The 230,686-nt window shown below is 68.2% G+C and carries 177 protein-coding genes, 3 tRNA genes, 3 rRNA genes, 1 other RNA gene, 18 pseudogenes and 1 riboswitch (2 of these 203 only partly in view); of the genes and pseudogenes, 89 read left to right on the forward strand and 113 right to left on the reverse strand.

Going from position 1 to position 230,686, the window contains the following annotated elements; genetic code table 11:
* The 3 genes from D5R93_RS08880 to D5R93_RS08890 all read right to left on the reverse strand — a co-directional run.
* A protein-coding gene (locus tag D5R93_RS08880; RefSeq protein ID WP_243106683.1) for a transporter crosses the window boundary here: on the reverse strand, positions 1–1,063 show its 5' portion. It extends 614 nt beyond the left edge of the window; 1,063 of the gene's 1,677 nt are visible here — the first part of the coding sequence; it begins with the start codon at positions 1,061–1,063; its stop codon lies off the left edge, out of view.
* The gene (locus tag D5R93_RS08885; RefSeq protein WP_120204796.1) at positions 1,039–1,890 is read right to left on the reverse strand and encodes an ABC transporter ATP-binding protein; all 852 of its coding nucleotides are present in this window, start codon (positions 1,888–1,890) and stop codon (positions 1,039–1,041) included. The genes D5R93_RS08880 and D5R93_RS08885 overlap by 25 nt, the downstream gene beginning before the upstream one ends.
* A gap of 283 nt (positions 1,891–2,173) precedes the next feature.
* Positions 2,174–2,455 (reverse strand): HU family DNA-binding protein, encoded by a 282-nt coding sequence (locus D5R93_RS08890; protein ID WP_119836144.1) that lies wholly within the window; start codon positions 2,453–2,455, stop codon positions 2,174–2,176.
* Between the two features lie 484 nt (positions 2,456–2,939).
* Between D5R93_RS08890 and D5R93_RS08895 the strand changes: the two genes are divergently transcribed.
* Positions 2,940–3,674, forward strand: coding sequence for a FadR/GntR family transcriptional regulator (locus D5R93_RS08895; protein WP_120204798.1), 735 nt, complete (start codon positions 2,940–2,942; stop codon positions 3,672–3,674).
* A 197-nt stretch (positions 3,675–3,871) separates the two neighbouring features.
* On the opposite strand, the gene ssrA is transcribed toward D5R93_RS08895, so the two are convergent.
* The 5 genes and pseudogenes from ssrA to ftsE form a co-directional block, all read right to left on the reverse strand.
* Positions 3,872–4,242: a transfer-messenger RNA gene (ssrA, locus tag D5R93_RS08900) on the reverse strand.
* Between the two features lie 180 nt (positions 4,243–4,422).
* Positions 4,423–4,982 (reverse strand): annotated as a pseudogene (smpB, locus tag D5R93_RS08905) (SsrA-binding protein SmpB).
* 195 nt (positions 4,983–5,177) lie between these two features.
* Positions 5,178–6,494: a M23 family metallopeptidase gene (locus tag D5R93_RS08910; protein ID WP_243106684.1), complete on the reverse strand. Its 1,317-nt coding sequence runs from the start codon at positions 6,492–6,494 to the stop codon at positions 5,178–5,180.
* 6 nt (positions 6,495–6,500) lie between these two features.
* Entirely contained in the window at positions 6,501–7,415 is a 915-nt protein-coding gene (ftsX, locus tag D5R93_RS08915; protein WP_119836147.1) for a permease-like cell division protein FtsX, read from the reverse strand.
* A gap of 12 nt (positions 7,416–7,427) precedes the next feature.
* Positions 7,428–8,117, reverse strand: a complete 690-nt coding sequence (gene ftsE / locus D5R93_RS08920; protein WP_119836148.1) for a cell division ATP-binding protein FtsE — start codon at positions 8,115–8,117, stop codon at positions 7,428–7,430.
* A 173-nt stretch (positions 8,118–8,290) separates the two neighbouring features.
* On the opposite strand from ftsE, the gene D5R93_RS13315 reads away from it, so the two are divergent.
* Positions 8,291–8,887 (forward strand): hypothetical protein, encoded by a 597-nt coding sequence (locus D5R93_RS13315; RefSeq protein ID WP_147392860.1) that lies wholly within the window; start codon positions 8,291–8,293, stop codon positions 8,885–8,887.
* A 40-nt stretch (positions 8,888–8,927) separates the two neighbouring features.
* On the opposite strand, the gene D5R93_RS08930 is transcribed toward D5R93_RS13315, so the two are convergent.
* From D5R93_RS08930 to D5R93_RS08940, 3 genes are all read right to left on the reverse strand, one after another.
* Positions 8,928–9,557: a single-stranded DNA-binding protein gene (locus D5R93_RS08930; RefSeq protein WP_119836150.1), complete on the reverse strand. Its 630-nt coding sequence runs from the start codon at positions 9,555–9,557 to the stop codon at positions 8,928–8,930.
* Between the two features lie 202 nt (positions 9,558–9,759).
* A complete protein-coding gene (locus tag D5R93_RS08935) occupies positions 9,760–11,241 on the reverse strand; it encodes a GTPase (protein WP_119836151.1) in 1,482 nt (493 codons plus the stop codon).
* Positions 11,238–12,833, reverse strand: a complete 1,596-nt coding sequence (locus D5R93_RS08940) for a GTPase domain-containing protein (RefSeq protein WP_119836152.1) — start codon at positions 12,831–12,833, stop codon at positions 11,238–11,240. Before D5R93_RS08940 ends, D5R93_RS08935 begins: the two co-directional genes overlap by 4 nt.
* Positions 12,834–13,151: 318 nt before the next feature.
* Here D5R93_RS08940 and D5R93_RS08945 point away from each other — a divergent pair, with 318 nt between their 5' ends.
* A complete protein-coding gene (locus D5R93_RS08945) occupies positions 13,152–13,559 on the forward strand; it encodes an ImmA/IrrE family metallo-endopeptidase (protein WP_205570033.1) in 408 nt (135 codons plus the stop codon).
* A gap of 144 nt (positions 13,560–13,703) precedes the next feature.
* On the opposite strand, the gene D5R93_RS08950 is transcribed toward D5R93_RS08945, so the two are convergent.
* The 3 genes from D5R93_RS08950 to D5R93_RS08960 form a co-directional block, all read right to left on the reverse strand.
* A tRNA-Arg gene (locus D5R93_RS08950) sits at positions 13,704–13,779 on the reverse strand.
* A 115-nt stretch (positions 13,780–13,894) separates the two neighbouring features.
* Complete coding sequence (locus D5R93_RS08955; RefSeq protein ID WP_120204803.1) at positions 13,895–14,410, reverse strand: hypothetical protein; 516 nt, start codon at positions 14,408–14,410, stop codon at positions 13,895–13,897.
* A complete protein-coding gene (locus D5R93_RS08960) occupies positions 14,391–16,562 on the reverse strand; it encodes a serine/threonine-protein kinase (RefSeq protein ID WP_120204806.1) in 2,172 nt (723 codons plus the stop codon). Before D5R93_RS08960 ends, D5R93_RS08955 begins: the two co-directional genes overlap by 20 nt.
* A gap of 231 nt (positions 16,563–16,793) precedes the next feature.
* Here D5R93_RS08960 and orn point away from each other — a divergent pair, with 231 nt between their 5' ends.
* The 8 genes from orn to D5R93_RS09000 all read left to right on the forward strand — a co-directional run bounded on the left by orn (position 16,794) and on the right by D5R93_RS09000 (position 26,686).
* Complete coding sequence (gene orn / locus D5R93_RS08965) at positions 16,794–17,432, forward strand: oligoribonuclease (protein WP_119836154.1); 639 nt, start codon at positions 16,794–16,796, stop codon at positions 17,430–17,432.
* 186 nt (positions 17,433–17,618) lie between these two features.
* Positions 17,619–17,694 (forward strand) — tRNA-His (locus tag D5R93_RS08970).
* A gap of 454 nt (positions 17,695–18,148) precedes the next feature.
* Positions 18,149–18,823 (forward strand): sugar transferase, encoded by a 675-nt coding sequence (locus D5R93_RS13320; RefSeq protein WP_162933892.1) that lies wholly within the window; start codon positions 18,149–18,151, stop codon positions 18,821–18,823.
* Positions 18,820–20,076: an ATP-grasp domain-containing protein gene (locus D5R93_RS08980; protein WP_120204809.1), complete on the forward strand. Its 1,257-nt coding sequence runs from the start codon at positions 18,820–18,822 to the stop codon at positions 20,074–20,076. The genes D5R93_RS13320 and D5R93_RS08980 overlap by 4 nt, the downstream gene beginning before the upstream one ends.
* Entirely contained in the window at positions 20,073–21,374 is a 1,302-nt protein-coding gene (locus D5R93_RS08985) for an ATP-grasp domain-containing protein (protein WP_119836157.1), read from the forward strand. Before D5R93_RS08980 ends, D5R93_RS08985 begins: the two co-directional genes overlap by 4 nt.
* Positions 21,371–22,615, forward strand: coding sequence for a glycosyltransferase (locus tag D5R93_RS08990; protein ID WP_120204812.1), 1,245 nt, complete (start codon positions 21,371–21,373; stop codon positions 22,613–22,615). Before D5R93_RS08985 ends, D5R93_RS08990 begins: the two co-directional genes overlap by 4 nt.
* Positions 22,616–23,446: 831 nt before the next feature.
* The gene (locus D5R93_RS08995) at positions 23,447–25,315 is read left to right on the forward strand and encodes a nucleoside-diphosphate sugar epimerase/dehydratase (RefSeq protein WP_120204814.1); all 1,869 of its coding nucleotides are present in this window, start codon (positions 23,447–23,449) and stop codon (positions 25,313–25,315) included.
* Between the two features lie 69 nt (positions 25,316–25,384).
* The gene (locus tag D5R93_RS09000) at positions 25,385–26,686 is read left to right on the forward strand and encodes a tyrosine-protein kinase domain-containing protein (protein ID WP_119836160.1); all 1,302 of its coding nucleotides are present in this window, start codon (positions 25,385–25,387) and stop codon (positions 26,684–26,686) included.
* Positions 26,687–26,724: 38 nt separating this feature from the next.
* Here the strand turns inward: D5R93_RS09000 and D5R93_RS09005 are convergent, their stop codons facing one another.
* Entirely contained in the window at positions 26,725–27,180 is a 456-nt protein-coding gene (locus D5R93_RS09005; protein WP_162933893.1) for a hypothetical protein, read from the reverse strand.
* Between the two features lie 352 nt (positions 27,181–27,532).
* On the opposite strand from D5R93_RS09005, the gene D5R93_RS09010 reads away from it, so the two are divergent.
* From D5R93_RS09010 to D5R93_RS09025, 4 genes are all read left to right on the forward strand, one after another.
* A complete protein-coding gene (locus D5R93_RS09010) occupies positions 27,533–28,723 on the forward strand; it encodes a DegT/DnrJ/EryC1/StrS family aminotransferase (RefSeq protein WP_120204817.1) in 1,191 nt (396 codons plus the stop codon).
* Positions 28,684–30,294 carry an O-antigen polysaccharide polymerase Wzy family protein gene (locus D5R93_RS09015; RefSeq protein ID WP_162933894.1) on the forward strand — a complete coding sequence of 537 codons (1,611 nt, stop codon included), beginning with the start codon at positions 28,684–28,686 and terminating at the stop codon, positions 30,292–30,294. The genes D5R93_RS09010 and D5R93_RS09015 overlap by 40 nt, the downstream gene beginning before the upstream one ends.
* 192 nt (positions 30,295–30,486) lie before the next feature.
* Positions 30,487–31,557, forward strand: coding sequence for a glycosyltransferase (locus D5R93_RS09020; protein WP_119836164.1), 1,071 nt, complete (start codon positions 30,487–30,489; stop codon positions 31,555–31,557).
* The gene (locus tag D5R93_RS09025) at positions 31,554–32,951 is read left to right on the forward strand and encodes a lipopolysaccharide biosynthesis protein (protein WP_162933895.1); all 1,398 of its coding nucleotides are present in this window, start codon (positions 31,554–31,556) and stop codon (positions 32,949–32,951) included. Before D5R93_RS09020 ends, D5R93_RS09025 begins: the two co-directional genes overlap by 4 nt.
* Positions 32,952–33,011: 60 nt before the next feature.
* Here D5R93_RS09025 and D5R93_RS09030 read toward each other — a convergent pair whose 3' ends face one another.
* The 5 genes from D5R93_RS09030 to D5R93_RS09050 form a co-directional block, all read right to left on the reverse strand.
* A complete protein-coding gene (locus D5R93_RS09030; protein ID WP_119836166.1) occupies positions 33,012–34,175 on the reverse strand; it encodes a branched-chain amino acid aminotransferase in 1,164 nt (387 codons plus the stop codon).
* Positions 34,176–34,359: 184 nt separating this feature from the next.
* Complete coding sequence (locus D5R93_RS09035) at positions 34,360–35,403, reverse strand: 3-isopropylmalate dehydrogenase (protein WP_120204821.1); 1,044 nt, start codon at positions 35,401–35,403, stop codon at positions 34,360–34,362.
* Positions 35,404–35,621: 218 nt separating this feature from the next.
* A complete protein-coding gene (gene ilvC, locus D5R93_RS09040; RefSeq protein ID WP_119836168.1) occupies positions 35,622–36,653 on the reverse strand; it encodes a ketol-acid reductoisomerase in 1,032 nt (343 codons plus the stop codon).
* Between the two features lie 9 nt (positions 36,654–36,662).
* Positions 36,663–37,175, reverse strand: coding sequence for an acetolactate synthase small subunit (gene ilvN, locus D5R93_RS09045; protein WP_119836169.1), 513 nt, complete (start codon positions 37,173–37,175; stop codon positions 36,663–36,665).
* Between the two features lie 5 nt (positions 37,176–37,180).
* On the reverse strand, positions 37,181–38,965 hold the full coding sequence (locus D5R93_RS09050) for an acetolactate synthase large subunit (RefSeq protein WP_120204824.1): 1,785 nt from the start codon (positions 38,963–38,965) through the stop codon (positions 37,181–37,183).
* A 535-nt stretch (positions 38,966–39,500) separates the two neighbouring features.
* On the opposite strand from D5R93_RS09050, the gene D5R93_RS09055 reads away from it, so the two are divergent.
* A complete protein-coding gene (locus D5R93_RS09055; protein ID WP_119836171.1) occupies positions 39,501–41,114 on the forward strand; it encodes an aspartate:alanine exchanger family transporter in 1,614 nt (537 codons plus the stop codon).
* Between the two features lie 707 nt (positions 41,115–41,821).
* Here the strand turns inward: D5R93_RS09055 and rrf are convergent.
* The 8 genes and pseudogenes from rrf to gatC all read right to left on the reverse strand — a co-directional run bounded on the left by rrf (position 41,822) and on the right by gatC (position 53,090).
* Positions 41,822–41,938 (reverse strand): 5S ribosomal RNA (gene rrf, locus D5R93_RS09060).
* Positions 41,939–42,039: 101 nt separating this feature from the next.
* Positions 42,040–45,217: ribosomal RNA gene (locus tag D5R93_RS09065) — 23S ribosomal RNA — on the reverse strand.
* 147 nt (positions 45,218–45,364) lie between these two features.
* On the reverse strand, positions 45,365–45,652 hold the full coding sequence (locus tag D5R93_RS13325; protein ID WP_162933896.1) for a hypothetical protein: 288 nt from the start codon (positions 45,650–45,652) through the stop codon (positions 45,365–45,367).
* Positions 45,653–45,674: 22 nt separating this feature from the next.
* Positions 45,675–47,257 (reverse strand): 16S ribosomal RNA (locus D5R93_RS09070).
* The 16S, 23S and 5S rRNA genes sit together here, the layout of an rRNA operon.
* A gap of 743 nt (positions 47,258–48,000) precedes the next feature.
* On the reverse strand, positions 48,001–49,389 hold the full coding sequence (locus D5R93_RS09075; protein WP_120204827.1) for an NAD(P)-dependent malic enzyme: 1,389 nt from the start codon (positions 49,387–49,389) through the stop codon (positions 48,001–48,003).
* Between the two features lie 299 nt (positions 49,390–49,688).
* Positions 49,689–51,185 (reverse strand): Asp-tRNA(Asn)/Glu-tRNA(Gln) amidotransferase subunit GatB, encoded by a 1,497-nt coding sequence (gene gatB, locus D5R93_RS09080; protein ID WP_119836449.1) that lies wholly within the window; start codon positions 51,183–51,185, stop codon positions 49,689–49,691.
* Between the two features lie 70 nt (positions 51,186–51,255).
* Positions 51,256–52,778, reverse strand: a pseudogene (gene gatA, locus D5R93_RS09085) (Asp-tRNA(Asn)/Glu-tRNA(Gln) amidotransferase subunit GatA).
* A 9-nt stretch (positions 52,779–52,787) separates the two neighbouring features.
* Positions 52,788–53,090, reverse strand: a complete 303-nt coding sequence (gene gatC, locus D5R93_RS09090; protein ID WP_119836664.1) for an Asp-tRNA(Asn)/Glu-tRNA(Gln) amidotransferase subunit GatC — start codon at positions 53,088–53,090, stop codon at positions 52,788–52,790.
* Between the two features lie 351 nt (positions 53,091–53,441).
* On the opposite strand from gatC, the gene D5R93_RS09095 reads away from it, so the two are divergent.
* Entirely contained in the window at positions 53,442–55,403 is a 1,962-nt protein-coding gene (locus D5R93_RS09095; RefSeq protein ID WP_120204829.1) for a L,D-transpeptidase family protein, read from the forward strand.
* A gap of 22 nt (positions 55,404–55,425) precedes the next feature.
* Here D5R93_RS09095 and ligA read toward each other — a convergent pair.
* Positions 55,426–57,803: pseudogene (gene ligA, locus D5R93_RS09100) on the reverse strand (NAD-dependent DNA ligase LigA).
* A gap of 259 nt (positions 57,804–58,062) precedes the next feature.
* Here ligA and D5R93_RS09105 point away from each other — a divergent pair.
* From D5R93_RS09105 to D5R93_RS09120, 4 genes are all read left to right on the forward strand, one after another.
* Positions 58,063–59,535, forward strand: a complete 1,473-nt coding sequence (locus D5R93_RS09105) for an FHA domain-containing protein (RefSeq protein ID WP_162933897.1) — start codon at positions 58,063–58,065, stop codon at positions 59,533–59,535.
* Complete coding sequence (locus D5R93_RS15030; protein WP_423243331.1) at positions 59,496–59,822, forward strand: hypothetical protein; 327 nt, start codon at positions 59,496–59,498, stop codon at positions 59,820–59,822. Before D5R93_RS09105 ends, D5R93_RS15030 begins: the two co-directional genes overlap by 40 nt.
* On the forward strand, positions 59,777–61,561 hold the full coding sequence (locus D5R93_RS09115; protein ID WP_341466863.1) for a hypothetical protein: 1,785 nt from the start codon (positions 59,777–59,779) through the stop codon (positions 61,559–61,561). Before D5R93_RS15030 ends, D5R93_RS09115 begins: the two co-directional genes overlap by 46 nt.
* A gap of 378 nt (positions 61,562–61,939) precedes the next feature.
* Entirely contained in the window at positions 61,940–62,188 is a 249-nt protein-coding gene (locus D5R93_RS09120; protein WP_119836452.1) for a WhiB family transcriptional regulator, read from the forward strand.
* A gap of 61 nt (positions 62,189–62,249) precedes the next feature.
* Here the strand turns inward: D5R93_RS09120 and D5R93_RS09125 are convergent, their stop codons facing one another.
* The gene (locus tag D5R93_RS09125) at positions 62,250–63,710 is read right to left on the reverse strand and encodes a sensor histidine kinase (RefSeq protein WP_119836666.1); all 1,461 of its coding nucleotides are present in this window, start codon (positions 63,708–63,710) and stop codon (positions 62,250–62,252) included.
* Between the two features lie 300 nt (positions 63,711–64,010).
* Between D5R93_RS09125 and D5R93_RS09130 the strand changes: the two are divergent.
* The 4 genes and pseudogenes from D5R93_RS09130 (at position 64,011) to D5R93_RS09150 (ending at position 66,714) form a co-directional block, all read left to right on the forward strand.
* Positions 64,011–64,516, forward strand: a pseudogene (locus D5R93_RS09130) (DUF2505 domain-containing protein).
* A gap of 218 nt (positions 64,517–64,734) precedes the next feature.
* Positions 64,735–65,178, forward strand: a complete 444-nt coding sequence (locus tag D5R93_RS09140) for an OsmC family protein (RefSeq protein WP_120204839.1) — start codon at positions 64,735–64,737, stop codon at positions 65,176–65,178.
* On the forward strand, positions 65,168–66,028 hold the full coding sequence (locus tag D5R93_RS09145; protein ID WP_119836455.1) for a thymidylate synthase: 861 nt from the start codon (positions 65,168–65,170) through the stop codon (positions 66,026–66,028). The genes D5R93_RS09140 and D5R93_RS09145 overlap by 11 nt, the downstream gene beginning before the upstream one ends.
* A gap of 119 nt (positions 66,029–66,147) precedes the next feature.
* Positions 66,148–66,714, forward strand: coding sequence for a dihydrofolate reductase (locus D5R93_RS09150; RefSeq protein WP_119836456.1), 567 nt, complete (start codon positions 66,148–66,150; stop codon positions 66,712–66,714).
* Between the two features lie 39 nt (positions 66,715–66,753).
* On the opposite strand, the gene D5R93_RS09155 is transcribed toward D5R93_RS09150, so the two are convergent.
* Complete coding sequence (locus D5R93_RS09155; RefSeq protein ID WP_243106685.1) at positions 66,754–67,824, reverse strand: LacI family DNA-binding transcriptional regulator; 1,071 nt, start codon at positions 67,822–67,824, stop codon at positions 66,754–66,756.
* Between the two features lie 239 nt (positions 67,825–68,063).
* Here D5R93_RS09155 and D5R93_RS09160 point away from each other — a divergent pair, with 239 nt between their 5' ends.
* The 3 genes and pseudogenes from D5R93_RS09160 (at position 68,064) to D5R93_RS09170 (ending at position 71,399) form a co-directional block, all read left to right on the forward strand.
* Positions 68,064–69,158 carry a Gfo/Idh/MocA family oxidoreductase gene (locus D5R93_RS09160; protein ID WP_119836457.1) on the forward strand — a complete coding sequence of 365 codons (1,095 nt, stop codon included), beginning with the start codon at positions 68,064–68,066 and terminating at the stop codon, positions 69,156–69,158.
* Complete coding sequence (locus D5R93_RS09165; protein ID WP_119836458.1) at positions 69,155–69,994, forward strand: TIM barrel protein; 840 nt, start codon at positions 69,155–69,157, stop codon at positions 69,992–69,994. Before D5R93_RS09160 ends, D5R93_RS09165 begins: the two co-directional genes overlap by 4 nt.
* Positions 69,991–71,399, forward strand: a pseudogene (locus tag D5R93_RS09170) (sugar porter family MFS transporter). Before D5R93_RS09165 ends, D5R93_RS09170 begins: the two are co-directional and overlap by 4 nt.
* A gap of 229 nt (positions 71,400–71,628) precedes the next feature.
* On the opposite strand, the gene D5R93_RS09175 reads toward D5R93_RS09170, so the two are convergent.
* Genes D5R93_RS09175 through D5R93_RS09190 form a run of 4 tightly spaced genes read right to left on the reverse strand, consistent with a single transcriptional unit; the run spans position 71,629 to position 74,931 of the window.
* Positions 71,629–72,627, reverse strand: coding sequence for an ABC transporter substrate-binding protein (locus D5R93_RS09175; protein WP_120204842.1), 999 nt, complete (start codon positions 72,625–72,627; stop codon positions 71,629–71,631).
* Positions 72,624–73,304 carry an ABC transporter permease gene (locus tag D5R93_RS09180; RefSeq protein ID WP_119836461.1) on the reverse strand — a complete coding sequence of 227 codons (681 nt, stop codon included), beginning with the start codon at positions 73,302–73,304 and terminating at the stop codon, positions 72,624–72,626. The genes D5R93_RS09175 and D5R93_RS09180 overlap by 4 nt, the downstream gene beginning before the upstream one ends.
* Complete coding sequence (locus D5R93_RS09185; RefSeq protein ID WP_119836462.1) at positions 73,301–74,047, reverse strand: ABC transporter permease; 747 nt, start codon at positions 74,045–74,047, stop codon at positions 73,301–73,303. The genes D5R93_RS09180 and D5R93_RS09185 overlap by 4 nt, the downstream gene beginning before the upstream one ends.
* Positions 74,044–74,931 (reverse strand): ABC transporter ATP-binding protein, encoded by an 888-nt coding sequence (locus D5R93_RS09190; protein WP_120204844.1) that lies wholly within the window; start codon positions 74,929–74,931, stop codon positions 74,044–74,046. Before D5R93_RS09190 ends, D5R93_RS09185 begins: the two co-directional genes overlap by 4 nt.
* Positions 74,932–75,050: 119 nt before the next feature.
* Between D5R93_RS09190 and D5R93_RS09195 the strand changes: the two genes are divergently transcribed.
* The 3 genes from D5R93_RS09195 (at position 75,051) to acs (ending at position 78,967) form a co-directional block, all read left to right on the forward strand.
* On the forward strand, positions 75,051–75,725 hold the full coding sequence (locus D5R93_RS09195) for a PadR family transcriptional regulator (RefSeq protein WP_119836464.1): 675 nt from the start codon (positions 75,051–75,053) through the stop codon (positions 75,723–75,725).
* Position 75,726: 1 nt separating this feature from the next.
* On the forward strand, positions 75,727–76,776 hold the full coding sequence (locus D5R93_RS09200) for a zinc-binding dehydrogenase (protein ID WP_205570037.1): 1,050 nt from the start codon (positions 75,727–75,729) through the stop codon (positions 76,774–76,776).
* Positions 76,777–76,993: 217 nt separating this feature from the next.
* Positions 76,994–78,967 (forward strand): acetate--CoA ligase, encoded by a 1,974-nt coding sequence (gene acs / locus D5R93_RS09205; RefSeq protein WP_243106686.1) that lies wholly within the window; start codon positions 76,994–76,996, stop codon positions 78,965–78,967.
* An 81-nt stretch (positions 78,968–79,048) separates the two neighbouring features.
* Here the strand turns inward: acs and D5R93_RS09210 are convergent, their stop codons facing one another.
* From D5R93_RS09210 to fumC, 6 genes are all read right to left on the reverse strand, one after another.
* Entirely contained in the window at positions 79,049–80,122 is a 1,074-nt protein-coding gene (locus D5R93_RS09210) for a glycosyltransferase family protein (RefSeq protein WP_119836465.1), read from the reverse strand.
* Positions 80,119–82,755, reverse strand: a complete 2,637-nt coding sequence (locus D5R93_RS09215) for a sodium-translocating pyrophosphatase (RefSeq protein WP_243106687.1) — start codon at positions 82,753–82,755, stop codon at positions 80,119–80,121. Before D5R93_RS09215 ends, D5R93_RS09210 begins: the two co-directional genes overlap by 4 nt.
* Before the next feature lie 138 nt (positions 82,756–82,893).
* A complete protein-coding gene (locus tag D5R93_RS13330) occupies positions 82,894–83,034 on the reverse strand; it encodes a VOC family protein (protein WP_162933898.1) in 141 nt (46 codons plus the stop codon).
* A 362-nt stretch (positions 83,035–83,396) separates the two neighbouring features.
* Positions 83,397–85,244 (reverse strand): Na+/H+ antiporter NhaA, encoded by a 1,848-nt coding sequence (gene nhaA, locus D5R93_RS09220; RefSeq protein WP_243106688.1) that lies wholly within the window; start codon positions 85,242–85,244, stop codon positions 83,397–83,399.
* A 108-nt stretch (positions 85,245–85,352) separates the two neighbouring features.
* Positions 85,353–86,192 (reverse strand): nitroreductase family protein, encoded by an 840-nt coding sequence (locus D5R93_RS09225; RefSeq protein WP_119836466.1) that lies wholly within the window; start codon positions 86,190–86,192, stop codon positions 85,353–85,355.
* A gap of 357 nt (positions 86,193–86,549) precedes the next feature.
* Positions 86,550–88,031 carry a class II fumarate hydratase gene (gene fumC / locus D5R93_RS09230; protein WP_279221340.1) on the reverse strand — a complete coding sequence of 494 codons (1,482 nt, stop codon included), beginning with the start codon at positions 88,029–88,031 and terminating at the stop codon, positions 86,550–86,552.
* A 290-nt stretch (positions 88,032–88,321) separates the two neighbouring features.
* Between fumC and D5R93_RS09235 the strand changes: the two genes are divergently transcribed.
* From D5R93_RS09235 to D5R93_RS09260, 6 genes are all read left to right on the forward strand, one after another.
* A complete protein-coding gene (locus tag D5R93_RS09235) occupies positions 88,322–88,528 on the forward strand; it encodes a CsbD family protein (protein WP_119836468.1) in 207 nt (68 codons plus the stop codon).
* A 155-nt stretch (positions 88,529–88,683) separates the two neighbouring features.
* Positions 88,684–88,887, forward strand: a complete 204-nt coding sequence (locus D5R93_RS09240) for a tyrosine-type recombinase/integrase (RefSeq protein ID WP_119836469.1) — start codon at positions 88,684–88,686, stop codon at positions 88,885–88,887.
* Between the two features lie 349 nt (positions 88,888–89,236).
* Positions 89,237–89,518 (forward strand): hypothetical protein, encoded by a 282-nt coding sequence (locus D5R93_RS13335; protein WP_162933899.1) that lies wholly within the window; start codon positions 89,237–89,239, stop codon positions 89,516–89,518.
* Positions 89,519–89,520: 2 nt separating this feature from the next.
* Positions 89,521–89,898, forward strand: coding sequence for a ribbon-helix-helix domain-containing protein (locus tag D5R93_RS09250; RefSeq protein WP_120204850.1), 378 nt, complete (start codon positions 89,521–89,523; stop codon positions 89,896–89,898).
* Between the two features lie 15 nt (positions 89,899–89,913).
* Positions 89,914–91,323 (forward strand): hypothetical protein, encoded by a 1,410-nt coding sequence (locus D5R93_RS09255; protein ID WP_162933900.1) that lies wholly within the window; start codon positions 89,914–89,916, stop codon positions 91,321–91,323.
* Positions 91,324–91,482: 159 nt separating this feature from the next.
* Positions 91,483–92,400, forward strand: coding sequence for a DNA adenine methylase (locus D5R93_RS09260; protein ID WP_120204855.1), 918 nt, complete (start codon positions 91,483–91,485; stop codon positions 92,398–92,400).
* Between the two features lie 543 nt (positions 92,401–92,943).
* On the opposite strand, the gene D5R93_RS09265 is transcribed toward D5R93_RS09260, so the two are convergent.
* Together D5R93_RS09265 and D5R93_RS09270 are read right to left on the reverse strand one after the other, a co-directional pair.
* Positions 92,944–93,264: a hypothetical protein gene (locus D5R93_RS09265; RefSeq protein ID WP_120204857.1), complete on the reverse strand. Its 321-nt coding sequence runs from the start codon at positions 93,262–93,264 to the stop codon at positions 92,944–92,946.
* Positions 93,252–93,467 (reverse strand): hypothetical protein, encoded by a 216-nt coding sequence (locus D5R93_RS09270; protein ID WP_120204859.1) that lies wholly within the window; start codon positions 93,465–93,467, stop codon positions 93,252–93,254. Before D5R93_RS09270 ends, D5R93_RS09265 begins: the two co-directional genes overlap by 13 nt.
* Positions 93,468–93,742: 275 nt before the next feature.
* Between D5R93_RS09270 and D5R93_RS09275 the strand changes: the two genes are divergently transcribed.
* On the forward strand, positions 93,743–93,949 hold the full coding sequence (locus D5R93_RS09275) for a hypothetical protein (RefSeq protein ID WP_120204862.1): 207 nt from the start codon (positions 93,743–93,745) through the stop codon (positions 93,947–93,949).
* Between the two features lie 80 nt (positions 93,950–94,029).
* On the opposite strand, the gene D5R93_RS09280 is transcribed toward D5R93_RS09275, so the two are convergent.
* Together D5R93_RS09280 and D5R93_RS09285 are read right to left on the reverse strand one after the other, a co-directional pair.
* Positions 94,030–94,103: transfer RNA gene (locus tag D5R93_RS09280), tRNA-Met, on the reverse strand.
* 262 nt (positions 94,104–94,365) lie between these two features.
* A complete protein-coding gene (locus tag D5R93_RS09285) occupies positions 94,366–97,506 on the reverse strand; it encodes a UPF0182 family membrane protein (protein ID WP_119836474.1) in 3,141 nt (1,046 codons plus the stop codon).
* A gap of 351 nt (positions 97,507–97,857) precedes the next feature.
* Here D5R93_RS09285 and D5R93_RS09290 point away from each other — a divergent pair, with 351 nt between their 5' ends.
* Positions 97,858–98,556, forward strand: coding sequence for a PPA1309 family protein (locus tag D5R93_RS09290; protein ID WP_243106689.1), 699 nt, complete (start codon positions 97,858–97,860; stop codon positions 98,554–98,556).
* 90 nt (positions 98,557–98,646) lie between these two features.
* Here D5R93_RS09290 and D5R93_RS09295 read toward each other — a convergent pair whose 3' ends face one another.
* Positions 98,647–100,215: a zinc-dependent metalloprotease gene (locus D5R93_RS09295; RefSeq protein ID WP_120204864.1), complete on the reverse strand. Its 1,569-nt coding sequence runs from the start codon at positions 100,213–100,215 to the stop codon at positions 98,647–98,649.
* 351 nt (positions 100,216–100,566) lie between these two features.
* On the opposite strand from D5R93_RS09295, the gene D5R93_RS09300 reads away from it, so the two are divergent.
* Positions 100,567–101,793, forward strand: coding sequence for a YlbL family protein (locus tag D5R93_RS09300; RefSeq protein ID WP_243106690.1), 1,227 nt, complete (start codon positions 100,567–100,569; stop codon positions 101,791–101,793).
* Positions 101,794–101,954: 161 nt separating this feature from the next.
* Positions 101,955–102,941: a hypothetical protein gene (locus D5R93_RS09305; RefSeq protein WP_120204866.1), complete on the forward strand. Its 987-nt coding sequence runs from the start codon at positions 101,955–101,957 to the stop codon at positions 102,939–102,941.
* Between the two features lie 63 nt (positions 102,942–103,004).
* Here D5R93_RS09305 and D5R93_RS09310 read toward each other — a convergent pair whose 3' ends face one another.
* Complete coding sequence (locus D5R93_RS09310; RefSeq protein WP_120204868.1) at positions 103,005–105,143, reverse strand: ATP-dependent helicase; 2,139 nt, start codon at positions 105,141–105,143, stop codon at positions 103,005–103,007.
* 158 nt (positions 105,144–105,301) lie between these two features.
* Positions 105,302–106,417, reverse strand: coding sequence for an NAD(+) diphosphatase (gene nudC / locus D5R93_RS09315; RefSeq protein ID WP_120204871.1), 1,116 nt, complete (start codon positions 106,415–106,417; stop codon positions 105,302–105,304).
* 158 nt (positions 106,418–106,575) lie between these two features.
* On the opposite strand from nudC, the gene D5R93_RS09320 reads away from it, so the two are divergent.
* The 3 genes and pseudogenes from D5R93_RS09320 (at position 106,576) to mnmA (ending at position 109,614) form a co-directional block, all read left to right on the forward strand.
* Positions 106,576–107,832 (forward strand): cysteine desulfurase family protein, encoded by a 1,257-nt coding sequence (locus D5R93_RS09320; RefSeq protein WP_120204874.1) that lies wholly within the window; start codon positions 106,576–106,578, stop codon positions 107,830–107,832.
* Positions 107,829–108,203, forward strand: coding sequence for a hypothetical protein (locus tag D5R93_RS09325; RefSeq protein WP_162933901.1), 375 nt, complete (start codon positions 107,829–107,831; stop codon positions 108,201–108,203). The genes D5R93_RS09320 and D5R93_RS09325 overlap by 4 nt, the downstream gene beginning before the upstream one ends.
* A gap of 285 nt (positions 108,204–108,488) precedes the next feature.
* Positions 108,489–109,614 (forward strand): annotated as a pseudogene (gene mnmA / locus D5R93_RS09330) (tRNA 2-thiouridine(34) synthase MnmA).
* A gap of 151 nt (positions 109,615–109,765) precedes the next feature.
* Here the strand turns inward: mnmA and D5R93_RS09335 are convergent.
* Both D5R93_RS09335 and D5R93_RS09340 read right to left on the reverse strand, forming a co-directional pair.
* Complete coding sequence (locus D5R93_RS09335) at positions 109,766–110,764, reverse strand: electron transfer flavoprotein subunit alpha/FixB family protein (RefSeq protein ID WP_119836483.1); 999 nt, start codon at positions 110,762–110,764, stop codon at positions 109,766–109,768.
* A 74-nt stretch (positions 110,765–110,838) separates the two neighbouring features.
* The gene (locus D5R93_RS09340; RefSeq protein ID WP_120204878.1) at positions 110,839–111,612 is read right to left on the reverse strand and encodes an electron transfer flavoprotein subunit beta/FixA family protein; all 774 of its coding nucleotides are present in this window, start codon (positions 111,610–111,612) and stop codon (positions 110,839–110,841) included.
* A gap of 190 nt (positions 111,613–111,802) precedes the next feature.
* Here D5R93_RS09340 and glgX point away from each other — a divergent pair, with 190 nt between their 5' ends.
* The 7 genes from glgX to glgB all read left to right on the forward strand — a co-directional run bounded on the left by glgX (position 111,803) and on the right by glgB (position 125,392).
* The gene (glgX, locus tag D5R93_RS09345; RefSeq protein WP_120204880.1) at positions 111,803–114,217 is read left to right on the forward strand and encodes a glycogen debranching protein GlgX; all 2,415 of its coding nucleotides are present in this window, start codon (positions 111,803–111,805) and stop codon (positions 114,215–114,217) included.
* Between the two features lie 667 nt (positions 114,218–114,884).
* Positions 114,885–116,069, forward strand: coding sequence for a tryptophan--tRNA ligase (gene trpS / locus D5R93_RS09350; protein ID WP_119836486.1), 1,185 nt, complete (start codon positions 114,885–114,887; stop codon positions 116,067–116,069).
* A 154-nt stretch (positions 116,070–116,223) separates the two neighbouring features.
* Positions 116,224–117,102, forward strand: coding sequence for a GAD-like domain-containing protein (locus D5R93_RS09355; RefSeq protein WP_120204882.1), 879 nt, complete (start codon positions 116,224–116,226; stop codon positions 117,100–117,102).
* Positions 117,103–117,307: 205 nt separating this feature from the next.
* A complete protein-coding gene (locus D5R93_RS09360) occupies positions 117,308–119,413 on the forward strand; it encodes an alpha-1,4-glucan--maltose-1-phosphate maltosyltransferase (protein WP_120205981.1) in 2,106 nt (701 codons plus the stop codon).
* Positions 119,414–119,583: 170 nt separating this feature from the next.
* Positions 119,584–121,377 carry a maltose alpha-D-glucosyltransferase gene (treS, locus tag D5R93_RS09365; protein WP_119836672.1) on the forward strand — a complete coding sequence of 598 codons (1,794 nt, stop codon included), beginning with the start codon at positions 119,584–119,586 and terminating at the stop codon, positions 121,375–121,377.
* Positions 121,374–123,002: a phosphotransferase gene (locus D5R93_RS09370; RefSeq protein ID WP_243106691.1), complete on the forward strand. Its 1,629-nt coding sequence runs from the start codon at positions 121,374–121,376 to the stop codon at positions 123,000–123,002. The genes treS and D5R93_RS09370 overlap by 4 nt, the downstream gene beginning before the upstream one ends.
* A 158-nt stretch (positions 123,003–123,160) precedes the next feature.
* Positions 123,161–125,392, forward strand: coding sequence for a 1,4-alpha-glucan branching protein GlgB (gene glgB / locus D5R93_RS09375; protein ID WP_119836490.1), 2,232 nt, complete (start codon positions 123,161–123,163; stop codon positions 125,390–125,392).
* Between the two features lie 83 nt (positions 125,393–125,475).
* Here the strand turns inward: glgB and D5R93_RS09380 are convergent, their stop codons facing one another.
* The 7 genes and pseudogenes from D5R93_RS09380 to D5R93_RS14825 form a co-directional block, all read right to left on the reverse strand.
* A complete protein-coding gene (locus D5R93_RS09380) occupies positions 125,476–126,846 on the reverse strand; it encodes a mannose-1-phosphate guanylyltransferase (protein WP_120204884.1) in 1,371 nt (456 codons plus the stop codon).
* Between the two features lie 210 nt (positions 126,847–127,056).
* Positions 127,057–127,263 (reverse strand): annotated as a pseudogene (locus D5R93_RS15035) (phosphopantetheine-binding protein); the annotation flags it as partial.
* Positions 127,264–127,288: 25 nt separating this feature from the next.
* Entirely contained in the window at positions 127,289–127,600 is a 312-nt protein-coding gene (locus D5R93_RS15040) for an AMP-binding enzyme (protein ID WP_423243332.1), read from the reverse strand.
* 250 nt (positions 127,601–127,850) lie between these two features.
* Positions 127,851–128,264: a VOC family protein gene (locus D5R93_RS09400; RefSeq protein WP_162933903.1), complete on the reverse strand. Its 414-nt coding sequence runs from the start codon at positions 128,262–128,264 to the stop codon at positions 127,851–127,853.
* A 239-nt stretch (positions 128,265–128,503) separates the two neighbouring features.
* On the reverse strand, positions 128,504–129,430 hold the full coding sequence (locus tag D5R93_RS09405; protein ID WP_243106693.1) for a YihY/virulence factor BrkB family protein: 927 nt from the start codon (positions 129,428–129,430) through the stop codon (positions 128,504–128,506).
* Between the two features lie 35 nt (positions 129,431–129,465).
* Positions 129,466–129,660: a hypothetical protein gene (locus D5R93_RS14820; RefSeq protein WP_120204895.1), complete on the reverse strand. Its 195-nt coding sequence runs from the start codon at positions 129,658–129,660 to the stop codon at positions 129,466–129,468.
* A gap of 202 nt (positions 129,661–129,862) precedes the next feature.
* Positions 129,863–130,051: pseudogene (locus tag D5R93_RS14825) on the reverse strand (2'-5' RNA ligase family protein); the annotation flags it as partial.
* Positions 130,052–130,250: 199 nt separating this feature from the next.
* Here D5R93_RS14825 and D5R93_RS13340 point away from each other — a divergent pair.
* Both D5R93_RS13340 and galK read left to right on the forward strand, forming a co-directional pair.
* Positions 130,251–130,400 (forward strand): hypothetical protein, encoded by a 150-nt coding sequence (locus tag D5R93_RS13340; RefSeq protein WP_162933904.1) that lies wholly within the window; start codon positions 130,251–130,253, stop codon positions 130,398–130,400.
* A gap of 21 nt (positions 130,401–130,421) precedes the next feature.
* Positions 130,422–131,747, forward strand: coding sequence for a galactokinase (gene galK, locus D5R93_RS09420; RefSeq protein WP_119836497.1), 1,326 nt, complete (start codon positions 130,422–130,424; stop codon positions 131,745–131,747).
* A gap of 64 nt (positions 131,748–131,811) precedes the next feature.
* Here galK and D5R93_RS09425 read toward each other — a convergent pair whose 3' ends face one another.
* Positions 131,812–132,744, reverse strand: coding sequence for an endonuclease/exonuclease/phosphatase family protein (locus tag D5R93_RS09425; RefSeq protein WP_120204897.1), 933 nt, complete (start codon positions 132,742–132,744; stop codon positions 131,812–131,814).
* A gap of 42 nt (positions 132,745–132,786) precedes the next feature.
* Between D5R93_RS09425 and yccX the strand changes: the two genes are divergently transcribed.
* A complete protein-coding gene (gene yccX / locus D5R93_RS09430) occupies positions 132,787–133,101 on the forward strand; it encodes an acylphosphatase (RefSeq protein ID WP_120204900.1) in 315 nt (104 codons plus the stop codon).
* Positions 133,102–133,178: 77 nt separating this feature from the next.
* A complete protein-coding gene (locus D5R93_RS14140; protein WP_243106694.1) occupies positions 133,179–133,481 on the forward strand; it encodes a hypothetical protein in 303 nt (100 codons plus the stop codon).
* Between the two features lie 149 nt (positions 133,482–133,630).
* Here the strand turns inward: D5R93_RS14140 and D5R93_RS09440 are convergent, their stop codons facing one another.
* From D5R93_RS09440 to glyA, 7 genes and pseudogenes are all read right to left on the reverse strand, one after another.
* On the reverse strand, positions 133,631–134,380 hold the full coding sequence (locus tag D5R93_RS09440; protein WP_119836676.1) for an ABC transporter permease: 750 nt from the start codon (positions 134,378–134,380) through the stop codon (positions 133,631–133,633).
* A 7-nt stretch (positions 134,381–134,387) separates the two neighbouring features.
* Positions 134,388–135,140, reverse strand: coding sequence for an ABC transporter permease (locus D5R93_RS09445; RefSeq protein ID WP_120204903.1), 753 nt, complete (start codon positions 135,138–135,140; stop codon positions 134,388–134,390).
* Complete coding sequence (locus D5R93_RS09450; RefSeq protein ID WP_120204905.1) at positions 135,137–136,051, reverse strand: ABC transporter ATP-binding protein; 915 nt, start codon at positions 136,049–136,051, stop codon at positions 135,137–135,139. The genes D5R93_RS09445 and D5R93_RS09450 overlap by 4 nt, the downstream gene beginning before the upstream one ends.
* A 104-nt stretch (positions 136,052–136,155) precedes the next feature.
* Entirely contained in the window at positions 136,156–137,025 is an 870-nt protein-coding gene (locus D5R93_RS09455; RefSeq protein ID WP_243106695.1) for a response regulator, read from the reverse strand.
* Positions 137,026–137,031: 6 nt separating this feature from the next.
* Positions 137,032–138,363 (reverse strand): sensor histidine kinase, encoded by a 1,332-nt coding sequence (locus tag D5R93_RS09460; protein ID WP_120204907.1) that lies wholly within the window; start codon positions 138,361–138,363, stop codon positions 137,032–137,034.
* Between the two features lie 116 nt (positions 138,364–138,479).
* The gene (locus D5R93_RS09465; protein WP_120204909.1) at positions 138,480–139,388 is read right to left on the reverse strand and encodes a bifunctional methylenetetrahydrofolate dehydrogenase/methenyltetrahydrofolate cyclohydrolase; all 909 of its coding nucleotides are present in this window, start codon (positions 139,386–139,388) and stop codon (positions 138,480–138,482) included.
* Positions 139,385–140,681: pseudogene (glyA, locus tag D5R93_RS09470) on the reverse strand (serine hydroxymethyltransferase). The gene D5R93_RS09465 and the pseudogene glyA overlap by 4 nt, the downstream one beginning before the upstream one ends.
* A gap of 180 nt (positions 140,682–140,861) precedes the next feature.
* Positions 140,862–140,950, reverse strand: a riboswitch (ZMP/ZTP riboswitch).
* Between the two features lie 847 nt (positions 140,951–141,797).
* On the opposite strand from glyA, the gene D5R93_RS09475 reads away from it, so the two are divergent.
* Together D5R93_RS09475 and purU are read left to right on the forward strand one after the other, a co-directional pair.
* Entirely contained in the window at positions 141,798–142,616 is an 819-nt protein-coding gene (locus tag D5R93_RS09475; RefSeq protein ID WP_120204912.1) for a hypothetical protein, read from the forward strand.
* Between the two features lie 86 nt (positions 142,617–142,702).
* Positions 142,703–143,658: pseudogene (gene purU, locus D5R93_RS09480) on the forward strand (formyltetrahydrofolate deformylase).
* A gap of 99 nt (positions 143,659–143,757) precedes the next feature.
* Here purU and D5R93_RS09485 read toward each other — a convergent pair.
* Positions 143,758–144,051: an FMN-dependent dehydrogenase gene (locus tag D5R93_RS09485; RefSeq protein WP_162933905.1), complete on the reverse strand. Its 294-nt coding sequence runs from the start codon at positions 144,049–144,051 to the stop codon at positions 143,758–143,760.
* Between the two features lie 135 nt (positions 144,052–144,186).
* Between D5R93_RS09485 and D5R93_RS09490 the strand changes: the two genes are divergently transcribed.
* A complete protein-coding gene (locus D5R93_RS09490) occupies positions 144,187–144,714 on the forward strand; it encodes a beta-class carbonic anhydrase (protein WP_120204914.1) in 528 nt (175 codons plus the stop codon).
* 20 nt (positions 144,715–144,734) lie between these two features.
* Here the strand turns inward: D5R93_RS09490 and D5R93_RS09495 are convergent, their stop codons facing one another.
* From D5R93_RS09495 to nucS, 4 genes are all read right to left on the reverse strand, one after another.
* Positions 144,735–145,520, reverse strand: coding sequence for an MBL fold metallo-hydrolase (locus tag D5R93_RS09495; RefSeq protein ID WP_120204916.1), 786 nt, complete (start codon positions 145,518–145,520; stop codon positions 144,735–144,737).
* Between the two features lie 149 nt (positions 145,521–145,669).
* The gene (locus tag D5R93_RS09500; RefSeq protein ID WP_120204918.1) at positions 145,670–146,911 is read right to left on the reverse strand and encodes an N-acetylglucosamine-6-phosphate deacetylase; all 1,242 of its coding nucleotides are present in this window, start codon (positions 146,909–146,911) and stop codon (positions 145,670–145,672) included.
* A gap of 141 nt (positions 146,912–147,052) precedes the next feature.
* Complete coding sequence (locus D5R93_RS09505) at positions 147,053–148,354, reverse strand: DNA glycosylase AlkZ-like family protein (RefSeq protein WP_120204920.1); 1,302 nt, start codon at positions 148,352–148,354, stop codon at positions 147,053–147,055.
* Positions 148,355–148,360: 6 nt separating this feature from the next.
* The gene (gene nucS, locus D5R93_RS09510) at positions 148,361–149,056 is read right to left on the reverse strand and encodes an endonuclease NucS (protein ID WP_119836514.1); all 696 of its coding nucleotides are present in this window, start codon (positions 149,054–149,056) and stop codon (positions 148,361–148,363) included.
* Positions 149,057–149,289: 233 nt separating this feature from the next.
* On the opposite strand from nucS, the gene D5R93_RS09515 reads away from it, so the two are divergent.
* Positions 149,290–150,783, forward strand: a complete 1,494-nt coding sequence (locus D5R93_RS09515; protein ID WP_120204922.1) for a heparan-alpha-glucosaminide N-acetyltransferase domain-containing protein — start codon at positions 149,290–149,292, stop codon at positions 150,781–150,783.
* Positions 150,784–150,898: 115 nt separating this feature from the next.
* Here D5R93_RS09515 and D5R93_RS09520 read toward each other — a convergent pair whose 3' ends face one another.
* From D5R93_RS09520 to D5R93_RS09575, 14 genes and pseudogenes are all read right to left on the reverse strand, one after another.
* The gene (locus tag D5R93_RS09520; protein WP_119836516.1) at positions 150,899–151,309 is read right to left on the reverse strand and encodes a DUF2550 family protein; all 411 of its coding nucleotides are present in this window, start codon (positions 151,307–151,309) and stop codon (positions 150,899–150,901) included.
* A gap of 2 nt (positions 151,310–151,311) precedes the next feature.
* On the reverse strand, positions 151,312–151,689 hold the full coding sequence (locus D5R93_RS09525) for a F0F1 ATP synthase subunit delta/epsilon (RefSeq protein WP_120204924.1): 378 nt from the start codon (positions 151,687–151,689) through the stop codon (positions 151,312–151,314).
* A gap of 27 nt (positions 151,690–151,716) precedes the next feature.
* Positions 151,717–153,153 (reverse strand): F0F1 ATP synthase subunit beta, encoded by a 1,437-nt coding sequence (gene atpD / locus D5R93_RS09530; protein ID WP_119836518.1) that lies wholly within the window; start codon positions 153,151–153,153, stop codon positions 151,717–151,719.
* Positions 153,154–153,250: 97 nt separating this feature from the next.
* Positions 153,251–154,148 (reverse strand): annotated as a pseudogene (locus tag D5R93_RS09535) (F0F1 ATP synthase subunit gamma).
* Between the two features lies 1 nt (position 154,149).
* Positions 154,150–155,781, reverse strand: coding sequence for a F0F1 ATP synthase subunit alpha (atpA, locus tag D5R93_RS09540; protein ID WP_119836520.1), 1,632 nt, complete (start codon positions 155,779–155,781; stop codon positions 154,150–154,152).
* Positions 155,782–155,906: 125 nt separating this feature from the next.
* A pseudogene (locus D5R93_RS09545) lies at positions 155,907–156,719 on the reverse strand (F0F1 ATP synthase subunit delta).
* Positions 156,716–157,306: a F0F1 ATP synthase subunit B gene (locus D5R93_RS09550; RefSeq protein ID WP_120204926.1), complete on the reverse strand. Its 591-nt coding sequence runs from the start codon at positions 157,304–157,306 to the stop codon at positions 156,716–156,718. The pseudogene D5R93_RS09545 and the gene D5R93_RS09550 overlap by 4 nt, the downstream one beginning before the upstream one ends.
* Positions 157,306–157,515, reverse strand: coding sequence for an ATP synthase F0 subunit C (gene atpE / locus D5R93_RS09555; RefSeq protein WP_119836523.1), 210 nt, complete (start codon positions 157,513–157,515; stop codon positions 157,306–157,308). The genes D5R93_RS09550 and atpE overlap by 1 nt, the downstream gene beginning before the upstream one ends.
* Before the next feature lie 174 nt (positions 157,516–157,689).
* Positions 157,690–158,508, reverse strand: a complete 819-nt coding sequence (atpB, locus tag D5R93_RS09560) for a F0F1 ATP synthase subunit A (RefSeq protein ID WP_119836677.1) — start codon at positions 158,506–158,508, stop codon at positions 157,690–157,692.
* A gap of 280 nt (positions 158,509–158,788) precedes the next feature.
* A complete protein-coding gene (locus D5R93_RS13345) occupies positions 158,789–158,944 on the reverse strand; it encodes a hypothetical protein (protein WP_162933906.1) in 156 nt (51 codons plus the stop codon).
* 362 nt (positions 158,945–159,306) lie between these two features.
* Positions 159,307–160,620 (reverse strand): MraY family glycosyltransferase, encoded by a 1,314-nt coding sequence (locus D5R93_RS13605; RefSeq protein ID WP_205570138.1) that lies wholly within the window; start codon positions 160,618–160,620, stop codon positions 159,307–159,309.
* Between the two features lie 339 nt (positions 160,621–160,959).
* A pseudogene (locus D5R93_RS13610) lies at positions 160,960–161,421 on the reverse strand (L-threonylcarbamoyladenylate synthase); the annotation flags it as partial.
* Between the two features lie 36 nt (positions 161,422–161,457).
* The gene (locus D5R93_RS09570) at positions 161,458–162,165 is read right to left on the reverse strand and encodes a response regulator (RefSeq protein ID WP_243106698.1); all 708 of its coding nucleotides are present in this window, start codon (positions 162,163–162,165) and stop codon (positions 161,458–161,460) included.
* A 61-nt stretch (positions 162,166–162,226) separates the two neighbouring features.
* Entirely contained in the window at positions 162,227–163,393 is a 1,167-nt protein-coding gene (locus tag D5R93_RS09575) for an ATP-binding protein (RefSeq protein WP_341466815.1), read from the reverse strand.
* Positions 163,394–163,953: 560 nt separating this feature from the next.
* On the opposite strand from D5R93_RS09575, the gene D5R93_RS09580 reads away from it, so the two are divergent.
* The gene (locus tag D5R93_RS09580; protein WP_120204932.1) at positions 163,954–165,969 is read left to right on the forward strand and encodes a PspC domain-containing protein; all 2,016 of its coding nucleotides are present in this window, start codon (positions 163,954–163,956) and stop codon (positions 165,967–165,969) included.
* A 99-nt stretch (positions 165,970–166,068) separates the two neighbouring features.
* Entirely contained in the window at positions 166,069–166,515 is a 447-nt protein-coding gene (locus D5R93_RS09585; RefSeq protein WP_162933908.1) for a hypothetical protein, read from the forward strand.
* Between the two features lie 147 nt (positions 166,516–166,662).
* Here the strand turns inward: D5R93_RS09585 and D5R93_RS09590 are convergent, their stop codons facing one another.
* Positions 166,663–167,253, reverse strand: coding sequence for a DJ-1 family glyoxalase III (locus D5R93_RS09590; protein WP_119836530.1), 591 nt, complete (start codon positions 167,251–167,253; stop codon positions 166,663–166,665).
* A gap of 187 nt (positions 167,254–167,440) precedes the next feature.
* Between D5R93_RS09590 and D5R93_RS09595 the strand changes: the two genes are divergently transcribed.
* Positions 167,441–167,989: an NAD(P)H-dependent oxidoreductase gene (locus D5R93_RS09595; protein ID WP_162933909.1), complete on the forward strand. Its 549-nt coding sequence runs from the start codon at positions 167,441–167,443 to the stop codon at positions 167,987–167,989.
* A 1,112-nt stretch (positions 167,990–169,101) separates the two neighbouring features.
* On the opposite strand, the gene D5R93_RS13350 is transcribed toward D5R93_RS09595, so the two are convergent.
* The 5 genes from D5R93_RS13350 to D5R93_RS09620 all read right to left on the reverse strand — a co-directional run bounded on the left by D5R93_RS13350 (position 169,102) and on the right by D5R93_RS09620 (position 172,653).
* Positions 169,102–169,950, reverse strand: a complete 849-nt coding sequence (locus D5R93_RS13350; RefSeq protein WP_147392884.1) for a hypothetical protein — start codon at positions 169,948–169,950, stop codon at positions 169,102–169,104.
* A gap of 154 nt (positions 169,951–170,104) precedes the next feature.
* Positions 170,105–170,236, reverse strand: a complete 132-nt coding sequence (locus D5R93_RS14545) for a hypothetical protein (RefSeq protein ID WP_259390760.1) — start codon at positions 170,234–170,236, stop codon at positions 170,105–170,107.
* Between the two features lie 68 nt (positions 170,237–170,304).
* The gene (locus tag D5R93_RS09610) at positions 170,305–171,096 is read right to left on the reverse strand and encodes an alpha/beta hydrolase family protein (protein WP_120204937.1); all 792 of its coding nucleotides are present in this window, start codon (positions 171,094–171,096) and stop codon (positions 170,305–170,307) included.
* Positions 171,093–171,926: a GNAT family N-acetyltransferase gene (locus D5R93_RS09615; protein ID WP_120204939.1), complete on the reverse strand. Its 834-nt coding sequence runs from the start codon at positions 171,924–171,926 to the stop codon at positions 171,093–171,095. The genes D5R93_RS09610 and D5R93_RS09615 overlap by 4 nt, the downstream gene beginning before the upstream one ends.
* A 139-nt stretch (positions 171,927–172,065) precedes the next feature.
* Positions 172,066–172,653, reverse strand: coding sequence for a TetR/AcrR family transcriptional regulator (locus tag D5R93_RS09620; protein ID WP_162933910.1), 588 nt, complete (start codon positions 172,651–172,653; stop codon positions 172,066–172,068).
* A 281-nt stretch (positions 172,654–172,934) separates the two neighbouring features.
* On the opposite strand from D5R93_RS09620, the gene D5R93_RS09625 reads away from it, so the two are divergent.
* Complete coding sequence (locus D5R93_RS09625; RefSeq protein WP_120204943.1) at positions 172,935–173,627, forward strand: HXXEE domain-containing protein; 693 nt, start codon at positions 172,935–172,937, stop codon at positions 173,625–173,627.
* Between the two features lie 660 nt (positions 173,628–174,287).
* Positions 174,288–174,716 carry an HXXEE domain-containing protein gene (locus D5R93_RS09630; RefSeq protein WP_162933911.1) on the forward strand — a complete coding sequence of 143 codons (429 nt, stop codon included), beginning with the start codon at positions 174,288–174,290 and terminating at the stop codon, positions 174,714–174,716.
* A 96-nt stretch (positions 174,717–174,812) separates the two neighbouring features.
* On the opposite strand, the pseudogene guaA reads toward D5R93_RS09630, so the two are convergent.
* Positions 174,813–176,409, reverse strand: a pseudogene (gene guaA, locus D5R93_RS09635) (glutamine-hydrolyzing GMP synthase).
* Positions 176,410–176,811: 402 nt separating this feature from the next.
* Here guaA and D5R93_RS13355 point away from each other — a divergent pair.
* Positions 176,812–177,072 carry a hypothetical protein gene (locus D5R93_RS13355; RefSeq protein WP_162933912.1) on the forward strand — a complete coding sequence of 87 codons (261 nt, stop codon included), beginning with the start codon at positions 176,812–176,814 and terminating at the stop codon, positions 177,070–177,072.
* A gap of 77 nt (positions 177,073–177,149) precedes the next feature.
* Here D5R93_RS13355 and D5R93_RS09645 read toward each other — a convergent pair whose 3' ends face one another.
* The 3 genes from D5R93_RS09645 to D5R93_RS09655 all read right to left on the reverse strand — a co-directional run bounded on the left by D5R93_RS09645 (position 177,150) and on the right by D5R93_RS09655 (position 179,943).
* Complete coding sequence (locus D5R93_RS09645; protein ID WP_120204951.1) at positions 177,150–178,340, reverse strand: zinc-binding dehydrogenase; 1,191 nt, start codon at positions 178,338–178,340, stop codon at positions 177,150–177,152.
* A gap of 263 nt (positions 178,341–178,603) precedes the next feature.
* Complete coding sequence (locus D5R93_RS09650; RefSeq protein ID WP_162933913.1) at positions 178,604–179,254, reverse strand: MBL fold metallo-hydrolase; 651 nt, start codon at positions 179,252–179,254, stop codon at positions 178,604–178,606.
* Entirely contained in the window at positions 179,251–179,943 is a 693-nt protein-coding gene (locus D5R93_RS09655) for a DsbA family oxidoreductase (RefSeq protein ID WP_119836541.1), read from the reverse strand. Before D5R93_RS09655 ends, D5R93_RS09650 begins: the two co-directional genes overlap by 4 nt.
* 231 nt (positions 179,944–180,174) lie before the next feature.
* Between D5R93_RS09655 and D5R93_RS09660 the strand changes: the two genes are divergently transcribed.
* A complete protein-coding gene (locus D5R93_RS09660; RefSeq protein WP_119836542.1) occupies positions 180,175–180,570 on the forward strand; it encodes a winged helix-turn-helix transcriptional regulator in 396 nt (131 codons plus the stop codon).
* On the opposite strand, the gene D5R93_RS09665 is transcribed toward D5R93_RS09660, so the two are convergent.
* The 9 genes and pseudogenes from D5R93_RS09665 to iolC all read right to left on the reverse strand — a co-directional run bounded on the left by D5R93_RS09665 (position 180,557) and on the right by iolC (position 192,339).
* Entirely contained in the window at positions 180,557–181,909 is a 1,353-nt protein-coding gene (locus D5R93_RS09665; RefSeq protein ID WP_162933914.1) for an MFS transporter, read from the reverse strand. The genes D5R93_RS09660 and D5R93_RS09665 overlap by 14 nt on opposite strands.
* 271 nt (positions 181,910–182,180) lie before the next feature.
* Entirely contained in the window at positions 182,181–183,053 is an 873-nt protein-coding gene (locus D5R93_RS09670; protein ID WP_119836544.1) for a sugar phosphate isomerase/epimerase family protein, read from the reverse strand.
* Positions 183,054–183,127: 74 nt separating this feature from the next.
* The gene (locus tag D5R93_RS09675) at positions 183,128–184,135 is read right to left on the reverse strand and encodes a Gfo/Idh/MocA family protein (protein ID WP_119836545.1); all 1,008 of its coding nucleotides are present in this window, start codon (positions 184,133–184,135) and stop codon (positions 183,128–183,130) included.
* 158 nt (positions 184,136–184,293) lie between these two features.
* A complete protein-coding gene (locus tag D5R93_RS09680) occupies positions 184,294–185,232 on the reverse strand; it encodes a sugar phosphate isomerase/epimerase family protein (protein WP_120204955.1) in 939 nt (312 codons plus the stop codon).
* A gap of 313 nt (positions 185,233–185,545) precedes the next feature.
* Positions 185,546–187,050 (reverse strand): annotated as a pseudogene (locus D5R93_RS09685) (CoA-acylating methylmalonate-semialdehyde dehydrogenase).
* A gap of 158 nt (positions 187,051–187,208) precedes the next feature.
* On the reverse strand, positions 187,209–189,116 hold the full coding sequence (gene iolD, locus D5R93_RS09690) for a 3D-(3,5/4)-trihydroxycyclohexane-1,2-dione acylhydrolase (decyclizing) (protein WP_120204957.1): 1,908 nt from the start codon (positions 189,114–189,116) through the stop codon (positions 187,209–187,211).
* A 44-nt stretch (positions 189,117–189,160) separates the two neighbouring features.
* Positions 189,161–190,093: a 5-deoxy-glucuronate isomerase gene (gene iolB / locus D5R93_RS09695; protein WP_119836549.1), complete on the reverse strand. Its 933-nt coding sequence runs from the start codon at positions 190,091–190,093 to the stop codon at positions 189,161–189,163.
* 248 nt (positions 190,094–190,341) lie between these two features.
* A complete protein-coding gene (locus D5R93_RS09700) occupies positions 190,342–191,307 on the reverse strand; it encodes a Cgl0159 family (beta/alpha)8-fold protein (RefSeq protein WP_243106699.1) in 966 nt (321 codons plus the stop codon).
* 10 nt (positions 191,308–191,317) lie between these two features.
* A pseudogene (gene iolC, locus D5R93_RS09705) lies at positions 191,318–192,339 on the reverse strand (5-dehydro-2-deoxygluconokinase).
* Between the two features lie 292 nt (positions 192,340–192,631).
* Here iolC and D5R93_RS09710 point away from each other — a divergent pair.
* The 3 genes from D5R93_RS09710 to iolG all read left to right on the forward strand — a co-directional run bounded on the left by D5R93_RS09710 (position 192,632) and on the right by iolG (position 195,810).
* The gene (locus tag D5R93_RS09710; RefSeq protein ID WP_119836681.1) at positions 192,632–193,393 is read left to right on the forward strand and encodes a GntR family transcriptional regulator; all 762 of its coding nucleotides are present in this window, start codon (positions 192,632–192,634) and stop codon (positions 193,391–193,393) included.
* Positions 193,394–193,595: 202 nt separating this feature from the next.
* Entirely contained in the window at positions 193,596–194,708 is a 1,113-nt protein-coding gene (locus D5R93_RS09715; protein ID WP_120204962.1) for a transaldolase family protein, read from the forward strand.
* Between the two features lie 112 nt (positions 194,709–194,820).
* Entirely contained in the window at positions 194,821–195,810 is a 990-nt protein-coding gene (iolG, locus tag D5R93_RS09720; protein WP_119836553.1) for an inositol 2-dehydrogenase, read from the forward strand.
* A gap of 94 nt (positions 195,811–195,904) precedes the next feature.
* Here the strand turns inward: iolG and D5R93_RS14150 are convergent, their stop codons facing one another.
* Together D5R93_RS14150 and D5R93_RS14550 are read right to left on the reverse strand one after the other, a co-directional pair.
* Positions 195,905–196,192, reverse strand: a complete 288-nt coding sequence (locus D5R93_RS14150) for a substrate-binding domain-containing protein (protein ID WP_341466816.1) — start codon at positions 196,190–196,192, stop codon at positions 195,905–195,907.
* On the reverse strand, positions 196,114–196,920 hold the full coding sequence (locus tag D5R93_RS14550) for a LacI family DNA-binding transcriptional regulator (protein ID WP_279221342.1): 807 nt from the start codon (positions 196,918–196,920) through the stop codon (positions 196,114–196,116). Before D5R93_RS14550 ends, D5R93_RS14150 begins: the two co-directional genes overlap by 79 nt.
* 921 nt (positions 196,921–197,841) lie before the next feature.
* Between D5R93_RS14550 and D5R93_RS09730 the strand changes: the two genes are divergently transcribed.
* Positions 197,842–199,038: a Gfo/Idh/MocA family protein gene (locus D5R93_RS09730; protein ID WP_120204966.1), complete on the forward strand. Its 1,197-nt coding sequence runs from the start codon at positions 197,842–197,844 to the stop codon at positions 199,036–199,038.
* 181 nt (positions 199,039–199,219) lie between these two features.
* Positions 199,220–200,146, forward strand: a complete 927-nt coding sequence (gene iolE / locus D5R93_RS09735; RefSeq protein ID WP_119836558.1) for a myo-inosose-2 dehydratase — start codon at positions 199,220–199,222, stop codon at positions 200,144–200,146.
* Between the two features lie 149 nt (positions 200,147–200,295).
* Here the strand turns inward: iolE and D5R93_RS13615 are convergent, their stop codons facing one another.
* Positions 200,296–200,907, reverse strand: coding sequence for a hypothetical protein (locus D5R93_RS13615; protein WP_243106701.1), 612 nt, complete (start codon positions 200,905–200,907; stop codon positions 200,296–200,298).
* Between the two features lie 468 nt (positions 200,908–201,375).
* Between D5R93_RS13615 and D5R93_RS09745 the strand changes: the two genes are divergently transcribed.
* The 9 genes and pseudogenes from D5R93_RS09745 to D5R93_RS09785 all read left to right on the forward strand — a co-directional run bounded on the left by D5R93_RS09745 (position 201,376) and on the right by D5R93_RS09785 (position 212,593).
* A complete protein-coding gene (locus tag D5R93_RS09745) occupies positions 201,376–202,404 on the forward strand; it encodes a LacI family DNA-binding transcriptional regulator (protein ID WP_243106702.1) in 1,029 nt (342 codons plus the stop codon).
* A gap of 1,081 nt (positions 202,405–203,485) precedes the next feature.
* On the forward strand, positions 203,486–204,700 hold the full coding sequence (locus D5R93_RS09750; RefSeq protein ID WP_119836560.1) for a Gfo/Idh/MocA family protein: 1,215 nt from the start codon (positions 203,486–203,488) through the stop codon (positions 204,698–204,700).
* Positions 204,701–204,887: 187 nt separating this feature from the next.
* Positions 204,888–205,886 (forward strand): sugar phosphate isomerase/epimerase family protein, encoded by a 999-nt coding sequence (locus tag D5R93_RS09755; RefSeq protein WP_119836561.1) that lies wholly within the window; start codon positions 204,888–204,890, stop codon positions 205,884–205,886.
* 197 nt (positions 205,887–206,083) lie between these two features.
* Positions 206,084–206,839 (forward strand): sulfite exporter TauE/SafE family protein, encoded by a 756-nt coding sequence (locus tag D5R93_RS09760; protein WP_205570140.1) that lies wholly within the window; start codon positions 206,084–206,086, stop codon positions 206,837–206,839.
* 313 nt (positions 206,840–207,152) lie between these two features.
* Positions 207,153–207,821 carry a hypothetical protein gene (locus D5R93_RS09765; RefSeq protein WP_162933915.1) on the forward strand — a complete coding sequence of 223 codons (669 nt, stop codon included), beginning with the start codon at positions 207,153–207,155 and terminating at the stop codon, positions 207,819–207,821.
* Between the two features lie 110 nt (positions 207,822–207,931).
* The gene (locus tag D5R93_RS09770; RefSeq protein ID WP_120204974.1) at positions 207,932–208,444 is read left to right on the forward strand and encodes a hypothetical protein; all 513 of its coding nucleotides are present in this window, start codon (positions 207,932–207,934) and stop codon (positions 208,442–208,444) included.
* A gap of 225 nt (positions 208,445–208,669) precedes the next feature.
* Entirely contained in the window at positions 208,670–209,128 is a 459-nt protein-coding gene (locus D5R93_RS09775) for a hypothetical protein (protein WP_120204976.1), read from the forward strand.
* Between the two features lie 89 nt (positions 209,129–209,217).
* Entirely contained in the window at positions 209,218–211,272 is a 2,055-nt protein-coding gene (gene pta, locus D5R93_RS09780) for a phosphate acetyltransferase (protein WP_119836565.1), read from the forward strand.
* Positions 211,273–211,410: 138 nt separating this feature from the next.
* Positions 211,411–212,593: pseudogene (locus D5R93_RS09785) on the forward strand (acetate/propionate family kinase).
* Positions 212,594–212,833: 240 nt separating this feature from the next.
* On the opposite strand, the pseudogene D5R93_RS14830 reads toward D5R93_RS09785, so the two are convergent.
* Positions 212,834–213,298: pseudogene (locus D5R93_RS14830) on the reverse strand (ribonuclease H family protein); the annotation flags it as partial.
* Positions 213,299–213,452: 154 nt separating this feature from the next.
* Here D5R93_RS14830 and D5R93_RS09795 point away from each other — a divergent pair.
* The 4 genes from D5R93_RS09795 (at position 213,453) to D5R93_RS09810 (ending at position 217,365) form a co-directional block, all read left to right on the forward strand.
* Positions 213,453–215,177 carry a sodium:solute symporter family protein gene (locus tag D5R93_RS09795; RefSeq protein ID WP_119836567.1) on the forward strand — a complete coding sequence of 575 codons (1,725 nt, stop codon included), beginning with the start codon at positions 213,453–213,455 and terminating at the stop codon, positions 215,175–215,177.
* Positions 215,178–215,309: 132 nt separating this feature from the next.
* A complete protein-coding gene (locus D5R93_RS09800; RefSeq protein ID WP_119836568.1) occupies positions 215,310–215,555 on the forward strand; it encodes a hypothetical protein in 246 nt (81 codons plus the stop codon).
* 251 nt (positions 215,556–215,806) lie between these two features.
* Positions 215,807–216,073 carry an HPr family phosphocarrier protein gene (locus D5R93_RS09805; RefSeq protein WP_119836569.1) on the forward strand — a complete coding sequence of 89 codons (267 nt, stop codon included), beginning with the start codon at positions 215,807–215,809 and terminating at the stop codon, positions 216,071–216,073.
* A gap of 140 nt (positions 216,074–216,213) precedes the next feature.
* Positions 216,214–217,365 (forward strand): glycerate kinase, encoded by a 1,152-nt coding sequence (locus tag D5R93_RS09810; RefSeq protein WP_243106705.1) that lies wholly within the window; start codon positions 216,214–216,216, stop codon positions 217,363–217,365.
* Here D5R93_RS09810 and D5R93_RS09815 read toward each other — a convergent pair.
* Complete coding sequence (locus D5R93_RS09815; protein WP_119836571.1) at positions 217,350–218,474, reverse strand: GuaB3 family IMP dehydrogenase-related protein; 1,125 nt, start codon at positions 218,472–218,474, stop codon at positions 217,350–217,352. The two genes, D5R93_RS09810 and D5R93_RS09815, sit on opposite strands and share 16 nt — an antisense overlap.
* A gap of 80 nt (positions 218,475–218,554) precedes the next feature.
* Between D5R93_RS09815 and D5R93_RS09820 the strand changes: the two genes are divergently transcribed.
* Positions 218,555–219,946 carry an AAA family ATPase gene (locus tag D5R93_RS09820; RefSeq protein ID WP_120204981.1) on the forward strand — a complete coding sequence of 464 codons (1,392 nt, stop codon included), beginning with the start codon at positions 218,555–218,557 and terminating at the stop codon, positions 219,944–219,946.
* Positions 219,946–220,428 carry a hypothetical protein gene (locus D5R93_RS09825; RefSeq protein WP_120204983.1) on the forward strand — a complete coding sequence of 161 codons (483 nt, stop codon included), beginning with the start codon at positions 219,946–219,948 and terminating at the stop codon, positions 220,426–220,428. Before D5R93_RS09820 ends, D5R93_RS09825 begins: the two co-directional genes overlap by 1 nt.
* Before the next feature lie 77 nt (positions 220,429–220,505).
* Here the strand turns inward: D5R93_RS09825 and secA are convergent, their stop codons facing one another.
* Positions 220,506–223,421, reverse strand: coding sequence for a preprotein translocase subunit SecA (gene secA / locus D5R93_RS09830; protein WP_120205990.1), 2,916 nt, complete (start codon positions 223,419–223,421; stop codon positions 220,506–220,508).
* Between the two features lie 595 nt (positions 223,422–224,016).
* On the opposite strand from secA, the gene D5R93_RS09835 reads away from it, so the two are divergent.
* A complete protein-coding gene (locus D5R93_RS09835) occupies positions 224,017–224,709 on the forward strand; it encodes a ComF family protein (protein WP_119836574.1) in 693 nt (230 codons plus the stop codon).
* Between the two features lie 183 nt (positions 224,710–224,892).
* Positions 224,893–225,537 (forward strand): ribosome hibernation-promoting factor, HPF/YfiA family, encoded by a 645-nt coding sequence (hpf, locus tag D5R93_RS09840; protein WP_119836575.1) that lies wholly within the window; start codon positions 224,893–224,895, stop codon positions 225,535–225,537.
* A gap of 153 nt (positions 225,538–225,690) precedes the next feature.
* Here hpf and D5R93_RS14555 read toward each other — a convergent pair whose 3' ends face one another.
* From D5R93_RS14555 to mtrA, 4 genes are read right to left on the reverse strand one after another with little or no spacing between them, the layout of a single operon-like run.
* On the reverse strand, positions 225,691–225,819 hold the full coding sequence (locus D5R93_RS14555) for a hypothetical protein (protein WP_279221344.1): 129 nt from the start codon (positions 225,817–225,819) through the stop codon (positions 225,691–225,693).
* Positions 225,809–227,395: an LpqB family beta-propeller domain-containing protein gene (locus tag D5R93_RS09845; protein WP_243106706.1), complete on the reverse strand. Its 1,587-nt coding sequence runs from the start codon at positions 227,393–227,395 to the stop codon at positions 225,809–225,811. Before D5R93_RS09845 ends, D5R93_RS14555 begins: the two co-directional genes overlap by 11 nt.
* The gene (gene mtrB, locus D5R93_RS09850; RefSeq protein WP_119836577.1) at positions 227,395–229,269 is read right to left on the reverse strand and encodes an MtrAB system histidine kinase MtrB; all 1,875 of its coding nucleotides are present in this window, start codon (positions 229,267–229,269) and stop codon (positions 227,395–227,397) included. Before mtrB ends, D5R93_RS09845 begins: the two co-directional genes overlap by 1 nt.
* 53 nt (positions 229,270–229,322) lie before the next feature.
* Positions 229,323–230,003: an MtrAB system response regulator MtrA gene (mtrA, locus tag D5R93_RS09855; RefSeq protein ID WP_119836578.1), complete on the reverse strand. Its 681-nt coding sequence runs from the start codon at positions 230,001–230,003 to the stop codon at positions 229,323–229,325.
* Between the two features lie 339 nt (positions 230,004–230,342).
* Here mtrA and D5R93_RS09860 point away from each other — a divergent pair, with 339 nt between their 5' ends.
* Positions 230,343–230,686, forward strand: the 5' end (the start) of a protein-coding gene (locus D5R93_RS09860; protein WP_119836579.1) for a DUF7847 domain-containing protein. Its footprint extends 838 nt past the window's final position; only the first 344 of its 1,182 coding nucleotides appear in the window; its start codon is at positions 230,343–230,345; the stop codon falls past the right edge of the window.

Raw genomic sequence — 230,686 nt, forward strand, 5'->3', positions numbered from 1 at the left:
CCTCGGAGATGGCCTGAGCCCACCCCATGGCCGCACCGACCACAAAGAACACCGGCAGCATCACGGCTGAGACGGCCATGACCAGGTAGCGGGGGTCTGTCCTCCAGTAGCGCATGCTGCGGGCAGCAACAGCGCAGGCCGGCCCGGGCAGGAAGCGGCTCAGCCTGCGCGACCACGGCAGGACCACGGGAGTGCTCGCCCCGGCCGACCCGGGGTCCTCTGGCGTACGCACCGCGTAGGTACGCGACCTGCCCGACCCACGGCTGGGCGTGGTCATGACTCGAGTAACGACCCGCTCCCAGGGACGCAGCAGCAGCACCGGGACCAGCCACGCCCCCAGCGCCAGGGCCGCGCCAGCCAACGGTGCTCCCGTGGCGGCGAGCCCCGGCGCGGCAAAGGCCCAGCCCAGCGGTGACAGGGAGACAACCTGCCCGGCCGTGCGCAGGCCGGCCAGGACTCCGTCTGAGGTGCTGAGGAACCTGCCCAGGACAGTGGGGACAAGACAGGCCACGAGGTACGCCACCGTAGCGACCAGGGCTACCCGCTCCTGACCGCGCCGCGAGCCGGAGATCCCTGTCCACACGACCACCACCCGCGAGACGACCACGCAGGTGGCCAGGGCTGCTGGCGCGCAGGCCAGGGCCAGCAACGCTGCCAAGAACTGACCGGACACCAGCCAGGTCAGGGTCGGCAGCAGGCACACCACAGCCGTGGCAGCACCGGAGGCCCCGCAGGCGCCAGCGACAAGCAACCCCTGCGCCAGCCTTCGGGACGGTGCGGTCCACGCGGCGACGGCACGCGGGTCGAGTGAAGAGTCAAGACCTGTGGCCAGGAGAGGCAAGAGTATCCAGCACAGGACCAGGAGCGCTCCCAGAGACCCGAGAACGACGGACACGGTCTGGGGGTCACCGAGCCTCCCCAGAGCGAGCGCTCCGACCGTGAGGGCACCCAGCCCGCCCAGGGCAGCGGCTCCCCCGAGCACGGTTCCGACTAGTGCCCAGGTGCTTCCGCGCAGGGCGTTCAGGGTCAGGACCCACCTCATCTTGACGAGGGTTGCAACCATGACAGTCCCTGCGTGCGCACCTCGCCACCGACAAGCTGGGTGAAACGCTCCTCCAAGGTGCCCCCGGCCGCGACCTCCTCGGTGGTACCAGCCACAGCCACGCGCCCCGCGTTGATGATGGCCACGTGGTCACACAAGCGCTCGACGGTGGCCATGACGTGGCTGGAGACCACCACGGTCCCGCCTGCCTCGGCAAAGTTGCGCAGGATGGTCTGGATCGTCTGGGCGGAGATCGGGTCAACCGCTTCGAAGGGCTCGTCGAGAACCAGGATCGAGGGCGAGTGGACCATGGCACAGGCGAGGTGGACCTTCTTGCGCATGCCGGCGGAGTAGTCCGCCACTATGGTGGTTCCCGCCTCCCACAGTCCCAGCACCTGGATGAGCTCAGTCGCGCGGGGTACGACAATGTCGCGGTCCAGGCCGCGCAGCAGCCCTGAGTAGGTCACCAACTCCAGCCCGTTGAGCCGGTCGAAGGTGCGCAGCCCGTCTGGCAGGACGCCAAGACGGGCCTTGGCAGCGGGCAGGTCCGCCCACACGTCCACGCCGTGGACGCGTACGCGCCCGGCGTCAGGCCGCAGCAGCCCCGTGGCCATGGACAGCATGGTGGTCTTTCCCGCCCCGTTGGGACCGACAATGCCGTAGAAGCTGCCGACCGGGACCTCCAGGTCAAGGTGGTCTACCGCGACCTTGGAGCCAAAGGTCTTGACCAGCCCCTCAGTCTGCAGCGCGGCCTGGGGCTGGCTCCTTTGCCCGCTGCGAGCGGTGGTCGCTACGGCCGCCTGGTCCTCCTGGGCGGTGCCCTGCTCACGACCGTCCCCTTCCGGCAGTGATGAGACGGCTGGCGAGGGGGCAGAGAGGGCAAGGGAGCCCGTAGGACCGACAGGCCCAGCCTCTGGGAGGGGTCCGAGGAGGACCGGGACCTCGTCGGTGGGCGTGTATGCGATGTCATGCCGTCAGGCTATGGCGCAGCGGCAGGTTGCGCCTCCGCCGTCAAGACGATGCGCCTCCGTCCCAAGGACGACCCCTGCAGCAGCAGGCCCCGGGCAGGATGCTGGTCCGCAGTCCTGCCCGGGGCCCTCACGGATCCTCACGGGGCCTGTGCCCCGCAGGTCACTGGGAGACTGCCTTCTTCAGGGAGGAGCCGACAGTAACCTTGACGCCATAGCCAGCGGGGATCTGGATCTCCTCGCCGGTGCGGGGGTTACGACCGGTGCGTGCAGCACGCTCGACACGCTCCACGCCCATGAGACCCGTGATCTTGACGGACTCGCCCCTGGCGACGTTCTCAACCAGGACGTCCTGGAACGCTGCCAGGAACGCGTCTGCGTCAGTCTTGGTCAGACCAGCCTTCTCAGCGATGGCGGCAATGAGCTCAGTGCGGTTTACGGACATGTCTTCCCTCTCGATCGTGGGTGGGCACCCGTGTGTGGTGCCGCTGCTGGCTACGCTACGCATAGAACCTCAGTTTTGTCAGGTACAGAGCGAGTGTCGCACCGGGCGCTGAGTAACAATTCACCGCTTTCAACCACAACTGTCACACGCGCCCCACATGGACCAATCCTTGCAATAACGCCGTTTTCTTCTTAGCTCCACCTGGGTGGCCCACTCAGTACCCGGCCACGAGAACACCACGGAACGGGCACACCAAGCATCACCGGGACAGCACCCAGGACAGCGCCCAGGACAGCACTGCCAGGTCCTTCTGAGGCCCCTGCTGGCCACCTCCACCAGGCGCCCACCACCTCTCTGCCGACCCGCCCGCCTGTCGAACCCGGTACTACAGCGCCTGGCGTTGCGCTTGCCCCGGGGCTCTGGTAACACCTCTGTCACAGGCTCGGGACGCACGAGGCGAAGGACAGCAAAGGACGTGGATGCCATGCAGACACCACTGGGAGTACCGGCCGACCTGACGCTGAGCCCGACAACCCAGTCCTCAGCCGCCATGACGGAAATCAAGGAGTACATCCTGCGGGAGAGCCTTCGGCCGGGGGACCCCCTGCCCACCGAGTCCCGCCTGTGCGCAGACCTAGGAGTATCCCGGTCCTCAGTCCGTGAGGCGGTACGCACCCTGGTCGCCCTGGACATCGTGGAGGTGCGGCACGGCCACGGGATGTTCGTAGGACGTGCTTCCGCCCGTCCTGTGGTCGAGTCCCTGGTCTTTCGCAGCCGACTCATCTCGCAGGGTGACTACAGGACCCTGCTGGACCTGGTCCAGGTGCGCTCGACGCTAGACCAGGCTGCTGCCGGGCTGGTGGTGGAGGCCTGGCGAGGCAGGGAGGACGAGGACCTTGACGAGACTGCCAGGCAGATCAGCAGCCTGGCACAGCAGGGACAGCCCTTCACCGAGCAGGACCGTCACTTCCACGTCAGGCTGCTGGAGCCACTGGCTAACCAGCTGTTCCGCCACCTGGGCGAGGCGCTGTGGGCGGCACACACCTTGAGCGCCTCCCTCCTGGGAGCCCCCTCCCCCAGCGACGTGGTCAGCGTGGCCCAGGCGCACACGCAGATGCTGGAAGCCGCCCGCACCGGCGACGTGACAGCCTACCGTGAGGCGACAGCTCGGCACTACGCCCCGCTGCTAGAGTCCCTCAGCCTTGCACGCCCTGAGTGAGCGCCCCGGTAGAGGACACAAGGGCACTCCGAAGAATCCGAAGAAGGCGGGAAGGAGCTCGGGAGGGAGAGCAACAGGGAGCAGGTGCCGGTAAGCCGTCGGCACCAGTCGTGAGGCCTGTCGAGACCAGCCAGGACCACAGGGAGGACAGGACAACAGGTAGGCCCTGGCCGCGGTACTCGGCCAGGGCCTACCCTGGGTGGAGATGCGGGGAATCGAACCCCGGTCCGACGGGCGTGCAACAGGACTTCTCCGGGTGCAGTCCGTTTCTGACTTTCTCAGCCCCGGCGTCTCACACGGACAAGGACGCCGACGGGCTCAGCCGGTCAAGAGTCCCAGGAAGCCTACCGGCACGGCTTCCTAGCAGTGGCTCCCACAATGACGCCAGGCACCGGGGCGGGAGCGCTCCCCGGACTGACGGACCTCAGGACTCGCTCAGGCGGCGAGGGTGAAGTCGGTGCGAGTGTTATCGGCACCTATTGGTTCGCACAGAGCGTTGACGAGACGACTGTGCATCCTCGACCCGCTTCCCCTGAACCCACGACCGTCGTCGAAACCGATCATCCCCTGTGTAGTTGTGCCTGCTCAAAGCCATGCACCCATGAGCAAGACCCCTTGGACGTAGCATGGCAGGTAGTGGAAGGATACCAAGGCTTGGTCCTGCTTGTCCATGCGCAGCAGGACCATCTCTTCCTACCCATGCTTGCTACCCAATGCTTCTGCCGCTCCGCTGCCTTCTACCCTGTGCCTACCCGCCCCCGCGCCGCCGGACCTCAGCCACCGCCCGGGCAGCCTCACGTCGGTCCTGGGCCTCACGCAGGGCATGGCGCTTGTCCCAGTCCTGCTTGCCCCGGGCCAGAGCGATCTCGATCTTGGCCCGGCCACGGACAAAGTACAGCTCCAGCGGAACCACGGTGTACCCCTTGGCCTGGACCCTGGAGGCAAGGCGCTCCAGCTCGCCACGGTGCAGCAGGAGCTTGCGCTTACGCCGCGGGGAGTGGTTGTTCCACGTCCCCTGGAGGTACTCCGGGATGTGCGCGCCCTGCAGCCAGGCCTCCCCACGGCGGTCGATCTCGATCCAGGCCTCCGTCAGGGAGGCCCGCCCATGCGCAGAGCCTTGACCTCGGTCCCAGTCAGCACCAGTCCCGCCTCATAGCGGTCCTCAATGAAGTAGTCGTGGGCTGCCCTCCTGTTACGGGCAACGGTCTGGTGGGCGTCAGCAGCAGCCTTGGCCTTCTGCGCCACAGTGGGCTTGCGCCCCTTCTGTCCGACAGCGGGCCGCGCGGACCGAGCAGTCCTGGGCGTCATGGGGACCTCCTCTGACAGACTCCGGCCGGACGACGTGACAGGCCGCTACGGCAGACGCAGGCAGGATTCTACGCACCGAGTCAACCCACGGAGCCTTCCGTGGAGCTGCCCCGGCAGCGCCCGCTGCCTGCCTGCTCCGCGCTGCCTCCGCGAGACCGCACAGGGACAGACCGCTGTCGGCGGCCAGCGAGTCTCTCAGAAGCCGGCCAGGGTCATCGGGTCTACAGAGGCTCCATTGAGGTAGACCTCAAAGTGCACGTGGGGGCCCGTGGCCCCTCCGGTCATCCCTGTCAGACCGATGGTGTCCCCCTTGGAGACAGTGGCCCCGTTACCGACGGAGTAGGCAGACAGGTGGCAGTAGGCCACCACTACTGACTGACCATCCACCATGCCACCGTTGACGAACATCCCGTTGCCGCACGAGCTGTTCTGGTTGTAGGTCACGGTTCCTGACACCGCCGCGTACTGTGGAGTACCTTGAGAGGCGACCAGGTCCACGCCCGCGTGGAGACGGCTCGTCCCCGTGATCGGGTGCACCCGGTAGCCGTAGGGCGAGGCGACCACCAGACTTCCGGAAATCGGATGGGCTATGGTGCCGCTACCGAGGTCCGTGCTGCTGGACGAGCTCGGTGCCGGTGCGGAGGTACCTCGGTTCTCCTCGTCAATCCTGGCGATGGTCGCGGCAGCCTCCTCCTCGTCGGCCCGGGCCTGGGCCTGCTGGTCCTCCAGGTCAGCCTTCTGGTCCTCAAGAGTGGTCGTCGCCTCCCGGGCGCTGGCCTCCAGGGAGGCCACCTCGTCCCGCTTGGTCTGGGCTGCGTCCCTGGCTGTCTGCGCAGCCGCCTCAGCGGCGTCGGCATCGGCCTTGAGAGTGGCGACACGCTCGGTCGCCGCGTTCTGGCGGGTCTCCCGGTTGGCGTCCTGGGCACGCTCGGCCTCGGCGGCCGCGAGCACCGCCTCCTGCACCCCGGAGCCGATCTCCATCGCCGCGGCACGCCTGGACAGCTGGTCCACGTCCTGGGAGGCCAGCACGTAGGTCCACGCGGTTACGGAGTTGTCGCCCTCATACGTGGCAGCGACGATCTCTGCCACGGAGGTCGAGGCCTCGGAGGCGACCTCCTGGGAGGCCTCCGCCTCCTCCTGGATGGAGGCCAGGCTCGTCTGCGCCGTGTCCAGGCGGTCGGCCGCGATCTGCTGCTCGCGCTCCTTCTCCGTCAGGGTGGTCTGCGCGTCGCTCAGCTCGGTCTCGGCCGTGCTCAGGGCAGCCTGCGCGTTCTGCAGGTCCAGGTAGGCCTGACCGAGCTCAGTGCTGACTCCCTCCAGCGAGGCGACGAGCTCGTCCTGCTTGCGCTGGGCCTCCTCCTGGCTGGCGACCGCGTCATCACGCTCGTCCGCCAGGACCGGGACGCTCACCACCATGGCCAGAGCCAGGGTGACTGCCACGCAGGCCGCGACAAGCAGTCTCCTCAGGGGCAGTGCGCCCGTACCAGTCGCCAGAACAGGGAAGGACAGCATGACAGATCAGATCCTCGTGTACTTGGACAGGGAGTATGCGGAGGACAACGCCGCTAGGACGACAGCCGCCAGGACCAGCCACGGCGCCAGTGTCAGGACGGCACCTGTCCCGATAAAGGCGCTAGTGAAGGTCATCGAACTAGCGAGCCACCCCTCGACGACGTAGTGCACACCCGCCCACAAGGCACCCACTGCCAGCAGAGCGCCGACCAGGGCGGCAATGACTCCCTCAAGGATGAAGGGCAGCTGGATAAAGAGGTTGGAGGCGCCAACCAGCCGCATGATGCCGGTCTCACGGGAGCGAGACATGGCGGACAGCCGAATCGTGGTGGAGATCAGCAGGACAGCCGCCACCGCCATAATGGCCGCCAGTCCCCCGGTGATCCAGGAGGCCCGGTTCATGACCAGGAACAGGGGCTCCAGGGTGGCACCCTGGTCGATAACACGCTCGACGCCGTCCTGGCCGGTGAACTGCTCGGCGACGACCTCGTAGTTCTCCGGGTCCACCAGCTTGATGCGGAAGGAGACCGGCATCATCTCCTCGGTAGCGTTACGCCCCACCGCGGAGTCCCCGTAGGCGTCCATGAAGTTCTCGTAGGCCTCAGCCTTGCTCTCGATGTGGTAGTTGTCCACGTAGGAGTCCAGGGTCCCGTTGATACGTTCCTCGACAGCGTCAATCTGGTCCTGGGTGGCCTCACCGTTGACGCACCCGGGGAAGGCCGAGGCCTGGGGGCACATGTAGACCGAGACCTCGACCTCGTCGTACCACTCCCCCCTCATGGTGGAGATCTGGGCCTGGAGCAGCCCGGAGGCACCGACAAATAGCAGCGACACAAAGGCCACCAGGATGACCGAGACAGTCATGGCCAGGTGACGCGCCAGTCCCTTGACGGTCTCAGAGAGGATGAAACGAAGTCGCATGCGCTGTCTCCTTCAGCGGTCCGAGCCGTAGACGCCACGAGCCTGGTCACGCACGACCTGGCCACCCTTGAGCTCAATAACACGTTTACGCATCTGGTCCACGATCTCGTCGTCGTGGGTCGCCATGACGACAGTGGTTCCCTGGCGGTTGATCCGGTCGAAGAGCCGCATGATACCGACCGAGGTGGACGGGTCGAGGTTACCGGTAGGCTCGTCGGCAAGAAGCAGCTTGGGGCGGTTGACCATGGCACGGGCCACCGCCACCCGCTGCTGCTCACCGCCGCTGAGCTCGTGAGGAAGCCTCTTCTCCTTGCCCGACAGGCCGACGAGCTCCAGGGCCTCAGGGACTGCGGACAGGATGTAGTGGCGTGGCTTGCCGATGACCTGGGAGGCCAGGGCGACGTTCTCCAGGACGGTCTTGTTCTCCAGGAGCCGGAAGTCCTGGAAGACGAACCCCATCTCCCGGCGCAACTGGGGCACCTTCCAGGTAGAGACCTGGGAGAGGTCCCGCCCCAGAACATGGATCCTGCCGGAGGTCGGCCTCTCCTCACGAAGCACCAGGCGCAGGAAGGTGGACTTGCCCGACCCCGAGGCGCCGACAAGGAACACGAACTCATCGCGCCCAACCTCGATGTCGACCTCGTCAAGCGCAGGACGCGCACCTCGTTTGTAGACCTTGGAGACGTGGTCAAAGCGGATCATCAGTTGGCTGCTCCCGTGGCTGCGACTCGGGCACTGCGCCCAGGCTCGTAGCCACCGTATGCGTCGGAGTCGTCTTTCACTGTTGTGACACGCCAGCAGCAGATGTGGGCTGTGGCGGCAGCAGGGCCAGGCCCGCGGGCCCCGGCGGGCCTAGCCCGGGCTATCCTGGCCCCATGGAGGATCGCGGCGTCAGGGGCCAAGGGGACAGCATCCCTACCACCCAGGTGGACGTAGGCAGCTGGGCCCGGTTCATCTCCTCCCTCCCTGCCTTCCTGGACACCTTGCCGCGCGCCTGCCCGGACAGCCCACGAGCAAGCAGCCACCCGCTCGGCAGCCACGAGTCCCGCAGCACGTCACAGGGCCGAGCCGCGCCACCGCCACCGGAGGCGCTGGTGCTGACAGCCCCACCACCACAGCACGACACCGAGGAGCAGCTTTCCCGTCCTTTGTCGCGGGTATCTCGGGTGCTGCCCCACCGGCGGCGTCGATCACCGTCGCCAGAGCCGCCAACAGTAGTGCTGACACCCTGCCGGGAGGGGACCGAGGTAACCGTGCTGCTTCTCGACGCCTCAGGTCGTACGCTGATGGGCCACCAGGAGCGCCGGAGCCTGGGGGCTCTTGGCTGGCGCGTGGACTCAGCCGCAGCGTCACGGCTCCTGCCTGACAGTGCGGCGGCCGCGGAGATGACCGCGCGCATCCTGATCGAGATCCTGCACGTCGCGCACCCGGCAGACCTCAGCTGCCACCTAGAGGTGCTCAGCGCGCCCTGAGCAGAGCCGCCCGGGCTCTACCTCGGCAGAGGTCTCTCCCTCAGAGTCCCAGGGCTGTCTCAGCATCCCAGGACGCTGCGGTGTCGGCCACCACGTAGTCGGGGGAGGACAGCACGGTGTGGCCAGAGCGGACAGGGCCAGCCACCTCTGTGGCGACGACACCTCGGCTATCGGGGAAAGTGGAGCGGCTGGAGCAGTCCGCCTCGCCCGCCTCCTCCTCAAGGTGCCCAGGAGAGCTCTCAGAGGCTCCAGCGGTCCCGCCACCTGGCGAGCGCCCCTCCCCGCGGATGCCTGGCGCCGAGGGCACGTCCGCAGCCCGGACACGGGCGAACCGGCTCTCACCACGCGTCAGGTCGTGCCCCACCGACCAGAGCATAATCACGTTGGAGCTGTGAGTACCCTCCGACGTGCTCCAGGTCTCCTCGGACAGGCGGCCCGTCAGCAGCACCGGGTCGCCCTTGCGCAGGGAGAGGCTGAGGTTCTCCGCGAGACGGCCCCAGGCCTTGGCTGTGAACCATATGGTCCCGGCGTCCTGCCACCCCTGCTCCGTCCGGTAGGACGGGGTGACCGCGACCCGGAAGCGACAATAGGCACGTCCCCCTTCAGTGCGGGACAGCACAGGATTTGTTCCGAGAACACCCTGGACAGTGAGGTCAGGCTGACGAGTCATAGCGTGCTCCTTGGCTGCCAGGCGGCCCCGTGCCGCCTTCCGTGCCCCTACCCTGCAACGATGTGCGGTACCTGCGGCAGGGTAGAGTGCCCTGCCTGTGGACCAGCCCCGTAGCCAGGCGCCTGTGGTGCCCTCCCCCGGTCGTGCCGCCGACCGACGCATCGCCCCGTCTCGGGCTCCTGGGCTGACAACCCCAGCAGTCTCACAGCCCCAGCGCGGACTGGAGCATCCCGTGGAGGTCCAGGACCTTGGAGGCGGGCAGAGTCAGGTCACGCTCCACGACAGCACCGATGCGCGAGCGCACCTGCCGGGTGTAGCGATCTGCCTCCTGGCGGGCACGACGGCGCCGACAAACCATAGCGACCAGCGCTGCGACGAGGCCCGCTACCAGCAGCACAGCCGCAGGAAGAAGGTCCTCCCGGCCCCGCAAGACCGCTGCGGCCGCCCAGACCACGGCACCCAGCACCAGAATCACCCCCGCCCACCAGAGCAGGTCGACCACAGGCTTGCGGTGTCCTGGCAGGGACACCGAGCTGACTGCCTCAGCCGCTCGCCCCGCCAGGGTCTCAGGGGCAACGACAGCCCGGTCCAGGCTACGTCCCCAGACCCCGGGCAGCCCTTCGCAAGCACGGTGCACCCACGTAGCCCGCGCTGCCCTCACCGCGCTCAGGGCCGGCGGCTCCGGGCGGGCCAGCGCCCGCGGAAACACCCGGCCCAGGCCGCTACGTATCGAGTCCTCGACAGCACGTGCTCCGGAGGCCTGTAGCAGAGCCGCCTCAACAGCACGCGTGGCCTGCGGGTCAAGCTCGATCCGGTGCTCAGCCACCGTAGGCCGCAGCCTCTGAGCAATGGCGTCAAGCTCGGCCGAGGCGGTCCTGGCCGCGTTGGACTCCCGGGCAACCCGGTGACGCAGCAGGTCACGAACTGCCTCCAGGTTGTCCCCCCTCACCGCAGAGACAGGCAGGACCTGCACCTGGGTCAGCCCGTCCTGCCTCAGCAGGGAGCGGACGTCCTTCAGAAGTGTCTCCAGCCCGCCCTCCGGAAGAGTGTCCACCTGGTTGACCAGGACCAGCATGTCCTCCTGACGGGCACCTAGCCCGCGCAGGTACCCCTCGTGCAGGGCGGCATCAGCGTACTTCTGGGGATCCACGACCCACACCAGGATGTCGGCGAGCGGCACCAGACGGTCAACCTGGAGAGAGTGCTCAATGGTCACCGAGTCGTAGTCAGGAACATCAAGGAGCACCAGCCCGCTCATCCTGTCCTGGTCAGCCGCGTCCAGGATGGAGTCACGGCGGATACGCCTCTCGGGGGAGACACCCAGAAAGTCCAGGAGGGCGGCTGCCTCATCTCCCCAGGAGCAGGCCGCGGCACGCGAGGTCGTGGGACGGCGGGCACCGACGTCGGCGAAGTCCAGCTCGGTCAGCGCGTTGAACAAGGAGGACTTCCCAGAGCCGGTACCTCCGAAAAGAGCCACGACCGTGTGGTCCACACCCAGGTCGAGCCGCTCGGCCACGGCGTCCAGACCCTCGTGCGCCGACAGGGCGAGAGCAGCGGGGACCTCCGTCGGGCAGGCTTCCAGCCCTTGACGAATCCTGGTGAGCCGGTCCTCCAGGTAGGCGGCGTCCAGGGCAGGAACCGGCTTGGCGGGAGCGGGCTCGGCGTGACGAACTGGGTGACTCATGTCGCGGCTCCGGGACGGGTAAAGGGCTTGAGCTCGCCGGACCTCAGCCGCAGCGCGGCCGCGAAGCCGGAGGGCGGGGCCAGGGAGGCAGCAGCTCCTCGGGGAAGTGTAGCGGTCAGCGCCTCGACGACCGCCTCGACCAGGAGGCTCCTGGTCGTCTGCACCTGCTCGCCAGCCCCGAGGTGACGAACCGACTGGGCAGCGCCCTCGACACCGCTGGCCGCCGCGACCAGGAGGTCGACGAAGGCGTGAGGAGCCAGCCCCCGAGGCGACTCGGTGAGATTCGCCCTCAGGTAGCCGCTCCACGACTCGATCGTCACCTCAGCGGGATCCCCATGGCCCAGGGCACGAGCGGCACGGTCCCCGGCACCTGCCTCCCGCCACGCCTGCTCCGCCTGGCTCCTCAAAGAGATCACGGCAGCCTCCAGCTGTGCGGCAAGCGCCTGCCTGGCGTCCTCAGCCAGGACCGCCAGCCCTCGCGTCCGCGCCTTCTCTGCCCTGCCCAGAAAGCCCCGACGCAGACGCCTGCCCTGCGCCAGTGAAGCCAGTGGAGCCCCTGAGGACGCCAGCGTGAGCCACCGGGTAGCGGTAGCACCCTCCCCTGCCGCCCCCCGGTCGATATCAGCGCGGATCCGACCGATCGCCTCCTCCCGCAGCGAGGTGTCCACCGCCTCCAGCTCCTGGGCAGCGGCCTCCTGGGCGTCAACGGCCTCAGCCAGGTCGGACAGGTCGTTGCGCAGAGCGGCCCACAGGCCCCGGCCCGTACGACGCACCAGCCCGGCCGCACGGTGCCGTCCAGCCAGCAGCCGCAGCCAGTCGCGCACCTCTGCCACCGCAGAGTCCTCCAGCATCCCCTCGTGCGGCCCGGCGTCAGGCACCACGAAGAACGGCGCCTCAGACAGGCCCAGGTCCTCAAGACGTGTTGTGAGGTCACGACGCACCTCAGACAGGATCTTCGCCGGGGCACGGTTGAGGACGACGGCAATGGGCGTGTCCCGGGACGCGGCCTCCTCCAGGGTGGCCCAGGGGGTCTGATCGCCGTAGCGCGCCGCAGTCGTGACGAAGAGCCACAAGTCGGCGGCGTCCAGTAGACGGCCTGCCAGCACCCGGTTGGCCTCGTGCACGGAGTCCAGGTCCGAGGCGTCGATGAGGGCCAGCCCAGGAGGTATGGCGTCGGAGACCACCTCCTCGCACGCTTCCCTCAGAGGATGGTCCGCAAGCGGCTCACGGTCCTCCGGGTTGACCACGAGGACAGGGACACGGGTGGTGGGACGCAGGACGCCGGCGTCAGAGACCTCCCGGCCGAGGACGGAGTTGACCAGCGTGGACTTGCCTGCCCCGGTAGAGCCTCCCACGACGACGACCGACGGGATGTCAGCGTCCTGCAGGCGAGGCAGGACCTGGTCACGGACCTGGCCGACCAGGCTGTCACGAAGCCTGCGAGCCTCCTCGACACCGGGCGTCCTCAGCGGCAGGTCAAGCCTCTCCAGGTCCCGGAGAAGGTCGGCAAGGACCTCAAGCAGCTGAGCACGGGACAGCGCAGAGACAGGGAGCTCGTCCTCGGCACGGTGCGGGGAGACTGGAACGGGCATGAAGCAACCCTAGGAGCAGTGGGTAACAGAATCGACGATTGAGACCACGCGTTTGGGTCACGGTTACTGTAGCTCGCCGATGGGATATCCCTGGCGGCCACACGCGGGGACCCGGCCTCGGGTGGTTCACGGCCCCGACTGGCGCCTCCGTCGACCACGCGCAGCCTCACCACAAGGACGACTCCCGGTTCCGCCCGGCCTGCGCTGGGGCTCAAGACGTCCCCAGGCTGGCACTCCGGCACGACGCACGCACAGGCTCCGTCCCGACCCGGCATCCCGCAAGTCCTGCCAGAGTTCTCACCACTATCCTCAGGCACCGTGTGGAATCCCTGGCAGGCCCTGGCCGAGCAGTACCCTGACGTCGTCGTCGTCCACACACGGCTGATGCCTCCGAGGACCCTGGGCCTGACCGACGGCAGGACGATCTGGCTGAGCACCGACCAGACCGTAGCGGAAAGACGCTGCACCCTCACGCACGAGCTCATCCACCTCGAGCGCGGTCACCATAGCTGCCAGCCTCCCCGTGTCGAGCGCTCGGTAGAGGCCGAGGCTGCCCGCAGGCTCATACCCACAGAACGTCTCCTGGCGACGCTCTCCTGGGCACGCTCCGAGACCGAGGCTGCCGAACATCTGTGGGTCGACACCGCCACCTTGCGCGCACGCCTGGCCTGCCTCACCGAGGCCGAGCGGAAGCGGATCCGTGAAGAGGACGCATCGCAGGGGTGATAGCCACAGGCCTGATAGAGACGGTGCTGCACGCGCTCGCCCCGGGCGCGGCGTGAAAGCGGGGCGTAAGCGAGGCGTCACACCACCCCGCGCGTTTGACACGGCAGGCGTAGGTGACGTAAAACCGCGGTATCATGCAGTTCTTGGTGCCCCCGCCCGGACTCGAACCGGGAACCTGCGGATTAGAAGGCCGATGCTCTATCCATTGAGCTACGGAGGCCCGTACCGACACGGTCGGCACAGTCCAAGCCTACGCCATGATGAGCAGCCGTCCCACCGACCCAGCCCTCGCGGCGATCGTGCAGTGGCCGCACGGCGTCCTCGCAGCAACGCCCCTACGACCCGGCCACCGAGACCACGGCAAGATCCACCCGGGAGGAGCCGGTCTGCGCCACTAGCAGCCTGCCGTCAGCCTCCCCGCTGCGAGGCGCAGCAAGACCCACCATGGTGCCGCGGACCTGCCACAGCGCGGCACCGTCAGACAGGGAGTAGGCGACCACAGCGTCTCCCGTTGCAGTGGTACTGGTCGAGGGCTGTCCCACCTGCACCAGGAGGGCCTCTCCCCGTAGGGCCCCGAGCACGCTGATAAAGCAGGCCTCACCCGGGGAACGGTCAGGGATCTCCAGCTGGGTCCTGTTGGCGGTGACACTGCAGTCACTGGTGCTGACAACCGTCTCGACGGGCTCGTCAGGACCGAAGGCGTAGCGTACCGAGGAGCTGTGGGCAGATGCGGCGTAGGCCTCTGCCAGGGACTGTGCGTCCAGGGGCGCGGAGAGGACGGAGACCGCCTGCGGGGAGTAGGTCCCCTCCAGGGTCTGGGCCTCGGTCCCGTCAGACTCGTAGATGGTCACGCCGCTCTCGGTGACACGGGAGAAGGCCTCCTCCCCGGTAGTGATGTTGAACCCGCCGGGGTACCGGGAGGCAAGGTCCGCCTGGCCCGTCGGGACGTGGGAGGCAGATCCGTGTCCTCCTCGGGAAAGTCAGGCTCCTCCTCGCGCACGGAGGCCAGGACCGTGCCGGAGGACACAGAGACGACCTGTGTCTCCCGAGGCCGCTGTCGTGGGTCAGGACGTAGCCGTTCCTGACGACTCCCTCGCGGTAGTCGCCGCGCAGCCGCCACGCCACGCTGCCTTCTGGCGTCATCGCGACCAGGTCTCCCCGGCCCTTCTCCTCGACAAGGACCGTGCGCGTGCTGGTCGCCCCCACCCACTCAAAGGAGGAGGGGCCCGGAGGTTGCGACGTCGTACCGTCTCTGTGGACCAGGATGCTGCTCGACGGGGTCTGGCACAGCAGGGAGTCGTCGTTCCAGAAGACTGCCGTCGTACTGCACCTGCCGCTCCACACCGCCGCGCCGCCGGAGCCGGTGAGGTCGTAGAGGGACCACGCGCCGTCAGACCTGGCGGCGTAGAGGCCGCCCCCTGGGGAGCTGATCCCTTCCGAGACCCCGGAGACGCGCAGGTCCTCACGGACGTCATCTCCCGCTGGTACCGAGAGCAGCCAGCCCGGGTCGGCGACGGTGGCCTCACGGGCTCGCCACCACCACGTCGTCACCGTTGCCGCCGCAGCCACGGCGACGACCAGGGCGACCACGACGACAGGCACGAGCCTCCGCCCAGGGCGTCCGGAGGACCTGGAGGTCGAGGACCGCCCGCTCCCGGGAGCTGTGGCCACGGCAGGACCGGCCGGGCAACCGTCCACGTAGCCGTAGACCGACAGGCTAGCGGCACTGTCAGCCCCGTCAGGCCCGCCAGCACTACGGTCCGGGGTGCCACCCGTGCTGCTGCTCCTGCTGCCCGCACCATCCGGCTCGGGCGGGACCGCTCCCGAGGGTCCGGCTGGCGGCAGGGTAAGCGCCCTCTCAGGAGCGCCGCCGGGCTGCCTCCCGCCGGAGCCGGGAGAGGGAGCAGGCAGGCCAGAAGAGGTTCCCGGGGGCTGCACCTGCCGCGCCAGGGGCAGGGTGGGACTAGCAGTCACGGCAACCGTGGTCTCCTGGGCAGGCCCGGCCTTCCCGACACTCTGCTCTACCTGACGACCGACGCCGTGCTCCGCGTCCCACTCGTAGGGCTCAGGCGAGAGGCTCGACCGTGGGGGCTGGGCAAGAACCGGTGCGGCAGGCAGGTCCGCCAGCTGGCTGCGCATCAGCGTAAGCCGACGGGCAACCTCCCTGGCATCGGGACGCGCAGCGGGGTGCTTGCTCAGCATCGAGATGATCAGTTCCCAGAGGGGGTCCGCGACGCCCTGAGGACGTCCTGGGTCGTGCCGGGCGTGCTGCGCCAGCAGCTGGGGAGCCTGCCCGACGAAGGGAGGGGTTCCGCAGGCCATCTGGTAGAGCACGACTCCCAACGAGTACACGTCCGCCGCCGGCGTCGGAGGCTGCGAGGAGAGGATCTCGGGAGCCATGTACAGCGGAGTCCCGACCGCACCCGTGGCATGAGCGGCGGCAAAGGTGTCGCAGATACGAGCCACGCCGAAGTCGGCGACCCGGGGCCTGACCCAGGCCCCGCCCGGCAGGCGCACCGGGGAGGCAGGGGCAGATCCTGGCCCTCCTCGCAGCGCTCCCACCGGCTCCAGTAGGATATTGGCGGGCTTGACGTCACGGTGTACCACTCCCGCTTCGTGCACGGCAGTCAGTCCCTGAGCGACACCTGCACCCAGTCCGGCCAGGTCCGCGGGCCTCAGCGAGCCCTCCTGCCGGACAAGGGCGCGCAGGTCACCTCCCCCCACGTAGTCCATGACGATCGCGAAGGTGGACCCCTCAATGACGACGTCACGGATCGTCACCACAAAGGGACTGCGCACCCGCATCAAGGTGGATCGCTCCTTGATGAAGCCCTCAACCACACCGGGAGCTTCCACCAGCTCCGCACGCAGCACCTTGAAGGCCAGGACCTCGCCCGATTCCACGCGGCGCCCGCTCCACACCTCCCCCTGCGCCCCGGAGCCGACGCGGCGGTCCAGCACGTAGGAGCTGCCCAGGCTACGGGGAGCTGGTACATCGGTCATCACGGCTCCAGGAGGTCATCAGGCGTCGACTGGCAGGGGGCTGCACCCGTGACCCTACCGTCACCTCCCCTATGCTGTCCCGCAGCACCCGCAGCCCGGGCCGGACTGCGAGAAGGCACGCCCTCCCCGCCCCCTGTGACCTGGTCCTGCGACGCCGTCGAGGGTCCCTCGGCACGACAATCGACGGGACAACAGACAGGGCGGCTATGGTAGGGGCCTGTGAGCCGACAGATGACGACCTCCGACCCGCTCGTGTGGGTCGACTGCGAGATGACTGGCCTGGACCTGGGCACCGACGCGCTCCTTGAAGTTGCCGTCGTCGTGACTGACTACGACCTCAGCCCCCTGGCCGAGGGCATCGACGTCCTCATCCGCCCCCCTGAGGAGGCGCTGCGGACCATGAGCGACCACGTACGCACCATGCACACCTCCTCCGGGCTGCTGGAGGAGCTGCGCAGCGGACTCAGCCTCGACCAGGCCCGCAGCACGGTCATGGGCTACATCAGGACCCTGGTCCCCGACCCGGGGACCGCTCAGCTGGCCGGCAACTCTGTCGGCACCGACAAGTCATTCCTGGCACGTGACATGCCTGAGCTCGTCAACCACCTGCACTACCGGATCGTCGACGTCTCCTCCATCAAGGAGCTGGCCAAGCGCTGGTACCCGCGCACCTTCTTCCACGCCCCGGACAAGGTCGGCGGGCACCGCGCCCTGGCTGACGTGCTGGAGTCCATCGACGAGCTGCGCTACTACCGCTCCATCCTCTTCCCCCAGGGCGAGGGTCCCTCCTCCGAGGAGTGCAAAGCGGCGGCGGCAGCTGTGACGGCCAGCCCCACCTCCCGGGTCCGCCGCGCCCCATCCCCCTCCTGACCCTGCGCCCCGGCCCTGTCGGCTGGCGGCCTCGCAGGCACCTCTCCGCCCAGGCCTGACCGCGTCGCCCGGACGCTGCGTGAGGATCCCGACCCGCCGACGTGACACAGCGCACCGGAGCCTCGTTTGGCCCCGGCGTCAGCAAGCCGATAAAGTACCGACTCGTTGCGAGTGCGCTCGCACACGGTGGCTGTAGCTCAGTCGGCAGAGCGCCTGGTTGTGGTCCAGGAGGTCGCGGGTTCAAACCCCGTCAGCCACCCCAGAGCCAGGATCCCGCCATGGGCGCGATCCACAGCTCCTCGGGGCCGCCCGCCCTGGCTGCGGCCGCCACGCCGGGACAAGGACGTTCCTCGCGCCACCTCCCTGACCCTACGTCACCGCCGCGTCCCTCTGACAGCCTTCCCTACCCACCCTTGTCTGCCCACTGCCCTCGCCGGACAGGCACGTGGTCGGCCCTGGTGCCGACAGCGGTCACTCCCCGCACCAACGGAGCCCCGGAGCAGACGCAGGAGTCGCTCCCGACGCACCTGGGCACGACACACCGGGACGTCGGCCTCCTGCCCCTGAGCCCGCTCCAGATTTCTCCGTGTACACTCGCAATGAATTATCACGAACCGGTCACCTCTGTGGCACAAGGGGCACGCGGTGCCCCAGGCCACGGCCGGAGCAGCGGGGACTCCCCTACGAACGGGACCAGCACAAGAGAGGCAGGCGACGTGACCACCAGCGACACAAGGGACGTGCTGTCACGACCGAGCGGCACCGGCACCACCTGGACAGAGTCAGGCTCCTTCTACGCCCGCTACGGAAAGCGCGCCGTGGACCTGGCGGCGGCTGTGGCCACCCTGCCTGCTCTTGGCGTACTCACCATCGGCGTCGGTCTTGCCGTCGCGCTGGACGACCGCGGGCCGGTCTTCTTTCGGCAGGAGCGGTGGGGTCGACGGGGCACGCCCTTCAGGATCGTCAAGTTCCGCTCCATGTCCGTGGGTGCACGCGACGTACGCAACGCGGACTCCTCTACGCTGGCCAGCCGTCACGACTCGAGAGTCACGCGCGTGGGCAGGGTGCTGCGCCTGACCTCTGTCGATGAGGTGCCGCAGATCATCAACGTCCTCAGGGGGGAGATGAGCCTCATCGGCCCCCGCCCCAACCTCGCCACCAAGCCCCTGGAGAGCATGGGACCTGACGAACGACGGCGGCTGTCCGTGAGACCGGGGATCACCGGCTACAACCAGGCCTTCTACCGCAACTCCTCCTCCCTGGAGGAACGCTACGCAGCCGACTGCTACTACGTGGACCACCTGTCCCTGGGCCTGGACCTGAGGATTCTAGCGCGCACACTGCGCACTGTCTTGGCACGGGAGCAGGTCTACACCGAGGAGAACCGATGACCACCGCCCCTGGCAGCCTGCCCGGCAGCCCGCCTCCGCCTGCCGCAGACCACCACGGGCAGCGGGTCCTGATCCTGGGCGCCTCGCTGCTGCAGGTTCCTATGATTCGCCGCGCCCGCGACCTCGGCATGCGGCCTGTTGTCGTGGACATGGATCCTGCGGCGCCAGGGGTCTGCCTGGCGGAGGAGTTCCACGCCGTCAGCACCAACGACATCGACACCGTCCTCGACGTCGCACGTGCCCACGACATCCACGGCGTCGCGACCGTGGGTACCGACATGCCGGTACGCACCATTGCCGCTGTAGCACAGGCACTGGGGCTGCCTGGCGTCTCCCCGACCACGGCACTGACCTGTACTGACAAGGCGGTCATGGCCCAGGCCTTCGCCGACGCCTCCCTACCCCACCCCGCGTTCAGGACCGTCTCCGGGATGGCAGAGCTGGAGGAGGCGGTTGCCCAGATCGGCCTGCCCTGCATCCTCAAGCCCCTGGACTCCTCCGGCAGCAGAGGAGTCATCCAGGTCAGCTCCGCTGACCAGCTGCCCACTGCCCTTGACTACACCAGGAGAGTCACCAGGGACGTCTCGCCATCGGGACAGGTCCTAGTCGAGGAGCTCCTCACCGGCCCCGAGATCAGCTGCGAGGTCCTGTGCATCGCTGGCACCGCCCATGTCGTCGCCCTCACTGACAAGGCTACGACCGGCGCACCGCACTTCATTGAGACCGGGCACACACAGCCCGCTGTCCTGGACGCCCCGACCACCGCAGCTGTCACCAGCCTTGTCCAGGACACGGTCGAGGCGACAGGAATCACGGACGGACCGGCTCACATCGAGATGATCCTGACCTCGACCGGACCTCGGCTCGTCGAGCTGGGCGCACGAATGGCCGGGGACTTCGTTGCCTCCCACCTGGTCCCGCTGACCACCGGGGTGGACTTTATCGGCCTGGTGCTGCGCCAGGCCTGCGGGGAGCCCATCGATCCCCCCATGCCGCGACCGCAGGGCGGGGCGGTGCGCTTCCTTGACGCCCCCCAGGGGACGCTCGTCAGCTTCCGTGGCCTCACCCAGGCACATGGGCTACCTGGTGTGCGAGAGGTGCTTCCCCTCGCCCGGGCGGGACAGCGCATCGGCGGCCTGCACTCAAGCACCGACCGCGTCGGTGTGGTCATCGCCCAGGGGAAGGACCACGACGACGCAGCGCGTATCTGCGAGGCGGCCAGGAATCTCATCACCGTGGAGGTACAGCCATGAGCACCCCAGAACAGCACCGCCAGGGAGCACGCCAGGGCCCGGCCTCAGGGCGCCGCGTCCTTGTCATCGGCGCGGGACGCGGGCAGACCGGCCTCATTCGCGCCGTCAGGCGCCTGGGAGCCACCGCGGTCGTCGCCACCCGCGTCGAGCCGCACCTGCCCGGGATCGCCGAGGCCGACGAGGTCCTGGCCGCTGACATCCTCGCTGTCGACGACGTCGTGGATGCCGCCCGGCAGGCCGGGGTCGACGCGGTCGCCACCAGCTGCCTGGACACCGGGCTGGAGGCTCTGGGCGCGGTGGCGGACACCCTGGGACTGCGAGGCCTGAGCCGCCAGGCCGCACGCCTGTGCTCCGACAAGCTGGCGATGAAGAAGCGGCTGGCGCAGGCGGGTGTCCCGACAGCAGCCTACGTGGCGGTCTCCTCCTGTGAGCAGGTTGGTCCCGCGCTGGAACGCACTGGCCTGCCCGCAGTAGTCAAGGCCACCGACCTTCAGGGCTCCAGCGGAGTCTTCATGGTGGACACGCCTCAGGAGGCGGCACAGGCCTGGAGCACAGCCGCCAGCCTCAGCAGAAGCGGACGCGTCATCATCGAGCGTCTCCTGACAGGACGCGAGTTCGGCGCACAGGCCTTCGTCCACGACGACCAGGTGCTCCACGTCACCGTCCACGGTGACGACCTCGCTCCGGGAGAGGTGCCCGTACCTGTGGGCCACCACGTCCCCATGGAGGCCGACCCTGGGCTGCTGGAGCAGGCCGACCGAGTCGTCCGGCAGGCCGTCAGCGCTCTAGGTCTGCGTAACTGCGCGGTCAACGTCGACCTCATGGAATGCGACGGCGTCGTGCACCTCATCGAGCTGACTGGACGTGCCGGCGCCAACGGCCTGCCCGAGCTCATGTCGACGGTCTACGGCCTGGACTACTACGAGATGGTCGCTCGCGAGGCGCTGGACCTTGACGTGCTGGAGACGTGGCGGGGCCGCTCCCCCTGGGACGGCGCTGCGCTGGCCATCATGCTCATCGACGCCGATGCCCGGGGCACCGTCACCGGCATCCACCGTCCCGACAGGCTGCCCGGGTGGGTCACCGACCTGCAGGTCTTCACGAACGTGGGCGACGTCCTGGAGGGGTTCACCTCCTCCAACGACTGTCTGGGCCAGGTGGTGGTTCGAGGATCCACCCTGGCAGAGTGCCGCGAGCGTGCCGCCTACATTGACGCGCAGGTGGTCCTGGCCACGGACAATGCGGGAACAGGTGCACGGACAGGTGAGACAGTCTCCACGCCGGGGACACGGTCATGAGGCGCCTGGTCCTTCTTGCCAACGCCTTCCCCTTCGGCACCTGGGAGACCTTCCTGGAGACCGAGCTGGAGTACATGGACAGCTTCGACGCGGTCGAGGTCATGTCCCTGTCGGTGCGTGCGGACCAGCGGCTGCGCAGGCGCTCACTGCCCTACGCCAGCATGCGGGCACACCCGATCGCCTTCCGGTCCCGGGTCTTCTACCTGCTGGCCTCCATTCGCGTCCTGCCAGACGTCAACCTCTACAAGGAGCTGCGTCATCTGCGCCGCACCGGGCGCCTCAGCGCCGCACGGGTGGTGACCCTGTTCGTGTTCCTCAGCCGCGCCCACCACGAGGCCCGGGTCTGCCGTCGTCTCCTGAGGCAGGCAGGCGCCCGTGACGACGAGATCGTGTTCTACTCCTACCGCTTCAACTACCAGCCCTACCTCGCCTGGCTGCTGCGTCGCCACTTCCCGCGATCAGTCTCGGTAGCACGGGCGCACCGCGCCGACCTGTACGAGGAGCTGGCACCTACGGAGTACCTGCCACTGCGTGAGCACACTGTCACCCACCTGGGAAAGATCTACTGCATCGCCGACCACGGCAGGAACTACCTCGTCAGCAGGTTCCCCTGGGCCGGGGACAGGACCGTCGTTGCGCGACTGGGCACCACCGACCACGGCACCGCGTCGCAGTGGCCGTCACGGTCCCCCCTGAGGGTTGTCAGCTGCTCCACCATCACCCCGGTCAAGCGTCTCGAGCTCCTCCTCGAGGCCCTAGCGGGATCCCGGCACCCTGTCGAGTGGGAGCACTTCGGCGAGGGGCCGCTACGGAACAGCCTCGAGCACAGGGCGCGCTCTCTCCTTCCCCCGCACGTGTCGCTCAGGCTGCACGGCTTCGTAAGCAACACCCAGCTCGTCAAGAGCTACGTCGCCCAGGCGCGCCACGTCCTGGTCAACGTCAGCTCCTCGGAGGGCGTCCCCGTCTCAATCATGGAGGCCATGTCCACCGGGATACCAGTCATCGCCACGGACGTCGGCGGCACCGGGGAGATCGTCCTCGACGGGGTCAACGGCATCCTGCTTCCCGCCGACCCCTCCCCCGAGCAGGTCCGACAGGCCGTGGAGCGCATAGCCACCATGGATGACGGTGACTACACGCGGCTGCGCCAGGCGGCCCGCCGTACCTGGCAGGAGCGTTGCGACGCTCGGCACCTGTACACGACCTTCGCGGCGGAGCTCACGGGGCTCAGCCACCGGTAGCACCCCAGGGTGGCGGCTGTCCCCACCCGGCTTGTAGCAGCAGCACCTGCACAACGCCCGCGGATTCCACCACCACAACCAGGGCACAGCTGTCAGATCCTTCCAGATACGGTGCCCGCTAAACAACCCGCACAAGCAAAGACAGGCATCACACCGCATTCTTTTCATCGACACTTGATCAGCAGGAGAGCGGACCAGGCAACCGCCACATTTAGAGGTTTCCTCAACCGGAAATGCGACCAGTGGGGCATGAAACACAATTCCGTGACCGCCCACTGAAATAACGCTCAAAATTTCCAGAGAGAACACTCGACCATTGAACTGCTGATAGGGTCAGACCCGGCGACAGGAGCAGGTGCACCCGTTTTAGTCTGGCGCGACACGCCGACAGGAGCCCGGCGGGCACAGCCCGAACGACAGCACCAGACGTAGGGGCGCCAAGGCGGGAGTAACAGCGGCAGAAGGAGCCGACCTGCCGAAACCGAGAGCCAGGAGACCCTCGCGGCACAACGGTGTGGCAAAAAACACCACGGACATCACCGCGAGAGAAGCGCCGTGAATGAATCCAGGTACCAGCAGGACGTTCTTCACGCAGATCAGCCGGTCAAGGGCCGCATAGAACACCGCTGTCGGACTTCTCCCAGACAGATACATTGCCCCACCCAGAAAGTGTGACATAGTTATGGTGATGTTACTGCCCCCTTCCTGGCGCTGCCCGGCCGCCCCGACCGGACCCTGCCGGTCGTCGGCACGCTATGCACCCGGAGCGCAGCAGCACACAGCGCAGGTCGCCACCAGGCGACCCGGGACCCGAAAGCGAGTATTCAGCAGATGAGGATCAGCAACAGGCAGGCCGTCATCGCCCCGACGACCGACACACTGGGCTGGATCGTGTCGGGGCTCATGGTGCACGGCCTCAATACCACCCCAGCAGCCCTCCCTACCGTCGCCATCATCGTGTTCCTGCTCACCGCAGCGGCAACAAACCTGCTGCTGGGGAGACTGGTCCTGCTCACCTACCGGAGGCGGTTCCGCACCGCCTCCTTCGAGGAGGCCACCGCGCTTGCCTGCCAGTACGCCGTCGCCACGCTGGCAGGCGCACTAGCCGTCACCATGTGGTCAGCCGCCACCAACCAGACAGTCTCTGTGCTCGCCATCGTGGCGATCCCCTGGGCCAGCCTGGCTATCGCCCTGCTGGCACGCTTCACCGTGCGGGTGAGCCGTACCTACGCCAGGGCACAGGCCTACCAGCGCGCCGCGCACAACCGGGACCGGGTCATCATCCTGGGAGCCGGGGAGGTCGGCGGGCAGATCGTCCGCCTGACCAAGAACGACGCCGCATCCCCCTTCGTCCCTGTCGGTCTGGTCGACGACGACACGACGAAGAAGTACCTGCGTCTGCACGGCGTGCCTGTCCTGGGCACCATCGACTCGCTGGTCTCCTGCTGCCAGCAGAAGGACGTACGCACCGTGATCATCGCGATCGCCGACCTTCCCACTGAGCGGCTCAAGCAGGTCACGCAGGAGTGCGCCCGCAACGGGATCAAGACGATGACCATCGTGCCGGTGCGCGAGATCGCCCGACGCCGGATCCAGTTCTCAGACATCAAGGACATCGACCTGACCGACGTGCTGGGCAGGCGCGAGGTCCACATCGACCTGTCAAGGATCAGCGACTACGTCGCGGGCAGGTCGGTGCTGGTCACCGGCGCAGGGGGGTCGATCGGGTCCGAGATCGCCCGCCAGCTGCACCGTATCGGCCCACGGGACCTTGTGCTGCTCGACCGTGACGAGTCCGCTCTCCACACGATCCAGCTGGACATCTACAACAAGGGCCTGCTGGACACGCGGGACATCGTCCTGTGCGACATCCGTGACAAGGAGGCCCTGCGCCAGGTGTTCCAGGAGCACCGTCCCGAGGTGGTCTTCCACGCCGCGGCCCTCAAGCACCTGCCGCTGCTGGAGCAGTACCCTGACGAGGGGTGGAAGACCAACGTGCTTGGCACGAAGAACGTCCTGGAGCTCTCCGAGGAGACAGCCGTGACGACCCTGGTCAACATCTCCACTGACAAGGCGGCCGACCCAACCTCGGTCCTGGGGCGCACGAAGCACGTCGCCGAGCAGATGACCACCTCTATCGCCCTGGAGAACGGGCTGCGCTTCGTCTCGGTCCGGTTCGGCAACGTCCTGGGCTCACGCGGCTCGATGCTGTGGACCTTCAAGCACCAGATCGACAGCGGCGGCCCCGTCACGGTGACCGACCCGCGGGTGGAGAGGTACTTCATGACTATCCCCGAGGCGTGCCAGCTGGTCCTCCACGCCGGAGCCATCGGCCGCCCTGGGGACACGATGGTCCTGGACATGGGGGAGCCCGTCCGGATCCTTGACGTCGCCCAGAGGCTCATCGCCCAGTCGGGCAACGACGTGGAGGTCGAGTTCACCGGCCTGCGACCGGGCGAGAAGCTGTCTGAGGACCTCATCGCCACCGACGAGGACGGCATCCGCCCCTTCCACCCTCTTATCAGCCACGTACGGGTGGAGCCGGTCGCCCCGCACAGGCTCGACACAGTCCGGGAGTGGGCCTACGGCGCTGCGGCCGACGCCAGGCACGTCGAGAAGGACGCCAAGGACATCACCGCCGCACAGCAGGAGGAGCAGGCCCAGCCTGTCGCCATGTCGCACGAGGCAGTCTCGCACTAACTCCGCCCCGTTGCCCCGCCACCTGCACCTCCACGACACGGACCCACAGAACAGGACCTGACCTCGACCATGGAACTCTGGGATCTTCTCGCGCTGGCACGGCGACGCATCGGCACAGTCCTCCTGCTGCCCGTGCTAGGCGTCCTCGTGGCAGCCGGGCTCCTCTACCTCACGCCCACCACCTACACCGCCAGCTCAAGCGCCTACGTGTCCGTCGCCGTCAGTGACGAGGACACCATGACGACGAGGTACTCCGACGCAGCCGACCTCGCGGAGAAGAAGGCAACCGCTGTCGTCCCGATCTTCACCTCGACACGGCTGGCCCAGGCAGTCATCAACGACCTGGGTCTCGACGAGACACCGGAGCAGCTGGCCTCCAACATCACGGCCACCAACGTCACCGGTACGGTAACAATCAACGTGACGGTGACAGCCTCCTCCCGGGAGGACGCCCTGCAGATCGCCGACGCCGTGATTACTCACTCAGCGGAGGAGATCAGGGGGCTGGAGGGCGAGGTGTCACCCGTGACAGTCGTCCCCCTGGCGTCGGCGGAGCTCTCGGGCGTGTCCGTCAGCCCCTCACCGGGGCGCTACATCGGCCTCGGAGCCGTCGGGGGCCTTCTGGTGGGCTTCCTCCTCGTGTTCGGGGCCTCGGTCATGGACAACCGCCTTCAGAGCATCGGAGAGGCTTCACGCGCTGCTGAGTCTCCTGCACTAGGTGCCCTTCCTGTCAAGCTGACACGGGACACGGACCGCCTGCTGGCCAGGATCCGAGAGCTGGTGCTCTACACAGGCTCGGGACGCCTGCCTGCTCGCACGGTGCTAGTAGCCTCGGCTGCCGGAGACTGCGGTGCCTGGAAAGTTGCCCTGGAGCTGGCACGAGCCACGGCGCTGGCCGGCCAGCCCACCGTCCTGGTCGATGCCAGGATGCGCAGCACAGAGACGGGACGCCCCCTGACAGAACCGGGCCTGTCGGAGGTGCTCCAGGGCAAGAGCCGCCTGAGTGACGCCGTAGCAGGCTCCGAGGTGCCAGGTCTTCTGGTGATGAAGGCTGGAGCCGCCGCCTCGGACCCGACAGCACTGCTGGCATCCCCTCGTATGGAGGAGGCCTTGTCGGTGCTGTCCCGGGACCGCTGCGTCATTGTCGCCGGACCCGCCCTCTACCCAGGTGCCGAGGGCCTTCTCGTCTCCCGGCTGGTCGACCGCATCGTCGTCGTCGCCCGCTTCAAGCAGACCACGACCGACCAGCTGGAGCACGCCACCGAGGCCCTGCGACGCGAGAGCCACGAGATAAGCGGGGTCGTGCTCAACGACGTGCCCTCGTCGTTCCTGTCGCGGGTACGGTACGGAGAGTTCAACGAGGCGGCATGAGGAACGATCGCGACACGGTCGGGACGGTCGACCGGGGGCTACCCCGCAGGGGTGACTCCGGTCCCTCCTGCCAGCCACCGCAGGGCAAGGCTGTCGGGCTCCCCGGGCTGGCAGCACACGACGGTCCTGCCGGAGTCCTGGACCGCCCCGATCCACGCACTGACCTGCGCGGCACTGGCAGCCCCGTCGGGGCGGGCCTGCTGCAGGAGGACACTGTCGGCCCACTGCAGGCAGGCGCTGTCGACGCCGGGGAGGCCACGCGCCCTGACACGCACGTCGACACCGAGCCGACGCAGGACCTGAGCCGCCTCGGCAGCTGTCTCCAGGAGCGGGCCACAGTCGCCCTGTGCGACAACAAGCACGTGAAAGGTCCGCTCCGCACGGCGCGCGGGCCTGCCTGGTACCGACGCGGGCGCCGCCACCACGCCGCCTCTGACTCCGCTGTGTCCTGGCGATACTGCCTGTGGTGGCTGTGCCGACGGTGTCACGCTCATCCCCGTGTCCCGTCCCAGATGTCCTGGCTGTCGCTGCAGCCTGCCGCGGCAGGCTGCAGCCCAACCACCGCGAGCGCCCGTCTACCCATAGTGCAGAGCTTCCTTCGTACACGTCATACATGGTGCGGCCAAGACCTATGGCCAAACCGAGAAGATGCTATAGCACCGGCTCCGCAGCAACCACCGCAACATGAACGGAGACATCCGATCGAGATCAGCACAGTCAGACAACGTCGTCACCGCTCCGTGCCAGCACTGAGGCGTCCCCGCAGCCGTGCCCGTCCTGGGCCGCCCATGGTGAGGACACCCACGAGGCAGCATCCAGCACCGACACCGACTGAGGAGTGACGTCATGATCCCATTCTCCCCACCTACCCTGACCGAGGACGACATTGAGGCTGTCGTCTCGGTACTGCGCTCCGGCTGGATCACGACAGGCCCCGTCGGGCGCGAGTTCGAGGCCGCCCTGACGGCCTACACCGGCTGCGCAGGCACCGTGACCCTCAGCTCGGCGACGGCCGCTCTCGAGCTGGCCCTGAGACTGTGCGACGTCGGCCCCGGCGACGAGGTTATCGTCCCCGCCTACACCTACACAGCCACCGCCGCCGTGGTCCACCACGTGGGTGCGTCCATCGTCGTGGTGGACACCGAGCCAGGCTCCTGCACCCCCTCGCCCGAGCGAGTTCTCGCTGCTGTATCACCCAGGACCAAGGCCGTCATCACCGTCGACCTGGCCGGTGTCCCTTTCGACACCAGGCCCCTGGCTGAAGCCCTCACCGGGCAGGGCAGCCGTGCCGGGGGCCTGCAGCAGCGGCTGGATCGTCCAGTCCTCATTGCCGACGCCGCCCACTCCCTGGGAGCGCGCCTGGACCACGCTGCCGTGGGCGAGGTGGCAGATCTTACTGCCTTTTCCTTTCACGCCGTCAAGAACCTGACCACCGCCGAGGGCGGGGCGCTGCAGTGGCGCACCGGGCTGCCCGCCGACCACGACGACATCGAGCGCTCGCTGCGCCTGCTGTCCCTTCACGGTCAGTCCAAGGACGCACTAGCCAAGACCACGGGGACGTCGTGGGAGTACGACATCGAGGTCCTGGGCTGGAAGGCCAACATGCCCGACGTCCTGGCCGCGCTGGGGCTGTCCCAGCTGGCACGCTATGACAGTATTGTCGAACGTCGGCTGGAGATGGTGTCGCTGTACCAGGAAGGGCTCAGCGACACCGGTATCACCCTGCTCCCCCACCAGCAGCCCGGACTGCGATCCAGCGCTCACCTTGCGATCGCTACGCTTCCCGTGCCTGGCGTCGAGGAGCGCAACGCCTTCATCGACCAGATGCGGCACTGTGGTGTCGCGACAAACGTCCACTACAAGCCACTGCCCATGCTGACTGCCTACAAGAGGCTCGGCCTCGACATCAGCCGGTACCCGCACGCGGCCTCCTTCTACGCCACGGAGGTGACCCTGCCCCTGCACATGGCACTGACCGACGACGACATCGCCCGGGTGTGCCACGCAGCACGTACGGCACTGCCAGGATCACGATGAGCCTGCTCGCGCCTAGGTCCTCCCTGGTACCACGCAGCACCACCGCAGCTCCGTCAGCCAGTAGGCAGGCGCCCCCGGGCCAGCGGGCGCTCAGGGTCCTGACCGCGAACCTGGCCCTGACCTTTATGATCTTGTGGGGGCAGTGCGACTGGCGGTGGGGCGGCCTGCTGTTCCTGTGGCTCAACCTGCTCTTGTACAGCCTGAGCCCTCGACGGCGCTCCGTGTTCTTCAGCGGGTTCCTTGTCTCCTTCTTCCTGCTGCTTCTCAGCCAGGCGACCTTGGAGCGAGTCTTTCACTACTCCTCCTCGCGCGCCGAGCCCGCCGCGCTTCCGACGACCGTCACTATTCTTCTGGTTGGTCTGGCAGCATCCGCAGCAGGGTACTTCCTTGCCGGCCTCCCCGGGATGCCACGCTACGTCGCCGCCGCACGCAGCAGCAGCCAGCGCGGCAGGGCAGCCGTCATACGTGCCCGGTCGTGGGCTGCCCAGGCGCTGCACGACCGGGCACACGTCAGGTCCGCCTCCTTGGCCGTCATTGTCCTCAGCTTTCCGATCAGCACGTTCTGGCTGGTCTCCACGATCGCCAGGACCGGCATCTCGGGGTACCTCAGCCTCTACACCACCGACTACATCGACCAGAACTCGGGGATCCTCAACCTGCTCGGGGAGTACTCCTCCGACTTCGCGTTTATCGCCTACCTCATCTACCTGGCCACGATGCCGTCGCGCAACGAGATGATCCTGCCCACGTCCCTGCTGGCCGTCATCAAGAGCCTGTACCTCATGGTGGGTGTGCGCCGGGAGTTCACCGTGTTCGCAATCATCGTCGTGTGCTACGTCGTTCTGCGCAACCGGATAGACCCGGGTAAGGGATGGTTTACCCGGCGCACGGCCCTGACCGCTTCCCTGAGCGCCGCGGCCCTGATGCTCCTGTTCACGGCTATGGAGAGCCTCCGTGGCAACGGCAGCTCCTCTTCCATCGTGGAGTTCCTCTACAACCAGGGGGTCTCCGTGCGGGTCATCGACAACGTCGTGGTGTTCGGCGACCGCCTCCCCGAGCAGTTCTACCTGGCCTACTTCGCCCACTACGGCCTGGTCGGACGTCTCCTCGGCCTACCCTCCCTGCAAGGAAACTCCTTCGAGCGGGCAGAGATAGGAGGGTCGCTGTCGCACTCACTGTCCCGCATCGCCCTGGGCGACCATGCCTACCTGACCGGGGTGAGCACCGGGACGTCCTACCTTGCCGAGGGCTACGTCCAGTACGGGATGGCTGGCGTCCTCGGCCTCGCCCTCGTCGTCGGTGCCGTGCTGCGCTACGTCGACGGGCTGGCCAGCACCTCCTACATCTCCAACTCCCTGCGCATGCTCATGCTTCCGTCACTGATATGGCTGCCCCGCGGCCCGGCCGCTGACTTCATCGGCGTCCTGGTGGCCCCGACCACGATCATGGCGCTGGCCACCATAGTCGGGGTCGTGTGGATATCCCGCGGCATGGAGACCCTCAGAAGCAGGAGACAGATCGGCTACCGGCCCCGCAGGCGGCTCCTCAGGCAACGTGGCAGGACAGCGTAGGACGCAGCAGCACAGCAGCTCCCACCACGTCCGCACGTCTGGCTTCCGCAGAGCGCCCAGAGGGTACACCTTCCAGTTCCAGCCTCGACAAGTCCCCAGAAAGCTCCAGAAAGCTCCAGAAAGAAGGTACGCCACGTGGCTCAGGCCTCGTCATCTAGCTCACCAGACCGTCTCCGGGTGCTTGTCGGCGGCATGACCGAGAACGCCGGAGGCAAGGAGGCGTTTATCCTCTCCGCGTTCCGCCTGCTCAAGGACAGCTACAGCTTTACCTTCCTGGTGGACCGTGACGACGTGGCACACCAGGAGGAGCTCCTGGCGCTCGGCGCCAGGATAGCCAGGGTCCCCGCAAGGCGGCAGCACCCCATAGGCTACGTGCGCGCAGTATCCCGGCTGGTGCGCACAGGAGGCTTTCACGCCGTGTGGCTCCACCAGACGGTTATCAGCAGTATCGAGCCTCTTGTCGCCGCCAGGGCAGTCGGAGTACCAGTGCGAGTACTTCACTCCCACTCGTCGGCAAATATGTCGGGGAGGGTGTCAGGTATACTTCACCACCTCCAGCGCCCACTCACCGGTCTGTACGCAAATCGCCGCTACGCCTGCTCGGCGGAGGCGGCACAGTGGCTCTTCGGCGACACGGCGTGGACGTTCGTTCCCAACATCTTCGACCCAGACCCCTTCTCCTTCGACGCGGACCGGCGTGCCCGCGTGCGCAGGCAACTGGGGCTGCACCCTCAGGAGAGAGCCGTTGTCCACGTCGCACGACTGGGGCCGGCAAAGAACCACGCCTTCGACCTTCGCATTATGGAGGAGCTACGAGCCATGGGGGTACGCGCCCAGCTGCTCCTGTGCGGTGACGGGCCCTACCGTGAGAACCTCGCTGCTGACGTCCAGAGGATGTCCCTCGACCACATGGTCACTTTTCTAGGCCCCCGCAAGGACGTACCTGACCTCCTGCAGGCTGCGGACGTCATGATTCTTCCCTCGACCTTTGAGGGCCTGCCCTACACAGCGCTTGAGGCCCAGGCGGCCGGGCTGCCGCTGCTCCTGTCACAAGCAGTCAGCACCAGCGCACAGGTCGGCGGACAGGTCACGGTACTGGACCTGGCAAGGGGGCCTGCGCCGTGGGCTCAGGCTATCGCAGCCGTGGATCCCGGCGCGTCACCCAGGCGACCAAATGCCGTCAAGGGCTCACCGTTCGACGCCGGAACCGCACTTCCCCGGTTTCAGGAGCTTCTCGCAGCAGATACACCGAAGGAGTCGTGATGGGGACGCTATGGCGGTTCCTGAGGAACTCAGGAATCTTTGTACTGGGAACAGTCCTGTCAAAGCTGATCGCCTTCATCATGCTCCCGCTGTACACGGCGGTCGTCCCTCCCGCCGACTTCGGCTACTACGATCTCAGCATCACCTACCTGACCGTTATATGTGAAGGGCTCTTCCTGAACATATGGGTGGTCATCCTGAGACAGATGTACAAGAGCAGGAAGGAGGAGGTCCGGGCGCTGCAGGCGGGGTCGCTTGTATTCCTCGGCTCGACAGCCGCCTATATACTGCTTCTTGTCGCCACGACGCTGCTGCTCGACATCAGGTACATCGGCCTGATCGCACTCCTTGGCATCGTCCAGAACATCGAGTACGTGTACAAGCACGCCTGCCGCGGTATGAGGCGCAACTGGGACTACGCCATCTCCGGGGTGATCGCCTCCCTAGTCATGATGGCCATGAACGTCCTTCTTCTGGTCGGTCTCTCCTGGGACTTCCGAGCCCTCTACGTGTCCACGATCGTCGCCTTTTTGTGCGAGATCGCCTATATCGAACTCCGCGCGGGGGTCCTGAGAAAGATGCTGACCAGCGACTGGGGGTGGGCAGTGGTGCCCTCAGCCAGGTCCATGCTGGTCCTGGCCGTACCGGTTGGGCTCAACGCCCTCGTCTACTGGACCATCAACTCCATGAACCGTGCCGTGGTTGGCGCGGTCCTTGACCTGTCCCAGAACGGCCTGTTCGCCATTGCCATGCGCTTCGGCTCAGTCATGATGCTCGTCATCATGGCCATGACCTACGCCTGGCAGGACCTCGCCTTTGAGAGGTCGCGGGCACATAGCGAGTTCTTCGGGCGCGCCACGGCTGTCTACGGAACGGCGCTGTTCCTAGGCCTGGCCCTGCTTGTCCCTGCTATGAAGATCGTGTTCCCGCTGGTCACTGACCCCCAGTACTCGCAGGCGATGACGGTCGTCCCGTTTGCTCTCGCTGTGTCAACGCTCAGCGGGTACTCCAACTTCATGGTGAACATCTTCTACGCGATCGAGAAGAACAGGGAGACCCTGTGGGCCATCGGGATCGCGGGGGCGGTCAACATGGTGTGTGTCGTACCCATGGTCCAGTTGGGAGGCCTCGTCGGTGCCTGCCTGTCCACCGTTGTCGGCTACAGCTCAGGTATCGCCTACATGCTCTACCGTCTTCGCAGAGAGATCGGCATGCGAGTGGACTACCGGGGACCTTCTGCCGCCATTGGCGTGGTCTTAACCTCCATGCTGGTCTTCCAGCTCGGCGGCACCTATGCCAATGTCCTTATGGGCGTCGTCGTCCTGGCCGCCTGCGGGTACGCCCTGGTGCGCATGACCCGCAACGAGCGAGATGGACGGAGAACAAGTCTGTGACAGACAGCTGCAGCGCTCCCCCAGACGGGCCACCCGCAGAGCAGAGAGCGTAAAGGCAGATCAGACCAGCCGGTACATCCAGCCATGAGTGTCCTCGCGTGTGCCGTACTGGATTCCCGTCAGGCGCTCGTATACCTGCCGCGACACCTGACTCCCGGCAATCGTGACCTCGAAGTCCTCACCTGCCAGCCGACCGATCGGCACTACTACCGCAGCCGTTCCGCAGGCAAAGACCTCCGACACCTGCCCGTCACGGATGTCCTCCAGCAGCCCGGCCAGGGTGATGGTCTCCTCGACTACGGGGCGCCCCTCCTCCCGAAGCAGCGTCATGATAGCCGATCGGGTCGAGCCTTCAAGGATGGTGCCGGTAAGTCGCGGAGTACGTACTGTGCCGTCAGCATTGACGACCATGATGTTCATGCCCCCCAGCTCCTCGACGCTGCTCCGGGTCACGTCGTCAAGGAAGCAGACCTGGTCGCAGCCCTGGGAGTAGGCCTCCTGCTGGGGCAGCAGCGAGGACGCGTAGTTCCCTCCCGTCTTGGCCGCCCCGGTTCCACCCCGTCCCGCCCGGTGGTACCCCGTCGTGACCCAGATGCTGAGCGGTTCCAGCCCGTGCGGGAAGTAGCTGCCCGCCGGAGAAGCGATGACGTAGTAGTCCACCACCTCGGAGGCCCGTACTCCCAGGAAGGGCTCGGAGGCAAAAGCAAAGGGGCGCAGGTACAAGGACTCCCCAGCGCCCTCAGGGACCCAGAGGTGCTCCACGCGGACCAGGTCCACCAAGGAGGCGATGAAGTCCTCCTCGGGTAGCTCAGGAAGGGCCATGCGGCGTGCCGAGGCGTTCATGCGTACCGCGTTGTACCGGGGCCGAAACGTCCACACCGTCCCGTCGGCATGGCGGTAAGCCTTGATACCTTCAAAAACCTCCTGGGCATAGTGCAAGACCGCCGCCGCCGGGGAGAGGGTCACAGGAGCGTAGGGGATGACCGCGTGGTCCTGCCACCCAGCCGCACGAGTCCACCGGGCGTGCACCATGTGGTCCGTAAAGGCCGAGCCGAAGTGCAGGTCCTGAAGCGCCTGCGCCCGCTCGGCAGCCGAGGCAGGACTGGCACTACGATTCAGCACGAAACGACCCGCCAGGGAGTCAGCATCTGGCACCGGGGCGGCCGCAGCATGCTCCAGAGGCGTGGACGGACGGTCGTAGGCGGAGCCAGCAGTCTCGGTCATGAGATACACTCTACCGCCGCGAGCCTCCGCGTAGCAGCGCTTCTCGGATTCTGGCGCCGTCGGCCTACCTCATCATCAGCGGCCACCGGCCGCGGCCCTGATCCCTACCAGGTCCAAGGGCAGTTCTCACTGCGCTGTGCATAGAGCAATTCTTTGTGCCCCGACTTCTTGTACTCACTCCGGCCTAGCGACCTACCGCCTCAGCGATAGCGTCACCAATATCGCTGGTGGAGCGGCTCACAGTGCCGACACGCGTCCTCATATCCTGCTCGACAGCAGCCTCCACCCGTTGCGCCGCCTTCTGGTGACCGAGGTGGTCCAGCATGAGTGCTACAGCCAAGACTGTAGCAGTGGGATCCGCGATCCCCTGTCCTGCAATGTCCGGAGCAGACCCGTGCACCGGCTCAAACATTGACGGGAAGTCGCCTGTCGGGTTGATGTTGCCCGATGCCGCCAGCCCGATGCCGCCAGTAACCGCACCTGCCTCGTCGGTGAGGATGTCCCCGAACAGGTTGTCGGTGACGATGACGTCAAAACGTCCCGGGTCGGTGACCATGTAAATTGTGGCAGCGTCCACGTGAGCATAGTCAACCTGGACCTCAGGATAGTCCACAGAGACCGCCTCTACGGTGCGACGCCACAGGTCGCCAGCATAGACGAGGACGTTGTGCTTGTGGACCAGGGTCAGATGCCGCGCAGGCCGGACCGCGGCCTTGGCGAAGGCGTACCGCACCACACGCTCCACCCCGAAGGCCGTGTTGACACTCACCTCTGTCGCAATCTCCTGAGGGGTTTCCGCACGGACTGTCCCACCATTACCGCAGTACAGTCCTTCTGTTCCCTCCCTGACCACGACAAAGTCGATCTCACCAGGATCAGCCAGCGGTGTCGGAACACCCGGGTAGTACCGGGACGGACGCAGGTTGACGTAGTGGTCCAAGGCAAATCGCAGGCGCAGCAGCAGCCCGCGCTCCAGAATCCCCGAAGGCACAGACGGGTCCCCCACAGAACCAAGGAGGATCGCGTCATGCTGCTTGATGGACTCCAGGTCGTCGTCCGTGAGCGTCTCACCGGTACGGTGCCAGCGCTCGGCGCCTAGGTCGTAGTACGAGGTCACCAGGTCCACACCTGTACCTTTGAGGACGGCGTCCAGAACCTTCATGCCCTCAGGGACGACCTCCTTGCCGATGCCGTCACCAGGAATAACTGCCAGGCTGATCGTCGTCATGTCGGAAGCCTACGCTGCGGGAACGGCAGGTGGGCAGCGGTCTCAGATGGTGGGTTGAAGGGTAGCGGGGTCACGTTCAGCAGTCCTCAGTGCTGCATCTCGGGGACGCCGCTGCACGTATCGGGACGGTAGGAGCACCGGGACACCGCCTCGCCTCTGTCCAGCACCGGCCTTGTTCTGGCAGAACCAGACCAGAAGCGAGGCGGCCGTGACCGGTCTCAGCGCGCGACAGAACCCTCTGTGTAGTCCTTGTCCACGTCCGCCCGCCAGGCGAACATGGAACGCACCTCGCGTCCTGTCGCCTCAATGGGATGCGACTCGCCAGCAGCCCGCAGCTTCTTGAACTCCGGGGCACCCGCGGCCTGGTCATCCATGAAACGCTTGGCAAAGGTCCCGTCCTGGATATCGGAGAGAACCTCCTTCATGTGCTCCTTCACGTCTGGGGTGATGACCCGCGGCCCCGAAATGTAGTCACCATACTCCGCCGTGTCGGAGCAGGACCAGCGCTGCTTGGAGATGCCACCCTCGACAATAAGATCCACAATGAGCTTCAGCTCGTGGCAGACCTCAAAGTAGGCCATCTCAGGCTGGTAGCCAGCCTCCGTGAGGGTCTCGAAGCCGTACTGGATCAGCTGGGAGACGCCTCCGCACAGAACTGCCTGCTCACCAAAGAGGTCCGTCTCGGTCTCCTCACGGAACGTCGTCCTGATCGCACCCGCCCGGGTCCCACCCACAGCCTTGGCATAGGACAGCACCAGGTCCCAGGCCGAGCCGGAGGAGTCCTGCTCCACACAGACCAGGACCGGCACGCCGCGACCAGCCTCGAACTCACGACGTACCGTGTGCCCTGGCCCCTTGGGAGCGACCATGACGACGTCGATGTCATCCGACGGCTTGATGTAGCCGAAGTGGATATTGAAGCCGTGGGAGAACAGAAGAGCCGAGCCGGGCCTGATGTGAGGCTCGATCTCAGTGGAGTACAGCGTGGCCTGCACCTGGTCCGGCGCCAGGACGACAACGACGTCAGCCCACGCTGTTGCCTCTGCCACAGTCTTGACAGGAAGCCCCGCCTCCTGGGCCTTGGCCACAGAGGACGACCCTTCTCTCAGCCCCACAGCCACCTCGACCCCGGAGTCGCGCAGGTTCAGGGCGTGGGCGTGCCCCTGGGAACCGTAGCCGATAACGGCGACCTTCTTGGACTGGATGACGGAGAGGTCGGCATCATCCTCGTAGAACTTCTCAGCTGCCATGGTTGATTCTCACTTCTCCTTGAGCTGGTCGGTGATGGAACGCGGACCACGCGTAATGGCTACGGTACCGGACTGGACAATCTCCTTGACACCATACGGCTCCAGCGCCGTCAGCAGCGCCCTGACCTTGGACTCTGAGCCGACAGTCTCAATAACGACCGACGACGGGGCCACGTCAACGACGTGCGCTCGGAACAGGTCAACGACCTGCAGGACCGCCGTCCGGTTGGAGTCGTCAGCTCGCACCTTAACCAGGTAGAGCTCACGCGCTACCGACGTATCGGGCTCAAGCTCGACGATCTTGAGGACATTCACAAGCTTGTTCAACTGCTTGATGACCTGCTCCATGGCAAGTCCTTCGGTGTCAGCGATCACCGTAATGCGCGACACGTCCTCGTGCTCAGTAGGTCCGACAGCCAGGGAGTGAATGTTGAAGCCGCGGCGCGTGAACAGGGCTGAGACACGCGTGAGGACGCCGGGCTTGTTCTCCACTAGGACGGACAGCGTGTGCTTCTGGCTCACGTACCTCACTCCTCTTCCCACTGGGGGCTCATGCCCCGAGCGTGCTGGATCTCGTCGTTGGACACACCAGCAGCCACCATCGGCCATACCTGGGCATCTGCTGACACGATGAAGTCAATGACAACCGGTCTGTCGTTGATGGAGTTGGCCTGTGCGATAACGTCGTCAACGTCTTCCAGCCGATCACAGCGCAGCCCCACCGCACCATATGCCTCAGCCAGCCTGACGAAGTCAGGAACACGCACCGTGTCCGCACCAGTGTGAAGGTCGGTGCTGGAGTAGCGCTCACCATAGAACAGGGTCTGCCACTGCCGGACCATACCTAGTGAGGAGTTGTTGATGACCGCGACCTTGATCGGGATGTCGTTGAGGGTGCAGGTAGCCAACTCCTGGTTCGTCATCTGGAAGCAGCCGTCGCCGTCAATCAGCCACACAGGACGGTCCGGGCAGGCCCGCTTGGCCCCCATAGCAGCAGGAACGCCGTAGCCCATCGTCCCGGCTCCTGCCGAGGTCAGCCACGTGTGCTGCCGATTGAAGCGCAGGTAGTGAGCGGCCCACATCTGGTGCTGGCCGACACCCGTGACCCAGATCGTGTCCTCGGCTGCGGCTCCGACCAGGTGGTTGATCACCTCCTGAGGCTGGAGAAGACCGTCATCGGTATCCGTCCAGTCAGTGGGATAGGTGGCGACGATACGCTCCACCTCAGTACGCCACGGACCTATGTCAACACGACCCTCCCTGCCAAACAGATCCCGGACCTCCGCGGTCAGGGCCGGTACGACGTCAGTCAGGTCACCGACGATAGGGACATCCGCTGCTCGTATCTTCGATATCTCCGCAGGATCGATATCCACATGGACGACCGCAGCGCGAGGGGCGAAGCTGGCAGGTCTACCCGTGACCCTGTCGTCGAAGCGCGCCCCCAGAGAGACGATAAGATCAGCACGCTGCAGGGAGCCCACAGCCGCTACCGTCCCGTGCATCCCGGGCATCCTGAGGTTGAGCGGGTGGTCCGAGGGCATCACGTCCAGCGCCGTGAGCGTGGTTACAAAAGGCGCGCCGATGAGGTCGATGAGCTCAGTCAGCTGCTCAGCGGGCACGCCAGCTCGGTTGAGGCCCCCGCCCAGGTAGAGAACAGGGCGCTCCGAGTGCGCCACAGCCTCGGCAGCCTGGATAACACGCCTCTGGTTCGGCCTGCCGGGGAGATGGTAGCCGGGAAGGTCAGTCTCAGGAGGCCAGGAGAACTCCGTCATCCCCTCCTGCGCGTCCTTAGCGACATCGACAAGAACAGGTCCGGGACGTCCTGTTGCAGCCAGGTGGAAGGCCTCAGCGACACGAGGCACGACGTCCTCTGGCCGCGTGACAAGGAAGGAGTGCTTGACAAAGGGCATGGTGGCACCGACGATGTCGGCCTCCTGGAATGCGTCAGTGCCGATGTTACGACTGCCGACCTGCCCGGTAATAGCGACTAGCGGCACGGAGTCCATGTGCGCGTCCCCGATTGCCGTGACCAGGTTGGTCGCACCCGGCCCAGAGGTGACGACACATACACCCGGCTTTCCGGTCACCATGGCGTATCCCTCTGCCGCGTGGCCAGCGCCCTGCTCGTGGCGCACAAGAACGTGCCGGATCCGGTCACTGGTGAGCAGAGGGTCGTAGAAAGGCAGAATAGCACCGCCCGGCATGCCGAAGATGTCGGTGACACCCAGCTCCTCGAGAGCCCTGACAAGCGCCTGAGCACCTGTCATCATCTGTCGGCCCTTCTCCAGTGGAACCTTGTGGCGTGTCATCGCTCGCACTCCTGTTCCTCGTGATTCACCGCGTCGACGAGACGTCAGAGGGACAGAGACTAGATCACGCCGAGACTGAAGGCCATATCCACCTCCGCTTAGTCTCACTATATGGGACCACGCCTCATGCGACGCCGACGATCAGCCTCCTGGCGGAGGCATGCCCCCCGTGGTGGAGGGTCGCCAGCCCCTGCCCACGCCGCTCTAGACAGCCCTTCCGAGGCAGTATCGGAGAAGTCGGCAACGGAGAAACAGGGACAAGGGAAATACGAGACACCTCCGCCCTGGACCCGCCCACCTCCGTGCGGGCCCCACCTAGGACGGTCCCGCCCCTGACCGCACAAGCCACCGCCGTAGCCGACACGGCGGGTCAGGGCAGCAGGGTAGGCCCCACCTTCACACCTCGCATCTCGGACCACTGCATCACGGCCCTTGGTCCGAGAGCCAGGACAAGTTCGGTGCCACAATAACCCACGTCCGATGCAAACGACCGCTGCGCCCCGTGCGCCCACGACCTGAGAGGCGGCTCTCCACTGTGGTTACAGACGTCCTGACACACCTGGCCGAGGCCCCGGTGCTGGTCCTGTTCCTGCTCATCGGCGTAGGCATGCTCGTCGGCCACCTGAAGGTGCGAGGAGTCAGCCTTGGAGCCGCAGCCGTCCTCTTCTGCGGTATCGCCCTGGCGGCGTGTGGTACCGCAGTGAACGTGGAGATGAATATCCCTATCGAGTTGAGCACACTCGGCCTCACAATCTTTACGTTCGCCATCGGGGTCCAGTCAGGCCCTAACTTTTTTCATGTGCTACGCACGGCGGCAGGCCCCCTTGCGCTGCTGCTGGTCATACTAACGGCAAGCGCAGCAGCAGGCGTAGCAGTCGGCCGAGCACTCGGGATGGACTCCGCTCTGATAGCCGGAACCTTTGCTGGCGCGCTCACCAACACTCCAGCGCTTGCCGCCGCAGGCAACGCGGCGACGGCGGCAGGCAACCCGGACGGGACCGCTGTCGCTACGATTGGTTATGCCGTCTCATACCTTTACGGGGTTATCGGCATGCTGTTCTTCTGCCTCCTCGCCCTGCGCTATCGACGCAGCGACCGAGACGCCCCCTCCCCTCTCATCAACCGCACCATCCGAGTGGAACGCGAGGATGGCCCGGTCGTCGCCGACATCGGAGAGCGAATCTCCGGAGAGCTCAAGTTCTCCCGCCTGCGCCGCGGGGAGACAGGCCCCATCATGAGACCAGTTAACAGCGATCGTCTGTTCAAGGACGACCTGGTCACAGTCGTCGGCACCCAGGACGCGGTCAACCAGGCCATCAAGGCTGTTGGGCATGGCTCGTCTCACTCGCTTATCGAGGACCGACGCTACCTGGACTTCCGGCGCATTACCGTGTCTGACCCCAAGCTTGCCGGGCGCACAATCGCCGACCTGGACATCGACCACCGTTTCGAGGCGACAATCTCGCGTGTCCGCCGAGGCGACGTGGACATGGTCGGAACGCCCGACCTCGTTCTCCAGCAAGGTGACAGGGTCCGCGTGGTCGGCCCTACCGGAAGGATGAAAGAGATCTCCCAATACTTTGGCGACTCTTCTCGCGGGTTATCAGCCATCAATCCGGTTGCCCTGGGCATCGGGATGGCGCTGGGTATATTCATAGGTGAACTTCAGATTCCCATGGGTGGAGGCGCTACCTTTTCCATAGGCTCGGCAGCAGGAACCCTCCTCGTGGGCCTAGTCTTTGGCCGCATTGGTCGCATAGGCAGCTTTGTCACTGCAATTCCTTTTACCACGACCGCAGTTCTGTCCGAAATCGGCCTGCTCATCTTCCTCGCGCGGGCGGGCGTCACAGCGGGAGGACAAATTGCGGAAGCGTTCTCAGGCGGCGACTGGTGGAGGATCCTGGTAACAGGGTTTATCATGACCACGATAGCGGGAGGCGGCCTGTACACCTCAATGCGCTGGCTCGTCAGGATGGGCGGCACGCGTCTGTCCGGACTGTTAGGAGGAGCGCAGACTCAGCCTGCTGTGCTCGCCTTCGCGAACGAGCGCACTGGTGCTGACCCACGCGTCGCGCTGGGTTATGCCATGGTCTACCCCGTCGCCATGATTCTCAAGATCTTTATTGCGCAACTACTCGGAGGAATGTAACTGGGCGGGCCGGTCTGTGCGGAGGCGCACAGACCGGCCCGTTCGTCCTCGTCTGCCGTGAGACAGACTGCATGCTCTTCCCCTAGGTTTTATGCCACCGGAACTCACAACGGGTGACGCGCCACGCATACCCAAAGAAGATGAGTGGTGGTGTGTGTGGACTGGGACGACGGTGTCCTACGAGGTGTGGCGGTGGCACATGCTGCTGGGGTCGTGGATCTGAGGGGGACCCGCAGGGGGGCGCGTGCGGGGGCGTGTCGCCGCCGAGGGGGGGGTGCTCCGGCTCGCGGTCCGTGTGGTGGCACGGGCGGGCCGCCCCCCCCCTTCCTTGCCCCTTTTTTTTTGCGGGGCGGAGGGGTGCGTGCCTCGTGGGGGCCAGCTCCTGGACGACAACGAGGAGAGAGGGGAGGCAGCGGGTGGGGTGGGGGCCTCGTGCGGGTGGTTCTCCCGCCCGCGGCGGTGGCCGCACAGGGGCCTGCACGTGACTACCCGCGGGGGCGGCCTGGCCGGCCCCTGGTGCCAGGCCCGACCGCGTGCTCCTGGCCCCTTGCGGCTCACGGCCGCGCCCTCGTCAACCGCGTCACCGACAGGGGCGGCCGGGCCGGGGGTGGCCGGGGGTGGTGTCGGCGCCCCCGCGCCTCCGCCCCCTTTTTTTCTTTTGCTCCCCCACCCCGCCCCCCCGGGGGGGCGGGGTGGGGGTGGTGTGTGCTCGGTGGTGTCCTGCTCTCCCGTCCCCTGGCGGGGACAGTACCATCGGCGCTGGCAGGCTTAGCTTCCGGGTTCGGGATGGGACCGGGCGTGGCCCTGCCGCTGTGACCACCGAGACGTGGCCGGGGACCCGCGCACAAAGGTGGCGGTGGTGGTGGGGTGGTCGTGGACCGTACAGCGGGCGCGGCCGGCAGCCGTGGCAGGGCTGGCGGCGGGTGCGTGCTTGTGTCGGCCTGTTAGTACCGGTCGGCTCGCAACAGGTTGCCCTGCTTCCACCTCCGGCCTATCCACCCAGTGGTCTGCTGGGGGCCTTCCCACCCCCTAGGAGGGGTGGCGGAGACCTCGTCTTGAGGCTGGTTTCCCGCTTAGATGCCTTCAGCGGTTACCCGTCCCGAACGTGGCCAACCAGCCGTGCCCCTGGCGGGACAACTGGCACACCAGAGGTTCGTCCGTCCCGGTCCTCTCGTACTAGGGACAGGCCCTCTCAGGTCTCCTGCGCGCGCAGAGGATAGGGACCGAACTGTCTCACGACGTTCTAAACCCAGCTCGCGTACCGCTTTAATGGGCGAACAGCCCAACCCTTGGGACCTGCTCCAGCCCCAGGATGCGACGAGCCGACATCGAGGTGCCAAACCATGCCGTCGATATGGACTCTTGGGCAGGATCAGCCTGTTATCCCCGGGGTACCTTTTATCCGTTGAGCGACGACCCACCCGCACGGGATCGCCGGATCACTAGCTCCTACTTTCGTACCTGCCCGACCCGTCGGTCTCGCAGTCAGGCCCCTTGTGCGCTTGCACTCGACACCTGGTTGCCGACCAGGCTGAGGGGACCCTTGAGCGCCTCCGTTACTCTTTAGGAGGCAACCGCCCCAGTTAAACTACCCACCAGGCACTGTCCCTGGCCCGGGTCACGGACCGAGGTTCAGGCGCACGCCACGGCCAGGGTGGTATCCCAACAGCGACTCGCCACCGCGCTGGCGCGCGGGGTCACGGTCTCCCACCTATCCTGCACAGGCCGGGGCGGGCGCCAATACCAAGCTGCAGTAAAGGTCCCGGGGTCTTTCCGTCCTTCTGCGCGAAACGAGCATCTTTACTCGTAGTGCAATTTCGCCGAGCTCATGGTCGAGACAGCGGAGAAGTCGTTACGCCATTCGTGCAGGTCGGAACTTACCCGACAAGGAATTTCGCTACCTTAGGATGGTTATAGTTACCACCGCCGTTTACTGGGGCTTGGACTCGCCCTTCACCCCCAAAAAAGAGGGGGCTGAGGGCTCCTCTTGACCTTCCAGCACCGGGCAGGCGTCAGTCCGTATACCTCGCCTTGCGGCTTCGCACGGACCTGTGTTTTTAGTAAACAGTCGCTTCTCCCTGGTCTCTGCGGCCCTCACCCCTAGCCCGCGACGGGGCCTCAGGGCCCGGGCCCCCTTCTCCCGAGGTTACGGGGGCACTTTGCCGAGTTCCTTGACCATGAATCACTCGTGCGCCTAGGCATGCTCTGCCCGACCACCTGTGTCGGTATAGGGTACGGGCGGCCGGCACCATCGCGTCGAGGCTTTTCTCGGCACCCCAGGATCACCCTGCTTCCCCGCCCGCAGGCAGGGTCACCATCACGCCTCACCCCCGCCCCCCACCCACCACGGGCAGGAGGACCGCCCCCCGGATTTGCCTGGGGACAGGCTGCGCGCTTGGACGGGCCAAGCCATCAGGCCCGCGGAGGCTACCACTGTGCGTCACCCCTGTTAACACGCTTGCCTACCAGCACGGAGGGTCCCCGCCCCCCGGGCGCCCCCACGGCCACAGGCCGCCGGGACACCACCAGGAGGGCAGGTCAGCACCCGCGCGTCAGCACGGTCGGTACCAGGCCGGTACGGGAGTATCAACCCGTCGTCCATCGACTACGCCTGTCGGCCTCGCCTTAGGCCCCGACTCACCCAGGGCGGACTAGCCTGGCCCTGGAACCCTTGGTCATTCGGCGCTAGGGCTTCCCACCCTAGTATCGCTACTCATGCCTGCATCCTCGCTCCCGCACCGTCCACCCCTGGGTCACCCCGAGGCTTCACCCCGTGCGGGACGCTCCCCTACCACCCGCCGCCCCTGACCACCCGCCCACCAGGACAGGACAGTAGGGACCACGCGACGGGCCCGCGGCTTCGGCGGCGCGCTTGAGCCCCGCTACATTGTCGGCGCACGACCACTTGACCAGTGAGCTGTTACGCACTCCTTCGAGGATGGCTGCTTCTAAGCCAACCTCCTGGTTGTCTGCGCGGCCGCACATCCTTTCCCACTTAGCGCGCGCTTAGGGGCCTTAGCCGGCGGTCTGGGCTGTTTCCCTCTCGACCACGGAGCTTATCCCCCGCGGTCTCACTGCCGCGCTCCACCCCGACGGCATTCGGAGTTTGGCTGACCTCAGTAACCCTGTGGGGCCCATCAGCCACCCAGTAGCTCTACCTCCGCCGGGAACCACGCGACGCTGCACCAAAATGCATTTCGGGGAGAACCAGCTATCACGGAGTCTGATTGGCCTTTCACCCCTACCCACAGCTCATCCCCCCGGTTTTCAACCCAGGTGGGTGCGGTCCTCCACGCGCTCTTACACGCGCCTCAACCTGGCCATGGGTAGATCACCCCGCTTCGGGTCCACGACGCGCCACTCAACCGCCCCTGACAGGACTCGCTCTCGCTACGGCTGCCCCCCACGGGTTAACCTCGCGACGCGCCACTGACTCGCAGGCTCATTCTTCAAAAGGCACGCCACCACCCCCCACCCCGCGGGCAGGAGGCTCTGACGGCTTGCAGGCGCCCGGTTTCAGGTACTGTTTCACTCCCCTCCCGGGGTACTTTTCACCATTCCCTCACGGTACTGGTCCGCTATCGGTCACCAGGAGGTATTCAGGCAGCCAAGCGGTCTTGGCAGACTCGCACAGGACTCCACGGACCCCGTGCTACCACGGGAACCCGGCCCACGCGCGCCCGGCCGGCTTAGCCTACGGGGTCTCACCCTCTACGCCTCCCTTCCCAGAGGACTCGGCTACCAGCACGAGCACAACGCGGCCCTCCGGCAGAAGAGCCACGGCCAGGCCCACAACCCCGCACGCGCAGCCCCTGCCGGGTCAACGCACGCGCACGGTTTGGCCCTCCTCCGCTTTCGCTCGCCACTACTCACGGAATATCCTCTCCTGCGGGTACTGAGATGTTTCACTTCCCCGCGTCACCCCCACGCACAGGCACACGCCCACGCACGGGTGGCACGACACAGCTCGTGCCAGGTCACCCCATTCGGAGACCCCCGGATCACAGCCCGCCAGCCGGCTCCCGAGGATTATCGCAGGCCACCACGTCCTTCATCGGCCCCTGGTGCCAAGGCATCCACCGAGCGCCCACACAAACAAGCACACACAACACACCACACAACACGCACGCCGCAGGCACACGCCCACGCGCGCGCCCACGACGGCTGCACCACGACAGGCCACCACACCCCCACCACCACCACGGCAGCAGGACGGCACGGCAGCCCGACGCTCGCGCCCGCTATACAGTTCACAACCACCCCGCCCACGCCCCGGCCACCACGCGCACGCACGCGCACCAGCCAGGACCAGGCCACCAGGACGCACAGGCCCCAGAACCCGACAGCGTGCCCCGCCACCGCCCCCCGGACCAGCCCCCGACCACGAGGAGCCACCCAGGACACGACCCGGCGAACCAGCACCACCCACCACCCCCAGGCAGCAGGCACGGCACCAGCAGTCCCCCACGCCCCACCACGACCAGGCACCCACCAGCCCCCGGGCCACCACGACCCAGGACCACGGGCACGACAGGCACCCCGCCACAGCAGTCTCCCTAGAAAGGAGGTGATCCAGCCGCACCTTCCGGTACGGCTACCTTGTTACGACTTCGTCCCAATCACCAGCCCCGCCTTCGACCGCTCCCCGTAGGGCCACGGGCTTCGGGCGTCACCGGCTTTCATGACGTGACGGGCGGTGTGTACAAGGCCCGAGAACGTATTCACCGCAGCAGTGCTGATCTGCGATTACTAGCGACTCCGGCTTCACGGTGTCGAGTTGCAGACACCGATCCGAACTGAGACCGGCTTTAAGGGATTCGCTCCGCCTCGCGGCACCGCAGCCCTCTGTACCGGCCATTGTAGCATGCGTGAAGCCCAGGACATAAGGGGCATGATGATTTGACGTCGTCCCCACCCTCCTCCGAGTTGACCCCGGCAGTCTCCCGAGAGTCCCCACCACCACGTGCTGGCAACACGGGACAGGGGTTGCGCTCGTTGCGGGACTTAACCCAACATCTCACGACACGAGCTGACGACAACCATGCACCACCTGTGAGGGCACCCCCCACCCCCCGCAAACACGAGAGGACAGGAGAAGACCACGTCTCCGCGGCCCGCGCCCACATGTCAAGCCCTGGTAAGGTTCTTCGCGTTGCATCGAATTAATCCGCATGCTCCGCCGCTTGTGCGGGCCCCCGTCAATTCCTTTGAGTTTTAGCCTTGCGGCCGTACTCCCCAGGCGGGGCACTTAATGCGTTAGCTGCGGCGCGGGAGCCCCGGAAAAGGCCCCCACACCTAGTGCCCAACGTTTACGGCGCGGACTACCAGGGTATCTAATCCTGTTCGCTCCCCACGCTTTCGCTCCTCAGCGTCAGTAACGGCCCAGAGACCCGCCTTCGCCACCGGTGTTCCTCCTGATATCTGCGCATTCCACCGCTACACCAGGAGTTCCGGCCTCCCCTACCGCACTCAAGCCGGCCCGTACCCACCGCACTCCCCGGTTGAGCCGGGACATTTCACGGCAGGCGCGACCAGCCGCCTACAAGCCCTTTACGCCCAGTAACTCCGGACAACGCTAGCGCCCTACGTATTACCGCGGCTGCTGGCACGTAGTTAGCCGGCGCTTCTTACCCAGCTACCGTCAGCCCCGCCACCACGGGCAGGACCTTCTCCGCTGGCGAAAGAGGTTCACGACCCGAAGGCCTCCGTCCCTCACGCGGCGTCGCTGCATCAGGCTTCCGCCCATTGTGCAATATCCCCCACTGCTGCCTCCCGCAGGAGTCTGGGCCGTGTCTCAGTCCCAGTGTGGCCGCCCACCCTCTCAGGCCGGCTACCCGTCACCGCCTTGGTAGGCCATCACCCCACCAACAAGCTGATAGGCCGCGAGCCCATCCCCCACCAGACCCACCCAAGGCAGGCCCTATCCCGCACCAGCCATGCGACCAGCACGAGCACACCCCGTATTAGCCCCACTTTCATGAGGTTATCCAGGAGAGGAGGGCAGGTTGCTCACGTGTTACTCACCCGTTCGCCACTCATCCACCCAGCCCACCACAACAGCGGACCAGGCATCACCGTACGACTTGCATGTGTTAGGCACGCCGCCAGCGTTCGTCCTGAGCCAGGATCAAACTCTCCAAAAAAAACAAGAACCACACGACGACCGCCCACAAACCAGCAGGCAGCCCCGCACAAAAAAACCAGACAGAACCACCCCACCACACGCACACCCGACCAGCCGCACGCACACACGCACGACCACAACCAGGCACACCCACAGCAGGACAGCCCCACCCAGACAGGCATAAAAGAACAAGACACACTATCGAGATCTCAAACCACACACCCACAACCAGCCACACCACCACAACAACAGCAGCAGCACAACCAGCAAGAGCAACCCGAATATAGTAGTTGGGCCAGATCATGTATGTCAACGGGGTATGCGGTGATCCATGCCCCGTATTTGTTGCACCTTCGGTTCCCCGGCTCAAGGCAACTGCTTACGGCACAGGAGCCGTGCGACGCACAAACCGACACGACCCGAGCACCACCCCAGGACCGCACGCTGCGGACGCGGGTACAAGCTAGCCAAGAGGCACAAGAGGCAGTAGACGGCACCCTAGAAGCGTGCCCCGACCGCAGTCCCGTACTCGGCCGGGACACGGCGACATAGCGTGGCGGCCCCTCCGGGGAACCTCAGACCTACAGCCAGCAGTCCCGCGCACAACCGTGCCCGGGACCACCGGCGGGTCAGGGCCGTGCGGAACCGCGCAGGCGGGAGACGCTGTAAGCCCGTTTGGATGCGGGCCCTACGCTCGCAGGTCTTGCAGTGCCCAGAACGTTGCCGCCACGGCACAGTGGCGCCTGCGTCGGCACAATGGCGCTACTTCTCCTCAGCAAACCGCCGTACAGCACTGGCAACAGCCTCAGCCACATGCGTGTCAAACGCCCCGGGTATAATGTATACAGGACTGATCTCGTCGGCGTCGACAACAGAGGCGATACCTGTCGCGGCAGCACGAAGCAGGCTTGTAGTGATTTCCGTAATTCCCGTGTCAAGCAGTCCGCGGAACAGGCCCGGGAACGCCAGGACATTGTTAATTTGATTAGGGAAGTCTGAACGTCCGGTCGCCACGACGGCCGCGTAGTTGGCGGCACCTATGGGATCAACCTCCGGAGTGGGGTTAGCCATTGCGAACACAATAGCGTCATCAGCCATGACAGAAAGGTCCTCAGGGTCAAGAAGGTTTCCCGATGACACCCCGATGAACACGTCAGCGCCAACCAGGCCCTCCTTGAGAGTTCCTGTGACCCGACGCGGATTCGTGTTCTCCGCCAGCCACCTGCGATGCTGGTTCATTCCGTCGGTGTCATGCGCCGACAACGCCCCGGTACGGCCGTACCCCACAATATCTGTGGCCCCATGAGCCATGAGCAGCTTGGCGATAGCGCTTCCCGCCGCACCGACGCCCGACAGGACGATGCGTACGTCCTCGATCCTCTTACCCACAACCTTCAGCGCGTTGATCAGCGCTGCTAGGGTCACGATCGCTGTCCCGTGCTGATCGTCGTGGAACACCGGGATATCAAGCTCCTCCCGCAGGCGCTCCTCAATGTCGAAGCACTTGGGGGCCGCAATGTCCTCCAGGTTGATACCGCCGTAGGCGGGCGCAATGGCCTTGACGATGGAGATGATCTCCTCCGGGTCCTTGGTGTCCAGCGCGACCGGCCACGCGTCAACGTTTCCAAACTGCTTGAACAGGACAGCCTTGCCCTCCATGACTGGCATGGCAGCGGACGGACCAATATCACCCATTCCAAGAACAGCCGTGCCGTCCGTCACCACCGCAACGGTATTTTTTTTGATCGTGAGCTTCTGAGCACGTTCGGGGTGGTCGTAGATAGCTTTGCAAACCCGAGCGACCCCTGGAGTGTACACACGCGCAAGGTCGCGGCGGTTATGGATCGGGTAAGTTCCCACTACTTCGATCTTGCCGCCGACGTGAGCCAGGAAGGTCGAGTCTCCGACAGTCTCGACGACGACACCGTCAAGCTCCTCAAGCCTGGCAACCAGGTCACCACGGTGTCTGGAGTCCCGGGTGTCCGCAGTCAGGTCGACGGTCAAGGTGTCGGTACCCGCCTCTGCGACATCCACACCAGTCACGACGGCTCCGGTGGCAGTGGCGGTGTCCACCAGTCGAGCCACTGCCTTCTGGGAAGCAGGAACCTTGAGGTGCAGGGCGACGGTGTAACTAGGGCTAGGCTGAGCCATGTATATTCCTCCGGCAGAGATCCATGCGATCAGGGTCGGCTCAGACCCTATCCCCAAGTCCCCTCATCCCGACAGCCGGGCGACGGCAGCAGACCCAGATAGTGAGACGCCCGCGCTGACTCCGGCTACCCACCACAACCGGTCTGTCACGAAACGGGCGTTCCAGCCGCTGCTACGCCACGGAGGGCAACCCCCTGGCTGCTCGGGCTACCCGGTAGTTCTCCTGCCCGTCCGCCTCGGCACCGGGTACCTGAGACAGACGGGTACCTGAGACAGAGAAGCACCGGGTAAGCGGCCCTTCAGCCCTGAGCGCGCTCCATGACCAGCTCACGGACCCGCTTCGCGTCTGCCTGTCCTCTCGTGGCTTTCATCACCGCACCAACGATCGCACCTGCCGCCTGGACCTTTCCACCTCGTATCTTCTCCACGACATCGGGGTGCGCCTCCAACGCAGCGTTGACGGCCTCCAGTAGAGCAGAATCGTCGGAGACAACCTCTAGCCCCCGGGCCGTCGCTACCGTCTCAGGGTCTCCTTCCCCGGCAAGAACGCCCTCTAGGACCTGTCGCGCCAACTTGTCGGTCAGGCGTCCGGAGTCAACCAGCTTCTGCAGCTGGGCGACCTGTCCCGGCGTCACCGGCAGCTCTTCCAAGGAAGTATCTGTCTCCTTGGCGACGCGAGACAGCTCTCCCATCCACCACTTACGTGCGGCCTGCCCGCTTGTCCCACTGTGGACAGTAGCCTCGATCAGGTCCACTGCCCCGGCATTGACCACGTCACGCATCTCCGTGTCGCTGAGTGCCCACTCCTGTCGAAGCCGACGCCGCCGCAGCGCTGGCATCTCCGGCAGGCTGGCACGGATCTCCTCCACCCACTCACGAGAGGGCACCACCGGCACAAGATCCGGCTCAGGGAAGTAGCGGTAGTCGTCCGCGTCCGACTTGACTCGTCCCGCTCGTGTCGTGCCGTCCGCCTGGCCGTGCCGGGTCTCCTGGACCACGTTGCCTCCAGCCGCAAGGACGGCCGCCTGCCTCCGGATCTCATAGCGGACGCACTGCTCAATCCCGCGGAAGGTGTTGACGTTCTTGGTCTCCGTACGTACACCCAGGGGGGCGTCAGGTGACTCTCGCAAGGAGACGTTGACGTCTGCCCTCACGTTTCCCAGCTCCATCCGGGCTTCGGAGACACCTAGTGCCCGGAAGACGTCGCGCAGCGTGCGCACGTAGGCGGCTGCGACCTCTGGCGCCCGCTCACCGGCACCTTCGATGGGGCGGGTGACGATCTCGACCAGCGGCACCCCTGCGCGGTTGTAGTCCACCAGGGAGTACCTGGCACCCTCGATCCGGCCGTCCGCGCCACCGACATGGGTGCTCTTTCCCGCGTCCTCCTCCATGTGCGCCCGCTCGACGGGGACAGTAAAAAGAGTCCCGTCCGGAAGCTCGACCTCCACCGCCCCGTCATAGGCGATCGGCTCATCCGACTGAGAGGTCTGGAAGTTCTTCGACAGATCCGGGTAGAAGTAGTTCTTCCTGGCGAACCGAGACGACCTGGCTATCTGGCACCCCAGGGCCAGCCCGATACGGATCGCGTACTCCACCCCCCGGGCGTTGACCTGGGGCAGCGCGCCGGGAAGCCCTACCGAGGTAGGGGTCACCATTGTGTTCGGCTGGGCACCAAAAACGTTGGGTGCAGCGTCAAACATCTTGGTCTCAGTACCGAGCTCGACATGCACCTCCAGCCCCAGCACCGGGTCGTAACGGCGCACAGCCTCGTCAAAGTCCATCAGCGGGTCGCTCATCAGTCCACCTCAATGCGTCGTGGGTCTTGGTTTGTCCGTCGTGACAGCCCTACCGTCCCTGCTGCCCCTGTCACTGCCCGGCCGCCTCAGCCAAGTCAGGAGCACAGGACAGCAACGACCCGCCCCGCTGCTCGTCAAGCACAGCCTCCAGGACCGCCCCTGCACGGTAGAGACGGTCGTCAGCCCGCTGAGGCGCCAGGAACTGAAAGCCCACAGGCAGTCCGTCACTGCTGAGCCCCGAGGGCAGGCTCATGGCGGGCACTCCGGCCAAGTTGGCTGGAATCGTCGTCACGTCCAGCTTGTACATAGCCAGCGGGTCGTCCTTCTCTCCGAACTTGTAGGCGGTCACCGGCGCGGTGGGCGAGGCCAGGACGTCATAGTCCTCCCAGGCGGAGGCAAAGTCCCGCTGGACGAGTGTGCGCACCTTCTGGGCGCTTCCGTAGTAGGCGTCGTAGTAGCCAGCGGACAGCACGTGCGTCCCCAGGACCACCCGACGCTTGACCTCGTCACCGAAACCTGCTCCTCGAGTCGCTGCCATCACCGTCTCAGCCGTTACCGGCCCCTCTGAGGGCTCAACACGTAGGCCGTACCGCATTCCGTCATAGCGGGCCAGGTTCGACGACGCCTCCGCAGGCATGATCAGGTAGTAGGCGTCAAGCGCGTACTCCAGGTGCGGCAGGGAGACGGCGGAGACCTCCGCACCAGCGTCCTGGAGCAGGTCCAGGGCCGCGTGGAAGGACTCCACGACACCCGGGTGGTACCCCTCGCCCCCATCCAGCTCGGTGATCACCCCCACCCTCAGGCCGGTCAGGTCCCGGCGCTCCTGCGCTGCGCGGACGACCGCGGTCATACCCCGCGGGGCGTCAGGCAACGAGGTGGAGTCCAACGGGTCGTAGGCACCGATGACGTCGTGCAGCAAGGCTGCATCCAGGACGGTACGGGCCATCGGACCCGGCGTGTCCAGGGAGGAGGCCATAGCGATGACCCCGTAGCGGGACACGGTCCCGTAGGTGGGCTTGACACCGACCGTGCCCGTCACTGCTGCAGGCTGGCGGATGGAGCCACCCGTATCGGTCCCAACTGCCAGCGGGGCCTCGAAAGCAGCAACAGCGGCGGCTGAGCCCCCGGAGGAGCCCCCGGGACACGGCCGAGGTCCCAGGGGTTGGCGGTCCGGCCGAAGGCCGAGTGCTCAGTGGAGCCGCCCATGGCGAACTCGTCCAGGTTCGTCTTGCCCAGTACCGGCATCTGACACTCCCGGACGCGCCGTACCAGGGTGGCGTCATAGGGGGGGACCCAGCCCCGGAGGATTTTCGAGGCAGCGGTAGTGGCCTGACCCCGGGTACAGACAAGGTCCTTGACGGCCACGGGGACACCCGCCAGCTCAGCAGCGGCCCCGCCCTCGCGACGAGCAGCATCGGCAGCGTCAGCCTCCGCAAGCGCCTTGTCTGCGTTGACGTCAAGGAAAGCCCCGAGAAGGTGGTCAACGGCGTCAACCCTGTCCAGGTGCGCCTGGGTCAGCTCCCGGGAGGACACCTCGCCGGAGGCCAAGGCGGCCGCCTGGGTGGCAGCACTAGATCGGAGCAGGGAGGTCATGTCACTCATTCAGGCTGTCTCCTCACCCAGGATCCGAGGAACAAGAAACAGAGAGTCCTCAGCCGTCGGCGCCCCCGCGAGCAGTTCCGCGGCGTCCAGGACGGCCCCGGGGGAGTCCTGCCGCAAGACGTTGGTCAGCGGAACAGGGTGGGAGGTGGCAGGCAGGTCAGCGGTCACCACGCTTGCGACGCGGGCGAAGGAGGATGCGACCGCGTCCAGCTCGTCAGCCAGGCGGTCTACCTCCTCCTCAGTCAGGGCCACACGCGCCAGCTCGGCAACGCGAGCGACCTCATCCTTCGATATAGCAGACATGGGCGTGAGTCTAACGGTGAGGACAGTGGTGGCGCGGCACCTGGCACGGGCACGACGACGAGACGGCGCGGCGGGTGAGGACACCTCGACGGAAACCGAGGAGACAGCCCAGGAGAGACGATTCATACGTAACGTCGCGCACCATACCTCTGCAGCAGACCATAGGTCATGTACCATCTCACAGCACATCACCGGCTCCAGCTGGTTGACATATCAGCCTGGGACGACTGTGATAGTAGAGGATCTTGCTTCAGCACGTTCTGTAGGGACGCACCGGCTACCTACCCGCAGGCACAGGCCGACGCCACACACTCGTGAGCAGCGCCTGCGCTCCGAGGACATAAGGATTCCATGAGCAGCGACACGTTCCCCATCAGCTCCAGGGGCAACGAGGCAGGTGCCTCGGCCGACAAGCTGGCGGTACTGAGCACGCCCTACGGCGAGTCTGCTGGCGTACGCCGCCGCTCCGTGCTGGGTGCGGGAGCGTCTGGCGGACCAGGACCTGCACCAAGGGCATCAGCGGGATCGGAGACGACACGGGCGATACAGTCGGCTCTGCCAGCCAGCATTCCTCCCCGCAACCAGGATGAGCCAAGCGGATACGCCCCCGGGTCGGTCCTTCTCCCGCTGGCAGCCGAGACCTCCGACGCCGTCAGCATGTCAGCAACGACGCCCTCGGAGCCCCTGCAGGCTCCGGCCGACACCTCTCCCGCGCACGGGACTGAGGCGGAAAAGGGCACCGGGGCCGTGGCGACCGTGACGGAGTCGAGTGCTGCTGCCGCAGGATCGGTCCCTGCGCCGGGCGTGGAGGAGGCCCGGGAGGACCCGGTTCCCGCCGCGCTGCCGGACTCCCGCACCTGGGAGGAGTCAGCCTACGCCCCAGCCCCTCGTCGGCGTCGGCTGCCCATGTGGACAGCCGCAGCCTCCTTCCTGCTCCTGCTAGGAGTCGGCACTGCTGCCTACGCCTACGCATCCCACTATGAGGACCACGTCGTACCCGGCACCGTGGTGGCGGGCACCGACCTGTCAGGAAAGACCCGGGAGGAGGTCGTCACCGCTGTCGAGGACCTCGCCGCCAAGGCGACAGTCACGGTCTCAGGCGACGTCGAGGTGACTGCCTCCCTGGAGGACCTCGGGGTCTCCGTGGACGCCGAGGCCACCGCTGACGCGGCCATGGCGCGCGGAGACGCCCTGGTCGACCGGTTTCGAGCGCTTGTCAACGACCAGGAGATCGAGGTGGTGACCACCTCCGATGACCAGGCGCTTGCTGACTACGCAACTTCCCTGATCCCCGAGGATCAGGTCAAGGCGGTCAACGCTACTGTCCTGCTCGAGGAGGACGGGGCGACCTTTACGATCACTCCGTCGTCAGCCGGGACCTCGCTGGACTCCGCCAGCCTGGGCCAGGCAGCCAGAGAGGCAGCGGCGTCGCTGACCCCGACCAGTGTCAGCGTCTCCTTCGACTCCTCCGCTCCTGAGGTCTCAGACTCCCAGGCCCAGGAGGCCGCCGACAAGGCCAACGAGTGGGTCGGCCAGGACATCACCGTCGCCACCGCTGACGGTACCTCCGTGTACACCGCCAGTGCCGTTGAGAAGGCCTCTTGGATCACCGTCACCAACTCCGCGGACGCCGCACCGACCATTGAGGTGGACGCCGCCCAGGTCACCAGCTGGGTGGAGGCGCAGGCTGCCGACGCGGGCTCTGAGCCCGTCAACGGGGAGAGGAACGTCAACTCCGACGGGGAGGTCGTCTCCACACCCGTCGAGGCCGTCGACGGCGAGGACGTGAACAACGCAGCAGAGGTCTCCGACGAGATCGTCCAGGCTCTCGACGACAACCAGGCGTACTCCGGGGCCTTTGAGATGACTGTCGTCGAGGCGACGTGGAGCGAGCGGACCATTGCCGACGGCGCGGAGAAGCTCATCTACCAGGCTGAGCCCGGTGAGAAGTGGATTGACGTGGACCTGGCCAGCCGCACCGTCACCTCCTACGAGGGTGCCACCGTGGTCCGCGGTCCTGTCACGATCGTCGACGGCGCGGAGGAGACCCCCACAGTGACTGGTACCTACCAGATCTACCTGCAGTACGACTCCCAGACGATGGAGGGAGACAACATCGACGGAAGCAGGTACCGCACCGAAGACGTTCCGTGGGTCTCCTACTTCCACGGCGGCTACGCCTTCCACGGAGCCCCTTGGCGCAGTGACTTCGGCTACTCGGCTTCCCACGGCTGCGTCAACATGCCTGTCGAGGAGGCCAAGTGGATCTACGACTGGGTCGACATCGGCACGACCGTGGTCTCCCACTACTGATCCGGGCGCATGACACAGGCGCTCAGGGTGCGGACAGGCCCTTAGGACCATCAGCCAGCAGTCGGGTGAACTCCTCCTCATCCAGGACGGGAACCCCGAGCTCGCGCGCCCGGGTCTCCTTCGCCCCCGCCCTCTCCCCCGCCACGACATAGCTGGTTCGCCGTGACACGCTTCCCGAGGCCTTTCCACCGCGAGCCACAACTGCCTCCTTCGCCTCGTCACGGGTCAACCCGTTCAGAGACCCGGTGATGACAACGGTCAGGCCCTCCAGGACACGGGCCGGGACCTCACGGGCCACCTGCCCCACGTCATCCCGGGCACGCACGCCGGCGGCCTTCCACCGCTGGAGGATCTCGCGGTGCCACTCCACCTCACGCCACTCCACCCAGGAGGCTGCGATCGTCGGCCCAACTCCCTCAACCTCGGCAAGCTGTTCCAGACTGGCCTCGCACAACGCGTCCAATGAGCCGAAACGAGCCGCCAGGGCACGAGCAGACGTCGGTCCGACATGACGGACCGACAGTGCCACAAGGACCCTCCACAGCGGCTGGCTCCGCGACGTCCACAGGTGGGAGAGCATTGCGGTAGCGTTCTTTCCCGGAGCGGTCGGGCGTGTCACCTGCCCCTGGTCACCATAGGACTGCTTGGTCCAGAAGAACCGGCTCAGGCGCCAGTCCCCGGTGGGCTGCCCCCGCCGGGAGACCTCTCGCCAGACAAACACGTCGCGAAGATCGTCCGTCGTCAGGTCGAACAGAGCAGCCTCGCCAGTCAGCACCGGGTCCTGTTGCACAATCCCGGCCTCTTCCAGCAGGGCCGCGACGGCCTCGGTACGCTCGGAGACGTGGATGGTCTCACGGTCATCGGCGTCGAGGCACAGCCTGCCCCCCTCTGTCTCCAGCGCTCCTCCTGCCGCCAGGGCTGCCATCGCCTCAGCCCGCCCCTGGTCAGGCCATGTCAGGGCGATCGCAGCCTCCTCCCCCAGTCCCTCCACGTCAAGTGCCCCTCGGGAACCGATGTGCATCACTCTCTCAGCCAGCTGGGCCGGGCAGGAGCGTGTATTGGGACACCGTAGGTCGACGTCGCCCTCCTTGGCCGGCGCCAGCGGCGTCCCGCAGGAGGGACAGTCCGTGGGCATGACGAACTCGCGCTCCGAGCCGTCGCGTGCCTCGAGCACGGGCGCCACGATCTCGGGAATGACGTCTCCGGCCTTGCGCACGACGACCAGGTCCCCCACACGCACCCCTTGCGGAGGACCTCAGTGGAGTTGTGGAGAGTCGCCCGGGACACCGTGGAGCCCGCCACGAGAACAGGCTCCATGATCCCAAAAGGAGTCACGCGACCAGTACGGCCCACCTGGACGTCAATATCCAGCAGACGGGTACGTACCTCCTCCGGGGGTACTTGTAGGCGGCGGCCCACCTGGGCACGCGCGAGGTCGTGCCCAGGTGGTCCTGGAGTCGACGGTCGTCCACCTTGAAGACGATTCCGTCGATCTCGTGGACGAGGTCGTGCCGACGCTGCGCGTAGCGGTCGATGTAGGCCTCACGCTCCTGCCTGCCCCGGACCACGGCACTGTACTGGGACACCGGCAGCCCCAGCCGCCCAGGAGGTCGTACCACTCGTGCTGGGTAGTCGGCACCGGTGCTCCGGGTGCCGGAACAACTCTCCCCACACCGTGGACGACCACCGCCAGCGGCCGGGAGGCGGTGACTGCCGGGTTCTTCTGGCGCAGCGAACCAGCAGCGGCGTTGCGCGGGTTGGCAAAGACCTGCAGGAGGGCAGGCCCTGCTCCTGTCGCCTCAGGTTGGCCGAGCGCCGCTCCTCGTTGAAGGACGCGAAGTCCTGCGTCGGGAAATAGACCTCTCCTCGAACCTCAAGGAGCTCAGGATGGTGGGACCCCGCCAGCACCAGAGGCACCGAGGAGATGGTCCGCACATTGCCGGTCACGTCCTCGCCCGTCGTCCCGTCACCCCGCGTGGCCGCCCGGGTGAGGACGCCGTCGACGTAGGTCAGGGCAACGGCCAAGCCGTCAACCTTCACCTCAGCGGTCATCACCAGGTCCTCGTCGTCAGTACCGGTGTCTGCGCACACGCGCTGGGCCCATTCCTGGACCTCCTCGACAGAGAACACGTCCTGGAGGGAGAACATACGCTGGTGGTGCCGAGCCTGCGCGAAGGTCGTCGTCGGGCGCCCCCCCACGGTCTGCGTCGGGGAGTCAGGCACGACCAGCGCGGGGTGGCTGCGCTCGAGGTCCTCCAGCTCGCGGTACAGGAGGTCGTAGTCCGCGTCAGACAACGGGCTCTGCGCGTCAACCGCGTCGTAGTAGGCGTCACGGGCCTGCTCGACCAGCCGGACAAGCTCGTTCCAGCGCTGGCGTGCGGCAGCCGGGACCGCGGCCACCGGCCCAGGCGCAGACCCGCTCGGGTGCCAGCCGTGGTGTCGGACACCGGTCCGGCCACGGCCGCCGCCCCGGTCGTGCCTGAGGCGCTGCTGCTAACGGGGAGGAGTCGTTCATACCCATATCCTCTCCCATGTCTGCCCCGGTCACGCCTACCGCCGGGACACCACAGGTAACAGAAGCAGCATCCTGTGCCCCCGGGTCCACAACAGCGTCTGCTTCCCGCAGGAGCCGTCCCCGTCAGGAAGCACCCTGGCAGACGTGACCCTTCGACACGCCGCACCGACCCAGACCACCGCAGCCACGACAACAACCACAGCCTCCCACGCGCACAAGGAACCGGATACGCGGTACCGGCAGCCTGCTGTCCGCGCCGCCCGCAGCTCGCTGGCCTCCCCCTGGCACCTGGCGGTACTGACAGGACCTGACACGGGGCTGGTCGTACCGGTAGACGGCCACGTGGTCCTCGGGCGAGACGGAGTGCTGTCAGACCCCCTGGTCTCCCGTCACCACCTGTCCCTGCGTGCACGCCCGGGCGGGGTAGACGCCCACGACGTCGGCTCGGCCAACGGCTCCTGGCACCGGCCTCCCCGAGGACGCTGGCGGCGGCTGCACGGGCACAGCCGTCTCAGAGAGGGGTCCCGGCTACACCTGGGCGACTCAGTCCTCGAGCTGCGGCACCGCCCTACCAGCCTCCTGGTCGCGACCCCGCCACGCCCCCAGGCAGGCGCCTACCGCCGAGCCCTTGCTACGGTCCTGGTCTGCCTCCTGCCGGTGGCGGCACTGGCCCTGGTCGCCACCCACTCGGGGCAGGTACCAGGCACCTTCAGGCTGATAGCGGCTGTGCCTGTCATAGCTATGCTCGCCGTGCGGCTGGCCCTGGCCTCGCAGGACCAGACCTCACGGCACCGCGCCAGCACCCGTCCTGCTCCTACCCACCGGGGCTGTCCACGACGTGACAGACCTGGTTGGAGCCGACACCGCCCCGATCCCTCGACCATGCTGCTTGCCGTGGCAGCCCGCTCCTTCGATCTCCGCCCCTCTGACGCTGGCACGGGCGTGCAGCCGCCTTCTGATCAGGAGGGGGAGGAGCAGCGGGCCTGGACCGGCAAGGCCCGCAGGAGACAGGTCCTGTCGCTGGACAGCGGGGACCGGCTAGCCCTGACCGGGGACTACGCCCACGACACTCTACGGTGGTGGTGTAGCCAGGTCCTGGCTCGTCAGCAGGCTCGAGTGCTCCTGACCGATACAGGCGCGCGGCTGCTGTGGGGCCCCGCGAACCGCCCGAGGGAGGCGATGATCCTGGTCTGCCCACACGGCTCCGTGCCACCGCAGGCACTCAGCGTCAGGGCCGGGTCGTCTACGGCCCCCACCTGCTCACGTACCTGGTGGGAGGCCGTGTGCACCCTGGGGGCAGTCACCTGGCAGGCAGGCGGCTCGGGAGACAGGGATGGCGCGCTGCCGGAGCAGGTCGTCCTCAGCGAACTGCTTGACGACCTCGACCCCGCTGACGTCTCCGAGTCCTGGAAGCGTCAGGAACGACTGACAGCCACAGGCCAGGGGACGCCCCGCCTGGAGGCCGTCCTCGGCGTGGGAGCGGACGGTCCTGTCCGCGCCGACCTGGTCGAGCACGGCCCCACGCCCTGCTTGCAGGCACGACCGGCTCAGGAAAGTCCGAGCTCCTGGTCTCCTGGCTGCTGCAGCTGGCGCTGGGCACCAGCCCCGCCCGGCTGACGCTGGTCCTCGTCGACTACAAGGGGGTGCCGCCTTCGGCCTGCTGGCCAGCCTGCCACACACGGCGGGCGTCCTCACTGACCTGGACCCCGCGGGCACTCAGCGGGCACTGTCCTCCCTCCAGGCCGAGGTCCGACGCAGGGAACGCCTCCTGTCCTCGCACGCGGCCAAGGACATCCTCTCCCTGCCCCCACGGATCAGGGTCCCCCGCCTGGTCATCGCCATTGACGAGTTTGCCACGCTGGCTGCTAGCCATACCGACGTCCTGGACACACTGGTGCGCCTAGCCGCCCAGGGACGCAGCCTCGGCATCCACCTCATCCTGGCCACACAGCGACCTCAGGGAGCCGTGTCCCCGACAATCCGCACCAACACAGCGCTGCGAGCGTGCCTACGCGTCCTGGACTCGGCTGACTCCCGGGACGTCCTGGGCCACGAGGGCGCCGCCCACCTGCCACGCCATCCCGGTCGGGTGCTCGTCCACGGGACGCACGCACCCGACTCAGAGGTCCTCCAGGCTCCCTGGTGCGGGACCGAGGAACAGGTTGCGTCGCTGGTAGGACTTGTGGCCGCGTCCGCGCAGGGCCACGAAGCCGCCTGGAGACCGTGGGCAGCACCTCTACCAGCGCGCGTGGACCGGGACCAGGCCCTCTCCCTCGCCGCACCCCGCAGGACGTACGCCCTCCCCCAGTCCCGCCACCAGGACACGACCGCGGCGCAGGCCCCCGAACAGGCCCCGACCATCCTGCTGGGGCTCACCGACCTGCCGGAGGAGCAGAGTCTCGGGTTGTGGTACTGGGACAGCCAGCGCCCGCTTATGGTCCTAGGCTCACCTGGGTCAGGACGTACCACGACCTTGCTCAGCGCCGCCACAGCCGCCCTGGAGGCCGACCTACCCGTCCACCTGTGCCTGTCCCGGTCACCACGCCCCCAGTCCTCCAAGACAGCAGCGCCTCCCTGCGGAACAGTCGACCAGGTGTGGTCCGCGCTGGAGCCAGCACCTGACGGACTGGGTACCGTTGTCGGGGCCGAGGATCCCCGGCGCCTGGCCCGGCTGTGGTCCCTGGCTGCCTCCGGGTCGCTGGCCGGGAGCCTGCTGTGCCTAGACGACGTTGACGCCCTGGTGCCTGCTGTCGACGAGGCCCTTGGTCCCGGCGAGGGCTACAGCCTGCTGGAGACGCTGGTCCGGACCGCCCCAGGCACTGGTACCTGCCTGCTGCTGACTGCTCCCCTGGCTGCGGCCTCCTCCCGCTGGGGCTGCGCCATCGGACTGAGGCTGGTTCTTGGGGCGTATCGCAACGACCAGGCGGCTCAGGCCTGTCTTCCGCGCGCAGTGGTCACCGGCAGCGGCCCAGGCCGGGGTATCGTCCTAGACGGCTCCGGTACCGCTGCGTGCCAGGTGGTCCTCCCTCCGAGCCCGACCTCACAGCGCTCACGCCCTCGCCCTCGCCGTAACAGCCAAGCCGGTCCTGCCGTGCCCCGGCTGGAGCCGCTTCCGCGGCTCGTCCCCGCTGCCAGCGTGGCCCCCGGAACCTGGGCGATAGGAGGTGACGACGCCTCTCCCGTCCCCGTGCCACGGGGCACCAGCGTGCTGGTCGTCGGCCCTCCCAGGTCCGGACGCACCGCGACGCTCGCCGCGCTTGAGCACGCCCTCACCGGTCCTGTTCACGTGTATGACGACCTCGACCTGGCTCCGCACGAGGAAGTGTCCGCAGCAGAGTACGTACTCGGATGCGGAGGCACCGTCCTGGCCTCGGCGGCGACAGACCGAGCGGCCTGCGCCTACCGAGGCGTGCTGGCGACTCTGCGGGAACGCGCCGCCGTCGTCGTGCTGTGGCCGGGAATCGGTCCGGGGAACCAGGTCGCCGGGCTGCCGCTGCGCCCAGCCACGGATCCCCGGGCGCTGTCCCTTCCCGGGCGCGGTGTCCTTGTCCACCGTGGCACCGCCACACCGCTGCAGGTGGTCGCCCCGTTCCCGTGCGAGCAGCCGGGCCCAGCAGCCAACGGAGCAGCGCAATATACCTGACGTGCCTGCCATCCACATGTAGCAACCACGACCGGCTGTGCTGCCGAGGTACGCCCACGAGCCACCCGGCAGAACACGGCCCCACGCAGGTACCACAGTGCTCCTGCCGCCATGATTCGCACGGCCAGGAATCGCTCACAACCACAGCGTTCGTGAACGTACGAAACATCGCCTGTGAGGATCACGACACTGTCTCGGCACAGGTCTCACCACTGGGCTCTTGCTCGTTTCCTAACCACATGTGAAGGTAGTGCGCGTACGTGGACACCGTCCCTCCGACCAGCGTCGCGGGTTATGTCCGGGCCACATCGAACTGGAGGGCCAGGAACTGACGCGGAGACCTTGGACCGTTGACAAGAGACCTTGAAGGGGGCACTCATGGACTGGCGTAGCCGGGCTGCATGTCTGACTGTCGACCCCGAACTCTTCTTCCCTGTCGGCAACACAGGTCCAGCCATTGCCCAGATCGCGCGAGCCAAGGAGGTCTGCGCCCGCTGTGAGGTCGTGGACACCTGCCTGAAGTGGGCGCTGGAGAACGGTCAGGACGCAGGTGTCTGGGGCGGGATGAGCGAGGACGAACGCCGCTCCCTCAAGCGGAGGGCTGCACGCGCACGCCGCTCCTCCTGACACTGCCTCCTAGTGTCTCGGCTCAGGTACGGCCAGGCAGGACAGGACAGGACAGGACAGACTAGGCCCCGCTCAGCCTCGCTCTGACGAGCACGTCCGTGCCTCGGCCTCCCGCAGCGGGCAGCCACTCGATCGACCCGCGTAGTTCGCCGCGCACCAGGGTGGTGACAATGCGGGTTCCCAGTCCGGTCATGAGGGTGCCAGGCCGTACCCCGGCCCCGTTGTCTGTCACGTGCACTTCCAGCGTGTCCCCGTCGCGCTCGGCGTGGACACAGACCTCTCCGTCACCGCCCTCAAGGCCGTGCTCGACCGCGTTGGTCACCAGCTCGGCGAGCACAGTCGCCAGAGCCTGGGCCGCGCTGGCTCCCACAGAGCCAAAGGACCCCTGGACACGAGTCTCGACCCTGCTGGTAGGGCTGGCGACCGCAGCGGCCATCCGCAGGATCGAGGAGAGTATCTCGTCAAGCTCCAGGTGCTCGTCGGCGCTGTGGCTCAAGGCGTCATGAACAGTGGCGATGGTCGTCACGCGCCTCTCCGCCTCTGACAGGGCGTGGCGCGTCTCCTCGTTGGAGGCGCGCCGCGCCTGCATGCGCAGCAGCGCGGACACCGTCTGAAGATTATTCTTGACCCGGTGGTGCACCTCGCGGATCGTCGCGTCCTTACTGAGGAGGGCCTGCTCACGACGGCGCACCTCGGTGATGTCGCGGACCAGGAGGACAGCCCCGGCCCTCCTACCCTGCAGGGTCAGCGGGATAGAGCGCAGCGACAGGAAGACGCCACCGGCCTCTACCTCCGTGAGCCACGCCTGACGCCCCATGAGCACCACCGCAAGAGTCTCATCGACCTGCGTGCGTGCCGGAATGATGGACGTGACCGCCTCCGCCAGCAGCACTCCTCCCAGGTCTCCCTTGATACCGAGACGGTAGAAGCAGGAGCGCCCGTTAGGACTGGCATAGAGCACCGTCCCGTCCTCACCCAGGTGGACCACACCGTCAGCCACGCGCGGAGTGCCGTGACGGATAGTCGTGCCGGCGCCGGTGAGCGGGAAGGTCCCCTCAGCCACCATCTGGCACAGGAGATCAGCCAGCCTCTCCATTTCCCGGTCCACGATACGACCGCCCCGGATCACCCCCACCGACATCTCACGGGTGACGACCGCGACAGGAGTGCCCGCGCGAACCACAGGGACATACTCCTCCTGGACCGCAGCCGTCCCGGTCCAGTACGGTTCGGTGGCGACTTGGACCTCCCCGCTGGTCAAGGCCTGTTCTGCCATCACCTCACGGGAGGCGGGCATACGCCGACCGATCACGTCCTCAAGGTGGACGGTGGCGCCCCCGGAGGGCCGGGTATGGCCGACGGCAACAAAAGGGCCGGTACGCGTACGCACCCACAGCACCAGGTCACAGGTGGACAGGTCCGCAACGACCTGCCAGTCGGCAACCAGCTGGTGGATCCAGTCCAGGTCGGCGTCGGACAGGTCTGCGATACCACGAAGGGCTGCGGGGAGAAAAATCGGCACCTTCTCAGGATATCGCCTCCCTGGGACACCGACCCCACCCACCTCGGCATCACCGCTGCGGTCCTGCACGTGGTCGGCCCCGGCCCGCGCGCGCCTGACACAAGACCTCAGCACGCTGTCCTAGTCCCACGAGATCCCGCGAGCACCCCTGCCCTCGTCCCCAGGCTGGCAGGGGCAGCCCGGACCCTCGGGGCCCGACCCGGCTGCTCGGGCAGAGCACCTGAGGAAGTCACGAAAACTAGATGAAGATCTCCAGTGAAACATCGACATGCGCGGCGACCGGCATGGCAAGATCCTCGCATGAGGAAGACGATCACCATCACCTACCCCGCCCTCCCGCCCGAGCCGCCGCGATGCTCGCCGACCCCAGCTACCAGGACCTCCGCGTGGAACGGCTCGGTCTCGACGACGCCTCCGCCACAGTCACGCCGGACGGCCAGGGCAGTGACCACGGTTTTGTTACCACAATCACCGGCAGCGTGCCGCCCTCCCGGCTGCCCGCTGCCGCGGCACGGCTTGTCCGGTCCGGGGTCAGCTTCACAGTCTCCGAGACGTGGGGAGCGGCAGCCGCCGACGGCTCCCGGACGGGAAGCTATGACATTGACGTCAAGGGAGCACCGGTCAAGGTGGCGGCCACGGCCACCATGGCACCGGCCGGGGACGCCACCACTGTCACCGTCGACGTTGACCTAGAGGTCACGGTGCCACTGGTCGGCAAGAGCATTGAGGAGAGGGCTGCCTCCCGGGTGGGCCGAGTCGTCGAGGACGAGGAGAAGCGCGCCGCGACCTGGCTCGCGCAGCACTGACCCCTGATCTAGCCGGCCCCCTTCTCACGGGCACTTCGCGGCTACCACCGCCGGGGGCGGCCCGGCCACCAGATGCAGCTGGGCCGCCCCCGACTGACCCGGCCGCGACCGGACGCGTCCTGATCTGGAGGCCGGACCGGCACAATCCCGTGTCCGCTGTGCGCGCATCACACGCTGTGGCGTAGAGCCCGCTCAGCCATACGTGGCACGATCACCGCATGAGCGAGCACAGTGCTACCACACCCCCTCCTGCGTCCGCAGTCTGGGCTGAGCGGGTAGGGACCCGCCAGTACGTTGGCCGCAATGCCAACGGGGCCGAGGTCAGGGTAGGAATGGGACCGGGTGAGTTCTCCCCTGGGGAGCTGCTGAAGATAGCCCTGGCGACCTGCAACACCTTGTCAGCCGACCACCGTCTCGCCAAGGCCCTCGGAGACGACTTCGCCGCGACCGTCGGATGCTCCTCGGTCAAGAACGAGGAGGAGGAGCGCTACGAGTCCCTCCAGGTAGAGATCGTCACCGACCTGTCCGCCCTGGACTCTGACAAGCGCCAGCTCCTGGCTCACAGGGTGGAGGGCGCGATCGAGAGGTCCTGCACCGTCGGCCACACGATCGAGAAGGGAGCCACGGTCTCCCTGGACATCGTCGACCCGGATGAGGACTAAGCGCTACCCGGCACTGGCCGAGCTGGGACTCCACCCGCCGGCACAGGTCGACGTCGCCTACGAGAACCTCCTGGCCGAGGTCCTCACCCACGGTGCCGCCAAGCGGGACCGGACAGGCACCGGTACCCGGTCCCTGTTCGCCCGCCAGCTGCGCTACGCCCTGGCAGACGGGTTCCCTCGCCTCACGACAAAGTTCGTGGCTATGAAGGCCGTCAAGGGCGAGCTGCTCTGGTTCTTGCAGGGGCGCAGCAACGTGGGCTGGCTCCAGGAGCGCGGTATCCGCATCTGGGACGAGTGGGCCGGTGCCGACGGCGAGCTGGGCCCCGTCTACGGGGTCCAATGGCGCTCCTGGCCCACCAGGGACAAGGGGGTCATCGACCAGATCAGTGAACTGCTTACCACCCTGCGCACCGATCCTGACTCCCGCCGCATGATCGTCACCGCCTGGAACGTCTCTGAGCTCGATGCCATGGCTCTGCCCCCCTGCCACGCCTTCTTCCAGTGCTATGTCAGCGAGGGTCGGCTGAGCCTCCAGGTCTACCAGCGCAGTGCCGACCTGTTCCTGGGTGTCCCGTTCAACATCGCCTCCTACGCCCTACTGACCCACATGCTGGCGCAGCAGGCGGACCTGGAGCCCGGGGAGCTCGTCTGGACCGGCGGGGACTGCCACATCTACGACAACCACGTGGAGCAGGTGCGTGAGCAGCTGTCCCGGGTTCCCCAGTCCTTCCCCTTTCCGGTGCTGCGCCTGGAGCGTGCCGCCTCGATCGACTCCTACACCATGGACGACATTGACGCCTCCCGCGGATACCGTCACCACCCCGCTATCACAGCTCCTGTCGCCGTGTGAGCGGCAGCAGTGTGAGCGCAGGCAGTCAGGTGCAGCAGCAGCGGGAGGAGGACACAGTTGTGACAGGCCACCCGCTCCCGTCGTGCTCTGCCTCCTGGGCGAAGCCCGGCAGGTTGGGCATGATCTGGGCGCAGGACACCACCGGCCTGCTGGGAGCCGACGGCGGCATGCTGTGGCGGGTGCCGGCCGACTTCCAGCACTTCAGAGCCGCCACCCTGGGCTGCGGCGTCGTTATGGGGCGCAGGACGTGGGAGTCCCTGCCCGGCCCCCTGACCGGGCGCCGCAACGTCGTCCTCACCAGCAGAGCCTCCTGGCACGCCGAGGGCGCGCGCCCCGCCCCCAGCCTGCGCTCGGGCCTGGCAACGGCAGCCGCTGGGGTGCGCGCCCCCGACCCGCGCGAGGGGCATGCCCGGGACCTGCCCCGCCTGTGGGTCATCGGCGGCGGTAGTGTCTACGAGCAGGCTATGGGAGCCGGGCTGCCCGACATCCTGGTGGTGAGCGTGCTAGACCTGGACGCACGCAGCCGCGCCCGGGAGCAGGGGCTGCCGGAGAACTCACTGGTGCGGGCACCGGGCATCAGCACTGAGGAGTGGAGGCTCGATCCAGTGCACTCCGACCCGCCGGGTACGTGGCGGGAACGCTCCGGTGACGCCCGGTGGAGGGTCGAGACCTGGCGGCACCGCTGAACGCTGCGAGGGACGAACCTGACGGGTCGGTCGCACCGCTCAGCGGGCTGGCATGGGTTGGCAGCGGACACTGGCAACCGCTTCCGTAGGCACGGGCCCAGAGGAGTCACGCGGTACCAGGCGCGGCACCAGGACCTGCTCGCCCGGTAGGTACTGCCTGCCCGTGCGGGCCACGGCCCGCTCAAACGCAGTCCGAGCCATCAGGCGGGTGTCCTGCGCGACTGTCGTCAAGGGGACAAGGGCCGTCACAGCCTGCCCGGAGTCGTCAAACCCAACGACACTCATCTCACCGGGCACGTCCACACCGGCCTGGATAAGGCGGTTGACCACGCCCGTGGCACACCGGTCGTTGAACACGGTCAGGGCGGTTGGCCGCTCCTGCGCCTCCAGCACGTGGGTCGCGGCTCGCACCCCGTCAACCTCCTCGGTCCCACCACGGACCACCGAGGCCTGCCCCGCCAGCCCGTGAGCATCCATCGCCGACAGGTAGCCTGCGACCCGCTCGACCGAGCTCGGAGCACCAGCGCCGTCAATATGAGTGATACGACGATGACCAAGCTCGCGAAGATGATCAACAGCCAACGTTATGCCACCACTGTCGTCAATGCGGACGACGTCGACCCCCTCGACCCGCAGGGGGCGGGCGACCGCGACGACCGGGATCTCGGCGGCCAGCGACTCCAGGCGGGCAGGGCGCACAGTGGGTCCCACCATGACCAGCGCCTCACAGCGGTCGCGCAGCAGCGGCTCAGCAGCCTCGACGTCGTCCGTACCCCTGACCACGCCGCCCAGGACGAGCTCGTAGCCGCTGTCTCCCGCCGCCTGGTAGAGCCCCTCGACAAGATCGGCGTGGAAGGGGTGGTGAATACGGAAGGTGACGCCGATGAGCCCGGAGTGGACCCGGCGCAGGCCTCGCGCCCGCTGGTCCGGACGGTACCCCAGGCGGTCGGCCACGGCCTTGACCCGCGCACGCGTGACCTCGGAGGCGCCAGGAGCCCCACGCATGACGATTGAAGCCAGGGAGACGGAGCAGCTGGCCTCACGGGCCACATCGACGAGGGTGACCTGACCGCGCGACCCGCTGCCGCGCCCCTTGCCACGTGGTACCACAGCTGCTCCTCCCGACGCACCAGCCGCCCCGAGCGGACCCGGCTGACAAAGACGGCTAGAACAACTAGAACGTTGTAGCCCCAACCTACAGACTAATCCCCGCGATCTCAAGGGTCACTGCGGTTGTCGTGCAGACATCACCGTCTTCTCTTGTCCTGACAATCTAGCACGTACTAGTGTGACGTGGCACAGGTCCTCGGCAACGGTGCACCTGGCACCACGAGACAAAGGAGTCGTCCATGACCTCACCCGCCCCTCACCCACTTAGCAGCTCTCCCGACAGTTCTGCTGCCAGACCCACCGCCTCTGCAAGAGTCAGGGCCGCCCTGGTAGGGGCCGGGCGCATCGGCTCCCACCACGCCCGAGCACTGGCCCGGGAGGTCCCCGGGGCAGAGCTGACGACCGTGGTCGACCCCCGAGCCGAGGCCGCCCAGGCCCTGGCCACCGAGCTCGGCGCCCAGGCTGTCCCCACTATTGAGGACGCCCTGGCTGAGGACAACCTCGACGCGGTGCTCGTCACCACCCCGGCGGCGCTGCACACCCCGGCCATCACCGCCGCAGCCAGGGCCGGCAAGCACGTCTTCACCGAGAAGCCGATCACGACGACGATCGAGGACGCGCACACGGTGATCGAGGCCTGCCGCGACGCCGGTGTTCACCTCCAGGTCGGTTTCAACCGGCGGTTTGCCCCTGGGTTCGCCGCCGCCCGTCAGGCCGTGGAGGACGGGCGCGTCGGGCAGGTTCGGCTCATGCGCTCGGTGACCCGCGACCCGGGACCGTTCACGGCGGACCCGTCGCGTATTGCCAGGGGCACGATCTTCCTGGAGACCCTCATCCACGACTTCGACACGCTCCTGTGGCTCAACCCCGGCGCCGAGGTCGTCTCCGTGTACGCCCACGCCGACGCCCTGGTACGCCCCGACGCCAAGGCGGACGGCTTCCTGGACACCGCCGTGGTCACCATCGTCTTTGACAACGGCGCCACTGCCGTGGCCGAGGCCTGCTTCGAGGCCTCCTACGGCTACGACGTGCGCGGTGAGGTCCTGGGAGCATCCGGCATGGTCACCATGGGCAGCGCACGCACCAGCGACATGACCTACTTCGGTTCCCAGGGCGCCGCCTGGGACACCTCCCGGGCGGACACCGACCTGCTGCACACTGCCTACGTCGCCGAGCTCGACGCCTTCGTACGCACGGTACGCGGGGAGGACGTCGTCACTCCCGGAGGCCTTCCCGGCCCCGAGGCGGGTCTCGCCTCCCTGCGCGTGGCCCGTGCCGCCATCACGTCAGCCAGCCAGAACCGCACTGTCACGCTTGAGGAGATCCCCGCATGAACGCCTTCAGCCTTGCTGCCTGCGCCGAGATGATCTACCTGGACCGCCCTTTCCTGGAACGCGTCGAGGCCATCGCCGGCCACGGGGTCGACGTAGAGATCTGGGACTGGACTACCAAGGACCTGGACGCCCTGGCCGCTACCGGCGTGCCTGTCGTCTCCATGACCGGCTACGTCGAGGGCGACCTCACCACCGAGGAGGGCACTGCCCGGTTCCTGTCCACCGCTGAGGAGTCCCTGCGTGCTGCCGAGCGGCTGTCCTGCCCCGTCCTCAACGTCCACGGCACCGGTCTGGGCGAGGGCGGCATCCCCGTGGTCGCCAACGAGCACCCCACGCCCGCCGACTGGCTGCGTGCTGCGGACACCCTGCGCCGCCTGGCCGAGCTGGGGCAGCGCGAGGGGCGCGTGTTCACCCTGGAGAACCTCAACCTGCCCGTGGACCACCCCGGCTGCCCCTTTGCTCTGGCCCGCGACACGCGCACCCTGGTCCAGGCAGTGGACTCCCCCTGGCTGCGGATGAACCTGGACCTCTACCACGCCCAGATCGGCGAGGGGAACCTCATCGAGCTGTGCCGACAGTCCCTGCCCTGGGTCGGAGAGATCCAGGTGGCTGACGTCCCCGGCCGAGCCCAACCTGGCACCGGGGAGATCAACTACCGAGCGGTGGCCCTGGCCCTGGCTGAGGCAGGCTACCGAGGCAACATCGGCATGGAGGCCTGGGCGAGGGGCGACGGGGAAGACGGATCTACCTCCGTCTCTGACGCCGCCCTGGAGGAGTTCATCCGTACCTTCACCGTCAAGGCCAGCGACGGGGCCACTGACAGGGCTGAGTCATGAGCACCGCCACTCACGTGCCTGCCACCAGCCAGCGCCAGGTGGACCGCAGGCTGTTCGCCATCCGCTCCATCGCCACCCTGGGTGGCCTCCTGTTCGGCTACGACACCGGGGTCATCTCCGGGGCCCTGCCCTTCCTGAGGAACCCGGTCTCCGAGGGCGGCCTGGGCCTGGACTCCTTTGACGAGTCGGTCGTCACCGCCGCCCTGACCGTGGGGGCGGCCGTGGGCGCGCTCGTGGGCGGCCGCCTGTCCGACCGGTACGGGCGCAAGAGGAACATCATGACGGTCGCCGTCATCTTCCTCGTGGGCGCCCTGGGCTGCTCCCTGTCACCCTCCATGGGGATCCTCACGGTGTCCCGGTTCGTCCTGGGCCTGGCCGTGGGCGGCGCGTCCGCCACCGTCCCGGTCTACCTCTCCGAGATCTCCCCGGTGGAGATCCGCGGGACCATGGTCTCACGCAACGAGCTGATGATCGTCACCGGCCAGCTCCTGGCCTACACCAGCAACGCCGTCATCGCCACGGCGTGGCCGGGCGCCAACGCCTGGCGGTGGATGCTGGTCCTGGCCACGCTGCCCGCCATCGGGCTGTGGATCGGTATCCACCTGCTGCCGGAGTCTCCGCGCTGGCTGGCTGACAAGGGCCGGGCACAGGAGATGTGGGACGTCCTCAACGAGGTGCGTACGCCTGACACCGTCAAGGGCGAGGGCGAGGACATCCTCCACCGCGTGGAGGAGGAGCGAGCCATGGGCAAGGGCTCCTGGGCGGACCTGCGGGTGCCCTGGATCCGCAGGATCACCTTCATTGGGATCGGGCTGGCCTTCCTGTCCCAGCTTACCGGGTCAACGGCATCATGTACTACGCCCCCACGATCCTCATCTCTACCGGCCTGGGAGCCCAGGCCTCGATCGTGGCCACGATCGCCAACGGGGTGGTCTCGGTGATCTCGGTCTACATCGGTATCGCCTTCTTCCTCAAGCGGCTGCCCAGGCGGCGCATGATCCTGACCGGGCAGACCGGCTGCGTGGCCTCGCTCCTGGCGCTGTGGCTGACCTTCCTGCTGCCGGAGTCCACTGCCCGCAGCTACCTGGTGCTGCTGTTCATGCTGACCTTCCTGTTCTTCATGCAGTGCTTCATCGGGGTGACCTTCTGGCTCATGCTCGCCGAGATCTTCCCCATGCGGGTGCGCGGCCTGGCCAACGGGGTGGCCGTGTTCTCCAACTGGGTGGGCAACATCATCGTGGCCTTCACCTTCCCCAACCTCATTGAGCTGGTCCAGGGCAACGTGTTCCTTATCTTCGCCCTGGTCAACCTGGGGTCCCTGGCCTTCTACGCCCGGTTCCTGCCGGAGACCAAGGGACACAGCCTGGAGGAGCTCGAGCGCATCTTCGAGAAGCGCTATTCCTGAGCCCGTTCCGCCCCAGACCGTGCCGTCCCACCGCCCTGTCGGCCCGTGTGGGGCGGCACGGCTGCGCGCAGGCGGCTACGCCCCTGCTCCTAGCCCCCCCCAAGCCGCGCCCCAGGCGCATCCCCCAGGCGCATCCAGAGCCGGAGGTCACCTCGGAGCCTGGAACCTCCCCACCCTGACCGCAGGGGACACTGACCACCGCCACCGCACGTGGTACCAGCGTCGGCTCTCAGGCCACCAGCCCCTTGTCCGCCAGCCAGGAGGAGGCGATGACATCGGAGCCCAGCTGCTCATCCCTGGAGCGGGTGGTCAGAGCACGTAGCTCCTCGGTGGTCAGCAGGGCCGAGACTGCGTTGATCGCGTCGACGGCTGCCTGCGGCAGGGAGCTAGCCACCAGCGGTATAACGTTCTGTGGCAGGATCAGCCCCTCCGGGTCCTCCAGGACCACCAGGTCGTTGGCCTCAATGGCGGGGTCGGCAGTGTAGATGTCGGCGACGTCCACGCTGCCGTCCAGGAGGGCAGCGAGCGTCATCGGGCCGCCGGAGTCCTCGACCGGCTGGACCTGCACGTCCACCCCGTAAATCTCCTTGGCGCCCTCCGGCCCGTAGGGACGCTCCTCGAACTCCGAGTTGGCGGCGACGCTGACGGTACGACCTAGCGTGGCCAGGTCCCCGATCGAGGTCAGAGAGTGCTCCTGGGCGAAGTCCCTGGTCACCGTGTAGGAGTCCTGGTCGCTGGCCTGGGCCGCCTCCAGGACCATGAGGCCCTCGGGCAGGACACCCGGCAGCGCCTCCTGGACCGCCTGGGCGTCACCAGCCGTCGTCTGGGAGTCGTAGAACTGCAGGAGGTTCCCGCTGTACTCCGGTATGACGGTCACACTTGCCGACTCCAGCTCGCTCAGGTACGTCTCACGCTGGCTGATCCGGTACTCCCGGCTGACCGTGAGCCCGGCGTCCTCCATGGCCTGGGCGTAGAGCTCGGCGATGATCTCGTTGGAGTCGCTCTGCTGGCTACCCACGACGACCGTGCCGTCACCGGGGGCCGAGGCCCCGGTGCCCCCGGCCAGAGGGTCGGAGTCGGAGCAGGCGGACAGGACCGCAGTAGCCGCGAGAAGACCGCCGCCGCCCAGGAGACGGCGGCGGCTCACTGCGGACCGTACGGCTGGTTCCGTCGAGGCAGGTACAGGACCAGGCAGGCTGCTGGCCCCCGTGCCGGGGGAAGTTGTCATGGCTGTTCCTTTCGGTTGCGGCGCACGCTGGCCGGGGCCAGGACGCGCTGGAGGAGGGAGAAGAAGGTCTCCGAGGCCAGTGCCACGGCGATGACCAGGAGCGCCGAGGCAAGCATCATGTCGTAGCGCTGCGTCCTGAGCCCCAGGAACATGAGACGCCCCAGGCCTCCGGCCCCGGTGTAGGCGGCGAGGGTGGCCGTGGCCACGACCTGGAGGCTAGCCGAGCGCAGGCCGCCGACGAGCAGCGGGGCTCCCAGGGGGACCTCGACGCGGGTGAGGACCTGCAGCTCGGTCATGCCGCAGGAGCGCGCCCCGTCCACGGCCCCGGTGTCGGCGGAGCGCACACCGCTCGTGGCCCCGGCCAGGACGCTGGGCAGGGCCAGGACGACCAGGGCGATCATGGGTGCGGCAAGCCCGATGCCAAGAAGGAGACCGAGCAGGGTGACCAGCCCCAGGGTAGGCAGGGCGCGCACTGCGCCGGACAGGCCCTGGACCCAGGTGGTCCCGCGCCCGCTGTGGCCGACCCACCAGCCCGCAGGAACCCCGATGAGCGAGGCAAGTCCCACCGCCATGAGGGAGTAGCCCACGTGCTGAGTCAGGAGCGTGCCGAGGGCCAGCCTCCCCGACCAGCTATCCGGGCTGAGGAGGTAGGCCAGCGCCTCAAGCAGGAGAGTCATGACTGCACCCCCGCGCCCCCCGGCGCGCGAGGAGCGGTCTCGCCACCTCGGCTGCCGATAACGTCAGCAGCGGCAGCGGAGGCGTCCTCCCCAGCAGCGCCCGTCGCTGCCCCGGCGACGGTCCAGGGCATGAGCACCCGTCCGGCCCCCAGGACAAGGAGGTCCAGGACCAGGGCCACGGCTGCGGTGAGCAGGATGCCCACGAGGACCTCAGCCTGAATGCCGCGCTGGAACCCGTCGGTGAACAACCACCCCAGGCTGCGCACACCCAGGACGGCGCCGACCGTGGTCAGGGAGATGGTGGACACGCACACCACCCGCAGCCCGGTGAGGACGGCCGGGCCGGCCAGCGCCAGCTCGACGGTGAGAAAGCGGCGCACCGGCCCCACCCCCATGGCGGTGGCCGCATCGAGGACGCGGGGGTCTACCGCGTCCAGGGCGTCCACGGCAGCAGGCACCATGATCGCCAGCCCGTAGAGGGTCAGGGCGACCACGACGTTGACCACGCTGCGCACACCGGTCCCCAGGATAAGGGGCAGGATGATAAGCAGCGGGAGGGAGGGGACGGCGTAGAGCAGGGAGGATCCCCCCACGAGCAGTCTGCGCAGCAGCACCGTGTGCTGGGCCAGCCGGGCCAGCGGCAGGGCCAGGACCAGCGTGGCCACGACGGCGGGCAGGGCCTGGGCCAGGTGCGCGGTGAGGTACCCCAGGATCGTGGGGATGTTGGCGAGGAACCAGGTCACGGCAGCGCTCCGAGGGGCCGGGAGGGCTCAGGTGCCGCAGGCTCCAGCCGACCCAGGACCCGCCCGGCCTCGTCCAGGACCACCCGTTGCTCAGCCCGCTCCTCCAGGCGTAGGCGGCGGTCGGTGTCGTCAAGCCCCAGGAAGCGGACCACAAAGTCGTCGGCCGGGGTGGTCAGCAGCTCGGTCCCGCTGCCCCTCTGGGCGACCTGGGCACCCTGGCGCAGGAGAATGATCTCGTCCCCTAGCGCCAGGGCCTCGTCCACGTCGTGGGTAATGAACAGGATCGTCTTGCCCAGGCCGCGCTGGACACGGAGCAGCTCCTGCTGGAGCTCACGGCGCACCAGGGGGTCCACGGCGCCGAAGGGCTCGTCCATGAGCAGGATGCCGGGGTCAGCGGCCAGCGCCCGGGCGACCCCGACCCGCTGGGCCTGCCCCCCGGAGAGCTGGTGGGGGTAGCGCTCGGAGAGGTCACGGCTCAGCCCCAGGACGTCCATGAGCTCCAGCGCCCTGTCACGCGCACGGCTCCTGTCCTGGCCGTTGAGGCGGGGCACCAAGGTGATGTTGTCGATGACGCGGCGGTGGGGCAGCAGGCCCGCGCTCTGCATGACGTAGCCGGTACGGCGGCGCAGGCTCACGGCGTCGCTGGCCGCGACGTCATCACCGTCAACAAGAACCGCCCCGCTGCTGGGCTCGACCATGCGGTTGACCATGCGTAGGAGCGTGGTCTTGCCGCAGCCTGAGGAACCTAGCAGGACGGTGGTGGTTCCGGCGGCGACCCGGGCCGAGAAGGAGTCCACGGCGAGGGCGCCCTCTCCTGCACGACGTCCTCCCCTGTGGCCAGGGTAGCGCTTCGTGACGGACCTGAACTCGATGGTGCTGCTCATGAGAGGCAGCGTCCTCCTCTCGCGACGTCGCCAGGCTGCCCCCGACGACTGCGTGGCAGGAACCGTACCAGGTATCGGCTTCTATGTCGATACGATATATTTTGATGTATCGTAGTGTCGTGCTTGACCTGCAGATCCTGGGCTTCCTTGATGACGGCCCCCTCCACGGCTATGAGCTGCGGCGCCGTATCCTTGAGCTGGGAGGGCCGGGGACCAGGCTCAGCGCAGGCAGCCTCTACCCCGCCCTGTCCCGCCTGGAGGCCGCTGGCTACCTGACACGTGAGGACGCGGGCACCAGCCGCCGGGTCCGCCGCACACTTACCATCACCGAGTCAGGACGCTCCCGCCTTCACCAGATACTGCGCGACACCAGCGGGGCCGACCTGGAGTCGCAGCCGCGCTTCCTCACAGTCCTGGCATTCCTGTCCCGCCTGCCCCCCGAGGAGCAGCGGGAGGTGCTGCGCCGCCGCATGGAGGTTCTGCAGACCCCTCCGGCCTTCTTCTACGACGACGGGCGGCCTCGCCGCCAGGCCGAGGAGGCAGACCCCTACCGGCAGGGCATGATCACGATAGCCAGCGCCGCCCGCCGGGCGGAGATCACCTGGCTCAGACAGGTGCTGGAGGAGCCGGGCACAACGGTAGCGGCGGACCCGACGGCCGGGCGCACCACGCCCGGCACAGACAGCACCGCTACCACCGGCACCGCAGTCAGCGGGACCAGCCACCCGTCCGGCCGTCGCACCCGCGCGGCCACCACCCGAGCCACCCGAGCCACCCGAGCAAGGAACGCGTGACATGTCCTCATCAGATACCTCCTCCACCCCTTCCTCCACCACGGCCGGCACCTCCGGGCAGGACACGGCACCAGCCACGATGCTGGCCGCACGCCTCAGCGAGCCGGGCTCCGTGGAGAACCTGCAGGTGACCGAGCTGGCCGTCCCGGACCCGCCGCAGGGGTGGGTCCGGCTCAAGGTCATGGCCTTCGGCCTCAACCGCAGCGAGTACCACTCGGTCACAGGCCTTGCCGAGGGCATGACCTTCCCACGGATTCTCGGCATCGAGGCCACGGGCATAGTGGACCTGGACCCCTCCGGCGAGCTCGCACCCGGCACCCAGGCCGCCGCCCTCATGGGCGGCATGGGACGTCAGTTCGACGGAGGCTACGCCCAGTACGTTGTCGTCCCCCGCTCTCAGCTCCTCACCTTCCGCTCCGACCTGCCGTGGGAGATCATCGGAGCCGTCCCCGAGACCCTGCAGACCGCCTACGGATCCCTGACCACGGGCCTGGACCTGCGCCCCGGCCAGACACTGCTGGTCCGGGGAGGGACCTCGGCGCTGGGCCTGGCCGCCGCCGCGCTGGCACTGGAGAAGGGCTGCCGGGTCCTGGCGACCTCCCGGCGCCAGGAGGGACTGGATCTCCTGGCCTCACGCGGGGTGACACCTCTGCTCGACGACGGCGCGGTCGCCTCCCGGGCACGAGAGCTGGCGCCCCAGGGTGTGGACGCCGCCCTGGAGCTGGTAGGCGTGCCCACCCTGCGCGACTCCCTGGAGGCCACTGCCGTACACGGCACGGTGTGCTTCTCCGGCATGCTCTCCGACAGCTGGACGATTCCCGACTTCTACCCCCTGGACTGGATCCCCTTCGGGGTCAGGCTCACCACCTACTCGGGCGGGGCCGAGTCCCTCCCCCAGGGCGAGCTCCAGCGGGTGCTGGACGCTATTGCAACAGGGAGCCTGGACCTGCTCCCCATCCACCCCTACCCCCTGTCACGGATACAAGACGCCCACCGCGCTATCGTCGCAGGAACCCACATCGGCAAGCTGGTCGGCCTTCCCTGGGCCTAGGGGCTTGATGCCGGTCACCGGTGCACCAGGCGACCTCCGGCTCACTGCCGCTCACCAACAGCAGTCGCGCGATACCCGCCTCGTCACGTAGTCTTTGCCACTACCCTGCCAGCCCGGCTGCTGACGGCCCGGTGCGCCCACGCCACGGCAGCGTCAGCGCTAACGGGGTGGTAGCGACACAGCCAGAGTCGGCGCCAGGGACAGCACCAAGGACAACGTGAGCCAAGACGTCAGCGAGGACGTCACCACAACCCTGAGGGGGCACATCATGGCACGTACGCACAAGCAGTCAGCGTCGTCAGCGTCCAGCAACCGGTCTTTTGTCGACCCGCCTGCGCAGGCAGCAGACAACGCCTGGGTCCGCGACTGGAGGGCGCTGGAGGAGGAGGCCCTGGGCGACCCACAGGGCTACTGGGCACGCAGGGCCGAGGAGCTGGAGTGGTCGGCCCCGTGGCACACGGTCCTTGACGACACCGAGGCGCCCTTCTACCGCTGGTTCGTGGGAGCGCGGACCAACATCGTCTCCAGCGCCGTCGACCGGCACCTGGGTACGGCGCGCAAGAACAAGCTGGCCCTCATCTGGGTAGGTGAGGACACCTCCCAGGTGCGCACCTTCTCCTACTTCGCCCTCGGCCGGGAGGTGGAGAGGATGGCCAACATCCTCAAGGCAATGGGAGTGGGCAAGGGCGACGTGGTGACCATCTACCTGCCCCGTATCCCCGAGGTCGTCTTCACCATGCTGGCCTGCGCCAAGATCGGGGCCATCCACTCCGTGGTCTTCGCCGGGTACTCCTCCGAGGCCCTGACCGCCCGGATCGACGACTCCGAGTCCACAGTCGTCGTCACCGCCGACGGGTCATGGGTCAACGGCCGGGTCTTCCCGCTCAAGGACATCATCGACGAGGCAGTGCGCTTCTCCCCCACCGTGCACAACGTCATCGTCGTACGCAACACGGGCAGCGAGGTGACCATGGACCCGATCCGGGACCACTGGTACCACGAGCTGTGCAAGATGCCTGTCGCCAAGGGTCGCTGCGAGACCCTCCAGCTCGACGCCGAGGACCCCCTGTTCATCCTCTACACCTCAGGGTCGACCGGACAGCCCAAGGCGGTGCTGCACTCCCACGGCGGCTACATGGTCGGCACCTACGTCACCCTCCACGACTGCTTCGACATCCATGACGAGGACCGGTGGTGGTGCACCTCGGACCCGGGGTGGATCACCGGGCACAGCTACCTGGTCTACGGCCCCCTGCTGTGCGGAGCCACAGCGTTCATGTACGAGGGTAACCCGACCTACCCCTACCCCGACCGGTGGTGGGACCTCATTGAGCGCTACGGGATCACCTCCTTCTACACTGCCCCCACGGCGATACGCACGCTCATGCGCTTCGGCGAGGCCTGGGTCAGGCGCCACGACCTATCGAGCCTGAGGCTGCTGGGCAGCGTAGGGGAGCCGCTCAACCCCGAGGCCTGGGCGTGGTTCCACCAGGTCGTGGGCCAGGAGCGGTGCCCCATCATCGACACCTGGTGGCAGACGGAGACCGGCATGTTCCAGATCACCACGGTACCGTCGATGCCCATGAAGCCCGGGGCAGCAGGCCGTCCTGTCTTCGGTCAGGAGGCAGCAGTCGTGGACGAGGACGGCAACGAGGTGCCCGACGGAGTCGAGGGCAACCTGGTCCTCAGGCATCCCTGGCCCTCCATGATGCGTACGCTCTACCGTGACCCACAGCGTTACGTGAGCACCTACTGGGAGAAGTACCCCGGCCTCTACCACACAGGAGACTCAGCCAGGCGTGACGCCGACGGATGGTTCTGGATCATCGGGCGCACCGACGACATCATCAAGGTCTCAGGCCACCGCCTGGGTACTGCGGAGGTGGAGTCCGCGCTCGTGTCCCACCCGTCGGTAGTCGAGGCGGCCGCAGTGGGTCTGCCGCACGAGGTCAAGGGGCACGCCGTTCACGTGTCCGTGGTCCTTCTGCCCGGTACCGAACCCACCCGCAGGCTGGAGGCCGAGCTGCGCGAGCACGTGGCAGCCACCCTGTCCCCCATCGCCAAGCCGGACTCCTTCGACTTCCCTGAGAGCCTGCCCAAGACCCGCTCGGGGAAGATCCTGCGACGAGTCCTGCGGGCACGGGCTCTGGGCCAGGACGAGGGCGACCTGACGACCCTGGACGCCGACTAGGGTCCTGCCTGCCCGCGTCCAGAGTGTGCAGGCAGCTCCTTCTCCGTGCCTGCGGCCTGCGGCTCCGGCCCGGCCCCGGTCCTAGGTGCCGAACCACTCCTGCACCCGGTGGACGACAGCCCGGTCAAAGGCATCGTCAGAGTGGTGGGCCGCGATCCAGGAGGCGAAGGAGCCGTCCGCGCACTCGTCCATCTGGGCGCGGCACGCCTGCGGGGCACGCAGCGCACGGACCAGCATCTCCTCCGCCTGGGCGGCGTCACGGTAGAGGAACGGGTAGCCCTGGGGCACCAGTGCCCGCGCCCAGGGGCGGTCCGGCATCACACCCACGACACCCGCCCCCAGGGCCTCCACGTAGAGCAGCCCGTAGGACTCCTCCTGGGCGGTAGCCAGGAAGGCTGTCGTGCGCGCCAGGGCCTGCCAGTAGGAGGAACGTGTGGCCATTAGCGGTCCCACCCACGCCCAGTCCCGCCGGGACACAGCCATGGCACGCTCGGAGACCAGGTGGGACTCGTGCAGGCGCATCTCCATCCTCAGCGGCACCTGTCTGCGGACACGGTCCACTACCTCAAGGAAGAGGTCCGGCCTCTTGTTACGCGACAGGTAGATAGCCGGGTAGAGCACGACCGGAGGATCAGCCGGGTCGCGGGGCTGGATGTGGTCCAGGCGGAACCCCAGGTTGACCCAGGACAGGCGAGCCTTCTCTGCCAGGGGCTGGACGGCCCATCGCTGCACCAGCTCGCGGATCTCGGAGGCGGTGCGCTCGGAGTTGGCGAACGTGGGGAACAGGGCGCAGGACAGAGCCGTCGCGGCAGTAGCCACCTCGTCGGTACCGGAGGCGACCGGTCTCCAGACAAAGTTCATGATCCGTGGCACCTGGCTGCTGGGCGAGCCCCCGGCCAGGGCCAGGTAGACCTGGGGGGAGTCCACGACGTCCATGTTGATGACCACGCTGTGAGCCGGGTCGATCATGCCCAGTGGCAGGACGTCGAAGCCGCTGGTGCCACGGCTGGTCCCGCGCCTGGCTACCGGGCCCACCAGGACGGAACCCGGGAAGATGCGCAGCAGACGCCGCACCAGGGTGTCGCCCGCCTCATGGCCAGCCACCTGGCCGTCCGCGCTGATGACGACGTCGTCGCGCTTGATGACAATGCTCATGACGGGGTCTCCTGCTCTGTCAGAGCCTCTTCGTGCTCCTGGAGGTCGTCGAGGGCTGGGGAGCCGCCGGTGCGCATGGCGTAGAAGGAACGGTAGACGAAGACGACCGAGACCAGGAGGAACACAGCGGCCAGGGCGGTCACGAGGGAGCCGGCTCCCTGGCTCCGGAGACTGACCGCCAGCTCGACGGCCAGCAGCCCGAAGAGGGTAGTGAACTTGATGATCGGGTTGAGTGCCACTGAGGAGGTGTCCTTAAAGGGGTCTCCCACGGTGTCACCCACCACGGAGGCGTCGTGCAGCGCGGTTCCCTTCATGTGCAGGTCCACCTCGACCACCTTCTTGGCGTTGTCCCACGCACCACCGGCGTTGGCCATGTAGATGGCCTGGTAGAGGCCGAAGAGCGCGATGGACACGAGGTAGCCGATAAAGAAGTAGGGCTCGATGAAGGCGAAGGACAGGGTGGCGAAGAAGACGGCGAGAAAGATTGTGAGCATCCCCTGCTGTGCGTACTGGGTGCAGATCTCCACGACTCGGCGCGAGTCCTCGACACTGGCCCGCTGCGCCCCGGCGTCCAGGTGGATGGAGCCGCGGATGAAGGCTACCGCCCGGTTGGCACCGGTGGTCACGGCCTGGATCGAGGCGCCGGAGAACCAGAAGACCACCGCTCCCCCGGTGATCAGCCCCAGGAGGAAGGGGGCGTGGAGCAGGGAGAGGTTCTCGATGCCGGTGCGCAGGTGGTCGGTCAGCCCGATGATGATAGAGAAGATCATGGTGGTCGCCCCCACCACCGCGGTCCCGATGAGGACCGGCTTGGCCGTGGCCTTGAAGGTGTTCCCGGCCCCGTCGTTGTCCTCCAGGAGGAGCTTGGCGCGCTCCCACCGGGGCTCGAGGCCCGGACTGGCCTGCGTGCCTCGGCGCAGCTCGGCGTCGATGCCCTCGATCTCCTCGATGCGGGAGAGCTCGTAGACGCTCTGGGCGTTGTCGGTGACCGGCCCGTAGGAGTCCACGGCTATCGTCACCGGTCCCGTCCCCAGGAAGCCGAAGGCGACCAGGCCGAAGGCGAACACGCTGGGAGCGAGCATGTACTCGTCCAGGCTCTGGGAGCCCAGCAGGTAGGCGGCCGTCATGAGCCCGACGACGGTCATACCCAGCCAGTAGGCTGAGAAGTTGCCCGCCACCACGCCAGAGAGGATGTTGAGGCTCGCACCGCCCTGCCGTGAGGAGGTGACGGTCTCACGCACGTGGCGAGATCTGGTGGAGGTGAAGACCTTGACCAGCTCGGGGATGAGGGCCCCGGCCGCGGTGCCGCAGGTGACGATGGTGGCCAGCCTCAGCCACAGCCCGGTGCCGAGGCCACCCAGGACGAGCCACGTGGTCAGGTAGGTCAGCGCCACGCACAGCAGGGAGGTCAGCCACACCAGGGTGGTCAGAGGCGTCTCAAAGCTCATCCGCTCCGCGGTCCCGTAGCGCGCCCGGGTCCAGGCGCTGTTGACGGCGTAGGCGGCCCAGGCCGCCAGGATCATGGCGGAGCGCACGGTGAAAAGCCACACCAGCAGGGTGGCCTGGAGGCCAGGATCCTCCACGGCCAGGAGGATGAAGGTCACCAGGGCCACGCCCGTGACACCGTAGGTCTCAAAGCCGTCGGCGCTGGGCCCCACCGAGTCCCCGGCGTTGTCTCCCGTGCAGTCGGCGATGACCCCGGGGTTGCGGGGGTCGTCCTCGTCAATCTTGAACACGATCTTCATCAGGTCCGCACCGATGTCGGCGATCTTGGTGAAGATGCCTCCGGCGATACGCAGGGCGGAGGCCCCCAGGGACTCTCCGACGGCGAAGCCGATGAAGCAGGCCCCGGCAACGTCGGCGGGCAGCAGGAGCAGGATGACCAGCATCATGAGCAGCTCCAGGCTGATAAGCACCATACCGATGCTCATGCCCGCACGCAGGGGGATGCGGTGCACGGGGTAGGGCCTGCCCCGCAGGGAGGCGAAGGCGGTGCGGGCGTTGGCGAAGGTGTTGACCCGGATACCGAACCAGGCCACGAGGTAGGACCCGCCCATGCCCAGCAGGGAGAAGACGACGACGATACCGACCCGCCCCCAGCCAAAGCCCACCAGTGCCCTGTAGTAGATGACGATGACGGTGGTGATGAACGCCCACAGGACCAGGAGGAACCTTCCCTGACGCACTAGGTAGGCCTGGCAGGTGGAGTAGATAAGCTCGGCGACCTCCAGCATCGAGGCATGGGTGGGCAGGCGCCGCAGCTGGAGGAAGGTGGCCAGGCCGAAGCCCAGGCCCAGCAGGCAGACGAGCATGCCTGCCACCAGCAGGAGGCGGCCGTCCAGGCCTGCGACCCGGGCCGCCGACAGGTCCGGCAGGACCAGGCTGGCCTCTCCTCCGCCCAGGCCGTCCTGGGCGTGTGGGCTTCCTGAGGCCCCGGAGGCATCAGGGTCCGTCGAGCAGGCGGGCAGGACCAGGCAGAGCACGAGCACCAGCAAGGGGGCCAACCTGGAACGACAGAAGGAACGACGTCGTCGTCCGCCTGGTGGCAGCGTCGGCTCGGGCCTGGGGACGCGGGAAAGGAGGGAACGGACTAGGTCGGGGTCGGAGTCGGCGGCCCCACGGGTGGAAGGCATATGATCTCGCTGCATCCTGGAAACCTGGAAACCTGATTGTCAGCAGGACGGGACCGGGCTGTCCCGCTGCCTTACCCGCAGTCTAACGGTGATACTCGTCACTCGGAAGAGGGGGCTGCTCTTTCATCGCGAGAAGATTCAGTAGTCCCCGGCGATCACCTCGGCCCGGTCTCCCTCCGGGTCCAGCAAGGCGACCTCGTAGCAGCCGTCACCAGTAGTGTGGGGTCCGTCGCCGACACGCACCCCAGCCTCATACATCCGCAAAGCCAACTCGCTCACAAGCGGCGGTCACAGGCTGGCGGTCAGCCAGGGCGAAGGAGCCCTGTATCCGGCCCGCCCGGCCACCACCCGCCCCGTCAGCACCAGCCGCCGGGTGCCGGGGTCACGCGGGCAGGTGGTCCTCGTTGCTGACCTGTTCGGTTGCCACCATACCCAGGTAGTCCCATCGGAAGCTGCGAGAGACTACTAGGACGCGGCGGGACGTGGACGTCAGCCAGCGGGCACAGGCGGCGCAGAGGGTACGTGCAGGGCGGACCCTGCAGAGTTCTCGGTGCTGCCAGGCTGCTCCGCACCCGCGGGAAAGGAGGTCCTTTGCAGCGACAGCAAGGGAGGTAAGGGAGAGCAGACGCCCTCCGTCGGGCTCAGGAGCCCTCCCCGCGGATCGCCTCTGTCAGCGTCCAGCGGTTGAAGACCCCGTGAAGACGCTTTCCGTTGAGGTAGACCACCGGGGCGCCTTCCTCCTCGGTCAGCCCGTCAACTTCAAGGGTCTCACGCAGCACCTTCGGCTCGTCGACGGCACTGGCCACGCGCTCCAGCAGGGCATCGACGTCCAGACCCTCCTCACGGGCGGTCTGTGTGATGCGCTCCTCAGTGACCTCGCCGCGCAGGGCCGCCAGGCTGTCATGGAAGGACGTCCACTGGCGCTGGGCGTAGGCGGCCTCCAGGGCCAGCGCAGCCAGCAGGGAGTCCGGACCGGTAACCCTGTGGCGCATGACGAGGAGTACCTCACCAGAGGTAATCATGGGCTCGATCGCCCACAAGGCCTCCACGAGCCGCCACCGGTCCTCATAGGTAACGTCAGCGTAGTTGACCAGGACGCTGGGCGCGCCCGGGGTACCGAAGAGGATGTCGCGCTCAGTGTCCACCGGGCGGGGCAGCGTCTCGCCCACGCCCTCGGGCAGCGGACGGAGCCAGTCGCCCAGGCGGAAGATGGTGGCTGCCAGAGCCAGAGCCAGTAGGGAGGCACTCAGCACGCCAATACGGGCCTGGTCACTGGCCGCCTCGTCCTCCAGGGCGATCCCGGCCACGAGCAGGGAGATGGTGAAGCCCATGCCGGACAGTGCTCCCAGGCCCATGATCCGCGGCAGGTCAAGCCCAGGCAGCCGAGAACCGGGGACCAGGCGCAGCACGACGGCCGCGCCGACGGTGACTCCGAGGAGCTTGCCCAGGACAAGGCCCAGGATCACCGCCCAGGTGATGCGGGAGGAGGCGGCTGCCCTGACAGCCTCCCCGGACAGCTCGACCCCCGCATTAGCCAGCGCGAAGAGCGGGACCACAATGTAGTTGACGTAGGGCGGCAGCACCGTGGACAGGCGCTGGTTGAGAGGTATCGCGTAGGCAAGGATCTCACGCAGGATCATCGCCGCGGTGGGGGTCGGTGCCTGGCGGTAAAGGGCGGCCACCTCCACCGCCCCGTTGGCGTCGTCCCTGCGCACGTTGTAGACAGGCATGAGCAGGGCGATGAGTACCCCTGCCAGGGTGGCGTGAACGCCCGAGCGGTAGAGCGCGTACCAGATCGCGATCCCGAGCACGAGGTAGGGAGGCGATCGCCACACGCCACGGCGGGCCAGGAGCCACACCCCCGCCAGGCCCGCCACCGCCAGAGCCAGCGCCACGAGGTCAAGGGAGCTGGTGTAGAAGACGGCAAGCACCAGCAGGGCCCCGATGTCGTCGATGACGGCGAAGGTCAGGAGGAAGAGCCGCAGCCGCGGGGCACGCCGGGGGCCGACCAGGGCCAGCATGCCAATAGCAAAGGCGGTGTCGGTGGAGATGACGGCTCCCCAGGCGTGAGAGCCCTCTGTTCCCCCCGCGATGGCAAGAAAGACGAGGACCGGGACCACCAGCCCACCCACAGCAGCCGCGGCTGGCAGGAGGGCGCGCCCGGGCAGGCGGAGCTCACCCAGGGTGAGGTCACGGCGTACGTCGAGGCCCACCATGAAGAAGAAGACCGCCATGAGCCCCTCGTCGACCCATCCGTGCAGAGTCAGCTCGACGCTGAAGGGCCCCAGGGCCAGGGAGGCGGGCGTGTCCCAGAAGGCGTGGTAGCTGTGACCGGTATTGGCCCACACCAGGGCTATCAAGGTCGCCGCCGCCAGGGCGAGGGCAGCGTAGGTCTCATTGGTCTGGATGGACAGGAGCCTGGCCCGTCGCCTCAGGTACCAGTCGACGGACTCCCTCCGGTCCGACAGATCGGCTACCGTCCTGCTCACACTGCTCCCTTCAGCATGCCGTTGCCCGTGTCAGCGGTCGTCCGCCAGTGTCGTTCCTCGTCACCATGTGTCCCACATGTGTCCCACGCCTCCTGGTAGCCCGGCCACTCAGTCCTGTGCCGCGGGGCGCTCCGGGGCTGCGTCCTCAGGTCCGTCCAGGAAGCGGAAGCCCTGGGCCTCCATGGTGGCAGCCACCGTCGGGAAGTAGTACCGGGAGTACATGGAGGAGGTGTCCTGGGACCAGGTTCCCATCTGGGTCATTCCCTGCGCGTCCCACCAGTCGCGCAGGAGCTCGTCATAGACCTGGGCGCCATGCTCCACCGCCTGCGCGTCATAGCGCTCCTCCATGGCGTAGGACTCCAGGGGCACCCGAGGCTTGACCTGGGGTGTCTTCTGCCGGTCCGCCACACCCAGGGTGGAGGCCACCACAGGGAAGGTGTGGGCGGGCAGCCCCAGCAGCTCGATGAGGGCGGCCGGGTCGTTACGGACTCCACCGATCGCGGTGGTGGCGTATCCCAGGCTGTGAGCCGCGGTCTGAAAGGTGGCCAGAGCGATACCCGCATCCACCGCGCCGACAAGAATCCCCTCGGCGCTGCGGTGGACCACCTGCTCGCGCTGATGCTTCCTGGCAGCCAGATCGGTTCGGTAGAAGTCGACAACGAAGACCACGACGACCTCGGCCCCGGCAACCTGTGGCTGGCCACCAGCGATGTCGGCGACAGCCTGGATACGGTCACGGTCACGCAGGACCACGAGACTCAGCCCCTCGGCGTTGATGGAGGTAGGAGCCTGGCGGGTAGCCAGAAGGATCTGGGTGAGATCCTCCTGAGGCACCGGCTCCCCACTGAAGGCCCGCACCGACCGACGTTCACGCAGCAGGGACAGGACCTCGCTGGTGGGCTCAGGATCGTTGGTGGGCACAAGATCAGGGACGTCGTTGTGCGTCATGACGACTACTCCTCAGGTGTGAGCGACTACGGATGACCAGAGCAGGCAGACACACCAGTGACGCGGACACCGGGTCGGCTTGTGGCCGACGCCGGGGACAGGACACGACCTCAGTGACGACGCCGACTGTCTGGCCTCCTCCGCCTGCCTAACCTGCCCAGCGCTAGGAACATTCCTGATCTGCCACGCCTGCGACCACGCTCACCCGGTGAGAGGAATACCAGGAGAAGCACCCTGATACAGGCCTGGAAGACCGTCAATCCACTCCACCGCCCCAGCCAAGCGGCAGGACCAGGAGCACAGCGGTGCAGCCCACCGGGCACATCCACACCCGGGCTGCACCGCTCAAGCCACGTGCTACTCCTGCGCCGCCGAAGGGCGCGTCATGTCCGCAGGCACCACCCAGGCGTCGAACTGCTCCTCGGTGACAAAGCCCAGCTCCAGGGCGGACTGACGCAGGGACAGGCCTTTGTGGTGCGCGTTCTTGGCGATCTTGGAGGCCTTGTCGTAGCCGATGTGGCGGTTGAGGGCCGTGACCTGCATGAGGTTGGTCTCCAGGTTGGCCCGGATACGCTCCGTGTTGGGCTCGATACCGTAGGCACAGTTGGTGTCGAAGGAGACGCACGCGTCACCTAGGAGCTGGATAGACTCCAGCACGCACCAGGCCATGACCGGCTTGAACACGTTGAGCTGGAAGTTACCCTGGGACCCCGCGAAGCCGACAGTGGCGTCGTTGCCAAAGACCTTGGTAGCCACCATGGTCATCGCCTCGCACTGAGTGGGGTTGACCTTGCCCGGCATGATGGACGAACCCGGCTCGTTCTCGGGGATGATAAGCTCCCCGATTCCGTTGCGCGGACCGGAAGCGTACCAGCGCACGTCGTTGGCGACCTTCATCAGGGCATCCGCCAGGACGCGCAGGGCACCGGAGACCAGGACCAGGGCGTCGTGAGCGCCCAGGGCGGCGAAGAGGTTGTCCGCCTGGGCAAACTCGATACCGGTCTCCTCACTGATCTTACGCGCGCACAGCTCGCCGAAGCGGGGGTGGGCGTTGAGACCGGTCCCCACCGCGGTCCCGCCGATAGCCAGCTCGCGTGCCCGGGAGTCGGCATAGCGGATGCCGTCCAGGGCGAAGTCGATCTGGGCTACCCAGCCGGAGATGACCTGCCCCAGGGTGATGGGGGTAGCGTCCTGGAGGTGGGTACGCCCCACCATGACGACGTCGTCGTACTGCCTGGCCTTGGCGTCCAGGGTGTCGCGCAGCTGGGTGACACGCGGGTACATGGCCGCCAGCTCGGAGACGACCGCGATATGCATAGCGGTGGGGAAGGTGTCGTTGGAGGACTGCCCGCGGTTGACGTGGTCGTTGGGATGGACAGGGGTCTTGGAACCAACCTGCCCCCCAGCCATCTCGATGGCCCGGTTGGAGATGACCTCGTTGGAGTTCATGTTCGACTGCGTTCCGGAGCCGGTCTGAAAGACTACCAGGGGGAACTCGTCGTCAAGCCTGCCCGCGATGACTTCGTCACCGGCCGCGGCGATGAGGTCGGCGATGTCACGCGGCAGCTCGCCGAGCTCGGCGTTGGCCAGGGCGGCCGACTTCTTGAGCACCCCCAGTGCCTTGATCATGGGGCGGCCCCACACGAAGGTCTCCCGGCCAATGTCAAAGTTGTGCAGGGACCGCTCGGTCTGCGCCCCCCAGTAGCGCTCAGCGGCGACCTCGACGGTGCCCATGGAGTCGGTCTCGGTACGGGTAGAGGTCGGCGGGTCCTGCCGGCTCAGCTGGCCTGAGGTCTTCTCTGGTGTCTTCTTCTCTGGTGTCTTCGCGTCTGCTGGCATGCCCCAAGGCTACCCCGGAGCCTGGCGCACGGTGCGAGGACCGGCGTCCTAGGGTCGCCCGCCCAGGCTCTCATCCCGCCTCCTCCACCCACCTCACCCCACCCGTTTTTCTCATTATTTTCTCTCTTTTCTATCTATTTCTCTCTTTTCCGACCACTCCCGCTCCTTTTCTGTCCGTCAAGCTGCAAAGCGGCACAGAACTGATTAACCCGGCAGTACAGCCCCTCGGCGCAGGGGGAGTCGCAGATACGGTGGAAGCGCTCACGACAGCCACGTGAAAGGAGAATGTCATGAGCGACAACGGAACATTTGACCGCATGACGGGCAAGGCCAAGGAATCCATAGGCAAGGCGACCGGGGACAAGGAGACCGAGACCGAGGGAATCATTCAGCAAGCCGAGGGCAGGGCCAAGAAGGCTACCGAGGACCTCAAGGACAGCGCTCAGGGGGTAGCCAACCGGGTCGGGAAGGACAGGGCCAGGAAGGACGAGCAGTAGTCGTTGCGCGGCAGGTCCCTGCACCACCGGTGGATCACCGCCTGCTGACTGAGTTCTGGCAGGCGGCGACCCACCGGGCCCGCCCCTCCCACAGCAGTGGACACACCACCCCCCCCACTAAGCCTCCAGCTCGCCAGCCGCACCCTCCCACCCGGATGGACGCTCCCCCACCCGGATGGACGCTCCACGCCCTCAGGCACCGCTTCCCCACCACCGCCTACGGCGCAGACCGCGACATCCTCGCCGTCCAGATCCTCGCCGTCCAGCGCCTCCTCGGCCACACCTCTGTGTCCACCACTCAGCGCTATACCGCACCACCCACCAACGCCATGAGAAAAGCAGTTGAGACAGCAGCCTAGTCCCTGCTGACTCTGGCGTGCCTGCCTACCGGTCTGGGCACGGCCCCCATCTCTTCCCTGGCCCCCTTCCTCCCCGGCAAGAACACTGGGTGCTCCGGGAAGGGCTCCGGAGAAGGACACCCCCCAGGACCTGGGGGAGGAGGCCTGGCTGACCGGCGTGCCCCCCGACCTGGCCACCCAGCTCGACCCGACCAGGCTGGGTGACACCCAGGCAGCCGCCCTGGTCCTGGGCGCCCCCAGGACAGCCTCACCCAGGCGGTCGACACCCTCTCCGCCGACCTGGCTGACGCCACGCCGTGTCTGCTGGAGCGGTGTAGACACACCCCAAGTTATGTACTACAATACTGGTATGGCCATCCATTACAGCGAGAGCGCCGACAAGCACGGGGTTCCCCACCCCGAGATCGAGTACGCCATCTTCCACCCCATCAACAAGCAGCAGGTCGAGGGCCGACGCGGGGACACCACCTTCGTCTTCGTCGGCCCCCGCCACGACCTGTCCCGCAGCCTCCTGGAGGTCATGGTCGCCCTCAGGCCCGACGGCCGCCTGGTCGTCTTCCACGCCATGGAGCTGACCGACCGGTGGAGGTGGCTGCTCTACGCGCCCGGACACGCACAGTGGGAGGAGTAACCATGACCAGCCGCCGCTCCCGCCAGGGCGGGACCCTGCCCAGCACGACCACCGACGCCGAGCTCGCCGACCTAGCCGCCCAGGGGCGGCTGCACCCCGTCGGCCGCCCCCTCGGCGGCGGCACCATCACCAGCGAGGACCAGCTACGCGCCCTCATGGGAGGGCGGCCGACCCTCGGCCACGACCACGCCACCGGGCACGGGGCCTCCGCGCGCCGCCAGGTCCGCCTGCCCGAGCACACCAACACCGCCCTGGACGCCTACGCCACCGCCCACCACATGACCCCCAGCGCCGTCATCCGCCAGGCCCTGGAGAAGTTCCTCAACGACGACCTTGCCGTGACACATCAGGACAACCCCCGCCACGCCACGCCTCTCTAGCCGAAAGGCACTCACATGCCCGCCAGGCCCCAGGCAAGACCGCGCTCGATCAGGCGCCTCCACCTCGACCTGCTCAACTCGCGCCTGGGGCGCCCACCAGCCCGCTCAGAGAAGGAGGCTATGAGCCGCCTGCTGGCCGAGTTCGGTGACGAGATCACGGCACTGGCCAGGAGCATCGCCCACCACGGCCTGGATCCCACCCAGTCGTGGGCGGTCGTAGAGGAGCAGGGCCAGGTAGTGGTTCTGGAGGGAAACCGGCGCCTGACCGCCTGCCGGCTCCTGGAGAGGCCCAGCAGGGCGCCCACCCCGGACTGGGTCGACAGGTTCAGGCGCATCAGCAGCACAGCGACCACGGACGACAGCTACCAGCGTCCCAACTGCGTCCTGTTCGACCGCAGGGCCGACGCCCGCTACTGGATCCAGATCAAGCACCACGGGCGGGGAGCGGGAGAGGGGACCGCTCCCTGGGGGCCGGAGATGGTCTACCTGGACCAGCTCAACAACGGGGGCGAGCCTGAGGGGTGGAACGAGTTCTGGTACTGGCTGGAGGAGGCCTACCGGCCAGACCCCCAGATGGCCGACCTCGTCAACCAGGCCCGCCGCAAGCAGTACACCACCATGAAACGTGTCTACGACTGGAAGGTCAAGGAGCTCCTCAACGCCGAGCTCGGCAGTGACGGCACCGTACACGCCAGCGCCGACCCGCAGAAGATCAGGCCCTTCATAGAGGCCCTCCTCACCGGAATGCTCCCCACAGGAGCACGACCAGCAGGCTCCCCACCAGCAGGTACCGTCATCTCCTCCCGCACCCTCAACGACCAGGAAACAGCCAGCAACACACTTAAATGTCTGTGGAATCGCACCATTGGGCAGGCCGACGTCACTGCCGACTACCATGCCCGGGCAGCCGAACCAGGTGACACCCAGAAGAGGCCAGCGCCAACAGGCAGCCCCCCGTCACCGGCAGGTGCGGCAGCACCAGGAGGGGAGACCTCGCACGGCCACCCCTCCAGCACGGCACAGGACGCAGGAGACCCGTTCCAGCCGGACAGAACCTCCCGCCCCCGCAACCACGACCGCCCCCGAAAGGGCGAGACCCACCTCTACGCCGACGTGCGCCGGGCGAGCCTGCCCGGCAGGCTCAGGGAGATGCTCAAGGAGTGCTCCGACCTCAAGATCGACGACCACCCCCAGGTGTGCGCAGTCATGGCACGAGTCACCCTCGAGCTCGCCGTCGACGCGCTCATCAACCACCATCACTTGACTGTCAAGAACCAGAAGAACAGGCTTGTCGACAAGCTCAAGGTAGTGCTGAGGCACCTGGACCCTCACTACGACGCAAAGGAGCCGGGCCGCCCCGAGCTCGGGGCGCATGGGCCGCAATCAAGCCCGGCGACGAGCAAGGTGAGTTTCTTCGAGATCTGAACGACTGCGTCCACTCCTACCAGTTCACCGCCGCGCTCGACGTCGCCCGACGCGCCAACAAAGTCCTCACACCCCTGCTATCCGCCATCTGCGACAACCTGCGCCAGCCGCTGGCGGGTGCGGTGGCCACGGGCGGGCGGAACGGGCAGTCTTGACCCCGTGAGGTACCTGTCCCCCCTGCGCTACCCAGGCGGCAAGGCCCGCCTGGCCCCCTTCCTCGCCCGGGTGGTGGCCGCCCAGGACCCGGCCCCGGCCCGCTACGCCGAGCCCTACGCGGGCGGGGCCGGGGCCGCCCTGCGCCTGCTGGCCGACGGCGTGGTCGACCACGTCCACCTCAACGACCTCAACCCCGGCATCGCCGCGTTCTGGCGCACCACCACCACCAGGGACGGCGCCGAGGAGCTGTGCCACCTCATCGACACCACCCCGGTCACCATCAGCCAGTGGCACCACCAGCGCTGCGTCTACCAGAACGCTCTCCACCAGCCCACCATCCCCGACGGCGCCCGGGACCTGGCCCTGGGGTTCGCCACCTTCTTCCTCAACCGCACCAACCGCTCCGGCATCCTCGACGCCCGCCCCATCGGCGGCCTGGACCAGGCCGGCAGGTGGCCCATCGACGCCCGCTACAACAAGACTGGCCTCAAGGACCGTATCCGTACCATCGCCTCCTGGCAGGGGCGGGTCCACGTCACCCAGCTCGACGGCACCGCCTTCCTGGGCACCCTGGACCACCACGGCCGTGACGTCCTGGTCTACGCCGACCCTCCCTACCTGGACAAGGCCCACGACCTCTACCTGCACGCCTTCGACCACGCCGCCCACGACCGGCTGGCCACCACTCTCCACCGCGCCCCCTGGCCGTGGCTGCTGACCTACGACGACCAGCAGACAGTGTGGACCCGCCTCTACCCCGCCCACCGGTGCGCCCGCTTCAGTATCGCCCACACCGCAGGCCCCCAGCACGTGGGCACCGAGACCATCGTCTACAGCCCCGACCTGACCCTCCCCGCGGACCTGGAGGTCACCCCCGGCAGACCCACCACCTGGATCACCAGCCCCGCACCAGCCAGTTGAACCCACTAGGTCACAGGGTGTGTCCACGGACCGGGCCTTGGCTGGGGTGGTGTGGGCGGGCCTGGTGCGCGCGGTTGGCTGGCCTGGTGGTGGCATGGCTGCCTGGTAGACCCGGCGCACCCGGGCGACCGTCTTCATGTCGGCTGCCTGGGCCTGGGTGGCCCGGCTGGCCTGGGCGGCCTTCTGGGTGACGTCCTGGGCGATGCAGCGGGTAGCGGGGAAGCGGCAGGCGCGGCGGGTAGGTGCGCTCCAGCAGGCCCGTGAGCTGGTCGGTCCTGGTCATCCCGGTCAGCACCGCCAGCCTGGCTGCGTCGTTCACCTCACGTGTGGCCGGGCGGCGTCGTAGGCCAGGGCCATGGCCGCGCTACCGACCACGAGCAGCACGGCGTGCTCGCCTCACCGGGCGAGCCGCCCTCCACCAGGCCGAGCAGCCCCAGCAGCCGCTCCCCCGTCAGAGGAGGGCCAGGACACGGCTCACCCCCGGTGGTCATGCCCGCGCCGAGGGACCGGGTGGTGACGAGGGTGCCGCGCCGCCGAGACGCCTCAGGACGCCTCAGGACTCTGTACGTCGGCCTCCGACCTGAAGATCTCTATCACCCGCAGGTACCAGCGTGCAGGGCACACCCGCCCGGGGTCCTCCACCCAGGCGGGGGCCTGCCACCCGTCACGCCCGGCCAGCCAGTCAGCCAGCGCCGCAAAAGCAGCGTCAACCTCCACCGCACCCGTGGGCGGCGGCTCCCGGGTGAAGACCTGGCTGGCGACGCTGGTCCCGCCACGACGCAGGCAGGAGGTGTAGTCATCCAGGGTCTGAAGCACCCCGAACCGCCACCACACCACCAGGCGCCCAGCGGCTACCCCAGCCACTGGGAGACCTGCTCCACCAGCCGGATGATCTTCCCGACCGCTCCTACCACGACGCCGGTGGCACCCGCGACAATCCTGACATCATGTGCGAGCCGCACCGTAGCCTCGCGCCATCCCTGGACCTTCTCCCGCCACGGCCGCCCCGGCTCCGCGTGCCCAGCGCGCTTCCTGTCGTCGTTCCCGCTGCTGTCCTTGCTCCTCATGTCTGCCTCCCGGCTAGGTGAGCCCGCCCCTCCTTGGGAGCGGGCAGGTGCCCGGCATGGGTCCCTTACCCGTACACATGCGGACCGCGTCCCCGACCGTCTCGCATGCTGGTCACCCCGAGAGGCACCAACAGCAGTACCACCGAGAGGGGTGCGCGCCCAGCTCCACGACGAGGGTGAGTGCGCCTGGCCGACAGTGGTCTGGCACCTAGAGCGAGGAGCATGAGACAGCGTGAGCGAGACGAGCAGCCCCTACCTGGACCCAAGGAGGTCGGGTGAGCTGGGAGCCCCAGGAAGGTCAGACCCGCATGGACGTCGACGTCACCGTCCGGGGGCGAGGCTCCGGGGTGAGAATGAGCGTCACCACGGGGCAGGCGAGGACGTGGTGGTGGTGCGCCTCAAGGGCGACGGCCATCCTGAAGGGCACCGCCATGAGCCCGGGCCAGGCGCGCGGGCTGGTCGCCCAGGGGGTGCGCCGCTGACGGGGCCTGGGTGCCGGCCCCCTACGTGCCGGGAACAGCAGCAGCCCCGACACCTGGTGGTGCCGGGGCTGCTGGGGCGGTAGCGGGGGCAGGATTCGAACCTGCGACCTCCGGGTTATGAGCCCGGCGAGCTACCGAACTGCTCCACCCCGCGTTGGTGGAATGATCCTAACGCCCCGCATCGAAATCGATCAATCCGTGGGAACGTGCCTTTGGTCACCCACGCGCACAAGCCGTTCCTACACAGCACACCGGCTCCCAGCCCAGGCGGTATCGCCAGAAACAGGGACCGGGGGCGGGCGCACCGGCAACGCGGTGCGCCCGCCCCCGCCACGGACAGCAGCCCAATTGCGACTCAGGCGGCCGCACAGACCAGCCAAGGTCCGGGCCACCGCCAGGAAGCCCCGGAGAAGCTCTTAGCCCTCCCCGAGCCGCTCCCTGGCGTCAACGGCCCTGTTCACGGCGTCGTTGAGACGGTCCTGAGCCTCACCGTAGGCCTCCCAGTCGCCTTCACTCATCGCGGTCTGGGCGTCGCTCATCGCCTGGTCCGCGTCTGTCAGTGCCTGGTCCAGGTCAGCCTGCGGGTCCCCGGCGGAGGACCCGCTGGCGCCGGCGGAGGGTGCGGCCGAGGCCTCGGCAGACGGCTCGCCGCTGGCAGACGCCGAGGCCTCAGCAGACGGCTCGGCAGAGGGCTCAGCAGTCTCCTCCGGAGCCGCTGTGGCGTCCTGGGTCGGATCCGTCCCGTCAGTAGCCTCGTTGGTGTCATTGGCCGCACCGGCGTCACCGTCCACGGCCTCCTCACCTGTGGTCGCACCCGAGTCACCACCAAAGACCTGGTCCAGGGCGCCTGAGAGGGTGTCAGCGAAGCCGACCTCGTCGCCGAAGGCCACCAGCACCTTGCGTAGCAGCGGGTACTGAGTCCCCGAGGAGGACTGGACGTAGACCGGCTGGACGTAGAGGAGACCCCCTCCCACCGGGAGAGTCAGGAGATTGCCCTTGATCACCTCCGAGCCCTGCTGGGACAGCAGGTTCAGCGTCTGAGACACCTCCGGGTCGGAGTCAAAGATGTTCTGGACCTGTCCGGGTCCGGAGACGTTGGAGGAGCGAGGCAGCTCCAGGAGCCGCAGCTGTCCGTAGTTGGGGTTGCGCTGCCCCGGCTCACCAGTGGCCGTCTCCGAGTCCACCGCCAGGAACCCGGTCAGCACGTTGCGGTTGGTGTTGCCTCCGATGATGTAGACGCTGGACAGCGAGAAGCTGGCCTCGTCCTGTCCCGGCATCTTCAGAGTCAGGTAGTAAGGGTCCTGAAGGTCGGCCTCGGAGGTCGTCGGGTCGTCCGGGACCTTCCAGAAGTCACCGCCGGAGTAGAACTCAGCCGCATCGTCGACGTGGTAGCTCGCCATGATGGTGCGCTGCACGGTGAACAGGTCCTCCGGGTAGCGCATGTGCGCCATGAGGTCAGCACTCATCTCGCTCATCGACGTGACCGAGCCGGGGAAGACGGAGTCCCACGCCTTGAGGATCGGGTCGTCCTCATCCCACTCGTACAGGGTGACCGAGCCGTCGTAGGCATCCACCACCGCCTTGACCGAGTTGCGCACGTAGTTGGACTCCTCCGGGGCCCCCAGCAGCGCGGCGCTGCCGTCGGGGGAGGTAGCCGTGTCCTCCAGGGACTCGTGCTGGGAGTAGGGGTAGTTGTTCGTCGTCGTGTAGCCGTCGACGATCCACACCACGCGCTTAGGCGTCGAGGGGTCGTCATCGTCGTCAACCACCGCCGGATAGGGGCTGCCGTCCAGGGTGAGCCAAGGAGCCACCTTGGCCACACGCTGTGCCGGGTCGCGGTCGTAGAGGATCTGGGACCCGGAGCGGACCTCCTGGGAGAACAGGATGTTCATCTCCTGGAACCTGGTGGCGTACAGGAGGCGGTTGACCGGGTTGGACACGTTAGGGCCACCGTCCCCGGAGAAGGTGGTGTTGACCTGCCCAGTCTCAGAGGTGTCGTCGGGGTAGTTGAGCTCGCGAGGCGTGCCGCCGTCATCGCCTCCCACGATCGAGTAGTCGGCCGAGGCCTGGCCGAAGTAGATACGCGGCTCGTAGTCTCCCAGGTCCCCGGAGGAGGGGATGCCACCCTCCCAGAAAGACGGGTAGCCACCGGTAGCGACCGTGTTGCCGTAGGCGGTGACCACACCGTACCCGTGAGTGTAGACAGTGTGCTCGTTGACCCACGTGCGCTGACTGTCCCCCAGCCCGGACAGGTTGAGCTCACGGACCGCGATCACCGTATCCCGGCTGACGGAGTCCACCGTGTACCGGTCCACGTTGAGGGTCTCCCGGAAGGAGTAGTACTGCTTGTTCTGCTGGAGCTGCTGGAACGTCGGCGAGACCAGCTGCGGGTCGAGCAGACGGATCGACGTCGTGGACTCGGTGTCCTCCTGGAGCTGTCCAGCCTCGGCAGTCGTCGTGGCGTCGTAGGCGGTGGTCTCGATGCCGTCGAGCCCGTAGGCAGCCAGCGTGGCGTCGATGTTGCGCTGGATGTACTGGGCCTCCTGCCGCTGGGCGTTGGGATCAACGACGAACGTCTGGATCGCGGCAGGGTAGGCGGTACCCACCAGCAGGGCCGAGACCACCATGACGACCACTCCGGTCACCGGAAGGCGCCAGGAGCGGGACCGCACCGAGGCCACAAAGAGGACAGCCACCGCAATGGAGATCGCCGCCAGGATCGCCCTGGCCGGGACCACGGCGTTGATGTCGGTGTAGCCCGCTCCGTCAAACCGGGAGTTCGCGGCGTACAGCGCGGTGTAGCGGTCCAGCCAGTAGCGCCCCCCCTGCAGCAGGGCGTAGAGGGTGAGGAACACTGTCAGGTGGGTCCGCGCAGCCCTGGTGAAGTGCGGCTGGCGGGAGACGGAGATACCGCCGTACAGGTAGTGGACCGCCACAGAGGCCACCCCCGAGAACAGGACCACGTTAGACAGGTACCCCAGCGCCGTCAGGAGCACAGGAAGAATAAAGACATAGAACGACATGTCAATGCCGAACTGCGGGTCCCTGACACCGAAGGACTGGGTGTGGATGGCCAGCAGCACCTGGTCCCACTGCGGGACCAGCTCCCAGGCGGCTCCCAGCAGCCCCAGGACCGCAGGGATGCCCCAGGTCAGGAGCCTGCGCATCGGCTCGACGGCAGTCTGGTAGGCCTCCAGGCTCCTGCTTGCCTCGTCGCTGGGGACTACCACCTCACGAGCCTGGTAGGCCCGGGACATCGCGGTGTAGACGGCACCAAACATGACCACGAAGCCCAGAAGGAACAGGGCGGCCCCGGCCACCCACCGGGTCCAGATGACGCGGGAGAAGCCCAGCTGGTCATACCACAGCACTTCCGTCCAGGTCTGGGAGGCGAAGATAATCACGCCTCCGATCACCGCGAGAATGAGCGCTGTCAGGGCCAGTGGTCCGGGACGACGACGTCCGGAGTCGGTGTCGTTAGTCCTAGGGGTACGCGGAGGCCGGGGCCCTCCGCGCCCGAATCCGGGTCTGGAGCCGGGAGGGCCGAACCTAGGCATGGATCGGGACCGAGACGCTGACGACGAGCCTGACCCGCCGGACTTCGCAGGCCTGGCGGGTCGATCGGAGTCACGATCCTGGGCAGGCTCGCGGGACTCGTCTGACCTGTCTGACTTGTTGCTCGGCTCTTCTTCTTCGTTCCGGGTGCTCACAATCACACTCCGTGTCTGGTCTGCACAGGGGCACCGACCAGCAGGCCGGTGTTTCTATCGTCCCACAGCCTCCCCACCTGTAGGCAAGCCGTCGCCGTAGAGAGCACCAAGACGAGACCTGCCCCAGGGTCCCGCCAGAGTCCTCAGCGTCGTCAGCAGCCTCGGCACGACGTCCTCGGGACGTGGGACCATGAGTCCATGGCCTCACCAGAACCTGACCCTGAGGAGCACGACCACGCCCCCGCCCCTGGCACCGAGTCCCTCGGCAACCTCGCCGCCGACCGCAGGACCCCATCCGTGCAGACCCCTGGTGAGACGGAGCGGGGCAAGGGCACCGAGGAGCCGCGCATAGCGGGCACCTCCACGCAGGAGGCCCTGGTCGCAGCAGTGACCGAGACCGAGGCACATGTGTCTGTCCACGGCTGGGACGCCCCGGTACGGCTCTTCTCCCTGGTGCGCACCGCCGAGGCGCTGAAGCACGACGCCGGGCTCAGTCGGCTTCTGCCCGCTCACGAGCTGGCGCGGTCCCGCCATAACCCGCAGGCGCTGACTGTTATCGAGCAGGAGGATCTGCCCGCCGCAGCCAGCCTGGAGGACCTCCTCAACCAACTGGCCTGGCCGGAGTCTGTCCACGGAGCAGTCCTCAGCGTCGAGAGGACCATCCTCGGCCCTCAGGCACAGGCACGGGTCGAGGCTGTCACTGACCCGCAGGAGCGCACGGCCCTTGTCAGCAGCCTCACGGACCGGGAGGACATCCGCATGGTGATAGGGGTTCTGCGTAGTGGCGAGTCCTGGTGCGCGTTGCGGTCGCGCTCCCACGACTCGGCTGATGACGTCTACCATGGGGAGCGCCTGGTCCCCCAACTGGTCGAGGCCCTGGCAGCAACCTTCCTGTAGCCAGCCCGGTCTACCCCCGTGCAACTTCCGGAAGGGGCACTTCGCCCCCGCCTCGCACCCAGGAGCTGTCCCTCCCGGAGGGTGCGACTGCTACGGCTGCGGACCGGCCGTCGGGCCCGGATGATCCGGGCCCGCCTCTCCGTCGTTCCTGTCCTGCCTGTCACCCCCATCCTCCCCGGACCTCCCGTTGGAGCCCCCGGAGCCCTCAGGACCGCCCTCCCGGGAGCCTTCCTGCCGACTGGTCCCGCCGCCTGTCCGCCTGGCACCCTCTGCGTAGCCCAAGGTCCCCTCCAGGAGGGAGACCAGGTCCGCGTCCATCTGCGCGTCCATGTCCTCAGCGGCACGACGGATCGTCAGGAAGTCCTCGGGGCTGGCGAGCTCGGCAGCCGTCGGCATGACGTCCGGGTGGTTCCAGAAGGCGTCCCGCTCCGCCTCCCCGGCCTGCTCTCCCAGGTGGGACCACAGGCGGGCCGCCTCACGAGCCAGGCGCGGTCTGAAGGTCAGGCCGATGAGTCGGGAGAAGAGCTGCTCGGCAGGCCCTCCCTGGGCGCGCCTGCGTCGCATCATCTCCTGCAATGCCATAGCGCTGGGCAGGTGTGGGGCCACGGCACGCGCCGTCACCACCTCGACCCAGCCCTCGACCAGTGCCAGCAGCGTCTCCAGACGCTCCAGCGCCTCACGCTGGGAGCCGGTCTCCTGCGGCGCGAACAGCCCCCCGTTCAAGGCCGCCTGCAGGGCCTCCGGGTCATTGGGGTCCACCTGTGCCACCGCGGACTCCAGGGCGTCAGTGTCGATACGGATCTCGCGGGCATAGGCCTCCACAGCCCCCATCACCTGGCCCCGCAGCCACGGGACATGGGCATAGAGACGGGCCGTGGCCGCCTCCCGGACCGCGAGAAACATGAGCGCCTCACGCTGGTCCACCTCCAGCCCCTCAGTGAAGGCGCTGACATTAGTGGGGACAAGTGCGGTACCCGGGTCCCGAGTCAGAGGAAGCCCGGTATCGGTGGCCCCGACTGCCTCCCTGGCCAGCCCGCCGATAGCCTGGCCCAACTGGAGACCGAAGGCCGTACCCGCCATAGTGCGCATAATCGACCCCAGGGCTCCCATCTGCTGGGCAGCCTGCCCCATGCTCTCCGGCAGCTCGCGTATCTGCTTCTCCAGGGTCGAGGCCAGTGCCGCAGTCACCGCCTCCGCCACGGGCGCGCACACGTCCTTCCACACGGGCATGGTGCGTTCCACCCACGCGCTACGGCTCCAGGCCTCCCGCCTTCCCGGAGCCGGCATCAAGTCCGTGGCCGTGTCCAGCCACAGGTCGGCTACCTGAAGAGCCTGCCGGGTGTCATCGGCCGCCTCTGCGGTCACGGTCGGGTCGCTGTGTGCCCGGGCCTGCCGGAGGGCAAGGTCCTGGCCCACGCTCCAGTTGACCGGCTCAGTCGTGGACGCGCTGAACACCTGCTGCAGCTGGGAGCGCATCGCGAACAGCTGAGCGGGACTGAGCCGGGACACGTCTGCCATCCCCGGCAGCCGAGAGAGGTCGGAGGGGTTCACACCTGCCGAGCGCAGGGCGGCCACAGCATCAGCAGCCATCTGCTGACCGAAGATGGAGGAGAGCATCTCCTCCAACTCACCAAAGGGGTCCTCAGGCTCCTCGCTCATAGAATTCCTCTCTCAGGATCACGGGGTACCGACAGGCGCAGACCAGCAGGCAGCAGGTGCACCGCAGCCGCCTGAGACGGACGAGCCACCTGCCCGTGCGGTGCTGCGGACACCTCCCGGAGCCCGACCGGTACCGTGGGGACGCTGCCCGGGTCCTGCCCCTGCAACGGTCGCATGGTCCCACACATTCCTGACCGTCACCGGGAGGCAGCCCGAGCCTCCTGACCGGGCCAGCCGGAATGGCACCGACTGTCGCGACAACTGTGCCACGACGTCGGCGGATCCCTACTTCCCCTCTTCTCCTTCCCCTCTGCTCCCCCAATCCGCAGGAAGATGTCCGATGATGGTGCTGTGACGCAGCCAGAGCCCGCACACAAGCCTGACGTCCCCGACGACACCACCCATGACACCACCCATGACACCACCGACAACGTCCCTGAGGACACCTCCAACGCCCGCGGACGACACCGCCTTCTGCTGCCAGCGGCGGTCGTGGTCCTTGTCGTCGGTCTTGTCGTGGCTGCCTTCACTGTTCCCGTGGACAGGGTCATCGAGGCTCCAGGACCGACGTGGAACGTGCTTGGCACAGTCTCGCAGGACGACCCGCAGGACCTCGTCACCGTCAGTGGCACCCAGACCTACCCCACCGAGGGAGCGCTGATGATGACAACGGTCTCCGTGACAGGGTGCCCCGGCTACCCCGTGACCGTGGCCAACGTCGTCGTGGCCTGGCTGTCGCCTGACCAGACCGTGCTGGACAGGGAGCAGGTCTGCCCCAAGGAGGTGTCCGCGGAGGAGATCAACGAGCGTAACGAGACCCAGATGACAGGTTCCCAGGACGCTGCGGTGGTCGCCGCGCTGGAGGAGGCCGGTCTGGCAGAGTCCATGACGCTGACCGTCACCGGCGTCGCCGAGGAGCAGGCTGGTACCGACATCGCTGCGGGCGACGTCCTGGTCTCCCTGACTCCCAAGGGAGCACAGACCACCACGCTGTCCACCTACGCCCAGCTGCGCGAGCTGATGACCACAATCGACCCGGGAACCGAGGTCACCCTGGAGGTCCTACGCGACGGCCAGCAGGTCAGCACCACGCTGACGACACTGCCACCGGGTGCCATGGACGGTAGCGAGGGGGCCACCGAGGACGCCTCGGGCTCCCTGCTGGGGCTGCACCTTGACGTCGCCGCGGACTCCGATATTGAGGCCGAGTTCGGCCTCCCCGAGGTCGGCGGCCCCAGCGCGGGCATGATGTTCGCCTTAGCCATCGTCGACAAGGTGACCCCGGGGTCCCTGACAGGCGGGCAGGACGTCGCCGGCACCGGCACGATCTCCGTGGACGGGCAGGTCGGCGCTATCGGCGGGATCCAGCAAAAGATGGCCGGGGCCTCGGGGGCCGGGGCCGACTACTTCCTGGCACCTGCAGGCAGCTGCGAGGAGGTTGTCGGCCACGAGCCGGAGGGTATGCAGGTCTTTGCTGTCGCTACTCTCCATGAGGCCGTCCAGGCAGTGGAGGGTATTGCCCTGGGTGACACCTCCGGGCTCACCACCTGCTCCTCCCTCCAGGACCGGCAGGACTGACCAGCAGGCTCCGGCCTCGGGAACAACGAGCCGGGAAGCAGCCCGGCCAGGAAAGTCGCAGGCTGTCCACAGGCGGTGACCGTGCTCTGGCCCTGGAACCAGCCCCCGTGCCAGGCTCACGGCACGACCGCAGGTCCGGGACCTGCCCGAAAGGAGGCCTGATGCGGATCCGTGGATACAGCCCAGTCCTGTGGCGCAGGCCGGGCGAGAGCCAGATCGGTGCCGAGACTGGCCACGCCACCGTCCTGACGGACCTGTCCCAGCAGGAGCAGCGCCTGCTCGACCACCTCCCCGCGACCCTGGAGCCTGGCAGCGTCTACCACGCCGCTCGCCGCGCCCAGGTTCCGGTCCCGCGTGCCCGGGAGATCCTCCAGGACCTGGAGCGTCGCGGTGCCCTCGTGCACGGCGCCCGCTCGGAGCTGGGTGGTCCCGACGCGGTCTACTGGGAGCGCCTTCGTCTGGGTGCTCGGCAGCGCAGCACCGTCCTGGGGTCCTCCACGATCGCCCTGTGCGGCTCGGGGGCTCTTCTGCAGGAGACGGCTCTGTGGCTCGCCGAGGCGGGAGTGGGCACCATCCTGTCTACAGCCCCTGACAGGGCCGACGGAGCAGACCAGCTCCTGGCAGCAAGATTTCCCACCATCCGTACCCGGGCGCCCCTGGGAACCCGGCCCGACCTGGTCCTGACCGTGGACTCCCACGTGGTCGAACCCCTTCAGGCCCGTCGCCTGGCCCAGGAAGGGCTGCTCCAGCTTTCGGTGGTGGTACGCGAGGTCAGCGTGCGCGTCGGCCCGGTGCTGGGAAGCCCGTCGGGCCCCTGCGCCACCTGTCTGGGGCTGTGGGAGAGGGACGCCGACCCGTGCTGGCCCGCGCTGGCAACCCAGATGCGTACGCTGCCCCCGCCACAGACGGAACGGCTTCTCCTGCACCAGGCAGCCGCCCTGGCTGCCAGGGCGGCCACGGACAGTCTTCTGGCAGGCACGGTACAGCGCTCCCGCACCCCCACAACTCCCTCGAACGTGGACAGCGCACCTGGTCCGCTACCGTCGATCGACTGGGCCAGCACCAGCGTCGAGCTGAGCGGACCTGATCCAACCGGGACCGCACGCCACTGGCCCCGCCACGAGGAGTGCCTGTGCTCCCAGGTCTGAGCGGCACATGCCCTGTCCTCGCAGTCCTCTCGCCCTGTGGGCACTCCGGCGGGACGGAGGCGCTCAGCCGGCACCGTCCCCCTCCTGGAACTTCCTGACCAGGGACAGGACAGCCCCACCATAGTCCTGAAGCTTGGTGGCCCCCACCCCGCGCACCAGGGAGAGCTGGGGCAAGGTACTAGGCCTGACCACCGCGATGTCACGCAGGGTAGCGTCAGGAAAGACCGTGAACGCGGGCTTGGAGAGCTCTCTGGCGACGTCAGCGCGCCAGGACCGCAGCTCCTCGAACAGGGCGACCGTCGCGGGGTCATGGGCTGCCTCGAAGTCAGCGGCCGCCTGCCTGGAGCGCTGCCTGGCCGACACCCGAGAGGGTGACCCCCGACCGGGAGCGGAGTCTGTCGGCCATATCCCCTCCAGGAACCGCGTCGGCTTGCGGGAGACCCGCCCGCCAGGCTGGCGCGCCCGCGCGCAGGAGATCACCAGGTGCTCACGCGCACGCGTGACCCCCACGTACAGCAGGCGCCGCTCCTCCTCCACGGCGGAGTCGGTCTCCGCTAGGGATATTGGCAGCAACCCCTCACAGGCACCGACCAGGAGGACGGCGTCCCACTCCAGGCCCTTGGCCGCGTGTAAGGAGGACAGGGTCACCCCTTCCACGGACGGGGCGTTCTGGGCCGCTGCCCGCTCCATGAGCTCGACGTGAAAGGCGTCCAGCCCGATCCCGCGAGCCGAGGCAAGCTCGTCGGCCAGCTGGACAAGGGCGTTGAGAGAGTCCCAGCGCTCCCGCACCGCCCCCTGCGCGGCGGGAGGCTCCTGGCTCCACCCCTCCCGGGCCAGAACCGTGCGTACGTCAGCACCCAGGTCCCCGGTCAGGAACTCCCTCTCCGTGCGTGCCGCGCCCAGGAGGAGGGCCATAGCCCGCTTGACCTCCTCACGCTCAAAGAAGCGTTCCCCGCCTCGCACCAGGTAGCCGATCTGGGCGGAGGCCAGGGCCTGCTCCACGACCTCCGACTGGGAGTTGGTACGGTAGAGGACAGCGACCTGGCTCAGAGGGACTCCCGCCGAGCGCAGACGCTGTACCTGAGCGACAACCCCCTCTGCCTCCGCCACGTCGTCGTCATAGGTGTCAAAGCGCACCTGCGGCCCTGAGGGGCGCTGGGCCACCAGCTCGACGGCGCCCGCAGGCAGGCGCAGGTTTCCTCCCCCTCGCCGGGACCTGGACAGGACACGGTTGGCCAGGGAGACCACCTGGGGTGTCGAGCGGTAGTCACGCGACAGGCGCACCGTGCGCGCGCCCTCGTAGCGGGAGGCAAAGCCGGTGAGGTAGTCAGGAGTGGCGCCGGTGAAGGAGTAGATGGTCTGGGACACGTCCCCCACCACGCACAGCTGGCGGCGCCGTCCCAGCCACAGGTCCAGCAGGCGCTGCTGGAGTGGTGAGACGTCCTGGTACTCGTCCACCACGAAGTGCTTGTACTGGCTGCGCACCTGGGACGCTATGTCCTCGCGATCCAGCAGGATACCGATCTGGAGGAGCAGGACATCCTCGAAGTCAATGACCCCGCGCTCGTTCTTGGCCTCCTCGTAGGCGGACAGGACCCGGGCCACCGTCTCGGCCTCCAGTCCGGCCACACCCGTGCGTCGCGCCGCGGTGGCAGCCTGGACGTAGTCCTCTGGGAGAGTGAGGGTGACCTTGGCCCACTCGACCTCGGCGGCCAGGTCCCGTACCACCGCGCGGTCCGTTCCCAGACCCAGGCGCCGTGCCGCCGTCGCGACGAGGGACGCCTTGTGGGGCTGTATCTCCGGTCGTCGTCCACCGACCGCGGTGGGCCAGAAGTAGGTGAGCTGGCGCAGGGCGGCGGAGTGGAAGGTACGGGCCTGGACCCCTGGGACACCCAGGTCCGCCAGCCGGGAGCGCATCTCGCCGGCAGCCCGGGAGGTGAAGGTGACTGCGAGGACCTGGGTGGCCTGGTAGGCCCCGGTAGCCACCCCGTAGGCGATGCGGTAGGTCATGGCGCGGGTCTTGCCTGTCCCCGCGCCTGCCAGGACGCACAGCGGCCCCTCCAGGTGCTCGGCGACCTCACGCTGGTCCGGGTCCAGGGCCTCAAGGAGGGCCTCGGCGCCACCCCTGTCGTCGGCCGGGGCGGGATCGGGGCTGTGTCGGGCAGGAGCGCGTCGGGTCCGGCTCAGTCGGGTCTGGTTCATCGTGGACCAGCCTGCCACGTCTACGGGACAGGCTGGCGCACACGGCCTTTACCACAGTCCGGCCGGAGGGCTCCAGGTGCAGGTAGCGGACGGCGGTGGGGTGGTTTCGGTACTTCTGCCGCTGCGGGGGCTCCAGGTGCAGGTAGTGGACGGCGGCCTCAGCTAGGAGGTGCACCCCTGAACCAGTCCTCAATGAGAAGCCGCCCCAGGGAGGCCCGCCCGGGCAGGACGATGCGCCGCTGCGCCACCGCCTGCGCCAGCTCCTCCCGCGAGACGAGGACGGCACCAGTGACCTCCTCCCCATCGGGACGGGCCAGATTCTCACCAGGGGCGAGCCGCGCCCGGTAGCCGAGCATGAGGGAGCGGGGAAAGGGCCAGGGCTGGGAAGCAAGGTAGGACACGTCCTCCACCCGCAGCCCCGTCTCCTCCCAGACCTCCCGTCGCACCGCGGCCTCCAGCGACTCCCCTGCCTCCACGAACCCAGCCACCACGGAGTAGCGTCGGTCCTCCCAGGAGGCACCGTGGACAAGGAGGAGACGGTCGGCGTCGTCGGTGACAGCCATGATGACAGCCGGGTCGGTCCGGGGGAAGTGCACGGCCTGGCAACCGCTGCACCGACGCGCCCAGCCTGCCTGGACCGCCATCGTGCGTGCGCCGCAGGCGGGACAGTAACGCGACGAGCCGTGCCAGGCTGCCAGGGCCGAGGCGGTCACGGCCAGCCCGGAGTCACGGACACCCATCTGAGCGCCCGTCGCCCGCAGCGCGGTGAGGGGATGCCTGCCTAGTACCCGGCGCAGGTCCGGGTGGTCGGTAGCAGCACCCTCGGCGTCCGTCCCACCCCGAGGCTGCCCGGGGGCCTCGGGAACCTCCAGCCCCTGCGGCACGACGACGGCCAGCCAGCCGCGTCTCCCCGCCCGCGAGCCCGCACCGTCCTCCCTGTCGTCACGCCCCAGGTAGAAGGTGGACAGCCCCTCCAGGTCCAGCTCCTTCGCGCTGAGGTCGGGCAGACGGAACCCCGTCCCCCCTGGGTAGCCCTCCCACACACTGGCACCCATGCCGACGGCGTCGGGGGGAGCCAGTCCGTCCTCAGGCGGGTCGGGGCTGTGTGCCGAGGCGTCGAGTGCCACCCTGCCACGGGAGTCCACCAGCAGCAGCCGGGTGGCAGGATCGGTGGCAAGGGCTTCCAGCAGGCCGGGGTCGCTACGGCGCTGGGCGTCACGGTCGGTGGCGGAGCGGGCCAGGGCCAGATGGTCAACGAGCCAGTCACTGCGCATAGTCACACCCTAGCCTGCCTGTCTCCTACGTCTCTCCTAGGTCCCTCGTATCTATCTGCTTCTACCTGCCGCTCCTCATCCGCTGACCGGGGCGACCTCCTCGAATGGTCCCTGCAGCCGGGCTGGCCGTCCAGGGAAGCAGGCCCTAGAGTGGAGCGGTGTCCTCCCCGTCCTCCCCGCCCCGGACCTACCTTGACTGGGCCGCGACGTGCCCGGTAAGGCCCGAGGTGGCTCAGCAGGTCACCGAGGACCTCACCACTGCCGTGGCGGGACGTGGCAACCCGGCCTCACAGCACTCCAGCGGTCGGCACGCAGCTGCCCTACTGGCCGAGGCCCGCGCCCGCCTTGCCGCCGCCCTGGACGTAGACCCTCACGAGGTCCTGTTCACCTCTGGAGGCACCGAGGCTGACGCCCTGGTGGTCTCTGGGCGTGCCCGTGCCGTCCCGGGCGGACGCCTGGTGATCTCCCCCACCGAGCACCCGGCCGTGCTGGACTCGGCCCGTGCCGCCGTCAACCACCTGGGGGCCGAGCTGATCCTCCTGGAGGTCGACCAGGCCGGGTCGGTGGTGCCGACCTCCCTGGACGCGGCGGTGCACCACGACAGCGCGGGTGCCCCTGCCAGCCTGGTCTCCGTCATGACGGTCAACAACGAGACCGGGTTGGTCCAGGACGTGCCCGCCCTGGTGGAGCGTGTCCGCGAGGCCTCCGGCGCACGTCGTCCCGGGCAGGCAGGCTACGTCCCCGTGCACTCCGACGTTGTAGCGGCCCTGGGCAAGGTGGCCGTGGAGCCGCGTGCGTGGGACCTGGACGCGATGAGCCTGGCCGGCCACAAGCTGGGCGCCCCGGCGGGCACGGGCGCGCTGGTAGCCCGCCGGGAGGTGGTTCTGGCCCCGGTCACGGGCGGAGGCCGCCAGGAGAGAGCGGTGCGATCCGGTACGCAGGACGTCATCGGCGCCCGAGCGCTGGCCCTGGCGGTGGAACTGGCGGTGGCTGAGCGGCAGAAGCAGGCTTCCCGCCTGGAGGAGCTGCGTGAGCGGGTGCTGCGCGGGGCCAGCGCCCTGGGCGGCGCGCACGCGACCCTGCCGACCGACGCAGCCAGCTCCCCCGCTACGGCGCACCTGTGGTTTGAGGACTGCGACGCCGAGGCCCTGCTCATGGGGCTGGACCTGGCGGGGGTCGATGTCTCCGCAGGGTCGGCCTGCCACGCGGGGGTGTCGCAACCCAGCCACGTCCTGGTCGCCATGGGACTGGGCGAGCAGGCAGCTCGCTCCACCCTACGCGTAAGCATGGGTCCCACGACCACCGGACACGACGTCGACCACCTGCTGGAGGTCCTGCCCACAGCCCTGGAGAGGGCTAGGAGAGCATGGGCGGCACGGTCCTGCGTTGACACTCCCCGAGAGCAGCGCTGGTGAGGGCGCGTTGTAGCGCGCTGGTGCGCAGGGGGAACACCGTGCCGATACTCGCGGCAGCAGTACTGGGTGGCCTGGTGGTCGTCATGCTGGACAGCGGTATATGGCTGTATATCCAGGCCGTCTTCCACGACCCGGTGTCCTCACGAATGCGGGCCGCCATGCATCTGGCCTTCGCCACGACGTGCGTGGCCGCGCCCTCTGTGGGGTTCTACCTCCTGTACTTCTACGCCAGGGCGTGGCGGGCACTGGGCACCGGGCTGGCACGAGCTCGTCTCCTTGCGCTCCTCGTGGCGGCGCTGGTACTGGGCGCAGCCGCGATGACCGGCGTGCTCTGGGCGCTCTACTCACTCAACGACGCCGGGGTCATCTAGGTCCGGGCACACGAGGCACGAGGGCGTCAAGCCGCTAGGCACTGGACTGCCCGGCCGTACAGCAGGAAGCCGTACCAGCAGCAGCCGGGCGGTGCTGGTAGCAGGGCCCCTGACAATCGCACCGGAGCCACTTCCCTGCCGCGTGCGGGCCGCGATAGGCTGCCACGGCCTGTCAGCCGCACGGCCAGCCAGGGACTCATGGGCCAGCCAGCGGGTCATGCGGCTGGGTCGGCGCCCGCTGGGGCGCTGGCCGGACGGAGACCGGATCAAGTGGAGGGAGTACCCGTGCGTGTCCTGGCTGCCCTGTCTGGCGGTGTCGACTCGGCCGTTGCCGCTGCGCGCGCCGTGGAGGCAGGCCACGAGGTGGTCGGGGTGCACATGGCCCTGACCCGTAACCGTCCGCTCACCCGCTCAGGATCGCGGGGCTGCTGCTCTGTCGAGGACTCCGGCGACGCCCGGTGGGCCGCCCAGGTCCTGGGAATCCCCTTCTACGTGTGGGACCTGTCGGAGGAGTTCGAGGAACGGGTGGTCGCTGACTTCCTAGCCGAGTACCGGGCGGGGCGCACTCCCAACCCCTGCGTGCGCTGCAACGAGCGGGTTAAGTTCGACGCCCTCCTGGACCGGGGCTGGCCCTGGGGTTCGACGCCGTAGCCACAGGCCACTACGCCCGCCTGAGCGGGGGCGCCGCCTGCGGCCGCCCGGGGACGAGGAGGGGCTGGAGCTGCGCCGTGGGGCTGACAAGGCCAAGGACCAGTCCTACGTACTGGCTGTCTCCGGACGCGCTGGCCTGGCTCGGGCGCTGTTCCCCCTGGGCGAGGCACCGAGCAAGGCGGCTGTGCGGGCCGAGGCGAGAGCGAGGGGGCTGCCTGTGGCCTCCAAGCCCGACTCCTACGACATCTGCTTCGTGGCCGACGGCGACACCCGAGGTTTTCTTGCCCGAGCCCTGGGAACGCACCGAGGCGCCATGGTCTCTCCCGACGGCGAGGTCCTCGGCTCCCACGACGGGTACTTCGGCTTCACCGTGGGACAGCGTCGGGGGCTGGGGCTGGACCGTCCCGCCGCTGACGGACGCCCCCGCTACGTCATCGAGACCCGCCCCGCCACCAACGAGGTAGTGGTGGGTCCCGAGGAGCTGCTCACCCGTTCCCGGGTCGAGGGGAAGGACCTGGTACTGCTGGCTGCCTCGGAGGCGCTGGCGTGCCCACCTGGCAGCCGCGGCTGGAGCGGGGCGGCCGTGCAGGTGCGCGCCCACGGCAGGCCGGTGCCCGCCGACGTCAGCGTGGACGAGGCGAGCGGCACACTGCGGGCCGACCTGCACGAGCCCCTGCGGGGCCTAGCAGCCGGGCAGTCCGTGGTCGTCTACGGCGGGGCGGGAGGCGACAGGGTCCTGGCCCAGGCGACAGTAGCCTGAGCCACAAGTCCACACGGACCGGGCTAGCCCTGTTGGCTCTGAACCGACGGAGGCGGGTTGTCCTCCCCCTCTCCCCTCCCCGAGGAAGATGGCAGAGTTGATGGTGACGAGCGGGTCAGCACCGCCGTAGGAGATGATGGCCGCTCACCTCTCAGCCGCGCAGGCGGTCCAGCTCCTCGACCAGCTGGGGCACGACCTCGGTCACGTCACCGACCACGCCAAAGTCCGCCATCTCGAATATCGGGGCCTCGGAGTCGTCACACACCGCGACGACAGCGCCCGCACCCTGGATACCGGACGTGTGGTGAATGGCCCCGGAGACGCCCAACCCGATGTACAGGCGCGGGGCAATGGTCTCACCAGTCTGGCCGATCTGTGCACTGCGGTCGATCCAGCCCTCGTCGCAGGCCACCCGGGTGGCCCCCACGGCAGCACCCAGCGGCTCGGCCAGGGAGCGGACCAGGTCAAAGTCCCCGTCCACACCGCGTCCACCCACCACCACGGTACGCGCCTCGCCCAGCGCAGGGCCAGCCGCCGCAGAGGCCTCCTCCCGCGAGACCAGGCGTGTCGCCGTCGCCTCAGGGCTCAGGGCCACCTCCAGAGGCTCGACCCCCAAGGGCTCGGCCCCGGCAGGGGCCTGCACCTCGACGGAACCGGGACGCACCGCGATGACCGGGGTGCCCTCACGGTGGGGAGCGACTGACATTGTGGTGGCCCAGGAGCCGGACAGGACCAGCTTGGAGGCGCGCAGATCCCCGTCAACCACCTCCAGTCGGGAGACGTCGCTCACGCAGGCAGACTCCAGGAGGATCGCGACACGTCCCGCCAGCTCCTTGCCACGGAAGTCACTGGCCACCAGGACCGCGCCCGGCCCCACCCGGCCGCAGGCAGCCACCACCGCGTCAGCCACAGCTGCGGACACGACCGCCTGCTCACCCAGGTCGGCGACGAGGAGGCGGGATCCGCCTGCTGCGGCGAGCGTCGAGGCCGTCTCGGTGTCCACAGGCTGTAGCACCAGGGCCACCACCTCCCCGCTGGTCAGCGACCGGGCAGCGGCCAGCAGCTCCAGCGCGGGAGCAGTCGGGGTCGCACCCTGAGGCGCCCCGGAGGTCTCAAGGTCGACAAGCACGAGCACAGGAGCATCGAGCATCGGGGATCAGTCTCCTTCTCAGCAGGTGTTTCTGGTGTGTACGCCCCCTGCCGCGGCGGACGCACCCGCACAAGTCAGACGAGCTTGTTGTCCACCAGCCAGGCAGCCAGCTCGCGCCCGGCCTGGCCTGCGTCGGTGCGGATGGTACCCGCCTGCCGGGCCGGGCGCTCCTGGGAGTCAACCACCGCCACTGAGGGCCCGGCGCTGGGCTCCAGCCCCAGGTCAGACAGGTCCCACACGTCCACAGGCTTCTTCCTGGCCGCACGCATCGCGGCGAAGTTGGGGTAGCGGGGCTCGTTAGCCTGGTCCGTCACCGAGACCAGGGCGGGAAGAGGAGCGCTGAGCACCTCACGGACCGTGCCCAGCGTCCGGGTGACCGTCACGGAACCGTCGGCGACGTCCACCTGGCTGGCCAGGGTCAAGGCAGGCAGTCGGAGAGCAGCCGCCAGGGCGCCGGGGAGCATCGAGGTCATTGCGTCCAACGAGGCCATGCCGGTGACGACCAGGTCCACCCCGCCGATCCTGGAGACCGCCGCCGCCAGGGTCCTCGCCGTCGCAACGACATCAGCCCCCTCCAGGGAGTCGTCGCTGACGACCACGCCCCTGCTCGCTCCCATCTGGAGGGCGCGACGCACAGCGTCCTCAGCGTCGTGCGGCCCCATGGTCAGGGCGACAACCTCGCCGACCTCACCGTCGTCAACTGCCTCGACGAGGCTGACCGCCGCCTCGACCGCGTTCTCGTCAAGCTCGTTGAGCACGTCGTCCTCACCACGGACCAGGCGCCCCTCCTCCAGGCGGCGCTCAGACTGCACGTCAGGGACGTGCTTGATGCAGACCACGATCTTCATGCAGCCAAGACTGCCACACCAGGCCGCACCGGCCCATGAGCGCTCAGTCACGCTGACATGCTGTCACCTGCACGGTTACCTGTCTCACCACCGCAAGGTGCCGCAGTCCCGTGTGACCCGTGATACCGGAGTGAGACCTCACACCGGTTTCGGCTGGTACGTCCCCAGGCAGGACCCGACAATAGTGGGCATGCCTCCGACACCTGTGCTGACACCTGCGCCGCGCGCAGCGCACGACGTTCCTGCAAGACACAGACTAGGGGCTGTCCTCACCGGTGACGGTGCGGACTTCGTAGTTCACGCCGCCCACGCCACGGCGGTTGACCTGTGCCTGCTGGAGGTAGACACCGACGCAGCAGTGGTCAGCGAGACCCGGGTAGGCATGCACGGCCCCCGACAGGGTGTGTGGTCCGCGCACGTTCCCGGCGTGCGAGCCGGGCAGCGCTACGGCTACCGCGTCCACGGCCCCTGGAACCCCGGTGAGGGACTCCTGCACAATCCTCGCAAGCTGCTTCTCGACCCCTACGCACGCGCCCTGGACGGCAGGGTGGATCTTGGCCCGCAGATCTACGCGCACACGGTGGACTCCGACCTGGTTCCGACCTCCCCTGCCTCCCCCGACTGGCAGCCCTCCACGCTCGACTCTGTGGGGCACACGGTCATGGGGGTCGTCACCGGGGACTCCTTCCCCGTCGTCCCGGGGCCGCGCGTGCCCCGCGAGCGCACCGTCATCTACGAGGCCCACGTCAAGGGCCTGACCCACGACCTGCCCGGCGTGCCCGAGCACCTGCGCGGCACCTACGCCGGGCTGGCCCACTTCGCCACTGTGGACCACCTCAAGAAGCTGGGCGTGACCACCATCGAGCTGCTGCCGATCCACGCCGCCTTCACCGAGCCCTTCCTCGCCAGGAAGGGCCTGACGAACTACTGGGGCTACTCCACCCTGAGCTACTTCGCCCCGGAGCCCTCCTACGCCTCGCCCGGGGCCCGTGCGGCAGGGCCGCAAGCCGTGCTGGACGAGGTACGAGGCATGGTCTCCATGCTCCACGAGGCCGGGCTGGAGGTGGTTCTCGACGTCGTCTACAACCACACCTGCGAGGGCGGTATGGATGGCCCGTCCCTGAGCCTGCGGGGCCTGGACAACCTCGGCTACTACCTCCACGGGTCCCACCGGCCCGCCCAGTACGTCGACGTCACCGGAACCGGAAACACGGTGGACTTCCGCTCTACGCGGGCAGTCCAGCTGGTCCTGGACTCGTTGCGCTACTGGGTCAACGAGGTCGGCGTGGACGGCTTCCGCTTTGACCTGGCCGTGACCCTGGGGCGCCACGCCTCGGAGTTCTCCTCACGTCACCCTCTGCTGGTAGCGGCCGCGACCGACCCCGTGCTGTCCGGGGTCAAGCTGATCAGCGAGCCCTGGGACGTGGGCCCCGGCGGGTGGCAGACCGGCCAGTTCCCGGAGCCCTTCCAGGACTGGAACGACCACTTCCGGGGTACGGTACGCTCCTTCTGGCTGCACGACCCCTCGGAGATGTCCCGGGGGCGGCAGGGCTCAGACCTGCGGGACCTGGCCACGAGGCTGGCGGGCAGCGCCGACCTCTTCAGTAACGGGGAGAACCCCGGGGGGCGCGGCCCCCTGGGATCGGTCAACTTCATCACCGCTCACGACGGCTTCTCCCTGCGGGACCTGGTGTGCTACGACCACAAGCACAACCTGGACAACAAGGAGGACAACCGGGACGGCACCTCTGACAACCGCTCCTGGAACCACGGCTTCGAGGGGCCGGTGGTCGAGGGCCTGAACCTGGGGCCTATCGAGGTCCTGCGACGCCGTTCCATGCGCAACCTGCTGGCCACCCTGCTGCTGAGCGCGGGCACTCCGATGATCCTGGGAGGCGACGAGCTGGGCCGCACCCAGCAGGGTAACAACAACTGCTACTGCCAGGACTCCCCTCTGTCCTGGGTGGACTGGGACCTGGAGCCCTGGCAGCAGGACCTGGTCGCCACGACCCGCTTCCTTGTCGATCTGCGCCACGCCCATCCGGTGGTGCGACCGGACCGCTTTGCCACGGGGCAGGTCCAGGCGGAGGACACGATCCCCGACCTGTCCTGGTTCCGCGGTGACGGTGAGCTGATGGACGCCGTCGCCTGGCACGACCCGCACACGCGCGTGGTCCAGATGCTGCGCTCAGGACGGCTGTGGGGCGACGACGACCTCCTGGCCATTGTCAACGGCACCCTGGACCAGGTCGAGGTCGTGCTGCCTAACGGGCACGACACGGACTGGCACCTGGCCTGGGACTCCACCTGGGCCGTCCCCCAGCCCCATACTCTGCCCTTCACCCTGGCCCGGCGCGTCAGCCGCGCGGCGACGGCCGGTGACCTGTACGCCGCCGCAGGGCACCAGGGCGGGGAGCAGGCAGGCACCGGCCCCGCAGGCTCCGCCCGCAGCGGCGCCGAACCGGGACGCCGGGACGCCGGGCGCCCTGGGACCGTGGACTGTCGTCAGGACCGCCCGGGGGACACCACCAACCTGGACGCTCTGTCCCTGCGCGTGTACCTCTCCGGGGAGCGGCTGGCTGAGCTGAGCACGGCTCGTCGCTGACCAGTCCTGGTCTGGCCGCCCGATCCCCCGGACTGACCGCCCCTGGACAGCAGGCCCTCGACGGCACGCCCTGGACAGGCTCTAGCCGCACTACCCTGGGAGATCGTGGACGGAACGGAGTAGGTGGCGGATGAGGCCTACGCATGACGCGGGTTATGACGCTCGCACCCTGACCAGGGCCTTGACGACTCGCGTTGACGCGTACTTGACAACGGAGGGGTACTGAACTGAGGGGTGTGGGCGGCTGGGGCTGTCTGGAAACTGGCGAGGGCGGGGCATGTACCTGTTGGGGCTGTTCCAGGTGGCGTGCACCAGCGCGAGCCTGCCTGGCTCCACTCCTGCCGGAGTGGAGCCTGTCGATGTGGGGTGCAACAGCGTGAGCCAGGCTCCCTCTCTGGAGCGCTGCCGGCGTCGAGGGCGCTGCCGGTGTCGCGGTGTGCTAGCACCGCTTCCTCCTTCTGCTGACATCTTCCACTTGGGCCTCGTCCGTGCCAGCCAACCTTACGCGAGTCCCGCTGGTGTGGATCTGCTCAGACGAACAACCCCCCTCCCAGGAGATACGACAGCACACACACACGGCGCCGGGCACTTCCAGAGCACCAGGCACCCACCGACCCTGCACAACACGGACACAACCTCACAGGGAAGCACCCCTAGGATGGTCCCCATGACTCAGCCGACCCCGAGGGACCCCTCGGACACTCTCAAGGACGTCGCGCAGGCCGTCCCGGAGGCCTCCGCCTCCTCCTTGGCCAGCTCGGCCGAGGACACCCTGGCCGCGTCGACCAACGAGGCCTCCCTGGCCCGCTCCGTCGCCCGCTCAGCCGAGATCGAGGCGGACCTGGCGGTCCACCCCGACCGGTACCGGATGCTCACCGGGGTGCGCCCTACGGGCAACATGCACCTGGGGCACTACTTCGGGACCATGAGCTCGTGGCGGACCATCCAGGACACGGGTGTGGAGACCTGGATCCTGGTGGCCGACTACCAGGTCATCACCGACCGCGACGCCGTGGGACCGGTGCGTGAGCGCGTCCTGTCCCTGGTGGCCGACACCCTGGCTGTAGGCGTGGACCCGCAGCGCTCCACCGTCTTCGCCCACTCGGCGGTTCCGGCCGCCAACCAGCTCATGCTGCCCTTCCTGTCCCTGGTTACCGAGTCCGAGCTCCACCGCAACCCCACGGTCAAGGCCGAGCTGGAGGCAACCGAGGGCCGCGCCATGAGCGGCCTGCTGCTGACCTACCCGGTCCACCAGGCGGCCGACATCCTCTTCTGCCAGGCCAACCTTGTCCCCGTCGGCAAGGACCAGCTGCCCCACCTGGAGCAGGCCAGGCTCATCGCCCAGCGCTTCGAGCGGCGCTACGGGCGCGCAGTCCAGGACCACCCTGTCTTCCGCCGCCCCGAGGCCCTGCTCAGCGAGGCTCCGCTGCTGCTGGGACTGGACGGGGAGAAGATGAGCAAGTCGCGCCACAACACCATTGAGCTGCGGATGAGCGCCGACGAGACCGCCAGGCTGCTGAGGAAGGCCAAGACGGACTCCGAGCGGGTCATCACCTACGACCCGGTGGGGCGGCCAGAAGTCTCCAACCTGCTGAGGCTGGCCTCGCTGTGCGGGGCGGGGGCGCCCCAGGAGATTGCCGAGCGCATCGGCGACGGCGGGGCGGGCAGGCTCAAGGGGATCACGACCGAGGCGGTCAACGAGTTCTTCGCCCCGATCAGGGCCCGTCGGCGCGAGCTGGAGACGGAGGAGGGCTACCTGCTCCAGGTACTCCATGACGGCAACGAGCGCGCCTGTGCCGTGGCGGAGGAGACACTAGAGGCCGTGCGCACCGCCATGGGTATGAGCTACTGAGAGCGGGAACGGCAGAGTACTGCATGCCACGACGACACTTTTCCGTTACCGTCGTGGCATGGGTTACGGTGTGCCCACGCACATGGACAAGACACGGTGGCGGGTCGCCCGCGCCGGTCAGATCCAGGACGCCTCGGTGAGGAGCTGATGGTGAGTGACGGCGCCCAGGCTCCTGGTTCGGGTTCTGGGGCGGGTGCTACCGCGCTCGGTGCTGCGGGTGTGGCGGCGGTTCGGGTTCGAGGGGTTCGGGCGGGGCCTGTTCTGGGTCACTGACCCTCTGGAGTGGGAGCCGGTGGTCAGTGAGTGGCTGGACCCGGTGCGTGACCGGCTGGCGTTCTCGGACACCTGGTACTGCCTGGCGCGCTCGGCCATGGGCAACCTGTTCCTGTGGGGCCGTTGGCGCTGGGGCGGCTGGGGCCGGTGGGGGTCGGCCAGGTCTACGGGTTCATCGTCGCGCCGGTGCTGGGCGGGCGGGTCAGCGTGGACAACCTGCGCGTGGTGGACGCCCGCGCCTACCTGGTCGTGCAGGCCCAGCGGGGCGTGGTGCGCGCCGTTCTACCACAGCGGGCGCAGCCCCGGCCTGCGTGCCAGGGGGGTGGAGTTCGAGCTCCAGCTCCACGGCCAGTACCAGGTCCTGGCCCAGGTGCCCGCCCAGGACTACCTGGCCGCCGGCGACCTGTTCCACCAGGAGGGCAGGAAGGGCGCCGAGGCCACCGGACGCGCACGCAGGCGGCTCACAGACAAACTCATTGAGTACGGAGTACGTGGCTTTCGCTGGTCACAGGAGCAGGCGCGTGGCTGGGCGGGTGAGGCCGTGTGGAAAGTGGCGGAGCTGCACAACCAGGACCAGGTCCTGGGTGGTGGCCCCGAGTCGGCCCGGGACGTCTCGGGCGCGCCGGTGCCTGGTGACCGGGGGTCAGCTCCTCCCTGGGGGCGCAGAACCCCTGCAACGCGGCCGTGGTTGACGCTGCCGCCCGGCGCCAGGCCGCAGCGGGTCGGGGCCACCTGCCGCTGGGGTTCCAGGTCGTGCTGACCGCCTGGCGCCGCAGCGTCAGGCGCCTGCGCGCCCGCCAGCCCGCCCCGGACCTGCATCCACCCCACAGGCCCCAGCCATGCCACCAGGCAACGCCCCGAGGCCCGGACCACACACCGCGTCCCACCGTCGGTCCCCCGGTACCGCGACAGGCAGGTACCCTGTCCCTGTGACTGAGCACACGACGCCGAGCACGGCCGCACCGATGACGCCCCCGTCCCTGCCGACCCCGTCAGAGGAGGCCGCTCCTGTCGGCTCCTCAGCCGCCGGGTCCTACCCGGTGGGGGCGGTGCCCCAGCCCGCTCCCTTCGCACCCGTCGGTCGCATCCCGGTCACCGAGGTCTTCCCCGTGGTGGAGGACGGCCGCTGGCCCGCCAAGGCCGTGGTCGGCGAGGTGATTCCAGTGCGCGCCACGGTCTTCCGGGAGGGCCATGACCGTTTCGGGGCCACTGCCGTGCTGGTCCGCCCTGACGGCACCAACGGGCCCAGCGCGCGCATGCACGAGGTCGCCGTGGGCCTGGACCGCTACGAGGCCCGGCTGGCCCCTGACACTCCCGGCGACTGGCGCTTCCGGGTGGAGGGCTGGTCCGACCCCTACGGCACGTGGGCGCACGATGCCTCCATCAAGGTGCCTGCCGGGGTCGACGTCGAGCTGATGCTGGAGGAGGGCGCGCGCGTCATGGAACGCGCCGCCCAGGTCCCCGGGCGCGCTCCCGAGGACGCCGAGGTGCTGACCCGGGCCGCTGCGGCACTGCGCGACACCTCCCAGGAGGCGGACGCCCGCCTGGAGGCAGGCCTGTCGCAGGAGGTGACCACCGTGCTGGAGCGCCTGCCCCTGCGCGACCTGGTCTCTTCCTCGGCGTCCTACCCCCTGCAGGTGGACCGCACCCGCGCCCTGGCCGGCTCCTGGTACGAGATCTTCCCCCGCTCCCTGGGCTCGGGCGCCGACGAGCACGGCAACTGGCACTCCGGCACCCTGCGCACCGCCACCGAGCACCTGGACCGCATCGCTGCCATGGGCTTCGACGTCCTCTACCTCACCCCGGTCTCCCCGATCGGCACCACCAACCGCAAGGGTCGCAACAACACCCTCACAGCCCGCCCCGGCGACCCGGGCTCCCCCTATGGAATCGGCTCCCCCGAAGGCGGCCACGACGTCATCCACCCCGATCTGGGTACCTTCGACGACTTTGACGCCCTGGTGGAGCGCGCCCGCCAGCTCGGCATGGAGGTAGCCCTGGACCTGGCCCTCCAGTGCTCCCCGGACCACCCGTGGGTGGCTGAGCACCCCGAGTGGTTCACCGTCCTGGCCGACGGGTCCATCGCCTACGCAGAGAACCCCCCCAAGAAGTACCAGGACATCTACCCTCTCAACTTCGATAACGACCCGGAGGGGATCTACCAGGCCATCCTGGAGGTAGTGCGCACCTGGGTCCACCACGGGGTGACGATCTTCCGGGTGGACAACCCGCACACCAAGCCCCTACCCTTCTGGCAGCGCCTCATCGCCCAGGTGCGAGCCGAGTCCCCTGACGTCCTGTTCCTGGCTGAGGCCTTCACCCGCCCGGCCATGATGCGCACCCTGGGCAAGATCGGGTTCCACCAGTCCTACACCTACTTCGCCTGGCGCAACACCAAGGCGGAGCTGACCGACTACGTGGTGGAGCTGAGCCAGGAGACCGCCCACGTGCTGCGCCCGACCTTCTGGCCTACCACCCACGACATCCTCACCCCCTTCATGACGGCCGGGAAGGTGCCTGCCTTCCGGCTGCGCGCCGTCCTGGCAGCCACGCTGTCGCCCACCTGGGGCATCTACTCCGGCTACGAGCTGGCCGAGTCGGTGCCTCGCCCCGGCTACGAGGAGCAGATCGACAACGAGAAGTACGAGTACAAGCCCCGTGACTTCGCCGCCGCCCGCTCCAACGGCATTGAGGAGCTGCTCACGCGCCTCAACGCCGCACGCGCCGCCCACCCCGCGCTGCGACAGCTGCGTGACGTGTGGTTCCACCCCACCAGCGACGACCACATCATCGCCTACTCCAAGCGGGTGGACGCCGCCCACAGCCCGACCGGGCGTGACGACACGGTGCTCACCGTGGTCAACCTGGACCCGCACAGCGCCCGGGCCGGGGAGGTCTTCCTCAACCTGGAGGCCCTGGGGCTGCCCGCTGAGACCGACGGCTCCCGCCCAGTGGTCCGCGTCACCGACCTCCTGGACGAGGGGTCCTACGAGTGGTCCGGCCAGAACTACGTGCGTCTGGACCCCTTCGTCGGACAGGCCGCCCACGTGTTCGCGGTGGAGGCGCTGTGAACGAGGCCTTTTCCGGTGCTGGCGAAGTGCCTACGGCAGGGCTGCTGGCAGCACCGGGGTCAGTGACACCAGCAGCCGGGCTACCCGTCCTGGCCTCGGACGCTGCCGCTCCAGCAGGTCCTCCCGTCACCACCGCCGCTGCGCCTGTCACCGCAGGCAGTGCCGTCCCGATGACAGTGGCACCGCCGGTCCCCGGCATCCCCGTGCTGCCCCACCAGGACCGTCCTGGCATCAGCGCGGACCCGGAGTGGTTCCGCACCGCCGTGTTCTACGAGGCGCTGCTGCGTTCCTTCGCCGACTCCGACGGTGACGGCACGGGCGACCTGATCGGCCTCATCTCCCGCCTGGACTACCTGGCCTGGCTGGGAGTGGACTGCATCTGGATCCCGCCGTTCTACCCCTCCCCCATGCGCGACGGCGGCTACGACGTCTCGGACTACACTGCCGTAGACCCCCGCTACGGGACGATGGAGGACTTCCGCGAGATGGTCCACCAGGCCCACCAGCGGGGTATCCGGGTGGTCATCGACATGGTCCTCAACCACACCTCGGACACCCATCCGTGGTTCCAGGCCTCCCGCTCGGACCCTGAGGGACCCTACGGGGACTTCTACGTGTGGCGTGACGACGACTCCGGCTACCCGGACACACGGATCATCTTCGTAGACACCGAGGAGTCCAACTGGGCCTACGACGTCGAGCGCGGCCAGTTCTACTGGCACCGGTTCTTCTCCCACCAGCCCGACCTCAACTACGACAACCCGGCCGTGGTGGAAGCCGTCCACGACGTCATCCGGTTCTGGGCGCGCACCGGCGTGGACGGCTTCCGCCTGGACGCGGTCCCCTACCTCACCGAGGAAGAGGGGACCAACTGCGAGAACCTGCCAGGCACCCACGCCGTCGTCGCCGGGATCCGGGCCATGCTGGACCGGGAGTTCCCCGGTGTCATCACGATCGCGGAGGCCAACCAGTGGCCACACGACGTCGTGGACTACTTCGGCACCGAGGAGGCGCCGGAGTGCACCATGTGCTTCCACTTCCCGGTGATGCCTCGGATCTACTACGCCCTGCGCCAGGAGTCAGCCACAGCGGTCCGCTGGGTGCTGGAGCAGACCCCGCAGATTCCGGCCCACGGCCAGTGGGGTACCTTCCTGCGCAACCACGACGAGCTGACCCTGGAGATGGTCACCGACGCCGAGCGGGCCCAGATGTACGCCTGGTACGCACCTGACGAGCGTATGCGGGCCAACATCGGGATACGCCGCCGCCTGGCGCCGCTGCTGGACGCCTCCCGCGCGGAGATCGAGCTGGCTAACGCGCTGCTGCTGTCCCTGCCAGGAAGCCCCTGCCTCTACTACGGTGACGAGATCGGCATGGGGGAGAACATCTGGCTGGAGGACCGCGACGCCGTGCGCACCCCCATGCAGTGGGACGACTCGCCCAACATGGGCTTCTCCACTGCGGTGGACCCGGGCTCCCTCACCCTGCCCCTCATCCAGACCCCGGGCTACTCCCACCTGACAGTAGCCACCGAGATGGCCCGGCCCGACTCCCTGCTGCACTTTATGCGCCGCCTGCTGCACCTGAGGCGCCAGCACCCGGCACTGGGACGAGGCGACTTCCGTCTGCGTCCCACCAGCGACGATGCGGTCCTGGCCCACACCCGCTCCGAGGCGGGACCGGGCGGGGAGACGCTCCTGTGCGTGACGAACCTGTCCTCCGTGCCGCGCTCGGTGAGGGTCCAGGCCCCGGACCTGGCCGGGATGAGCACCACCGACGTCTTTGGGGGCACCGTCTTCCCCCGGTTCGACGAGTCCGGTGTGCTCACCCTGACACTGGGGGCCCGTGGCTACTACTGGCTGTCCGTGACACGCCCGGATGCTGCCTCAGGAGCGGTCGCGGAGGCGACGTGGAGGAGCACGGTCCCGGGTATGCCCTCGCAGCCCGCCGGGGAGGGGCTGTGAGATCCGGGGCCTGGCCGCAGGACGAGGCGCTGCTGGAGGCTCTGGGGGCCTGGCTGCCCGCCCGCCGGTGGTTCCCGCTCAAGGGCGCCGCCGGGTCCGAGCCGCAGTCACTGAGGCTGGTCGCCTGCCAGGATATGGCCCCGGCAGTACGTGACCTGCTCGTCGCCGTCCCCCGCAGCACGCAGCCAGCCACAGCGGAGGAGGGGGTCACCGGGCAGGGCGGGGCCGACGTCGGCAGGGCAAGCGGGGCAAGCACTGACGGAGTGGAGGCGGCCCAGGGACTGCGGGGGCAGGTAGTGCTGCACGTGCCCATGGTCCTGGAGGAGCCCGGCGCCCTGGACTCCTTCGCGGTTGCTGGCGAGCCCCCGGGCAGCCACGGCCTCACCCTGGAAGGTCCTAGCGGCCAGGTGGCTCTCGTCGACGGCGCCCACCACCCGGACTTCTGGCGGGCCTGGGCCCGGCAGGCCCTGGAGGCGGGCACGGTCCTGGAGGAGGACGGGGCCAGGGCGATCCTCCAGCGCGCCCACCGGCTGCGCGTGTCCACCTCCCAGCAGTCGAACAGCTCGGTGGTACTGCCAGCCCCTGCCTGTGGCCAGCAGCCAGGCGGCCCTGAGGACGCCTGCGTCCCGGACCTCGTCGTCAAGCTCCTCCGGGTCCTGGACGAGGGGCGCAACCCGGACGTGGAGGTCTCCGTGGCCCTGGCCCGCGACGGCTGGGACCGGGTCCGCAGGCCTGTGGCCTGGTCCGTGGCTACCTGGAACCCTGCCCGGTCGGAGCTAGGACCCAGCACGATGCCCGCACCTGCCACAGCATCCACAGTCTCCACCGACTCGGCCGTGGCCTGCGTCTTCGTACCCGAGGCCGAGGACGGCTTCGAGCTGTTCTGCGCGCTGGCCTCCTCCGACGACGCCGACGGGCCGCGCCGCAAGAGGGCGCTGTCCCTGGCTGCGTCCCTGGGGGATACGACCGCGCAGATGCACGACCACCTGGTCTCCGCCCTGGGAGCCAGCGCACCGCCCTCGCCCCGCGACCTGGCGGCCGCCCTGAGGCTGCGCGCCGGGTGGGCGCTGGCCGAGGTCCCTGAGGTCTCCCAGAGGATACCCGGTGCCGCAGACCAGGTCCGCCGCTTCCTCACCCGCCTGGAGGCGCTGGACACCCTGGGCCCGTCCTCACGGGTCCACGGCGACTACCACCTGGGCCAGGTCCTCCACGAGACCGGCGGGCAGCAGCGGTGGTACGTCCTGGACTTCGAGGGGGAGCCCCTGCGCCCGCTGGCGGAGCGCACTCGTCCCGACCAGCCTCTGCGCGACGTGGCGGGCATGCTGCGCTCCTTCGACTACGCCGCGGCGGTGGGCAGGACCGTGCACCCGGACTGGCTGCCCGCAGTGCGCCGCGCCTTCACTGACGGCTACTACAGCCGTGCCCGCCACGGGCACGGCCCAACCGCGCTGGACCAGGCTGCCTCCGAGGTGCTGCTGGCCTGCCTCGAGCTGGACAAGGCCCTGTACGAGGCCGTCTACGAGGCCCGTAACCGTCCCGACTGGCTCGACATCCCTCTGGACGGTATCGCCTGTCTGCTGGGGACTCCTACCGCACCGGGTGCCCCGGGTCCTGCACACCGCTGAGGCGCTCAGCGGCTCAGTCGGCGACACCCTTAGCCGGGCCGCTGACCAGGCCACGAACCAGGCCGCCGACCCTGCCCGCTGGCTGAGCTGCCGACTCAGGTACTGACTTGGCCGCCCAAACACTCCCACCAGCCCTCGACCCATGGAATAGTTGACTCATGACCGATGCGACCGCACCCGAGCCCGCCCCCGACAACGCCGCGCAGCCCAGGCCCGTCCCCGTGGACCCCTGGGTGCTGGCAGACGTGGCCTACGCCCGCTACCACAACCCGCACGAGGTCCTCGGCGCCCACGTGGGCGACCACGGGGTGACGGTGCGTACCGTGCGCCACCTGGCCGACGCCGTCGTCGTGGTCACTGCGGAGGGCGCCTATCCCGCCACCCACGAGCAGGACGGCGTGTGGGTCGCGGTCCTGCCCGGCCAGGAGGTCCCCGACTACCGCATCAAGGTCACCTACGGGGACGAGACCACGACCGTGGACGACCCCTACCGTTTCCTGCCCACCCTGGGCGAGATGGACACCTACCTCATCTCCGAGGGGCGCCACGAGGAGCTGTGGGAGGTACTGGGCTCCCACGTCAAGCACTTCTCCGGCTCGCTGGGGGACGTGGACGGCACCGCCTTCGCGGTGTGGGCGCCCAACGCCCGGGCCGTGCGCGTGGTGGGCGACTTCAACTACTGGGACGGCACCGCCACCGCTATGCGCTCCCTGGGCTCCTCCGGTGTGTGGGAGCTGTTCGTCCCAGGGGTTGGGGTGGGCGCCCGGTACAAGTACGAGATCTGCTTCGCCGACGGCTCCTGGCACCAGAAGGCCGACCCCCTGGCCCGAGCCACCGAGGTCCCCCCGGCCACCGCCAGCGTGGTTACCGACCGCTTCCACGAGTGGGGTGACCAGGAGTGGATGGCCAGGAGGGCGGAGACCAACCCCCACAACCAGCCCATGAGCATCTACGAGGTCCACGTCGGCTCGTGGCGCCAGGGCCTGGGCTACCGGGGACTGGCCGAGGAGCTCGTGCCCTACGTCAAGGAGGCAGGCTTCACCCACGTCGAGCTCATGCCCGTGGCCGAGCACCCCTTCGGAGGCTCCTGGGGCTACCAGGTCACCGGCTACTACGCTCCCACGGCGAGATTCGGGACCCCTGACGACTTCAGGTACCTGGTGGACCAGCTCCACCAGGCGGGCATCGGTGTCATCCTGGACTGGGTCCCCGCCCACTTCCCCAAGGACGAGTGGGCACTGGCGCGCTTCGACGGCACCGCCTTGTACGAGGACCCCGATCCCCAGCGCGGTGAGCACCCCGACTGGGGCACCTACGTGTTCAACTTCGGTCGCAACGAGGTACGTAACTTCCTGGTGGCCAACGCCCTGTACTGGCTCCAGGACTTCCACATCGACGGCCTACGCGTGGACGCGGTGGCCTCTATGCTCTATCTGGACTACTCCCGCGAGGACGGTCAGTGGCACCCCAACCAGTTCGGTGGGCGGGAGAACTTGGAGGCCATCAGCTTCCTCCAGGAGTCTACCGCGACCGCCTACCGCAAGTGCCCGGGCATCCTCATGGCGGCCGAGGAGTCTACCGCCTGGCCGGGGGTGACCGCCCCCACGGAGTACGGCGGCCTGGGCTTCGGCCTGAAGTGGAACATGGGCTGGATGAACGACACTCTGCGCTACCTGGCGGAGGACCCGGTCAACCGCCGCTACCACCACGGCGAGCTGACCTTCTCCCTGGTCTACGCCTTCTCCGAGCAGTTCATCCTGCCCCTGAGCCACGACGAGGTGGTCCACGGCAAGGGCTCCCTGCTGTCCAAGATGCCCGGCGACGCCTGGCAGGAGCTGGCGGGCCTGCGCGCCCTGTACGCCTACCAGTGGTCCCACCCGGGCAAGCAGCTGCTCTTCATGGGCCAGGAGTTCGGCCAGGGCGCGGAGTGGAACGCGGACAACTCCCTGGACTGGTGGATCCTGGACGACCCCGGCCACCAGGGCCTGCTGCGGCTCGTCACCGACCTCAACACCCTCTACAAGGCCTCTCCCGCCCTGTGGGCCGAGGACTTCTCCCACCGAGGCTTCGAGTGGATCGAGGCCGGGGACGGGGACCACAACGTCCTGTCCTACCTGCGCAAGGGCACTGACGCCGAGGGCAGGGCGGACCTGATGGTGTGCGTGGTCAACTTCGCCGGCACCCCGCACGAGGGCTACCGCGTGGGGCTGCCCTTCGCTGGCGACTGGGACGAGGTCCTCAACACCGACTCCCCGCAGTACGGGGGCTCCGGCGTGGGCAACCTGGGCCACCTTGAGGCTGAGGAGCTGCCCTGGAACGGGCGTCCCGCCTCCGTACGGCTGCGCGTGCCCCCGCTGGGCGCCGTCTTCCTGCGGCCCTCACAGGACTGAGGGGCAGGCCTTCCCGGGGCCGGGGCGTGTGCTCCGGCCCCGGTCCGCGTTCTAGGAGCCCCGGGGCGTCCCGTCAGAGCAGGTCAGAGCAGCTCATCCCGCCCGTGGTCGGCCAGTCGGTCAACAACACCCTTGACCTCCTGCGCGTGGTCTGGAGTCGTCACCAGGAGCGCGTCCGGGGTGTCAACCACGACGACCCCGGGCACGCCCAGCAGCACCACCGTCCTGCCGCTCGCTGCGGCCACGAGCGACCCCGGCGAGGAGAACACCTCAACCTCCTCGTCCTCATTCTCCTCGGTATTCTCCTCAGTCTCGCTCCCACCCTGCGCAGCCGTGCCCTCCCGAGCCGGTGCAGGCGGACTGGCCGCCACCGCTGCTCGGCCGTCCTCAGGTACAGGCGCAGGCCTTGAGGCACGTCCTGTCGTACCGTCCTGGCCTGCCAGGGCGAAGTCCAGGACGGCGGCTCCTGCGGCAGGCCCCTCCGTGCGGGTTGGCACCAGCTGGACGAGGCTGTCGTAGCCGCCGACGTCGTCCCACCCCATGGAGGCCGGGACCACGGCCACTCCCCCCTCGGCGGCCACCGGCTCGGCGATGGCGTGGTCGATGGCGATCCTCTCCAGGCCCGGCCACACCTGCGCGACGACACTGCTCCGCCTGGGGGTGTCCCAGACCTGGGCCACCCCCTCGATCCCCGCTGCCAGGTCCGGGCGCTGGGCCGCGAGGTGGTCCAGCAGCACCCCGGCCCGGGCCACGAACATGCCCGCGTTCCACTGGTAGCCACCTGCATCCAGGTAGGACTGCGCGGTAGCCGCATCCGGTTTCTCGGTGAAGCCCAGGACCTGGTAGCCCTGGGGGGCTCCTGGCACCCCGAGGCGTCGGCCGGCACGGATGTAGCCGAAGGCGGTGGAGGGCCCGGTGGCCTCGATGCCGATAGTCACCACCCAGCCCGCCTCCGCCAGGACAGCCGCCTGGGTGACGGCGTCGGTAAAGGCAGCCTCGTCAGTGATGACGTGGTCGGCGGCGAAGGAGCCCACGACCGCCTCACGGCCGTACCGGTAGGCGATGATGGCTGCCGCCAGGCCGATGGCAGCCATGGAGTCACGCGGTGAGGGCTCGGCAATGAGGTTGTCAGGCGGGAGCCCGGGAAGTTGGTCCGCCACGGCCTCCAGGTGGGCGGCTCCGGTGACCACCGTCGTCGTGGCCGCCACCGGCGCCAGGCGGGCGACCGTGGCCTGGAGTAGGCTGCGTCCGCTACCGGTGAGGTCGAGGAGGAACTTGGGACGGCGGTGGCGGCTCAGCGGCCACAGCCGGGTCCCAGCCCCGCCGGCCGGGATGATCGCGTGGATCTGCCTGCTCCCCACCGACTCAGCGTGCCGCTGTGCCAGCCTGCGCGCCTGTCCTGCTGAGCCTGCGGCCTGGACAGCTCTCTCCGGGCGCCCTGGCCGCCCGGTCATCTCAGTCCTCGTGTCACCCACCCCGGCAGACTACCCCGGCGCTGTACCGCAGCGCGTCAGGCGAGTACGCAGGTAACCCCCGGTGAAGCGCGACAGCGTAGTCCACACACCACAGACACTCGAGGCGCACGACTCCCTTCAACTTAGTTCCGTGGAGAGCAAACTCACTCATGCACTACGGGACAAAGCATAGATGTCATCCATTAAAACTCAAGAATCTCCTGAACTGCAAATATATTTTGCATGGAGGACGAGTCGATCAATGCTTCCCGCGTCGATAACGTCCTTGGCGGAGATGTGCAACTCTAACTTCCTGCTGAGAAGCGCCCCTATCATTAAAGCCTGCGCCGAAGTCACCCCTAAGGAGACAAAACTGTCAGACGGCGACTCCAATGCTTCAGGACAAATAGTAGAAAATACATCTTGAAAAGCATCCTAATATCTAAAATTCAACTGCGGATTCTCGTCGGAAACCTCGTCGCCTCCACCGTCGGCGATTTGTCTCGAAAGATCGCAGTAAACGAAGATCGCACTTACCATTAGAGTTCAAAGGAAAATCATCAACTATAACCCATCTGTCAGGTAACATGTATTCAGGCAACTCAGACGAAACGAAACTCTGAATAGAACCTAGATCATTAAACCCGTCCACAACAGCAATATACGCAACCATTTCAGCCGCATCAACTTCGGCGCCAACAACATCTATAACACATCCGATAACTTCCGGACAAGCCTCGACAGCAAACCTCACTTCCAAGTCGAAATGCGGTGGCCACGCACCTTAACAAGGCTATCTCGCCTCCGGATCCATTGCAAATCACCCTAATCCGAAGAAACAACATCGCCGGTACGATAAACTCGAGTCGAATCAATCCAAACAAAAGTAGAATCTGTAGTATCAGAATCGCCAACATACCCTTCGGCTAAACAAGGGCCGGAAATACCCAGTTCAGTATCCCCGTCATCAAGAGGTAAAAGAATGCAGGCGATTCTGATGAATCTTATTCAGAGTCGCCAATATTTATTTGCCAGGTAACACCGAACTTATCAATCAACTGTCCGTACGCGTCACCCCAACTAGCAGTTTCCAGTGGTATCGTAATAGTGGCTTCTTCAGAAAGATTGCTCCAGCAACGCCGAATGAGCTCTTCATCGTCACCACTTATGCAGATATAATAATTATCGCCTGGGGTCAGGCTGCTTGCTACCGGCACATCGGTCACACGAACAACAAAGCCGTCCGGAGTCCGCAAAACACCATAAAGCACCCTTTCTCTGTCACGAGGGTCGTCGCTCGCATCATAACTACCGTAAGTGTAGATCGAAGGGTCTCCCCCAAGAGCCTCTGCGTAAAAGTTTAGCGCTTCGCGCGCCTTGCCCTCGAATGCCAGGTATGGACTGAGGTCAGGCTTCATCTTCCTTCTCCTTAACTTGCTCGACCTATCAGCTGACTTCATTCGATAATTTGTTGTTTAGATTATTCTAGGTACCCTCCTGCGTGATTGACAGCCTATTAGGGCGGGATTTCCGGTTGATGATCCCGTATCGCCTCCAGGACCACAACCGTGCCTTGCCGACGCAGCCTGGCTGCTGACCCTGACTGGTGCTTGCGGTCTAAGCGAAATGGTACTGCGGCGCAAGCGCTTCACACAGTTTAGTGACCTTCACCAGCACCAAGAGCTCTTCTTATGCCTTTCGTGGTCTGCGCACTTGCCTCATCTGGTGGAACTCGGTGGGACCCTTCGGCGGGAGCCTCGTCTGCCTCTGCCATCCAGGCCGCCGTCAGCAGCACCACGCGGGCCGCCAGGTTCAGCCACAGCAGGAGCACTGCGACAGCAGCGAAGGAGGCCAGCAGGGGGTTGCTCGCCGAGGAGCCCACCACGTCGGTCCCTAACTCACGCAGCACCCCGAGGGCCAGCGCTCCCAGCGCACTGCCCCACAGCAGGTCACGCCGAGGTGGCCGCGCGCCGCTCACTCTCACCAGGAGAGCCAGGATGCCGGAGTCAATCACGAATGACACCACCAGGACCGCCACCCTGGAGCCGGTGCTGGTCAGCGCACCTGAGAGCCCCAGGGCCTGCCCAGCCTCCCCCGACAGGAGCCTGGTGAGCACCGAGGCGACAGCAGTCACCAGGACCCCCACCACGATGATGACAAAACCGACCAGGTTCATCAGCTGGGTGCGTACCAGCCCCGTGGACTGGTCCGTCAGCGTGAACACGGCTCTCAGTCCCGTCCGGATCGCCCCCATGAGACTCATCGCCGAGAACATCAGGGCTGCGACGGCCAGGACCGACCCCACGGTGAGGGCCGAGTCCAGCACCAGCTGGTCAACGGTGACCAGGCCGCCGCTACCGGTGTCCACGACCCCGGGAAGCAGCGAGTCGATAGTGGTCACGACGGACCGACGCACGGAGTCGTGGCTGCCGACGAACGCCATGAGGGCGCTCACCCCGATCGCCAGGGCGGCGAAGACCGAGAACAGGCCGGTGTAGGCGATCCCCCCGGCGATGAGGTTCCCGTGCGCCTCCTGGTAGCGCTCCAGGGCACGTCCCACCCGCGAGCACCGCAGGCGTCCCACCAGCTGTCCGACTCCTCCCAGCACAGCCCAGCCTCTCAGACGTGCTGGTGGAACTGCGGGAGGGGGGACAGGTCGGTGGAGGTCCCGAAGGAGAAGGACCTGATCTCTTCCCACAGCCCCTGCGGGGACAGGCGACAGAGGTCCAGACTGGCAGCCTCAAAAGAGATTTCCAGCTCGGCGCCCGCAGTGGCAGCCAGGTCCAGGCTGGCGTCGTCCAGCCCCTGGGCCAAGGTGACGTGCGGGTGGAAGGGGAAGCTCAGCGGCCGCGCCAGGGGCCGGCCTCGTCACGTACACGCGCCTGGAGAAGGTCGCACTGCGCGGCTCCGCTGCGCAGGCTGAGGTAGACCACCGGGGAGACCGGTCGGAAGGTGCCCACCTCCCGCAGACGGACGTCAAAGGGGCAGTCCGGGACGCCACCCACCGCAGGTGATCAGCCACCGCTGCCAGGGCGTCAGTGTCCACCGCGGTAGGAGGCAGAAGCGTGATGTGGGGTGGCACCACCTGGGCCAGGGGGTCCCCTGCCATGGCGCGCACGGTACGCACCCGCTCCGCTCCCGCGTCTGGCAGGGCAAGCACCACACCGATGACGCACTGGTTGGCGCCCGTCACAGGAACGTACATGGCCACCAACCTCCTTCCTGTCCGGACCCGCCCGCGAGACCGCGAGGACAGGTCTGCTCCTGCCGCAGCCGCGTGGCAGCGCCCTGCAGGAGCCCACACTACCGCGAGCCAGGGCACCAGTCCCGACAGGGGTCAGACGCGTCCAGCCTCTGACAGCACCCGTGGTGGAGACACCGGCAGACTCTGGCAGAATACCGACGTGCGCGCTGTGTCACCCGGATCGACCACCCACGAGGACGTGGTGGTCTACCAGCCGTGCCGCCCGTGGTACCAGCTGCCGCCGCCAGCCGCTACCAGCCACTGCGCGGACCACAGCCCACCCGGCCGTCGCCGCTCCACTCACCACTGACCCAATCCCAGGAGACCCCCGATGAGCACCCAGCAGCCCACCCAGCCTCTGTTCACCCCCGCCATGTCGCCCCAGGAGGGTACCAGCGCTGCCACCGCCCTGTTCCGCGAGACCTTTGGCGGCGAGCCCGACGGCGTGTGGTACGCCCCGGGACGTGTCAACATCATCGGTGAGCACACGGACTACAACGGCGGCCTGGCCCTGCCCATCGCGCTGCCCCACCGCGCCCACCTGGCGCTGCGCAGGCGCCAAGACCGCACGGTCCGCCTGGTCTCCCCGCAGACCAGGCAGCAGGTTGACGTCACGGACCTGGACACGATCGGCCCCAAGGGGACACCAGGGGAGGTCCGCCAGTGGGCCGCCTACGTCGCTGGCGTCGCCTGGGCGCTGGAGCGGGAGGGCTTCGCGGGCCTGCCGGGATTTGACGCCGCCCTGGTGTCCTGCGTGCCCCTGGGTGGGGGCCTGTCCTCCTCAGCGGCCCTGGAGTGCTCGGCCGCTGTCGCTATCGACGAGGTGGCAGGCCTGGGGCTGGCAGGCAGTGCCGACTCCCCTGACGACGCCGGGCGTGCCCGGCTGGTCCAGGTGTGCGTGCGCGCTGAGAACGAGATGGCTGGCGCACCGACCGGGGGCATGGACCAGTCCGCCTCCCTGCGCTGCCTGCCCGGGCACGCCCTGGAGCTGGACTGCCGGGACGGGTCGGTAGCCCACGTGCCCTTTGACCTTGCCGCCCAGGAACTGGCACTGCTGGTCATCGACACCAAGGCAAAGCACTCCCTGGTTGACGGCCAGTACGGCCAGCGTCGCGCCGCCTGCGAGCAGGCGGCCAACCTCCTGGGTGTCGAGCTGCTGGCCGACGTCGCCGTGCAGGACCTTGACGAGGCGCTGGAGCGCCTGCGGGCAGCCGCCTCTGGCTCCCAGGGCTCCACGAGCGCGGCCGGGGCCGACACGCTGGAGCCCGACGTGCTGGTACGCCGCACCAGGCACGTGGTCACTGAGATTGACCGGACCCACCAGCTGGTGGGGCTCCTGCAGGACGGCCGCCCTCTGGCAGGTGACAAGCTCGCCGCCGCTGGCGCTCTCATGGACGCCTCCCACGAGTCCCTGCGCGTGGACTACGAGTGCACCTGCCCCGAGCTGGACACAGCCGTGGAGGCGGCCCGCTCCGCCGGAGCCCACGGCGCCCGCATGACCGGGGGCGGCTTTGGCGGCTCCGCGATCGCCCTGGTGGACGCCGCGCGTGTCCACGACGTCGCGGCTGCTGTCACCGACGCCTACGCCCGGGCGGGGTTCACCCCGCCCGCCTTCCTCGACGCCGTCCCCTCAGCGCCCGCAGGCCGCCTGGCCTGAGTCAGGACCAGCAGGGTCTGCGTCGGGACCAGCCAGCCGCAGGAGCTGCGGCAGCACCGTCGGCTTAGTCAGCGCAGCCAGCGCCGTCGGCGTAGTCAACCACCAGCGGGGCGTGGTCGGACCAGCGGGAGGCGTAGTCCAGGGCACGGTCAACCGTGAAGGATCGCGCGCGCTCGGCCAGCCCCGGGGTGGCGGCCTGGTAGTCGATCCTCCACCCGGCGTCGTTGTCGAAGGCCTTGCCCCTCTGGGACCACCAGGTGTAAGGACCCTGGGTCTCAGCTCCGGCCAGGACACGGGAGACGTCCACCCAGCCGGAGGAGAACCACTCCTCCAGGTGGGCGATCTCCTCGTCCATGACCCCGGCGATCTTGTTGTGGTTGGGCTTCCAGTTCTTGATGTCGCGCTCGGAGCGGACCACGTTGAAGTCCCCCGCGACCAGCGCCTGCGGCCCACCCTGGCGGCTTGCCTCCAGCAGCGCGGCCAGGCGCCGCCCCACCAGGGCCAGGTGGGCGTACTTCTGATCCATCTTCTCCGTGCCCAGCTGGCCGGAGTGGAGGTAGGCGGAGACCACCGTCAGGTCGGTGCCCCCCACAGCAGACCCTGTGGCCACGCTACCGGGGCCGTCAGTATCGTCACCGCTTTCGCCACCGACTGTCTCACCGGGCTCGACGTCCCTGCCCAGCCGGAGGTCCACCTCCAGCCAGCGCCCGGAGTCCACGTCGGGCTCAGGTGCCTCTGGCGCGGCCACGCCCCGGCGCACGGCACTGACGACGGCCGGGCCGCCCTGCCGCACCGCCACGGACACGCCCGCGCGCCCCTTGATGCGACAGGGCCAGGTAGACACGGTGTAACCGGGCAGGAGGTCGGCAGCGATGTGCTCGTCGGCGCGGACCTCCTGCAGCAGCAGGACGTCGGGGGCGCAGGCGGCCAGCCAGTCCCCCATGCCCTTGCGGGCTGCAGCCCGGATACCGTTGACGTTGACCGTGGCGATACGCATGGCTGCCTAGCCTACAGCCCAGGAGGCTGTCACCATGGGCACATGGCCCCCACGACCAGCTCCGCCTCTCGTACCCGCAGTACCCGTACCATCCACGCCCTGGTCACCGGTGTGGTCCAGGGTGTGGGCTTCCGCTACCACTGTGCCGCCGAGGCCCAGCAGCTGGGCCTGGTAGGCCAGGTGCGCAACCTGCCCGACGGCGACGTCGAGGTCATGGCGCAGGGACCGGCCGACGACGTCGCCCGGCTGGTCGCCTGGCTCTACAAGGGGCCGCGCTGGGCACGCGTGGAGCAGGTCAGCATCACCGACCTCAGGGCGGGGAGCCTGACCGGCCGCCGCTTCGAGGTCACCGGCTGACGCTGGCCGGGCACGGCACGCACAGAGCAGCCACACACAGCAGCCACACGGGACGGCCCACACGGGACGGCACAGACATGACGGACATTCCAGGTACAACGGACACGACGGGACCGACAGCCCCGGCTGGCTCACAAGCCGGGAGCCGCCCGCAGGCCCCAGGTGCGCCGGGCGCGCGCAGGGCGCTGCGCTGGGGCCTGGCCATCATGGTGCTGGCGGCCTGCCTGCCGCTCGCGGCCCAGCTCACGACCCCACCGGCCTCCACCCTCATGTGGCTGGCCTCCATGCCCCTGTGCCTGGCGGGAGCGGGTGTCGCGGGCCGTGGCGCGCTGCATCTGGCGGCCGCACGCCGGGCGCGGGAGGAGGAGACGCAGCTGTGAGCGCCCGGGCTGACCGGCCACCGAACAGCACCGGGCAGCCACCGGACACACGCGGACAGCCCTACCCGGGGAGGCGGCCCGCCTCGCGGACTCGCCCCAACAAGCTCACCTAGACTCACCTCACACCTGCCCCGTCCCTGGCTCAGCGCTCAGCGCAGCCTCACCGTCCGGATGAGCACCGCTGCCAGCCAGGCGAGCAGGGCGGCAAGCACCAGGCTGGACGCCAGCAGGGGTGCCACGTCGGGGACGACGACACCGCCGGAGTCGGCCAGGGCGGCGAAGGAGCCCAGGTTGAGTGCTCGGGTCGCGATAGCCTGGGGCAGCACGTAGCTGAGGGGGCGCAGAGCCGTGGAGGTCACGGAGGCGATGCCGACCACGCAGCCCAGGAGGCACAGCGCCACGGGAGCGGCGAAGGACCTCAGCAGCATCGACAGCAGCGACTGCACCCCGACCAGGGGAAGAGCCGCGACCAGGGCGATCAGGCCCGTCAGGGCGAACTGCCACGGGAAGGGCTCCTCCAGGTGGAGCACGAGCAGCCCCGCCGCAGCGGTGCCGCCCACCAGCACGGCCTGCATGACTGCCACCAGCAGAAGGACCGAGGCCGCCTTGGCAGCCACCAGCCGCAGCGGAGCCGCTGTGGTGGTCAGGAGCAGGTTCCAGTTGGTGCCCTGGTGCTCCGTGCGCCACACGGTCGCGGTCAGCAGGCTGATGCCCAGCGAGTAAAACAGGAAGCCGTAGAAGAGCACCACCTGGGAGGTGAGCGGGCCCCACCCGGAGCCGAGGGCGTCCTCGTTGCGTATGGCGTTGAGCGTGCCGGTGACGACCGCCAGGACGGGCAGGACGATCGCGATGACCCAGGTGCTGGACCGCCTGAGCTTGGTGAGTTCTGCGTGCAGCACAGGCACCCTACCTTTCCACACGGTCCAGACGTCGGGTCACCACGGTGAACACCACGGCGACCAGGACCAGGAAGCCTGCGACCCATCCGTAAGGCGCGCTCACGTAGGAGACGCGGTCGCCCTCCTGCCCGGCGTGGGAGATGACGGCGTAGTAGCCCCACGGGATCAGCCTGCTGACTGCCGAGGGCATGAGAAGGCTGAACACAGCCAGGAAGGAGCCGAGCGTACCCACTCCCACACTGACGAGCTGGTTGTCCACCCGCGCCGCGAGCCAGATGTGGAGGGCACAGAAAGCGACGTCAAGGAGGTACAGCAGAAGCGTGTAGCCCGCCCAGGAGCCGGTGTCGAGGGGGACCCGGATACCGGCGAGCACGCCGACAGCGACGACAAGACCTGACTGCACCGCGACCGCAGGCAGCAGGAGGAGTGCCAGCGTCACCAGCTTGGCGCGGCACAGGGTGCCGGGGGTGTGGCCTGCGGTGGCAGCAAGCACCCACCCCTGCCCGGAGTGCTCGATGTCGGTCTGGCGGCTGGCGAGGACCGCGGTCAGCAGCGGGGAGGTCATCGCTGCCATGAACGTGTAGGTCAGCAGGAGAGCGGCCCAGGGACGGGCCTGGGGGTCGTCGAGAGAGTCCCGGGTACTGCCGGCGAACAGGGACAGGCAGCTGAGCGCGGCCACGGCAACAACCAGGCTGGCCAGCAGGGGGCGTGTCCGCAGGCGCCGTGTCTTGCGCAGCTCGAGCATAATGCCACGTCTCATAGCAGCCCACCTCGACCGGTCAGGTCCATGAAGACGTCCTCCAGGCTCTGCTGCACCCGGCGCACCCCGTAGACGTCGATGTCGGCAGCGACCAGGCGCCTGACCACCTCGGCGGTCTGCTCCTTGTCGAGGCCGCTGACGGTGACGCCGCCCTGACCAGGGACCGCCCCTGTGATGAGGGCTCGCGCACGGTCCGGCTGGGGTGTCTCGATGACCAGGTCCGGGACGGAACGCTTAAAGAGCTCCTCGCGGGTCCCCTGGAATATGAGCCGCCCGGAGGAGAGGATGCCCAGGACCGTGGCCATCCTGTCGATCTCGTCAAGGAGGTGGCTGGAGACCATGATCGTGACCCCGGTCTGGGCCAGCTCCACGAGGAGGCTGCGGACCTCCTCGATCCCGGCCGGGTCCAGCCCGTTGGTGGGCTCGTCCAGGATCAGCAGGGAGGGCTCGCGGGCCAGGGCCATGGCGATGCCCAGGCGCTGCTTCATACCCATGGAGTAGTGGCGCACCAGCGTGTCCCTGTGGTCGCGCAGGCGCACCGTGGCCAGAGCCCGGTCAAGCTGGGAGTCGGACAGCCCGAGCATGTCACGCACGATCGTCATGTTCTCCCAGCCGGTGAGGTGGCCGTAGCCGGGGGGTGCCTCGATCATGGACCCGATCATCGGCAGGAGATCTCCTCGTGACGCCGGGGTCAGGCGCTGGCCGAGCACCTCGATCTCTCCGGCGCTGGGTCGGGTCAGCCCCAGGAGCATCTTCATCGTCGTCGACTTCCCGGACCCGTTGGGTCCCAGGAACCCGTAGAGGGCACCCTGAGGGACCCTCAGATCCAGGGCCTCGACAGCGGTACGGTTCCCGAACCGCTTGGTCAGCCCGCGCGTGGCGACGGCGGTCGTCTTCTGATCCGTACGCATGCCCGTCATGCTCGCAGGAGCGGGGTTGCCCAGGCATCGTGCTGCGGTGGGAACCGCTCCGATCCCCGCGTCATACGGTTGCAGGAGAGGCTCCTACCACCGTCTCAGCCGGACTGCCCGGGCACGTCGGATCCCGGAGAGGTCACGTCGGATCCCGGAGAGGTCAAGGAGCCGTTGCCAGCGTCCCGGGAGGCACCGGGTCCGCCGGACGGGGCAGGGAGACTGCCCTGGTCTGTGGAGGGGGTGGTCAGTGAGTCAGCCAGCCCGTGGCGGTAGGCCCAGATGACGAGCTGGACCCGGTCGCGGACCCCTAGCTTCATGAGCACGTGGCCCACGTGGGTCTTGACAGTGACCTCTGCTACGTAGAGCTCACGGGCGATCTCAGGGTTCGAGCGTCCCGCGACCACGCGGGCGAGGATGTCACGCTCGCGAGCGGTCAGGGTGTCCAGGGCCTCCAGGGCGCGGGTGTCCGATGAGGCTCCTGGAGCCCCCGGGCGGCCCGCGTCCCCCGGTGCCTCTGGGTTCTCGGTGAGGTGTCGCAGCAGCCGCTGGGTGGTGCTCATGGCGGCGGTGAACGTCCCGTCCCAGGCGGCTCGGATCGCGTCGGCGAGCTGGACCGCCGTGCTGTCTTTGAGGATGAACCCAACGGCCCCGGCCCTGAGCATGCCGATCGCGTAGGTGTCATTGTCGTAGGAGGTCAGGCCCAGGACGCGGGGAGCGGAGTCGGCCTGCTCGGCGGTGATCCTGCGCGTGGCCTCCACTCCGTCCAGGCCAGGCATGCGCACATCCATGAGGACCACGTCGGGCCGCAGCTCTCGCACGCGGTCAACAGCCTGAGCACCGTCGCTGGCGCTGGCTACGGCGGACATGTCGGGCTGGGCCCTGACGATGCGGCTGATCCCGTCACGGACCAGGGACTGGTCGTCAACGACGAGGACGGAGATCCGGCGCCCTGCGTGCTCGGGGTCAGTCACCACCACTCACCGTCTCTCGCTGCCCTCGGGGGCGTCTGTCGATACTCCCGACACTCCCGTCGCGGCCTCCGCCGCTACCGTCAGTGGCCAGGTAGCCACCAAGGTAAAGGTGTCCGCCGGGCCGTGGCTGTCGCGGTGGTCGTATTGGCTGACGTCGTGGTGGCCGGGGTCGGTGCGGTGGTGACCGTGAGGATCACCGTGAGGATCGTTGCGGGTACCGTGGTGAAAGCCGTAGTGAAGGCTGCCGCCATAGAGGGTGCAGCGGCGGCGGATCCCCGCGAGCCCACGGTTCTCGCGGAGCGGCACGCTGTCCGCACCCGGACCGACGGGGTTGTCGACGCTGTTGGAGACCGTGACGCTGAGACGGTCGCAGGCCCAGTCCAGGGTCAGCCGCACCGCGTCCCCCGTGCCGTGGCGCTGGGCGTTGGTCAGCGACTCCTGCACCACCCGGTAGACCGCCAGCGACAGCCCCGGCTCCAGATCGCTGGGTGTCCCGCTGGTGCGGCACTCCACGTGCTGGCCCGCAGCCTCCACCCCGGCGAGCAGGTCGTCAAGGTCGTCGAGGCCGGGGGCAAGACCAAGAAGAGCAGGGTGGGCACCCTTCTGGTCCGAGGGAGCCAGCAGCGCCCGCACCTCACCAAGTGCCGACCTGCTGGCACGCGATATTGTCTCGAACAGCTCGGCGACCTCCCTGTCGGCAGCAATGGCCCGGCCGCTCTCGGCCTGGACCACGACACTGGTCAGCGTGTGCGCGAGCACGTCGTGCATCTCGTCATTGATCCGCTCCCGCTCCTCATAGGCCGCCAGCTGGGAGCGGGCCTGCGCGTTGCGCTCAGACAGCAGTCGCCGGTGCTCAGCATCGCGCAGCGCGTGGAGCGTGCGGCGCCGGAGGAGTCCCGTCGCCCACGCCGCCACAAGGCTGGCGGCCACGAGACCGGCAACCAGCGCCCCCTCCGTGAGCGCGACCCCACGAGCAGGCAGGCTGACACCCAGCACCCCGACGACGACCAGCCCCAGCACCGGCGCCACGCGCCGCCGCCGACCATCAGCGTAGGCGGCTACCGAGTACGCCGCCGCGAGCAGGACAACGTCGCCCGGGAACAGCAGCGCCGCCTCGGTAAGCAGGTGCACGACCGAGACCACCGTCGCCACGGCGGCACAGGCGACTGGTGCGCTACGCCGCAGACCCAGCGTGGCAGCCATCGCGGCCGACCACACCCAGTCAGGCTGGCCCGCCAGCCCCAGGAGCACGCACAGGGCGAGGCCGAGGGCGGCAGCAGCCGCGTCAACGGTGCTGCCTCCCGGCCCAAGATCCCTGGGTGGCTGGTCCGGCTCCACACCGTCAGCCTAGCCCGCGCACCGTGCAGCACTCACCCAGCCGAGGCGTCCACGCTGCCCCTTGACTCCCTGCACGCCATCAGGACGGGCTCAGCACGCCGTGGCTGACCGATCCGTCAGACCTCCGTGCCCACAGCCCGCTCAGCAGCCTCCACGACGTTGGCCAGCAGCAGCGCGCGGGTCATGGGACCCACGCCGCCGGGGTTGGGGGACAGCCAGGAGGCCACCTCATCCACCCCGTCGGCCACGTCGCCCGCGATCCGCCCCTTGCCGGTGAGCGGGTCCACCACGCGTGAGACGCCCACGTCCAGGACCACCGCCCCGGGAGCCACCATGTCGGCGGTGATGATGCCGGGGCTGCCTGCGGCGGAGATGACGACGTCGGCCCGGCGCACGTGGCTGGCCAGGTCCGTGGTGCCCGTGTGGCACACGTCCACGGTGGCGTTGACGTCCTTACGGCCCAGGAGCAGCCCGATGGAGCGCCCCACGGTCACGCCGCGCCCCACCACGCACACGTTCCTGCCCGCCAGGTCGATGCCGTGACGGGTCATCAGCTCGATACAGCCCCGGGGCGTGCACGGCAGCGGGGAGGTGACCGGCTCCGAGGCGCGCAGCACCAGGCGCCCCAGGTTGGTGGGGTGCAGGCCGTCAGCGTCCTTGCCCGGGTCCACCCGCTCCAGGACGGCGTTGGTGTCGATCCCTGCGGGCAGGGGGAGCTGGACGATGTAGCCGGTGCAGCCGGGGTCCGCGTTGAGCCGGTCCACGGCGGCCTCCACCTCAGCCTGGGTGGCAGTGGCGGGCAGGTCCACCCGGATGGAGGTGATCCCCACCTCCGCGCAGTCGGAGTGCTTGCCCGCCACGTAGCGCACCGAGCCCGGGTCCTCCCCCACCAGGACGGTGCCCAGGCCGGGGGTGACCCCGCGCTGCGCCAGGGCCGTGACCCGCTGGGTGAGCTCGGCCTTAATGCGGGCGGCAGTCGCCGTGCCGTCCAGGACCCGGGCAGGCCCCTGCCACGGCGCCCTCACTGGCCCAGCCCCTCAGGCAGCCCCTCGTAGAGGGGGAAGGCGTCGGTCAGGGCCGTGACACGGCCTCGCAGGGCGCCCAGCAGATCCTCGTCTGCGGTGCCGGCTGCGCCACGCACCAGGGCGGTGGCGATGACGTCGGCCACCTCGGTGAACTCTGCCGCACCGAAGCCCCTGGTGGCTAGGGCGGGGGTGCCGATGCGCAGGCCGGAGGTCACGCGCGGGGGCCGGGGGTCGAAGGGGACGGCGTTGCGGTTGACGGTGATGCCGGCCTCGTGCAGAAGGTCCTCAGCCTGCTGGCCGTCCAGGGAGGACTCACGCAGGTCCACCAGGACCAGGTGGACGTCGGTGCCCCCGGTCACCAGGGTGATGCCGGCGGAGCGGACGTCGTCGGCCAGGAGGCGCTCGGCGATGATCGAGGCGCCCTCGACGGTGCGGGCCTGGCGCTCGGCGAACTCCTGGGTCCCGGCGATCTTCATGGCCACGGCCTTGGCGGCGACCACGTGCATAAGCGGACCGCCCTGCTGGCCGGGGAAGACAGCGGAGTCCAGCTTGCGCCCCCACTGCTCGGCCCGGCTGGACAGCAGCAGGCCAGAGCGCGGCCCGCCCAGCGTCTTGTGGACAGTGGTGGACACGACATCGGCCCACGGCACGGGGCTGGGGTGCAGGCCTGCGGCAACCAGCCCGGCGAAGTGAGCCATGTCCACCCACAGGGCAGCGCCGACCTCGTCGGCGACCTCACGGAAGGCCTGGAAGTCCAGGTGGCGGGGGTAGGCCGACCACCCGGCGATGATCACCCGGGGGCGCTCGCGCAGGGCGGCCTGGCGCACCTGGTCCATCTCGATGCGGTGAGTGGCCTGGTCCACGCCGTAGGCGGTGGCATGGTAGTTCTTGCCGGAGAAGTTGATCCTCATCCCGTGGGTGAGGTGGCCGCCGTGGGCCAGGGACAGCCCCAGGAGCGTGTCACCGGGAGCGGCCAGGGCGTGCAGGACAGCGGCATTGGCCTGGGCGCCGGAGTGGGGCTGGACGTTGGCCCACTCGGCCCGAAGACAGCCTTGGCCCTCTCGATGGCCAGGGACTCCGCGACGTCGACGACCTCGCAGCCCCCGTAGTAGCGCCGCCCGGATAGCCCTCCGCGTACTTGTTGGTCAGCACCGAGCCCTGGCACTCCAGGACGGCCCGGGGCACAAAGTTCTCCGAGGCGATCATCTCCAGGGTGGAGCGCTGGCGGTCCAACTCCCCGGCCAGGGTGGCAGCGATCTGCGGGTCCAGCTGCGCCAGGGGCTGGCTGAGCAGGCTGGGCTGCGCGGGGGCGTCAGGGAACCCTGTGGTGGTGGCTCCCACGGCGCGGGCTCCAGCGGGGACGGCCTGGGCCTCGGGAGTCTCAGCGGCTGCGCTAGGAGCAGAGGGAACTTCAGCGGTCATGTGGTCTCCTCCGTGGTGGGACGCGCGGCTCAGCCGACGCGTGAGCGGGTGACCCGTGGCCCAGGCGGGCGACCCCGTGGTCTCGATCCTCGTGCCGCTCCCCGGTGGTCCTCCACCCGGCGCCAGTCGCGACGGACGCAGCCTACCGCATCGTGACCGCACGTTCGTCGGGCGCGACCCCTCGCCACCCCTCCACCAGCCCTCACACCGGCCCGAGCCACTCCCCCAGGTCGTCGCCTGCTATGCCCAGCGCCGCCTACAGCTCAAGCGCACCAGCCTCAGCCCGCACCGAGCCAGGCCGGGCGGCCTTCCGTGCTGCCTTCTCCGCCTTCCAAGCCGCCAGGCCCGCCAGGACCAGACACCACCGAGCAGAGCACGGAGGCAGGGGTTGTCCTATCAGCAGCGCCATCGCAGCAGGAACCGTGCGAGATGGGCTCGCACAAGTCACGCTGAGACAAAAACGTCAACCAGGACTGGAGCCGCGCCAGCCAAGGTGACCCCCCCCACAGCGGCCCCCCACGGTCAGGGCGCCGGTGGCTGGAGCTGCACCAGCCAAGGTGAACCTACGCGTACGAGCCAGGCTCGCACCACTCCAGTCCAGCGCTGCACGATCCACCCAGCCAGAATCCACGTCACACAGGCTCGCACCATTCCAGCCCACCTGACCTACCGACAACAGGTATACCCAGCACCACGCCTGACACCTCCCACAGCCCCGGCAGCCCAGAAGCGCGCCTTAGCGAAGTCGCACCTCCCTATCCTCAATAAACTGGCGGCATAACAGTCGCACCAGCCCTTGCGCTGCGGCCCTGGACTCCCGCCCCGCCCCCGGAACACACAGAGGCAACGCCGCCTGGAGAGGTCAGCCCCGCCGGAGGCATGCCGCAGCCGTCCTTCACCCGCCCCCGGCAACAAGGGGAGGCTCTCGCCGGGGAGGACCTTCCACAGCATGGCGAGGCGGGGAGGACGTCCAGGTGAGCATCCCAGGTGAGCATCACGGTAGACGGCCGGGAGGCCGACTCCTTCGAGCCCATGCCCGAAACGCACTACTGGTGGGCCTGGGTCAACGCCCCGGACCAGCCGGGGACCTACACCTATGAGGTGACCTGCCAGGGCGACGGCGCCCCGGTCACCTACGCCCCGGTAGAGGTACGAGTCCTCGAGCCTCAACCAGAGGGGCTGAGCGCCACGATGGGCGAGGTCACTCTTGACGGCTGCGAGGTGACGCTGCCGGTCACCACGACCGGCAGCTACACCTACGAGCTGCAGGTCTGGGACAACCAGACAATGCTCGACTCCATCGTCTGGGACACCCAGGAGGACACGACCACTGTCCACACCTGGACCATCACGGGGCGCCCCCGGCGCACCTTCACCGACAACATCTTCTTCGAGGTACTGATCAACGGGATTGACACCGGTGCGCGCCACTCCCTGACCTACTCCGACGAGCTCGGTGACGAGTGCTCCGCAGCGACCCCGGTGGAGGCCGAGCTCGTTGAGGACGCCTCCGCCGTGCAGCCAGGACAGACAGTGACCATCGTCGGCAACGGGTTCCTGAACGGGGTCCTGGAGAAGGAGGACATCGACGTCACTGTCGACGACTCCGACACCTGGATCGGAGGGCAGAAGGAGATCTGGCCGACTCGTCCCTTTCACGGCAGGGACCCCTTCTCCGTGACAGCAACCCTGCCGGAGGATCTCGCACCCGGCGACCACGTCCTGGTCCTGCGAGGCTCGGCGTCCATGCGCTCGGTCGAGATTCCCATCACCGTGGTACCGCCCTCAACGGGGTCAGTCGGCTAGCGCCACGGCTACCCTCCCTCACCGGGGCAGGCTACCCTCGCCCCATGACCACCCCGACGAGCACCCCAGGCTCACCAGGCACCCCGATGTCCCCGGGCTCCCCGACGAGCCTGGGCACCCAGAGCCGCCCAGGCACTCCGGGCGGCTCCTCGGGCGCCCAGGCTCCGGAGCCCTCCCCGGCAGCGGCAGACGGCGCGCACGCCCAGCACCTGGTCCTGTCCCTGTCCTGCCCGGACCGGCCCGGCATCGTCCACGCGGTCACCGGCGCCCTGGCACGCCGTGGGGGCAACATCACCGAGTCCAAGCAGTTCGGGGACGAGCGCACGGGCCTGTTCTTCATGCGCGTCCAGGTCATGACCACCGTGCCTCGCACCGAGCTGGAGAAGGACCTCGACGAGCTGGCCCGCACCTACTCCATGACCTGGACCCTGGATGAGGTCGGCCGCCGGGTACGCACCCTCATCATGGTCTCCAAGGAGGGCCACTGCCTGACCGACCTTCTCTTCCGCGCCCGCAGCCAGGGCCTGCCCGTCGAGGTAGCCGGGGTCGTGGGCAACCACGAGACGCTGCGCGACGTCGCGCAGTTCTACGACGTCCCCTTCCACCACATCCCGGTCACCAAGGACACCAAGGAGGCGGCTGAGGCCGAGCTGCTGGGCCTGGTGGACTCCCTGGGCGTGGAGCTGGTAGTCCTGGCCCGTTACATGCAGATCCTCTCCCCTACCCTGTGTGAGCGCCTCCACGGCGGGGTCATCAACATCCACCACTCCTTCCTGCCCAGCTTCAAGGGGCCAACCCCTACCGGCAGGCCCACGAGCGCGGGGTCAAGCTCATCGGCGCCACCGCCCACTACGTGACAGCCGACCTCGACGAGGGACCCATCATCGAGCAGGACGTCACCCGGGCCAGCCACGAGGACTCCGTGGAGGCGCTACGCTCCAAGGGCCAGGACGTCGAGCGGCGGGTGCTGGCCCAGGCCGTGCGCTGGCACGCCGAGCACCGGGTGCTCCTCAACGGGCACCGCACCGTCGTCTTCGCCTGAGATCATGGCCTGAGCCCCGGTCCAGGACCCGGCCGGGCAGGACCTCTCGCACGGCAGATCGTCGTGGAGTTGGAGCAGCCACGCCTCACACCTGCGGCCTCACACCTGCGTCGGCACGCTGCGACCAGCAACGACCTTAGCGAGCAGCTGCCGGGAGACATCCGCAACACCGCGCACCTCGGCTACCACGCGGCGGTGGGTGCGGCGGGCATCGACGTCGTCGGTCCCAGTGAAGCGAATGGTGACGCGGGGCTCACCACTCACGACGTCGACCTGGAAGGCCTCCAGCGCGGTCGAGATGGTGACCGCAGCACGGGCGGCCTCCTCGACATCGCAGGGCACCCGGCCGGGATGCAGAGTAGTCACAGTGAGCACGGTGCGGTAGGAGGGCACGGCGGCAAGCCTAGACAGAAGTCTGAGGAGTCACCGCTCCCGCCAGCAGGCGTGACCGGTAGTGTCAGTGGCTCCAGCACCGTCGTGACCAGCGCCCCAGCCGGGAGCCAGCACGACCAGACCCAAGGAGCGCCCATGTCGTCCCAGTCCCCCACCAACCCTGACGCCGCCCCTTCCGCTCCCACAGCTGCCACAGCGCTTGAGGCGGCCCGCCACTACGCCGCGGACTTTGTCCCCGCACGAGGAGAGCACGCCACCCTGGCCGTCGTCGCCTGCATGGACCGGCGCCTGGACGTCATGTCACTGCTGGGGCTGCAGGCCGGAGACGCCTACGTCATCCGCAACGCCGGAGGTATCCTCACCGAGGACGTGCGCCGCTCCCTGGCCATCGCCCAGCACGCGCTGGGGGTCCAGGAGATTCTGCTCATCCACCACACCGACTGCGGCATGTCCCGCCTGGACGACGAGACCTTCACCGACTCCCTGGAGCGGGAGACTGGCCATCGCCCTCCCTGGCGGCCCGGAGGCTTCACCGACGCTGCCCAGGACGTGCGCCAGGCCCTGGCCGGGCTGACTGCCGACCCGCACGTGCCTGGCGGGGCGAGCGCGCGAGGCTTTGTCTACGACGTCGCCACCGGGAGACTGACGGAGGTGCAGCGCTAGGCCACCGCTGGCAGCGGCTGTCAACGCGTGTGCAGCACCAGGGACTGGCCGTCGTCAGGGATGAGGAGGCTTCCCTCGAAACCCTGCTCGGCAGCAGTCTGGCGCAGGCGCTCCTTGGAGGTGCCCCAGTGGTTGAGGGCCTCCATGTGGACAGCCACGATCCTGGCCTCAGGCGCCGCTCGGTGGATCTGGGCCACCTCCGCGTCGTCCAGGACCAGCCGCCCCCCGGGGATGCTGTTGCCCCCAGCGTTAGCTATCACGACGTCGGGAGCAAAGACGTCCAGGGCCTTCTCCAGCCCGGCGAACCAGACGGTGTCACCAGTGAGGTAGAGAGTCGGCTCCCCCTCCGCGCTGAGGACCACCCCCATCGTGTCCGCGCTGCCGGTGCGCTCGATCATCGGCTGCACCAGCTCAGGAGTGTCGTAGTGCTGACCCGCGACGCTGGCTAGGACCACCTGGCCCAGACGCGCCGTCCCCTCCAGGACCCGAACGTCGGTAAAGCCTGCGGAGGAGATGGTGTCGGCGTCGTACTCATTCTGGACAAACACCGGTATCTCCTTGGGAACAAAGTGAGCTGCCTCCTGGTCCCAATGGTCTATGTGTGTATGCGTGACAATAGTCGCATCGATACCACGCACGACCTCCTTGGCTGGAAGGGGGAGATCCTGGAGCGGATTGCGCTCACTGCCTCGAAGCGACGGGAAGGGGTCGAGGGAACCCTTGGGCGACAGCATCGGGTCAATAAGAAATACCTGCCCGCTGTAGGTCAGCCTGGCCGTGGCATTGCGAATGTGAAGAAATTCCATATCGACACCCTACATTCCAACTCGGTGACACAAGCGCGACACACCCGCATGTCACGTCGGTACCGCGAGTCATAGCGGTAGACGGCACGGCCCAGGGCCGGGCCAGCAGAGTGGAAAAGACTGGCTGAACAGCGATACGGCACTTGGTGCTAACCGGCGCACCCGGGCACCTCCCGACCGCGCCTGATCACCCGGACAGGGCGCAGCGCGGTGTCCGTGACCACGACGTCAGCCCGCAGACCCGCCACCAGCGCCCCGACTTCCGGGTCTCCCAGGACCCGCGCCCCCTGGAGGCTGGCGGCGTATACGGCGTCCGTCAGATCCACGCCCCCGCGCCAGGTGGTGCGCACGACGTCGATGAGATGGGCAGTTCCCCCGGCGATGGTGCTGCTACCCGTGACCCGGGCAATCCCGCCGGACACCGTGACGGCAGCCGGGCCGAGCGCATAGCTCCCGTCCGCCATACCCGCAGCCGCCATGGCATCAGTAACGAGCACGAGGCTCTCACGTCCCAGGACCTCAAAGAGCTCGGTGACCAGCTCAGCAGACAGGTGCACTCCGTCGGCAACCAGCTCCAGGACGACCTCCCCACGTCGAGCCGCAGCCAGGAAGGCAGGAACGGGACCCGGGTGGCGGTGGTGGACAGGAGGCATCGCGTTGAACAGGTGGGTGACCGTGGGGCGCCGGGAGCGGACCGGCAGACCTGCGGCCCGGCGGGAGGAGATCCGGTCGACCGCGTCGGCCACAGCAGCCCGCACCGCATCACCGTCAGCATCGGTGTGCCCGTAGGAAGGCAGCGCCCCCGCGCTGACAAGGGCAGCATTGACCCCTGCGGTCCCCGTGACACCAGGCTTCTCCGGGGCCACGGTCATGGTTGCCACATGGCCACAGGCCAGGCGGGCGAGCTCACGGACCAGGTCCGCGTCAGGCTCGGTGAGGAAGGCCGGGTCCTGGGCCCCACAGCGCCGTGACGACAGGAAGGGCCCCTCGTAGTGGATGCCGGCCAGCTCACCGTCCTCGCACAGGCGGGCGAGGAGCCGAGTCCGGTGACGCAGGACCTCAGGAGCCGCCGTAACGCAGGAGGCTACGAGCGAGGTGGTGCCGTGGCGACGGTGCTCCATGACACCGACCATGACCTGCTGCGGCGTCTGCGCATCGGGGAAGGACGCACCCCCGCCCCCGTGACAGTGGAGGTCCACCAGACCGGGAAGCAGATAGCCTCCCTGCGGTGCAGGCACAGCCTGGTCCAGAGCCGGACCATAACCTGCGCTTCCGGCTCGGTCAGCCTCTCCCACCCAGGCGATGCGGCTGCCTTCGGTAACCACGAGCCCGTCGTCAATGACCCGCTCCGGCGTGACCACCCGACCGCGCAGGACATGGGTGCATGTCATCACTTGCTCGTTGCTCACGGCACCAGTGTGGCACCCGCAGAAGCAGTGACACTTCCGTACGTTCCAGCCTGGGCGCAGCGAGGTGCTACGACCTGCCCGTCCAGCCGGCAGCAGCCAGCCCCCAGTCGGTGCGCAGCCGACCTAGACCTGGGCCAGGCGCCGCTGGACGTGCCCGACAACCCGTTCCACATCGTGCTCCAGCCGGGCGGACGGAGCCTGCCCGCCCAGCCACAACAGACCCTCACTAACCGGACGCACCGCGACCAGGCGCCCCCGGTCCACCAGCAGAGGGCGGAACATGCCGTTGGATGCCGGACATATCAGCGCCTCTCCGGCCGCGTCAGTCAGGCACAGGCGGTCCTTGTACCCCACGTGCAGCTCGTCGAAGGAGGGAAGGAACAAGGTCCGCCCGGCAGCACGACGGCTGGAGGCCAGGAGCTCTGGCAGGTCAGCGCGCAGGTAACGGACCCGCGCCCGGTCGCTCGGCGCCACCGAGGAGCTGCTGTCCTGGGAGGCTCTGCCCTGGCGGCCAACGACGCCCTGGGCACCCAGGACATCAACTGCCCCTCGCAGACCACCCCTCACCGTCGCCCGGGCAAGAGGTACCCGTGCAGTCGCCAGGTCCACCTGGTACCCGGCAGCGGTGGTGACCTCGACGGCGTCCTCAAGCGCCTGGAGGCATTCCCTAACCGGCAGCGTAGTCCATCTGGCGAGGTCCGCAGCGCTGACCGGTCCGTGGGAGGTCGCGTACCTACGGGCGATCTCCGCCAGCGCGGCCCGGTGTCCGCCGGTTCCGCGGGCGCCGCCTCCCGTGCCGCCTGGTCCCGTCTGTGCGCCGGGAAGGCTGCGGGCGTCCACGACAAGGTGCTCGTTGCCCCGCCTAGGCCCCTGGGCCAGCACGCCCTCGCGGTGGAGGCGCACGATCAGGTGGCGCCGTCGCCCGGCCCCAGTAGCCAAGGAGCCAGCAGCCTCTGTGGCCGGGATCAGACCCGCGTCCACCCAGGCACTGACAAGCGCGGCCCGCGTCACTGGCCCGCGCTCGGCAACGAGTCCCAGGGCGGTGTCGGCCGCACGGGCCAGCACGGAGTCATCGATTCCAAGACGCTGCTCGCTGGAGCGCGTCCACGCGTCGGTGCGGTGCATCAGTGCCACGCGCAGCCAGTGGTGGTCGGCAGCCGTGGTGATGTGGGCGGTGCCGCGCATCGGCCAGGAGCGTACGAGCCTGCCTGTCTCAAAGGCCGCGTCAACATCCGGCCCTCCTGCGTCCTCGGCACGCACGACCAGAGCGTGCGCAACAGCGGAGACCTGCTGGCCCTGGACTGCCAGCAGGCGTCGCACCGCCTCGACGGCATCCGGGGCGGTCGTGGCGGGGACGAACCCCTGGGCGACAATGCGCAGGTAGGACATCTCGCGCGGGGCGGCCGCGGGCCGAGCAGCAGGCATGACGTCTCAGAACAGCCGGGCGGCGGAGTCGTCCATGCCGCGCATGGCGTCGTAGTCGAGCACGACACACCGGATCCCCCGGTCCTGGGCCAGCACCCGGGCCTGGGGCCTGATGGTCTGCGCGGCGAACACTCCGTGCACCGGTGACAGCAGCGGGTCACGTTCCAGCAGCTCCAGGTAGCGAGTCAGCTGCTCGACCCCGTCGATCCCGCCTACGCGCTTGATCTCCACGGCCACGGAGGTGCCGTCTGGAGCCTTAGCCAGGAGATCTACCGGGCCAATGGCTGTGGGGTACTCCCGGCGCACCAGCCGGTGCCCGGGTCCCAGGAGCTCGATCTGCTCGGCCAGCAGCTGCTGGAGGTGGGACTCCACCCCGTCCTTGGTCAGGCCCGGGTCCGTCCCCAGGTCCTGGGTGACGTCAGACAGCACCTCGTAGACGCGGATGACCAGCCGGTCGTCAGTCTTGGTGGCCTGGACCTGCCAGACCTGGGTGACGCCGTCCAGCGCGTCCTGCGGGTCAGGGTCGGTGACAGTGAGACGAGCAGGGGCTGTCATCCAGTTCAGGGGCTTGTAGGAGCCTCCGTCAGAGTGGACGAGGACCGACCCGTCGGCCTTGAGCATGAGGAGCCGCCTGGCCCGGGGCAGGTGGGCGTCCAGACGGCCGGAGTAGTCCACGGAGCAGGAGGCGATGACAAGGCGCACCCGGACACTGTAACGGCTCAGGCAGGCGGAGCCGGGCGCAGCGCGCGCCGGACCTGGACACCAGCCGGGTCGGGCCGTCCGCTACCGGCACGACACGGCCGCACAGGATCGTGCCCAGCCACACGGGACCGCAGGCTACCGCGCCTATCTGGCCCCGGAGGAGGAAGTCCGCACGAGCCGGGTCATCCTCGGGACGGACGCGCTGCGAGACGCTGCCACAGCAAACTTGCGCCATGACAGCCGCTCCCCCTACTCCCCCCGCACCTGAGCCTCCCAGCCACGACGACGACGGCACCCCGCAGGCTCCCGGTTCCACCAGTGCCTCAGACCTGGCTGAGCCCGCCGACTCCCCGGCACCGACCACGCCCAGCAGACCCGACGCCTCGTACTACTCCTGGCGGCTGCCACGGCGCCGGGGCGCCTATCTCACCGGCACGGCTGGCCCCGACCGTCTTACCGGGCTGGACGCCGCCCGCGGACTGGCGCTCATCGGCATGATGGCGGCGCACGCAGCCTTCACCACCTGCGGGCTGACCACGCTACCGGGCCTGCTCAACCAGAGTCACGGGCGCTCCTCAATCCTCTTCGCCACTATCGCCGGGTTCTCCCTGGGTATCATGTCAGGCGGCAGGAACCCACACAGCGGTGAGCGCCTGGTGCGCACCCGGCTGCGGCTGATGGTGCGCAGCGCCATGCTCCTGGTCCTGGCCGCAGTCATATCCTGGCTGGGCACGCCGGTAGCGATCATTCTCGGCTTCTACGCAGCCTGGCTGGTGCTGGGGATCCCGTTCCTGCGTGTGCGCCCCTCGCGCCTGTTCCTGCTGGCGGGAGCCTGCGCGCTCACCGGCGGCGTCGTCTCCGTCGGTCTACCGGCCCTCGCCCAGGAGCTGGGGCTCACCCTCCAGCCGTCCATGGGCGACGGCAACAACGCCGTCACGGACTTCTTTGTTACCGGAACCTACCCGGGTGTGGTGTGGATGGCCTTCATCTTCCTGGGCCTGGGACTGTCCCGGCTGGACTGGTCCCGTACCGTCAACCTGCGACGGCTGGCGGGAGCCGGCCTGCTGTGCGCAGTTATCGGCTACGGCTCAGGATGGGCGCTCTCGCAGGTTGTCAACCCCGAGTTTCCGGAGACCTTCCACCTTGTCAGCCCGGCCGACCCTGCCGAGTGCTTCTCCGTTGGTGAGCTGTCGTCCTCCCTGGTCGTGAACGACCCGGGCAGCAGCCTTCCCTCCGGGTCGAGCTCCTGGAAGGACACCGTCCCAGATGGGTCTGAAGGCTCTGGGATCCCTGAGCCGGGGTCGGCAGACAGTAGCGTCCTGAGCAAGGGCGCCCTGTCCACAGAGCCGACGATCTCCTTGCCAGACCTGAGATACCTGGCCACAACCGAGCCCCACTCCGGATCGCCCTTCGAGGTCGTGGGCTCCGGGGGCGTGGCGATGGTAGTCATCGCCGTGGCCCAGCTGGTGGCCCGCCGTGCCCGCTACCTCCTCGCCCCTCTGGCTGCTGCCGGGTCCATGTCCCTGACCGTGTACTGCGGACACCTGGTAGTGTTCTGGGTGCTGGGGTCCACCACCCTGCGCTACGGGGAGTCCAACCTGCTGTGGGCGGCCATGGCTGGCGGATCCTGCGTGTTCGCCATGGCCTGGTTCGCGGTGTTCGCCCGGGGTCCGTTGGAGCACCTGGTGCACGTGGTCTCGGTTCGGGCCACCAGGGCCAGGGACTAGTCGCAGCGCCGGACCGTCCCATTAGCCGGACTGACGTCCCCGCGTAACCACCTCAGTCGCGTGGGGGATAACGCGTGGGGGAAAGAGACAGCAGGCGAGGGCTGCCAGGACCTGATCAGAACAGGCGGGGCTGCTGGGGTGCGGCAGCCTCCACCCAGGCCACCAGTGCCGCATAGGAGTCCTCCATCATCGCCAGGTCAAAGCTGCCCAGCGCGTCACGACAGCGTACCTCCACCACACGTCCCTGCGCCCGGCGGCGGCGGGCACCCTCCACCTCCAGGTCGATCCGTGCAAAGGAGCGTGAGGGACGCGGGGACAGGGACATGAGCCGGTACCACTCCAGGGACTCGCTGCGGAAGGATGCCACCCCGCTGAACCATCGGGTGCCTTCCTTCACCCGCCAGGCGCACTCGAAGGAGCCGACCTGCCCCGCCAGGTGGCGCACGCGCACCAGGAAGCCAGCAGCACACAGCAGCACGACGACCAGGGTGGCGACCGCCAGGACTGCCCACGTGTGCGCCATCATGCTCAGACCCTGTTCTCCTCTGGGGAGCCGCCGCCAGCGCGGGAGGCACGGTCCTCAGCCGTCCCCTCCATGGTCGCCTCGTCTGCGGCGATAGTGACGGTGTCGTGGTCCACCGAGCAGAAACCGCCCGTGACCCTGATCAGTACCAGCGAACCGTCACCCGACGCGTCACCCGGGCTGCTGTCCCGACCGTCGTCACCGCTGTCTCGGTGGGTCGTGATCCGCACCAGCCCGGAGCCGATCACGGCCAGGATCGGCTGCCGCCCCGGCAGGACGCCCATCTCACCGTCGACCAACGGGACAGACAGCTGCGCAGCGTCGCCAGACCACAGGTGGCCGGAGGGTGAGACCACCTCGATGCTCAGCGCCCCCAGTGCCATGGCTCCTCCTCCCGTCCGGTGCCTCGCTCAGTCCTGCAGCTCAGCGGCCCGGCGCTCTAGGTCCTCGATACCGCCGATGTTGAAGAAGGCCTGCTCCGGCAGGTGGTCGTAGTCACCGTCACAGATTCGCCGGAAGGCCTCAATGGTCTCCGCCAGGGGGACAGTGGAGCCAGGCACACCGGTGAACTTCTCCGCCATGTAGGTGTTCTGCGACAGGAACTGCTCGATGCGCCGTGCCCGGGCCACGGTGACCTTGTCCTCCTCGCCCAGCTCGTCCACGCCCAGGATCGCGATAATGTCCTGCAGCTCCTTGTTCTTCTGCAGGATGGACTTGACCCGGGTGGCCACGCCGTAGTGCTCGGTACCCACGTAGCCGGGAGCGAGCAGTCGCGAGGTTGAGGCCAACGGGTCCACCGCAGGGTAGATGCCGCGCGAGGCGATCTCCCGACTGAGCTCGGTCGTGGCGTCCAGGTGGGCAAAGGTCGTGGCCGGAGCAGGGTCGGTGTAGTCGTCGGCAGGGACGTAGATGGCCTGCAGCGAGGTGATGGAGTGCCCGCCTGCCGAGGTGATCCGCTCCTGGAGCTGGCCCATCTCGTCGGCCAGGTTGGGCTGGTAGCCCACTGCGGATGGCATGCGGCCCAGCAGCGTGGAGACCTCCGAGCCCGCCTGGGTGAAGCGGAAGATGTTGTCAATGAACAGCAGGACGTCCTGGTTCTGGACATCGCGGAAGTACTCCGCCATGGTCAGAGCGGACAGCGCCACCCGCAGACGCGTGCCCGGGGGCTCGTCCATCTGGCCGAAGACCAGGGCAGTCTTGTCAAAGACCCCGGCCTCCTCCATCTCCACGATGAGGTCGTTACCCTCACGGGTGCGCTCACCCACTCCGGCGAAGACCGAGACGCCGCCGTGGTTCTGGGCCACGCGCTGGATCATCTCCTGGATGAGGACGGTCTTGCCTACCCCGGCACCGCCGAACAGGCCGATCTTGCCTCCCTGCACGTAGGGAGTGAGCAGGTCGATGACCTTGATGCCGGTCTCGAACATCTGCTCCTTGGACTCCAGCTGGTCAAACGCCGGGGGCTGGCGGTGGATAGGCCAGCGCTCGGTGACCTCCAGGGACTCGCCGGGGGCAAGGTTGAGGACCTCCCCGGTGACGTTGAAGACACGGCCCTTAGTCACTTCGCCCACGGGCACGGAGATCGGCGCACCCGTGTCACGGACCTCGGTGCCACGCACCAGGCCGTCGGTGGGCTTGAGGGAGATGGTCCGCACGACGTTGTCACCCAGGTGCTGGGCGACCTCCAGGGTGATCTCGTGAGACTCCTCGCCCTCGCTGGTGGCCTGGACGGTTACGTGCAGGGCGTTGTACATCGCGGGGACGGCCTCAGGCGGGAACTCGACATCGACGACGGCGCCGATGATGCGGACGATGCGTCCCGTACCGGGGGTGGTGGTGTCAGCCATGTTCGTTCTTCCGTGTCCGTGTCTTCCTGGGGTCTTCCCGAGGGCGCGCGGGGCTTGGCAGAGCCCTCCTGGTCTGGAGTATCGCAGGTCCTGGGCCTCATCCGGAGCCCAGGGCGTCAGCCCCGGAGACGATCTCGGTAATCTCCTGGGTGATGTCCCCCTGGCGGGCCGCGTTGGCCAGCCGGGTGTACGTGGTGATGATCTCCTCAGCGTTGTCCGTAGCCGTGTGCATGGCCTGCTGCCGGGCCGCCAGCTCCGAGGCCGCCGACTGCAGCAAGGCGTTGCGGATACGGGTGGTCACGTAGCGGGCCAGGAGGGCACCCAGCACCTCGTTGGGGCTCGGCTCGAGCTCGTAGAGAGGCAGTGCCTGCTGCGGCTGCTCCCGCACCTCGTCGACGTCGACCACCGTCAGCGGCAGCATGCGACGCACTTCAGGGACCTGGGAGACCATGGAGACGTAGCGGGTGAAGACGATGTGGACCTCGGCCACGCCCCCGGCCGACTCCGAGGCGAGGAAGTACTCCAGGAGCAGCGAGGCGACCTCGTTGATGGTGGGGTCGCTGGGCCGGTCAGACTCCCCCGTCCAGGAGTACTCGATATCACGGCCCGAAAAGAGAAGTAGGACTGTGCCCGCCTGCCGAAGGTGAACAGGACCGGCTGCCTGCCCTCGTCCTGAAGCTGGTTGAGCAGGTGCTCGCTCTCACGCAGAATCGTGGCCGAGTAGGCCCCGCCATGCCCCGGTCTGAGGTGACCACGAGGACGGCAACCCGGTTGGTGTCGGTACGAGGCCGGGTGATGGGGTGGTCTAGACGGGCGTAGGAGCCCAGGGCCGCTACAGCCCGACTCAGGGCGTGGTCGTAGGGCGAGGCCTCCTGGGCATTGCGTCGCGCCTGCCCAATCCGGGACGAGGCGATCAGCTCCATCGCCTTGAAGACCTTCTGGAGGGTCTGGGTGGAGCGGATGCGCTGCTTGTAGAGGCGCTGGTTGCCCGCCACGTCAGTCCCTCCTGACCACGAGCCGCTCGTGGGTACGCTCGGCGGGGCTGGGTGCCTGCGGGTCAGCAGCCTGAGCACCGAGCACCCGTCCGTCGGCGACGTAGGAGGTGCGGAAGGACTCCACCGCCTGGCGCAGTGCCTCCTCAGTCTCCGTATCCAGGTCACCCGTGGTGCGGATCGTCTCCAGCACCGTGGTACGGCGTCGCAGGTGGTCCAGGAGGGAGGCCTCAAAGGGGAGGACCTCGGAGACCTCCAGGTCGTCCAGGTAGCCGTTGGTCCCTGTCCACACCGAAGCCACCTGCTCCTCGACGGGGTAGGGCGTGTGCTGGGGCTGCTTGAGCAGCTCCATGAGGCGCTCCCCACGGGTGAGCTGGGCCCGGGTGGTGGCGTCCAGGTCGGAGGCGAACATGGCAAAGGCCTGCATAGAGCGGTACTGCGCCAGGGTGATCTTGAGGGTTCCCGCTACCTTCTTCATGGCCTTCACCTGCGCCGCACCCCCCACTCGCGACACGGAGATGCCCACGTCCACGGCAGGGCGCTGGTCAGCATTGAACAGGTCGGACTGGAGGAAGATCTGCCCGTCGGTGATGGAGATGACGTTGGTGGGGATGTAGGCAGAGACGTCGTTGGCCTTGGTCTCGATGAGCGGCAGGCCAGTCATCGAACCGGCGCCAAGATCGTCGGAGAGCTTGGCGCAGCGCTCCAGCAGGCGGGAGTGGAGGTAGAAGACGTCACCGGGATAGGCCTCGCGGCCCGGGGGGCGGCGCAGCAGCAGGGACACGGCCCGGTAGGCTTCCGCCTGCTTGGACAGGTCGTCGAAGACGATGAGCACGTGCCTGCCCTGGTACATCCAGTGCTGGCCGATGGCCGACCCGGTGTAGGGGGAGAGGTACTTGAAGCCCGCCGGGTCGGAGGCCGGAGAGGCGACGATGGTGGTGTACTCCAGGGCGCCGTGCTCCTCCAGGGTGGCGCGCACGGAGGCGATGGTGGAGCCCTTCTGCCCGGTGGCCACGTAGATGCAGCGCACCTGCTGGGCGGGGTCACCGGTCTGCCAGGCCGCCTTCTGGTTGAGGATGGTGTCCAGGGCAATGGCCGTCTTGCCGGTCTGGCGGTCACCGATGATAAGCTGGCGCTGGCCACGACCGACAGGGATCATCGAGTCAATGGCCTTCAGGCCGGTCTGGAGCGGCTCGTGGACGGACTTGCGGGCCATGACGCCGGGCGCCTGGAGCTCCAGGGCACGCCGGGTCTGCGCGGCAATCTCACCCAGCCCGTCGATAGGCCGACCCAGGGGGTCAACCACGCGCCCCAGGAAGGCGTCACCTACCGGCACGGAGAGCACCTCGCCGGTGCGACGCACTACCTGGCCCTCATCGATACCGTCGAAGCCGCCCAGGACGACTACGCCGATCCGGCGCTCCTCCAGGTTCATGGCCAGCCCGGCGGTCCCGTCCTCGAAGGTCAGCAGCTCGTTGGCCATGACTCCGGGCAGGCCCTCGACATGCGCGATCCCGTCGGCGGCGAAGACGACGTGCCCGACCTCCTCCGCGGCCACCTGCGCGGGCCTGTAGGACGCGGCGAACTCGGCAAGGGCCGAGCGGATCTCCTCGGGCCTGATGGTCAGCTCTGCCATCTGTCGTCTCCTTGGATGAGTGGGTGCTGTGTGCGCGCAGTGGCGCGTCCCCGCTGGGTGGACGCGCCCGTGACCAGACTGGCAGCGGGAGCAGGGCGCGCTATGACCGGTGGAACCACGATAGATCAGCCCGTCACCTGCTGGCGCAGGTCGGCGATGGTGCTGGCAACTGTGCGGTCCAGGACGTAGTCCTTGACCGTGACGCGCATGCCGCCGATAACCGAGGGGTCCACCTCAGTGCTCAGCTCGACGTCGGTGCCCAGGCGGCGGGTGAGGATGGAGCGCAGGCGGGCCTCCTGCTGCGTGCTCAGGGGCTGGGCAGTGACCACGTCAGCGATAGTGCGGTGCTGGATAGCGGCAGCCCTCTCCACCACACGTCTCAGGTTGCGCTGGGTGCCGCCCTCAGCACGGTGACGCACGCACCATCGCAGCAGGCTCATCGCCGGGGCGGACAGATGGGAGGCGAAGACCTGCTCCGCCAGCTGCACCCGGGCCTCGGTGGTGGTACGCCGGGAAGGATCCAGCGCCTCACGCAGCTCGGGAGCGGCTGCGAGCTGCTCCAGGACGCCAAAGATCTCACGTTCGATACCGCCCACGGTTCCGTCAGCGTAGGCACCGGCCAGAAGCGCCTCGATACCGAGGTCGTGGAGGGCGGAGATAATGTCGACCGGCTGCGACCAGCGCCGCCGCGCCATGGAGCACAGCAGCTCCACCACACGCTCATCCACCCGCCCCGCAGGAGCCGCGATGCCAGGTCAGCCTTGTCCTGCCCTCGCGCCCCGGGTCCGTGAGCGGCCCCCGCAAGGGGAGGCTGCGACCTGGTGGGCGACGTCAAGGATCTGGCGGCCCAGCTCCTCCCCCTGGGGACCTGCGGCTGCCAGCACCGGGGCCCAGGCGGCCCGGACCTCGGCGCGGGTTGCGGCGGTCCCGGTATTCACCGCAGCTCCTCGGCGGCAGCGCCGTCGTCAACGCCGCCGATGGGGCCGAGCGTGTCAAGCTCATCCATGAAACGGTCGATGACGCGGGCCGACAGGTCGGTGTCGCGCAGCTGCTCGCCGACGATCTGCTCAGCCAACGAGGAGGCGAGCAGGCCGACGTCGGTACGCAGGGAGATCTGGGCCGCCTGCGTGTCAGCCATGATCTGCCGCTGGGCCGCCTCGTGGATAGCGACCGCCTCCGTCTGGGCCTCGCGACGCGCCTGGGCGAGGATCTCCCTGGCCTGACCCTGCGCGTCCTCACGGATCCTGGCAGCCTCGTGGCGCGCCTCCTCCACCAGCTGAGCAGCCTGCTGTTGCGCGTCAGCCTGCTGCTGCCTGGCCTTGTCAGCCAGGTCCAGCCCCTCCTGGATGCGCGCCGCGCGCTCGTCGAGGGCGGCGTAGATCCGGGGGAGACCGTACCTGCCCACCAGGAGGAGGATCACCAGGAGGGTGACGGCCGCCCAGAAGACCTCGTACAACGGGGGAAGCAGGAAGGATACGCCTCCGACCTCCTCCCCGGCGGCAGCCGGGATGACCACGGAAAGCATCAGCTGACGACGAGCGGCAGGACGAAGCCGATCAGACCGAGCGCCTCCACCATGCCCGCACCGATGATCATGTTGGTGAACAGGCGGCCGGCGACCTCCGGCTGACGGGCAGTGGCCTCCTGGGTCTTGCCCACGAGCAGGCCGATACCGATGCCGGGGCCCAGCGTGGCCAGTCCGTAGCCGACGTAGGCGAGTGCGACAGACGTCATGTGTGTTCCTTTGCTCTGGCGCCGGGGCGCGGGTTGGGTTCAGGTTTCTCAGGTGCCGGGTGGGCGTCGCCCTTCCAGTGCTGTCAGCTACTGTCCGCTGTCGACAGCTACTGACAGCACTAGCAGGAGGTACCTCATCACGGGCTCCGCCCCGGCGCGACCAGCTCGTGCACGTCAGTGGGCCTCGACAGACAGCCTGATGTAGACGGCACTGAGGATGGTGAAGATATAGGCCTGCAGGACAGCGACAAAGACCTCGAACAGGGTCATCACCACCATGGACACTCCTGTCAGAACGCTCAGGACCGACGTTGCCTGGAGGTGGAGCAAGAGGGTCGTCGTCCCGAAATAGGTCATGGCCAGCAGCAGGTGTCCCGCGACCATGTTGCACAGCAGACGCAGCGTGAGGGTGGCCGGTCTCACGATGAAGGTGGAGAGGAACTCGATCGGGGTGATAAGCAGGTACATAGGCCTGGGCAGCCCGGGAGGGAAGAGCTGGGAGGACAGGAACCTACCCAGCCCCTGCGCCCGCACGCCAGCGCCGATAAAGGTGACATAGGTGGCCAGTGCGAACACCAGGGGAACCGCGACGACCGCAGAGGCGGCGATGTTGAGTCCCGGGATGATCCCAGCCAGGTTCATCGCCAGGACACCGAGGAAGAGGGCCGCGAGAAAGGGGGCGAAGCGGCGCCCCCTGCCAGGCCCCAGCATGGGCAGCGCAACGTTGGAGCGCAGGAACTCCGCTACCACCTCCAGGAGCGCCCGCCCGTGGCCCGGCACCCGCCTGGTGCCGGATGCTGCCGCAGCCACCAGCAGGCACAGCGCAGCAGCCATGACGAGCCTGACCAGGACCAGCCGGTTGACCTCCAGGAGCGTTCCCTCACCAAGGAAGGTCTGCGGGAAGAAGTCGGTGACCCCCGGCTGGTGGGGGTGCTCGGTAAAGGCCGGGACGGCCGTCACGGCAATCACGACGACAAGCAGCCCGACCAGCATCCGGTACCAGACGGGCCACGGACGACGCACCGGGGTGCTGGAGTCAGGCGAGGACGCACCCACCGTGTCGGCAGCGTCCTCAGTGGCAGCGTGTGCGGACAGGGTCTCCTCCTGCGTGTGGGCTATCTCAGTAGGTCTCTCAGCGGTGCAAAGCGGTGCTCATGTTACCAGGCAGGATGACGCTACAGGTGCCAACGGCAGGCGCCAGCCCCCTACGACAGCGGTCCCTGTGACCCCTCTGACCCTGCGCCAGTGCAGCGTGGACAATCTTCAGCGCTCCTCAGCGAACCGGGGGCTGGGCCTCGGGTGGAAGACGATCCACGTCCCCCCGCACCCGCACCAGGGTCGCCGTCTCACAGGTCATACCAGCCAGGACCGCCAGGATGAGGGAGATACCGATGACCCTGGTGTCCAGGCCCAGCACCCTGCCGCCCATGATGGCAGCACCCAGGATCGCCAGGCGGAGGAGGTACCCGCCCCCACCCAGGCCACCATGAGGCCGGGGCCGGAACGCACCATACGCTCTAGGAAGAGCCAAACCGAGGCAAGCAGGGCCACCACCGCCACTGCCGCCACGAGGAAGGTGCCCAGGGGGAGACGACATCACCTAGGACCACCCAGACTGCCTCCAGGGCGGTCATGACCACAGCGACCACGCGGAGGCAGCGGCGAACCCGGGCCACGGCCCGGACAGCCCTGAGACTGACGCCCCCTGCTGCCGATCCTGCCGAGCTGCCGACCGGGCCTGCGCGCTGTCGTCGCCGCGCTGTCGGCCACCATAGCGCTGGTGGGTTACCACTAGTGCCTCCCTACGTGTTGGGGGTCCTGCTGCGCCTGCGGCGGCATCTGAGGCTGCACGGCCTGCGACCCGTGAGCCAACGCCACAGATGCCCCCGTACATCCCTCAGCACCTGCCGCAGTACCCTGGGGAGCCTGGCCGCTGGCGGGAAGCGAGACCTCACCCGTTCCTGACACCAGCCGGGAGGAGACCACCCGGACGTGTCGGGCGCCCGTGTGCCGCGCCACCATGCTACGTACCCCCGGCATCATGTCTACCGTGGCCACAAGCGCCGCAACGACGCCCACCAGGGTACCGGCCAGGACCCACCACAGGGGCAGGAAGCCCATCGCCGCCACCGGGAAGGAGGCAGCAGCGGCCCACACGTACATCACCAGCACCGCACGGCGGTGGGAGTGGCCGGCAGCCAGCAGCCGGTGGTGCATGTGCATCCGGTCGGCGTGGAAGGGGCTGTTCCCGGCCAGGACACGACGGAGTATGAGCCTGACCATGTCCACCACGGGAAGCAGCAGGACGACCAGAGGCAGGAGAATCGGCAGGAATACGGGCACCGCCCGGGAGCCCTCGAAGCTGCCCGGGTCGATCTGACCGGTCACGATGATGGTCGAGGCGGCCGAGACCAGGCCCAGCTGCATGGACCCGGAGTCGCCCATGAAGATTGTCGCCGGGTTGAAGTTGTAGGGAAGGAAGCCCACGCACACGCCGATGAGTGCCGCCACGACGGTGGCTGCCAGGGAGGTGTAGGACTCCGGGCTGGTAGCGCGGGTCAGCACGTAGACATAGAGGAAGAATGCGGTGGCGCCAATGCCGACGATCCCCGCGGCCAGCCCGTCCAGCCCGTCCATCCAGTTCACGGCGTTGATGGCCACCAGGACGACCAGGACCGTGGATACCAGTGACAGGCGTGAGGAGCCGATCGTCAGCCCGCCGATGGGAAAGGTGAGCAGCTGGACCCCCTGCCAGGCCATGACCCCGGAGGCCAGCACCTGTCCCGCCAGCTTGGTCGCCCAGTCCAGCTCCCACAGGTCGTCAATCACCCCCAGGAGGCACACCAGCCCGGCTCCCAGGACCACGGCCCACGCCGAGGAGTCGATGACATTGGAGAGGTAGGGGATCCTGGAGGCCACGGTGACCGCCAGCAGAAGGCCGACGAACATGGCCACGCCGCCCAGGCGCGGGATGGGCGTGGAGTGGACGTCACGGGCACGCACCGGGGTGAGTGCGTTGCTCACCAGGGCGACGTGGCGCACCACGGGGACCATCACGTAGGTTCCCGCAGCCGCCACGAGGAGGACGAGCAGGTAGACCCTCACTCCCCTGCCCTCCCACTCACCTGTCCGGCAGAGGCCGAGGCAGCATCCACGGCCAAGTCCCTGGCAAAGGCCCCGGGGTGCCCACGCTCTCCCGGAAGGCGGCGACGACCTCGGCCAGGCGCTGGGGTCCAGGATCCCTGGGCGTATCACGCACGGCTGGTCGGCACAGCCGCGGGGACCGGAGAGGTCGACGATGGTGGAGGGGGTGGGCCCCGGGGTGGGGCCGGAGTCGATGAGCAGGATGTCATGCAGGACGTCCCGGTCATGGCTGTCCCGGCCGCGAGCATCCCCGCCAGGCAGCACCACCCTGTCGGGAAAGGCGGCGCGCACGCCGTCGGCGTCAGTGGCGGGAGCCTGGCCGGAACGGTTGGCTGAGGTCACCGCCATCGGACCCACGTCACGCAGCAGCGCCAGGGCCACAGGGTGGTCAGGCATGCGCACCGCGATCGTCGCCGACCTCTGCCCCAGCCGCCAGCCCAGGCCGGGCCTGGCATCAAGGACCAGGGTCAGCCCTCCGGGCCAGAAGGCCTGCGTGAGGGCTCGGGCGAGGGGGGGCAGCGAGGACACCAGGCTGTCCAGCTCGGCGGCATCGGCGACAAGAACGGGAGGCGGCTTACGACGGTCACGTCCCTTGGCCGCCAGAAGCCGACCTACGGCCTGGGTGTCAGCGGCCCTGCATCCTAGCCCGTAGACGGTGTCGGTCGGCAGGGCCACGAGGCCGCCACCGCGCACGTGCTCAGCAGCCGCCCCTCGTGCTCCTGCCGCTGCTGCGGTCTCGTGCTGCTGGCTCACGGTGCGCATCCTCGCACGATCAGCTCCTGTCGGCAGCAAGGTGCGTCACACCAGGCGACGCGCCGCAGCCCAGCGGGTCAGCTCGTTGCGGTTGGACAGCTGGAGCTTGCGCAGGACCGAGGAGACGTGGGTCTCCACGGTCTTGACAGAGATGAAGAGCTCAGAGGCGCACTCCTTGTAGGTGTAGCCGCGGGCAATCAGGCGCATGACCTCACGCTCACGAGCGGACAGGCGGTCCAGCTCGGAGTCAGCCACCGCGACCTCCCCCGCCCCGGTCCCGAAGGCGTCCAGGACGAAGCCGGCCAGGCGGGGTGAGAAGGCGGCGTCCCCGGCGGCGACGCGGCGTACCGCCTGGGCCAGGTCCTGCGGGGAGATGGCCTTGGTGACGTAGCCCCGGGCGCCGGCGCGGATGACGGCGACGACGTCCTCCGCCGCGTCAGAGACCGACAGCGCCAGGAAGCGGCTCGTCTTCACGTCACGGCATGCGGCCACGACCTCAGCTCCTCCCCCACCGTCTCCCCCGGGAAGGTGCACGTCGAGCAGGACCACATCAGGTGTCAGGGCGTGCACCGCTGCGACAGCCCCCTCGACGTCGCTGGCCTCAGCCACGACCTCTAGGTCCGGCGCGTGAGCAGTCAGCTCGGCGCGCACTCCTGCACGTACCAGGGCGTGGTCGTCGACGACAAGGACACGCAGGTACGAGGACGTCTCCGGGACGGGTGGCGGGGCGGCGGACGGCAGGGGGACGGACACTGTCAGTGCTCCTCGCAGGCTGTGGTGGCACGCGCACATGCCGGTGGCTGGTGCTCACATGCTAGGCGTCCTGGGCGGAGGGCGCAGGCAGGAACAGGGCGACCTCCGTACCCGTCTCCAGCCTGCGCACACGTGCGCTGCCGCCGTGACGCTCCATGCGGGCGACGATGGACTCACGCACCCCGTGGCGGTCCGGCGCTACGTCCTCGGGGTCAAAGCCGGGTCCCCGGTCCCGCACGAACACCTCCAGGCGGTCGGGACCCGCCTCCAGGTAGAGCGACACCGGCGGGGCACCGTGGCGCACGGCGTTGGACAGGGCCTCGCGGGATGCTGCCACCACGACCTCGGTGTCGCGGTCCGGTACACGGTCGCCCACGCAGACGAGGTCCACGGCCACGCTGTAGCGGTCCTCGATCTCCCCCGCCAGGTCCCTGAAGGCGTCAGACACGGAGGTGCCGGGCTCGGGACGGTCCGTGTAGAGCCACGCACGCAGCTCGCGCTCCTGGGACCGCGCCAGCCGGGCCACCGTCTCCGGCTCCGCCGCCCGCCTGCGGATGAGGGTCAGCGTCTGCAGCACCGAGTCGTGGAGGTGTGCGGCGATGTCGGCCCGCTCGGCCTCACGGGCCTCGGCCTCACGGGTCTCGGTGAGCGCACGGGCTGTCCTCAGCCACAGGGGAACCAGGACCGCACCGACCCCGGCGATGACGGCGCCCCCCGCCAGCGCCCCGGAGAGGATCTCGCCGGGAGGGCTGTCGCTGGCGACCCAGGCCAGGACGCCGACGGCAGCCAGGGCGGTGCCGCCCAGGAGCCTGAGGACGGCGCCTGCGCTGCGCCCGGGGGCGAGAACGGCCTCGCCCTGGGACCAGGCCAAGGCGACCCCGGCGACGACGATGAGGATGATGACCAGGCTGCCCGCCCGCTCCAGCAGGTCCAGGCGCCAGGCCGCGAGCAGCACGGCGGCCAGGATGAAGGAGCTGCCGTCGATGACTCCCTGGAGGCCGCTGGAGGCGGTCCTCCCGGGTCTTCTGGCGACGGTCCTGGTAGCCAGGCGGGCACGCGCCGGGGAGAGCTGCCCGTCCTCCTGTGCCCACGGGTCCCCGGCAGGGACCGTGCCCCACAGCAGGACGTAGAGGAGAAGGCCCGCTCCACCGATCATACCCAGCGCCAGGAACCCCGTGCGCACCAACCAGGAAGGCACCCCCAGGTGAGCTGCGACCCCGGAGCACACTCCAGCCAGCAGGCGGGGGACACGGGGCGTCCTGGCACGGAGCCCTGGGAGGCGGCTGACGAGCGGGAGGCGAGCAGCCTGAGGCCCCTGGGCGGGCGGCGCAGGGGGAGCCGCTGGGCGGGCCTGCCGGGTACGGGCACCGGAGGAGCCTCAGGAGCCGCACCGGCTGGCTCGGGGCGGGAGGAGGCCGGAGGGTCACGGTCTCATCGTGGCACGTCCCTGCCCCCTGAGCCACGACGACGGGCGAAAGCCCGGGTGACCCAGGGGTCGGCTCGGGGACACTCAGGGCGTCCCCGGATCGCGTGGGACGGCACCCTTCGGTGACGATAAGCCTGTGAACGCCGATAACCCTGTCAACCCTGTCAACGGCAACAAGCCTACAAGCAACGACGACACCGACCCTCACGAGACCAGCCCCCACGAGACCGGCCCCAGGACCCTGCGGCCCCGCACGGCCCGCGGGACCTCACCAGGGACCTCAGGAGGCCTCTGGCGGGGCCTCCTACGCCCCGGAGCAGGGCACCGACAGAGGGTTCTTCGGCTCGGTGCGCAGGACGGGGATGGTACGCCCGCAGGACCGGTGGGTCGGCGGTGTCGCGGGCGGCGTCGCTCGCAGGTTGGGGATCGACCCCACCCTCGTACGGTGCCTGTGGGTTGTCGTCTCCGTCTTTACCGGTATCGGTCTCCTTGCCTACGGGCTGGGCTGGGCACTGCTGCCCGAGGAGAGCGACGGACGCATCCACGTGGAGGAGGCCCTGGCGGGCCGTTTTGAGGCAGGACTGGCGGGAGCAGTAGGCTCGGTCCTGGTCGGCATGAGCCTGCTGGACCACGGGCTCCTGCCCGGATGGTACATCGGGCTGTGGGACGTGCCAGGCCTCGGCTGGACCCTGTGGTCCCTGTTCTGGGTAGCGCTGCTGGCCCTGGTCCTCGTCGGCGGCATCCGCTACCTGTCTGGGCAGCGGGCGGGGAAGGCATCCCAGCCTCCTACGGGAGTGGGGGCTCCGTCTCCAGCCGCCTCCTCAGGCGCTGCGCGCCCCGTCGCCCCTGGAGACTACCTGCATCCCAGTGGCGCTCCAGCATCAGCGGGTGCCCCGTCCTCCGTGAGCGCCACGCCCCCGACAGGTCCGTCCTGCGCACCCGGAACCTGGACAGCCCCGGGGTCAGCCCCGTCCGCAAGGCCCTACCCCGGCCCGGGCTACCCGGGCGGCATGCACCAGTCCTACGGCGGCTACCACCCTAGCCGTACCGCGCCCTACCCGCTCGGCGCGGGCGGCGTGCCCCACCCGCCGTCAGCACCCGTTGGCCACAGGGCTGCCACCCCGGGGCCCCGACCCCAGCGCCCCGGGCCGGGCAGAGGAGTCTCCCTGACGGTGCTGGGGCTCGCCCTCATCTGCACCGCCGCCATCTGGTTCGCTGCCAGCACGGAGCGCATCGGCCTTCTCCAGTCCCAGATGCTTCTGGCAGGCTGCGTCGTAGGACTGCTGGGTGCCGGGGTCCTGGTCAGCGGACTGCGCCGTCGCCGTGGCGGTTGGATGACGGCCCTGGGATGGCCGGTCCTCCTGGTCGTGCTCCCGGGCCTGGTGCTGGGCATGCTGACACCGACGTCAGCCATGAGGGCGACCTGGCCGCAGATACTCCACGGAGCCGGGACCAGGACCGTGGTCACCTGGGAGGAGCTGTCCGCGTCTGCGGGTGGGAGCAGCATCGTCAGCCGCGACCTGGGGATCGGCCGCCTCATCCTGGACCTGCGGGACATGCCGACCGACGCCGGTGAGTCCCTCGCCACGATCTCAGCCCGTGTCGACGTCGGTAACCTGTCGGTCCTCACCCGCGAGGACCAGGCGGTCAGGATCCATGCCCGGGTCGACGTGGGCGGCGTCAACGTGGAGATGACCGGGAACTGGGAGCTGAACGGGTCCACCGTGAGCACTACCGACGGCGAGGAGGGAGCGGGGCGCTACACCACCGGCGGAAAGCGGGTCGCCCAGTCCGAGTACCACGTCAGCGGACTGGAGCAGGAGGCCACCGTGTCCTCGGCTGCGGCTGCTGACACTGAGCGCGAGGCACCCATCGTCACCGTGGACGCCAGTACTGACATCGGGTCGGTCAACATCATCGCGGGACCGGAGGAGGTCACCTGGTCCGGCAACGCGCAGGAGGACGTCTGGATCATCTACCGCTGGTACCCGGCGGGGGGCTCCAGCCCGCGCACCAGCCTTCCTGTGCCCGGAATGGACCACCCGGCGGTCTCCTCGGACACTGCCCGCGAGTGCCTGGCGTCCATCCAGGAACAGCGGGAGGACCAGGACGACTGGGACGACTGGGACGACTACGCGAGCTGGACCGACCTATCGGGTCTTGGAGATCAGCAGCGAGCCGCCTACGACGACTGCCTCACCCGACAGCTCGCTGCGGGAGCGGGGAGCCGGTCGGAAGAGGACGGAGAGGACCCTGCGGCCTCGCCGAGTCCTACCACCTCCGACTCACCCGGCACCGACCCCTCTCCTGGCGACAGCGCCTCGACACAGGCCTCCGACACGGCCTCCTCCGCCCCGTCCGCCACCGCTACGCCGTGAGCACCAGGCACAGTGCAGGATGCCGCACGCTCCTCACGCCGACCACGGCCAGAAACCACGCCGACCACGGCCAGAAACACAGACAGACAGGAAGACGCCATGAGCAGCACCAACAGCGCCTCATCACCCGGCGGTCCAACAACGCCGTCCGAGCCACCCCGCGCAACCAGCACTCCGGACACGTCCGGCTCGCCAAGTGCCACGGAGGCGGCAACGGAGCCGACACAAGCCGCAGACGCGGGCATGGGCTCTGGCACGACTGCCCCTGTGGGAGCAGCAAGCAGCAGCTCGGAGTCCTCGGAGTCTACGGACACGGTCTGGAGCGCGGGCACCACCACGCTGGAGACAACGAGCCGCTCCCCGGGGAGGGTCCAGGGCTCAACTCTTCTGTGGGGCTCCGTCCTGCTCCTAGTAGGTAGCCTGCTGGTCGCGACCGGGCTGGGCGTGAGCCTGGATCCGACGACCACGGCGATCGTGTGCCTCGGGGGCATCGGGGTCATGCTGGTGATCCTGGCACTTGTGCCCCGTCGCACCGGTCAGGGCTGACCCCCAGCCTGCACATCTTTACCGGACAGGCGAGCGGGCGGGCGGCCAGACTCAGCCGACCGCCCGCAGCCATGCTGCCGCGCAGGACCTGAAGATGCCCAGCAGCGCGGACACAGCCCCCTGGCAGGTGCCAGCACCGCTGAGACCTCAGCCCTGGTAGACAACCTTGGTCTTAAGGTCGGCCACGACATCGTCACCCAGGTAGTGGCGCACGATCTCCAAGCCAAAGTCCACCGCCGTGGCCATACCCCGGGAGGTAATGATACTGCCGTCCACGACCACGCTGTCCTGACTGACCCTGGCGCCGTGCTCGGCCAGGACACCGGTGAAACCAGGGTTGGAGGTCGCCTCACGCCCCTCCAGCAGCCCCAGCTCGGCCAGGATCGAGGGAGCAGCGCAGATAGCCGCGACCGGACGGCCCGCCTGCACGCGAGCCGTGACCTCATCCATGAGAGGCTGGCAGGCGCGGAGGTTGGGGGTACCGGGGATACCACCGGGAAGGACAAGCATGTCGTAGTCGGCGAGGTCGGTCTCGGCCAGGAGCCGGTCACAGGTCAGGACGATGTTGTGGGAGGAGGTCACGGCCCGCTCCTGGGACACCGCGACCATGTCGGTAGGGATGCCAGCGCGGAAGAGCAGGTCCACCACGGCCAGCGCCTCAACCTCCTCCAGTCCGGGTGCGATGAAGACGGCGACCTTCCTGTCCGTCGCCTCTGTTCCTGCCTTGAGCTCGGGCATGGTTCCTCCTTGGTGGTGTCGGTCCCGCCGGTCCTGGTCACTACACTAGTTCCCGGCTGTCGCAACCAGGGGCATCTCCATGACGCGGCTGGCGGGGTACCCGGCCAGCCGCAGACCGCCCGACGTCCTGCCCCGCACCTCCCGTGTGCTCCGCACTACAACCCACCAGCACCTCAAGGAGCAGCAGTTGAGAACCACCGTCTTCCTCTTCCACCCCCACCTGGGCGTCTCCGTCGTCAACGCGCGCCTGGCGCGCGCGGCCAGGGACGTCGAGGGCGTCACCGTCCGGGACATGTACGGCCTCTATCCTGACGAGCACCTCGACGTCGCTGCCGAGCAGGAGGTGCTCCTGGGCACCGACCGCATCGTGTGGCAGTTCCCCATGTACTGGTACTCCAGCCCGTCCCTGCTCAAGAAGTGGGAGGACGAGGTGCTGGCCCACGGATGGGCATACGGGTCCACAGGCACCGCCCTGCACGGAAAGGAGCTCCTGGTAGCGGTCTCCCCCGGCGCAGACGCCGCGAGCTACACGCCTGAGGGCAAGTTCCACTACTCGGTCACCGAGCTGCTGCGCCCCTTCCAGGCCACCAGCAACCTCATCGGCACCCGGTTCCTCACCCCCTTCGTCACCACCGGCACCAACGGGATGAGCCCGCAGACCCTGGAGGAGCGCGCCGCAGCCTACGCCCAGGAACTGACCGCTGAGCGCCCCACCCTGGGTCTCCACGAGGGCTGAGCCACAGGCAGCTCTTATCCAGGAACCACCCCCACCCGGGCTCATCACCGGCTCCACGCTGACTGAGCCAGTTGACCCCCTTGGCGCCACCGGCTGAACCCGTCTGCCGGGTAGACAGGCGACCACGCTGTCGAGCGACATCGAACGAGGTCGAGCAATGTCGAGCGGCTGGGTCGTCGGCGTACCTGGCGACCGGGCAGCCCCTCCGTCGGGCATCCGGGCGCATATACCCGTTGTAGCAGTTCCAGGTGGGGTGGAACCGCGTAATCCTACCTGGCGCGACTTGCGTACGGGTGGAGAGTGTCCTGCTAAGACGGAACCGTGTGAGCTAGGCGCACGCACCTCACGCGAGCCAGGCTGGTACCGCTCCCGCTTTCCTCGACAACCTCCACCTGAGTATGATCTGCGCCAGCCCACCTCGCGCGGCTCACGCTGAGGCGGAACTGCCCAGAAAGCACCCCACCACCAGAACAATATGATTCACCACACATGAGCCAGGATTTCCAGACATCCTGCCCTCACAACCCCCACCGGCACAAGTCACCCCGAGGCCACCACGCCAGTGCACGGCTGGGCAGCACACCCGGCCAGCCGGGCCGCTCTGAGCCGTGCGGGTCCCATCCGCCCCGGTACCGAGGAGATCCACCGTAGGCGGTGCATACCACGGCTCTGGCAAGAAGTCTCAGGTTCCTCCAGCAGCCGGGTGCCCGGAGGGCTGGCACACGCACCTGTGCGGTGGCGACCGCTGCTCTCGTAGAACTCTACGAGAACAACGGCGCCCTAAAGAAGCAGCACCGAAAAGAACGGGGCGCCGCACGACCCTATCTGCGCAGGCGCGCCAGGCGCCAAGCCAGCCTGTTTCGTCTCCGGTGAAGCCACCACCAGCTCAACGTGTGCCTCACCTGGAGCGAGCCAAGCTCCCGCAGGCTCGGTAGACCTCTCTGGGCCAGCCCACTGCTGACGCGGCCCCGATCGTGCCCGTACTCCTCAATGAGACGGTGAGCCTCGCGCACCCTCTCCGACCCCAAGGGGTGCGCAGCGATTTTTGCGTCAATTGCTCGAATTCTAGCGGAGACCACCTTCTCCGATGGACGCATAAACAGCATCACGTTTTACCTTCCAACCACGCAGGCAAACGCCCCTCGACCAAACGCAGCAAGGATTGATGCCGGGTTTCCCATTGAGGCGATTGCACTGATCTGCGGGCCCGCCAGCCCGATGCCCACAAGACATTTTATCATCCATGGCGCCAGCCAAATAGGATCGGCCACAACCGGGTAGGAAACGTCCTCAGCAGACGCGTGGTCAACAACTTGGACCAGCGTACTCCCGTCAGTCTCGTACCAGGTCGGGACGCTTCTCCCCTCGGCGTCCGTCGCCCACGCCGAGCCTGCAGCGAGAGTGACACTGCCATCACCATCGACGACAACCGCCCCGTCGTCAACAAGCTCAAGATGCTGGTCGTCCTGAAGATCGATCTCGTAGGAGTACCGCGTTGGGGCGGCGCCATCGGCTATCTCTGTTAGCATCTGGGCGCCGTGGTCGGTCACAATGACGGCGCTTGCGCTCTCTTCGCCGGGAAACACCACCGTGCCACCATCAAGGACCTCAGCCTCCTGCGACTCCGCAACTTCTGGGAGCCCGATTCTTACCGACTCTCCCTCTGCATCCGTAAAAGTGACTCCTTCACCGCCACTGGAAGGTACATCGACCGTACCGCCACTCAGGGCCGTCTGCCCAACGCCCTCCGGGTTGATCGGCTCCCCAACCCACGCCGCGTCACGATCCCTGATGCTTGAAATCGCTTCCGCAACTGCAGCTGGATCCTCCGAACTGGCATCTGGAAACTGTTCTGACGACCATGCACTGGCCGACATCGAAAAGAATACTGCTGCGGCAAGACAGGCAGCGCCGACACGCCGACTCTGGCGCCTCATTGCAACTAGGGCTCTTAGGCTCATGATGCGACTCCTTTGTACGCTCACGATACGATATCGTACGTGACGCACACGCTACATCCATGAACACTTCCAGTCAACAGAGATGTCGATCTTACCGTCGAAAGTATGACGCCTCCGTCGATCGTCTGACCACCTTACCCCGCCGGTCAGACGATCATGTCAGTCGTTCAGCCGAGCCTGCCGTACGGGCGGTGAAGACCTCAGGCCACTGCCGATGGGCCACGGCCACACGGTAGAGTGCCGACTCGGTGACAGCACGTCGAGGCAGCAGGGCTCCCAGACTCATGACGGGTGACAAGGCCCTGGCGCCCCGGCACGGCTCAGGACCCCAGGACCTGGTTAGTCCAGGCCTTGTTAGTCCAGGACCTCGTTCCACCGCAGGAACTCAACCGTGCGCCCCACCGCCCGCTCCCACCGCTCGTCGCCGAAGCCGTGTCCCGCCCCGGGCACGGTGACCAGCTCGGCGTCGGGGAAGGCGCGCACCGCCCGCTGGGAGGAGGTCAGGGGGACAGAACGGTCCTGGTCTCCGTGGATGATGAGCACCGGCCGCCGGTAGGCGGCGACCTCGGCGTAGACATCCAGGTCCCAGGCGTCGGCCGCGTAGGCGCGCCCCAGGACGGTGCCACGGTGCTCGTAGCGCTGCGGCACCGCCGCCAAGGTCGGGAACCGCGAGCGCAGGTCCTCCGCCAGGCCCAGCGCGGGGTACCACAAGGCCAGCGCGGACACCTGTGAGGGGTGCCGGGCCGCCGCCAGCGCGGCCACTGCCCCACCCAGGCTCACCCCGAACAGCGCCACGCGCGTGGCATCAACAACGTCCCACCGGCTGACCTGGGCCAGGACCCCCTCCAGGTCAGCCAGCTCGGTGAGAACGGACATGTCCTCAGCCTTCCCCTGGCTGGCAGCGCCCCCGCCGCCGCGGAAGTCGAAGCACACCGCCACCGCCCCCTGCGCCGCCAGGCGCTGGGCTACGGGTGCCACCCGCAGGTGAGAGCCGTCCATGCCGTGGCAGCACACCACCAGCGGCGCCGGGCTGGCAGCGGTCGCAGAGCCCGGCACGTAGACCAGGCCGCCCACGCGCTGGCCCGCCACGGTCAAGGCGAGTGGCCTCGAGCTGTAGCCCTTTGTCCCCCGTGCCGACCGCGTCATGGGCGCGGCCCCTCCACCGCACCTGCCGACGCAGCGGCACCAGCAGAATCTGCGGTGCTCCCCGCGCCCGCAGCCTCGACCGGCCCCCGGGCACTGACGGAACCAGCTGGCCACGCGACAGAGCAGGCCGCTTGCGGCCAGGTATCCCGTTCTGGCCAGAACCTGGTGCGCTCCAGGCCTGGCAGGCCCAGGGGGCTGGGCACCAGGCGGCGCAGCGCCCGGCCCAGGGCGGGGACGTGGAGCGGCAGGGTGCTGGAGAGCACGGTGTAGCGCTCGCCGCCCTCCAGGACGTCGTAGCCGGTCAGCTCCAGCCCGTGGCGCCGGTAGAAGGCCAGCCGCCGGTACCGCTGGCCGATATTGCTCGCGCTGGGGTCCAGCGGCTCGATCTCCAGGACCACAGGACGCCCCCCGGCCCGCTCCAACACGTCACCCAGGATCTGCGAGCCGTAGCCGCGTCCCTGGTGGGCGTCGTCGACGGCCAGGAACAGCAGGAAGAAGACCTCCGGCGTCTGGACGGTGTAGGTGAAGCCGACAAGGCCGCTGCACGAGCCACGGCCAGGGCCGTGGCAGCCAGCAGCCTCCCAGGAGGCACCACCCTTGGCACGCGCGTCACGCCCGACCCCGGCCGAGGGACCGCTTCCAGCCGACGCACAGTCTCCGGCGAGCGCGCTGCCCTCCTCATAGACCTCCAGGTCCACGCCGCGGCGCAGGGAAGCCAGGCACAGCAGCGGTAGGGGGACCCTCTCGCTGGGCGGGAAGGCACGGTGGTACAGCGCGGCGACCTCCGCCCCGCGACGCAGGGTCAGGCCGGTGGCGTATCGGTTCAGCATCTCGAGATCGTCTCACACGGCAGCCGAGCGCGCGCAACCTCCCCGACCATCCCAACCCCACTACCAGCACCGCCCCGACCAGCGTCTGCTACCAGCGTCCCCAGCGGGGCGTCGGCGCCGCGCCCCACGAGGCGTGAGCCTACTGGTCGTGCCGCTCGACGAGGGCTCGGCGCATCACCGCGCGCACAGCCCTCCCGAGCTCACGATGCGCCAGCCCGGCCAGCGCCTCAGTTCTCCCTGACGCGAGCGAGTCGCCGATCGAGGCCGTCAGTCCGTGCACAACAAAGTCGATGTCGAACAGCTCCTCCTCCGACAGCTCCTCGCGCGAGACACCCGCGTAGTCCAGCCAGGCTCGCATGACGTGCCTCCTGAAGATGCTCAACAGATACGGGGAGTCACCTCTGGCGTAGAGCCACCCCCGACGCAACGAGGCCCGGACCTGCGGGCTGGAAAGGAGTACTGACACCTCCTCATCCTCATCCAGGATGAGCCGCCCAACCAGCAGGGAGACATCGGCCTCAGCCTGGTTCTCGCGGAATAATTGCTCGGCCAGGTCGTCCACGTTTGCGTAGTGGTAGTAGATCGTCTTGTGGTTGACCCGGGCCTCGCGGGCAAGACGCTTGATCGTCACGTCAGCGTACGGGCGCTGCGACAGAATTCCCCAGAACGCGTCCTTGATCCGGTTCCTCGCAGAGTCCTCACCCAGGTCCGCCCTCGGTCGCGCCACGTCCCACACCCCCTGTGCCTGCCTTAGGCCACATGGACAGGCTACCAGTAGCAGGACCACGCAGCCCCGCCGCCAGCAACCAGCCCCGGCTCCTCTCCTCAGCAGGCAGGAACCACCACAGCCGATGACGCCGCACGAGGAACCGGAAGAACCGGCCGTGACCTTCCATTTAGCCTCAGCAGCGCAGGCGCTAGGGTCAACTCGCCTCTGAGAACTCAGAGGCCGAAAAAGCCCGGGAAGCGGTCAGGGAACACCGCGGCTCACGAGAAAGGCAGGCTCTAATGGCGACCCAGTTCTGGTACTCCTGGCCCTGGATGGGGCTGGGCATCTGTCTCACGGTGCTGGTTCTTATGTGTGGCACTAACGTGCTGCGCAGCTCCACCAGCATCAGCCGGTGGAGGGACCCGGCATGGTTCGCCTGGTTCCCGGTAGTCACCTATACGGCCCACCAGTTCGAGGAGTACTCCTTCCACATCACCGACGGGCAGTACGACCTAGTGCGCTTTGTCACCACGAGCGGGGTGCTCCCCTTCGACCTGACGAACCTCCCTGCGGCCCACTTCCCCGTGGTCAATATTCTCCTCGCGTGGTTCGTGGCTCCTCTCGCCGCCCTCCTGGCACGAAGAAACCCTGTCGTCGGGTTCTCCCTGTTTGGGTTCATGCTGTTCAACGGGATCACGCACATCACCGGAGGCCTCGACCCGTCCCAGAACCCCGGCGTGGTTACGGGCACCCTCCTCTTCATTCCCGGCACGGTGTGGATGGTCGTCCTGTGCCTCAGAGAGCACGTCATGTCGCGCGCGGGCCTGGCAGTGACACTCGGAGCAGGTATCCTGGCCCACGTCATCTTCTTCAGGGTCTACGCGCTGGCACCGCTGGGCCCGGTCGCGGTCCTGGCTGGCGATGTCGTGGCCGTGTTCCTTCCGCTCGCCCTGGCCTGGCTCGGTTGCAGGCTGTTCAGGATCGCCTCGTAGTGCGCCGTGCAGGAGCCCCGGTGCGGGGCACCGGGCACACGCGGGAGAGGATCTTGTAGACGGCCCCTGGCCATGAGCGTGATTGTTCACGAGCCCTCCACACACCTTACCTTCCCGGCGAGGCTGCCGATCCACGAGAGGGCAGCGAGGCATTTACGCACCGACCCGGCTCCCGGTAATGAACCCTTCCGTCAGCCCGAACCTCCTCCCGCAGAGTCGGACAATCTGCCACAGCCAGCACACGACAAACCGGACAAACTGGGATTCACCTTCCATTTATAGGGACGCGACGTGCGTGCTAGGGTCAAACCACCTCCGGAAGGTAGAAGGCCTCGGTGGCACAAGGAAGGAGACCACCGTGATCCCGACAGACGACTATAGCCTGTTTATGCACTCCTGGCCGTGGATGGGCCTCGGAGCCGGGATCGTGCTCACTGCCATCGCGTTCACGACCAACCTGTTCCGCTCCGACACGACGAGGAGCAGGTGGAAGGATCCCGTCTTCATCGCCTGGCTGGGAGCCATTGAGTACATGGTCCACAATTTTGAGGAATACGGCGTGTCTGTCACTGGCGAGCCATTCGCCTTTGTCCACCTCATGGAGCGCGCTGGCATGGACGGAGTCACGGAGGGCGCCTACTTGGCTGCAACATCACCCTGGTGTGGCTCGTCGGTCCGGCGCTGGCGGTGCTCTCTCGCAGGCGTCCCGCCCTATGCGGAGCCATGCCACTGTTCGCTGCCGTCAACGGCCTGTCACACCTGGCGTATGTTCCCAGCCTCGGCTATAACGCTGGTCTGGCGACGTCCCTTCTTCTTTTCATCCCACTGGGCGCCTACACCACCGTCACCTTCTACGGCAGGAACAAGCCCTTCAACTGGAGGACCTATTTTCGCACGGCTGCCGTCGCTGCGCTCTACACTGGGTGCGTCTTCTTTACCGTAAGGCTGGCTAGCAGTGGAACGCTCTCCAGCAGCCCCGTGCTGACGGCCTTCATCACGTGTGCGACTATCGTGTGCGGCGGACTGTGGTGGCTCGCCGCATACGAGGAGGTGCATGGCGCTATACCAAAAACCCCTTCGGCAGCCTAGTATGACGACCTCTTCTGGCTTGCCGTCACCGGGCGCGTCCCCGCGATTATTCACCACCTCCTGGGCGACCTGGGCAGCGAGCCGTAGGGCAGCGGCTCACTCCCACTCAATGGTGCCCGGGGCTTGCTGGTGACGTCGAGCACCACCCGGTTGACCTCGGGACCGAGTTGGTGATCCGGTTGGAGATGCGCGCCAGGACGTCGTAGGGCAGCCGGGTCCAGTCCGCAGTCATGGCGTCCTCGCTGGTGACCGGCCGCAGCACGACAGGGTGGCCGTAGGTGCGTCCGTCACCCTGGACCCCCACGCTGCGCACATCGGCCAGCAGTACCACCGGGCACTGCCAGATCTCGGGATCCAGGCCCGCCGCGCTCAGCTCCTCCCGGGCAATAGCGTCAGCCGCGCGCAGGACACGCAGCCTCTCCGCCGTCACCTCCCCGATGACCCGGATGCCCAGACCCGGCCCGGGGAAGGGCTGGCGGGCCACAATTTGCTCGGGCACCCCCAGCTCACGGCCTACGGCACGAACCTCGTCCTTGAACAGCGTGCGCAGCGGCTCGACCAGCTCGAAGTCCAGGTCCTCAGGCAGTCCGCCCACGTTGTGGTGGCTCTTGATACTGGCTGCGCCTTCGCCACCGCCAGACTCCACGACATCGGGGTAGAGAGTGCCCTGCACCAGGAAGCGGATCTGTCCGCCTGCGGCACCGACCTCCTCTATCACGCGGCGCTGAGCCGCCTCGAAGGAGCGGATAAACTCCCTACCGATGATCTTGCGCTTGGCCTCCGGATCACTCACCCCGGTCAGGGCGGACAGGAAGCGCTGCGTCTCGTCCACGGTGACGACCCGGATACCCATGCCCTGGGCGTAGTCCCTCTCCACCTGCTCGCGCTCACCGGAGCGCAGCAGCCCGTGGTCCACGAAGATGCAGGTGAGACGGTCACCGACAGCCCGGTGGACCAGGGCCGCAGCCACCGAGGAGTCCACGCCTCCGCTCAGCCCGCAGATGACGTAGCCCTCACCCACCTGGGCACGGATGCGCTCGACCTGCTCGTCGATGATGCTGCCGGGCGTCCAGGTGGCAGGAACGCCGGCCTCCGTGTGGAGGAAGCGTTCCAGGACCGCCTGGCCGTGGTCGGTGTGAAGCACCTCCGGGTGCCACTGGACCCCGTAAAGACGGCGCTGGACGTCCTCGAAGGCAGCCACCGGGGTCTGGTCAGTGGAGGCGGACACTACAAAGCCGGGAGGGGCTGCCTGCACGGCGTCGCCGTGGCTCATCCACACCACCTGCTCGGCAGGGGTCCCGGCGAGCAGCTGGCTGCCAGGATCCACGCGCGCCGTGGTGTGCCCGTACTCGCGCGTACCGGTGCGCCCCACCCGCCCCCCCAGGGCCTGGGCCATGGCCTGGAAACCGTAGCAGATGCCGAGCACCGGCACCCCTGCCTCAAGGAGCGCCACGTCGACCCTGGGAGCGCCGGACGCGTAGACCGAGGACGGCCCTCCGGAGAGGATGACGGCGGCGGGCCGCCGAGCCAGCACCTCCTCTACAGGCATGGTGTGGGGCACGATCTCGGAGTAGACCGAGGCCTCACGGACCCGGCGAGCAATCAGCTGGGCGTACTGGGCACCGAAGTCCACCACGAGCACGGGGCCGACGGAACCAGCGACGGTACCGGGGCTGTTCTGAGGTGTCGTCACCACGGCAGCATACCCGTCCGCGCCCCCGGCGCCTGTCCACGCCTCGACACCTGCCCGCGCGCCGCAGTCCTCCTACCGTCCCCGAGCTCCCGTCCACGTCCCCGACGCTCCCACGCTTCGTCACAGGCGTGCGTCCCACACCTCGGCGACGCAACGCACCTCACCCTCGTTTGTCTGGACATACTGGGACGCAGGTCCGTAGTGTTCCTTCCGGCGCAAGCCACTCAGCCGGTCCGGGCTACACGCCTGGCCTGGACCGACCAGCCGGGCTACCGGCTGCACAGGGTCGTGCAGGGACGCACGACCCACAAGGTCAGGTGGACCTGCACGGCACCCCTCAAGACGCCCCGGACCACAAGGTCATCACAGGCCCGGAGCACCAACCACGGAGAGGAATCCACCATGACCGCTACTATCGAGACCACCACTGCCACGACCGCTTCGGAGCGCGTGAGCACGCAGGCGCAGCAGGAGACCCGGCACGCCGAGCTGGACCGCACCACCTTCCTGGTGGCCATGGTCGCCGTCATGCTGGGTATCGCCACCATGGCCGTCATCGGCGCCGTGACCGGCGTGCCCGCAGTCATGTTCGCTGCCGCCCTGCTGGGTGTCGTGGCTGCTGGATCCTGCGTCTACACCGGTATCAGCACCCTGTCCCGCTGAGGCGCCTGATCAGCCTCATGTGAGGCTGCGCGGCCGACGAAGCCCGCGCAGCCAGCGCTGCGGGCCCGCCAGACCCGCTACAAGGACATGTCGACCACGGCGCGCCCCTGGACCTCCCGGTTGTGGAGCGCCTCGTAGCCAGCCCCCACCTGCTCCAGCGGGAAGCGGCGGGAGACCACGTCCTTGTAGTTGATAACCCCTCTGGCAGCCAGGTCCACCACTGCAGGCAGGTCCTGACGGGTCCGCGCCCCGTAGGAGCCCAGGATCGACTGGGAGCGGCGCACGGTCCGGTTGATCTCCACCTCGGCGGTCTGGACCCCTGCTCCCAGGCCAATCGGAACCATGCGGCCGCCGTCGGCCAGCACGTCCAGGGCGGTGGTCCACGTCGCCGGAATTCCTAGAGCCTCGAAGGACACGTCCACACCCTTACCCCTGGTAAGACGAAGCACCTCCTCGCGGGCGTCCTGGGTGACGGAGTTGACCACGGCGGTGGCCCCGTAGCCAGGCATGGGGGCGAGCTTGTCGTCAGAGACGTCGATAGCGATCACCTGGCTGGCACCGAAGGCCCGGGCTACCTGGACGATGTTGGTGCCCACGCCGCCGGTGGCCACGACGGCCACGGTCTCCCCGTAACGCAGGTCCGCGCCACGACGCACCGCACCGTAGGCGGTCAGCGCCGCGCAGCCAAGGATAGCCGCCGGGACCATGTCAATCTCCGCAGGCACAGGCGCCACCGACGTGGCGGGGATGACGCAGTACTGGGCCAGACCACCCATGGAGTACATGGACACCGGCTCGCCGTCGAGTGCGGCCAGCCGGGTGGTGCCGTCATAGAGAACGCCCTTGAGGCGGTTGAGCTCAAAGAAGGGGCCGCACAGCTCGTCACGGCCAGAGGCACAGGCCTCGCACTGGCCACAGGGCATGAGGAAGCCGCCCGCGACCTGCTGGCCGACCTCCAGCCCGGTGTGCTCGGCGCCCGGACCCATCTCGACAATCGTCCCGGAGACCTCGTGCCCAAGGACCGCGGGCAGCGGGAAGGAGATCGCACCCCCCATGACGTGGAGGTCGGAGTGGCACAGCCCACAGGCCGCGACCCTGACAAGGACCTCGCCCGCCCTCGGGCGAGGAGTCCGCAGCGTCTCGACCTGTAGGCCCTTGCCGGCCTCGCGCAGAACCGCAGCCTGCATTGTGTCGGGGACCGCGCCTGGAGCGGCCCCCAGAGTGGTGCCGGGCGCCTGGACGGCGTCGTTGCTCGTCGTGGTGGTCATTGCTGGTTACCTCTCAGTAAGTGAGCGCTCGAGGCGGCGAGCTGGCCACGGAGCCCCAGGCCCCGCCGGAGGGCCCAGGTGCCAGGTAGTCAGGGGCAGCAAGCGCCTTGAACTGTGTGCCGTATGCCGTCACGCAGCCGCGTCGCACCCGTCAGCCGTCCCGGCTCCCGCCATCACCTAGCCTACGATGTTTGTCCTGACAAACACCAGGGCGCAGGTCCCAGGCGGTCCTGGCTGGAGCCTCGCTCACCGTCGCCCCGGCATCACCCCAGGCCCAGGGCCCGCCGCAGTCGGGCCACCGTGGTAGGAGCCGAGTGGCCTGACAGCAGCACCGTCTGGCCAGGCAGCCCCAGGAGCCTGGTCTCTAGGCTCTCCCGCAGCCTGCGCGCATCGCCTGTGGGGAAGATGGTCAGCCCGGGACCCCCCTCGTAGACCGTGTCACCCACGAGCACCACCCCAGCCTGCTCGCAGTAGAAGGCGCAGGAGTCGTCGGTGTGCCCGGGCACGTGCAGGACCTCCAGCTCCACGCCGGGCGCCGCACCCGGGGCCGCTGCCAGCGCGACGTGCTCCCCGTCGTCAAACGTCCCGACGTCGCGCACACGCACATCCAGCCCGTGCCGGGCAGAGAGGTTGAGGTAGGTGTCAGCCAGGTACCTCTGGGACTCCACGTGGGCCACAGCGGGCACGCCCAACGCGTCGCGCAGCTCCTCCACCGCGCCGACATGGTCAAAGTGGCCGTGAGTGAGCGCGATGACCTCCACGGTCCACCCGTGCTCAGCCACGGCTGCCAGGAACAGCTGCGCCTGCGCGCCAGGGTCGACCAGGACGGCGCGGCCGGTCTCCTCCTCCACCACAAAGTACCCGTAGGTAGCGAACACGCCCTGCGCCCGCAGCGGGTGGACGCTCACGCTCACGGCAGCGCGCACCCCTGGGGCCCGCAGGCACCGCCGACGGAGTCGTCCTGCCTGCCCAGGGTCTCGGCGCTGGCCTGGTAGAGCACGCGCGCCATCTCCTCGGTGGGCCGACTGCCAGTGATGACGTAGGTGTCGTCCACCACGAAGTACGGCACGGCACTGACACCCATCTCGTGGGCCTCGCGCTCGTCGGCGCGCACGGCGTCGGCGTAGTCCCTGCCTGCCAGCACCCGCTCTACCTCCCGGGAGGGCAGACCAGCCTCCGCTGCCAGGCGCCGCAGGACGTCGTGGTCGGCCATGACCTCGTTGTCGACGAAGTACGCGTGGAAGCACAGCTCCTCAAATCCCGTGACGCCCAGGTCGTGGGCGAGCTTGGTCAGCCTGTGGGCGTCGAGCATGTTGGTGTTAAGCGTCGTGGCGTAGTTGAAGTCGATTCCCTCGGCGCGCCCCAGGCGGCTGATCGCCTCGACGCGCTGACGGGCCGCCTTGGTGGTGAGGTGGTACTTCCGGGCAAACCTGTCCACCGTGGCGCCCTGGACCTCGTAGGGGGCGTCAGGGTAGAGCTCAAAGGACTTCATCTCGAACTCGACCTCGTCGGCCAGCCCGAGGCCGTCAATCGCCCTGCCCAGGCGCGTCCTGCCAATGTAGCAGTACGGGCAGGCGTAGTCGGACCAGTAGGTCACCTTCATGTGCTTCCTCCTCGTAGTAGCTCTGCTGCCGGTGGAGTTCCTGCGCTCGGCCGCGTGTACGGGCTGTGCCAGCCGAGCGCAGGTCGTGTGCCGTCGGCCCTCACGGGACCGCGCGTGCGGCCACCGGCCTCAGACTTGCTCATGTCCTGCGGCATGACTACCGTAGCGAGCGCGGCCACGACTTCCTAGTACTGTCTTTTTCTGCAGTACCCACGACGAGAGGTAGCGTCAATGCCAGAGGCCCCCAAGATCACGTGGTGCCCTGCAATCACGTCCCTTCAAAAGGTTATCGGCGGGAAGTGGAAGATTGAGATCCTCTTCTACGTCGCCCTGGCGGACGTCAGGCACTTTGGACAGCTACGGCGCTGCCTGCACGGCATATCGGACTCCACGCTGTTCAAGCAGCTAAAAGAGCTGGTCGAGGACGACTTTCTTGAGCGTATCGACCACGGCGAGGTCCCACCCAGGGTGGAGTACCGCCTGACCCGTCGTGGAGAGAGCTTCCGGCCGCTCGTCCAGACCATGTGGGACTGGAGCGAGAAGGAGTTCAAGTTCTCCCAGGAGGAGGCGGAGCAGATGCGCCAGGCACGCGAGACCCTGGGAGTCCCACAGGTCAGGCAGCCCTGAGCGCGCGCGGCATCCGGACCAGCACCACCGCCAGCGCGACCACGGTCAGGGTGAACAGCACCCAGCCCAGCACGTCCAGGCCCCAGCGCTGGTAGACCATCAGCGGGGCGACAATCGCCCCGGCGCGGGCCAGGGACTGTCCCACCGCCACCAGCCGACGCTGGGTATCCACCAGCCACGGCGGAATCCGCGGATCTACTGCACCCTGGCATGCGGGCAGCACCAGGACGTACTGGCCGCCCACCAAAGCGACGAGGCAGGCGGCGACGGTCCCGGCCAGCGCCCCTCCTGACAGGTCCGCGCCTGATGGCCCCCCGCCACCAGCGCTAGTGGTGGTCACCAGCACCGTGGCAGCCACCACCGCGACCACGCTGCCCAGCACCACCCGCAGGAAGCGTCGCTGCTCCAGGGTCTCCACCCGCCCCAGGAGCAGCGCCAGGACACTCATCGCGCTCCAGCCCACGCAGGCGGCCACGACCGTGATCGTGCCTCCCCCCAGGTGGCCCGCCACCGTCGGCGCCAGGACGAGCGCGGCGGCACCCAGGGGCGCCTCCTGCGCCACCACGAGCACCACGCTAGTCACGGTGGCCTGGCGAATCTGGGGAATCCTGAGGTCGGCGGCGGTCAGCCGCTGCTGCTCGCGGGCCATGCCTGCCTCGTGGCGGGCCCAGTCGACGGCGACAGCGGCCTCCAGGTTGCCGTGCAGGCGCCGCAGTGCCTCGAAAGCCCGGACGTCCCGGCCCCGGCCCGCCAGCCAGACCGGGCTCTCGGGCAGGCTCAGAGCCATCCCTAGGTGCACGCAACTCAGCACGAGGACACCCAGCCACGCTGCGCGCACCGGTTCCTGCTGCCACCGCGCCCCCAGTACGGCCCCCACCACGTCCAGCGCGGCACCCGCCGGGACGAGTGCCATTGCCTGAGGCATGAGGCGCCTGTGACCGGGAAGAGACAGCTCGTGGCAGACCTGAGGAACCACCAGGAGAAGGAGACCCGCCCCGGTCCCCGCAAGAGCAGGTCCGACCAGTCCGGCTGCCGTGGCACCGGCAGAACCAGCACCGACGGCGCCCGCGCCGCAAGGCAGGACCGCTGCCAGCGCTGCCCCAGTCACGACCAGGGCGCCAGCCCCCGCACCAGCCATTCTCCTTCCGAGCAGGCGGCTCAACAGTGGACCGCACAGCGCACCCGCCACGGTAGCGGCGCACAGGACCAGGGCAACGGGCACAGCTGCTGCCAGCCCGCCCACACCACCCAGCCCCCTGCTCCACCGACCCCGCCCGGCCCCTCCCCCGTCGCACCGCCCAGACCGGCCCCGGGCCGCAGCCTGCGCGAGCGGCAGCACGGCCAGCACCTGCGACAGCAACCGCGAGCGCTCCCTCCAGGGAGCCCAGGAGCGCACCTGCCACCCACGTGTACAGGCGCAGCCGCAAGGGGCTGCGCGGCGCGGGCGAGGTCATGACCGGCTCACCGTGTACGTCATAGGCGGCAGGATACGGTCTCGACACACCTCCCCCTGTCGGGGACAGGCGGTGCCCCAGGAAGAATGAACGGCTGCGGCCTCACGGGCGTCCCGTGAGGCCGCAGCACAGGTCAGGGATCCACCCAGCCGCGTCTCAGGCGCCGAGCTCGTCCTTGAGGCGGGCCAGGACGCGCCGGTTGATGTCGTCGGCGTGCTCGTGCCAGCCGAAGACGCACACGGAGAGCACCCCGTCAAAAGCGATGTCCCTCAGGGTGGAGAACACCGAGTCCCAGTCGACCTCGCCGTTGCCTACTTCGTTGTGCTGGTGCACGGTGACGTCGGCGCCGGGCGGGTTGACGATGTAGCGGTTGCCGTCGTTGGCACGGTGGTTGAAGCCGTCGGCGACGTGGACCTCACGCAGCTTGCCGGCCTCGTGGGCGGTGCGGATCATCCGCTCCACGTCACCGGCACCGTCGGACAGGTGGAAAGCATGCGGGCAGCAGAACTCGTAGCCGATCCAGTCCTTGTTGACAGCACGCACCAGACGCAGGGCCGGGTCGTGCAGCTCAACGAAGTCGTAGGGGTGGGCCTCCATATTGAGGCGGATGCCGTAGCGCTCGAAGTGCGGCGCCAGCTCCTCGATGGAGCGGAACCACTGCTCCTCGCTGCGGCGGGCCTGGTTGCGGTCCCCGGAGAACTCCGAGGTGATCTCACGCACGTCTAGCTGGTCCGCCAGCTCCAGCAGGCGGCGCCAGTTGGAGACCTGGGCAGCGCGCTCCTCCTCCACCGGTGAGGACCAGTTGAAAACCGGGTTAAGGGTGCGCACCCGTACCCCCGTCTCCTTCTGAGCCCTGTTCAGCTCGGCGACAAAGGCGTCGTCAGCGGCCGGGCGGTGGTGCCACAGGTGGAAGTCCGCGTTGGGCGACAGCTCCACGTGCTCAAAGCCCAGCTCGGCCGCCTTGTACAGCGTGCGGACGGTGGGCATGGTGCGGTAGTACATGTTGGGGTCAAGAGCGATATCAACCACAGGTGGTCTCCTCTCCGGTGCGACGGCGTCGGTCGGTAGCGTCGCACCACGCTACGGGCGTCTGTCAGCGCGGCTCAGGCGTAGAAAGCGGGCTTGTCGATGGTGGAGACCGTGACCTCCCGGCCGTCGCTCTCCAGGGACTCCAGGGCGGCGTCCACCACGCAGGTGGCGGCGTAGCCGTCCCAGGAGGTCGACCCGGTGTGCTCGTCACGCTCCACCGCCCGGATCCACTGCTGGACCTCCTGGTTGAAGGCCGTGTGGAAGCGGTCGACGTGACTGCGGCAGATGGGGTTGCGGTTGCCGTGGGAGTCACGGGTGACCGTGGTGTTCTGGTCCCCTAGGCGGATGGTGCCGGCCTCCATGACGAGCTCGCACTCGATGGAGTAGCCGAACTGGATGTTGACGTTGACCTCGTCGTCGATGAGCACGCCGGACTCCGTCCTGGCCACCAGGACCAGCGGGTCCCGCAGGTGGTCGAAGCGGCGGCTGGTGGAGCGCGGTGCGTCCACGCGCACCGAGACGATCTCCTCGTCCAGCAGGTAGCGGCAGGTGTCGATCTCGTGGATAGCGGTGTCGTCGATCATGTTGCGCGTGACGTAGCCCTCGGGCACCGAGGGGTTGCGGTGGCGGCAGTGCACCAGGGTGGCGTAACCGAGCTCCCCGCTGGCCAGGGTGGCGCGCATCTCCTGGTAGCCGGGGTCGAAGCGGCGCATGAAGCCCACCGTGACGAGCTTCTTGCCGACCTTCTGCTCCGCCTCCATGATCGCGATGCAGTCCTGCGGTGTGGTGGCCAGTGGCTTCTCGCACAGGACGTACTTGCCCGCCTCGACGGCGGCGATGACGTCAGGGGCGTGGACCTTGCCGAAGGTCGCCACGAGCACGGCGTCGACGTCAGGGTCGGCGATGAGCTCGGCACCGCTGCCGTAGGCCGTGGCACCCAGAGGCTCGGCGACCTCCTTGGCAGCATCCAGGTTGAGGTCGGCCACGGCGACGACCCGTCCCCCGGCCAGCTCGTTCTCAATGCGCTCGACGTGGGCGCGGCCCATGCCGCCGGCCCCGATCAGTCCGATACGGACAGTCATGGTTGTCTCCTCGTTGAGTAGTGTCAGTCAGTATTTCCATGAAGCGGCTTCTATGACGCAGCCGTGCTGGCACCTGGCCCGCTACGGCTGGTACGGCTCAGCACCGAGACTGGGCTGCCCACAGCCAGTATGAGCCAGCGCAGCAGCCCGCCGGGCGCTCAGGCCAGCCCCAGGCCGCACTCGGCCAGGTAGGTGCGCATGTTGATGGCGTTGGGCTTGGGGAAGGACGGGTCACAGGGGTAGCAGTCCTGCTCGCAGATGCAGTAGATGGGCTTGTCCAGGTCAGCCAGGGCGTCGACGAACTCGTGCATCTCTGGCAGGCCCGCAGGCGGGCACACCGAGGCGCCCTTGGTGACCGCCTCACCGAAGGGCCAGTCCTTCTCGTGGGCCTCCTTGGTGATGGCCTCGTCGAAGGCCTTGATGTGGACGTAGGTGATGCGCTCGGGGTACTTGCGGCACAGCTCGACCGGGTCGCCGCCACCGTAGACCACGTGCCCGGAGTCCAGGCAGAGGTTGACGTACCTGGGGTCGGTGGCGTCAAAGATGCGGGCGATCTCCTCGGGAGTCTCGATGTGGGAGTCCCCGTGGGGGTGGAGAACCATCTTGAGGTCGTACTCGTCCAGGAGCATCTGCCCCAGGGCGTTGGCGTGCTCGACATAGAGCTTCCAGGCGTCGTCGGAGAGCACGCGGTCGTCAGTCCACTCCCAGGTCTTGTCGTCGCGGTAGAGCGGGGGCAGGTGGACGATGTACTCCGCACCCACGGCGGCATGGGTCTCGGCGATGGCCCGGAAGGTACTGAGTGTGGTCTGCCAGGCCTCCTCCTTGTGGAGGATGCCCCAGCCGGTGCCAGCCACGACCCGCATGCCGTACTCGTCGCACCACTTCTGGAGCTCCTTGGGGTCGGTGGGGAAGTAGCCGTAGGGGCCGGTCTCGATCACCTCGAAGCCAGCCTCTGCCATCTCCTCCCAGGCCTGGCGGGGGTCCATCTGCTTGGGGTCGTCGGGGAACCAGACGCCCCACTGGTCCGGGCACACGCCGATGGTCAGCTTGGAGTACTTGGGGTTGGTGGTGTTGACGGCCTTGGACGTCTTGGACATCTTTGTCTCTCCTCAGTCACGGTGTCGACCGAATCGTTTCGGACGCATGATCGAGGCTACCTCACTCACGTCCAGAAGTCCAGAGATTTGTCAGGACATGCCTGTCGGAACGCGTACCGCCCGACCCGGCCGCCAGACACCCCGTCACCTTCAGCCCGGCCTTCCGGCGATGGCCGCCAGGCGGCCAGACGTAGCGAATCCTCACAACGTAGTGACGTGCAGGTACGTTGTGAGGATTCGCTACATTCTGAGGACACGGCCCGTCCCGGTGAGCCCCCAGGCAGGCCAGCGCAGTATCAGTGCGGTGCCAGTGTCAGCCGTTGGTCGGGAAGTTCATCCCTACGTAGCCGACCTTCTCGCCGCGGCGCGCCCACCGGGAGGTGACCACCTTGCCCGGGTGTAGAAGCGCACACCCTCTGGGCCGTGGATGTGGTGGTCGCCCAGGAGCGACTCCTTCCACCCGCCGAAGGAGTAGTAGGCCACCGGCACTGGGATGGGCACGTTGACCCCGACCATGCCAGCCTCCACGTCAACCACGAACTGACGCGCAGCGTCCCCGTCAGAGGTGAAGATGGCCGCGCCGTTGCCGAACTCCGAGGAGTTGACCAGCTCGATGGCCTCCTCGTAGGTCTCGGCCCGCACCACCACGAGCACCGGGCCGAAGGTCTCCTCACAGTAGAGGGACTGCTCGGTGGGCACCCTGTCCACGATCGTGGGGCCCAGCCAGAAGCCGTCCTGGTAGTCCTCACCCTCGGGACGGTAGCCGCGCCCGTCGAGCACCACGTCAGCGCCGCCCTCCTCGGCCCGGGCGATCCAGCCCTCGATACGCTGCAGGTCCTTGCGGGTGATGACCGGCCCCATCTCGGAGGCCTTGTCCGTGCCCGGCCCGGTGACGATCGCCTGGGCACGCTCCTTGACCAGCGGGATCAGGCGCTCAGCGGCGTCACCCACGGCCACGACCACCGGCAGGGCCATGCAGCGCTGCCCCGCCGCCCCGAAGGCACCGGCGGAGACGTGCTGGGCGGCGAACTCCATATTGGCGTCAGGCATGACGATGGCGTGGTTGTTCGCCCCGCCCAGGGCCTGGACGCGCTTGCCGTGGGACACGCCCGTGTCCTGGACGATGTGTGCCACCGGCGAGGAGCCCACGAATGAGATGGCGTCGATGCCGGGGTGCTCCAGCACCCGGGTGACGATGGTGCGGTTGCCCGCCACCACGTTGAACAGGCCGTCAGGCAGGCCCGCCTCCTTGTAGAGCTCGGCAATCTTCAGGGAGGCTGAGGGCACCAGCGAGGCCACCTTGAGGATGAAGGCGTTACCGGTGGCCAGGGCGATGGGATGCATCCACATGGGCACCATGACGGGGAAGTTGAACGGGCAGATCCCCGCGACGACCCCCACCGGCTGGCGCAGGGTGTGGACATCGACCCCGGTGGCCGCCTGGTCGGTGAACTCTCCCTTGAGGGCAGCATTGATGCCGCAGGCAAAGTCAATGGTCTCCCGGCCGCGAGCGATCTCCCCCAGGGCGTCACCGTGAGTCTTGCCGCCCTCACGCACGATGAGCTCGGCCAGCTCGTCCGCGTGCTGGTTGACCAGCTCGCGCATCCGGAACATGACGTCTACACGCTTGGCCAGGGAGGCGCGCGCCCACTCCTTCTGGGCCTTGCGGGCGACCTCGACCACGTGGTCGAGGTCCTCCTGCGAGGCCAGCACCAGCTCATCAATGACCTCGCCGGTGGCCGGGTTCTCAATCGGCAGCGTCTCAGTTCCCGATCCGGTCCACGGGCCGCCGGAGACCCAGTGCTTGACTGTCATTATCTCTCCTTTGAGTCTTGGGTGACCCCGGGGTCCTCCGGGGCCTGGAGGTGCCCGGGGCCGGGCAGGTCGCCCGACCCCAGGGCGGACGGACATGACACTACGCCCTCTTTGAGGACCTTGGTCCGTCTCACACTTCGTGTCCTATTGTCCGGACAATATCACAGGTAGTGGCGCTGCGGCCTGCGGTCCTGGACGTAGTCCTCATAGGCCTTCTGGGTGGACTCCAAGCGGGAGACCCCCGACACCGGGACGTCCCACCAGGAGGAGCCGGGCGGGTTAGGGCCGTAGAGGTCGGTCTCGATGTGGATCATGCAGGCACGGTCCTCGGCGCGGGCCTGGGCGTAGGCCTGCCTGAACTCCTTGATCGTGGAGACCCGGTAGACCGTGAGCCCCCAGGACTCGGCGTTGGCGGCGATATCCACCCCGACGACCTTCTGCTCGTCCTGAAGGTGGCCACCCTGGCCGCGCTGGCGGTACCTGGTGCCGAAGCGCTGAGAGCCGCGGGACTCCGACAGGGAGCCGATGGAGGCGAAGCCGTAGTTCTGTAGCAGAACGTAGATGACCTTGATGTTCTCCTGGACCACGGTAGCCAGCTCCATGGGCAGCATCTGGTAGGTGCCGTCACCGACGATGGAGACCACCTCGCTCTGGGGCCGGGCGAGCTTGACCCCCAGGGCGGCCGGGACCTCGTAGCCCATGCAGGAGAAGGCGTACTCGACGTGGTACTGGACCGGGGTCCTGGCCTGCCACAGGGCCTGGAGGTCGCCGGGCATGGAGCCGGCGGCGTTGATGACGATGTCCTCCTCTCCCATGAGCTCGTTGAGGGCGCCGAAGACCTCGGTCTGGGCGGGCAAGGGGCCGTGCCCTCGGTGGTAGCACTCCTGGGTACGGGCCAGCCAGCCCTCGCGCTCGGCGGTGACCTCGGCAGAGTAGTCCTCGGACACGCGGTAGCCCTCCAGGGCGGTGGTCAGGGCGGTCAGCGCCTCCCGGGCGTCAGCCACCACCATCTCCGCACTCTGCTTAGCGGCGTCAAAGGCGCGCACGTTGATGTTGACGAAGCGCACCTCCGGGTTCTTGAACTGCGTCTTCGACGCCGTGGTGAAGTCCGAGTACCGCGTGCCGATGCCGATAACCAGGTCAGCCTTGTCGGCGATGTGGTTGCCGGAGTCACCCCCGGTGGATCCCACTCCCCCGATGGCGCAGGGGTGGTCAAAGTTGATGGCGCCCTTGCCCGCCTGGGTGTCGGCCACGGGGATCCCCGTGGCCGAGGCGAAGGCACGCAGCTCCTCACTAGCCTGGGAGTAGATGACGCCGCCCCCGGCGATAACCATGGGACGCCTGGCCGCCTTGATAGCGGCCACGGCGCGCTCCAGGGCGGCCGGCTCGGGGACGGGGCGACGCACGTGCCACACCCGCTTGCGGAACAGCTCGACCGGCCAGTCGTGGGCCTCGGCCTGGACGTCCTGGGGCATGGCGATGACCACGGCGCCGGTCTCGGCGGGGTCGGTGAGGACCCGCATGGCGTTCAACAGGGAGGGGATGAGCTGCTCGGGCCGGTTGACGCGGTCGAAGAACCGCGACACGGGCCGGAAGGCATCGTTGACGGTGAGGTCCAGGGTGGTGGGGTCCTCCAGCTGCTGGAGCACGGGGTCAGGCACCCGGGTGGCGAACTGGTCGGAGGGGAGGAGGAGGACCGGCAGGCGGTTGGTGGTGGCCAGGGCGGCACCGGTGACCATGTTGAGGGAGCCCGGGCCGATGGAGGCCGTGACCATGTAGGTGGACATCCTGTCCCGGGTCTTGGCGAAGGCCGCAGCCGCGTGCACGGCGCCCTGCTCGTTGCGCGGCATGATGTAGGGCATCTCGTCCTCGCCCTCGGCGGGGTCGACCTCGTTCTGCAGCAGTGCCTGGCCGATCCCAGCCACGTTACCGTGGCCGAAGATGCCGAAGGCGCCCTCGATGAGGCGGTGCTCCACGCCGTCGCGCTCGGAGTACTGGTTAGTCAGGAACCGAATGGTCGCCTGGGCCACGGTCAGGCGGACCGTGCCAGCGTAGGCCTCGTTGCTCACGTGTGTCTTCTTCCTGTTCGTTGCTGGTGGTCAGTGAGTGGCTGTCAGTTCATCGGGGTCATGGGCAGACGGGGGTCGACCTCCTGGGTCTGCCAGGTCTGGCGCACCCAGGTGTGGTGGGGGTCGTCGGTCATGAGCCACACCGAGTCCTCCGCCGGGCCGGCCATGACGTTGAGGTAGTACAGGTCGTAGCCGGGGGCGGCCACCGACGGGCCGTGGTAGCCGTAGGGCATGACGACGACGTCGCCGTCACGCACCTCGGTGCACACGTCGATGTCGTGGCCGGGAGAGGGGTAGATCCGCTGGAGGGCGAAGCCCTGGGCGCCGTCTGCCCCCTCACGCACCTGGTAGTAGTAGATCTCCTCCAGGACCCGCTCCACCTCGGTGTGCTCGTCGTGCTTGTGGGGAGGGTAGGAGGACCAGTTCCCTCCAGGGGTCAGCACCTCGCAGGCCAGCAGGTGGGAGGTCTCCACCTCGTTGCCCAGGGCGTAGTTGCTCACCTGGCGGGAGGAGGGGCCTGCGCCTCGCAGTCCGGTACCGACCTCCTCACGGGGACAGTACCGCAGCGGCTTGTCCGTGGTAGCCCGGGCACCTGGCAACGCGATCCGCGCGCCCTGAGCGCTGGTCAGGCGCACGTCGGTACGGCGAGGGACGTAGACGTAGTCGGTGATATCGGTGAACACCGAGTCGCGCCCGGTCACCTCCAGGGTCTGGCCTGCAGCCTCCCCCTCAACCTCCACGGTGCACCCGCCGCTCAGCGGCAGCACCAGGAACTCGTGCTCGCCGCCGGGGACGTCCACGCCCTGCCCCGGCTCCAGGGCCAGGACCCGCAGGGAGGACCACTCCCACCCGGCACGCTCGGCGCTCAGGTCGAGCTCGTAGGCGTCGTGGGCGAGCCCGCCTGCCCTGATGACGTACTGTGACTGGCCTGACCGCTCTGGCTGGTCGGGGTGGGAGTGCTGGGGCTGCTGAGTCATTAGGAGTGTCCTCACGTGTCGTGTCCGGCTGAGAGCTTGAAGAGAGCCTGGGCTCGGTCTACTGGGTACGGCTATCGGATGCAATTATCGGATGCGATATGGACGTGCGGGCGCGGTGGCCGGGGCAGGTGCTGCCAGGCCCGCCCCGGGGGAACCGGGCGGGACGGCACCAGGCCCAGGAGGCCGGGCACTGCACTGATGGCAGGGGCTAGAGCCCCTGCGGTGGGCGGCACGGCAGGCACGCAGTCTCACAGGAGCGCGACAGCGCCGTCGACGGCGGCCGCGACGTCGTCGCCAGGCGGGTAGAGCAGGGACCGGCCGATGACCAGCCCCCTGACGTTGGGCAGGGCCAGTGCCCGCGCCCACGAGGCCATGGCGGCCTCCGGGTCCCGGGACACCTCCCCTCCCAGGATGAGGCTGGGCAGGGTCGTGGACTCCATGACCCGCTCCATCTCCTTGACGCAGGGCAGCTTGAGCCAGGTGTAGGCGGAGGTCCTCCCCAGGGCCTGGGCGACGCAGACGGAGCGGATCACCGCCTCCGGGCTCAGGTCGTTGACCAGGCGGCCCTCCTGCCAGTGGGAGACAAAGGGCTCCACCATGGCAGTCAGGCCGCGCTCGGCCAGGGAGCTGACCGCACGGGCGCAGGCCTCCAGGAGCGAGGCGCTGGCGGGGTCGGTGTAGCAGATACGGGTGAGCAGCTTCCCCCCGTCCAGCCCGGAGGCCTCGATACCAGCGGCGTCGTAGCCGCTAAACCGGTCGTCCACCTCGAAGGAGGCTCCCTGCAGACCCACCCGGTTCATCGACCCCCACACCATCTTGCCGTCCAGGGCGCCCAGGAGCGCCAGGTCCTCCACGACGTCAGGCGTTCCCAGGAAGCCGTTGACCCCCGGCCGGGACAGCGCCTCCACGCAGCGTGCCAGGAGGTCCTCGCGCGAGGCCATGGCCATGGGCTCGGTCCCGGCACCCAACGCGCCACGAGCGGGGTGGTCACAGGCGATCACCATGAGCGAGCGGACCTGCTCCAGGCTGGGCCGGGGGCGGTGTCGCAGGACCTGGGAGACAAGATCAGGTCTGGTGGCACGGACCTCCACAACCGCGTCCGTGAGGGGGGTTCGCGACGTGGAGCCGGGGACCACTGCAGGTGCTCCCGTCCCCAGAGTCGCGCCCGTATCACCTGGTCCGCCTCCCCTGGCTGCGGATGCGCGCTGTTCCATCACCATCACCTCACAGGTCCAGATCAGGGGCACAGACCCCGCGGTTGCGCCGCATCATGTCAAGCAGCTCGGGCTCGGTAGGCATCGCCGTGGAGCACTCCAGGCGGGAGGAGACGATCGCCCCGGCTGTGGAGGCGGCGAAGACCGTCTTCTCCAGCGACCACCCCTCCAGCAGGCCGTGGCAGACGGCACCGCCGAAGGCGTCCCCCGCTCCCAGACCGTTCTTGGTCTCTACCCGCGTCACCGGCATCTCCACCCGCTCGTCACGGGTCCTGGCCAGGGTGCCCTCCAGGCCCTGCTTGACGATCGCGAGCTCGACGCCTGCCTCCAGGAGGGCGTCGGCAGCGCGCTCGGGATCGCGCTCCCCCACAGCGACCTCGCACTCCTCCCGGTTCCCGATAGCCACCGTAACCTTGGGAAGGACCGCCGAGACCTCGCGGTGGGCGGCCTCGCGGCTCTCCCAGAACATCGCACGGTAGTCCAGGTCGATCACCGTCACGGCCTGGCGCCCCCTGGCGTCGCCCCTGGCGTCAAGGGCCGTGTGGTGGGCACGGCGGGAGGGGTCCTTGCTCAGCCCCGTGGCGGAGACCCAGAAGACCGGCGCCTCCCGGACCGCGTGGAGAGGCACGTCCTCCACCTCCAGCTCTAGGTCCGGAGCCGAGGGCTCGCGGTAGAAGTAGAGGGGGAAGCTGTCCGGGGGAAGATCTCGCAGAAGGTGACGGGGGTGTTGTAGTCGGCCTTGGTGACCACGTAGTCGTCAGACACGCCCAGGCGGCGCATCTCAGCACGGACAAAGCGGCCGAAGGGGTCAGCCCCCACCCCGGTGACCACGGCTGAGTCGTGGCCGTAGCGGGCCGCAGCCACGGCCACGTTGGTGGGACTGCCCCCCAGGAACTTGCCGAAGGACTCCACCTCCTCCAGGCCCACACCCACCTGGAGCGGGTAGATGTCGATCCCGCAGCGCCCGATGGTCAGGACCTCGACCCCAGGTACCTGCCCGGCCGCTCCGGTCGTCGCTGCTTGTGCGGTCATCACGTCCTCTTCCACGTCATCGGGGCGGATCGCCTGTGCCCGGGACGGCCCGGCCACATGACGAAGCCTGCCCCACCCCACCCCCTCAGGTCAAGCATTTGTCAGAACATTTTGGGGGCAGCCTCCCAGGGACGTCACAGGGCGGCGGCAGGCGCTGACACCACCAGACATCCGTGCCCCGCTCATATTCCGTATGCTGGCACCGTCGGCTACCGAGCTGCGCCCAACACGACCGACCGCCACAAGGTGCTCCATGCCTACCACGCCTACCGCACACGCCACGCCCGCCGAGATGCCCGCCGAGCCTCACGCCGACGCCACCTTCGCCCTTGACGTCACCATCGACCGCACAATACGCACCCCCCTGCACGCCCAGATCTCCGAGCCCCTGGCAGCCCTCATCCTCGAGGGCACCCTGCCCCCCGGGACTCGGCTGGAGGACGAGCTGTCCATGGCGCGGCGCCTGCAGGTCTCCCGGCCGACCGCCCGCCAGGCTCTCCAGCACCTGGTAGACCGAGGGCTGCTCACCCGGCGCCGCGGCGTGGGCACCGTCGTCGCCCCGCCCCACGTCCACCGGCCGATGGAGCTGACCAGCCTCCTGGCAGACCTGACGGCAGCCGGGCACACCCCCTCCACCACGCTCCTCGACTACGACGAGCACCCTGCCTCCCCCGAGGAGGCGGACAGGCTGGAGACCCGGGAGGGCCAGCCCGTAGTGACCTTCACACGCATCCGGGCCGCCGACGACGAGCCCGTCGCCATCATGCACAACCTCCTGCCGGCCTCAGTCGCCCCGGCGCGCGAGGACCTGGAGACCGCCGGCCTCTACGAGCTCCTGCGCACCAGCGGGATCGTCCCCACCACGGCCCGACAGGTCATCGGTGCCCGCAACGCCACCACGAAGGAGGCCGACCTCCTCCACGAGCGCAGGCGGGCAGCGCTGCTGACCGCGACCAGGACCACCTACGACCATACCGGCCGGGTCGTCGAGTTCGGCGACCACATCTACAGGGCCTCTCGCTACTCCTTCGAGACCACCCTGTTCACGGGGTGAGGCCCGGGCAGACCGGAGCACCCCCGCACGACAGCACCCTGGCCCCGGGACCCACCCCCTGAGGCCACGGCCCCGAGCCGCCCGAGCCCCGGCGTCCGGAGGTGGCAGAAACCAGCCCGACACCACCTATGTCCGGACAAATCGTTGACAGATTCCCCGTCATCTTCTTCAATAGTGCCATCGGCCCGCGGCCGCAAGGACGCTGACCGCAGACCACCCCGACCAGAGAGCACACACAGATGAGTATCGACTACGCCCCGGACCGCTCCTCGACGCCGTACGCAGCACACCCACAGCGCTGTGGAACGACTCCGCCGACCCTGACGAGCTGCGGCAGTCAATCGCCTTCGGTGGCGTCGGCGCCACCTGCAACCCCACCATCGCCTACACCTGCATCAACCAGCGCAAGGACGTATGGCTGCCCCGCATCGCCGAGCTCGCCGAGGAGATGCCCGAGGCCACCGAGGCCCAGATCGGCTGGCAGGTGGTTCGCGAGCTGAGCCTGCAGGCCGCCCAGCTGCTGGAGCCGGCCTTCGAGGAGCACAACGGGCGCAACGGGCGCCTGTCCATGCAGACCGACCCCCGCCTGGCACGCAGCGCTACCGCGCTGGCTGACCAGGCCGAGGAGTTCTCCAACCTGGCCAAGAACATCATCGTCAAGATCCCGGCCACCTCAGTGGGCGTCAAGGCTATCGAGGAGGCAACCTACCGCGGGGTCTCCGTCAACGTCACCGTGTCCTTCTCCGTCCCTCAGGCCGTGGCTACCGGCGAGGCCATCGAGCGGGGTCTCAGGCGCCGCGAGGCCGAGGGCAAGGACGTCTCCACCATGGGCCCGGTCGTGACCCTCATGGTGGGTCGTCTGGACGACTGGATCAAGATCGTCGCCAAGCGCGACAAGCTGTTCCTTGACCCCGGGCACCTGGAGTGGGCCGGAATCGCCGCCTTCAAGCGGACCTACCAGGAGTTCCGCGAGCGCGGCCTGCGCGCCCGCCCCCTGTCCGCCGCCTTCCGCAACGTCATGCACTGGTCTGAGCTCCTCGGCGGCGACATCGTGATCTCCCCGCCCTTTGCCTGGCAGCAGCTCATCAACGACTCCGGCTACAAGGTCGAGCCCCGCATCGACGTGCCCGTGGCCCCGGAGATCATGAGGACGCTCATGGGCATCCCCGACTTCGTGCGCGCCTACGAGCCCGACGGCATGACACCGGAGGAGTTTGACACCTACGGCGCCACCGTACGCACCCTGCGAGGCTTCCTGCAGGCCGACGCCGACCTGGACTCCCTGGTCCGCGACGTCATCATGCCTCAGCCCTGAGCAGCCCCGCGCCGGGGGCGGCTGCAGCCGCCCCCGCATGTCGCGGGCCCGCCATCCCACGACTTGCAACACTCACAACATTTACACCACAGTCACGACACAAGGAGCAAGGATGCTCAGTATCGCCGTTATCGGCGCCGGCCGTATCGGCCAGGTCCACGCCAGGACCATCGCCTCCCACCCTCAGGCCAGGCTGGCCCTGGTCTGCGACCCCGTGCAGGACGCCGCTGCCACGCTGGCCGGGACCTACGGAGCCCGATCCTGCCAGGACGTGGAGGAGGTCTTTGCCGACCCCCAGGTCGACGCCGTCATCATCGGCTCTCCCACACCCCTGCACATCCCCCACCTCCTGGCCGCCGCCAAGGCCGGCAAGGCCGTGCTGTGCGAGAAGCCCATCGCCCTGGACATGAAGGACGTTGACGCGGCCCGCACCGAGCTGGACGCCGTCACCGTCCCGGTCATGTTCGGGTTCAACCGCCGCTTCGACCCCAGCTTCGCCGCCGCCCGCGCCGCCGTGCAGGAGGGCCGGATCGGAGCCCTGGAGCAGCTGACGATCATCAGCCGTGACCCGGCCGCCCCGCCGGTGGACTACATCAAGGTCTCCGGGGGGATCTTCCGCGACATGACCATCCACGACTTTGACACCGCCCGGTTCTTCCTGGGTGACATCGTCGAGGTCCACGCCGTGGGCCAGCACCTGGACCAGGAGGTCGCGCAGGCGGGGGACTTCGACGCTGCGGTCGTGACCCTCAGGGCCGCCTCCGGAGCCGTAGCCACCATCATCAACAACCGCCACTGCGCCTCCGGCTACGACCAGCGCCTGGAGGCCTCCGGACGTGAGGGCACCCTGTTCGCGGAGAACATCCGCGCCACTACCGTGCGCCTGTCCAACGCGGAGGTGACTGACGCCCAGGAGCCCTACCTGGACTTCTTCCTGGAGCGCTACGCCGACGCCTACCGCCTGGAGCTGTCGGCCTTCATCGAGGCGGTCGAGGCAGGCACGACCCCTCCGACCTCCGTCGCCGACGCCGTGGAGGCCCTGCGCCTGGCCGAGGCTGCCACGGAGTCAGCCACGACCGGGCAGCCGGTACGGCTGGGCTAGCCTGCCCCGTCTCAGACCACAGCCACAGCCCCGCCCCGGGATCACGCCCGCAGGCGGGGGCTGTGGTCTGTAGGCGCTGTCGTGTCGCGCACGATCAGGTCCGGGGTGACACGGTAGGTGCTCCCTCCCCGGGCACGCTCCTCGCGCAGTACCGTGGGCGGCACCTGGAGCGACTGCTCGGGTGGACGCGCGCCAGCAGCGCGCTGATGGCCACCTCAGCCAGCAGCGTCGCGTCCTGGCGCACCGTGGTCAGGGAGAAGGAGGAGGCACCTGTGACCGGGATACCGTCGTAGCCGGTGACTGCTACCTCCTGGGGCACCCTGACGCCGTGACGGCGTAGCTCCATGAGCGCCCCGACAGCGCAGTGGTCGTTGAAGCACATAAGAGCCTCGGGAAGCCGCCCTTGCCCAGGAGGGCGTGCGCCGCCCTGGCACCGTCCTCCTCGGTGGCGCCGCCGGGCAGGACCTGGACCTGCTCACCCAGGCCGCTGCGAGCCATGGCGGCGGCGTAGGCCTGGGAACGGCCTCTGGCGGCGGTCTCTCCCGCCCCATCCACATAGACAATGCGTCGGCGCCCCGAGCGCACCAGGTGGTCCACCAGGAAGCCCACACCGAGGTCGTCACGGGAGACGACCTCGTCGGCACCAGTCAGGTCCGTGGTGGTACACATGACGACCGTCGGGGTCCGACCGACCGCCTGGACCAGTGAGGAGCCGGGCACGCCGGGGTCAACAAGCACCAGGCCCTCGCAGCGTTCTGAGCGCAGGCCGCGCAGGCCCTTGACGACGTCGCGGTGCGGGGTCGAGGCGGCCAGCACCAGGGAGTGCCCCAGGCCGGAGCAGGCCCGGTAGAGCCCGTCCACCACCAGCCCCTGGAAGGCCTGTCCCACGGCAAAGCTGGCACCGACAAGACCCGTGTGGTGGCGCCGCAGCATACGCGCTCGCGGGTCCGCCTCGTAGCCAAGCTCCTCGGCCACCCGGAGGATCTCCGCCCGGGTCGCCGCCGCCACTCCCGGCCCGCCGTTGAGGGCCGCTGAGACCGTGGAGATGGAACGACCCGCACGTGCAGCCACAGTAGCGATCGTGGCCCGACCGTCGCGTCCTCGACGCATGGGCACCTCCTCCCGCCCGCTATTGCCTGCTGCCGCCTGCCGCTGACCGCCGCTACCTGCGGCTGACGACTCCTGCCATCCTAGCCGAGGCCTCGGTGTGCCCACGGAGTAGTTAGGTGCTGTCGCCGTTCCAGGTGGGGTGCAGTGGCGCGAGCCTGGCTGGCCCAGATTTCGCCCGGATAGAGATCACGCAGGTGTCGTGGAATGGCGTGAGCCTAGCTTACTCGCCCGGTTCCAGGTCGGCTGGTGAGGCTCACGCCTTTGCCGACGCTCTCCAGCCCATCGTGACCACTACCTCCCCGCCTCGCACGAGTCCCGCTGAGTGAGAACCACTCACAAGCAAACGAGGAGCTCGCCCCTGAGAACTTGACGAACCGCATGAGAAGAGGGCTTTCTCGCACGATCGGTACCACAGCGAGACCGTGTCCCACAGGAGCGAGGGGCTGGCGACCTGGGTGGAGGCCGGTGAGCTGCGGGCCTGCCGTGCCTGGCAGGAGCGAAGGACTGGTGCGAGGACCGGGGCCGCCCAGGCTACCTGGCTAGGGACAGCTGGCTGGGAGCACTCCGCGCGAGGCAGAGCGTCACGTCCTCAAGGCGGACCACCTCCTCGCACACACGACACACCCACATCACCAGGACCAGGATGGTGACCTGACAGAACCACCTCCTCGAACGTACGACACACCCGCTTGTCAAGACAAATGACCCTCTGATAACGTCAGAGACGCAGCATCGCCGGGACGCACCCGCGCAGGTCAGTACGGGGTCGGCACTGGCGTGCCCCTTCACCAGGGCGCATCGTGGCGGTACCACTGACCGGGTGCCGTGCCGATGCGCCTGGCTGCAGTCTCATCGTCTCGACACTCGCGGTACCGCTGAGGTACCACACCGTCCCGACAAGGTCGTCGGAAAGGATCATGCATGGCCGCCAAGAAGAGCCTGGGCGTCGGCGTCGTCTCACTGGGCTGGATGGGCCGTCTCCACGCCCGCAGCTATCGCTCCGTCTCCGAGCACTTCCCTGAGCTGGGAGTCGCCCCCCGGCTGGTTGCCGCCGCCGACCCGGTGGAGGAGATCCGTGAGGCCGCCGTAGACGACCTCGGGTTCCACCGTGCCTACGCCGACTACCGCGAGCTCCTGGCCGACCCCGAGGTCGAGGCGGTCTCCATCTGCGCTCCCAACTACCTGCACCAGGAGATGGCGCTGGCCGCCGTCGAGGCGGGAAAGCCCTTCTGGATCGAGAAGCCGATGGGCGTCAATGCCGCCCAGTCGCGCTCGATCGCCCAGGCCGTCCAGGACGCGGGACTGGTCACCGCCGTCGGCTTCAACTACCGCCATACCCCGGCGATCGAGTACCTGCGCACCCTGGTGCGCAACGGCGACCTGGGACGTATCACCAACGTACGCGTATGGTTCATCGCCGACTACGGCTCCTCCCCGCTCGGCCCCTTGACCTGGCGCTCCTCCCGCGAGAAGGCCGGCGCCGGGGTCGTACCCGACCTCATGAGCCACGGGGCCGACCTGGCCCAGTACCTCGTGGGCCGGATCAGCTCTGTATCCGCCCTGACCGACACCTTCATCACCGAACGCCCCGTCCCCACCAAGGCGGGAGTCGGGCACTCCGGCTTTGAGATCGGGGAGGAGACCGGACCCGTGAGCAACGAGGACTACGTGGCCATGCTGGTGCGCTTCGAGGGCGGCGCGGTCGGGACCATGGAGTCCTCCCGGGTCAGCGTCGGCCCGCGAGCCGAGTACGTCGTCGAGGTCTACGGCACCCAGGGATCGGCCCGGTGGAACTTTGAGCGCTTCAACGAGCTCCAGGTCTGCCCCGTAGCCGACGGCGGCGCCACCCACGGATACACCCGGGCGATGGCCGGGCCGAAGTGGGGCCAGTGGCAGCGCTTCCAGCCCGCTATCGGGACCTCCATGGGCTTTGACGACATGAAGGTGATCGAGGCCTCCCAGTTCATCGAGTCGATCCTGCGTGGCGAGCAGCTCGCCCCCTCAGCCGCGGACGCCTGGTGCGCCGCAGAGGTTGACGAGGCGGTCGTCGCCTCGGCCGCTGACGGCCAGTGGCACGACGTGCCTCGTGTCACCGGCCCCACCACCTTCAACCGCTGACCACCGGGCTCCGGCCAGTCTCACCAAGCAGGACCCTGGCGCTGCCACACGGCCCCCAGCCCCTCAGCGGGGCTCCGGCGTCACGCACGGCCACCGCATCCCGGCACCCCGCCCCGACACTGAAACCACATCAACCCAGCCCTCACCAACCGGAACTGTTCCACCACCCAAGGAGACGCACATGGCCTTCCGCCTCGACCCCGACACCGCCATCAAGGACCCGCACGGCATCACCTGGGGCATGCACCCCATCAGCTGGCGCAACGACGACATCCCCGAGGTCGGCGCCTTCAACACCCTGGAGGACATGCTGCTGGACCTGGCCGACACCGGCTACGCGGGCACCGAGTGCGCCGGGTTCTTCCCACCCAAGGAAGAGGTCAAGGCTGCCGTGGAGGCCAGGGGCCTCAAGATCGCCGCCCAGTGGTTCTCCTCCTTCATCCTGCGTGACGGCGTGGACGCTATCGTGCCCGACTTTGAGGCGACCTGCTCCTACCTGGAGTACCTGGGGGCCACCCGCGTGGTGGTCTCGGAGCAGACCGGCTCCGTCCAGGGGCAGCGCGACGTCTGTATCTTCACCAACAAGCCGGTGCTGACCGAGGAGGAGTGGCCTATCCTGGCCGCAGGGCTGAACCGGCTGGGCGAGGTGGCTCACGCCCACGGCCTGGAGCTGGTCTACCACCACCACCTGGGCACGGTTGTCCAGACCAAGGACGAGACCATCCGCCTCATGGAGCTGACTGACCCCTCGAAGGTCTCCCTCCTGTTCGACACCGGACACGCCTTCGTGGGCGACGGTGACGTCATGGGGCTGCTGCGCGCCACCATCGACCGCGTCAAGCACGTCCACTTCAAGGATGTGCGACCCGACAAGATGGAGGAGTCGCGCGCCGCACAGCGCTCCTTCCTGGACTCCTTCCTGGCTGGCATGTTCACCGTCCCCGGTGACGGCACCATCGACTTCACCGAGCCGTACTCCTTCCTGGTGGACCACGGCTACTCCGACTGGATCCTCGTGGAGGCCGAGCAGGACCCGGCCCTGGCCAATCCCCTGGAGTACGCCCGCAAGGCCCGCGCCTACATCGAGGGCACGCTCCTGGCGGGCTGAGCCTGCCTGGCAGCGGTGGGGCAAGCCCACCCGCGCCGCCGCCAGGCAACAGAAACGTCATAGGACAGCACGGTGCCATGGTGTCCTATGACGTTTCTGTTGCCTGGGTAGCGGGCGGACGGACCGCCTGCCCCAAGCCGCCCAGATCCCTACGACTCAGCGTCCTGGCGGACCTCGCGGTCGCCGAGCTCCTCTCTGAGGGTCACGTGGGTCGCCAGCAGCACCGCCTCGTCCGTACACGCGTCGACGCCGGGCAGGCTGCCCGTGCTCAGGTTGATGGTGACGTCCTGGTCGGTCTCCACGACGTCGACGTGGACCCCGTAGCAGTTCGTGCTGCCACCGATAAAGACCACCTCGACCGTGGTGGGGTCCACCAGACGCCACGACTCCCAGGCCTGAGGCTGAAGGGAGGACAGGTCGTCACGAGAGCCTATGAGCCGAGCCTCACCCTCTGCACCGCCTGTGGGCGCAGGGACGCTGGTGGAGCCTGAGCGCCCTGGGCCGCTGGAGCCGGTCGCGCCAGCAGAGGGCACACCACTGGCAGCCCCCGAGGAGGAGCCGGCACAAGCGGCCGTGACCGCGACGCCAGCTGCCAGCAGGACCGCACGCAGACCAGTCCGCCGCCCGAGCCGCAGGGTACCGTGCGGTTGCAGGGTGCCGTGCGGCCCTGCCCCCGGGGTCGCACGGATGGCCCACCACCGGCTCAGTCGCAGGACGTCGTCGCGCCCCAGGTGCGGACCCGCCTGCCGGATCGCCCTCATGAGGACCGTCCCCATGACTGTGCTCGCAGCCGCATCCGTCCTCCCCGAGGCCGCTCTGCCAGCTCCTTGGTCGCGCCTGCAGCCGTCCCTGCATGTGTCCGTGCTTGCATCTCCGCACCTCCGGGTTCCTGTCACTGGCGGCCCGTCCCTGCACCGGAGCGCCGCAGACTGGCACGAGCACCCGCCCACCCCAGTGTGGCCCCTGACAGCCAAGCGAGGCAACAGGCACCGCAGGCACCCAGGCACCAAAAACTCATAGGACAACGCGGCCCCGTGTCTCCTATGAATTTTTGTTGCCCGGAGAGGGTCGTACGGCCAGCCTGCCTGGTTGCGAGCGGACCATCCCAGCCCGGCAGGGCAGGCCGGACCTGTAACCTGCACCTGACCAGGGCCTCGGGGCGCCGCCGCAGCCACGCACCACCCAGCCAGCGACACCACCGCAGGAGCACCAGCACAGGAGGAGCGCCCGTGAGCGCTAACGGACAGGTAGTCACCCAGAGCGACGTCGCCCGTGCCGCCGGGGTCTCGCGCAGTCTGGTCTCCCTGGCGCTGAGCGGCTCCCCCAAAGTCGCCCCTGACACGCGCGAGCGCATCCACCGGGTCGCCGCCGACCTCGGGTACCGCGTCAACGTGGCCGCGTCCTCGCTGGCGCGGCGCCGCTCCAGCATCATCGGCGTGGTGCTGCCCAACCTGCGCAACGCCTTCTTCGAGCGCCTGGCCCGCTGCCTGGGGGAGGCGGCGTCGGCCCGCGGGATGACCCTGTTCATCACCGTCGGCTCCGAGCAGCCCACGGTGCTGCACCAGGCCATCGAGTCGCTGCTGGGGGTCCGGGTGGCGGGCATCGTCCTGGTCTCTCCGTGGCTGCCCGACGAGGACCTCCTGGCCATCGCCGAGGAGGTCCCCACCTGCCTGGTAGGCCGCAGGAGCCCGGGCGGAAAGGTCGACGCCGTCCACATCGACGAGCCCGCCGCCGCCCGGCTCGTCGTCGACCACCTGGTGGGACGGGGCGCGCGGACCATCGCCTACATCGGCCCCAGCACCACCGACGAGGCCTCCCGCAGGGAGCGCGAGCAGGCGCTGTCCCAGGCAGTCGCCAGCACCCGAAGCCAGGTGGGAGCCACCATGAGTGTCTACGAGTGCGGGCGCGACGCCGGCCCCGCGGTGCGCGCCGCCCTGAGCGACCAGGGGAACGGCTCAGGGCCACTGGGCCTGGTCATGCACAACGACGGCTTCGCCATCGACGCGGTCCCGGTGCTGCGCGAGGCCGCCCGGGACAGGGGTGCCCGCGTGCTCCTGGTCTCCTACGACAACACCTACCTGGCTGAGCGCGAGGAGTTCTCCCTGACCAGCGTCAGCCAGTCCGACGAGCGCATGGCCGCTCAGGCCGTGGAGCTGGTGAGCCAGCGTGCTGACACCGCCAGGAACGACGCCGCACGCTCCGTAGTCCTGGCGCCCACGCTGGTGGAACGCACCTCCTCACTGGGCAGGCGTGCCTGAGACAGGTGGTAGATCGCAGGAACCCGCGCGTAGCTGCGTCACAGGAGCATAGGCAGGAGTGCAGCAAGAGGACGGAGCGGCAGCCCCCGTCATGGACCAGGTACGCGACAGCCTCGAATCCGACGAGGACATCCTGTGCGCCGTCGGGAAGACGCTGCCAGGGCCTGGCGGGAGCCTACGGTGAGGCGTCGGGTTTCACCCGCTGCCGGGTACCTGGCGCGCACAGGACTGGCAGCAGGGTGAGGCCGCCCGACCGGTATCTCGGGGCGAGGCCGCCACCTTCCTGGAGAACCCCGCAGGCTGGGACGGCGATGACTGACTGGCAGTGCTGCCTGGTGCACGAGGGCTCCTCTGACGCTGCTCTCGCCACGGTTCTTGACTCACTCGCCACTACTCCAGCGACACGGTAAGACAGTAAACGTGTGAAGTCTTGTTAGCGGGTCCCTCGGCATCCGCGCGCCTCCCATGTGCATTCGGGGGCTCGACGCACATGGGAGCCGTCCGCCGTTATCTTCCCGATCGCAGAAACGTTGGTGTTCCGCCACTTTGAGTGAAGGATCGAGGACCTGAGCGTGCATTGGGGCACCGCAGCAGCGCCACGCCACCCTTTTCCGCACACGCAGGCTCCGGGGATCACCACCACGCGGAGACGTCCGTGCATCCGGGCCCGGGTGCATCTAGACCCACCGGGATCACCACCAACGCGGACACGTCCGCCTACGGCAGGCCCCACACCCAGCCCCCGGGAGCCGTTCCGGGCTGGCCCCAGACCCGGCCCCACGCACAGCCACCGTCCGGCAAGCCCGGAGGTACCCATCGTCGTGTGCAGCTAGGCGCTCCCCCTGTAGCCACCGTCCGGCGGGCCCGGAGGTACCGGCTACTGTCCAGCGCCGACAAGCCAGGAGCGAGCCAGCGCCCAGCAGGCCCGGAGCCGCCACACCTCACCCCCTCCGACTCTCTTTGTCCTGACTAACCCGCTCATTACCCTTGACACCCCACCGCTCCCCCACATACTGGAGACACGTGTTCACGCGCGTGAACACCCTGCTCGCACCAGTCAACGAAGACAGAAGGTCTACTCATGAGCACCACGCCCCTCTCCGTCGCCGTCATCGGTGCCGGCATGGCCGGCACCACCCACGCCAACGCCTGGCGCCAGGTCGGCACCGTCTTCGACCTGGGCCTGCCCCAGGTCCACCTGGCCACCATCGCCGACGCCTACCTTCCCTTCGCCCAGGACGCCGCCGAACGCTACGGCTACGAGCGTGCCGTGGACGACTGGCGCCAGGTGGCCGAGGACCCCAACATCGACATCGTGTCCATCGTGGTGGGCAACGCCGCGCACCGCGAGATAGCCGAGGCTATGATCAGGGCGGGCAAGCACGTCCTGTGTGAGAAGCCCCTGGCCGACACCCTCGACTCCGCCAAGGCCATGGCACAGGCGGAGAAAGAGGCCGGGGTGGTCACCGCCGTCGGCTTCACCTTCCGCCGCAACGCCGCCGTCGCCGAGCTGGCCAAGCTCGTCGCCCAGGGCCATCTGGGCGAGGTCAACCACTTCGACGGACGCTACTGGTGCGACTACGGCGCGGACCCGGCCACCCCCATGGCCTGGCGCTACAAGGGCGCCATGGGCACCGGCGCCCTGGGCGACGTCGGCAGCCACCTCATCGACACCGCCGAGCTGATCTGCGGACCTCTGGTCTCCGTCTCTGGGGCTGCCATGATGACCTCCATCAAGGAGCGCCCTGTCGCCAAGGGGCACGTCACCCGCGGCACCGCCCTGGACACCGAGGACTCCGAGAGCATCATCTATGAGCCGGTGGAGAACGACGACGTCACCACTTTCACCGCCCACTTCGCCAGCGGGGCCGTGGGCACCTTCTCCTGCTCCCGCGTGGCCTGGGGGCTGCCCAACTCCCTTATGGTGGACGTGCTGGGCACCAAGGGACGGGCCTCCTGGGACCTGTCGCGCACCGGCGAGATCAAGGTCGACGACGTCAACTCCCCCGCCGGCCTGGGCGGCGCCCGACGCGTGCTGGTCAACCCCGACTTCCCCTACTTCGCCCGCGGCTCCTCCATGGCCGTCGGGGGTGTGGGGTTGACCCAGATCGAGCAGTTCACCTACCAGGCCCACGCCTTCCTCCAGCAGGTCGCCGGAGTCACCGACCCTGACAAGGGCGCCCTGCCACCGTGCGCCACCTTCGCCGACGGCTACCGGGAGATGCTCATCGCCGACGCCGTGGCCCGCTCGGCCGAGCAGGGCGGTGCCGCGATCGACGTCTCCGACGTGGGCTGAGACTACGACTAGCCGCCACGACTTACCGCCACGACCAGTCGGCTGACGGGCTCTACGTGCCACCTCCGTGCACGTCGGCAGCCATCACGCCCCCGCTGTCGGTCGTCGGGCCGACAGCACCGACCACCGGCAAGACAGCGCCGGCAAGACAGCCAGCAAAGCAAGCACCAACAAGGAGAACAGCCACATGGCACTCAACTACGGCGCCTACACCGCCTGCCTGCACGACCGCCCGCTGGGCGCCGCCCTCGACACCCTCAAGGAGGCCGGCCTGACCGGAGCGGAGGTCAACGCCGGAGGGTTCATCCCCTCCCCACACTGCCCTGTCGACGCGCTCCTGGCCTCCCAGGCCGCCCGTGAGGAGTACCTGGGGATCTTCGAGGAGCGGGGCATGAGGCTCTCGGGCCTCAACACCTCCGGCAACCCGACCTCACCGCTTCCTCACGAGGGCCTCAAGCACGCCCACGACGTGCGCCAGACCATCGAGCTGGCGGGACTGCTCGGGGTCAAGGAGATCGTCACCATGTCGGGCACGCCCGGCACCGACCCCACGGCCAAGTACCCCACCTGGGTGGTCAACCCGTGGAACGGCGTCGACATGGAGATTCTCGACTACCAGTGGAGCGTGGTAGTCCCCTTCTTCAAGGAGGTCGACGCCCTGGCCCGCGACAACGACGTCCAGGTCTGCCTGGAGCTCCACCCACGCAACCTGGTCTTCAACGTCCCCGCCTTCGAGCGGCTGGTCGAGGAGACCGGGGCCACCAACATCAAGGTCAACATGGACCCCTCCCACCTGTTCTGGCAGCAGATGGACCCCATCGTCGCCACCAAGAGGCTAGGCAGCCTCGTAGGCCACGTCCACGCCAAGGACACCAAGGTGTTCCCCGGGGCCGCCTACCGTGGTGTGCTGGACACGGACTTCGGTCACGTGCCTGCTGACGCCGAGGGCAAGGTACCCACCGCCTACGGCTACTGGTGCAACGCCTGGCCCAGCGACCCAGCCTGGCGCTTCGTCGCCTTCGGACTGGGACACGACGCCGACTACTGGGCGCAGTTCCTGGCAGCCATCGCCGAGGTGGACCCGCAGATGAACGTCAACATCGAGCACGAGGACGCCGAGTACGGCAACGTCGAGGGCCTCCAGATCTCGGCAAGGAACCTCCTGGAGGCCGCCTCCCGGCTGTGAGGTGTCTGGCGTGGGACAAATCCGCCGCGAGCCCACGCCCGGACACCCGGCCCGGACACCAAGAACGTCATAGGACAACACGATGCCTTGTTGTCCTATGACGTTCTTGACGCCAGGGACGACCGGGACCATGCGCCTTTAGCATCGTGTCCGTGCCAGCCCTTGCCCTCTCCGCCGTGCCGCTGCCAGCGCTACCTCTGCCCGACCTCAGCCCCCTGTCCTGGGCCGCGCTCGTCCTGGCAGCCGCGCTGGCCGGAGTCGCCAAGACCGTACTGCCCGGTACGGCCGCCATTGCTGTCGCCCTGTGCGCCGCGCTCCTGCCCGCCAGGGAGTCCACCGGGGCGATGCTGCTCATGCTCATGACCGGCGACCTTGTCGCGGTGTGGAGCTATCGCAGGGACGCGGACGTGCGCATGCTTCTGCGCCTAGTACCCGCTGTCCTGGCGGGCGTGACTGCCGGAGCGGTCTTCCTGCGCCTGGCCACTGACAGCTCCACCCGCCGCGTCATCGGTGCCGTCCTGCTGCTCCTCATCGCCGTGACCCTGGTGCAGCGCTACCGCCAGCGGGCTGCGGCGTCTCTGAGCACCCGTGGCGCCGCTGACTCAGCCACCGCCCGCCTGGTCTACGGCAGCCTGGCTGGGTTCACCACCATGGTCGCCAACGCGGGCGGACCAGTCACCTCCATGTACTTCCTGGCCTGCCGCTACCCGGTCAAAGCCTTCCTGGGAACGACGGCGTGGTTCTTCTTCGTGGTCAACCTGGTCAAGCTGCCGTTCTCCGTGTCCATCGGCCTGGTCAACGCCACAACCGTGTCCCTGGCTGCAGTCACCGCCCCCGTCGTCGTGGCCGTGGCCCTCGCGGGACGCAGGCTTGCCGAGCGCATGGACCAGCACGTCTTCGAGCCCCTGGTCATCATCCTGACCGTCGTGTCCGCCCTGCCGCTGCTGCTGTGAGGACCCCGCCGACAAGCCTGGTGACAGGACGCACATCGGGGCACACCCCTACCCGCCCCCTATCCGTCACGATAATTTCTCCGTCACTGTTAGTCACGGGTCGGCCCGTCGCCGCTACGGTCGCTACCGCCCTCTCCGCCCGGTCCCACCACCTGCAGGAGCCCCCGTGCCGACTGATCACGTGCCTGACGGCTTCACGTGCCACCTGAGCCTACTGTCGAGGCCCTCGGCGGCGCCATCGCTGCTGCCCGCGGCCTGGAGATCACCATCGCCCCCCCATTCCTGAGGGATACGACACCACGAGATCAGCGGCATGACAGTCGTGGTCGGCACGACTGCCCACGTCTTCCACGACGTCGACCTGTCGCCCCTGAACCGGGAGCAGACGCTTCTCCACGAGTACGCCCACATCCTCCACGACGATGTCAGGACCGACACCAGCGGCACCCACCTGCGCAGCATGTTCGACGACCTCGCGGAGAGACGGGCCGAGACGACAGAGATGCTGCTGCTCAGGGAGCTCCACCGTCGGCAGGAGACCCGTGGCCGACCACGTCCCTGCGAGGTCATCACCTTCCTCTCCGCCTCCGACGCCCTCGGCTCGATCCTCTTCATCTGCTCCTCGATCGCGGACGTGCTCGCCCGCCCCGTCCTCGGAGGATCCGAGGCCAGGAGCTACCTCCTGGTCGCCGTGGTCGTCCTCTTCCTGGTCGGGCTGACCTCGGGTGTTGTCCACCGCCTCGTCTCACGAGCACGCAAGAACCTCTCGCTACGCCTGACCAGCGCCGTCGTCCGACCCCTGTGGACGACGACAACGACCCTCCACCCCGGCGTCAGGCTCCCTGGCCAGCCTCTACGAGATACGTATCGCCGTCGATGCCACCAGGCGCCACGGAGTCGGCCCGTAGTGACGGCTGCCGCAGGAGCCCCGGCCGGAAGGCCGGAACCGGGCCGAGGCCGGGAGGCCGGAGGCTCCCCGTGAGACGCCACAGGAGACTCCTAGGTCTGAGGACCGGGCCACGCGGGTTGCCCGAGTACTCAGCGACGTGCTCTCCCCGGCCGTGTCCGTGTCCCTGATCTGCATCCTGTGCGGTGTCTCGGGCCCCTCAGCCCCTGGCCGGCTTGGGGTGGGCGGTCCTCCTCAGCGGCTTCTGCGCCGCGGTGCCCGTGTCCACCATCCACGTCGCCGTACGTCGCAACCATCTCACCGACCGCCACGTCACCCGGCGGGAGCACTACTGGCGGGTGCTCCTCGTGTGCGCGGGCTCCGTGCTGTGCGGCACCGCTGTGGCGCGGGGCGCTGGCGCACCGCCTCTCCCCATCTGGATCCTTCTCGCTATGGCGGCAGGACTCGCACTGACCGGGGCCATGACGCTCCTGGGCACCAAGGTGTCGATGCACGCGTTCTACCTCACGGGTCTCGTCCTTGCCGCGACGGTGGTCCTCTCCCCCTGGTGGCTGCTCGCGCTCCTGCCCCTGCTGCCAGCGGTCGCCTTCGCCTGCCTGCGGCTGCGCCACCACACGCCTGGCGAGATCGCCCTGGGCACGGCACTGGCTGTCGCCGTCATGCTGAACGCCCACCTGCTCCTGCCCTCCGCCGCCTAGTCCGGAACCGCCCGGTCCCAGCCGTACAGCTCCGAGAGCCCTCCGAGCAGACGCCGACCCAGGCCGCAGAGACAATCGGGGAGACGACCGCGCAGACAGACACGCCACTACCTCGTCCTGGAAAGAGATCATCCGTTAGGATGGCATCACCCTGCCGCCGAGGAACCGACGGATCTCCGCTCGGCCGCCCTGACCACCACCTGACCACTAAGGAGAGCCAGGCTCGTGACCATCGCGCAACGGCTGGAGCGCTTGTTCGCACAGACCGCAGGTCCTCACGGTCGTCCTGTCACGCTTCAGGAGGTCGTGCACAGGATGGACCGGCGGGGGATCTCCACGATGTCCGTCAGCTACCTCCAGCAGCTGCGCACAGGCCAGGCGCGCAACCCTCGCCTGCAGCACCTGCGTGCTCTGGCTGACGCCTTTGACGTACCCGTGTCCTACTTCCTCAGCGAGGGCGACACGGAGCCCGCCTCCGCCACCGAGCTGACTCCTGCGGAGCGCACGATCGCGCTGCGCGTCCACGGCCTGAGCGACTCCGCGCTGGCAAGCATCGGCGCGATCGTCGAGCTCGCCCGCAAGAGCGAGCGGCTCGACGACCCACCGGAGGCAGGCAGGCACGGCAGCAGCCGGGACCGTGCAGGCAGGTCACCCACAAGCACCCCGGATCCCGGGACACGCTAGGACGCTGAAGGTACTGGTCGGAGCACTCGATGGACACTGGTGCAGCCGGAACGGCCCGGCCCCGCACAACGAGACACGAAGGACTCAACGTGGCGCGCAGCATCTACATCGCCTCACCTAACGCCGGGACCGGGAAGTCCACAGTGGCGCTCGGCCTGGTCGCCTCCCTGACCAAGGTCGTCGCCAGGGTCGGGGTCTTCCGCCCCTTCGTCGAGAGCAGAGACAGTGACGCCTTCCTCGACCTGCTCCTGGCCCGCGCCGGCTCGACCGTACCTGCCGCCCAGTGCGTGGGCACCACATGGGAGGAGTTCCACGCCGCCCCTGAGGAGTCCCTGTCCCAGATCGTGGCCGCCTACCGCGGCATCGCCCGCAGCCACGACGTCGTCATCATCGACGGCTCCGACTTCACCGACCTGGCAGGTAATCCCGAGCTGTCCCTCAACGCCCGCGTGGCTGCCAACCTCGGGGTGCCCGTCCTGCTGGTGGTCTCCGGCCACAACGGCCCCGAGGATGTCATGGGCAACGTGGAGGTCTCCGTTGCCGAGATCGCCGACAACCACGCCCGCACTGTGGCCGTCGTGGCCAACAAGTGCCGCCCGGACACGCGTCAGGCCGTGGCCACCGCCCTCAGGGAGCACTCCGGGCTGGTCTCCACCACCCTCCCGGAGGTACCGCTGCTGGCGGCCCCCTCGGTCCGGGAGGTCATGGAGGCGGTGGACGGCACCCTCATCTCCGGGGACGCGACGCTGCTGGCCCGTGAGGCCGAGTCCTTCCTTGTGTGCGCCATGGACGTCTCCCACGTCCTAGAGCGTCTGCGCGAGGGGCAGCTGGCCATCGTACCCGCAGACCGCTCGGCGCTGGTCATCTCCCTGCTGGCCGCCCAGGCCTCCTCCAGCTTTCCCAAGCTCTCCGGTCTGGTCTTCAACGGGGGTTTCGACGTCAACCCCCACGCTCTGCGTCTCCTGGAGGGTCTGGGCCTGCCTATCCCGGTCATGACCTCCCCGCTGGACACCTTTGCCGCCGCCTCGGTCACCAGTTCCCTGACCGGCCTGCTGGCCCACGGCTCAGACCGCAAGCTGGACGTGGCCGTGACCATCTTTGAGCAGGAGGCTGACGTCGAGGCTCTCATGTCCGCCCTGGAGGTGGAGCCCTCCAATGTCGTCACCCCTGTCATGTTCCAAGCCGAGCTGGTAGAACGCAGCCGGGCCGACCGCAGGATGATCGTCCTGCCCGAGCCCGACGACGACCGGGTGCTGCGCGCCGCGGACGCGATCCTGCGTCGTGGCATCGCTGACCTGACCCTCCTGGGCGAGGAGACCACGGTCCGCTCCCGTGCCGCCGAACTGGGCCTGGACATCACGGCGGCACGCGTGGTCTCCACCAGTGATCCTGAGCGGCTCGACACCTACGCCAGGGAGTTCGCCCGCCTGCGCGCCAAGAAGGGGGTCACCCTGGAGCAGGCTCACGAGAAGATCCAGGACGTGTCCTACTTCGGGACGATGATGGTCCACCTGGGCGACGCCGACGGCATGGTCTCCGGGGCGGCCCACACCACCGCCCACACCATCGTCCCCTCCTTCCAGATCATCAAGACCATGCCCGGGACCTCCATCGTCTCCTCGGTCTTCCTCATGCTGCTTCAGGACCGGGTCCTCGTCTACGGCGACTGTGCGGTCAACCCGGACCCCACCGCCGAGCAGCTGGCTGACATCGCCGTCTCCTCCGCCGCCACGGCACGCCGCTTCGGGGTAGACCCTCGGGTCGCGATGCTGTCCTTCTCCACCGGCACCTCCGGGCAGGGAGCGGACGTAGACAAGGTGCGCGAGGCCACCGAGCTGGTCCGGTCCAAGGCCCCCGACCTCGCCGTGGACGGCCCCATCCAGTACGACGCCGCTATCGACCCTACTGTCGCCGCCAAGAAGGCACCGGACTCCCAGGTGGCAGGCCACGCCAACGTCTTCATCTTCCCCGACCTCTCCAGCGGCAACATCGGCTACAAAGCCGTGCAGCGCTCCAGCGGCGCCATCGCCATCGGCCCCGTCCTCCAGGGCCTCAACAAGCCGGTCAACGACCTGTCGCGCGGCGCCCTGGTGGAGGACATCATCAATACTGTGGCCATCACCGCTGTCCAGGCCCAGGGCTAGCGTCCAGAGGGCGGGGCGGAGCAGTCCAGTGACAGTCCAGGACAGTCCGGTCTCCGCCGACCAGTCGCTGCGACGCTGCCCCGTCACGACAGCCACCGAGACCTGCCCCTGCCCGCCACGCACACCGAAAGGCTCCTCGTGACCCAGCGGACCGTCCTCGTCATCAACTCCGGCTCCTCCTCTATCAAGTACCAGCTGGTGGACCCCGACTCGGGCAGCTCCCTGGCCTCCGGTCTGGTGGAGCGCATCGGGGAGGAGGCTGGCGCCATCGTCCACAGGGTGGCTGGCCAGCGCACCGAGCTCGACCAGCCTGTTCCCGACCACGGCACCGGCCTGGCCGAGGTCCTGCGCCTCTTCGAGGACAAGGGTCCCAGCCTGGCTGAGGCGCACGTCGTCGCCGTGGGCCACCGGGTGGTCCAAGGGGGCGCCACTTCAGCGGCCCGACCCTCATCGACGACGAGGTCGTCGCCCTCATTGAGGAGCTGGTGCCGCTGGGGCCTCTGCACAACCCCGCCCACCTCAAGGGTATTGAGGTCGCTCGCAGGCTGCTGGCGGACGTCCCCACGTGGCGGTCTTCGACACCGCGTTCTTCCAGGACCTGCCTGAGGAGGCCGCCCGCTACGCCCTGGACCGGGAGGTCGCCGACCGCTACTCGATCCGCCGCTACGGCGCCCACGGCACCAGCCACCAGTACGTCTCCGAGCAGGTCTCCCGGCTCCTGGGACGCGAGGACCTGCGCCAGGTGGTTCTGCACCTGGGCAACGGGGCCTCGGCCTCGGCGGTGGTGGCAGGTCGCGCCGTGGAGACCTCCATGGGGCTGACCCCTCTGGAGGGCCTGGTCATGGGTGGGCGCACAGGCGACATCGACCCTGCAGCCGTGTTCCACCTGGCCCGAGTGGCCGGTATGACGGTCGAGGAGATCGACAACCTGTTCAACCGCGGCTCCGGTATGAAGGGGTTGACCGGAGACAACGACATGCGTGAGGTGTGGAGGCGTGTGGGCGACGGGGAGCGCGAGGCCCGTGACGCCATGGACATCTACCTCCACCGGCTGACCAAGTACGTGGGAGCCTACACCGCCGTCATGGGCGGCCTGGACGCCCTGACCTTCACCGCCGGGATCGGGGAGAACGACGCCCGCCTACGCCGCGAGCTGTGCGAGCGCCTGGGCTTCCTGGGCATCAGGCTTGAGGACGCCCTCAACGAGACCCCTTCCCCACAGGCCCGCGTCGTCTCCGCACCGCAGTCGCCCGTGACAGTGCTGGTAGTTCCCACCAACGAGGAGCTGGCCATCGCCCGCCAGGCCCTGACCCTCCTCTGAGCCCTGACCCGCACCGCACGACCAGAACGCGGCCCCTGCGCCTGGCCCCGACCACCCGAACACACCCCCGGGAAGGAGCCAGCCCGGACAGGGCGCACAGGGGCAGGCAGGACGCTCAGAACAGTGTCGCAGCCTCCTGGGAGGATCCACCTGGCCCTGCGGACAGGTCACCGTGGACGTCCACGCCGCCACCGGTGGGGCCTCCTTCTCAGCAGCCTGGACGACCTCACTACCGCGCGTCCAGCCAGGACCCGTGGGCACCACCACGCCCTGCTGGTAGGCGGTGGCTGCGGCCCGCGCCCTCGTGTCCGCCGCCTCGTTCATCGTGTGGCCCACGTGCCCACGCACCCACTCAAAACGTACGGAGCGTCCTGCCAGGGCCTGGTCCAGCTCACGCATGAGGTCCGCGTTGAGGACCGGCTTTCCGTCCGCCTTGCGCCACCCCCGCTTCTTCCAGCCGTGCCGCCATTTCGTCACCGAGTTGATGACGTACTGGGAGTCACACAGGACCAGGAGGTCCTCGCCCGCCAGACCCGCCTCCCGCGTCGCATGCAGGAGCTCTAGGACGGCAGTCAGCTCCCCACGGTTGTTGGTCGCGGTCTGCCAGCCGCCCGCCGCCCAGCAGTCCTCGTCCACGTACCACGCCCAGCCTGCCGGACCGGGGTTACCCAGGGCGGAGCCGTCCGCCGCAGCAGTGATCATCATACGGGCCACCCTACCGGCACCCCGGTCCCTGCCCGCCTGCACCAGGCTATCGCGACGCGGCACCAAGCGGGCACCTGTCCGGGCGTGGAGCGCTACCCTGTGCAGTGAGCACCTGCTCGTTCCTTGACCCTACCCCCTTACCCGAGGTACACCGATGTCCTCCGCTCCACCCCTCGCAGCAGTTCCCGCAACGCTGCCCGCCTCCACCACACTTATCGACGCAGCCTGGTATGACTACGTCCCTATTGTCATCTACTTTGCCTTCGTCATCGGTGTGGGCCTCATGGTCCGCGCCCAGGCCTCCACGGCAGACGGCTTCCTGACCTCGGGCCGGTCCCTGCCCGCCTGGGTCACCGGGATCGCCTTCGTGTCAGCCAACCTCGGCGCGGTGGAGATCATGGGGATGTCTGCCAACGGCGCCCAGTACGGAATGCCGACCTTCCACTACTTCTGGATCGGCGCCATCCCGGCTATGATCTTCCTGGGCCTGGTGATGATGCCCTTCTACTACGGGTCCAAGGTCCGCTCGGTCCCGGAGTTCATGCTCAAGCGCTTCGGTGTCGAGGCACACCTGGTCAACTCGCTGAGCTTCGCCCTGGCCCAGCTGCTCATTGCCGGGATCAACCTCTACCTGCTGGGCAACATCGTCAACTGGCTGCTGGGCTGGCCCCTGTGGTCGGCCCTGGTCATCGCCGCAGTCATCGTCTACGCCTACATCACGATGGGTGGCCTGTCAGCCGCGATCTACAACGAGGTGCTCCAGTTCTTTGTCATCGTCGCGGCCCTGCTTCCGCTGACCGTCATCGGCCTGCGCCGTGTCGGCGGCTGGCAGGGACTGACTGAGCGGATCACCGCCGACGCCACGGCAGCAGGAACCGACCCCGCCCTGCAGCTGCACTCCTGGCCTGGAAACGCCATCTCAGGCTTTGACTCCGACATCCTGTCCGTGGTCGGGCTGGTCTTTGGACTCGGTTTCGTCCTGTCCTTCGGCTACTGGACGACAAACTTCGTGGAGGTCCAGCGCGCCATGGCCTCCGACTCGATCTCGGCGGCCCAGTCCACCCCGATCATCGGGACCTTCGTGAAGATGCTCATCCCCTTCCTGGTGATTGTGCCAGGGATGGTCGCCGGCGTCCTGGTCTCCGAGGTCCGCGACCTCAAGGCAGGAGCCAGTCAGGCCTACGACTACAACGACTCGATCCTGTACCTCATGCGTGACGTCCTGCCCAACGGGCTGCTCGGTCTGGCGATCACCGGCCTACTCGCATCCTTCATGGCGGGGATGGCCGCCAACATCTCGGCCTTCAATACCGTGTGGGGTGTCGACCTCTACCAGCGCTACATCAAGAAGGACGGGGACGACGCCCACTACCTGGCAATGGGCAGGCGCTCGACGCTGGCTGCCGCTGTCATCGCAATCTTCACCGCGCTCATCGCGTCGAACTACTCCAACCTCATGGACTACCTCCAGACGTTGTTCTCCATGTTCAACGCCCCTCTCTTCGCCACCTTCATCATTGGTATGTTCTGGAAGCGCGCCACACCTGCAGCAGGCTGGAGCGGGCTCGTAGCCGGGACGCTGGCGGCCCTGGCCGTCAACGTCATGCTGTGGACCGACGTCCTGTCCATGCCGGGCCAGGGCGGGGCCTTCCTGGCGGCAGGTATCGCCTTCGTCGTCGATGTTGCCGTCACGGTCGGGGTCTCCCTGGTGACTCAGCCCAAGCCCGACGCTGAGCTCAAGGGCTTCGTCTACGCGCTGACGCCACGCAGCGAACGCACCGACCCCCACCTGCACGAGCTGCCGTGGTACCGCAGGCCGCTCCCGCTGGGCGTTCTGGCCGGCGCCATGGTCATCCTGCTCAACAGCGTGTTCCACTGACACCCGCCGTTGCTGTGCGACTACTGCACGACCCGCAGGCGGGCTGGGGCCTCAGCCCCGCACGCGCCGCGCCGGTCCTGCTGAGCCCGCTCCTCCTACTCAACCTCCCGACACCGACATCGGAGTAACCTTATGAACAAGCGCTCATTGTCAGATATCCGCGCAGTCGTCGCCGCGGCCCTGGGCCTCATCAGCATCTTCCTGCTGCTGTGCGCCGGGCTTGCCCACGACCCCGCCGACCTCGCCCGCAGCGGAGGCGTCAACGCGAACCTGTGGTCGGGCCTGGCGCTACTGGCTATTGCCGCAGGAATGGGTCTGTGGTGGTTTCTCAGGCCGGTCCAGGCGCCGTCGCCCCGGGACCAGGGCACAAAGAGCTAGAAAGCCCAGGACCGGACAGCAGGCCCGGCTCCCCGGCCTAGACCCTCGGCACGCGTTCTTAGCCCTGGTGGCCGGGTATACGTCGCAGCGGCTCACCACAACAGCCTAAACGCGTGCGCGTCACCGCCACTGTCCGGTAGGGTCAGGGCTTGCGGCAGTCATCGTGCTGCAAGCTCGTTGCATAGCGCGGCGCAAAGGTGAGCCTCTGGCGCACCTGCCGTACAGACACCGTCATCTCAAAGGAGATCCACATGGCCCAGGTCACCGCCACTATCGCTTCCAAGGTCGGTCTTCACGCCCGTCCCGCCGCCACCTTCGTCAAGGCTGTCGCCGAGAAGGGCGTTCCTGTCTCTATCGCCAAGGAGGGCGGGGCCGCCGTAGACGCCTCCTCTATTCTCGGTGTCATGACCCTGGGTGCCGGCTTCGGGGATGTCGTCACCCTCTCCTCCGACGCCGACGGCGCGCAGGCCGCGCTCGACGAGCTCAAGGCTCTTCTGGAGACCGACCTCGACGCCTGAGACCTGAACAGGCGACACGACGTCACTGTCACTACCTGACGGGGGTGCCCTCCTAGCCCGGGGGACACCCCCGTCGTGCGTCTCGCCCGCCTGTGGCGGAGCGTGCCCGGCCACCAGGGCGCACCCCGACCAGGGCCAGTATGAGATCCTGGGGCATGGTCACCTACGTCCTTGCCCCCGACTCCTTCAAGGAGTCCATGACCACGCTCCAGGCCGCCGAGGCGATGGCGGAGGGAGTGCGTCAGGCTGACCCGCAGGCCACCTGTCTCCTGCGTCCCATGGCTGACGGCGGGGAGGGGTTCGCGCGGACGCTGTCCGCTGCCCTGGGAGCGCGCAGGGTGGAGGTGCCCGTGCACGACGCCCTCGGCGCACCCGTGCAGGGCTTTGTCTACCTTGCTGGCACGACGGCCCTGCTCGACGTAGCCACAGCCGTGGGCCTGGAGCAGATTCCCCCGTGCCACCGCGACGTCATGGGCTCCAGCTCCCTCGGTGTAGGCGAGCTGGTCCTGGCGGCCCTGGACCGGGGAGCCCAGGAGGTCATTATCGGCCTGGGTGGCTCGGCCACGAACGACGCCGGGGCGGGCATGCTGGCGGCGCTGGGCGTGCGCTTCCTTGACGAGCAGTCAGCAGCACTGGCCCCTGTACCTGCCGAGCTGGTCAAGGTCGCCGCAGTCGACACCAGCGGACTGGACCCGAGGCTGGCAGATGTGCGGGTCCAGGCTGCCTGCGACGTCACCTCACCTCTGCTCGGCCCCCAGGGCGCCAGCGCGGTGTTCGGCCCCCAGAAAGGAGCCACGGACAGCCAGGTACTGGTCCTGGACAGCCTGTTGTCCCGGCTGGCGAGCCTGGCCACCACACCTGAGGGTGTCAGCGGGACGGAGGTGGCGCAACGGCCCGGAGCCGGCGCCGCAGGCGGGCTGGGCTGGGCGCTCATGACCTTCCTGTCTGCTCAGACGCGCCCGGGCGTGGACCTGGTCATGGAGGCTAGCGGGCTGGCTGAGGCCGTGGAGGGAGCCGCTGCCGTCCTTACCGGCGAGGGCTCGGTGGACAGCCAGACACTGAGCGGCAAGACAGCAGCGGGTGTGATCAGGGTGGCTGCGGCCGCCGGGGTGCCGGTAGCGGTCTTCGCCGGGCGGGTACAGGCTGACGCGGCTACGCTCCTGGGGCAGGGCGTGCATGACCTGGTACAGATCACCCCGGAGGGCACCGCCATAGAGCGGGCGCTCGCCGAGGGGTCGCAGAACCTGCGCTCAGCCGTGGCCCGGTGGGTCGCCGCTCAGGAGGCCTCGTAAGGAGCCAGGACCACCTCGACTCGCTGGAGCTCCTTGACGTCGGAGTAGCCGGTGGTGGCCAGGGTCCGGCGCAGGGCGCCCATGATGTTGAGGGTCCCGTCGGCCCGGTCAGAGGGGCCGTTGAGGATCTCCGCCATGGTGCCCACGGTACCCACGTAGCTGCGGAAACCGCGTGGCAGGCGCTGGTGACGCGCCTCAGCGCCCCAGTGGTAGCCCCCACCCGGGGCCTCCTGGGCACGAGCCAGGGCCGCACCGAGCATGACCGCGTCCGCCCCGCAGGCGATGGCCTTGACGACGTCACCGGAGTCACCCACCGACCCGTCAGCGATGACGTGGACGTAGCGGCCCCCGGACTCGTCCAGGTAGTCACGCCGGGCACCGGCAACGTCGGCCACGGCGGTGGCCATAGGCATGTGCAGACCCAGGACCTGGCGCACCGAGGACGAGGCTCCGCCACCCTGGCCCACAAGCACCCCAGCGGCACCGGTGCGCATGAGGTGGAGGGCAGCGGTGTAGGTGGTCACCCCGCCCACGACCACGGGGACGTCGAGCTCGTAGATGAAGCGCTTGAGGTTGAGCGGCTCCGCCGCCCCGGAGACGTGCTCCGCCGAGACCACCGAGCCGCGGATGACCAGCAGGTCCACGCCCGCCTCCACCACGGTGCGCCAGTGCCGCTGGGTCTGGGCAGGGCTGAGCCGCCCGGCGACGACGACCCCTGCCTGGCGGACCTGGGTCAGGCGCTCGGTGATAAGGTCAGGGTCCACCGGCGCCTGATAGACCTCCTGGAGCACCCGGGTGGCTTCCTCGGGACCAGCGGCACGGATACGGTCCAGGGCCGGGGCCGGATCCTCGTAGCGGGTCCACAGGCCCTCCAGGTCGAGTACCCCGATCCCGCCGAGCCGCCCTACCAGGATGGCGGTCTCCGGGCTCATGACCGAGTCCATGGGTGAGGCCATGACCGGCAGGTCCACGTGGTAGGCGTCGATCTGCCAGCCCACACGGACCTCAGAGGTGTCACGGGTGCGACGGGCTGGAACCAGCGCGATGTCCTCAAAGGAGTAGGCACGGCGGGCTCGCTTGGAGCGCCCGATCTCGATCTCAGAGCTCATGGGCCGATCCTACGCAGCCGGTGGGTCGGCGGTCACTACCTCGCCCGGTGCGCAGCGGCCCCGCTGGCATACTGTGCGCCATGGAGAAGCAAGGATCCGACGGCGAGGCCACCTCACGGATCTCACAACTGCGTCTGACGGCGTTCAAGAACTTCCGCGAGGTCAACGTGCCTTTGGAGAAGATGACTGTCCTGACTGGACGCAATTCCAGCGGCAAATCTAATATCCTGGATGCGCTCGACGTGCTCCACCGGCTGACCAGCGCAGAGAACCTGACCGACGCTCTGGACGGGAGACGGCGGGAGGGCGGCCCGGTGCGCAGCGGTGCTGTAGGGTGTGCCCCGCACGGCAGCACCCGGTTCTCACTGGGGTGTACCGTCACGGTCACCCACCCGCGTGGGAACTACGACTACCGCTACGACGTCGAGTTAGAGACTGCTCCTTTCACCCGTGTCGTCAGCGAGACCCTAGAGGGGCCCCAGCGTGCTGCCAAGAGCGGTCGCTGGAACCAGCAGATCCTCGTGTCCGCCGGTCCCGGAAGCGGTGGCATCGGGCTGGATGCTGCTGTCTCGACAGGCAAACGAGGCCCCAACCGACACATCGTGCTGCGCGACGACCGCTCCGTGCTCAGCCAGCTCCCCGCGGTGCTCCTCGGTGCCACCCGTGCAGATCGGGACATCCTTGACGCCCAGCGGGACGTCGCAGCAGCGCTGCGCAGCACCTTTCACTTTGACCCTGCTCCAAGCCTGATGCGGGACTGGGTTCCCCTCCGGGAGACCCAGTTGCGTCGCACCGGTGAGAACCTGGCTCCCGTCCTCAGGCACCTTCAGGACCAAGCCCCTGGTACGTTCTCCCGGCTGGAGGAGCTGGCACGCCAGATTGCCGACTGCCCGATACGCGCTCTGGAGTTCAGCTCAACAGATACGGGAGACATCATGATTGCCGTCCAGGAGGAGCACGGCGACGGTCAACCAGGCGAGCCAACCGCGTTGACGACGGCCCGCTCCATGAGCGACGGCCTACTGCGTTTCCTTGCGATCGCCACGGCCCTGTCCACCCCGGCGAGCGACCTGGATCTTGACTCAGTCACTGCCACCTACACCAGCGATATCTCCGTCCCGAGTGCTGGTGCACTGCTGGCTGTGGAGGAGATCGAGAACGGTCTACACCCCTCCAATGCTGGCAGGCTGCTCCACCTAGTCGAAGAGGCCACACAGCGTGGCCAGGTCAGCGCGCTGGTCACCACGCACTCCCCCGCTCTGCTGGACGCGCTGAGCGGGAAGCAGCTCCGAGACGTCCTGGTCTGCCACCACCAGCAGGTCACCCGACTGGTTGACTTGCCCGGATACGCCCAGGCCATGAGCGCAGGTACGCTGGGGACCGTTGTGACCCGTGGTCTTCTTGATGATGCAGCCAGGCCCGGCCCAGAACCGGACTACTCTGACTTCCTCGCACTTATCGGAGCAGACTGATGACGGTCTGGTTCATTGACACCTCGGTGCTGGTGCACCTTCTCCAGGTTCCTGGCCTGTCAAGGCGAGATTCCCCGGACCAGGACAAGGCAAGGGAGGATTTCAAAGCGAGGCATGCTGCCGGAGACCAGTTCCTCCTACCCATCACCACCGTGATCGAGACGGGCAACCACATCTGCCAGGTCAAGGACGGCCAGCAGCGCAGGAAAGCGGCCCAGCTCTTCCACGACGTCCTGGACAAGGTCATCACCAGGCAGTCACCGTGGCTTCTCGACGAGGTGCAGTGGGACAACGACTTCCTTCACTCACTTCTCAACGGTGCTGCCACAGGCCAGCCGTGGGTGGAGCACGCCTGCCAGCAGTCGCTGGGAGGAGGCGACCTCAGCATCCTGGTGGAACGCGACCAGTACTGTACCCGTACAGGCCTGCGTGACGTCCGGGTGTGGACGTTGGACCACACACTCGACGCATTCGCGTCATAGCAGTGCCAACACGCGGCAGGGCGACCTGACCGGCCCCTCAGCCGCCCTGCCGCTACCCTCAGTGTCAGCCCTCAGTCTCAGCGCCTGCGCCTCTTTCCGCCGCTCTTCCTGGCTGCCTGGCGACGCTGGGCGCGGTTGGCAGGCACCTGCTGCCCGGCACCAGCCTCCGTGCCCCTGGCCGCGGCAGCCAGCTTCACGCCCCGCGGCCTGGCCGACGCACCTACCGGCCCGGAGGCCGCAGCCGCACCAGAGCGGGAGGACACCTCACCGTCCTCACCGGGACCCGAGTAGCTGATCGCCTGGCTGGAGGCGCTCAGAGGAGCCCGGCCGGTGTCCCCCAGGACCGTGCCCTGCCCGGCGCCTCCCACACGGATACCCGACACGGAGGTCGCGTCGGCACGGCCAGTGACCGCCTGGGCCGCCTCCTGCGTCCCATCGGCAGCGGCGCGTTCAGCAGCCTTGTCAAACCGAGCCACGTTGGCAAAGACCTGCTCCACGGTCTCCTCGCGGATCCCCTCCATCATCGCCTTGAACATGCGCGCGCCCTCGTTGGCGTACTCCACCAGGGGGTCACGCTGGGCCATGGCCCGCAGCCCGATCCCTTCCTTGAGATAGTCCATCTCGTAGAGGTGCTCACGCCAGCGCTTGTCCACCACCGCCAGGAGGATACGGCGCTCCAGCGCACGCATAGGCTCCTCACCCAGCTGCGCCTGGGCCACGGCGTTGGCAGCCAGCCGGGCCTCCGCCTCCTCGTAGGCCACGGCCACGTCCTCGCTCATCTCCTCGACGAGCCTGTCCGTGCTCAGCGCGTCGGGCCCGCCCAGGGCCTCGACGACCTCCTCCTGGCTCAGTCCCACAGGGTAGAGGTGGCCCAGGTCGTTCCACAACGAGTCGAGGTCCCACTGGTCAGGCCGCCCCTCGGCTGTCCTCGCGGAGACGATGTTGTCCACAGCCTGCTTCCGGAAAGCCTCCAGCTGGGGCTCCAGGTCCTCTCCGTCAAGGACGCGGCGACGCTCGGAGTAGACCTTCTCACGCTGCTCGGTCATGACGTCGTCGTATTTCAGGACGTTCTTGCGGATCTCGTAGTTGCGGGACTCCACCTGCCGCTGGGCGTTGGCGATACCACGGGTGACCATCTTCGACTCCAGGGGCACGTCGTCGGGGTAGGCACCCGAGGCCATGATGCGCTGGGCCAGCCCTGAGGCGAACATACGCATGAGGTCGTCCTCCATGGACAGGTAGAAACGGGACTCCCCGGGGTCTCCCTGGCGCCCGGAGCGGCCTCGCAGCTGGTTGTCGATACGGCGGGACTCATGACGTTCCGTCCCCAGCACGTACAGGCCGCCCAACTCCACGACCTCGTCGTGCTCTGCGGCACAGGCCGCCTTGGCGGAAGCCAGGGCCTGAGGCCAGGCCTTCTCATAGGCCTCGGCGTCCTCCTCGGGGTCCAGGCCCGCCTCCTTCAGGGCGGTCACGGCAATGTGCTCGGCGTTGCCGCCCAGCATGATGTCCGTCCCGCGACCAGCCATGTTGGTAGCCACGGTCACCGCCCCCTTGCGCCCGGCCAGGGCCACAACCGCCGCCTCACGGGCGTGCTGCTTGGCGTTGAGTACCTCGTGAGGGATACCGCGCCTGTCCAGCATCCCGGAGAGCAGCTCGGACTTCTCCACGCTGGTGGTCCCCACCAGGACCGGCTGGCCCGCCTCATGCCGCTCGGCGATGTCGTCCACGACCGCCTCCAGCTTGGAGGCCACGTTGGTGTAGACCAGATCCGGCTGGTCCACACGGATCATGGGCTTGTTGGTAGGGATCGGGACGACGCCCATCTTGTAGGTGCCAGCGAACTCTGCCGCCTCGGTCTCCGCCGTACCGGTCATGCCTGAGCGCGACCCCTCGGGGTAGAGGCGGAAGTAGTTCTGCAGGGTGATGGTGGCCAGGGTCTGGTTCTCCGCCTTGATCTCCACCTGCTCCTTGGCCTCGATGGCCTGGTGCATTCCCTCGTTGTAGCGCCGCCCCGGCAGCACGCGCCCGGTGTGCTCGTCGACGATGAGGACCTCGCCGTCACGCACGATGTAGTCCTTGTCCCGAGCGAAGAGCTCCTTGGCCTTGATGGCGTTGTTGAGGAAGCCGATCAGCGGAGTGTTCTCCGACTCGTAGAGGTTGTCGATCCCCAGGTAGTCCTCGACACGCTCGATACCGGGGGCCAGCACGCCCACAGTGCGCTTCTTCTCGTCGACCTCGTAGTCCTTGTCCACGCGAAGGCGCTGCGCCAGGCGGGCGAACTCCTTGTACCACTTGTTGACGTCGCCGCCGGCGGGACCGGAGATGATGAGCGGCGTACGCGCCTCGTCAATAAGGATCGAGTCCACCTCGTCAACGATGACGAAGGCGTGGCCACGCTGGACGAGGTCCTCAGGCCGCTGGGCCATGTTGTCACGCAGGTAGTCGAAGCCGAACTCGTTGTTGGTACCGTAGGTAATGTCCATGGCGTACTGCCTGCGCCGCTGGGCGGGGGTCTGCCCCACCAGGATGCACCCCGTGGTCAGCCCCAGGAACCGGTGAACGCGGCCCATGAGGTCGGACTGGTACTCAGCCAGGTAGTCGTTGACGGTCACCACGTGCACACCCTTGCCGGTCAGCGCCCGCAGGTAGGAGGGCATGGTAGCCACCAGGGTCTTGCCCTCACCAGTCTTCATCTCAGCGATGTTGCCCAGGTGGAGAGCTGCTCCGCCCATAATCTGGACGTGGTAGGGCCTCATCCCCAGCACGCGGTCCGCCGCCTCCACCACCACGGCGAAGGCCTCAGGCAGCAGGGCGTCCAGGGACTCGCCGTCCTCGTAGCGCCCCCGGAGCTCGTCGGTTGTCTCGCGCAGCTCGGTGTCGCTGAACTCTGCGAAGGCGTCAGCCAGGGACTCGACCTGAGTCGCGATCGTGTTGAGCCTCTTGAGGGTGCGCCCCTCACCGATGCGAAGGATTCGGTCGACGATCGACACGCTGCTTACTCCCTCTCCCGTGGGTTCCGCCATGACCACGCGCCACGGCGAGCCCGCTGACGAGCCTGACCAGGCCTGACGCGGACAGTCCTGCTCCTCCTTACTGTAGTGGACCTGCCAGCGGGCCTGCGGTGCCCCGGGCAGGGAGATTCCTCCCACCGCCTCTCCTCCGTCCTCCCGTTCTCCTCCGTCCTCCCGCGGGTTTCCAGTAAAGGCCGCCGGGTCTCCCGGCCCGGCGGACCGGCCCCGTGCCCCCTGGCACCACGCCGCACCACGCTGCACCACCCCGACAACCACAGGACCGGCCTGCGTCAGCTCCCTCTACCGCCCTGTGGACACACCGACGCCTACCGCCGCGCAGCAGGCGCGAGACGGTGCATCGTAGGTCTGTGTCCGCCACCTCCACTGCCCCCGTCCACCCGGACGCCCCCACGGCCTCGCGACACCGTGCGCACCGCCACCGCGACGTCGGGCAGCAGCACTTACCCGGCTCACGCAGTGGGCGCGCACGGGCCTGGACCTGGGCCTGCCGGCAACCTGCGCCGGGTGCGGACGGTGGGAGACCAGGCTGTGCCAACGCTGCCACGACCTGCTCATGACTGAGCCCACCCGGGTCGATCAGGCCGACGCCGCAGGTGATCTCGCGGTCATGGCCGCCTGCCGCTACGTCGGCCCTGTCCGCTCGCTGGTCCTGGGGTGGAAGAGCGGTTCACGCGAGGACCTTGACGACCACATGGGGACGGTCGGGTACCGGCTGGGACAGGCCTGGGCCTCCTCCTACTTCTGCGCGTCCCCGGCCGGAGCACCTTCCTCGCCCCTGCTGGTCGTGCCCGCCCCTTCCGGGGCGCGGCGCAGGCTGCGCGGCAGACTCGTGGCCGCGGCGCTCGCCGACCACGTGGCGCTCGGTGTCGCGGCCCGCCTGGCACAGGAACACCGGCCCCACCAGACAGTCCTCAGCGCTGACGTGCTACGTCGGCGACGGGCACCAGCGTCCCGCCAGGCGGGACTGTCCTCGCGGCAGCGCCGGGCCAACCGCGCCACACCACCCCGTCTTCTCGCAGACGTTCGGGGGCTGCCCGTCCTCCTGGTCGACGACGTCGTCACTACCGGCGCCACGCTGGGCGCGTGCGCCGCAGCACTGCGACAGGCCGGGGCCCACGTCCTTGGTGCCGTCACGCTGGCCGCGGCGCAGCGGCCCGGGCGGCACCCGACCAGGGTTCCGGGAGCCCCGCCAGCCTGTCCGCCGCAGGCGATCAGCTGCCACCCACCCCATCCAAATACGGCATGACCTGCTCAAATAGTGTAGATTTGTGGCACAGAGCACAAGCGCTGGTTGTGCGGACACACCACAGCCAGCGGACCGTCAGGAGGTGATAACACCGTTTCACAGTTCGCCGTCAGCCGACGGTGAGCGCACCCGCCCACAGCCCGCCAGGGCCACAGACCTGAGCCCCAGAAAGAGGTTCTACCTATGGACATCACCGTCGTCGGTCGCAACGCCGAGATCAGCCCTCGGCTCCGTGACTACGTCGAGGACAAGGTCGTCAAGGCCGAGCAGTACGACCCCCGAGTCCAGCGCGTCGAGGTCGAGGTCACCCACGAGCGCAACCCACGTCAGGCCGACACCGCCGAACGCGTCGAGATCACCGTCATCTCCAAGGGCCCGATCATCCGGGCCGAGGCCTCCTCCTCCGACCGGTTCGCCGCCTTCGACATCGCCATGGGCAAGCTCACCGAGCGCCTACGCCGCGCCCGGGACCGCAAGAAGGACCACCGCCGCTACCCGGTTGTCGTGACCCCGCCGGCACCGGAGGCTTCTCGCACCTCGACGGACGAGGTCCCCGACACCGACGACGCCCCCGCGGAGGACTCCCCCTCCGCCCCGACCGAGCACGGTGTGGCCGTCGAGTCCCAGCTGGGGGACTCACCGGTCATCGTGCGCCAGAAGCTGCACGAGGCCCGTGAGATGAGCGTGGACGAGGCGCTCTACCAGATGGAGCTGGTGGGCCACCCCTTCTACCTCTTCGTCGAGTCCTCCAGCAAGCAGCCCTGCGCCGTCTACCACCGACACGGCTGGACCTACGGGGTCATCCGCCTAGACGCCCGCGTCCAGTAGACAGGCTGAGGCACCTGCATGCTGGTGCCGCGACGGCCTGGACGGACTGACGGCCTGGCTGCCCGGTGCAACCGGGAGGCCAGGCCGACGGCCCGGGCAGACTCACCCAGCAGACCCTGCGCGGCACAGACATCCCGTAGCAGGGTACAACGGTCAGGGCAGCGCATAGGCCAGGTCCGTCACCTCCTCCGTGAGCACCCGCCAGGTCGCGCCGCGTCTCTGCCAGGTCTGCCCCCTGGCGTCAGCGAGCAGGACCGTCTCCTCGGACCGGTCAGCGATCACCGACACGACGCCACTGACGCCGACCATCGTCGTCACCGAGCCTCCGACCTGGGCCAGCCGGACCTGGGGGACACCCCCTCCTCCTCAGCCTCCACCAGGAAGCCGACAGCGGTGGGAGAGCACCAGGCCATTCCCGAGCTTGAGCCTCCCCCGGCGGGGGAAGCTCAAGAGGGTCACCCAGCCCCACCGGTCTGCCGCTGTCATCGCGCAGCACAGCCGCCAGCACCACTGTTCCATCCGAACGGCGCAGGGCGAGCCGCTCCGACTCCACGGACAGGTCGAAGGCGACCAGTTCCTGCCCGTGGACCCACGAGTCCTCCAGCACCGCACGCTGGCCCTCGGCATCAACTGCGGTCAGGTACCCCTCAGCAAGCAGCCAGACCCAACCGTGCCGGTCGGCTACCGGTGCGCCAAGCCCCCCGGCCCCAGCCGAGGGGTCCCCCACGGACAGGATCACGCTGGCGGCGCTGCGATCCCGAGGAAGGCACAGCAGGCTGGAGTCAGACAGCGCGTAGACGTTGCCGTCGGCACCCAGGCTGGGCCACCGGGCGTCATCCACCCCCAGAGCCTGGGCTGTAGCCAGGGTGGAGCGGGTCGTCCCGGTCCCCCTGACCACCGCCCCGCCGGACATGCCGATGACACCGCCTACGTCGGGCACCAGCGCAGGCAGGTCCTGCGCCTGCCCGAGACTGGTGGCGCCTGCCAGCACCTCGACCTCGCTGATCTCGCCGACGGCAGTGAGCGTCTGCTCGACCTGGGCCACCAGGAGCCCCCGGCCCTGTGACGATCCCGGGTCGGACTCTGAGGTCAGGTGGACGGTAGCGACCTGGTCCTTGATGCTGACCCCCTCCTTCGTTAGACCAGCATTGCGAGGCATCAGGGACGTGGTGGCAGAAGCGAGCCAGGGCGAGGGCCCGCCGATGAGGCCCTCCACCAGTGCGCGGGCCAGGCTCGTGCGCGGGAACCAGCGCAGTTCGGGGACAAAACGGCTGCGGTCCCTGGAGAGGAAGCACAGGCTGTGGGCAGCGAAGTGCTGGGTCAGACGGCCGTAGGGCAGGAGGATCCCGTCGGGCAGCTGAACGATGCGCCACTGCCCCGTCGAGTTCTTCGCCAGGGAGTAGGCACCTTCGTAGAGGGCATCCTGCCGCGCCGGAGTCATGACTCCGTTGGAGCCCAGGCGGCCGTAGCTGCCGGCAGTTACCGTCACTGAGCCGTCGCTGGCGACAGTGATCTGGCGCTCGGTGGACCCCGAGTAGATCTCAATGACCTCCAGGGGGCTCCACTGGTCTGCCGCCCCCTGGGACAGGAACTTGCGTGCTGTGTCAAAGTCGTCAGAGAAGCCGGCGACGGCAGCGCGGAGGAAGCCGCGGACGATCTCCTCCGGGGTGGCGTCCTGGGCGGGTCCGGGAGCAGTCTGGATCAGGGCGCTTGAGTCCCGGGCGGCGACGTCGGACTCGTGGACCTCCCCGGAGGTAGGCAGCGCGGTGCACGAGCCCAGCAGGGCTGCTGCGGCAGAGACACCACCAAGCTGGAGCAGATGACGTCGCGCAGGCTTCCGGTCCGAGACTGAGGCCATCAGCGTCCAGTCCCCTCAGCGGCCTCGTCGGGGGTCGGCTGCGAGGCCTCTTCCCCGGGAAGGACGACCACCACACGTCCGGTGGCACCGAGGTCGGGGACCGGCGTGTCCTCCCCCGCCAGAGGAATGTCACCCAGGACGACGAGCGGGCGCGTGCGCCTGGTAGCAGGAGCAGGCCCCAGGGGCGACACCAGGGAGGTGGATCCGGCATCGGCGGAGGCGTCTGCCGACCCCGCCCGAGAGACCTGTGGGGCGTCGTCGGGGACCAGGTCCAGGGGGCCGGCACCACTGAGCCTGCCGGGCCCGCCGTCCTCCCCCTGGTGACGAGGCAGCACCAGCAAGAAGGACGAGCCGTCGGCGGGCCACCCCCACGCCGACAGGCGTCCCCCGTGGAGGATCGCGTCCTCCATGGAGATAGACAGGCCCAGCCCAGTCCCGCCCAGGCTGCGCTGCCGCGAGGGGTCGGCCCGGTAGAAGCGGTCAAACACCTTGGCTACGACGTCCGGGCTCATCCCGATTCCGTGGTCACGGACCCGGATAGCGACGGCCTCGTCATCCACCGCCAGAGTCAGGTCCAGGGGCTTACCCTCACCGTGCTCCAGGGCGTTGACCACAAGGTTGCGGATTATGCGCTCCACGCGTGTCACGTCAACCTCGGCCGTGGCAGCCTCCTGGGGCAGGTGGAGCCGCAGCTCGGTACCAGTGGCGTCAAAGTGGAATCTCGTCGTCTCCACGACCGAGTCAATCACCTGGGCCAGGTCTACCTCCTCAAGACGTAGCTTGACATTACCGGAGTCGATACGGGAGATGTCCAGCAGGTCGGTGAGCATCTTCTCAAAGCGGTCCACGGACTGCGACAGCACCTCCACGCTGCGCAGCGCGAAAGGGTCAGAGATCTCCGTGCGGGCGTCCTCGATCTGCTCGGTGGCCAGACGGATCGAGGCCAGGGGCGTGCGCAGCTCGTGGGAGACGTCGGAGACGAAGAGCTGCTGGACCTTGGACAGGGCCTCCAGGCGTTCGATCTGGTCCTCCAGGGAGGCCGCCATGTGGTTGAAGGACCGGGCGAGGGTGGCGATCTCATCCTCTCCCTGGACGTTGAGACGCTCGCTGAGCTCGCCTGAGGCCAGGCGCTCGGCCGCGCGAGCAGTGTGGCGTACCGGGCTGATGACCCAGCGGGTAATGGCCCACACCACCAGGATAAGCATGACCAGGAACCCCAGGCCGCCGATCGTGATGTTCCTTGAGGCCAGCGAGACCACCCTCTGCTCCCCCGCCAGGCTGTAGACCAGGTACAGGTCGTAGTCGCCAGCCAGGGGCAGACTCACCCGTGTCCCCACGATGATCCCCGGGTCCGCGCCCCCCTGGTTGTCGGGAACGGCTACCGACTGCCAGTACTGGGCCCCCACACCGCCCTCCTCCACCGCCGCCTCCATCTGGGGAGACACCAGCGAGGCGAGCCGGGTGTCCGTCTCCAGGTCGTTGATGACCGTGGGCGAGGTCTCAGCCGCACTGCGTCTCATGATGACGCCGACGCCACCGGAGGCGGCAAAGGAGTCGTTGACGTCATTGACCTGCTCCTCCGCCGCCGCCGAGACCTCGTCAGCAGTCACGGCGGTGGCGGAGTCGAACTCGACCTGGGCAGCCAGCGCCCGCTGCCCGGCGTCAGCCAGGATCGTGCTGCGCTGGTCCTCAAACACCTCCGAGCGAATCCTGTCCGTCACGAACGACAGCAGCAGGATGATCAGGAGCAGGCCGATGAGGCTGGCAGCGAAGACCATCCGCAGCTCCAGGCTGCGACGAAGAAAGCCTGGCAGAGGTACGGTACGGGACGTCCGTTCCTGGATGTCGTCAGCCTGGGGACGGGCCGGGTTCATAACAAGGGCGGTTCACGACATAAGGTGCGTCCAGGCGCGGGCTGCGCCAGGGCTCACGCGGTCTCGCCGACCCGGTAGCCCACCCCCCGAACGGTCACCACGATAGAGGGGCGCTCGGGGTCCTTCTCAATCTTGGCCCGCAGACGCTGGACGTGGACATTGACCAGCCGGGTGTCGGCCGGGTGCTGGTAACCCCACACCTGGCTGAGGAGCTCCTCGCGGGTGAAGACCTTCCACGGCGAGCGGGCCAGCGTCACCAGCAGCTCGAACTCCAGGGGTGTTAGGGCGATAGTGGTGCTGCCCCGGTTGACCTGGTGGCCAGCAACGTCAATATCGAGATCCCCGGCACGCACGTGCTCGGCAGCGCCAGGGTTGGTACGACGCAGTCGTGTCGAGACGCGAGCCAGCAGCTCCTTGGACTTGAAGGGCTTGGTGACGTAGTCGTCGGCCCCGGCCTCAAGCCCGGCAACAACGTCCTGAGTATCTGTGCGCGCGGTCAGCATGATGATAGGGACGTCGGACTCGGCCCGGATCAGTCGGCAGATCTCGACACCGTCAAGCCCTGGAAGCATGAGGTCAAGAAGCACCAGGTCGGGGCTGGACTCCCGAAAAGCGTCCATAGCCTTGGCCCCGTCGTGGCAGAGAGTGGGCGTGTAGTTCTCCGACTCCAGCATGATGCCGATCATCTCGGCAAGGGAGGCATCATCGTCAACTACTAGAATGCGCGTGCTCATGGGCATATCTTGGCATGAGGTCGTAGGGTTGCCCGACACCGGCACCCTTGGAGTGGCGTTCACAGTTTCAACTAAGGCATTGACACCTTTCCACAGCTACCTCAAGGTCGTCACACCATCGCCTGGAAAGAGGCTGCGCTCCGCAGTCAACAGATGAGTTCCCCCAGACGCACGCCCACGCCACGGACATAAACGCTGCACCACGAGCTCCAACCAGTGTGCCGACACGAGGACACTGACCCCAGTGCGTCGCTGTCGAGACCCTGCTGAGACCCTGCTGCGGCGGATATCCTCCGACAGACGGAGGGCACCAGCCACCACGCGTGGCACGATGCCTCTATGAGCGCCGATACCGCCGACACCACAGCCTGGGAGCCGCCAACACCGAGCGAGCCTACGGGCCAGGTCACCGACAGCCTCGTGGCCGCGGGGCATCACGGCACCGTCCGGCCTCCGCACAACACCCTGTCTCCCCCACCTGCCGGGACGCAGCCAGGACCAGGAGCCCAGGACAGGGTGGGGGGCCTGCCCCCCGTCTCGGACAGCCCACCTCCCTATCCGGGCAGCCACCGCCCCGGTATCATCCCGATGCGCCCCCTCAGTGTCGGGGAGGTGCTGGAAGGCGCCTTCACCTCCTTGCGCACTAGTCCCCGGGCTATGCTCCTGCCCTCCCTGCTCGTCAT

Source organism: Actinomyces lilanjuaniae, assembly GCF_003606385.1.
GTDB classification, from domain to species: domain Bacteria; phylum Actinomycetota; class Actinomycetes; order Actinomycetales; family Actinomycetaceae; genus Actinomyces; species Actinomyces lilanjuaniae.

Bases quoted from the DNA above. Each gene is read 5' to 3' on its own strand.
- D5R93_RS08890 (WP_119836144.1), bottom strand. From the start codon at position 2,455: ATGTCCGTAAACCGCACTGAGCTCATTGCCGCCATCGCTGAGAAGGCT.
- D5R93_RS08895 (WP_120204798.1), top strand. From the start codon at position 2,940: ATGCAGACACCACTGGGAGTACCGGCCGACCTGACGCTGAGCCCGACA.
- D5R93_RS08910 (WP_243106684.1), bottom strand. From the start codon at position 6,494: ATGCTGTCCTTCCCTGTTCTGGCGACTGGTACGGGCGCACTGCCCCTG.
- ftsX (WP_119836147.1), bottom strand. From the start codon at position 7,415: ATGCGACTTCGTTTCATCCTCTCTGAGACCGTCAAGGGACTGGCGCGT.
- ftsE (WP_119836148.1), bottom strand. From the start codon at position 8,117: ATGATCCGCTTTGACCACGTCTCCAAGGTCTACAAACGAGGTGCGCGT.
- D5R93_RS13315 (WP_147392860.1), top strand. From the start codon at position 8,291: ATGGAGGATCGCGGCGTCAGGGGCCAAGGGGACAGCATCCCTACCACC.
- D5R93_RS08930 (WP_119836150.1), bottom strand. From the start codon at position 9,557: ATGACTCGTCAGCCTGACCTCACTGTCCAGGGTGTTCTCGGAACAAAT.
- D5R93_RS08935 (WP_119836151.1), bottom strand. From the start codon at position 11,241: ATGAGTCACCCAGTTCGTCACGCCGAGCCCGCTCCCGCCAAGCCGGTT.
- D5R93_RS08940 (WP_119836152.1), bottom strand. From the start codon at position 12,833: ATGCCCGTTCCAGTCTCCCCGCACCGTGCCGAGGACGAGCTCCCTGTC.
- D5R93_RS08960 (WP_120204806.1), bottom strand. From the start codon at position 16,562: ATGACCGATGTACCAGCTCCCCGTAGCCTGGGCAGCTCCTACGTGCTG.
- orn (WP_119836154.1), top strand. From the start codon at position 16,794: ATGACGACCTCCGACCCGCTCGTGTGGGTCGACTGCGAGATGACTGGC.
- D5R93_RS08980 (WP_120204809.1), top strand. From the start codon at position 18,820: ATGACCACCGCCCCTGGCAGCCTGCCCGGCAGCCCGCCTCCGCCTGCC.
- D5R93_RS08985 (WP_119836157.1), top strand. From the start codon at position 20,073: ATGAGCACCCCAGAACAGCACCGCCAGGGAGCACGCCAGGGCCCGGCC.
- D5R93_RS08990 (WP_120204812.1), top strand. From the start codon at position 21,371: ATGAGGCGCCTGGTCCTTCTTGCCAACGCCTTCCCCTTCGGCACCTGG.
- D5R93_RS08995 (WP_120204814.1), top strand. From the start codon at position 23,447: ATGAGGATCAGCAACAGGCAGGCCGTCATCGCCCCGACGACCGACACA.
- D5R93_RS09000 (WP_119836160.1), top strand. From the start codon at position 25,385: ATGGAACTCTGGGATCTTCTCGCGCTGGCACGGCGACGCATCGGCACA.
- D5R93_RS09005 (WP_162933893.1), bottom strand. From the start codon at position 27,180: ATGAGCGTGACACCGTCGGCACAGCCACCACAGGCAGTATCGCCAGGA.
- D5R93_RS09010 (WP_120204817.1), top strand. From the start codon at position 27,533: ATGATCCCATTCTCCCCACCTACCCTGACCGAGGACGACATTGAGGCT.
- D5R93_RS09020 (WP_119836164.1), top strand. From the start codon at position 30,487: ATGACCGAGAACGCCGGAGGCAAGGAGGCGTTTATCCTCTCCGCGTTC.
- D5R93_RS09030 (WP_119836166.1), bottom strand. From the start codon at position 34,175: ATGACCGAGACTGCTGGCTCCGCCTACGACCGTCCGTCCACGCCTCTG.
- D5R93_RS09035 (WP_120204821.1), bottom strand. From the start codon at position 35,403: ATGACGACGATCAGCCTGGCAGTTATTCCTGGTGACGGCATCGGCAAG.
- ilvC (WP_119836168.1), bottom strand. From the start codon at position 36,653: ATGGCAGCTGAGAAGTTCTACGAGGATGATGCCGACCTCTCCGTCATC.
- D5R93_RS09050 (WP_120204824.1), bottom strand. From the start codon at position 38,965: ATGACACGCCACAAGGTTCCACTGGAGAAGGGCCGACAGATGATGACA.
- D5R93_RS09075 (WP_120204827.1), bottom strand. From the start codon at position 49,389: ATGGCTCAGCCTAGCCCTAGTTACACCGTCGCCCTGCACCTCAAGGTT.
- gatB (WP_119836449.1), bottom strand. From the start codon at position 51,185: ATGAGCGACCCGCTGATGGACTTTGACGAGGCTGTGCGCCGTTACGAC.
- gatC (WP_119836664.1), bottom strand. From the start codon at position 53,090: ATGTCTGCTATATCGAAGGATGAGGTCGCTCGCGTTGCCGAGCTGGCG.
- D5R93_RS09095 (WP_120204829.1), top strand. From the start codon at position 53,442: ATGAGCAGCGACACGTTCCCCATCAGCTCCAGGGGCAACGAGGCAGGT.
- D5R93_RS09120 (WP_119836452.1), top strand. From the start codon at position 61,940: ATGGACTGGCGTAGCCGGGCTGCATGTCTGACTGTCGACCCCGAACTC.
- D5R93_RS09140 (WP_120204839.1), top strand. From the start codon at position 64,735: ATGAGCGAGCACAGTGCTACCACACCCCCTCCTGCGTCCGCAGTCTGG.
- D5R93_RS09145 (WP_119836455.1), top strand. From the start codon at position 65,168: ATGAGGACTAAGCGCTACCCGGCACTGGCCGAGCTGGGACTCCACCCG.
- D5R93_RS09150 (WP_119836456.1), top strand. From the start codon at position 66,148: ATGATCTGGGCGCAGGACACCACCGGCCTGCTGGGAGCCGACGGCGGC.
- D5R93_RS09160 (WP_119836457.1), top strand. From the start codon at position 68,064: ATGACCTCACCCGCCCCTCACCCACTTAGCAGCTCTCCCGACAGTTCT.
- D5R93_RS09165 (WP_119836458.1), top strand. From the start codon at position 69,155: ATGAACGCCTTCAGCCTTGCTGCCTGCGCCGAGATGATCTACCTGGAC.
- D5R93_RS09175 (WP_120204842.1), bottom strand. From the start codon at position 72,627: ATGACAACTTCCCCCGGCACGGGGGCCAGCAGCCTGCCTGGTCCTGTA.
- D5R93_RS09180 (WP_119836461.1), bottom strand. From the start codon at position 73,304: ATGACTCTCCTGCTTGAGGCGCTGGCCTACCTCCTCAGCCCGGATAGC.
- D5R93_RS09190 (WP_120204844.1), bottom strand. From the start codon at position 74,931: ATGAGCAGCACCATCGAGTTCAGGTCCGTCACGAAGCGCTACCCTGGC.
- D5R93_RS09200 (WP_205570037.1), top strand. From the start codon at position 75,727: ATGTCCTCATCAGATACCTCCTCCACCCCTTCCTCCACCACGGCCGGC.
- D5R93_RS09210 (WP_119836465.1), bottom strand. From the start codon at position 80,122: ATGAGCATTGTCATCAAGCGCGACGACGTCGTCATCAGCGCGGACGGC.
- D5R93_RS09215 (WP_243106687.1), bottom strand. From the start codon at position 82,755: ATGCCTTCCACCCGTGGGGCCGCCGACTCCGACCCCGACCTAGTCCGT.
- D5R93_RS09225 (WP_119836466.1), bottom strand. From the start codon at position 86,192: ATGACGCACAACGACGTCCCTGATCTTGTGCCCACCAACGATCCTGAG.
- fumC (WP_279221340.1), bottom strand. From the start codon at position 88,031: ATGCCAGCAGACGCGAAGACACCAGAGAAGAAGACACCAGAGAAGACC.
- D5R93_RS09235 (WP_119836468.1), top strand. From the start codon at position 88,322: ATGAGCGACAACGGAACATTTGACCGCATGACGGGCAAGGCCAAGGAA.
- D5R93_RS09240 (WP_119836469.1), top strand. From the start codon at position 88,684: ATGGACGCTCCCCCACCCGGATGGACGCTCCACGCCCTCAGGCACCGC.
- D5R93_RS13335 (WP_162933899.1), top strand. From the start codon at position 89,237: ATGGCCATCCATTACAGCGAGAGCGCCGACAAGCACGGGGTTCCCCAC.
- D5R93_RS09250 (WP_120204850.1), top strand. From the start codon at position 89,521: ATGACCAGCCGCCGCTCCCGCCAGGGCGGGACCCTGCCCAGCACGACC.
- D5R93_RS09255 (WP_162933900.1), top strand. From the start codon at position 89,914: ATGCCCGCCAGGCCCCAGGCAAGACCGCGCTCGATCAGGCGCCTCCAC.
- D5R93_RS09270 (WP_120204859.1), bottom strand. From the start codon at position 93,467: ATGAGGAGCAAGGACAGCAGCGGGAACGACGACAGGAAGCGCGCTGGG.
- D5R93_RS09285 (WP_119836474.1), bottom strand. From the start codon at position 97,506: ATGCCTAGGTTCGGCCCTCCCGGCTCCAGACCCGGATTCGGGCGCGGA.
- D5R93_RS09290 (WP_243106689.1), top strand. From the start codon at position 97,858: ATGGCCTCACCAGAACCTGACCCTGAGGAGCACGACCACGCCCCCGCC.
- D5R93_RS09295 (WP_120204864.1), bottom strand. From the start codon at position 100,215: ATGAGCGAGGAGCCTGAGGACCCCTTTGGTGAGTTGGAGGAGATGCTC.
- D5R93_RS09305 (WP_120204866.1), top strand. From the start codon at position 101,955: ATGCGGATCCGTGGATACAGCCCAGTCCTGTGGCGCAGGCCGGGCGAG.
- D5R93_RS09310 (WP_120204868.1), bottom strand. From the start codon at position 105,143: ATGAACCAGACCCGACTGAGCCGGACCCGACGCGCTCCTGCCCGACAC.
- nudC (WP_120204871.1), bottom strand. From the start codon at position 106,417: ATGCGCAGTGACTGGCTCGTTGACCATCTGGCCCTGGCCCGCTCCGCC.
- D5R93_RS09335 (WP_119836483.1), bottom strand. From the start codon at position 110,764: ATGCTCGATGCTCCTGTGCTCGTGCTTGTCGACCTTGAGACCTCCGGG.
- D5R93_RS09340 (WP_120204878.1), bottom strand. From the start codon at position 111,612: ATGAAGATCGTGGTCTGCATCAAGCACGTCCCTGACGTGCAGTCTGAG.
- glgX (WP_120204880.1), top strand. From the start codon at position 111,803: ATGCCTCCGACACCTGTGCTGACACCTGCGCCGCGCGCAGCGCACGAC.
- trpS (WP_119836486.1), top strand. From the start codon at position 114,885: ATGACTCAGCCGACCCCGAGGGACCCCTCGGACACTCTCAAGGACGTC.
- D5R93_RS09360 (WP_120205981.1), top strand. From the start codon at position 117,308: ATGACGCCCCCGTCCCTGCCGACCCCGTCAGAGGAGGCCGCTCCTGTC.
- treS (WP_119836672.1), top strand. From the start codon at position 119,584: ATGACAGTGGCACCGCCGGTCCCCGGCATCCCCGTGCTGCCCCACCAG.
- glgB (WP_119836490.1), top strand. From the start codon at position 123,161: ATGACCGATGCGACCGCACCCGAGCCCGCCCCCGACAACGCCGCGCAG.
- D5R93_RS09380 (WP_120204884.1), bottom strand. From the start codon at position 126,846: ATGACCGGGCGGCCAGGGCGCCCGGAGAGAGCTGTCCAGGCCGCAGGC.
- D5R93_RS09400 (WP_162933903.1), bottom strand. From the start codon at position 128,264: ATGAAGCCTGACCTCAGTCCATACCTGGCATTCGAGGGCAAGGCGCGC.
- galK (WP_119836497.1), top strand. From the start codon at position 130,422: ATGAGCACCCAGCAGCCCACCCAGCCTCTGTTCACCCCCGCCATGTCG.
- D5R93_RS09425 (WP_120204897.1), bottom strand. From the start codon at position 132,744: ATGCGTATCGCCACGGTCAACGTCAACGGTATCCGGGCTGCAGCCCGC.
- yccX (WP_120204900.1), top strand. From the start codon at position 132,787: ATGGCCCCCACGACCAGCTCCGCCTCTCGTACCCGCAGTACCCGTACC.
- D5R93_RS14140 (WP_243106694.1), top strand. From the start codon at position 133,179: ATGACGGACATTCCAGGTACAACGGACACGACGGGACCGACAGCCCCG.
- D5R93_RS09445 (WP_120204903.1), bottom strand. From the start codon at position 135,140: ATGAGACGTGGCATTATGCTCGAGCTGCGCAAGACACGGCGCCTGCGG.
- D5R93_RS09450 (WP_120204905.1), bottom strand. From the start codon at position 136,051: ATGCGTACGGATCAGAAGACGACCGCCGTCGCCACGCGCGGGCTGACC.
- D5R93_RS09490 (WP_120204914.1), top strand. From the start codon at position 144,187: ATGTCGTCCCAGTCCCCCACCAACCCTGACGCCGCCCCTTCCGCTCCC.
- D5R93_RS09495 (WP_120204916.1), bottom strand. From the start codon at position 145,520: ATGGAATTTCTTCACATTCGCAATGCCACGGCCAGGCTGACCTACAGC.
- D5R93_RS09500 (WP_120204918.1), bottom strand. From the start codon at position 146,911: ATGACATGCACCCATGTCCTGCGCGGTCGGGTGGTCACGCCGGAGCGG.
- D5R93_RS09505 (WP_120204920.1), bottom strand. From the start codon at position 148,354: ATGCCTGCTGCTCGGCCCGCGGCCGCCCCGCGCGAGATGTCCTACCTG.
- D5R93_RS09515 (WP_120204922.1), top strand. From the start codon at position 149,290: ATGACAGCCGCTCCCCCTACTCCCCCCGCACCTGAGCCTCCCAGCCAC.
- D5R93_RS09520 (WP_119836516.1), bottom strand. From the start codon at position 151,309: ATGATGGCGCACACGTGGGCAGTCCTGGCGGTCGCCACCCTGGTCGTC.
- D5R93_RS09525 (WP_120204924.1), bottom strand. From the start codon at position 151,689: ATGGCACTGGGGGCGCTGAGCATCGAGGTGGTCTCACCCTCCGGCCAC.
- atpD (WP_119836518.1), bottom strand. From the start codon at position 153,153: ATGGCTGACACCACCACCCCCGGTACGGGACGCATCGTCCGCATCATC.
- atpA (WP_119836520.1), bottom strand. From the start codon at position 155,781: ATGGCAGAGCTGACCATCAGGCCCGAGGAGATCCGCTCGGCCCTTGCC.
- D5R93_RS09550 (WP_120204926.1), bottom strand. From the start codon at position 157,306: ATGCTTTCCGTGGTCATCCCGGCTGCCGCCGGGGAGGAGGTCGGAGGC.
- atpE (WP_119836523.1), bottom strand. From the start codon at position 157,515: ATGACGTCTGTCGCACTCGCCTACGTCGGCTACGGACTGGCCACGCTG.
- atpB (WP_119836677.1), bottom strand. From the start codon at position 158,508: ATGCTGGTCGGGCTGCTTGTCGTCGTGATTGCCGTGACGGCCGTCCCG.
- D5R93_RS13345 (WP_162933906.1), bottom strand. From the start codon at position 158,944: ATGGGCGGCAGGGTGCTGGGCCTGGACACCAGGGTCATCGGTATCTCC.
- D5R93_RS09580 (WP_120204932.1), top strand. From the start codon at position 163,954: ATGGTACGCCCGCAGGACCGGTGGGTCGGCGGTGTCGCGGGCGGCGTC.
- D5R93_RS09585 (WP_162933908.1), top strand. From the start codon at position 166,069: ATGAGCAGCACCAACAGCGCCTCATCACCCGGCGGTCCAACAACGCCG.
- D5R93_RS09590 (WP_119836530.1), bottom strand. From the start codon at position 167,253: ATGCCCGAGCTCAAGGCAGGAACAGAGGCGACGGACAGGAAGGTCGCC.
- D5R93_RS13350 (WP_147392884.1), bottom strand. From the start codon at position 169,950: ATGAGCCTAAGAGCCCTAGTTGCAATGAGGCGCCAGAGTCGGCGTGTC.
- D5R93_RS14545 (WP_259390760.1), bottom strand. From the start codon at position 170,236: ATGAGTCTGGGAGCCCTGCTGCCTCGACGTGCTGTCACCGAGTCGGCA.
- D5R93_RS09610 (WP_120204937.1), bottom strand. From the start codon at position 171,096: ATGACGCGGTCGGCACGGGGGACAAAGGGCTACAGCTCGAGGCCACTC.
- D5R93_RS09615 (WP_120204939.1), bottom strand. From the start codon at position 171,926: ATGCTGAACCGATACGCCACCGGCCTGACCCTGCGTCGCGGGGCGGAG.
- D5R93_RS09625 (WP_120204943.1), top strand. From the start codon at position 172,935: ATGGCGACCCAGTTCTGGTACTCCTGGCCCTGGATGGGGCTGGGCATC.
- D5R93_RS13355 (WP_162933912.1), top strand. From the start codon at position 176,812: ATGACCGCTACTATCGAGACCACCACTGCCACGACCGCTTCGGAGCGC.
- D5R93_RS09645 (WP_120204951.1), bottom strand. From the start codon at position 178,340: ATGACCACCACGACGAGCAACGACGCCGTCCAGGCGCCCGGCACCACT.
- D5R93_RS09655 (WP_119836541.1), bottom strand. From the start codon at position 179,943: ATGAAGGTGACCTACTGGTCCGACTACGCCTGCCCGTACTGCTACATT.
- D5R93_RS09660 (WP_119836542.1), top strand. From the start codon at position 180,175: ATGCCAGAGGCCCCCAAGATCACGTGGTGCCCTGCAATCACGTCCCTT.
- D5R93_RS09675 (WP_119836545.1), bottom strand. From the start codon at position 184,135: ATGACTGTCCGTATCGGACTGATCGGGGCCGGCGGCATGGGCCGCGCC.
- D5R93_RS09680 (WP_120204955.1), bottom strand. From the start codon at position 185,232: ATGTCCAAGACGTCCAAGGCCGTCAACACCACCAACCCCAAGTACTCC.
- iolB (WP_119836549.1), bottom strand. From the start codon at position 190,093: ATGACTCAGCAGCCCCAGCACTCCCACCCCGACCAGCCAGAGCGGTCA.
- D5R93_RS09700 (WP_243106699.1), bottom strand. From the start codon at position 191,307: ATGGAACAGCGCGCATCCGCAGCCAGGGGAGGCGGACCAGGTGATACG.
- D5R93_RS09710 (WP_119836681.1), top strand. From the start codon at position 192,632: ATGCCCGCCGAGCCTCACGCCGACGCCACCTTCGCCCTTGACGTCACC.
- iolG (WP_119836553.1), top strand. From the start codon at position 194,821: ATGCTCAGTATCGCCGTTATCGGCGCCGGCCGTATCGGCCAGGTCCAC.
- D5R93_RS14150 (WP_341466816.1), bottom strand. From the start codon at position 196,192: ATGTGCTTCAACGACCACTGCGCTGTCGGGGCGCTCATGGAGCTACGC.
- D5R93_RS14550 (WP_279221342.1), bottom strand. From the start codon at position 196,920: ATGCGTCGAGGACGCGACGGTCGGGCCACGATCGCTACTGTGGCTGCA.
- D5R93_RS09730 (WP_120204966.1), top strand. From the start codon at position 197,842: ATGGCCGCCAAGAAGAGCCTGGGCGTCGGCGTCGTCTCACTGGGCTGG.
- iolE (WP_119836558.1), top strand. From the start codon at position 199,220: ATGGCCTTCCGCCTCGACCCCGACACCGCCATCAAGGACCCGCACGGC.
- D5R93_RS13615 (WP_243106701.1), bottom strand. From the start codon at position 200,907: ATGAGGGCGATCCGGCAGGCGGGTCCGCACCTGGGGCGCGACGACGTC.
- D5R93_RS09750 (WP_119836560.1), top strand. From the start codon at position 203,486: ATGAGCACCACGCCCCTCTCCGTCGCCGTCATCGGTGCCGGCATGGCC.
- D5R93_RS09755 (WP_119836561.1), top strand. From the start codon at position 204,888: ATGGCACTCAACTACGGCGCCTACACCGCCTGCCTGCACGACCGCCCG.
- D5R93_RS09765 (WP_162933915.1), top strand. From the start codon at position 207,153: ATGACAGTCGTGGTCGGCACGACTGCCCACGTCTTCCACGACGTCGAC.
- D5R93_RS09795 (WP_119836567.1), top strand. From the start codon at position 213,453: ATGTCCTCCGCTCCACCCCTCGCAGCAGTTCCCGCAACGCTGCCCGCC.
- D5R93_RS09800 (WP_119836568.1), top strand. From the start codon at position 215,310: ATGAACAAGCGCTCATTGTCAGATATCCGCGCAGTCGTCGCCGCGGCC.
- D5R93_RS09805 (WP_119836569.1), top strand. From the start codon at position 215,807: ATGGCCCAGGTCACCGCCACTATCGCTTCCAAGGTCGGTCTTCACGCC.
- D5R93_RS09810 (WP_243106705.1), top strand. From the start codon at position 216,214: ATGAGATCCTGGGGCATGGTCACCTACGTCCTTGCCCCCGACTCCTTC.
- D5R93_RS09815 (WP_119836571.1), bottom strand. From the start codon at position 218,474: ATGAGCTCTGAGATCGAGATCGGGCGCTCCAAGCGAGCCCGCCGTGCC.
- D5R93_RS09820 (WP_120204981.1), top strand. From the start codon at position 218,555: ATGGAGAAGCAAGGATCCGACGGCGAGGCCACCTCACGGATCTCACAA.
- D5R93_RS09825 (WP_120204983.1), top strand. From the start codon at position 219,946: ATGACGGTCTGGTTCATTGACACCTCGGTGCTGGTGCACCTTCTCCAG.
- D5R93_RS09835 (WP_119836574.1), top strand. From the start codon at position 224,017: ATGACTGAGCCCACCCGGGTCGATCAGGCCGACGCCGCAGGTGATCTC.
- hpf (WP_119836575.1), top strand. From the start codon at position 224,893: ATGGACATCACCGTCGTCGGTCGCAACGCCGAGATCAGCCCTCGGCTC.
- D5R93_RS09845 (WP_243106706.1), bottom strand. From the start codon at position 227,395: ATGGCCTCAGTCTCGGACCGGAAGCCTGCGCGACGTCATCTGCTCCAG.
- mtrB (WP_119836577.1), bottom strand. From the start codon at position 229,269: ATGAACCCGGCCCGTCCCCAGGCTGACGACATCCAGGAACGGACGTCC.
- mtrA (WP_119836578.1), bottom strand. From the start codon at position 230,003: ATGAGCACGCGCATTCTAGTAGTTGACGATGATGCCTCCCTTGCCGAG.